The organism is Candidatus Micrarchaeota archaeon (genome assembly GCA_028866575.1).
Taxonomy (GTDB): domain Archaea; phylum Micrarchaeota; class Micrarchaeia; order Micrarchaeales; family Micrarchaeaceae; genus UBA12276.
Map to the genome: position 1 here is coordinate 1 of JAGWHU010000002.1, position 163,672 is coordinate 163,672.

The 163,672-nt window shown below is 49.0% G+C and carries 193 protein-coding genes, 7 tRNA genes, 2 rRNA genes and 1 other RNA gene; 93 read left to right on the forward strand and 110 right to left on the reverse strand.

The genetic code is table 11. The annotated features are described in order from the left end of the window. The 5 genes from KGI06_01085 to pdhA all read right to left on the reverse strand — a co-directional run. Positions 1–3,368, reverse strand: a 3,368-nt coding sequence (locus KGI06_01085) for a hypothetical protein (GenBank protein MDE1870816.1), incomplete at its 3' end; no start/stop codon positions are given. 202 nt (positions 3,369–3,570) lie between these two features. Next, positions 3,571–4,941 carry a dihydrolipoyl dehydrogenase gene (lpdA, locus tag KGI06_01090; GenBank protein MDE1870817.1) on the reverse strand — a complete coding sequence of 457 codons (1,371 nt, stop codon included), beginning with the start codon at positions 4,939–4,941 and terminating at the stop codon, positions 3,571–3,573. A 9-nt stretch (positions 4,942–4,950) separates the two neighbouring features. After that, positions 4,951–6,192, reverse strand: coding sequence for a 2-oxo acid dehydrogenase subunit E2 (locus KGI06_01095; protein ID MDE1870818.1), 1,242 nt, complete (start codon positions 6,190–6,192; stop codon positions 4,951–4,953). Between the two features lie 4 nt (positions 6,193–6,196). Continuing rightward, the gene (locus KGI06_01100; protein MDE1870819.1) at positions 6,197–7,150 is read right to left on the reverse strand and encodes an alpha-ketoacid dehydrogenase subunit beta; all 954 of its coding nucleotides are present in this window, start codon (positions 7,148–7,150) and stop codon (positions 6,197–6,199) included. A 24-nt stretch (positions 7,151–7,174) separates the two neighbouring features. Then, positions 7,175–8,200, reverse strand: coding sequence for a pyruvate dehydrogenase (acetyl-transferring) E1 component subunit alpha (gene pdhA / locus KGI06_01105; protein MDE1870820.1), 1,026 nt, complete (start codon positions 8,198–8,200; stop codon positions 7,175–7,177). A 150-nt stretch (positions 8,201–8,350) separates the two neighbouring features. Here pdhA and KGI06_01110 point away from each other — a divergent pair, with 150 nt between their 5' ends. From KGI06_01110 to KGI06_01145, 8 genes are all read left to right on the forward strand, one after another. Beyond that, on the forward strand, positions 8,351–8,533 hold the full coding sequence (locus tag KGI06_01110) for a hypothetical protein (protein MDE1870821.1): 183 nt from the start codon (positions 8,351–8,353) through the stop codon (positions 8,531–8,533). A 31-nt stretch (positions 8,534–8,564) separates the two neighbouring features. After that, on the forward strand, positions 8,565–9,050 hold the full coding sequence (locus tag KGI06_01115) for a hypothetical protein (GenBank protein MDE1870822.1): 486 nt from the start codon (positions 8,565–8,567) through the stop codon (positions 9,048–9,050). Between the two features lie 146 nt (positions 9,051–9,196). Beyond that, complete coding sequence (locus KGI06_01120) at positions 9,197–9,622, forward strand: transposase (protein ID MDE1870823.1); 426 nt, start codon at positions 9,197–9,199, stop codon at positions 9,620–9,622. Next, the gene (locus tag KGI06_01125) at positions 9,619–9,933 is read left to right on the forward strand and encodes a hypothetical protein (GenBank protein MDE1870824.1); all 315 of its coding nucleotides are present in this window, start codon (positions 9,619–9,621) and stop codon (positions 9,931–9,933) included. The genes KGI06_01120 and KGI06_01125 overlap by 4 nt, the downstream gene beginning before the upstream one ends. A gap of 9 nt (positions 9,934–9,942) precedes the next feature. Next, positions 9,943–10,716, forward strand: coding sequence for an NAD(+)/NADH kinase (locus tag KGI06_01130; protein MDE1870825.1), 774 nt, complete (start codon positions 9,943–9,945; stop codon positions 10,714–10,716). A gap of 39 nt (positions 10,717–10,755) precedes the next feature. Further along, positions 10,756–11,805 (forward strand): DUF763 domain-containing protein, encoded by a 1,050-nt coding sequence (locus tag KGI06_01135; GenBank protein MDE1870826.1) that lies wholly within the window; start codon positions 10,756–10,758, stop codon positions 11,803–11,805. A 70-nt stretch (positions 11,806–11,875) separates the two neighbouring features. Then, positions 11,876–12,751 carry a winged helix-turn-helix transcriptional regulator gene (locus KGI06_01140; GenBank protein MDE1870827.1) on the forward strand — a complete coding sequence of 292 codons (876 nt, stop codon included), beginning with the start codon at positions 11,876–11,878 and terminating at the stop codon, positions 12,749–12,751. Positions 12,752–12,853: 102 nt separating this feature from the next. Beyond that, positions 12,854–13,726, forward strand: coding sequence for a polyprenyl synthetase family protein (locus KGI06_01145; protein MDE1870828.1), 873 nt, complete (start codon positions 12,854–12,856; stop codon positions 13,724–13,726). A gap of 2 nt (positions 13,727–13,728) precedes the next feature. Here the strand turns inward: KGI06_01145 and KGI06_01150 are convergent, their stop codons facing one another. From KGI06_01150 to KGI06_01165, 4 genes are read right to left on the reverse strand one after another with little or no spacing between them, the layout of a single operon-like run. Next, positions 13,729–14,415 carry a ubiquinone/menaquinone biosynthesis methyltransferase gene (locus tag KGI06_01150; GenBank protein ID MDE1870829.1) on the reverse strand — a complete coding sequence of 229 codons (687 nt, stop codon included), beginning with the start codon at positions 14,413–14,415 and terminating at the stop codon, positions 13,729–13,731. Positions 14,416–14,422: 7 nt separating this feature from the next. Then, positions 14,423–15,034 carry a CPBP family intramembrane metalloprotease gene (locus KGI06_01155; protein ID MDE1870830.1) on the reverse strand — a complete coding sequence of 204 codons (612 nt, stop codon included), beginning with the start codon at positions 15,032–15,034 and terminating at the stop codon, positions 14,423–14,425. 4 nt (positions 15,035–15,038) lie between these two features. Beyond that, the gene (locus KGI06_01160; protein MDE1870831.1) at positions 15,039–16,073 is read right to left on the reverse strand and encodes a zinc-binding dehydrogenase; all 1,035 of its coding nucleotides are present in this window, start codon (positions 16,071–16,073) and stop codon (positions 15,039–15,041) included. Continuing rightward, on the reverse strand, positions 16,070–16,963 hold the full coding sequence (locus tag KGI06_01165; protein ID MDE1870832.1) for a prenyltransferase: 894 nt from the start codon (positions 16,961–16,963) through the stop codon (positions 16,070–16,072). Before KGI06_01165 ends, KGI06_01160 begins: the two co-directional genes overlap by 4 nt. 87 nt (positions 16,964–17,050) lie before the next feature. Here KGI06_01165 and KGI06_01170 point away from each other — a divergent pair, with 87 nt between their 5' ends. After that, complete coding sequence (locus tag KGI06_01170) at positions 17,051–17,629, forward strand: YdeI/OmpD-associated family protein (protein MDE1870833.1); 579 nt, start codon at positions 17,051–17,053, stop codon at positions 17,627–17,629. A 30-nt stretch (positions 17,630–17,659) separates the two neighbouring features. Here the strand turns inward: KGI06_01170 and KGI06_01175 are convergent, their stop codons facing one another. Further along, positions 17,660–18,502 (reverse strand): hypothetical protein, encoded by an 843-nt coding sequence (locus KGI06_01175; GenBank protein MDE1870834.1) that lies wholly within the window; start codon positions 18,500–18,502, stop codon positions 17,660–17,662. A 189-nt stretch (positions 18,503–18,691) separates the two neighbouring features. Next, a tRNA-Ala gene (locus KGI06_01180) sits at positions 18,692–18,765 on the reverse strand. A 68-nt stretch (positions 18,766–18,833) separates the two neighbouring features. On the opposite strand from KGI06_01180, the gene cca reads away from it, so the two are divergent. Next, a complete protein-coding gene (gene cca / locus KGI06_01185) occupies positions 18,834–20,240 on the forward strand; it encodes a CCA tRNA nucleotidyltransferase (protein MDE1870835.1) in 1,407 nt (468 codons plus the stop codon). Here the strand turns inward: cca and KGI06_01190 are convergent, their stop codons facing one another. After that, entirely contained in the window at positions 20,241–20,861 is a 621-nt protein-coding gene (locus KGI06_01190; GenBank protein ID MDE1870836.1) for an AAA family ATPase, read from the reverse strand. A gap of 35 nt (positions 20,862–20,896) precedes the next feature. On the opposite strand from KGI06_01190, the gene KGI06_01195 reads away from it, so the two are divergent. The 3 genes from KGI06_01195 to KGI06_01205 all read left to right on the forward strand — a co-directional run bounded on the left by KGI06_01195 (position 20,897) and on the right by KGI06_01205 (position 22,745). Next, positions 20,897–21,130, forward strand: a complete 234-nt coding sequence (locus KGI06_01195; protein ID MDE1870837.1) for a DUF357 domain-containing protein — start codon at positions 20,897–20,899, stop codon at positions 21,128–21,130. A 9-nt stretch (positions 21,131–21,139) separates the two neighbouring features. Then, entirely contained in the window at positions 21,140–22,240 is a 1,101-nt protein-coding gene (locus tag KGI06_01200) for a methyltransferase (protein MDE1870838.1), read from the forward strand. A 127-nt stretch (positions 22,241–22,367) separates the two neighbouring features. Next, the gene (locus KGI06_01205) at positions 22,368–22,745 is read left to right on the forward strand and encodes a hypothetical protein (GenBank protein ID MDE1870839.1); all 378 of its coding nucleotides are present in this window, start codon (positions 22,368–22,370) and stop codon (positions 22,743–22,745) included. Between the two features lie 31 nt (positions 22,746–22,776). Here KGI06_01205 and KGI06_01210 read toward each other — a convergent pair whose 3' ends face one another. The 6 genes from KGI06_01210 to KGI06_01235 form a co-directional block, all read right to left on the reverse strand. After that, a complete protein-coding gene (locus tag KGI06_01210) occupies positions 22,777–23,427 on the reverse strand; it encodes a peptidase C39 family protein (protein ID MDE1870840.1) in 651 nt (216 codons plus the stop codon). A 28-nt stretch (positions 23,428–23,455) separates the two neighbouring features. Next, positions 23,456–23,556 (reverse strand) — tRNA-Leu (locus tag KGI06_01215). 141 nt (positions 23,557–23,697) lie between these two features. After that, entirely contained in the window at positions 23,698–24,834 is a 1,137-nt protein-coding gene (locus KGI06_01220; protein MDE1870841.1) for a glycosyltransferase, read from the reverse strand. Continuing rightward, positions 24,831–26,039 (reverse strand): sulfatase-like hydrolase/transferase, encoded by a 1,209-nt coding sequence (locus tag KGI06_01225; protein ID MDE1870842.1) that lies wholly within the window; start codon positions 26,037–26,039, stop codon positions 24,831–24,833. Before KGI06_01225 ends, KGI06_01220 begins: the two co-directional genes overlap by 4 nt. 21 nt (positions 26,040–26,060) lie before the next feature. Then, the gene (locus KGI06_01230) at positions 26,061–27,113 is read right to left on the reverse strand and encodes a tyrosine--tRNA ligase (protein MDE1870843.1); all 1,053 of its coding nucleotides are present in this window, start codon (positions 27,111–27,113) and stop codon (positions 26,061–26,063) included. A gap of 32 nt (positions 27,114–27,145) precedes the next feature. Beyond that, positions 27,146–27,358, reverse strand: coding sequence for a hypothetical protein (locus tag KGI06_01235; GenBank protein MDE1870844.1), 213 nt, complete (start codon positions 27,356–27,358; stop codon positions 27,146–27,148). 205 nt (positions 27,359–27,563) lie between these two features. Between KGI06_01235 and KGI06_01240 the strand changes: the two genes are divergently transcribed. Genes KGI06_01240 through KGI06_01260 form a run of 5 tightly spaced genes read left to right on the forward strand, consistent with a single transcriptional unit; the run spans position 27,564 to position 31,939 of the window. After that, the gene (locus KGI06_01240; GenBank protein ID MDE1870845.1) at positions 27,564–27,884 is read left to right on the forward strand and encodes a helix-turn-helix transcriptional regulator; all 321 of its coding nucleotides are present in this window, start codon (positions 27,564–27,566) and stop codon (positions 27,882–27,884) included. A gap of 20 nt (positions 27,885–27,904) precedes the next feature. Then, entirely contained in the window at positions 27,905–28,609 is a 705-nt protein-coding gene (locus KGI06_01245; protein MDE1870846.1) for an ABC transporter ATP-binding protein, read from the forward strand. Further along, positions 28,606–29,883 (forward strand): hypothetical protein, encoded by a 1,278-nt coding sequence (locus KGI06_01250; GenBank protein ID MDE1870847.1) that lies wholly within the window; start codon positions 28,606–28,608, stop codon positions 29,881–29,883. The genes KGI06_01245 and KGI06_01250 overlap by 4 nt, the downstream gene beginning before the upstream one ends. 15 nt (positions 29,884–29,898) lie before the next feature. Then, positions 29,899–31,191 (forward strand): ABC transporter permease, encoded by a 1,293-nt coding sequence (locus KGI06_01255; GenBank protein ID MDE1870848.1) that lies wholly within the window; start codon positions 29,899–29,901, stop codon positions 31,189–31,191. A 28-nt stretch (positions 31,192–31,219) separates the two neighbouring features. Further along, complete coding sequence (locus tag KGI06_01260) at positions 31,220–31,939, forward strand: PIG-L family deacetylase (GenBank protein MDE1870849.1); 720 nt, start codon at positions 31,220–31,222, stop codon at positions 31,937–31,939. Positions 31,940–31,957: 18 nt separating this feature from the next. Here KGI06_01260 and KGI06_01265 read toward each other — a convergent pair whose 3' ends face one another. Further along, entirely contained in the window at positions 31,958–32,356 is a 399-nt protein-coding gene (locus KGI06_01265; protein ID MDE1870850.1) for a hypothetical protein, read from the reverse strand. 192 nt (positions 32,357–32,548) lie between these two features. Between KGI06_01265 and KGI06_01270 the strand changes: the two genes are divergently transcribed. Both KGI06_01270 and KGI06_01275 read left to right on the forward strand, forming a co-directional pair. Continuing rightward, positions 32,549–32,680, forward strand: a complete 132-nt coding sequence (locus tag KGI06_01270) for a C2H2-type zinc finger protein (protein ID MDE1870851.1) — start codon at positions 32,549–32,551, stop codon at positions 32,678–32,680. Between the two features lie 173 nt (positions 32,681–32,853). Further along, positions 32,854–33,294 (forward strand): hypothetical protein, encoded by a 441-nt coding sequence (locus KGI06_01275; GenBank protein MDE1870852.1) that lies wholly within the window; start codon positions 32,854–32,856, stop codon positions 33,292–33,294. A 21-nt stretch (positions 33,295–33,315) separates the two neighbouring features. Here KGI06_01275 and KGI06_01280 read toward each other — a convergent pair whose 3' ends face one another. Next, complete coding sequence (locus KGI06_01280) at positions 33,316–33,708, reverse strand: helix-turn-helix transcriptional regulator (protein MDE1870853.1); 393 nt, start codon at positions 33,706–33,708, stop codon at positions 33,316–33,318. Positions 33,709–33,808: 100 nt separating this feature from the next. Between KGI06_01280 and KGI06_01285 the strand changes: the two genes are divergently transcribed. The 4 genes from KGI06_01285 to KGI06_01300 all read left to right on the forward strand — a co-directional run bounded on the left by KGI06_01285 (position 33,809) and on the right by KGI06_01300 (position 38,333). Continuing rightward, the gene (locus KGI06_01285; protein ID MDE1870854.1) at positions 33,809–34,699 is read left to right on the forward strand and encodes a rubrerythrin family protein; all 891 of its coding nucleotides are present in this window, start codon (positions 33,809–33,811) and stop codon (positions 34,697–34,699) included. A 92-nt stretch (positions 34,700–34,791) separates the two neighbouring features. Beyond that, positions 34,792–35,571 carry a hypothetical protein gene (locus KGI06_01290; protein MDE1870855.1) on the forward strand — a complete coding sequence of 260 codons (780 nt, stop codon included), beginning with the start codon at positions 34,792–34,794 and terminating at the stop codon, positions 35,569–35,571. 93 nt (positions 35,572–35,664) lie between these two features. After that, positions 35,665–36,870, forward strand: a complete 1,206-nt coding sequence (locus KGI06_01295; GenBank protein MDE1870856.1) for a hypothetical protein — start codon at positions 35,665–35,667, stop codon at positions 36,868–36,870. Between the two features lie 509 nt (positions 36,871–37,379). Continuing rightward, the gene (locus KGI06_01300) at positions 37,380–38,333 is read left to right on the forward strand and encodes a Fic family protein (protein MDE1870857.1); all 954 of its coding nucleotides are present in this window, start codon (positions 37,380–37,382) and stop codon (positions 38,331–38,333) included. Positions 38,334–38,375: 42 nt separating this feature from the next. Here KGI06_01300 and KGI06_01305 read toward each other — a convergent pair whose 3' ends face one another. The 7 genes from KGI06_01305 to KGI06_01335 form a co-directional block, all read right to left on the reverse strand. Next, complete coding sequence (locus tag KGI06_01305) at positions 38,376–39,050, reverse strand: hypothetical protein (protein ID MDE1870858.1); 675 nt, start codon at positions 39,048–39,050, stop codon at positions 38,376–38,378. A 42-nt stretch (positions 39,051–39,092) separates the two neighbouring features. Beyond that, the gene (locus KGI06_01310; GenBank protein MDE1870859.1) at positions 39,093–39,542 is read right to left on the reverse strand and encodes a hypothetical protein; all 450 of its coding nucleotides are present in this window, start codon (positions 39,540–39,542) and stop codon (positions 39,093–39,095) included. Between the two features lie 254 nt (positions 39,543–39,796). Beyond that, complete coding sequence (locus KGI06_01315; GenBank protein MDE1870860.1) at positions 39,797–40,825, reverse strand: hypothetical protein; 1,029 nt, start codon at positions 40,823–40,825, stop codon at positions 39,797–39,799. Between the two features lie 64 nt (positions 40,826–40,889). Beyond that, entirely contained in the window at positions 40,890–43,547 is a 2,658-nt protein-coding gene (locus KGI06_01320; GenBank protein ID MDE1870861.1) for a hypothetical protein, read from the reverse strand. Between the two features lie 262 nt (positions 43,548–43,809). Then, a complete protein-coding gene (locus tag KGI06_01325; GenBank protein ID MDE1870862.1) occupies positions 43,810–43,986 on the reverse strand; it encodes a hypothetical protein in 177 nt (58 codons plus the stop codon). Positions 43,987–44,244: 258 nt separating this feature from the next. Beyond that, entirely contained in the window at positions 44,245–44,607 is a 363-nt protein-coding gene (locus KGI06_01330; protein MDE1870863.1) for a hypothetical protein, read from the reverse strand. 4 nt (positions 44,608–44,611) lie between these two features. Further along, positions 44,612–45,256, reverse strand: coding sequence for a hypothetical protein (locus tag KGI06_01335; GenBank protein ID MDE1870864.1), 645 nt, complete (start codon positions 45,254–45,256; stop codon positions 44,612–44,614). Between the two features lie 80 nt (positions 45,257–45,336). Here KGI06_01335 and KGI06_01340 point away from each other — a divergent pair, with 80 nt between their 5' ends. The 6 genes from KGI06_01340 to KGI06_01365 are packed head-to-tail and all read left to right on the forward strand — an operon-like array spanning position 45,337 to position 50,953. After that, on the forward strand, positions 45,337–46,497 hold the full coding sequence (locus KGI06_01340) for a hypothetical protein (GenBank protein MDE1870865.1): 1,161 nt from the start codon (positions 45,337–45,339) through the stop codon (positions 46,495–46,497). Continuing rightward, on the forward strand, positions 46,494–47,690 hold the full coding sequence (cas1, locus tag KGI06_01345) for a CRISPR-associated endonuclease Cas1 (GenBank protein MDE1870866.1): 1,197 nt from the start codon (positions 46,494–46,496) through the stop codon (positions 47,688–47,690). The genes KGI06_01340 and cas1 overlap by 4 nt, the downstream gene beginning before the upstream one ends. A 5-nt stretch (positions 47,691–47,695) precedes the next feature. Further along, positions 47,696–48,712 (forward strand): hypothetical protein, encoded by a 1,017-nt coding sequence (locus tag KGI06_01350; protein MDE1870867.1) that lies wholly within the window; start codon positions 47,696–47,698, stop codon positions 48,710–48,712. A gap of 4 nt (positions 48,713–48,716) precedes the next feature. Beyond that, positions 48,717–49,745, forward strand: a complete 1,029-nt coding sequence (locus KGI06_01355) for a hypothetical protein (GenBank protein ID MDE1870868.1) — start codon at positions 48,717–48,719, stop codon at positions 49,743–49,745. Between the two features lie 19 nt (positions 49,746–49,764). Next, positions 49,765–50,532 (forward strand): hypothetical protein, encoded by a 768-nt coding sequence (locus KGI06_01360; protein MDE1870869.1) that lies wholly within the window; start codon positions 49,765–49,767, stop codon positions 50,530–50,532. Between the two features lie 31 nt (positions 50,533–50,563). Next, positions 50,564–50,953: a hypothetical protein gene (locus tag KGI06_01365; protein MDE1870870.1), complete on the forward strand. Its 390-nt coding sequence runs from the start codon at positions 50,564–50,566 to the stop codon at positions 50,951–50,953. Positions 50,954–51,432: 479 nt separating this feature from the next. Here KGI06_01365 and KGI06_01370 read toward each other — a convergent pair. Further along, a tRNA-Thr gene (locus KGI06_01370) sits at positions 51,433–51,549 on the reverse strand. Between the two features lie 54 nt (positions 51,550–51,603). Continuing rightward, positions 51,604–52,881 (reverse strand): pentapeptide repeat-containing protein, encoded by a 1,278-nt coding sequence (locus KGI06_01375; GenBank protein MDE1870871.1) that lies wholly within the window; start codon positions 52,879–52,881, stop codon positions 51,604–51,606. 49 nt (positions 52,882–52,930) lie between these two features. Between KGI06_01375 and rsmA the strand changes: the two genes are divergently transcribed. Further along, on the forward strand, positions 52,931–53,728 hold the full coding sequence (gene rsmA, locus KGI06_01380; GenBank protein MDE1870872.1) for a ribosomal RNA small subunit methyltransferase A: 798 nt from the start codon (positions 52,931–52,933) through the stop codon (positions 53,726–53,728). Here rsmA and KGI06_01385 read toward each other — a convergent pair. Further along, a complete protein-coding gene (locus tag KGI06_01385) occupies positions 53,725–54,390 on the reverse strand; it encodes an MBL fold metallo-hydrolase (GenBank protein ID MDE1870873.1) in 666 nt (221 codons plus the stop codon). The two genes, rsmA and KGI06_01385, sit on opposite strands and share 4 nt — an antisense overlap. Positions 54,391–54,535: 145 nt before the next feature. On the opposite strand from KGI06_01385, the gene KGI06_01390 reads away from it, so the two are divergent. Next, positions 54,536–62,014, forward strand: coding sequence for a hypothetical protein (locus KGI06_01390; GenBank protein MDE1870874.1), 7,479 nt, complete (start codon positions 54,536–54,538; stop codon positions 62,012–62,014). Further along, entirely contained in the window at positions 62,011–63,342 is a 1,332-nt protein-coding gene (locus tag KGI06_01395; protein ID MDE1870875.1) for a hypothetical protein, read from the forward strand. Before KGI06_01390 ends, KGI06_01395 begins: the two co-directional genes overlap by 4 nt. Before the next feature lie 5 nt (positions 63,343–63,347). On the opposite strand, the gene KGI06_01400 is transcribed toward KGI06_01395, so the two are convergent. Together KGI06_01400 and rrf are read right to left on the reverse strand one after the other, a co-directional pair. Next, positions 63,348–63,893 (reverse strand): hypothetical protein, encoded by a 546-nt coding sequence (locus KGI06_01400; protein MDE1870876.1) that lies wholly within the window; start codon positions 63,891–63,893, stop codon positions 63,348–63,350. 39 nt (positions 63,894–63,932) lie between these two features. Continuing rightward, a 5S ribosomal RNA gene (rrf, locus tag KGI06_01405) occupies positions 63,933–64,045 on the reverse strand. Positions 64,046–64,136: 91 nt separating this feature from the next. Here rrf and KGI06_01410 point away from each other — a divergent pair. Then, positions 64,137–64,850 (forward strand): transglycosylase SLT domain-containing protein, encoded by a 714-nt coding sequence (locus KGI06_01410; protein MDE1870877.1) that lies wholly within the window; start codon positions 64,137–64,139, stop codon positions 64,848–64,850. Here KGI06_01410 and KGI06_01415 read toward each other — a convergent pair whose 3' ends face one another. Both KGI06_01415 and priX read right to left on the reverse strand, forming a co-directional pair. After that, a complete protein-coding gene (locus KGI06_01415) occupies positions 64,851–64,991 on the reverse strand; it encodes a hypothetical protein (GenBank protein MDE1870878.1) in 141 nt (46 codons plus the stop codon). A gap of 13 nt (positions 64,992–65,004) precedes the next feature. Further along, positions 65,005–65,985, reverse strand: coding sequence for a DNA primase noncatalytic subunit PriX (gene priX, locus KGI06_01420; protein ID MDE1870879.1), 981 nt, complete (start codon positions 65,983–65,985; stop codon positions 65,005–65,007). A gap of 39 nt (positions 65,986–66,024) precedes the next feature. On the opposite strand from priX, the gene KGI06_01425 reads away from it, so the two are divergent. The 4 genes from KGI06_01425 (at position 66,025) to KGI06_01440 (ending at position 69,364) form a co-directional block, all read left to right on the forward strand. Next, positions 66,025–66,630 (forward strand): 3'-5' exonuclease, encoded by a 606-nt coding sequence (locus tag KGI06_01425; GenBank protein MDE1870880.1) that lies wholly within the window; start codon positions 66,025–66,027, stop codon positions 66,628–66,630. Positions 66,631–66,638: 8 nt separating this feature from the next. Further along, entirely contained in the window at positions 66,639–67,235 is a 597-nt protein-coding gene (locus KGI06_01430; GenBank protein ID MDE1870881.1) for a 3'-5' exonuclease, read from the forward strand. A gap of 224 nt (positions 67,236–67,459) precedes the next feature. Then, positions 67,460–68,948: ribosomal RNA gene (locus tag KGI06_01435) — 16S ribosomal RNA — on the forward strand. 125 nt (positions 68,949–69,073) lie between these two features. Continuing rightward, positions 69,074–69,364, forward strand: coding sequence for a hypothetical protein (locus tag KGI06_01440; GenBank protein MDE1870882.1), 291 nt, complete (start codon positions 69,074–69,076; stop codon positions 69,362–69,364). Positions 69,365–69,468: 104 nt separating this feature from the next. Here the strand turns inward: KGI06_01440 and KGI06_01445 are convergent, their stop codons facing one another. Continuing rightward, positions 69,469–69,918, reverse strand: coding sequence for a maleylpyruvate isomerase N-terminal domain-containing protein (locus KGI06_01445; GenBank protein ID MDE1870883.1), 450 nt, complete (start codon positions 69,916–69,918; stop codon positions 69,469–69,471). Between the two features lie 28 nt (positions 69,919–69,946). After that, on the reverse strand, positions 69,947–70,570 hold the full coding sequence (locus KGI06_01450) for an SGNH/GDSL hydrolase family protein (GenBank protein ID MDE1870884.1): 624 nt from the start codon (positions 70,568–70,570) through the stop codon (positions 69,947–69,949). A 93-nt stretch (positions 70,571–70,663) separates the two neighbouring features. On the opposite strand from KGI06_01450, the gene KGI06_01455 reads away from it, so the two are divergent. Continuing rightward, positions 70,664–70,966, forward strand: a complete 303-nt coding sequence (locus KGI06_01455) for a hypothetical protein (protein ID MDE1870885.1) — start codon at positions 70,664–70,666, stop codon at positions 70,964–70,966. 19 nt (positions 70,967–70,985) lie between these two features. Then, positions 70,986–71,507: a hypothetical protein gene (locus KGI06_01460; protein ID MDE1870886.1), complete on the forward strand. Its 522-nt coding sequence runs from the start codon at positions 70,986–70,988 to the stop codon at positions 71,505–71,507. A 16-nt stretch (positions 71,508–71,523) separates the two neighbouring features. Here the strand turns inward: KGI06_01460 and KGI06_01465 are convergent, their stop codons facing one another. Beyond that, complete coding sequence (locus KGI06_01465; protein ID MDE1870887.1) at positions 71,524–71,829, reverse strand: RNHCP domain-containing protein; 306 nt, start codon at positions 71,827–71,829, stop codon at positions 71,524–71,526. Positions 71,830–71,890: 61 nt separating this feature from the next. Between KGI06_01465 and KGI06_01470 the strand changes: the two genes are divergently transcribed. Then, positions 71,891–73,300: an aspartate ammonia-lyase gene (locus KGI06_01470; protein ID MDE1870888.1), complete on the forward strand. Its 1,410-nt coding sequence runs from the start codon at positions 71,891–71,893 to the stop codon at positions 73,298–73,300. Positions 73,301–73,303: 3 nt separating this feature from the next. On the opposite strand, the gene KGI06_01475 is transcribed toward KGI06_01470, so the two are convergent. Then, the gene (locus KGI06_01475; GenBank protein ID MDE1870889.1) at positions 73,304–73,831 is read right to left on the reverse strand and encodes a peptidylprolyl isomerase; all 528 of its coding nucleotides are present in this window, start codon (positions 73,829–73,831) and stop codon (positions 73,304–73,306) included. A 109-nt stretch (positions 73,832–73,940) separates the two neighbouring features. On the opposite strand from KGI06_01475, the gene KGI06_01480 reads away from it, so the two are divergent. The 5 genes from KGI06_01480 (at position 73,941) to KGI06_01500 (ending at position 78,368) form a co-directional block, all read left to right on the forward strand. Next, positions 73,941–74,894, forward strand: coding sequence for a hypothetical protein (locus KGI06_01480; GenBank protein ID MDE1870890.1), 954 nt, complete (start codon positions 73,941–73,943; stop codon positions 74,892–74,894). Positions 74,895–75,033: 139 nt separating this feature from the next. Then, entirely contained in the window at positions 75,034–76,749 is a 1,716-nt protein-coding gene (locus KGI06_01485) for an FAD-binding protein (protein ID MDE1870891.1), read from the forward strand. Then, the gene (locus KGI06_01490) at positions 76,746–77,480 is read left to right on the forward strand and encodes a succinate dehydrogenase/fumarate reductase iron-sulfur subunit (protein MDE1870892.1); all 735 of its coding nucleotides are present in this window, start codon (positions 76,746–76,748) and stop codon (positions 77,478–77,480) included. Before KGI06_01485 ends, KGI06_01490 begins: the two co-directional genes overlap by 4 nt. A gap of 2 nt (positions 77,481–77,482) precedes the next feature. Then, positions 77,483–78,193 carry a hypothetical protein gene (locus tag KGI06_01495; protein MDE1870893.1) on the forward strand — a complete coding sequence of 237 codons (711 nt, stop codon included), beginning with the start codon at positions 77,483–77,485 and terminating at the stop codon, positions 78,191–78,193. Positions 78,194–78,197: 4 nt separating this feature from the next. Continuing rightward, entirely contained in the window at positions 78,198–78,368 is a 171-nt protein-coding gene (locus KGI06_01500) for a hypothetical protein (protein ID MDE1870894.1), read from the forward strand. A gap of 7 nt (positions 78,369–78,375) precedes the next feature. Here KGI06_01500 and KGI06_01505 read toward each other — a convergent pair whose 3' ends face one another. Then, positions 78,376–79,656 carry an NADP-dependent malic enzyme gene (locus tag KGI06_01505; GenBank protein MDE1870895.1) on the reverse strand — a complete coding sequence of 427 codons (1,281 nt, stop codon included), beginning with the start codon at positions 79,654–79,656 and terminating at the stop codon, positions 78,376–78,378. Positions 79,657–79,731: 75 nt separating this feature from the next. On the opposite strand from KGI06_01505, the gene KGI06_01510 reads away from it, so the two are divergent. Continuing rightward, entirely contained in the window at positions 79,732–80,265 is a 534-nt protein-coding gene (locus KGI06_01510) for a hypothetical protein (GenBank protein ID MDE1870896.1), read from the forward strand. 27 nt (positions 80,266–80,292) lie between these two features. Here the strand turns inward: KGI06_01510 and KGI06_01515 are convergent, their stop codons facing one another. Genes KGI06_01515 through KGI06_01525 form a run of 3 tightly spaced genes read right to left on the reverse strand, consistent with a single transcriptional unit; the run spans position 80,293 to position 81,962 of the window. After that, a complete protein-coding gene (locus tag KGI06_01515) occupies positions 80,293–80,799 on the reverse strand; it encodes a 30S ribosomal protein S11 (protein ID MDE1870897.1) in 507 nt (168 codons plus the stop codon). Between the two features lie 16 nt (positions 80,800–80,815). Continuing rightward, on the reverse strand, positions 80,816–81,409 hold the full coding sequence (locus KGI06_01520) for a 30S ribosomal protein S4 (GenBank protein MDE1870898.1): 594 nt from the start codon (positions 81,407–81,409) through the stop codon (positions 80,816–80,818). A gap of 4 nt (positions 81,410–81,413) precedes the next feature. Continuing rightward, positions 81,414–81,962 carry a 30S ribosomal protein S13 gene (locus KGI06_01525; protein MDE1870899.1) on the reverse strand — a complete coding sequence of 183 codons (549 nt, stop codon included), beginning with the start codon at positions 81,960–81,962 and terminating at the stop codon, positions 81,414–81,416. A gap of 150 nt (positions 81,963–82,112) precedes the next feature. Here KGI06_01525 and KGI06_01530 point away from each other — a divergent pair, with 150 nt between their 5' ends. Continuing rightward, a complete protein-coding gene (locus tag KGI06_01530; protein ID MDE1870900.1) occupies positions 82,113–82,625 on the forward strand; it encodes an NUDIX domain-containing protein in 513 nt (170 codons plus the stop codon). 4 nt (positions 82,626–82,629) lie between these two features. Next, positions 82,630–83,520 carry an NAD(P)H-hydrate dehydratase gene (locus KGI06_01535; protein ID MDE1870901.1) on the forward strand — a complete coding sequence of 297 codons (891 nt, stop codon included), beginning with the start codon at positions 82,630–82,632 and terminating at the stop codon, positions 83,518–83,520. Positions 83,521–83,527: 7 nt separating this feature from the next. Here the strand turns inward: KGI06_01535 and KGI06_01540 are convergent. Then, a tRNA-Ser gene (locus tag KGI06_01540) sits at positions 83,528–83,661 on the reverse strand. An 84-nt stretch (positions 83,662–83,745) separates the two neighbouring features. Here KGI06_01540 and KGI06_01545 point away from each other — a divergent pair. After that, positions 83,746–84,369, forward strand: coding sequence for a class I SAM-dependent methyltransferase (locus KGI06_01545; protein MDE1870902.1), 624 nt, complete (start codon positions 83,746–83,748; stop codon positions 84,367–84,369). Between the two features lies 1 nt (position 84,370). Here KGI06_01545 and KGI06_01550 read toward each other — a convergent pair. After that, positions 84,371–84,487, reverse strand: a tRNA-Lys gene (locus tag KGI06_01550). Positions 84,488–84,606: 119 nt separating this feature from the next. Between KGI06_01550 and KGI06_01555 the strand changes: the two genes are divergently transcribed. Both KGI06_01555 and KGI06_01560 read left to right on the forward strand, forming a co-directional pair. Then, the gene (locus KGI06_01555) at positions 84,607–85,170 is read left to right on the forward strand and encodes a redoxin domain-containing protein (protein ID MDE1870903.1); all 564 of its coding nucleotides are present in this window, start codon (positions 84,607–84,609) and stop codon (positions 85,168–85,170) included. Between the two features lie 20 nt (positions 85,171–85,190). Beyond that, the gene (locus KGI06_01560) at positions 85,191–85,706 is read left to right on the forward strand and encodes a tetratricopeptide repeat protein (protein ID MDE1870904.1); all 516 of its coding nucleotides are present in this window, start codon (positions 85,191–85,193) and stop codon (positions 85,704–85,706) included. Between the two features lie 15 nt (positions 85,707–85,721). On the opposite strand, the gene KGI06_01565 is transcribed toward KGI06_01560, so the two are convergent. From KGI06_01565 to KGI06_01575, 3 genes are all read right to left on the reverse strand, one after another. After that, a complete protein-coding gene (locus KGI06_01565) occupies positions 85,722–86,510 on the reverse strand; it encodes an ABC transporter permease (protein ID MDE1870905.1) in 789 nt (262 codons plus the stop codon). Between the two features lie 2 nt (positions 86,511–86,512). Continuing rightward, on the reverse strand, positions 86,513–87,517 hold the full coding sequence (locus tag KGI06_01570; protein MDE1870906.1) for an ATP-binding cassette domain-containing protein: 1,005 nt from the start codon (positions 87,515–87,517) through the stop codon (positions 86,513–86,515). Between the two features lie 86 nt (positions 87,518–87,603). Then, entirely contained in the window at positions 87,604–88,224 is a 621-nt protein-coding gene (locus KGI06_01575; GenBank protein MDE1870907.1) for a DUF981 family protein, read from the reverse strand. A gap of 122 nt (positions 88,225–88,346) precedes the next feature. Between KGI06_01575 and KGI06_01580 the strand changes: the two genes are divergently transcribed. Continuing rightward, positions 88,347–88,811: a hypothetical protein gene (locus KGI06_01580; protein ID MDE1870908.1), complete on the forward strand. Its 465-nt coding sequence runs from the start codon at positions 88,347–88,349 to the stop codon at positions 88,809–88,811. Between the two features lie 7 nt (positions 88,812–88,818). On the opposite strand, the gene KGI06_01585 is transcribed toward KGI06_01580, so the two are convergent. The 4 genes from KGI06_01585 to glnA all read right to left on the reverse strand — a co-directional run bounded on the left by KGI06_01585 (position 88,819) and on the right by glnA (position 91,789). After that, entirely contained in the window at positions 88,819–89,589 is a 771-nt protein-coding gene (locus KGI06_01585) for an RnfABCDGE type electron transport complex subunit D (GenBank protein ID MDE1870909.1), read from the reverse strand. 22 nt (positions 89,590–89,611) lie between these two features. Beyond that, entirely contained in the window at positions 89,612–90,019 is a 408-nt protein-coding gene (locus KGI06_01590; GenBank protein ID MDE1870910.1) for a PIN domain-containing protein, read from the reverse strand. A gap of 7 nt (positions 90,020–90,026) precedes the next feature. Continuing rightward, the gene (locus tag KGI06_01595) at positions 90,027–90,236 is read right to left on the reverse strand and encodes an AbrB/MazE/SpoVT family DNA-binding domain-containing protein (GenBank protein MDE1870911.1); all 210 of its coding nucleotides are present in this window, start codon (positions 90,234–90,236) and stop codon (positions 90,027–90,029) included. A 140-nt stretch (positions 90,237–90,376) separates the two neighbouring features. After that, positions 90,377–91,789 carry a type I glutamate--ammonia ligase gene (glnA, locus tag KGI06_01600; protein ID MDE1870912.1) on the reverse strand — a complete coding sequence of 471 codons (1,413 nt, stop codon included), beginning with the start codon at positions 91,787–91,789 and terminating at the stop codon, positions 90,377–90,379. A 133-nt stretch (positions 91,790–91,922) separates the two neighbouring features. On the opposite strand from glnA, the gene KGI06_01605 reads away from it, so the two are divergent. After that, positions 91,923–93,128, forward strand: a complete 1,206-nt coding sequence (locus KGI06_01605) for a DUF4382 domain-containing protein (GenBank protein MDE1870913.1) — start codon at positions 91,923–91,925, stop codon at positions 93,126–93,128. A gap of 57 nt (positions 93,129–93,185) precedes the next feature. Here KGI06_01605 and KGI06_01610 read toward each other — a convergent pair whose 3' ends face one another. Continuing rightward, entirely contained in the window at positions 93,186–93,578 is a 393-nt protein-coding gene (locus KGI06_01610; protein ID MDE1870914.1) for a hypothetical protein, read from the reverse strand. A gap of 107 nt (positions 93,579–93,685) precedes the next feature. Here KGI06_01610 and KGI06_01615 point away from each other — a divergent pair, with 107 nt between their 5' ends. Then, the gene (locus KGI06_01615) at positions 93,686–94,249 is read left to right on the forward strand and encodes a hypothetical protein (protein MDE1870915.1); all 564 of its coding nucleotides are present in this window, start codon (positions 93,686–93,688) and stop codon (positions 94,247–94,249) included. A gap of 275 nt (positions 94,250–94,524) precedes the next feature. Here the strand turns inward: KGI06_01615 and KGI06_01620 are convergent, their stop codons facing one another. Beyond that, complete coding sequence (locus tag KGI06_01620) at positions 94,525–94,926, reverse strand: pentapeptide repeat-containing protein (GenBank protein ID MDE1870916.1); 402 nt, start codon at positions 94,924–94,926, stop codon at positions 94,525–94,527. A gap of 96 nt (positions 94,927–95,022) precedes the next feature. Next, positions 95,023–95,637 (reverse strand): hypothetical protein, encoded by a 615-nt coding sequence (locus tag KGI06_01625; protein ID MDE1870917.1) that lies wholly within the window; start codon positions 95,635–95,637, stop codon positions 95,023–95,025. A 256-nt stretch (positions 95,638–95,893) separates the two neighbouring features. On the opposite strand from KGI06_01625, the gene KGI06_01630 reads away from it, so the two are divergent. Then, the gene (locus KGI06_01630; protein MDE1870918.1) at positions 95,894–96,070 is read left to right on the forward strand and encodes a hypothetical protein; all 177 of its coding nucleotides are present in this window, start codon (positions 95,894–95,896) and stop codon (positions 96,068–96,070) included. A gap of 88 nt (positions 96,071–96,158) precedes the next feature. Here KGI06_01630 and KGI06_01635 read toward each other — a convergent pair whose 3' ends face one another. Together KGI06_01635 and KGI06_01640 are read right to left on the reverse strand one after the other, a co-directional pair. Further along, the gene (locus tag KGI06_01635; GenBank protein ID MDE1870919.1) at positions 96,159–96,626 is read right to left on the reverse strand and encodes a hypothetical protein; all 468 of its coding nucleotides are present in this window, start codon (positions 96,624–96,626) and stop codon (positions 96,159–96,161) included. Between the two features lie 80 nt (positions 96,627–96,706). Next, entirely contained in the window at positions 96,707–97,222 is a 516-nt protein-coding gene (locus KGI06_01640) for a GNAT family N-acetyltransferase (GenBank protein MDE1870920.1), read from the reverse strand. A 139-nt stretch (positions 97,223–97,361) separates the two neighbouring features. Here KGI06_01640 and KGI06_01645 point away from each other — a divergent pair, with 139 nt between their 5' ends. The 3 genes from KGI06_01645 (at position 97,362) to KGI06_01655 (ending at position 99,416) form a co-directional block, all read left to right on the forward strand. Further along, the gene (locus KGI06_01645) at positions 97,362–97,841 is read left to right on the forward strand and encodes a tryptophan-rich sensory protein (protein ID MDE1870921.1); all 480 of its coding nucleotides are present in this window, start codon (positions 97,362–97,364) and stop codon (positions 97,839–97,841) included. A gap of 85 nt (positions 97,842–97,926) precedes the next feature. Then, positions 97,927–98,577 (forward strand): DUF432 domain-containing protein, encoded by a 651-nt coding sequence (locus KGI06_01650; GenBank protein MDE1870922.1) that lies wholly within the window; start codon positions 97,927–97,929, stop codon positions 98,575–98,577. Continuing rightward, positions 98,574–99,416, forward strand: a complete 843-nt coding sequence (locus KGI06_01655; GenBank protein MDE1870923.1) for a mechanosensitive ion channel family protein — start codon at positions 98,574–98,576, stop codon at positions 99,414–99,416. The genes KGI06_01650 and KGI06_01655 overlap by 4 nt, the downstream gene beginning before the upstream one ends. 2 nt (positions 99,417–99,418) lie before the next feature. Here KGI06_01655 and KGI06_01660 read toward each other — a convergent pair whose 3' ends face one another. Next, positions 99,419–99,727 carry a hypothetical protein gene (locus KGI06_01660; protein MDE1870924.1) on the reverse strand — a complete coding sequence of 103 codons (309 nt, stop codon included), beginning with the start codon at positions 99,725–99,727 and terminating at the stop codon, positions 99,419–99,421. 57 nt (positions 99,728–99,784) lie between these two features. Between KGI06_01660 and KGI06_01665 the strand changes: the two genes are divergently transcribed. Further along, complete coding sequence (locus KGI06_01665) at positions 99,785–100,477, forward strand: DUF998 domain-containing protein (protein ID MDE1870925.1); 693 nt, start codon at positions 99,785–99,787, stop codon at positions 100,475–100,477. A gap of 81 nt (positions 100,478–100,558) precedes the next feature. Here the strand turns inward: KGI06_01665 and KGI06_01670 are convergent, their stop codons facing one another. From KGI06_01670 to KGI06_01685, 4 genes are all read right to left on the reverse strand, one after another. Further along, entirely contained in the window at positions 100,559–100,987 is a 429-nt protein-coding gene (locus tag KGI06_01670) for a DUF1801 domain-containing protein (protein MDE1870926.1), read from the reverse strand. Then, positions 100,984–101,571 (reverse strand): carboxymuconolactone decarboxylase family protein, encoded by a 588-nt coding sequence (locus KGI06_01675; GenBank protein MDE1870927.1) that lies wholly within the window; start codon positions 101,569–101,571, stop codon positions 100,984–100,986. Before KGI06_01675 ends, KGI06_01670 begins: the two co-directional genes overlap by 4 nt. Positions 101,572–101,931: 360 nt before the next feature. After that, positions 101,932–102,207 carry a hypothetical protein gene (locus KGI06_01680; GenBank protein MDE1870928.1) on the reverse strand — a complete coding sequence of 92 codons (276 nt, stop codon included), beginning with the start codon at positions 102,205–102,207 and terminating at the stop codon, positions 101,932–101,934. A 65-nt stretch (positions 102,208–102,272) separates the two neighbouring features. Continuing rightward, entirely contained in the window at positions 102,273–102,374 is a 102-nt protein-coding gene (locus tag KGI06_01685; protein MDE1870929.1) for a Fic family protein, read from the reverse strand. A gap of 46 nt (positions 102,375–102,420) precedes the next feature. Between KGI06_01685 and KGI06_01690 the strand changes: the two genes are divergently transcribed. The 5 genes from KGI06_01690 to KGI06_01710 all read left to right on the forward strand — a co-directional run bounded on the left by KGI06_01690 (position 102,421) and on the right by KGI06_01710 (position 106,605). Next, entirely contained in the window at positions 102,421–102,978 is a 558-nt protein-coding gene (locus tag KGI06_01690; GenBank protein MDE1870930.1) for a 2'-5' RNA ligase family protein, read from the forward strand. A 618-nt stretch (positions 102,979–103,596) separates the two neighbouring features. Further along, the gene (locus KGI06_01695) at positions 103,597–104,916 is read left to right on the forward strand and encodes a hypothetical protein (GenBank protein MDE1870931.1); all 1,320 of its coding nucleotides are present in this window, start codon (positions 103,597–103,599) and stop codon (positions 104,914–104,916) included. 86 nt (positions 104,917–105,002) lie between these two features. Beyond that, positions 105,003–105,455, forward strand: a complete 453-nt coding sequence (locus KGI06_01700; GenBank protein MDE1870932.1) for an SRPBCC domain-containing protein — start codon at positions 105,003–105,005, stop codon at positions 105,453–105,455. A gap of 179 nt (positions 105,456–105,634) precedes the next feature. Further along, on the forward strand, positions 105,635–106,159 hold the full coding sequence (locus KGI06_01705) for a DUF488 domain-containing protein (GenBank protein ID MDE1870933.1): 525 nt from the start codon (positions 105,635–105,637) through the stop codon (positions 106,157–106,159). A 29-nt stretch (positions 106,160–106,188) separates the two neighbouring features. Continuing rightward, complete coding sequence (locus tag KGI06_01710) at positions 106,189–106,605, forward strand: hypothetical protein (GenBank protein MDE1870934.1); 417 nt, start codon at positions 106,189–106,191, stop codon at positions 106,603–106,605. A gap of 8 nt (positions 106,606–106,613) precedes the next feature. On the opposite strand, the gene KGI06_01715 is transcribed toward KGI06_01710, so the two are convergent. Next, positions 106,614–107,177 carry a hemerythrin domain-containing protein gene (locus tag KGI06_01715; GenBank protein ID MDE1870935.1) on the reverse strand — a complete coding sequence of 188 codons (564 nt, stop codon included), beginning with the start codon at positions 107,175–107,177 and terminating at the stop codon, positions 106,614–106,616. A gap of 195 nt (positions 107,178–107,372) precedes the next feature. On the opposite strand from KGI06_01715, the gene KGI06_01720 reads away from it, so the two are divergent. Further along, the gene (locus tag KGI06_01720) at positions 107,373–107,966 is read left to right on the forward strand and encodes a dihydrofolate reductase family protein (GenBank protein ID MDE1870936.1); all 594 of its coding nucleotides are present in this window, start codon (positions 107,373–107,375) and stop codon (positions 107,964–107,966) included. A 155-nt stretch (positions 107,967–108,121) separates the two neighbouring features. Here KGI06_01720 and KGI06_01725 read toward each other — a convergent pair whose 3' ends face one another. The 9 genes from KGI06_01725 to KGI06_01765 all read right to left on the reverse strand — a co-directional run bounded on the left by KGI06_01725 (position 108,122) and on the right by KGI06_01765 (position 113,929). Next, entirely contained in the window at positions 108,122–108,397 is a 276-nt protein-coding gene (locus KGI06_01725; protein MDE1870937.1) for a hypothetical protein, read from the reverse strand. A gap of 42 nt (positions 108,398–108,439) precedes the next feature. Then, positions 108,440–109,051, reverse strand: a complete 612-nt coding sequence (locus tag KGI06_01730) for a hypothetical protein (GenBank protein ID MDE1870938.1) — start codon at positions 109,049–109,051, stop codon at positions 108,440–108,442. Positions 109,052–109,296: 245 nt separating this feature from the next. Next, on the reverse strand, positions 109,297–109,590 hold the full coding sequence (locus tag KGI06_01735; GenBank protein MDE1870939.1) for a hypothetical protein: 294 nt from the start codon (positions 109,588–109,590) through the stop codon (positions 109,297–109,299). 60 nt (positions 109,591–109,650) lie between these two features. Further along, the gene (locus tag KGI06_01740) at positions 109,651–110,283 is read right to left on the reverse strand and encodes a hypothetical protein (GenBank protein ID MDE1870940.1); all 633 of its coding nucleotides are present in this window, start codon (positions 110,281–110,283) and stop codon (positions 109,651–109,653) included. A 170-nt stretch (positions 110,284–110,453) separates the two neighbouring features. Further along, positions 110,454–110,525: transfer RNA gene (locus KGI06_01745), tRNA-Asn, on the reverse strand. 6 nt (positions 110,526–110,531) lie between these two features. Beyond that, positions 110,532–111,221, reverse strand: coding sequence for a hypothetical protein (locus KGI06_01750; protein ID MDE1870941.1), 690 nt, complete (start codon positions 111,219–111,221; stop codon positions 110,532–110,534). 61 nt (positions 111,222–111,282) lie between these two features. Beyond that, on the reverse strand, positions 111,283–112,065 hold the full coding sequence (locus KGI06_01755) for a hypothetical protein (protein ID MDE1870942.1): 783 nt from the start codon (positions 112,063–112,065) through the stop codon (positions 111,283–111,285). A gap of 106 nt (positions 112,066–112,171) precedes the next feature. Further along, a complete protein-coding gene (locus KGI06_01760) occupies positions 112,172–112,714 on the reverse strand; it encodes a hypothetical protein (protein MDE1870943.1) in 543 nt (180 codons plus the stop codon). A 3-nt stretch (positions 112,715–112,717) separates the two neighbouring features. Continuing rightward, positions 112,718–113,929: a response regulator gene (locus KGI06_01765; protein ID MDE1870944.1), complete on the reverse strand. Its 1,212-nt coding sequence runs from the start codon at positions 113,927–113,929 to the stop codon at positions 112,718–112,720. A 117-nt stretch (positions 113,930–114,046) separates the two neighbouring features. On the opposite strand from KGI06_01765, the gene KGI06_01770 reads away from it, so the two are divergent. After that, positions 114,047–115,072: a hypothetical protein gene (locus KGI06_01770; GenBank protein ID MDE1870945.1), complete on the forward strand. Its 1,026-nt coding sequence runs from the start codon at positions 114,047–114,049 to the stop codon at positions 115,070–115,072. Here the strand turns inward: KGI06_01770 and KGI06_01775 are convergent. Then, entirely contained in the window at positions 115,040–117,328 is a 2,289-nt protein-coding gene (locus tag KGI06_01775; protein MDE1870946.1) for a PAS domain-containing protein, read from the reverse strand. The genes KGI06_01770 and KGI06_01775 overlap by 33 nt on opposite strands. A 117-nt stretch (positions 117,329–117,445) precedes the next feature. Between KGI06_01775 and KGI06_01780 the strand changes: the two genes are divergently transcribed. The 3 genes from KGI06_01780 to KGI06_01790 all read left to right on the forward strand — a co-directional run bounded on the left by KGI06_01780 (position 117,446) and on the right by KGI06_01790 (position 119,415). Next, positions 117,446–117,829 (forward strand): HEPN domain-containing protein, encoded by a 384-nt coding sequence (locus KGI06_01780; protein ID MDE1870947.1) that lies wholly within the window; start codon positions 117,446–117,448, stop codon positions 117,827–117,829. Between the two features lie 75 nt (positions 117,830–117,904). After that, entirely contained in the window at positions 117,905–118,564 is a 660-nt protein-coding gene (locus KGI06_01785) for a fibrillarin-like rRNA/tRNA 2'-O-methyltransferase (protein ID MDE1870948.1), read from the forward strand. 11 nt (positions 118,565–118,575) lie between these two features. Then, entirely contained in the window at positions 118,576–119,415 is an 840-nt protein-coding gene (locus KGI06_01790; GenBank protein MDE1870949.1) for a hypothetical protein, read from the forward strand. Between the two features lie 9 nt (positions 119,416–119,424). Here the strand turns inward: KGI06_01790 and gltX are convergent, their stop codons facing one another. Together gltX and KGI06_01800 are read right to left on the reverse strand one after the other, a co-directional pair. Then, on the reverse strand, positions 119,425–121,140 hold the full coding sequence (gene gltX, locus KGI06_01795) for a glutamate--tRNA ligase (protein MDE1870950.1): 1,716 nt from the start codon (positions 121,138–121,140) through the stop codon (positions 119,425–119,427). A gap of 8 nt (positions 121,141–121,148) precedes the next feature. Next, positions 121,149–121,895 carry a hypothetical protein gene (locus KGI06_01800; GenBank protein MDE1870951.1) on the reverse strand — a complete coding sequence of 249 codons (747 nt, stop codon included), beginning with the start codon at positions 121,893–121,895 and terminating at the stop codon, positions 121,149–121,151. 109 nt (positions 121,896–122,004) lie between these two features. On the opposite strand from KGI06_01800, the gene KGI06_01805 reads away from it, so the two are divergent. The 3 genes from KGI06_01805 to KGI06_01815 all read left to right on the forward strand — a co-directional run bounded on the left by KGI06_01805 (position 122,005) and on the right by KGI06_01815 (position 123,741). After that, positions 122,005–122,727, forward strand: coding sequence for an FKBP-type peptidyl-prolyl cis-trans isomerase (locus KGI06_01805; protein ID MDE1870952.1), 723 nt, complete (start codon positions 122,005–122,007; stop codon positions 122,725–122,727). Between the two features lie 65 nt (positions 122,728–122,792). After that, the gene (locus KGI06_01810; GenBank protein ID MDE1870953.1) at positions 122,793–123,017 is read left to right on the forward strand and encodes a hypothetical protein; all 225 of its coding nucleotides are present in this window, start codon (positions 122,793–122,795) and stop codon (positions 123,015–123,017) included. A 76-nt stretch (positions 123,018–123,093) separates the two neighbouring features. Further along, positions 123,094–123,741: a hypothetical protein gene (locus tag KGI06_01815; protein ID MDE1870954.1), complete on the forward strand. Its 648-nt coding sequence runs from the start codon at positions 123,094–123,096 to the stop codon at positions 123,739–123,741. Between the two features lie 21 nt (positions 123,742–123,762). Here the strand turns inward: KGI06_01815 and KGI06_01820 are convergent, their stop codons facing one another. Genes KGI06_01820 through KGI06_01830 form a run of 3 tightly spaced genes read right to left on the reverse strand, consistent with a single transcriptional unit; the run spans position 123,763 to position 124,961 of the window. After that, a complete protein-coding gene (locus KGI06_01820) occupies positions 123,763–123,954 on the reverse strand; it encodes a hypothetical protein (GenBank protein MDE1870955.1) in 192 nt (63 codons plus the stop codon). Positions 123,955–123,970: 16 nt separating this feature from the next. Next, positions 123,971–124,561, reverse strand: coding sequence for a DNA-directed RNA polymerase (locus KGI06_01825; GenBank protein ID MDE1870956.1), 591 nt, complete (start codon positions 124,559–124,561; stop codon positions 123,971–123,973). Positions 124,562–124,580: 19 nt separating this feature from the next. Continuing rightward, positions 124,581–124,961, reverse strand: a complete 381-nt coding sequence (locus KGI06_01830; GenBank protein MDE1870957.1) for a hypothetical protein — start codon at positions 124,959–124,961, stop codon at positions 124,581–124,583. 151 nt (positions 124,962–125,112) lie between these two features. Between KGI06_01830 and KGI06_01835 the strand changes: the two genes are divergently transcribed. Continuing rightward, positions 125,113–125,397, forward strand: a complete 285-nt coding sequence (locus tag KGI06_01835; GenBank protein MDE1870958.1) for a hypothetical protein — start codon at positions 125,113–125,115, stop codon at positions 125,395–125,397. 7 nt (positions 125,398–125,404) lie between these two features. Here KGI06_01835 and KGI06_01840 read toward each other — a convergent pair whose 3' ends face one another. Then, entirely contained in the window at positions 125,405–125,830 is a 426-nt protein-coding gene (locus KGI06_01840; protein ID MDE1870959.1) for a DUF488 family protein, read from the reverse strand. Between the two features lie 74 nt (positions 125,831–125,904). Here KGI06_01840 and KGI06_01845 point away from each other — a divergent pair, with 74 nt between their 5' ends. The 3 genes from KGI06_01845 (at position 125,905) to KGI06_01855 (ending at position 127,600) form a co-directional block, all read left to right on the forward strand. Further along, on the forward strand, positions 125,905–126,279 hold the full coding sequence (locus tag KGI06_01845) for a hypothetical protein (protein ID MDE1870960.1): 375 nt from the start codon (positions 125,905–125,907) through the stop codon (positions 126,277–126,279). A gap of 112 nt (positions 126,280–126,391) precedes the next feature. Then, complete coding sequence (gene sepF, locus KGI06_01850; GenBank protein ID MDE1870961.1) at positions 126,392–126,775, forward strand: cell division protein SepF; 384 nt, start codon at positions 126,392–126,394, stop codon at positions 126,773–126,775. Positions 126,776–126,889: 114 nt separating this feature from the next. Next, the gene (locus tag KGI06_01855) at positions 126,890–127,600 is read left to right on the forward strand and encodes a hypothetical protein (GenBank protein MDE1870962.1); all 711 of its coding nucleotides are present in this window, start codon (positions 126,890–126,892) and stop codon (positions 127,598–127,600) included. Here the strand turns inward: KGI06_01855 and KGI06_01860 are convergent, their stop codons facing one another. From KGI06_01860 to KGI06_01900, 9 genes are all read right to left on the reverse strand, one after another. Beyond that, a complete protein-coding gene (locus KGI06_01860) occupies positions 127,601–128,317 on the reverse strand; it encodes an RNA methyltransferase (GenBank protein ID MDE1870963.1) in 717 nt (238 codons plus the stop codon). After that, the gene (locus tag KGI06_01865) at positions 128,307–129,002 is read right to left on the reverse strand and encodes a DNA alkylation repair protein (protein MDE1870964.1); all 696 of its coding nucleotides are present in this window, start codon (positions 129,000–129,002) and stop codon (positions 128,307–128,309) included. Before KGI06_01865 ends, KGI06_01860 begins: the two co-directional genes overlap by 11 nt. Positions 129,003–129,011: 9 nt before the next feature. Further along, positions 129,012–129,623 (reverse strand): CPBP family intramembrane metalloprotease, encoded by a 612-nt coding sequence (locus KGI06_01870; protein MDE1870965.1) that lies wholly within the window; start codon positions 129,621–129,623, stop codon positions 129,012–129,014. A gap of 102 nt (positions 129,624–129,725) precedes the next feature. Continuing rightward, positions 129,726–129,872, reverse strand: a complete 147-nt coding sequence (locus KGI06_01875) for a 30S ribosomal protein S27ae (protein MDE1870966.1) — start codon at positions 129,870–129,872, stop codon at positions 129,726–129,728. A 9-nt stretch (positions 129,873–129,881) separates the two neighbouring features. After that, positions 129,882–130,241 (reverse strand): hypothetical protein, encoded by a 360-nt coding sequence (locus KGI06_01880; GenBank protein ID MDE1870967.1) that lies wholly within the window; start codon positions 130,239–130,241, stop codon positions 129,882–129,884. A gap of 1 nt (position 130,242) precedes the next feature. Beyond that, complete coding sequence (locus KGI06_01885; GenBank protein ID MDE1870968.1) at positions 130,243–130,647, reverse strand: translation initiation factor IF-5A; 405 nt, start codon at positions 130,645–130,647, stop codon at positions 130,243–130,245. Positions 130,648–130,794: 147 nt separating this feature from the next. Continuing rightward, positions 130,795–131,820 (reverse strand): cell division protein FtsZ, encoded by a 1,026-nt coding sequence (ftsZ, locus tag KGI06_01890; GenBank protein ID MDE1870969.1) that lies wholly within the window; start codon positions 131,818–131,820, stop codon positions 130,795–130,797. A gap of 60 nt (positions 131,821–131,880) precedes the next feature. Further along, on the reverse strand, positions 131,881–132,942 hold the full coding sequence (gene ftsZ / locus KGI06_01895) for a cell division protein FtsZ (GenBank protein ID MDE1870970.1): 1,062 nt from the start codon (positions 132,940–132,942) through the stop codon (positions 131,881–131,883). 226 nt (positions 132,943–133,168) lie between these two features. Further along, the gene (locus KGI06_01900) at positions 133,169–133,801 is read right to left on the reverse strand and encodes a hypothetical protein (GenBank protein ID MDE1870971.1); all 633 of its coding nucleotides are present in this window, start codon (positions 133,799–133,801) and stop codon (positions 133,169–133,171) included. Between the two features lie 99 nt (positions 133,802–133,900). Between KGI06_01900 and KGI06_01905 the strand changes: the two genes are divergently transcribed. Continuing rightward, entirely contained in the window at positions 133,901–134,707 is an 807-nt protein-coding gene (locus tag KGI06_01905; protein MDE1870972.1) for a sugar phosphate isomerase/epimerase, read from the forward strand. 2 nt (positions 134,708–134,709) lie between these two features. Here the strand turns inward: KGI06_01905 and argF are convergent, their stop codons facing one another. From argF to KGI06_01920, 3 genes are read right to left on the reverse strand one after another with little or no spacing between them, the layout of a single operon-like run. Continuing rightward, positions 134,710–135,615 carry an ornithine carbamoyltransferase gene (gene argF / locus KGI06_01910; protein MDE1870973.1) on the reverse strand — a complete coding sequence of 302 codons (906 nt, stop codon included), beginning with the start codon at positions 135,613–135,615 and terminating at the stop codon, positions 134,710–134,712. After that, entirely contained in the window at positions 135,616–136,080 is a 465-nt protein-coding gene (locus KGI06_01915) for a hypothetical protein (protein MDE1870974.1), read from the reverse strand. Positions 136,081–136,082: 2 nt separating this feature from the next. Beyond that, positions 136,083–136,475: a 30S ribosomal protein S8e gene (locus tag KGI06_01920; protein MDE1870975.1), complete on the reverse strand. Its 393-nt coding sequence runs from the start codon at positions 136,473–136,475 to the stop codon at positions 136,083–136,085. Between the two features lie 119 nt (positions 136,476–136,594). Between KGI06_01920 and mscL the strand changes: the two genes are divergently transcribed. From mscL to KGI06_01940, 4 genes are all read left to right on the forward strand, one after another. Continuing rightward, on the forward strand, positions 136,595–136,999 hold the full coding sequence (gene mscL, locus KGI06_01925; GenBank protein ID MDE1870976.1) for a large conductance mechanosensitive channel protein MscL: 405 nt from the start codon (positions 136,595–136,597) through the stop codon (positions 136,997–136,999). Between the two features lie 290 nt (positions 137,000–137,289). Continuing rightward, positions 137,290–137,538 carry a hypothetical protein gene (locus tag KGI06_01930; protein ID MDE1870977.1) on the forward strand — a complete coding sequence of 83 codons (249 nt, stop codon included), beginning with the start codon at positions 137,290–137,292 and terminating at the stop codon, positions 137,536–137,538. An 11-nt stretch (positions 137,539–137,549) separates the two neighbouring features. Then, a complete protein-coding gene (locus KGI06_01935; GenBank protein ID MDE1870978.1) occupies positions 137,550–137,720 on the forward strand; it encodes a hypothetical protein in 171 nt (56 codons plus the stop codon). Between the two features lie 69 nt (positions 137,721–137,789). Then, positions 137,790–138,116 (forward strand): tRNA-binding protein, encoded by a 327-nt coding sequence (locus KGI06_01940; GenBank protein MDE1870979.1) that lies wholly within the window; start codon positions 137,790–137,792, stop codon positions 138,114–138,116. Between the two features lie 6 nt (positions 138,117–138,122). Here the strand turns inward: KGI06_01940 and KGI06_01945 are convergent, their stop codons facing one another. Together KGI06_01945 and KGI06_01950 are read right to left on the reverse strand one after the other, a co-directional pair. After that, positions 138,123–139,616: a methionine--tRNA ligase gene (locus KGI06_01945; protein ID MDE1870980.1), complete on the reverse strand. Its 1,494-nt coding sequence runs from the start codon at positions 139,614–139,616 to the stop codon at positions 138,123–138,125. 31 nt (positions 139,617–139,647) lie between these two features. After that, entirely contained in the window at positions 139,648–140,190 is a 543-nt protein-coding gene (locus KGI06_01950) for an NUDIX domain-containing protein (protein ID MDE1870981.1), read from the reverse strand. Between the two features lie 160 nt (positions 140,191–140,350). On the opposite strand from KGI06_01950, the gene KGI06_01955 reads away from it, so the two are divergent. Genes KGI06_01955 through KGI06_01970 form a run of 4 tightly spaced genes read left to right on the forward strand, consistent with a single transcriptional unit; the run spans position 140,351 to position 143,922 of the window. Then, complete coding sequence (locus tag KGI06_01955) at positions 140,351–142,414, forward strand: minichromosome maintenance protein MCM (protein MDE1870982.1); 2,064 nt, start codon at positions 140,351–140,353, stop codon at positions 142,412–142,414. Positions 142,415–142,418: 4 nt separating this feature from the next. Then, positions 142,419–142,955 carry an isopentenyl-diphosphate Delta-isomerase gene (gene idi / locus KGI06_01960; protein MDE1870983.1) on the forward strand — a complete coding sequence of 179 codons (537 nt, stop codon included), beginning with the start codon at positions 142,419–142,421 and terminating at the stop codon, positions 142,953–142,955. A 4-nt stretch (positions 142,956–142,959) separates the two neighbouring features. Next, the gene (gene tmk / locus KGI06_01965) at positions 142,960–143,577 is read left to right on the forward strand and encodes a dTMP kinase (protein ID MDE1870984.1); all 618 of its coding nucleotides are present in this window, start codon (positions 142,960–142,962) and stop codon (positions 143,575–143,577) included. Positions 143,578–143,586: 9 nt separating this feature from the next. Then, entirely contained in the window at positions 143,587–143,922 is a 336-nt protein-coding gene (locus KGI06_01970) for a hypothetical protein (protein ID MDE1870985.1), read from the forward strand. A gap of 45 nt (positions 143,923–143,967) precedes the next feature. Here KGI06_01970 and KGI06_01975 read toward each other — a convergent pair whose 3' ends face one another. Together KGI06_01975 and KGI06_01980 are read right to left on the reverse strand one after the other, a co-directional pair. After that, positions 143,968–144,135 carry a hypothetical protein gene (locus KGI06_01975; GenBank protein MDE1870986.1) on the reverse strand — a complete coding sequence of 56 codons (168 nt, stop codon included), beginning with the start codon at positions 144,133–144,135 and terminating at the stop codon, positions 143,968–143,970. A 118-nt stretch (positions 144,136–144,253) separates the two neighbouring features. Continuing rightward, positions 144,254–145,519: a Glu/Leu/Phe/Val dehydrogenase gene (locus tag KGI06_01980; protein ID MDE1870987.1), complete on the reverse strand. Its 1,266-nt coding sequence runs from the start codon at positions 145,517–145,519 to the stop codon at positions 144,254–144,256. Between the two features lie 170 nt (positions 145,520–145,689). Here KGI06_01980 and KGI06_01985 point away from each other — a divergent pair, with 170 nt between their 5' ends. Further along, positions 145,690–146,208, forward strand: a complete 519-nt coding sequence (locus tag KGI06_01985; GenBank protein MDE1870988.1) for a 50S ribosomal protein L16 — start codon at positions 145,690–145,692, stop codon at positions 146,206–146,208. Between the two features lie 28 nt (positions 146,209–146,236). Next, positions 146,237–147,163 carry a diphthamide biosynthesis enzyme Dph2 gene (gene dph2 / locus KGI06_01990; protein MDE1870989.1) on the forward strand — a complete coding sequence of 309 codons (927 nt, stop codon included), beginning with the start codon at positions 146,237–146,239 and terminating at the stop codon, positions 147,161–147,163. A 3-nt stretch (positions 147,164–147,166) separates the two neighbouring features. Here dph2 and KGI06_01995 read toward each other — a convergent pair whose 3' ends face one another. Then, complete coding sequence (locus KGI06_01995; protein ID MDE1870990.1) at positions 147,167–147,658, reverse strand: hypothetical protein; 492 nt, start codon at positions 147,656–147,658, stop codon at positions 147,167–147,169. A 148-nt stretch (positions 147,659–147,806) separates the two neighbouring features. Beyond that, a complete protein-coding gene (locus tag KGI06_02000; GenBank protein ID MDE1870991.1) occupies positions 147,807–148,328 on the reverse strand; it encodes a hypothetical protein in 522 nt (173 codons plus the stop codon). A gap of 139 nt (positions 148,329–148,467) precedes the next feature. Between KGI06_02000 and ftsZ (KGI06_02005) the strand changes: the two genes are divergently transcribed. Further along, positions 148,468–149,508, forward strand: a complete 1,041-nt coding sequence (ftsZ, locus tag KGI06_02005; protein MDE1870992.1) for a cell division protein FtsZ — start codon at positions 148,468–148,470, stop codon at positions 149,506–149,508. Between the two features lie 7 nt (positions 149,509–149,515). Here ftsZ (KGI06_02005) and KGI06_02010 read toward each other — a convergent pair whose 3' ends face one another. The 8 genes from KGI06_02010 to KGI06_02045 form a co-directional block, all read right to left on the reverse strand. After that, the gene (locus KGI06_02010; GenBank protein MDE1870993.1) at positions 149,516–151,825 is read right to left on the reverse strand and encodes a hypothetical protein; all 2,310 of its coding nucleotides are present in this window, start codon (positions 151,823–151,825) and stop codon (positions 149,516–149,518) included. A gap of 51 nt (positions 151,826–151,876) precedes the next feature. After that, entirely contained in the window at positions 151,877–152,176 is a 300-nt protein-coding gene (locus tag KGI06_02015) for a hypothetical protein (protein ID MDE1870994.1), read from the reverse strand. A 14-nt stretch (positions 152,177–152,190) separates the two neighbouring features. Further along, complete coding sequence (locus tag KGI06_02020; GenBank protein ID MDE1870995.1) at positions 152,191–152,442, reverse strand: hypothetical protein; 252 nt, start codon at positions 152,440–152,442, stop codon at positions 152,191–152,193. Beyond that, the gene (locus KGI06_02025; protein ID MDE1870996.1) at positions 152,442–152,609 is read right to left on the reverse strand and encodes a DUF1610 domain-containing protein; all 168 of its coding nucleotides are present in this window, start codon (positions 152,607–152,609) and stop codon (positions 152,442–152,444) included. Before KGI06_02025 ends, KGI06_02020 begins: the two co-directional genes overlap by 1 nt. A 4-nt stretch (positions 152,610–152,613) precedes the next feature. Continuing rightward, positions 152,614–154,434, reverse strand: coding sequence for a hypothetical protein (locus tag KGI06_02030; GenBank protein ID MDE1870997.1), 1,821 nt, complete (start codon positions 154,432–154,434; stop codon positions 152,614–152,616). Positions 154,435–154,531: 97 nt separating this feature from the next. Next, the gene (locus tag KGI06_02035) at positions 154,532–155,503 is read right to left on the reverse strand and encodes a hypothetical protein (GenBank protein ID MDE1870998.1); all 972 of its coding nucleotides are present in this window, start codon (positions 155,501–155,503) and stop codon (positions 154,532–154,534) included. Positions 155,504–155,547: 44 nt separating this feature from the next. Then, positions 155,548–156,534, reverse strand: coding sequence for a hypothetical protein (locus KGI06_02040; protein ID MDE1870999.1), 987 nt, complete (start codon positions 156,532–156,534; stop codon positions 155,548–155,550). 116 nt (positions 156,535–156,650) lie between these two features. Continuing rightward, entirely contained in the window at positions 156,651–156,800 is a 150-nt protein-coding gene (locus KGI06_02045) for a DUF5320 domain-containing protein (protein MDE1871000.1), read from the reverse strand. A 100-nt stretch (positions 156,801–156,900) separates the two neighbouring features. On the opposite strand from KGI06_02045, the gene KGI06_02050 reads away from it, so the two are divergent. Then, a complete protein-coding gene (locus tag KGI06_02050) occupies positions 156,901–157,206 on the forward strand; it encodes a PadR family transcriptional regulator (GenBank protein ID MDE1871001.1) in 306 nt (101 codons plus the stop codon). Between the two features lie 7 nt (positions 157,207–157,213). Here KGI06_02050 and KGI06_02055 read toward each other — a convergent pair whose 3' ends face one another. The 4 genes from KGI06_02055 to ffs all read right to left on the reverse strand — a co-directional run bounded on the left by KGI06_02055 (position 157,214) and on the right by ffs (position 159,345). Next, positions 157,214–158,272 (reverse strand): CAP domain-containing protein, encoded by a 1,059-nt coding sequence (locus KGI06_02055; GenBank protein ID MDE1871002.1) that lies wholly within the window; start codon positions 158,270–158,272, stop codon positions 157,214–157,216. Between the two features lie 111 nt (positions 158,273–158,383). Further along, positions 158,384–158,469 (reverse strand) — tRNA-Ser (locus tag KGI06_02060). A gap of 57 nt (positions 158,470–158,526) precedes the next feature. After that, the gene (locus tag KGI06_02065; protein MDE1871003.1) at positions 158,527–159,030 is read right to left on the reverse strand and encodes a hypothetical protein; all 504 of its coding nucleotides are present in this window, start codon (positions 159,028–159,030) and stop codon (positions 158,527–158,529) included. Positions 159,031–159,087: 57 nt separating this feature from the next. Beyond that, positions 159,088–159,345: signal recognition particle sRNA large type (ffs, locus tag KGI06_02070), an RNA gene on the reverse strand. A gap of 145 nt (positions 159,346–159,490) precedes the next feature. On the opposite strand from ffs, the gene KGI06_02075 reads away from it, so the two are divergent. The 3 genes from KGI06_02075 to KGI06_02085 all read left to right on the forward strand — a co-directional run bounded on the left by KGI06_02075 (position 159,491) and on the right by KGI06_02085 (position 160,694). Then, on the forward strand, positions 159,491–159,766 hold the full coding sequence (locus KGI06_02075; protein ID MDE1871004.1) for a hypothetical protein: 276 nt from the start codon (positions 159,491–159,493) through the stop codon (positions 159,764–159,766). A 185-nt stretch (positions 159,767–159,951) separates the two neighbouring features. After that, the gene (locus tag KGI06_02080) at positions 159,952–160,365 is read left to right on the forward strand and encodes a translation initiation factor IF-2 subunit beta (protein MDE1871005.1); all 414 of its coding nucleotides are present in this window, start codon (positions 159,952–159,954) and stop codon (positions 160,363–160,365) included. Positions 160,366–160,415: 50 nt separating this feature from the next. Next, entirely contained in the window at positions 160,416–160,694 is a 279-nt protein-coding gene (locus tag KGI06_02085) for a translation initiation factor IF-1A (GenBank protein MDE1871006.1), read from the forward strand. Positions 160,695–160,714: 20 nt separating this feature from the next. On the opposite strand, the gene KGI06_02090 is transcribed toward KGI06_02085, so the two are convergent. Both KGI06_02090 and KGI06_02095 read right to left on the reverse strand, forming a co-directional pair. Then, on the reverse strand, positions 160,715–161,065 hold the full coding sequence (locus KGI06_02090) for a hypothetical protein (protein ID MDE1871007.1): 351 nt from the start codon (positions 161,063–161,065) through the stop codon (positions 160,715–160,717). A 97-nt stretch (positions 161,066–161,162) separates the two neighbouring features. Continuing rightward, positions 161,163–163,672: hypothetical protein (locus KGI06_02095; GenBank protein MDE1871008.1), on the reverse strand; the 2,510-nt coding region annotated here is incomplete at its 5' end.

The following is a 163,672-nucleotide window of genomic DNA, read 5'->3' on the forward strand; positions in this document are numbered from 1 at the left end:
CAGGCCTGCGTTTGCCCTTCCATGCTGCCGTATGAGACACTTTGGCCACAGTTGCCCCAGTTGTCAAAAAGATAACCGCTGCTTGCGGCTGTGTTTCCTGTTTGTATTTCCATACCCACATAGACAGTATTAAGCGATGTAATTTTTACGTCAGATATGAATGGAGGTGTGAATCCGTTGTTGGTTATTATGCCGCCATAACCTCCTGAGGAGTATGTTATTCCGTTGTTCTGGGACAGCGATGCCGGTGTTATCTGGTTGTATGCTGCGCTGATTGATGTCCCTTCGAAGTTGTCGTAAAACGTCGTGAAGACGTTCGCACCGTTGTCGTATTGGGCGTATGTCGATGAGAGTTGTGGTGCCTCTCCAGTCATCGTGTTGCTGAAGAGGTTTGTTCCAATCTGCGCGAAACCCATAAAAATTGTTACGTTTGTATGCGCTTGTATTCCTGTCTGGTCACTTCCTATTCCGAGTATCGAGTTTGTCAACTTTACCCAGTAGATCGTTCCTGTTGATGTGTTGGTGTTGTTGCTTTCGAGCCACGATGGGATTACGGCGCCTGTCATGTTGAAGAATTCGACGTTGTCTAAGTTTCCTGATTCTATAGAAGTATAATTCATGCTGTTTACTGTTATCATTTCCTGGAATGGCGACTGTGTTGCTGATCCCTGTGCGTTGTTTATCGTTATTGGAATGTATGTCACGATTCCCGAAGGCGTAATCACGTTGCTGATCATTATTGTCTCTGTTTTTATTGAGTTTACTTTTACGGATTTGCTGTCGGTGACGGTTAGATTGACCTGTATCGTGTTGCCGTCCATCTGGGCGTTTGTCTTGAACGTGAACGTGTTGGTTGTTGAAGATACTCCGGTGTACAGTGCGTTTGCGATTGTTGTGCCTGTTATTGTGTTAACCGCGATCCAGTTGTAGGTGTATGGAGGGGATAATGCCCTCATTGATGAGGTAAATGAAAGTATGGTGTTTGCGTTGCCGTATATTACCTGATGGCCCGTCGGAGTTATTGTTGGCATTACTGGCGTGTTCGTTGTACCGAATGTAACTGATGGCATTATGGCATTTGGAGGGAATGCCCTGATCCTTAGCCACTGAACTGATAATATTCCTGGATTGCTACCGAATGTACCTAATGCAACATATTCTTTCGATGGTAGTGCATAGTTTGTGTTTGTACCATGGTGCGCAGTATAATTATAATACCATGTTTGAGAAGAAGATGAATTCCAAGTGCCACCCATTACACCGTAACCAATTATAAGATGAGGTGCATTGTTGCAGTTAAGGGATGACATAGAACCTATATCTACACTACAACCATGACCGGAAAATTGATACCCACCATTTGAGATTGTGTTGCCGCTCTGTATTTCCATACCCGCAACCCCAGATGTACCAGTTACGTAGGAATCCGTGATAAACGGCGGTATAAATCCATTGTTTGTTATTATACCTGTCTCGACGTATCCGCCGTTTGTAGACAGTATAAAGCCATTGTTTTGAGAAATGTGTGAAGATGCTATTATGTTGTATGTTGAACTGCTTACAGTATTACCAGCAAAATCGTCGTAGAATGTGGTAAATACATTTGCACCTGTGTCATATTGCGCGTATGTCGATGAGAGTTGTGGTGCCTCTCCAGTCATCGTGTTGCTGAAGAGGTTCGTTGTAAGCGAGGCAAACCCCATATACACTGTTGCATTCCCATTTGGTAGTATGCTATTCATATCGCTGCTTCGTCCTAGTATGGAATTGGTAAGCTTAAGCCAGTAGATTGTTCCTGTGGATGTGTTGGTGTTGTTGCTTTCCAGCCATGAGGGTATTATGCTGCCTGACTGGTTGAAGAATTCGATGTTCTGCAGGTTCTTTGATTCTACCGATGTGTAATTCGAGCTATTGAACACTATCATCTGCTGGAATGGCGATGGGACATTGCCATTTTGAGCGTTGTTTATTGTTATCGGTATGTAAGACACGATGTTTTGTGGAGTAGAGTATATTGTTACTGTTGCGCTTTTCACGGAATTTGCAGTTACCAGATTGGCATCGGTCACTATGACATTGACCTGTATCGTGTTGCCAATTGTCTGTGTGTTCGGGGTAAATGCGAATGAATCAGACATTGTTATTACGTTTGTGTAAAGCTGGTTTGCTATTATTGCACCCGTGACTGAATTCGTTACAATCCAGTTGTACGTGTATGGAGGGGTTCCTCCCGAAAAAGATGTTGTTGCGGTGAACGCTTGCCCTCCAAAGACTGCGCCCTCGTTTGCATTAACGCTTATTGTCGGAGTTGAAATTGTATTTGACCCGAAAGCAATAGTAGGCATGATGCCGTTTGGCGGATATGTACGTGTCCTAATCCAATAGTATATCTCATTCATGGTTTCTCCAGTAAACCCATTATCGAATCTGTCCCCGAATCTTATTGGTGCACTAGCGAGATGATTCGTATATGTCACGGTGTAAAGGGTGGAGTAATCAGGATTATCGTAGTTATCCGTTACGGAATATTGATTGTCCTTTATCTGCCATATGAAATAAGCGTGCAATGAATGTCCGGAACCTGAAATTTCTGTGTAACCGCTTGTCGGCTCGTTGTAGTACCATGTGCTGCCCCATGGATTCCCTACAGTACACATGTCAAACGCGTTGCTTGTGCTTGCAAATACCCCGAAACTCTGGCAGTTGCCTGGCCCGGTAATGAAATAGACGAACCCCTCGAGGACTGCTGGCTGGATGAAATTAGATGTACTCAGTATCCTTGTATTCGTATTTAGAAGATAGAAACCATTGTTCACCGCATAGTCAGTACCGCTGGTCCCGCTTGCTGCATTCCAGCTAGAATCTAGCGTATTTCCTGCGAAATTATCGTAGAATGTGAACACGTTTGCGCCGTTGTCGTACTGGGCATAACTAGATGTCAGCTGCGGCGCTTCACCTGTAAGGTAGTTGTTCATTAGGTTGTTAGATGGCGTTGGCACATTCCCTGCAAAGCCGAGATATATTACATTCTCATTTGTCATTCCGGTATTTGCTGAAAGGAAGGTATTGGTAGCAGGAGACCTAAACCAAAATGCAACGCTGTTGGATTCATAGAGCTGGTTCCCTGGCGTCAAAATGTTTGCGGTATTGCCTTCTATCCATGATGGTATTATAGTTCCGTTTGCGTAGAACAATTCCGTGTTGTTGAGGGAATTGGTTTCATACAGCTGGAATTCCAGCGCGTTGATCGTGAACATTATGGGTGTGTTTGGAGCTACAGCTGCATTCTGGTTGTTGGTAAGTATTATTGTGTTATATGTGACTACATTGCTTGGTGTTATTACAGAGTACGCCTTTTGCATCAGCATAATGAGCAAAACTGCAAATGAAAGCCATAATAGCTGTTTAATATTCCTCTTAAAGAAGGTCATCAGCTACAATACGCTGCTAATGTTTAAATTATTTTATGTAAATGGCATTATATACAGTAAAATACCAATTTGCTATCTGTTTAGGTATTTTTGCGTTTTTGCCGCATTTCGCTGCGTTTTGTGATGCTTAATACCCATTTTACCTCTGCTTCTTCCCGTAAAAGAAGTGTATCGGTCTTCCCAACGCCGCTTCAGCGGCTTCCTGGATTGCCTCGCTGTATGTTGGATGCGGGTGTATCGTATCTGCTATGTCCTCGAGGTTGGCGCCCATTTCTATGGCTAATGCCGCCTCGGCTATCATGGAGCTCGCCTCGCTGGAGACTATCTCGATCCCCTTTATGGTATTGGCATCGTCGTACGCTATCTTTGCAAAGCCGTTCGTGGTGTCAAGGGCGATGCTCCTGCCAAGAGCGGTAAGCGGGAATTTCGTTACCTTGATGCCGTTGCCTTCCTCTATAGTTCCTGCAATTGCTATCTCAGGATCCGAGAATATCACGGCAGGCACTACGACGTTGTCATACGATGAATTATTTCCGGATGCGACTTCAGCTGCCACTACCCCCTGGCGCATCGCCTTGTGTGCAAGCATAGGCTCGCCAATCACGTCGCCTACTGCCAGTATGCTCGGCTCCACTGTCCTCATTGCGCTGTCAACCTTTATGAAGCCCTTTCCGTCAAGCTGCACCTTCGTGTTTTCAAGGCCCAGCTCGGAAGTGTACGGCCTGAGCCCTATGGCCACGACTATCACGCTTGCATCTATCCTGCTTTTGTCGCTCAGGGTAACAGAGGTGCTGTCATGTGATACCGGAGTTACGCCGGTGTATATGGAAACTCCCAGGTCCTGCATTCGCTTCTTGACCAGGCCGACCGCGTCCCTGTCGAACCTGGAGAGCACGTCGCTCCTTGCTATTATGCTTACCTTGCTGCCCATCTTCGCGTAAAGGGTGCCTATCTCTACGGCTACGTACCCAGCGCCTATTATCGCCATTGATTTTGGTATATGGTCAAGCAGGAGCGCTTGCTTGTAATCGATTACGTTGTCCCTGAAATCGAATCCCTTCATCTGCGTAGGCTCGGATCCCGTGGCTATTATCGCGTTCCTGAAGTCAAGGGACATGCCGTTGGTGAGTTGCAATGTGTTGTTGGACACGAACGTGGCCGTGCCCTTGAGCACGTCGATCTGATTTGACTTGCAGAGGAATGCAACGCCATCCTCAAGCTTCTTGGACACGGAGATGCGCCACTCAAGCATCTTCTTAGCATCGAGCGTGAGCTTGCCCTCTATCCCGAACTTCTGTGAGTGCTGCGCCTCGTAGAATATGTCTGATATCTTTATCAGCGTCTTCGATGGTATGCACGCATAGTTAAGGCAGTGCCCGCCGAGCTTGTGCTTCTCGACAAGGGCGACGCTCTTTCCAAGCTCAGAAGCCCTTATCGCTGCAACGTAGCCGCCCACTCCTCCCCCTACAATCGCGACATCTACCTGCTCAGGAAGGGATCCCATAACCATTCAATCACGTCAAAGCATCTCAAGCAAGTCCGGGTCCTCGAGGTATTTTATGAGCGCGTTCCCGAACCTAACCGCCTCTGCTCCATCGACAACCCTGTGGTCGAATACAAGGGAGAATGGCATCACCTTGCCGACCTTCACCATGCCTTCATCAACCACCGGCCTGTCGCTCACCTTTGCGATTCCGAGTATCGCAACGTTCGGATAGTTTATTATGGGAACAGCGAGGAATCCGCCGCCAAGGCTCCCTATGTTCGTTATCGTGAACGTGCTGTCCTGCATCTCCTCGATGGTTATCGTCCTCTTCGTTACTTTCTCGTGAAGATCCTGTATCTCCTTTGATATCTGCGCTATCGTCTTCCTGTCAGCTTCCTTTATCACGACAACCTTCAACCCGTCGGGAGCCTCTGCTGCAAGCCCTATGTTGAAGTAGTTCTTCCTTATTATTTCCAGGCGCTCGTGGTCGTAGCTTGCGTTGAAGTTCGGGTTTTCCTTTATCGCAGCTATCGTAGCCTTTATTATGAACGGAAGGAATGTCAGGTGTATGCTCATGTCCTTCGCAAGCACCGGCTTCTCCCTTGCAACGAGGTCGTAAAGCCTCGTAGCGTTTATCAGGTCCATGTGCGTCGCCATAGGTATCGTCCATGCGATTTCCATGTTCCTTGCTATCGCCTTCCTTGTCATCGACATGGGTATTCGCTCTATCTCATCCTTGTGCTGCTCCTCCAGGGTTTCTGAGAACTTCAGGACGGTCTTTTGCGCAGAAGTGCCTTTCGCGGCGTGATTCCTGACGTCGTTTTCAAGCACCCTTCCGTTTGGTCCGGTTCCAGCAACAGTTGACAGGTCCACGCCCATGTCCCTGGCTATTTTCCTCACATAAGGCGTTGCCAGCACCTCCTTTGGATGCTGCACCTCTTCGCGGTGCGCATGCTGCTCCTGCTGCCCCTGCCCTGCCTGCTGCATTTTGGGGGCTGGCTGCTGCTGGGGTTTTTGGCTTGCAGCTGCGGACGAAAGCTCATCCTTTGTGCCTATCTGCGCAATCAGATCCCCAACGTGTACTATGGCGCCCTCCTTTGCCACTATCCTCAGCGTGCCGTCTATCGGCGCGGGCACGTTCACTACCGCCTTGTCAGTCTCCACCTGCAGTATGGACTCATCCTCGCTGACCTCGTCGCCGTCATTTACTAGCCATTTCTGGATGTGGCCTTCCGTTATGCCCTCGCCCACATCTATGAATCTTATCTCCTTCATCGCATCACGCCTGGAGCACCCTGTCTATGGCCTTGGATATCTTTGCCGCATTCGGGACATAATACTGCTCGTATCCCGGGAACGGATACGGGAAGCTCGGGGACCCTACCCTGACTACCGGAGCCGAGAGCTCGAATATCGCCTTTTCGGCTATTCTGGCTGCGATTTCCGCGCCAACCCCGAAGCTCAGCTCAGCCTCGTGCACTATGACCACCCTGCCGGTCTTCTTCGCGCTGTCTATTATAGTTTTCTCGTCAATCGGGTTTATCGTCCTCAGGTCTATTATATCGGCTGATACGCCTTTCTTGCTAACCACATCCTTGACAATGGGCACCATGGTGCCGTATGTTACAACGGTAAGCTTGTCGCCCTCGCTCACAATACCGGCCTTTCCTATCGGCACCTCGTAGGGCTCCTCCGGAACCTCCTGCTTGAACAGCCTGTACAGCTTCGTGGGTTCGAGGAACACGACAGGATCGTCAAGGCGCGACGCCCTTATCAGCAAGCCCTTTGCATCGTAGGGATTGGATGGCTCGACTACGATTAGGCCGCCTATGTGCGAATAGTAAGCTTCCGGGCTGTCGGAGTGGTGCTCAAGGGTCCTCACACCCCCGCTAACAGGAGTCCTCACCACCATTGGCACAGTGTGCTTGGACCTTGTCCTGCTCCTGTACCTTGCAGCATGGTTTATCAATTGATCGAAACCCATGTACATGAAGCCTGCAAACTGTATTTCCGGCATGGGCCTCATCCCCCCGAGGGCCATGCCTATTGACGCACCTATTATCACGGATTCCGCAAGCGGCGTATCGACCACCCTTCTTGGCCCGAACCTCTCCTGGAGCCCGTCAGTCACCCTGAAAACGCCGCCGTCCTTGCCCACGTCCTCTCCGAGGATTATGGACCTGTCGTTTTCCTTCAGTATGGTGCCGAGGGCATCGTTCAGCGCGCCAACCATATTAGTAAGCATTTAATCATCCACCTATTCGCTCATGTAGAATCCCGAGCTTTCCGCTTCCTCAAGCTCCTCCTTGAGTGTATCAGGCATGTAGCTGTAGACGTGCTCGAATATGCTCTTCGGATCCGGCTTGAACCCCTCTGCCTTCTCCACGGCTGCGTCTATCGCCTTCTTGTGCTCCTCGATCATTCCCTTCTCAAGATCCTCGCTCCAGAGCCCCTTCCTCGCAAGGTAAAGCTTGAGCCTGTTTATCGGGTCCTTCATCTTCCACTGCGCGACCTCCTCCTCGCTCCTGTACTTGGTTGGGTCATCTGCCGTTGTGTGCATGCTCATCCTGTAGGTAACGCATTCTATGAGCGATGGCCCTTCCTTGGATCGCGCAAGCGCGTCCGATACGGCCTTGTACACCCCGATCGCGTCATTCCCGTCGACCTGCACAGAATCGATCCCGGCTGCGAACCCCTTCTGCGCGAGCGTCTGCGCAGCGCTCTGCTCGGACCTGGGCACGGATATCGCCCACTGGTTGTTCTCTATTATTGTTACCAAAGGTATCTTCGAGACTCCGGCGAAGTTGAGCGTCTCGTAGAAGTCCCCTTCCGATGTCCCGCCGTCGCCCACGTAGGTTATCACCGCGGAATCGCTTCCGTTGTACTTCTGCGCGTATGCCAGCCCTGCCGCATGCGGCATCTGTGAGGCAACAGGTACTATGTACGGCAGGCCTTTTACTTCAGCAGGTATCGCGCTGCCCTCCTCGTAGCCCTTCCAGTAAAGGAATAGCAGCTCAAGGGGCATGCCCCTTGCTATGAATACGCCATGCTGCCTGAAGTTCGGCACGAAATAATCGTTTGCGCGCATTGCCATCGCGCTGCCTATCTGGGTGGCCTCCTCGCCGAGCAGCGGGGCGTACGTCACGGCCCTTCCCTGCCTCTGCAGGCTCAGCGTCTTTGCGTCCAGCGCCCTGGCGAAAGACATGTTCTTGTACATTTCAACTATAGCAGGATCCTTTATGTCCGGAAAAAGAGTGTTGTCCACCTGCCCCAGCTCGTCCATAACCTGAAGGTAATTCACGCTGCCGTTGAATACGCGCTTGAGCAAAACAAACACCTACACTATATAATAGTCAATTAATATATTTTTATGCCTGCCTAAAAGATGCGATAGGAATTAATAACCTTGTTGAGCATCTCTATTGGTAATTACTTGGGCAATAGGGCAAAATCATACCTGGCAATCCTGATGGGGGTGATAATTGCCGTGGTTGACATAATATGGATATACCAGAGCAGCTACGTCACCATATGGGTGATAGAGGGCGCAATCATACTGGTTGCGGACCTGGCATGGATATATCTGGACTACAGCCTCATGAAAGGGGGGAAGTAGAAATCTGTTGCGATTAGAGTTGGTGTATCTTATGAATGCGGGAATAGCTGTCTTGATAGTGGTGATTGTGTTGCTGGCTGCCGTTGGTGCGTATTACGTGGCAACCGGCTACGGGAAAAGCAACAATACCTATACTTCTACTGTTCAGTCCTCGGGCAATTCAGGCCAGAACGGAAGTCAGTATTCCGTGAGGATAATGAGCAGCGCGTCTGCAGGAAATTATCTTGCGAACGGTAGCGGATTTACGCTTTATTACTACAAGAGGGACACACAGGGCAGCGGGACCAGCGCCTGCACCGGAGGATGCACATCCGCATGGCACCCGTTCTATACAAGCCCGCTGACTTTGCAGCCAGGGCTTGGCGCGTCCAATTTCAGCACGATAACAAGGAGCGACGGCACGAAGCAGCTCGCATATGACGGATGGCCGCTGTACCATTTCACAGGGGACACCGCGCCCGGGGAGCTCAACGGCGAGGGCTATTCGGGTGTTTGGTACGCAGTCCAGGCCCCGTGACATTGCCGTACCTCATGAAGCCAGGGCCGTGATTTGCAGCATTGAAAGATTTATCCTCATGGGCGTAAAACCCACGCCATTTATGGGTGGGATATAAGCTAACCGCAACATAAATAAATGTTAACGATGTAATGACTATGGTCACGATGGAAAAGGCATACAAGTTTAGGGCGTATCCTTCAAAGGAGCAACAGCATGTAATCAACATGCAGATGTTCCTCGCAAAGCAACTCTACAATGTGCCCATCGAAAAATCAAAACAGCATTTCAAGGATACTGGAAAGATCTTTACGCAATACGACATGAACAAATGGATAACTCAACTCAAAAAGAAGAACCCAGAATTTCAGGAAATATATTCACAAGTATTGCAGAATGTTTCAAACAGGGTTGCAAAGGCATACCAGAACTTTTTCTCACGGCTCCGGGCAAGGAAGAAAGGGAAGAAAGTAAAAGTCGGATTTCCACGTTTCAAAAAGTTTGTATCTTCGTTGACATATCCTCAAAACAATAAGTCATTCGTAATAGAAAAGAAAAGAGTAGAGCAATGTAGTGATAACGTGAGATCGTGAAGGCCTCCTACGTGATTTTGGTCGTGCTGTTCATAGCGATAATGCTCGCAGTGGCGGTGTTTGCCATAGGCGCTGCGGGAAGGAAGTCACAGCGTCCGACAACAATCAGCTACAGCACCACCACGCTCAACACAACTGTTACGACAGCCAGCACCATAGGGCAGAGCAGCTCATCCACCGCAACAACCTCGCAGTCGTCCACGTACTATTCTTCCTCGTCCGTATACTCCGTATCTACGGCCACAACAAGCGGCTTTACAACGACGATTATAGCTGGGTCTTCGACTTCTACATCCACGATATTCTCCTGATGGTATGGAATGAGGATAACAATAGTCAAAAAGGACGGCAAGGCCAGGCTGCGCAAGCTGTATGACAGCTTCGATGTGGTCAAGTCCGGCGACATATACGTTGCGGTAGGGGGAGATGGCACCTTCATAAAGGCGGCGCAGATGACTGACAAGCCGGTGCTTTTGATAAGGGAGGATAGCAACGGGAGCATAGGCTACCATTCAGACCTCGGCCTGAAGGACCTGGACAGGATAGTGAGGAAGCTCAAGGCAGGGGAGTACCACATAGAGCACCTTTCAAACAAGATAGAGATAATATACAACGGAAAACACTATTACGTGATAAACGAGGCAAGGCTGAACAACATAATGGAGGAGGTAAGCTTCAAGGTCTTCGAAAGGATGGGCAAAAAGAGGATAAGGATATACCCGTTCGTGATGAGCGGCGACGGGCTGGTGATCACGAGCAAGATGGGATCAACAGCATACAACAGATCCGCGGGGGGCCCGATAATACTAACGCCAAACGTGCTGTGCCTCACATTCCTAAATGCGGATGGCCCGTACAACAACCCGCTTGTCTTTGACTCGAGCAAGGAGATAGAGATAGAGATCGTGAAATACGAGGGCATTCTCGGATTCGACAACCAGAGGATATCCATGCTGCGCAAGGGGGACAGGTTCGTGGTAAGGCTCTCCGAAAAGAGGATAAGCGCAGTAAGGCTGAACGGCAACGAGGAGAGCTTCGCCGACAAGCTTGAAAGGAAGATGAGGAGCAGGATGGTAAGGGATTTCAAGGAATGAGCATGCTAAATTTTTAATAGCATGATGCGTAATTATAGCATGCGATCGATCACGGAGCTGCCGCTGCACGGCGGCAGGGCCCCCAAATGGCTGTTCGGAAGGATGGTGAAGCTGTCAAGGGCAATCTCATGCGTGATAATGGACGACTTCGGCGCGGAAGAGATGGTGAGGCGCATAGCCGACCCTAACTGGTTCCAGGCCCTTTCCTGCGCCATAGGCTACGACTGGCACAGCAGCGGCACTACAACAGTGACAATGGGCGCACTGAAGGAGGCGGTAAACGACTCGGGAGAACTATACATAGCAGGAGGAAAGGGCAGGGCGGGGCTGAAAACGCCTGATGATATATTGCAGGGAGCCGACTGTCTGTCAATGCCCGGGATGGCAGTGGAGCTGCAGGAGAAGAGCAGGATAGCTGCGAAGGTTGACTCCTCGCTCGTTTACGACGACATAGGGATATACCACCATACGATGGCGTTCTGCAGGAGCGGCAAATGGGCGGTTGTGCAGCAGGGAATGTCCAAGAAGAGCAACATGGCCGTGAGGTTCCAGTGGCTCAGCGAGTTCGTGGACGATAAGGACGTAGCAAACGAGCCGCATTCCTCAGTTTCTTCGGTGCGGCACAGGAGCAGCATGGACCTGACAAGCAAGAGCAACGACTGGGTCAGGGGCTCATCGACAGAGGCGCTCGGGGAATACAACAGAATGCTTTCGAAGTCCTACCCCCAAAGGCATGGCATAATCGCCAAGATAGACATGAGCAAGAGGGCAAGGGACGCGATAGCAAGGGCGAATGACATAGACCCGAAGGACTACAAGGAGATAATGCTGGTCAGGGGCGTAGGTAGGGCGACCCTGAGATCGCTTGCATTCGTCTCGTCGCTCATATACGGCAGGGAGATAGCGTACAGGGACCCTGTCATGTACGCCTATAACCTTGGGGGGAAGGACGGCATACCGTTCAGGATAAACAGGGGCACATACGACGGCGTGTGCAGGAGCCTGCAGGAGATAATAGAGAACTCGAAGATCGAGAACGGGGAGAAATACAAGGCGCTCAAGAGGCTAAGCAGGGAAATATCGCCGTAAAAACCTATGAAAAACCTACATTTCGGAAAAGCGCTTTATATGTATATGCCACATAAGCTACTGTGCTTAAATGAGCAAGACGCTTGAGACCAAGAGACGCATACTCAGCCTCCTGAAGAGGAAGGAGATGACCATAAGCGGCATAAGCGAGATCCTGGGCCTCTCAACGGCTACCATAAGCCAGCACATGGACGAGCTGGTCAGGGCTGGAGCCATAGAGAGGATAGAGAACGAGCATTTCAGGAAGCTCAAGTACTACAGGGCAGTTCAGACCGCCAACCCGATGACTTCGGAATACGTGAAGTACGTAATAGGGGTAGTCGCGGTGCTTGCAATAATATCGATGGTGTACCTTTACCGCACCGATTCCCTCAACGGCAGCGCGCCTGGGAGAGGCACCACAGCCATAGAAACAAACAGCTCCTTTACGACCACGACAGGCGGCGCGGCAGGAACAGGAGCACCGGTTGTGAGCTCGGCCGCATGCCCGATGATGTACTACCAGCTCAACGGCAGCATATACAATTATTCGAACATGACACTGCATTACATAAATTCAAGCGGCGGCGCGGTTTCCGATTACGTGATGATGAACGGCTCCTCGGGCAGCCTTTACGGAGTCGAGCACCTCTACCGGGTCCTGCAGCAGGGCAATTCAACGGCAGTGAGGGACCATTACGCATATCTCGTGAACGTCAGCGGCTCCGGCGGCATGGGCTCTTCGGCGCCGGGAATAAACGTAAGCGTCGAGCCCGTGAACTTCAGCGTGGTTGACAACAGCACGATCAACGTCACAATAGGCATTGCAGCAAACAGCACTGCAGGCGGGACATACTGGCTCAGGGTGGACGGGCCGTGCGGCGGGGGAGTCACCCCTGTGCTAGTCACCATAGGAAGCAGGCAGTACAACGGCAGCATTGGGCCTCCGGTATCCACAATAGAATAGCATCGCGCAGCGTTACCCTTAAAATTATATAGGTTTATTCCCATTAGTTAAATCTGCGCCGCCCGGTTGCCGAACCGATTGCAGGCTGCAGGCAATGATTAAATGAGGGTACATAAAAATTTCAATTCGCACCTGCCAGTCGGGATAAGGCAGCGCATTTACAAGACTATGCGCAGGATAAAATCGTTCCGCGATTCGGATTTCATAACAAGGGATCTGTATTACCCATCAACCCACCTGCTTGGGAAGGAGGGCAAGCTGCTGAGGCCCGCGCTTCTCTTCCTGGGCGCGCAGTCCATAGGCAGCAGGGAGGATTTCACTGACCTTGCGGCTGCGATAGAGCTCCTGCACGTGTCCTCGCTGATACACGATGACATAATAGACAACAGCAGGACCAGGAGAGGGGCAAAATCCGTAAACACAAAGTACGGGAACAGCACCGCGCTGCTTGCGGGCAACGCGCTCATATCAAAGGCAATACAGCTTTCTGCCAAATACGGCGAGAGGGTGATGATGGAGGTATCGGACACGGCATTGCAGATGTGCGCGGGGGAGCTGATGGATTACAACGCCAACGGCTCCGGCGCTCTCGGCCTGTCCCGCTGCCTGAGCATAGCAAGGCTGAAGACGGCTGCGCTGATAGGGACCTCATGCGGAATAGTTGCAACATACAAGGGCAGCAAGGCCAGGGCCGCGCTCTACGACTGCGGTGTGAACATAGGCATGGCGTTCCAGATAAGGGATGACATACTCGACATCCTTGAGGACGGCAAGGCGGACAGGAAAGGCCCTCACGGCGCAAACATAGTTACCGCATTGCAGAAAACGGAGGGGCTGGATGACATGGAGGCGCTGCGGAGGGCGGCAAAACTGAACAGCAGCTATGTGAGCAAGGCGCTCTCCAGCGTCAGGGGCAATAGGATGGAGAGGCTCATCAGGCCTTATGCAGGCATGATGGAAGTGCAGGTCGGCTGATCCTACTTTGTTGCGGTTATTATGAATGCGACACCAGTGGGCAATTCCCTGATTTTCACAGCGCTGAAGCCGTTCCTTTCAAGGAGGCTTGCCGCGTTCTCCCTGTCGAAGCCCCTTATGCTCTTAACAAGGAACGAATAGGCGTTCCTGTCCACGAGCATGCCCTCGAGAAGCATTACCCTCGAATAGAACTTGAAGAAGTATTTATTGAAGCCGCGCTCGGGCCTGGACATGTCCATGAGTATTATCCTGCCGCCCTTCTTCAGCACCCTGTGCGCCTCCTTTACGAATCCCTCCAGGCTGTCAAAATCCCTGAGTGCGAACCCGCTTGTAAGCACGTCGAAGGAATCGCCCTTGAACCTCAGATCAAGCGCGTCGCCGAGCTCGAACCTTATTGGAATTTTTTGCCTTTCTGCCTTTTTCCTTGCGATCCCCAGCATGTCCTTGTTGAAGTCCACGCCGATAATTTCAGCCTCCTTTCCCTGCCTTTCCGACTCGCGCCTTATGGCCATTGCAAGTTCCCCGGTGCCAGTCGCAACGTCAAGAACCCTGTACCGGCTCTTTGCAACTACAGCCTCCTTTGCCGCATCGGACCTCCATATGCCATCCATGCCAAGGCTCAGCATGCGGTTCATGAAGTCGTACTTCTTGTGTATGTCCGAAAACAGCTCGTTCATCTCCTTGCTCATTGCACCATCATAAGACAGGTAGGAACACAACTATAAGCTCTATCCACACTATGTGGGCCGCTATCGAGGATATTATTCCGTAACGTTCGGCCATCAGGCTCGTCACAAGACCGACGAAAAACGCCGCGACCACGAGTATCGGATTCAACGCGGATATGTGGACGAGAGTGTAATACGCAGTAGTCGCAACCCACGGGAAGCCCCTCAGCAGCTTTGAATTAGCCCTTACGTAGGACTGCAGCGCGCCCCTCCAGTATATCTCCTCGAATAATCCTATGAATGCAAGAAGCACCACAAGCTGCGCCCTTGCGACGTTGCCGTATATCATCGCGTAGACGTTGCCCACAAGGCCGGCAATCCCGAAATATGAGACCGCAAAATTCCCGCCGTAGAATATGAGGTACAGAATGGCTGCGCCGGCGAGGCCGGCAGCAACCGGGGCGATGGCGCCCTTTGAGCGCTTCCATACTATCGTCTTCCCGTAATACGCCAAAGATATCGATGCGAGTACGAACGTGGATGCAAGAAGCGCATATATGAATGCGCTCCTGAGCAGTATGAACGACACGGGCCACAGTATTACCGGCAGCATGACAAGCAAGATGTCGGTTGTTTTCATGTTATCACCACCTATGCTCCAAGACTATCTTCCCGAAAACCTCGGAATTCTGCAGCATTGCATGCGCCTTTGAGGCCTCCTTTATGTCAATGAGCCTGCCTATGACCGGCCTTATGTTTTTCGATGACATGAATGAAAGGGCGCTTTCGAATTCCTTCTTGCCGGAGGCGTGGGTGCCTATGACGCTCCTTGAATGGAGGTAGATCTTTTTGACGTCAATGGTGGCGTTGCTGCCTGCGGCCGTGCCGTATAATATGACCTTTCCGCCGTCCTTGAGCATTTCAACTGATTGCTCAATGGTGGAGCCCAAGGACTCGAGGACGAAGTCTGCGCCCTTCCCGTCTGTGGCGTCAAGAACCTCGACCTTCTGCTCGTCCGCTGCGCTCGCGCTTATGACAACGTCAGCGCCAATCCTCTTCAGGGATACAGCCTTTTCCCCGCTCCTGGTAATGGCCAACACCTGCAGCCCCATCGCCTTGGACAGCAACGTCGCAAATATTCCGGCATTGCCTGAGGCACCCCTTATCACTACGGAATTCCCTTCTTCCGCGCTTGCAAGCGTGCTTATTGCCCTCCAGGTAACGGACAGTGACAGCGGCATGCACGCAAGCTCCTTCATCTCATAATGCTCGGGAGGCGTTGCAAGCAGCGAGGCTGGTAGTTTTACCAGCTCGCCGTATGATCCCCAGATGTCCCTTCCGACAACTTTCCATTCGCTGCATACGCTCTCGTCCATTGATGCACAAGACTTGCAATGGCCGCAGCCGAAAAGCGTGTGGGCTATCGCAGTATCGCCGATGCCGAACCCGTGCACATTTCCGCCGAGCCTTTCCACGGTGCCCACCACGTCAGCCCCAGGCACATGCGGCAGCGTGGCGCCTGTGCGGGAATATCCCTTCCTCACAAGCACGTCAAGCATGTTCATAGACGTGTACCTTACGCGCATGACAACCTCTCCGCTGCCGGGCACGGGATCCTCCACGTCCATTAGCTCAAGGACATTTTCGTTTCCGTATTCCCTGAAACCAACGGCATTCATACGATCACCATTACATACCCCACCATCAGAAGCATAGGTACAAGAAGCGAGTGGAGCGCGTTCGTACCCATGTATTTCTCGAATTCCCTTGCCTTGGAGTATCTTCTTATTCCTGAATACGTGACAACCATGAAGGGCAGCGCGGCGAGAAGGAGCAACTCCGTATACGGGAGAATCTTTGCAGCAACGCCGTATACCACAGAGCCGTAGCACAGGGCCTGCCATATTATGTAATATGATGCTGACTTCTCCCTGGAATTCAGCATCACCACCCCGCTCCTCCTCCCGTGCTTAGCATCCACGTCCCTGTCCGGTATCTCGTTGACCAGCAGCGCGAGCCCCACAAGGGAGCCTGTAGGGAATGCGACGAGCAACGCGGCGAGCAGGTGCGTTAGGGAGCCCGCTACCACGAAGCTGCCGAGCACGATCAGCATGAAGTTGGTCGCTGCAAGCGGCTCCGCCAGATATGGTATGTTAACGAAAAAGTGGGCGTAAAGCAGTATCGACAGCGCACCTACTGCAACAAACGGCATTATGGCTGGCTTGAGCGCAATAAGGTAGGACCCTATTGATGCCGCTATCATGAAAGCCGTTAATCCCATGTAAAGGACCTCCCTGGGCTCGAGCAGGTGATTCACAAGAATGCCGCTGCCGCCGCTGAACTTGGTCTTCTCGGTCTCGGAGTCTATTCCACGCTTGTAATCGACGTAGTCGTCTATGACGTTGACTGACATCTGCGCAAAGAAGACGCCGATTACGAGAAGGATCGCCATGGCAAGGCTTACCTTGTAGTAGTAGCTTGCGGCGATTATCCCCAAAACAGAGCACAGGGCAGCATACATGAGCGTGGGCTCGAGCGCCTCCTTCAGGTAGTATTCCAGCTTTGACATTAGAACCAATTTATTTATTACTTTATAAAAGAGTATATAAATTTAATTCGGATGCACCGGTCATGGTGATTCCGGAAACGTGATGATATGCCAGGGGGCGAAGAAGACATGATAATCTCCTTCAAGTCAGCGAAGGAGATGGAAAGATGGCTAAGCAGGAACCATTCGAAATCAAACGGCATATGGCTGCGTATGTTCAATAAGAATTCAGGAATTGATGCGATAAAGGGCCCGGAGGCGCTTGACGTGGCGCTTTGCTACGGATGGATAACCGGGCAGGCTAGGGCGAACGACGGGATATCGGTGCTCTGGAGGTTCTGCCCGAGAAGGCCCAAGAGCATGTGGTCGAAGCTGAACACGCAGCATGCGGAGCGGCTTATCAGGGAGGGGAGGATGAAGGCATCTGGATTCAGGCAGATAGAGGAGGCGAAACGCGACGGCAGGTGGGCCAGGGCGTACAGCCCGCAGAGGACTGCGAAAATACCTAGGGACTTCGCCAGGGAATTGAGCAGGAACGGCAAGGCGAGGGAATTCTTCAAGACGCTCAACAGGTCTAGCGTATATGCGATAATATTCAGGCTCGAGAACACGAGGAACCCGGAGCTCAGGAGGCAAAAGATATCATCCATTGTGGAAATGCTAGGAAGGGGGGAAAAGTTCCGCTGAATTTGGAGGGCTTTTGGGAAATGAGGCCATTCATGTTATGAGCGCGTTGCCCGGCAGCGACGTAACTTCGCTCTGCGTGGTTGAAGTGCCGATGCCTGTGGATATCACGTCAATATGCACGAATTTCCCGCCGGCGTTGGCCACCACATTCAAGGTCAGGGGCACGTCATACTGCCCTGACAGGCATCCGGTAAAGCTGAAGTTGGACGGAACGAATCCAGTCTGGTTCACCAGTGCGCCGTTTATGTCTATGGATCCTGTGCCGGATACGGAGTAGCAGGGCTGCCCTCCCCATGAGCTAATGCCATAGGAGGTAACCTGGAAATTGTTGAGGGTCGATATGTCAGCCACTTTGCTCAATAGCACAAGTGAAAGGAAGTCGAACAATCCGCTCGGGGCATTGACGCTTGTACATACGTACGGGTGCCTCGGATCTGCCAGCTGGCTCAGACTCTCCCATTCCTTAACGCAGCTGTAGGTGCCGTTGCTGGACGGTATGATTATGGTGCTTACGTTGCCGATATCTGGAAAATCGGTAAATGTGACGGTGTACCTGCTGTAGTTGTGGTATTTTAGCATTTTTACCAGTATGCCCGGATCCGTGTTGTTTACTACTACGCTGCCCTGGTAGGTAAGGTTCAGCTCCGGTGTGGAGTTTACCTTCTGCATTATTATCTGCTCGATTGCTCCCTGGTTGAGTTGCCCTGCGCTCAGTAGGGCAATGGGCAGCGAGGCGTATGTGTAGACTATGTAAACAACAGCCAATGCAAGTATTGCCAATATCGCCAGGAATACCTTCAGCGCCGTGTGCGTATTTTGCTTTGGCCTTGCCGATGCCTCTTTCTGCCCGGGTTTGTTGCCTTTGTCAGCCAATGGAACACCATAATTTGCCATTCTACTTACATATCCAATGAATTAATAACTTTGCCTGGCACATCACCTTATAGGGCGGCCTTTGCCATGCAATGACATCATGCTTAGTATATAGGACGCATGTAATTTATCCCGGAAATTGCGGATAAAAAAGCTGCTTAAAGATACCCCCATAAGTAAAAAAGCTAATGGACTCGGCGGGATTTGAACCCGCGCTCTCATCGTTGCGAACGATGCGATTTACCGGACTAATCTACGAGCCCGCCCTTAGTATAGATTTGTATCATACTTTAAATATTTGTATTTCATATAGATCTACCGGAGTGAATGGATGTATGATGGTAAATATACTTTAAGCAAGCCCTTAGGTAAGAAGTTTAAATCACTGCTAAGGGAGGTTCTGCAGAACTCAAAGCCTACGGAAATGGAGTCGCAGGAAGTGAGAACCGCAATAAACGAGGTAATGGGCAGGCTGATGAAGAAAACTCCGAAGGACGTCGAGATACTCCTTGCAGGATCAGCGGCGCGGGGAACGCAGATAAAGGGAAACTCAGATGTAGACATATTCCTGCTTTTCCCAAGGGAATTGAAAGAGAGCATAATAGAGAAGAAAGGGCTAGAGATAGCCAAAAAAATAGTGAACAGGAAGGGGGGCGAATCGTACATTGTAAAGTATGCCGAGCATCCTTATACAAGGCTCATTCTCAAAGACCTCAACATAAACGTCGACATAGTTCCTGCTTACAAGATAGAAACAGCCAAGGAGCGCGGCACTGCAGTTGATAGGACGCAACTGCACAACGAGTTCGTCAATTCAAAGCTGACAGGCAAGCAGCGGGACGATGTAAGGATACTCAAGGTATTCCTCAGGTCCCACAATATATACGGAGCAGAGGCGAGAATAGAGGGCTTTTCGGGATACCTGTGCGAGTTGCTCATATACAACTTCGGTTCGTTCGAAGAGCTTATAGTAGGGATTGCCAATATAAATCTTCCGCTTATAATAGACGTTGCAAAACACCACGGTACAGATACCAAAGAGATACGAAAAAAATTCTTCGGAAAAAGCTTCATAGTAATAGACCCAACGGACAGAAACAGGAATGTTGCCGCAAATGTTTCAGACGAATCGTTGCTCAGGTTCGCGCTTGCATCGAGGGCGCTCCTCAAGTCGCCAGACAAGGACACGTTTTACGGAACAAGAAGGTCCGACATCTATTCGGAGAGGAAGCTTGCAGGTATAAGGAAAATTCTAAATACCAACATGTACGTGCTTCATTTTGCCGTGCCTGAGATAGCCGAGGACATAATCTGGCAGCAGCTCAGGAAGGCAAGGACAAGGATCGATGACCTGCTCAGGGAGAGCGGCTTCAGTCCGATGATATCGCTCCAAAACGTCAAGGGCAAGGACGCGGTAATCGCCTTCTTCGCGTGCAACTCCCACATTGCCGTGAGGAAGGTAGTAGGGCCGGGTATTCGGATGGGAGGCGCGATGGAGAAATTCATCAAGGCGCACAAGGACAGGCTCCTGATGTACGTCGATAAGGACAGGATATGCGTCATTGAGAAAGCGGAGTACAGCAATCCGGAAAACCTGATCCGCGGATGGCTCGGCAAAAAATCCACGAGGCTTCCGTCCAACCTGAATGCGCGCAAATGCACGCTGTACGTGAACAAGGTCCCGGAAATGCACGCGAAGCTCGTATACGATGCCTATCTGGACATGTTCACGCTGTAATCATAGGCCGTATTCGTTCCCTTCCGTAACTATTGACATCAGCTCGTCAAGCCTGCTTATCTCCACCGATTTGGGCTTCCTGGAAGGCTTCCCCGATGCCCTTTTTGACAGGTACTCGATCATCTCGCCCTTTTCTGCTTCCGTTTCTATTTCGTATACCTCGTCGCATATGTCCTTTGACTTGAGCCCGCAGTAGTCAACGGATTCCGAAACCAGGTTCTCCCTTACCTTCTCTTTTTCATAGCTTCTTTCCTTGAGCCTCTTTATCAACTCCCTCAGGCCCACCCTCAGCACAACTACAACATCCTCCCCCAGGCTAAGTTCAGGGACAAGATGGCCCACTATTATGGTGTTGTATTCCTTGGATTGCTCCTTTATCATTTCTGTTAGCTTACTTTCAAGCTCCTTGAGCTTGACTACCTTTGATCCCAGCCTGTCCACCCTGGAAAAAAGCCGGTGCTGCTCGACCACGTCGTTTATCTCTATTATTTTTGGCTCCGGCAGCTTTCCGGCAAGCTCCTTTGCGAACGTGCTTTTCCCGGATCCTGGGGTTCCTGTGACAGCAATTACGAGTTTTTTTCCGCCTATATAATTACCCTTTGAATGAAGCGTTATAATTATATGGCAATATTAATATTAGATAATGCAGTGGTTAGATGGATCCTGAAGATGGCATAAGGAAAAGGATAGAGAAGGACATAGGCCTTTTCTACAAGGGCATAGAGGCGGTTAAGTCGGATAACGCCAAAATAACAAAGGTATTGGAGCTTTCGAGGATGTATGCCAAGGACTCAGAGAGCTTCCTGGACAAGGGAGATTTCTATACCTCGTTCGCAAGCATAAACTACGCCCATGGGCTTCTTGACGCGGTAAGGGAAATAATGGGATAGGTGTTTCAGGTGTACAAGGAGGGAAAGGCTGCAATAAGATACAAAAGAGGATCGTTCCTGAACCCGGAGGGACTTGTGTCGCGCGACATCAGCTGCGCGCTTGCCGCAACGATTTCGACCAGGAAAACAAGGATACTGGATTCCACCTCTGCGACAGGCATAAGGGGCATACGCTACTACCTTGAAACGCCGTCAAAGGACGTGACATTCCTGGAGATGAACCGCGCAGCTTTTTCCTCGATGAAAAGGAACGTTGGGTTCAACAAGGTAAAGGCCAAGATGCACCCCAAGAGCATACAGGAATTCGCGAATACTGAAAGAGATAAGTTCGACATCATAGACCTTGACCCGTTCGGGGGTGTGACGCCGTACATCTACGACCTGATGAAGATATCGAGGAGCGGCACGCACATGTTCATCACCGCCACGGACACTGCAGTTCTGTGCGGCGCGGATTACGGCGCATGCCTCAGGCTTTACGATGCTAGGCCAATGCACAACGAGATGTGCAAGGAGGTTGGGATAAGGATACTTGCTGGGTATGTAGCAAGGGTGGCAGCGCAGTTCAGCTACGGGGTTGAGGTTGTTGCAGCGTTCTCGTACCTGCACTACATGAGGATCTTCGTTCGCCTCCGTCACGGCTCGGGCGCAGCTGCGGCCTCGCTGAAGAACATGGGTTACGTGCACTACTGCGGCAAGTGCCTTAACAGGAGCCTGGAGCATTCGGTGCTGCCGAAGTCAAACACGTGCGGCATTTGCGGCAGCCAGATGGACGGCGCGGGAAAGGCGTGGCTCGGGAGCATGAGCGACAAAAAGGCGGTGAAGGCGATAATGGAGGAGATCGCGCGGAATCCCGGGCTGTACAGCGACGGGAGCATGAGGCTGATAGAGGAGCTGTCAAAGGAGGTTGACACCCCGACATGCTATTCCATACCGGCGATAACCAAGAAGATGGGCATAGGCTCAATCGGCACCAAACCGCTCATGGAGCTCCTGGATTCCAGGGGATTCCAGGTCTCTAGGACGCACCTGTCGAGCTATTCCATAAAAACCGGCGCCGGGATTGAGGAGGTTAAGTCGGCCATAAGGGCGCTTTCAAAGAATATTTAAGCATATATGCCTCACTTCCGCTTATTGGCCATTATTCCCTATCGGTAGAAAAGGTTTATATAAGCTGTTTGAGGTATTATCATCTTACGTTGCGTTGGGTGAGTTTTGTGAGAAGCGGGGGTATGATATGGAAACTGCCGAACATTGCAAGAGGTGCGGGACAGTAGTCTACGCGTTCTCGAAGAACGCTGCGGTAAGCGACAACTCTTCTTATTGTATAAAGTGCGCGGAGGAGCTGGACAGCAGCTACCTGGCAAGAAACACCTGCTCAGTATGCACGAGGCTGCTTGCCAAGGATGAAGTCAAGTTCGTGATGCCGTCAAGGCTGTACAGCGCCTATTTCTTCGACAGGCTGCCAATGGAGCACAGGCTGATGTGCGTTACATGCTACAGGAAAGCTGACAGGCTCAACATACTCAAGCGCCCGCTGGTGAAGATAGAGCAGGTGCGCACGAGGCTAAGGAGGACTCTTGCAAGGAAATCCGCGCTTAGGATAAAAGAATGAGGGGCAAGCCCGGCTCTGCTTGCCGTAATCTTCACTTCTTGGAATTCACTGCAATCATGTGGAACTCCTTCTCGAATCCCAATGCGCCCTTGAACACTTGCGGCTCCATAGTTATGGTGCTGTCCGAATACGGATCGTTTATGTAAAAGGTGTCCTTGTCGTAGCCCTTTATGACGACCCAGTGGGGCGAGGGCTCAAGGTAGGGATTAAGCATGTTGGCGTTTACCAATACTATTGGTATCTTGCCGCCGTTTATCTGCTTCTTTATCATGTTTATAGTAGTTATCCCGTATTGCTCCTTTATCTTGAGCTTCAGCGCCTTGTCCTTTATCTCGTTGAAGGATGAGCTGAGCGTCTCCAGGTTTATCCCCTCGTAAACAGCGAGCTTCTTCTCGTAGCCCTCGTCCTTGACGTTGCTTATTATCTGCGCCCTTGCGCCCCTCTTCGCGAGCGCGTATGCGAGCCCGTACCTCGAGCCGTGCCAAACGCTGCCGTTCACCGCCTCCTGCCATATCTGGAACTCGAGATCCTTCTTCATCTTGAGGTTCTTGTTCAGGTACTTGAGCACCATCATAGCAGATGCGGCAGAGCTTGTGAACTCCTCAGTCTGCGCATAGTTAGGTATTTCAAATATCTTCGATTCCCTGACCTTTGACTTTTTAGCTGAATTCTTTTTTGCCATATTGTTACACCACACACATTAAAGTCCATGCAGGGAGGGAGATTTGTTCAATGAAATTTTTGAACTCCCGCAGACCTAAGTCAACGGATCTTGAGTCCGCCGCGTTTGACCGTGCTCCGCCATCCCTGCACAGAGATTATTTTGATACTAATAAATTAAAAAGCAGTATCATCGCGCACGATCGTCTTAGATAATATAGCCCTATCCAAGTATATATATCTTTCCTTGATATTTGGTATGCCATTTATAAATCTTCTCCCTGAAAGACGTCTAGCCGCTTTTGCTCACCTTCCTTGCAAGGCTGTCGAATTTTTTGAAGAACGAATTCCAGGAATAGTTCCTTTCCACGCGTTTCCTCCCGTTTCTGCCCATCTCCGCGGCTATGGAGCCGTTCTCCGCGATGTACCTCATCCTTTCCGACATCTCCCTTGCGCTGCCAACGAGGAACCCGGTCTTTCCGTCTACTATTGTTTCCCTCGGCCCGCCCTCGTTTACGGATATTACGGGCTTGCGGCTTGCCATAGCCTCAAGAGGCACTATCCCGTAGTCCTCGTTCACAGCTGTGAACAGAACGCCGGTAGACCTTGAATAAAGATCCGCGAGCTCGCTGTCCGTGGGGTTGGTCCTGAATACGACGTTCCTAGCCTTCATGGACCTGAGCCTTTCATAGTACTTGCTGAAATCCGCGTACCTGCTTGACAGGCTTCCAGCAAGAACCAGCTTGTAGTCCTTGAACCTGCGGTTCCTCTGGAACATCGAGAACGCCTCAATGGCGTATTCCTGGCGCTTCTGCTCCGCAAACCTCGATGGGTAAATGAAATACCTGCCGTTTCCGCGGTCCGTGAAGCGCCTGAAGTCTATCCCCGGGTTTATAACTACAGAGTCCTTGTGCAGCGCGCTCCTTATCCTTTTTTTCGTGTTGTCGCTGTTGGTGGCTATCGCCTCCACATTGTTCAGTATGCGGCGCTCTATTGAGGAATACACCCTGGCGAAGCTGCTGTAGAGGACCTTCTCCTGGACGCTTTTCCTCCTGATGTTCGCAACCGCATCGTCATACAATTCCCTTGGAGGGGTATGGCAGTACCACAGCACGCGCGGGTTCCTGTTGCGCACCCATTCGCTGGGGGACATGTGCGCATTTATGACGTCGTAATCCTCCTTTACCTTCAGGTTGTAGAAGCTGTACCCGTAATGCAGCGCATTTGAAACGCGCTTCGGGAATATGCTGCTCACGGTCTTGCTTTTCCTGAATATGCGTATGTCGATGTCCTTGAATTCCTCGAATGTGCCTTTCGGGTTGTATCCGAGTGTGTATATCGTGGCGTCGTATTTTTGCGCTATCTTCAGTATGACCTTCTCCGCGCCGCCGCGTTCGTTGATGTTGTGCTGGGTGATGAGAAGCTTCATGTAAATGCCCTCTTCTGGTACCTGTCGAATCTTGCAATCTTGCGCCTGTCCAGATCCTTGACGTTCGAGATGTTTGCTGGTATGCTGAACGTTTCCGAATATGCTGTTTTGCATGACAGTCTTGAAAGCGCATCAGCATCGCCCCTTATTGAGGACAATATGAATTTCCTTACGTTTACCAACGATTGATATTTGCCGATTGAGCCTGATTTTTTCCTGAGGCGCTTCGGGATAATCACGAGCAGCGGCACCCTAACAACCTCGTCGAAGAGTACCGTGCCGTGGCCTATGAACCCGTGCTCGTTGAAGGCCTGGCCATGATCCGAAGTGAGTATTATTATCTGGTTTTCCCCGAACCTTTCCAGAAGGTTGCCCATCAGTTCAGTCCCGTACCTCAATGCCCTTGCGGATGCTTTGGAATATAACGCCTTCCACCTATTTATCGTTCCGTTGTCAACTTCGCCTTTCAGAAACGGCGTTGCCCAGTTGAAATCTTTTCCTTTTTTCCCTATGTAGGGGTCGTGTGCCTCCATGAAGTTCACGAACAGGAAGAACGGCTCCTTCATCCCCATTTCGCTTATTTTCCTAAGGATGCTTTTCCCGCCTTTTTCTATCGGCCAGCCGTCAATGATTTTTGCCTTCATCTTTTTTACTGCCGCCCGGGGGGTAAGGGTAGTTGCGCTGGCAACGAGATCTATGAACAATTTAGGATCTTCCTTCATTATCGCATTGGATAGCTTCATGACATCGTTGCCGTAGATGTTCCTGTACTTCGATATGCGGGGCTTCAAGCTTCCGGATATTTCTATTATGCTCCCAAATATGTCGGTAAAATACGATTCTTCTTCAAATATGTCAAATCCTGTGAATCCGTATACCGGATGTATGTAGGGGTTTGCAGAGATTCCGTAAGTTGAATAGCCCATGCCTTTAAGGTCGTGGACTATGGTTTTTCTCTTCAGCTTTATGTGCTCTATATCCAACGACTTTATCTTTTTTGTCTCATGGGAGCCGTGACCTGATGGATAAAGGCCTGTGAATAACGAGGCATGGGACGGAAGCGTCCAAGATGCCGGGGCTATGCAACCGTTGAACCTTACCGCATCGAACCGTGACAAAAGGTTGAGATTGTTTTTAGCTATTTTTTCAAACAGGTCAAGCTTCAGCGTGTCAAGTACAATTATTGACACGTTAGGTTTTTTCAATGGAACACTAGCCATTATAATTTACCTAAATACTTCAAGAAGATCTTTTTTTCCTTCAAATTCGTCACGTATCGGCTTGATTATTGATATAATCGATTCCGTTATTCCGTTTTTTAGATCCATAGGATGTAGCTTCCCGTCCCTGTAATCGTTTTCCAATGCCGCATAGGTGGTATATTCGATGTCTCCACCATATTCCCTCTTTCTGTTTATTTGCAGCTTGCCCTGTAACGGTAATACCAGGTACTTGCATAATTCAAGGACAGGATTATGCTCTGTAACTTTTACAGGACACCATGCAGATTTAATTATATGCCTTATTTCGTCATCGGTTGCCATGATTAGTATCGCAGACCCTGGCTTTGACTTACTCATTTTAGTTGCCATGACTTGCTCCTCTTTTGTTGCGTCTGCACCTAATTTAGGTGGCTCTAACAACGATGGAAGCAAATGGTGGTGTATCGGGGCTATTGTTTTTAGCTTCTCGTCCTTGAACAGTTCCTTTGCAAGAACATGTATCTTTCTTTGATCCATCCCCGCATGGGGAATGTCGACATCCAGGGCCAGTATATCCGCAACCTGCATCATAGGGTATATGTATTGCGATACATGCAATGTGTCTGTTTGGCTCCTTCCTTGGATTACTAGCGTTCTCGTAGCTCTTGCCATTGTCGTCCTTCTTGCAAATTGCATGGTCCTTTTCCAGTATTCGTCATTCCCTTTGTAGAGATCGGACCCCAAAATTATTTTAGTTTTAGGACAGAATTTTTCGAATGCCTTTCTGTAGAATTCAGAGGCTCTTATTATTTTGTCCCAGTCTCCTCCGAACTTGTTGTTTGCCATTGTATGCCAGTCTGCAAGAAGAATATTTGTTTTTATCCCAGCCTTTTCGAAATCATTAATCTTTTTGCCGTTTAGGAACAGGCTGCCCAGATGCATCATTCCGCTTATTTCAAGCCCGAGATAATGGCGCGGGTGATCATTCCCCTCAAGTATTGCCCTAAGATCCTGCCCTGTTATTACCTCTTCAAACGGTTCGCTTTTTATTATTTCAAGCTTGGTTTCTATATCCATGATAATCTCTTTTTGCCAAAGGATTTAAATCCTTACTTCTTGTCAGCCAGGCTCTTGCGCCTCTGCACCGACACCATGAGCTCCGCCTTTATCTGGTTGTAGCAGTTCGTGCACAGCGTATATTCAAGCATGCTCCTCTTGTCGCTCATAGGGCCCTGCTGAAGCCTTCCCGCATATACGTAATAGTAGTTTTCAGTCGTAAGCTCTTCCCCGCATATTTCGCATTTGCTGTCTTCTATTCCCATGGACTCGCCAACATGCCTTTCCGCATTTATATATATCAGTCAGCAGGGGTTTATATTCCTTTAACAGGACCGAAAGCGAAACGAGGCATACCAATATAAATACCAGTAGCAATAGTTTTATATAGTAAATTTAATATATATTAAATTTAAACTATTCAGCGCTGTTGGTGGGTATCTGGCAAAGGACAACTTTCTGAGCAAGGAAATGAGGGGCACAATGCTCAAGATATTCATACTGAGAAGGATAAGCCGCTCAAGCGTGAATTCCTACACGATATTCAAGGAGTTCAGCGCGCGAAAGAGTTTCGTAAGGGTCTCAAGGACCACGGGGGACATGAAGAACGAAATCTACAACGCGATAAAAAGCCTTGAGAAGTCCGGATACATAAAATCATCGCAAAAGATAGAAAACGGCAGGCTGAAGAATTACTACGGGCTTGCGCCGAAGGGCAGCAAGGTCCTGAAGGCCTCTGGGCGGATATTCAGGAGGCACCTGAGGGAGCTTGCCGCGATCATGAAAAAGTAAAACTGCAATGAGATGATACTATGCCAGCCTCAAAGGCCAACGAATCCGTCGTCGTGACGCACGTCTCCAAGGTGTACGGCAGCGGAGCCATTGAGGTGGACGCGCTCATAGACGTGAATTTCTCCTTGAAAAAGGGGGAATTCGTTGCGATAGTCGGGCCCTCTGGAAGCGGCAAGTCCACGCTGATGCACATACTCGGCACTATAGACAAGCCCACAATGGGCGAGGTCTACATAGACGGGGAGGCTACATCGGAAATGGACGGCAACAGGCTTGCGGAATTCAGGAACAAGAAGCTGGGTTTCGTTTTCCAGGCATTCAACCTGATCAACGGCCTGGATGCTGAGATGAACGTCGAATTGCCGTTGATGGCAAGCCCGATGCCGATGGACGAGAGGAAGGAAAGGGCCGACGATATACTTGTCCAGCTGGGGCTCGGCGACAGGCTGAGGATGAAGCCCACGCAGCTCAGCGGAGGGCAGCAGCAGCGGGTTGCAATAGCCAGGGCATTGGTCAACAGCCCGGCGATGGTCCTTGCTGACGAGCCGACAGGAAACCTTGACACCAAGTCCGGCGACGACGTAATAAAGCTCTTCAAGAGCATAAGCAGGAGCAAGGGCGTTACTATAGTCATGGTCACGCACAATACGGATATTACCAAGTTTTGCGATCGTGTCATACACATACGTGACGGGAAAATAGAGAAAATAGAGGTATACAAATGAACAGGTTGAACATATTCGGGATCATGGTGCTGGCTGTAATGCTTACAGTCGGGTTTGCATTTGCGGGCACGAGCGGCCCTGCGCCAATACCACCGCCGCCGAACTTCCAGATAAGCACGAACGTAATAACCCTTTGCAAGGGCATGCTGAACAGCGTGCCTATTTCCATAAAGACGCCCAAGGGCGCCGCCGTTATGGAAAACGTGCAGCTCAGCCTCACCAATTCCAGGTATGCCTATACTGTTGGCAACGGAACGGTGAGCGCGGTCAACGTAACAGCAAATGCAACGAAGACCGTGCCCCTCATGGTGTTCGTGAGCCTCAACGCAACGCCGCTCATATCGACTGGCATGAGCATAAACTACCAGTATCTTACGCTTTACACCGATACTGAGGTAAGGAACATAAGCTTCGGCACGGAGACATGCGCCACCCCGCTTTTAGTCTCCGTTTCCCCCGGAATACTAACCGCAGGCAGGATACAGAACGTAACCCTGAATTTCACCAACACCGGAAACACCGTGCTCAATTACCTTTCGATACACGCCTCACTGCCAGGGGCTGACGGCACCTTCCTTGGATTGCAGCCGATACAGATAAGCTCGATAGCGCCGAAGGGCAGCGCCAGCATAAAGGAGGAGATATACGTGTTCAACAACGCCTCGCAGTCGTTCCCGATAAACATGTCTGTCAACTTCTACAACGTGAGCAGCCTCGTCCAGATGAGCGTGAATCCCATAATGCTGTCAAGCGGGCTGATAAACATAACGCCGTCAAGCACCACACTCTCGCCGCCGACTCCGGCTTCGGGAAGCATATTCTCAATATCCTTCGTGCTCACCAACGTGGGGACTACCAAGGCCTCTGCAGTGACGGCCACGGCGCTTGCGCCCAAGGGGTTCTCCTCTTACGGCACCAACTCGACTTTCGTGGGCGACATGGCAGTCGATACCCAGACGCCTGTAACGCTTACCCTGATATCGCAGGGCTCGCTTGCAGCTGGAAACTACACGATACCGGTAAGGGTGAACTACCTGAACAACCTGAGGCAGAACCTCAGCACCACAATCTACGTGCCCGTGGAGATCACTAAGGTGCTCTCCTCTAACTCGCTTTCGAATGGAAGGCAGGGCAGGTCTGGCGGAGGCAGCTCCCTTGTATTCCTTGCGCTGATAATAATAGTCATAGCAGTATTGGTGCTCTTCCTTATGGAAAGGGGGAAGCACAAGAAGCTCAAGGAGGAGCACAGGCGCCTCAAGAGCATGCAAAAATAGAAAAGGTTCGCATGTATGGACATAAGGGACACGCTATGGCTCAGCTACAAGGATCTTAGCGAGAAGAGGGTGAGGACCGCGCTCACCATAGTGATGGTGGTGATAGGGGTTGCGGCAATAGTCGCGCTGACCTCCGTTACGGCAGGCATAAACGAGAGCATAAGCTCGCAGCTCAACACCCTGGGCCCGACATCCATTCTCCTTACGGCAGGGACCCCTGCAGGGTTTACCATAGCGGACATAGCCAAGATATCCTCACTGCCCAACGTGACCGGCGTGACGCCCGCATTGTCGGGAAGCGGGTACATATATGCGGGAAACCAGAACGTGTCCGTAACCATAATAGGCGTGGAGAGCAGCGGCATAACCAAGCTGCTGGGGCAGAACGTGAGCTTCTTGCAGGGCTCGCTGTATTCGGATTCCATAAACCCGGAGATAGTCGTGGGGCACGGCGTCGCATTCCCCGGAGGCGCAGGGAGCTCGCAGAAGATAAGCGTGGGCCAGACGGCAACATTGAGGCTCATAAGCGACAGGGGCAGCGAAACGCTTGCGGTGCCTGTTGTAGGTGTGCTGCCAACGTACAGCAGCGCAATAATACCTATAGACACTTCCATATTCGTGTCCCTGCAGGCAGCTGAGTTGCTTTTCCACAGGTCATCCTTCAACGAGATGGACGTCGCGGCGTCCAATGCGACCAGCGTCAATGCCACTGCTGCGCTCATAACAAGCATATACGGCAGCAGCGCCAGGGTGATAACGGTAGCTTCGATACTCGCTACGGTAGCCTCCATAACAAGCTCCCTTGGATTGCTCTTCGGGGCGATTGCAGGGGTGTCGCTGCTTGTAGCCGCAATAGGCATAATGAACATAATGCTGATAGCTGTATACGAAAGGACGCACGAGATAGGCATCATGAAATCCGTAGGATTCAAGAACAAGAACGTGCTCACCATTTTCCTGACGCAGGCGCTGATAATAGGGATAGTCGGCGGCATAATAGGCATAGGATTGGGTGCTGCAGCGTCATACGGGCTATCTGCCGCATTCAGCAGGGGCAGCAGCAGCACTCCGACCACATCAAGCTCTAATGCCGGGCCCAAGGGCGGAGGAGGGGGAGGCGCTGTCTTAGGCGGTGGAGGAGGAGGCGGAGGCTCCAGCAGCTCATCGCTCAGCTTCCACCCGGTCTTTCCGCCCACAACCATAGTGCTTGCGCTGCTGATCGCAATAGTCGTCAGCATAGTTGCAGGATTATATCCTGCATGGAGGGCATCAAAGATGGAGCCGATAGACGCTCTTAGGAGCCTATAGGGGCTTGAATGTTTTTTATGTGATTTATATGGACAAGAATTCTGGAAAACTGGTAGTACTGGGAGTTTGCGCGCATCCCGACGACCTTGACGCGGGGGCAGGCGGCACGTTCGCCAAATGGGCGAAGGAGGGCGCGGAATGCCATTACCTCATATGCACCGATGGAGGCAGGGGATCCGTTGACCCGACGATCAGCTCCAAGAAGCTCATGGAAATAAGGAAGAAGGAGCAGCTTGCAGCTGGAAAGATACTTGGATTGAAGGGGGTCCATTTCCTGGATTACAAGGACATGGAGCTGGTCCCGGACATGGGTCTCAAGAGGGACATAGTGAAATACATCAGGAAGCTGAAGCCTGACGTAGTGGTGACTACAGACCCCACTTTCGTGTATTCCAAGATGGGGTTCATAAACCACTCGGACCACAGGGCAGCCGGGCTTGCCACCATAGATGCAATTTACCCGCTTGCGAAGAACTCGTTCGCGTTCAAGGAGTTGGAAAGGGCCGGCCTGAAGCCGCACAGGGTAAAGGTGATTTACCTGATAAATTTCGCCGAAGGGAACGAATTCGTGGACATATCAAAAACCATGGACCTAAAGGTCAGGGCGATAGCCGAGCACAGGACGCAGGGCCTGAGCAGGAATGCGGAGATGTTCAGGAGGATAGGCGGCATGGTAGGGAAGAAGGCAGGCTACAAATACGCAGAGCTGTTCGTGAAGATAGACCTTGAGCACGCGCTCAACAGGTGACCAGGCGGCAAACAGCCGTTATCTTATGGCGTATACCGTATCCCCTGAATTCACGCTGCCGTCGATCTTTATGCCTACCGAGGAGCCCTTGGAGGCGCTTTTCACGCTCTTCTTGTTTATCTGCATGCTGGATACTATCATCCTTACAGGCTCGTCTGGACTGTCTATCTCTATCGTGTCGCCCAACTTGAGGCTTGATGTAAGGGATATGGCTGCAACGCCCAAGTTGCTGAAAAACTTTTCAACCCTGCCAATCCGCACGCGCTTCTGCTCCGTGTCTGGTTGCACATTACCGGATTCTGGCTCTTTGCCGTATCCGAGCAGTTCGTCCAGGTCCTCGTCCCTGGTCTTTCTGGAAGGACTGACGCTGTTTTCATAATCCTCGATGTCGGACATCAGGTCGTCTAGATCGTGCATGGTTGATACACCTGTTTTATAATATGACAGCAGTTATTTAATAGCTAATACCGAGCACGCGTTTATTCGCCTTTTTGCGCCTAAGATTTTTGCAAAACCAGACGGTAAAATTCGGCTTTTCGGTTTTTGAAACCTAACAATAAAAAAGGGTATTTAGCCTTTTTTAGTAATAATCTTAGTGGGTGATGTAATATGCCAGAATACATATGTGACGTATGCGAAATAAATTTCGCATCGCAAAGAGAACTGGATGAGCACATGAAAAAGCAGCACGCCGGAGAGACTGAAAACAGGGGCGCGGAGAAGCCCGGAAAAAGGCAGTAATCTCATAAGAACACTGCAAGTGCATGTTGCGGGGTGCGCTGCATCCCGCAACGCCTAGTTGTACAAGCGTCTTCAGAGTATTTATTTTACTAAATAAAGTTTATTTTCCTGCAAAGAAACAAACAAAACAAATTTAAATGCCGTAACTCCAATTATCGTTAGTAGATGGTAAGATGGAGCAAAAAACAGTATTGGTAAGCCAGACGTGCGTGGTGCAAAAGCCAGGCAGTGATTCCGGATCTGTCATGGAGGTACTAAGGAGATACTCGGATTTATACATGGAGAACCCGGAAAACATCTACAGGTATTTTGAATTGATGCTGAACGATCAAAAACCAGCAGTAAGCATAGAGATATACGGCAAGTCCGCAGAAAGGGTTGTCGCGCTCAGGGAGGATCTGGAAAGGTTCTTCTTCGTCTTCGGCACGGATAATGAGGGCAGCGGCTCCCACCATCTTTCCGTAAGCAAGATAAGATCCATTGCCAAATACGTTTCCATAATAGAGAAGGAGGGTTTTTCCGGCAATGCCGGGACCATAGGGCTTCTTCTTGGATACAAGCTCAACGAGGTAATGGATTACGTAAAAAAGACCCGGGAGGACGGCATCAAGTAATCTATTCCTGCACAGGTATTCTTAGCGCTTTGCTTTTCTTGAAGGCTGGATTTCCAGGCATTCATAGCAGCGGCTGCTTGCGCAGGACGCATCCATCCCGTATATTGAAATTCCGAGCTCTTTCGCGCTGCGCACGAATTCCATCACATAGGCGCCCCTCTTCGTAAGGGAATAATCGGTATGCAAAACGCCGTTCCTTTTTCTTGCCGTTTTCTTTATTACCTGCGCATCTGAAAGTTCCTTCAGGCTGCCGCTCAGGTTCTTCGGGGTTATGCCATTAAGGGCGGATTGGATTGCGTTGAATTGCATGCTAGCGTGCTGGAAATACAGCACCTCCATTATGGGGATCGTCCAGCGCTTCCCGACTATGTGAAGCAGGGAAAGCGTAGGGCATGAATAGAATGCATTTTCCATAATCTGTTTTGTAATATTTGGATATTAAAATGTTGCGGTTGCTAAACTATTTGATTGCCAAAGAAAAATGCAATAAGGCAATCGGTGAAGTTCAGTTGCAATGGTAGATGCCTTGGACAAGCTATCAGATATCGCATACGATGAGGCAAAGGACGAGATTACGGATTATACGATATACAGCAGCCTGTCCAGGATCGCAAAAAACCCAAAGACGAAGATGGTTTTCTCGGAATTGTCAAGAACGGAGCATTCGCACTACAACTTCTGGATGGGGTATAGCAGAAACAGGAAAATAAGACCTAACGCACTTAAGGTCTACCTAGTCATTTTGATGCATTATTTGATGGGCGGAGCATTCGTGATAAAATACCTGGAAAAGGGCGAGACATCCACGATAAAGAAGTACAAATCCCTGGAGCGCCTTGTGCCGAAAAAGGACCTGCCCAGATTCAGGAGGATCATAATCGATGAGGAGCACCACGAGCTGATGTTCGCAAGCCAGATACAGGGGAGCTATGTCAAGTATATTTCCTTCATAGTGCTAGGGCTGGCGGATGCGCTGGTTGAAATAGCCGGCATACACGCGGGATCATTGGGGATATACGATTCCACAAAGCTGACCGGCCTGGCAGGGATAGTTGCAGGGGCAGCGGCATCCATCGCGATGGCATCCGCGGCATACGCACAGGCCAAGCAGGGCTTCAAAGGCTCGGCTGCGCTCGCGGCAGGATACACCGGCATTTCGTATTTCATAAGCGCTGTGATACTCGCGCTGCCCTATTTCCTTACCGAGACCATGCTTATAGCCATAACATCATCTGTGATTCTAGGAATGGCGATAATCGCCACGGTAAGCTGGTACAACTCGGTAATATCGGAAAGCAGCTTCAGGAGGGATTTTGCGGAGCTGGCAGGGATAATGGTAGCCGCGACCATAGTGCTGTTCCTGTTCGGTATAGCAATAAGGGGCATTTTCCACATATCCATCTAGCCTGAGGGGATTGTGCCGCTTTTAAGCCTTTTGAGTCAGGTTTATATATTAAGGGCACGACATTGGCTTGTCAGAGCATTGCAAGTGATGGAATGGCCACGATACACATGCAAAAAGAGGAGGAAAAACGGCATCGTTTCCCATGCCTGAGGGGAAGTGCAGCGGGAACGATGGTCCTATCCGCAGCATTGGCGTGTTCGCCTGCAGTGGCGCAGTCCCAGGCAGGTATGGTAAGAAGGGGCAATATGGCAAGTGCGCCGAGGGCCGCAAGGCAGGTACAGGACGGCTCAGCCAATGCACATAATGGTGCAGTCATGCCAAGTCTCAAGGATTTGAGGTTCAATTTCTTGGAGAAGCCTTACAATTATACAATGTCAAACAGCATTTTGAAGCCTGAAACAGAAAGCAGGTGGCCGAAGCTGGATCAGGGGCTAATGCTTTCTACAATAATTCTAGACGCAATAGACTGGAATCAGACGCTGCACAGGGCGGACCATCTTTACAAATTCAAGAAGAATTCAGGGTACACGTACTACGAAGGCGGAAGCTATTTCGGGGAAACGGTTCCTAAATATGAGGGTGGTCTTCCGCTAATAGGAAGCCCGATCCTTGGTAGTTCGCCATCGCCGAAGCGGGTTAACCTGTATTTCATGGGCTTGGCAGCGGCTGACATCATAATACCGAAGCTGCTAAGGAACCACGATAAGCTCAGGAAGATCTATTTCGGCATAAGGATAGCCGCAGAGTCAGACTGCACGATACGCAACATAAATGGGGATGCGCAATGGGACAAATGGTATTCTTCCAGCGAAACCTGGCTGGACGAAACGTGCAAGGCGCATCCGGATTTATCTTTTTGCCGCACCAGATAATCTTTGTTGGGATTCAAATTCCAACAAAATACTTTCCTAATTGTTTGCTGGCAAAAGGCATATGAACCATTTATGCGCATTATTAATGATTCAATGCTGTTCGGGAAGGCTGCGCCAAGGGAAGAGGTAGACGCATCGGAGCTCAACGCTTATCTTAACAAATGCTTCGATGAAAAACTTAAGAGGCTGTCCGCAAGGACCCCGGCAATAGAGAGGGAGCTGGAGCGCGCATTTTCCTCCTTCAGAAATGCGGTTGAAAAATTTTCGGAATCGGAGGCAGGGCCGAACATGGACTACCTATTCGGGGTCAAGGAAGGCTATCTTATTTCCCAGAAGCCAAACTACTGCAGCTCGTTGCTTCACATCGCATCGGTGCCTCCGGAATATGATGGGAAAAACATATACTACAAGGGGGAAAGCATAGTCAGGTCTTACGGCAAATTCATGACAGAGGTGCTAAAGGCTAACAATACCTTCAAGCTGGTTATGATGGCGTACGCAAAGGAGCTTGGCGACACAAAGACGTCGTTCAATGCGATGGAGCGGCTGTGCAAGGACCTGAGCGGCGAGCTCGGAAGCTGCGGGCAGCAGCTCAATGAGTATAGACGATTGGAAGACAGGATAAAAGCATTGATTGATGACATGTCAAAGATAAGTCTATTCAAGCATTCGCTGGATGGCAAGCCCGAAACAGGGCAATCGCAGGGGAGCGCGGAGGAGGATGCAGCGAAATTCATCGATGGCAAGGAAAAGGAGCTGGAGATGGCAAGGAAGCGCTACAATGACGTTAATCGCTCCGTTACAGGGATCCTTTTACCGATAGAGAGGGTAGCAAGAAAGCACGATTACATAGCTTCCTCGAAGATAAAGCTGACCGATTACATAAAGGAGCCAGCAGAAAGGATACGGAAAGAGGAGGACGTGAGGGAACTTAACAGCCAGATCTCCGCGATAATGGAAGAGATAAGCACCGGGAGGACCAAGGTCAAAAATGCCGACAATCTCGCCATGCAGCTCAGTGCCATAAAGGGCACGAACCTGCTTGGCCTGACGGAATCGTTGCGCGAATGCGGGAATGAAATCAAAATGCTGCAGAAGGAAATAGCAAGAATGCAGGCGGTGCTGCAGGAGCTGGATAAAGGCAAGAATGAAAAGACGAGGATGCTTGAAGAGCGTGAAGAGATAAAGAAAGCGGTAGAAATATGCCGCGCAACAGTTTCTTCGGGAAAAGAGGAGATAGAGAAGCTATTCCATGATTATTATAGAAGGCAGATTACGGTAAATGCAGCGACCGACTGAGATCCTAAGCATATAGAGCCTTGGCTCATCGCCCTCTTTTTTCTTTTGCGACCGCATGCTTTGCAATGAACATGACAATTGCAGCAATGACTAACCAGATGAGGGCATCCTCAGCAAAGATTATGGAATAAAGATTGGTCCAGTAACATGGGGCATACCCGCCGCAATACTTGAAGCGATACGCCATCGGAAAACCGATCCCGTAGGCCGAGCCGCCAGGAGAGGACCACAGCCACCTTACAGGAATCCCGGAAGCGGTTGCAATAACCAGTCCGGCGATTAAAGAAATGAGCAAAATTCTCGCATTAGTTAACTTCATATTATTTTAAACGCAGAAAGAATTAATATTAATGACATATAAAGCCCAGGAGAGCTCTATTAGATATATCCAATTCCCTTTGCATATCTGTAGATATGCAATTATAAGAACTTTGGAAAAGCGTAATATAATATACGGTTAGTTGCATATTATGTCTACAATTACAACTATTTGCTAAAATGTAGACATTATGTCCATAAAGTTTAAATACTTGTTTATTGTAGACATATATGTGTCATTTATAGAGAAGCAAAGGCATGGAAAGCACTTTTACTACTACTTAGTAAAGAGTGTTAGGATCACCCCGGCCAAAGCAAAAAGGCTTAGGATTTTCCTAGGCAGAGAAATACCTAAACATGCCGAATTACAGCAGTATTTTGTGGAACTCGAGAAAAAGACAATGGAAGCCCGGTATCACGCCAAATGGCTTCCTATGGAGCTTGTAGAAAAAGTTGATGATCTTAGTGCTTCTATAACAGTATTTCATAAAATACCTTCAAATGCATTGCCAAAAGACTTTCTGGTCAGATATACTTACAATACAAATGCCATAGAGGGCAATAGGCTGACGCTTAGACAGACTGCACTTGTGCTTAGTGACAGAATAGCCCCAGAGGGCTCGCGGGCGGATGATGTAATAGAGGCACTTAATGCTGTTGATGCATGGAATTTCATCAAATCCTATAGAGGCAGGCTGAATAAGGCATTTGTGTGCAAGGTGCAATATGAAATAACAAAGAACACATCTTGCAGAATTCAAGGAGGTTATAGGGATAGCGGAGTCAGAATATCTGGTTCAGAGCATATCCCACCAAAACCAGAAAAAGTTCCAAAACTGCTTGAAGATCTATTCAAGCAATTCTACAACCAAAAGAAAAATCTGCATCCGATAGAACTAGCGACGTTTCTACATAATAGTTTTGTAAATATACACCCATTTACAGATGGAAATGGAAGAACATCTAGGCTTCTTATGAATTGGATTCTGCTTAGGAACAAGTTTCCGCCAGTAATAATAGAGGTTACAAACAAGGAGCATTATTACAACTCAATTGAAGCTGCAGACAAAGGCGATCAGAAGCCATTTGCAACATTCCTGTGCAATCAGCTACTTGAACAATACACTATTACTGTGTCAAGCTAAAGCCGGGGTTATATATATAATCCCTATTTTGCACCTACTTTATTAAAATTTAAAATCAAACAGACTAAATTCCCTATTCTTTTTAAAATTAACATCTTCAAGTTCGTTTAATAATACTCCCATAGCTTCTTTAATATCATACTCTTCATAGTTTTTAGATTTTAATTTCGAGCAGTAGCTAGAAACAATTTGCTTAATATAATTATTCTTCTTTTTTTCAGTGTATTGGCCTTTTGATGTATCCTTTTCAACCTTTTTCTTAAGTTGTTCTATATACTTTTGCAATTCATCTTCAGCTAAAGCGATCTTTGGTTTAAAACTAATTAGATATAGACCACGAAATTCATTTTGTCTATCATTAATGGTGATAAATTTCTTGTTTTGAGGCCAATTTATAGTTCTACCATCAGCCAGCGGTATAAGAAGCGTCCAAATCCCATTTACAGTTGTACATTTGCATACTACATAAGGATTACTTTCATATTTGCCATCAACTGTAAAATGTCCTCTGCTACCAGCATTAACTCTGACCAAGAAACAATCACAGTCTTTACAAAGATAAGACGTAAATTCTAAAAAACTCGGTAGATATTTTCCAACAGGTGTTCCTCTATAAATCCCTAAATTGCTAACCATGTATGTTAATTTTGCTACTTTTTCTAAATTTTCACAATTACATTCGCAATGTGTACTATCTATATGACATGCTTTACACATATTTGTTACCTTACATGATTTAAAAAATGTCTTCCTTTTGTTTTATATAACTATGCCATTATTGCAGTTTGAACACCACCATATATACTGCGATACCGTTTCCTCATATTTTCCAAAGCCTTTGTTAACAATCTCAGTACCCTTAGTTTTGATGATATCCATCGACTTATTACATTTGTTACAAATTGGTCTTTCTATTGTTTTTATATAAACAGTTTTTTCACCTATCTTAAAAGAAACCACAGGCTTTTCACAATTACAATCCTTTATTTTGCATTTGATTGATGGAACTTTATTTGTATTTATATGTAAGGCAGTCTCATGTATAAATGATACTTTTCTGTCTAAACGGCTATTATTTCTACCACGAACTTTTTCAATAAAACTAGGCTTGATTAAATCGGTTTTATGGTGTGGGATTTTTAATATAGTTACTTTATGTCCACAGAAACCGCAGATATGCTCTTTTTGTTCTTCTGTTGTTAGTTCCATTTGATCATATAAATGATATTATTCATAATAATTTTAAACATACTTTGATCTTAGATGTTTACATTGATTACAAAAATAAGTCTGTTGGCCATTTTTTAATATCCATATATACCTTCATGTCCTTACATGGACAGTTACATTCCTTTTCCTTAAATGCTGGTATTAAATCCATTTCTACTTGCTTAGTAGCTTCATTAAAAAATTCTTTTTTTAAAATTAAACAACTCTTGCACATTTACTCACAATACGTTTTTTTAACTGAAATCTTGCGATACTGCTTGCAATAATCTGTGTGTATTAGCATTAGTACATAAAGAACCCGAGCAAGTAATAAAGGCGATATAATTGCCTTTAGATGCCATTATTACGTTGTCCTCAGTAAAGTATTGTAAACCGTTAATATTTCCTATACTGCTTGCAGAATGCGCTTGTGTAATAAATATTATACTTGCTTGTGGTGTTTGTAAGGTATATTCAGTTAAATTCAAACTTGTTATGTTGTAGTATTCAACGAAATAAGCACTACCAGCTTGCGTATTTGCAAATGTAAGGTTGAAGGCTACTAATTGAATAGGTGTCGGGAATAGATGTATAAGAGATCCATAAGTAGTCTCATTTGCGTTTAATCTGTTTACGCTATATAATCCAATTCCTGATGTGCTATTTGTTCCAAAAGAGCTATTTAATTGACCTTGGGTAAGATATGCCGAGTTTAATGATATTGGAGAAGCTGGTACAAGATAGCTATAATAGACAAAAATTACTGCAATTAACCAAAAGAATACCAATACTTCAATAGTTCCACTTATTAATTTCCTACTTCTTTCATTCATGTTGACTAAATTAAGCAGTTTACCAGCCATGAATCCCAGATAGAATATTATGGCAGTTAGTATTAACACAATAGGGAATGTTAATGTGCCTTTTGCTAATGTGATAAATATTGAACCAAACAAGCTACCAAAAACCTCTTGGTAGAAACGTGCTGCCCTATAAGTAACGAAATCATAAACGAGCAAGATAGCAAATATTATTACAAAATTGATAAAAAGTGTACTTGATGTAAAAAGAGTTGATAATCCAACTGTCCCTTCAAGGTTAAGCAAATGTATTTGAGGTATGCTTAAAATGAGTAAAATTATAGTTATTACGACTGCCTTAATTTGTGGGGTTATATCTTTAAAGGCTTCTGGAAGCTTAACACTCCAAGGTCTTTGTGTGTAACTTTGATTATAATATGTGCTGCTTATGGGTCTATGATACCTATGATGTCTACGAGACACTTTCTTACCCCCTTATTAACCTTAATAACTCACAAACCTTAAATAACTATCCAAAACGTCAAAATCAGCTAAGAGCGTTTAAAAGCTTCTTTAATGTCTTCTTCTTTAGTTCTATGACCTCACCATCCTTCAACTTCTTTAGTTTCTTCCTTAAATAAAACAAACTCCTTCTTGAAATACCTATTTTTCGTGCATCCGATAACGTTATTTTCGATAAGATACCTGTTATCTTGTCCTTAGATGCGTTATCATAAACGACATAATCGTTATCCGAAACGCCGATTATTTCGGATTCATCAAGATTATTCGACTCTTTTCCTATGTGGATAACGTTATCAACAGTTATTTTCTTGCGTGATAACGTGCCGATATCGCCATCGTACTTCTCTTCCTTGTGGTTTATGTAGTCAAGAAACATCTCTGATAACGGTTTCCAGTAGTATTGTGTGTTATTTTCGTAGTATTTTCCTGTCTTGTAATCGACAAATGGCATGTATTTGACTGTTTTCGTGAGTTTTGTATAAGGTATTGCTGGTATTATAGCGTTATCCGAACCGTTATCCTTGCGATATCCTATGCCGACATTGATGAAATTGAACGGTTTGATTTGGTTTTTCGTGTTATTCGTGTTGAATTTGTCGAATCTTTTGATTATTCGGGGTGAGGTTATCGATAATTGAGCTACAATTACGTTATCTTTATACTTATTTTGTATCTCTTCTTGCGTTATTTTACTGTCGTGATAACGCAAAATATCTATCCAGAGTTCTTTCTCCCATTCTTTTGGCATACCTGATATGTAGCCTAAGCCGTGTGAGGAGTGTTTCAGGATGGTTATCTCACAGTTATCTACCCTATACAAACAGTACCTTTTCGCTGAAATACCGTAAAACATCACGTTTTTCAATTCTGTACCGTCCTCTGCCTTTTCGACTTTAAACATCTCTGTCTGCTTACTGTAAGGGTTCAAAGTTCTAAAGAACGCTTGCAAACTCTCGACTATTTCAGGGTTTACAAAGATGCTATCGGTGTCGCAATAGGCATAATAGCCGTTATTCTGGTTTACAAACGTCTCTGCTATAGCAAGAATTAACCTTGCACCAGCTGTCGTGAGTGTTGCGACAATAGGATTGAAGGCTTTGCCTTGTGTTTCTTTTTTTTCGACCTCTGTTTTGATGTGTTCAAGGCCATAAATGTCTACAATACTGCTTTCAGGGATGGTATTTACTTCAGCATATATGCCGTATCCGCCTGAATTCGCTATTATCTTGGCTATATGATCCTGATTCTTGAGTTCCTTGTTATCTTTGTCAGGTTTCAGCGTCTCCTTGACCTCAAGTCTATGCTCAATCATGGCCTTAATCAGACTTGTCTTTCTTGGGTCTATGGTCTTGCCGAATAGCTCTACTGGTTTCAAGTCATTCTGAATTTCCTTCGGCACGAATTTATACGCCTTTATGATCTTTGGAACTTTGCCAGTAAGAAGCTTTGCTGCTATTATGTCAGGATAGGCATAGTACAGCTTGCCTTTTACGTGGTTTATGCCTATGTTGTATACGGTTTTGTTTCCGTACTTAGCCCTTACTGGGAATATGTCATAATCAGCATCTACTAATGTTATACCTCTGAACTTTCTCCAAATTTCCTTATTATTAAGGTCGGATAACGTTATTTTGGCTAATAACTTGGGAAATTCGTTATCTTCGATAACGTCTATGTTATCTGTAATAACGTAATCCTGTAATCCGAGAAGCTCGAACATGGTCGGGTACATACTTGTAAAGTCTATGTATGTAACCGGAATCGGCTGCTTTCTGATATGTACATCAGCACGACCACCATAGTAAGTGGACATTATGTAACCCAACATATTCTTGGGAAAATCAGGGTTCTGTGCTGAAAATGATCTTATGTTCATGGCCTTTATGTATGCCTTACCTATGGATGCTGGTGAATACAAGCTGTTTAATGGTACGGATAGATTGTATGATTCGAACTCTTTGGATAATGCTACATAGAGGTCGTATGATGCCAAAACGTCATTTACACAGTAATCTATGTAATCCAGCGTTATCATGCCGTGTTCTTCGACCTTTTTCTTCTTGTGAGGTACATCGAATTTCTCGCAAGCACTCTCAAGCGTATGGGATTTATCTGTTAATGCAAAGGATAACGTCTTTAGATCAACGAAAGTACCAGCGTACTTTCTTATCTTGGTTCGATTCTTTGAGAACGGCTTGGTGAATCCGATAAAAGAACACTTAGAATCGATGTGCTTTATCGTGATTCTCGGATCGTAAAGCTTGTCAGACAACTTGAATGAGAATGAATTCTTGTCGTTCTTTGATGTACCGCTGCTTATTGCCATCCTTGATATGTCGAATGGCAAGTTGAAACCAATACATATGGCTCTCCTTTGGTACACGTTTTGATAAAATATCCTTATGAACTGCTCTCTGCTTATTAGCTCTACTTTGTTCTTGGTTGCATACTCACGCAATATTGCTAGCTGCTTTTCGTTTAAATCGGAGCCATGTATGAGCATTAACCCTACACGAATGCCATTTTCCCATATTCCACAGCATCCGAATAGCATGTTTTGGTACATGTCTATGGTAGTCTCGAAATCGAACACAAAGACAAGGTTCGAATTGAAATACTTCTCGAACTGTGGACGGTCTTCTCTTTCATTATCCACATAGCACCTTACAGCCACGTTCATGGTATCTCCCTGTAATGCTGTATGTGGCTTGCCAAGGAATCTGCTAGCAACCTGTAGTCCTTTATGCCAGTTTCATAGTGCATCTGCACCAAAATCTCTTTTACACCTTCAAGAATGAAAGAATTCCTAAGATTCTCTGAATTGTTGGTATAATTCCATCTCGAATCCCAAGCCATTTGACGCTCAGAAATGCGTAAATGGCAAGGAACACATACGGTAGCTGTGATCTCCGAGTTCTTCTCACCAGCTATATGATGATTCTCTAGCCTTTTCCGCATATAACGCACTTCTTGTTCTTCTTCTTTGGGTCTTTTGAGAAGACGTGTTGAACGCACTTTATCGCTTTCTGAACGTGCTTAGGGTCGAGATTCTCCTTCTCTGCCTTGTCAAAGAAGGCTTTGGTTATCTCCCCGACCAGCTTATCGTGCTTCTTTTTCACTTTTTGCCACCCAGCAAAGCCAGTATGATAGCTATCGCTATAGCACCAGCCCCAGCTATCCAAGCCCATCCATCGTCATCCGTGTTTCTTTCGGCTTCTCGTTGTTCTGATGCTGGTTCTTGTGCTGATTCGGGTTCGCTACTTGGTTCTTGTGCTATTGGTTGCTGCCCAGATTCCCTATGGAATCTGGACTTGTGAACCCTATAAGATGCACCGCTACTGAACTGCTTACCGCATTCGGTACATTCTCGCATCGAATCACGCTAGCTCTATTAGGCTGTACTTCGTATCCGAATTACTGTTTCCAGTCCTATGGATCACTAGGTCGTTCTTGCCTTCCTTGATCCGTTGCAGAATGGGTTTCACTATCGGGTTCTTGATGTTGAAGCTGATGCTCTTATGAGCACCGTCCTCTACAGTGTCTTGCAGCTCAAATTCAAGCATTGTCCTCTCGAACTTGTCCTTTGTCTTGTTTATGTTGCCAGTCAGCTTGAGCCGTTTGCTCTCACCATCCAGTAGCCTTACATAAAGGACGTTCTTCTCTATTTCTGCATCGTGTTCTTGCATCGCTTGAGCAAGCGATATTTGCTGCTTTTCCATAGTTGTGGCATTGGTTGTCATGCGATCACACATCAATCTTGTAAATATCGTAAAATTCGGGATTTTCCCTACTCTCCGCTATGGCTCTTATGGATTCGGGGTCGGTATCAAGCGTATGCAGCTTGCCTTTAGCATCCCTCACTTTCTTGCCCTTAAAGGCCTTCAGAGCATCAGGATTGCCAGTATTGAGGTATTCCCTTATAGCTGACTGGTAAGCCCCGATAATCGAAGCTTGCCGTGAATCATTCAATTCTATGAATACTTCCTTGCCGTTCTCGTTTATGGCCATTATACGTGAAATACGGTCAAATTTTGAGGGTTTCCAGCGTCCTTTTACCTTCCTGAAGGCATTGGTAGCCTTCCTTACTGCCAGATGGCCTATTCTGTGTTCTCTGCTTAGCTTGTAGACTGATTTGCCAGTCTTTCGGGCATCGGTAAGCACTTCCAAAGCCCTTTCTCGTATAAGCCGTTCCTTAGCCGTTAGGGAATTCCAAGATCGCTTATAGACTGGTACTGGCTTAGCTTTGAACTGAGCATGTCCTCTAAGTTGTTCTAGGCTGGCCTTTGGATAGAGGCTGTGTAGTCGGGTTATTCTTTGAGTATAATTTGTTCGCTTATCTGAAACTGAAAGCCAGCGTTCAAACTTCGAATATCTATTGCTGAATTTCATCGTAAACACCTTTTACAATAGTATATTGCGCTTTAGCGCATATTTATATACTTAGTTGAGTAAAGTAACTATATGATGTTATGAGAAGGAAAGATAGCTATCAGCGTCAGAGAAGACTAAGGGATGAAAATAGAGACAAGATTCTTACGATAGTTCATGATAGCAAAAAGGTCGATTCAAAAAATAACATCATAGAAGGGGCGACCTTTACAGAATTGCAAAAAAAGACTATGCTTTCTCCAGCTGGTCTAACTAAAATCTTACAGAATTTAGTAACAGAAAAGGCTATTGAAAAAACACTGATAAAAATAGATATCATTATCGAAAAGGGAGACGTCTATAGTGATGGAAAGATAAAACCAGAAAAAAGGTTTACTAAAGGCATGAAACCAGTTTATGTACTTACAGAAAAAGGTCAAGCAGAATATAAAGGTATTTGGTTACTCATGCATACACTTCTAGAGTTAAAAGAAATGGGTAGTAGTTATTCTGGCGGTTTGCTTCTTACGCAAACTAATAACGTTGCAAAACCGCTGCCAAATATTATATGCCACGAAACGAATTATCCAAGTTCATTATCCATCGGTCTAAATACTTTTGCAATATCTGCTAATACCCAAAGGGATTTTATAAAAAATGTCATAAACCAATTAAATAAAACTGATTTAAGTAAAATTCCAGACGGATCAAAATCCATATTCGCATTTGAATTGAACTGGAAAGAATACAAACATTTTGTAAAAGATGTTAAAAACTTTATTGAAGATGTAAGTAGCGACAAGGAATTTTTGACTGATCCGAAACTTGAATTTAAAGATACTGATCTGTACAAATTATCACTTCTTGAATCTTATTTATATAATGCTGACCTTTTTGAAGATTCCACATATCAAGATAAATTTCAGAAATTAGTAAAAAAAGAAAAGTTTGTTTCTGATTTATTATCTTTAGGCATGTGGTCAGACTATTTAGATAAAAAAACATTAAGGGAAGTGGAAAAAGCATTAAAATCTGGCGAAGAACCGTTATCGAATAAAAAATTAGCAAAAAAACTTATCATAAAAGCTGGAAATGGTTTTTATGTTCCGCTTTATGATTACGTTGAAATAATTAAAATTCTAAATTATAATGACCTAAAGTTAAGAAACCGACTTCAAGAATATGAAAATATAAACAAATACAGACCCGATATGAGCTTAGTGCTTAAAATACAAAAGGAACTTAGAGGTGAATCAGAATGAATCCTTTATTGATATCTGGATTTGGTACAAACATAAAAGTAGATAAACGCAAGCTTGTTATTACAAACAAGCTCGATAAAATGCAGATAGAATTCTATCCTCATCAAATACCCTACGATTCGATAATTGTAGATGGCCATACTGGTAACATCACTTTTGAAGCGTTACGCTGGCTGATGAAGCACGATATATCCGTATCTATGCTTAACTGGAATGGAGAGTTACTTAGTGTAGCCTTGCCAAAAGCACCAGTTTCGAGCAAATTAAGGATTATGCAGTATAAAATGTACCTTGATGAGAAAGAAAGGCTTAAGGTAGCAGCTACAATCATAAAAGAAAAGGTTGCAAAGTCGTTTGAACTACTGGAAAAGCTATCAGATTACTATAATTCCATAGACATGAACAAGATCAAAAATGCCTTTGAGAACGAAAATAGACTATTTGGGAAGATTAGAGCCAATGATGAATTGATGACGTATGAAGGCCGAATTGCAGATATCTATTGGGTCAATATAACAAAGATATTTGATAAGCTGTATCCAGAGTTCAGATTTGAGAAAAGAGGCAATAAGACCTACAGCCATAACGTCAATGCCTCTGATGAGATAAACGCACTATTGAATTATGGCTATGCAGTACTGGAATCAGAGATAAGAAAAGATATCAATGCAATAGGCTTAGACGCATCTATCGGGTTCTTGCACGAAATACATAGTGGAAGGGCATCGCTGGTTTGTGATGCTCAAGAATTATATAGATGGCTAATTGACCTATCAGTAATACAACTGTTAGAAGAAAGGAAACTCAAGAAATCCGATTTCATAGTAACAGAGAACTATCACGTCAGATTGAAAGAGCATACCGCTAAGTTGTTGATAGAGAAAATAAGGATAAACTTCAACAAGAGAATGCAGTACAAGGGCAAAAGCCATTCATATGAAGGGGTTCTATTGGATAACGTGAGGATATTAGGGAATCATATCATTGGCAAGTCTAACGAATTGAAATTCAGTTTGCCAGAGATAGATATTGTAAGAGAAGACAACTCAAATATCCGAGATAGGATATTGAACATAAATCCAGAGGAGCGAAAAAAATTAGGTATAAACAAATCGACTTTATGGTATCAAAAGAAGCATATAAAAGAAGGAAAGAAGATAAAGATTTATACTAAAACCAGAGCAAAATTGTGAATCAAATGAAATTAACCGATAAAGTATTTGTTGGTATTCTAATTGTGTGCTTTATTATCGCATCAGTGTTTTATTTCATTAATAAACAAATTTCAACAGATATCTTTGGTTTGTTTTTTATATTGTTATTGACGTATAATTTTGCATTAACACTTACTCATAAAATAAAATTATTTAACAATAGAAAAGGTTTAGCACTTATTTTGGTTTTTGTAATTCTCTTTATATATGCGATTTTATTGCCGAAAACTATTTTATACGCTACATTATTAACTTCAGTTTTGTTGGTTTTAGCTATAATTTCCTTATATTATAACTTAAAAGAAAGATTTCCAGAACCCAAACCAAATAAAAAGATAGTCAAGGTTTGGGAAGATTACGATCTAATACAAAATGTAATAGTTCAATTGCTTTTGCCTATTCTAATCTTATCTTTCACATTATTTGCTCCAACTTACCAATTAAGAATTGGGATTATTTTAGTAAGTTTTATTGTTTTTATACTGATGGTAAAATTTGCTTTGAAACTTCCTTTAAAAATATTTTTAGGTGCGTACCAATATTCTGAAAATAAAAATAACGAAGTACTAAAGAAACTACGTGAAGGCCGTTCAAAGAAAGAAATATATTCAATGAATTTAACCTTTCATATAGTCTATGCATATATATTTACCTTATTTGTGGTAGCAATTCCAGTAATTGTAGGTTTTTCATCAAATCCCTTTAGTAATATAAATATACAGCAAGATTTAATCGCTTTAATTTCTTCGCTCTTAGTTGCAGTAAGCATCATTACTGCATTAATGAACCAATCATTAAGCAAATTTAACATTTACAAACAGACTAGCTCTCTTTTGCCCTTTACAGCCTATCTTTTTGTTTCAATCCTTTCCTTAATGACATTAATTTTTGATGAGATAAGATTGAGTTTAGTTCTTACAGCAATATCGATGTTCTTATTATTTTCACTTATGGGTTCTTTCTTATTTTATTCCAAACTTGCAGCAAAAAGGAAAAGGTAACTTTATGGTACGTAATAAAAAACATAATATTATAGAATTTATAAAATCAAACAAAGCACAAATAATAATTCTAATCTTGTTAATTTCATTATTCGGCTATATATTCTATTTTTATAGACATAATTTAGCTGCTTTGTATCCCAAACTTCTTTTAGAACTTACAATAGTTCCGTTTGTAGGTTTAATAGTTTTGAGCGTATTAAAGAAGTTTCAGGTCATAAATGATAAGATCAAAACTCTTATGGCTGAAATTATAGTCATAGCATATCTAATATTTGTTTTTGCATGGGTTTATCCGAAGACCTATTATATTTTCAACTATGGTATTAGTAATTTTATACTAACTACCACAGCAGTACTCTGGAATATTTGTTGTTTTATCCTAACCGTATCTGTAATATCTATCGCAACAAAATCTTCCAAGAGGCTTAATTATTTTCTCTTATCCTTGTGTTCTTCATTTGCCTTTTTCGTGTTTATAGCTTCTTATTATGCATTGTATAAGATAAATGATAATGTACTATCCGCATTCTCCTATGCAAATTCTTACACTTCATCAGGTGCAATACCATTCTTCTTAGGCTTCCTTTTAGCTGCATCATTGGCTGTTTTTGGTATAATTATCGCTCTAATAAAACTATCGAAGTTTACTAAGAAGAATTTGAATTGGTCTACGGTTCGAGATAATAGATATAAAATAGTAATTTCGGTATTCGCTTTGGCACTGATCGGGATTGTAATAATTTACTTTATAAATGCAACTGGAAATCTTATTAGATTTAGTACTAATTTAGCCTACATGTCAAATTATCAACCAAGTAATTTCAATTCTAATCAATTAACTACCCAAAGTTGCGATGTTCAAAGTCCAACTAATTCATCACAGATACCAGTTTGTAATTATTCGATAAGAGATATGAAGACAATTTTTAATTCTGTAGAAAACATACTGTTTGACACAATAGTTCTATTGTGTTCAGCAGTTGCCCTTTTCACGTTAAGGGTCTTGGAAGGACTTGAACTTGATCTATAAAAAATTCATGGTAAGTTATATGGATAATTTTAAGATAGCTCAACATAATAGTATATATCACACTTCTAAAATAAAAATAAGTCTTTGGGACATGCTTTCCGATTTTGGAGAGAAAATAGCAGATAGAGACAAATTTGCAAATGCTATTCTCAGTGCTAATGGGTGGGATAAAATTACAAAGACATACAACATTTCACCTTTGCTTTGGGATTCTTTAAGCTATTTTATTGAAGCTGTAGAATGCTACAGAGATGGCTTGTTTTTAGGGTCTGCAGTACTGTGTAGAGCATCAATTGATAATGCCTTATACTCTGTAGTCCACCACATATCAGCTTTGGAAATAAATATGAGACAAATTAGACCTTTAAAAGAAATAATAAAACAAGGAAAGTCATTTCGAGTTAGAATAACAGAAATAAGCCCATATGATGATCCACAAACCATAAGACAGATTAAAGACCCAAAAAGCAAGAAACGTAACTTTATAAGCAGAAAAGATTTATTTGATGCTGGAAAGGAACTTGAAGTGATAGATAGAGATATAGAGAAAAAAATTATTTCTGCAGTTGAAAAAGGAGATATAATAATGCATTATGGTGAGAGTGTACATAGAGTTTTCTTGAATAACAAAAGAGACCAAGAATCTTTAAAACGTCTTGCTAAGCATAGAAAACCACTATTAAATAATCAAAGTACAAAAAAGATGTTAATAGAAACTGCGGAAATTCTCGAACACCTTGTAAGTAAGATGGAAACATTACCCAAAGATATTACAATGCGTGGTTAGAAACCAAATTCTGATGTAAAATGGGATAAATATGTCAAAGATAGACTCTACCTTTAAATTTGATATAGCAAGCAAATTCTATGAAACTGCTAAGGCATGGGCAAAAGTCAGAGTAAAAAAAGATTCGAAAAGAGGTGATTATTACATTGATGTTTTGATAGGCTCTAAAGGAGATAAGAACCCACATGCACACATTGGAATAAATGGAGACCAATCACAAAGATTTTTTGAAACAAGAGGTATTATCAATACTTTTAGTAGAAAGGCAGTAGATAGTAAACAGGGTTTATTAGATGACAGAACCATAAATCTAAAGCCCCAAAAGGGTAAGAATAGCTTTACGTTCAATGTAGTAATTGATGATAGAACGAAAACCATCAAAGTGCTATTTAAGGAGGCTCAATTAAAACCAACTACATAAGGCAAGAAAGCATGTAAAAATAGTTGCAGAATCTGTAGGTCTACTCCTAATAGATAATAAGTAAATAGACCGTATACACTGCTACAATAAAGAGAAAAATCCATGATAGCATTAGGTATAAACCGTTGTAGCTTTTCCGTTTAGACCCGATCCATCTTACAGCAGCCGAAGCTAATAATACTAAGGCTATTATTTGACCTAATGTGCTGATGTGCAGTTTAAAGCTATATGCTAATGCATTTGCATTAGCCTGATTATTTAATGCAATATTTTGACTTAAAGTAATTCCGCTGACAACAAGAACTAAAGAAAATAGAAAGGCTACAATTGTGAGGATATTGCTATAAAGCATTCTTTCTTCATCATCTTTAAAAAGTTTATTGGACTGCCATTCCATAGAGATTTATCTTCAATAAGATATTAAAGCATGATAAAACCAGTGCAAAATGGGGATTATATATATAACCCCGTCAAGCTAAAGCCCCAGGAGGGAATTGAACCCTCGGCCTTCTGCTTTATGGCTTGCTTGCTTTTGATAAAACTTTTCCTAAAAGTTTTGATACCATGCAGACGCTCTGCCACTGAGCTACTGAGGCGCATTAGTTTATAACCGGTTTACAATTTATAGATTATTCTTTTTGCTTGCCTTATTACGGGCAGCCGGTGCAGCCCTGCGTGTATGCGCCGCTGAAGCTTGCACCGGTGATATTGGCCCCATTCAGGTTTGCGTACGCGAGATTCGCGCCCCTGAACTTTGCATTTGCAAAATCCGCGTTTTGCATGTTTGCATACGAGAGGTTGGCGCTTGAAAAATCCGAACCCACGAAATAGCCGTTGACCATGTATGTATACGACAGGTTTGCGCTGCGGAAATAGGTTGATATCCCGATGACGTTCCCCAGATTCGCCCCCTTGAGATCCACGTTATGGAAATTTGCATTTGTGATTATCGCGTATTCAAGATCCGCGTATTCGAAATTGACGCCCTGGTTGAAGTTTGTCCCGGTCATGTTGGCGTTTACCAGATACGCATGTGAAAAGTTGCTTTGGACTATGCTTTCTCCGGACATGTCGTAGCCCCCGACATAGCAGTACGAAGCGTCTTCATGGTTCGGCGGATGCGGGAGCTGGCAGCTCCTGTATGTTAAGCCGAGGTATGTGGCCGTTATCGTGCAGCTCTGCGATGCGACGAAGTACGCGCCTTCCGTGGTTATCCCGCACCCAGATACGGAATGGAACGTGTATATCGTATTGCCGCCCGTCAAAACTGTTGAGTTGTAGAACAGCGTGTGCCCGGTGCCCGATTTATACGTCATCGTAAGCGGCAATTGGCCGTATACGTAGTTTGCGCCGTCAAGTCCTAGTACGTCCGACTTCGGGTCCTGCATTTGCGATATCGCAAATGTGACAAGCACCGGCGGCTTGGATGGCGAGCTCTCTGTCCTGAAACTCCCGCCGTATATGAAGCTGTTGGAAGCGGGGCAGCTGTAGTTGTTGAGGCTTGAGGGCGAATTGGCGCAATAGCCGGCCGACATGCTGAATACGCCGTCATACAGCTCCCCCTGCACCCCTACCGTGCTGAAATTCGCGACGCAGAAGAACCTTTCCCCCGGTATTACGGTATTGGGCGTGCAGTAGCCGCTCGTGCTGTGTATGTTGTTTATGGAGGCGTTGAAACTGGTGAAGTTGACCACGCCGATCTGCCCGGCGCTTGCGAGTATTATCAGCTGCGACCCGGTGTCGTTTGGCAGGTTTATGTATATGAGATCGTGGCAGCTGAATGCGTTGTAGAACGTGCACTGGAATGGCAGTATCGTCTTCGGGAGCGATGTGTACAGTATCAGGAACAGCAGCACCAGCGCTATTATGAGGAAGGTGAACCCGTATGTCGAAAGGAACTCTATCGCCGTCTGCCCATTTGCCCGCATGTTCTTAATAAAGCAACTAGCATATAAATAATTAACCGATTTTGATTGCATGGACGCTTCGGATTACAAGAGCGCGATAAGGGCCCTCGGCGCCCGAAAATCCTTGGGGCAGAACTTCATGGTCAACAGGCAGATAGCTGCAATGGAGTCGGAGTATGCCAGGGATATGAGCGTGGTGGAGCTGGGACCAGGCCTGGGAATACTCACCTTGGAGCTCTGCAAGACCGCAAGGCGCGTAGTTGCCATAGAGAAGGACGAGCGCCTTTTCAATATGCTGGGCTCGGAGCTCAAGTCCAAGAAGCTCAGGCTCATAAACGGCGATTTCTTTTCGATGGAAAAGAAGGAATTCGATGGCATAGACATAATGGTATCTAACATACCGTACAGCCTTTCAAGCAAGACGATATACTGGCTGGGCTCCATGGGCATACCAGCGCTCATATGCATACAGCGTGAATTCGCGGAGCACATGCTTGCTGCTCCGGGGACGCGGAGCTATTCCAAGCTAAGCGTCATATCCGCGCTCAGGTTCAGGGCGCATTTGGTAATGGAGGTAGGTGCGAACAACTTCTACCCTGTGCCTAATGTCGATTCTTCGCTGGTCTATCTTGCGCCAAAGCCAGGGATCATGGACGAAAAGACAGCATCGACTATATCGCTCATAATGGGCCACAAGAAGAAGAGGCTGAGGAATGCGATAGCAGATTCGGCAAAGTCGCTCGGGATATCCAAGGAGTGCGCAAGGCTCGTCTCGGAGAAAATCGGGCATGCTGACGAAAGGCCGTTTCACATGGACCCGGAAACCATACTGGGGGTAGCGAAGGATGTGAACCGCGCCCTCTACTAGAAAGAGTACATCGGCTCCTGGACCTCCTTGAGTATGAGCGCGTTCTTCAGCTTCCCTGTTACGCTTTTTTCCAGCTGGTCAGACCTCTCGCGCCCTAGGACCATCTTGTAGTGCATCGGTATTACAGTCTTCGGTCCTATTTTCTTGGCTGCATTGATCGCGTCCTCTTCTGCCATGGTGTACGTGCCGCCCATCGGGAGCAGGGCGACGTCTATATCCCTGATATTCTCCATTTCAGGTATGAGGTCTGTATCTCCCGCATGGTATATCCTGGTGCCGTCTATGCTTATCACGTAGCCGACCCAGTTCTCGGATTTCGGGTGGAACTTCTGCCTCTCCTCGCTTTTGTTGTATGCTGATACCGCCTCTATCTCCACATCGTTAATCTTTGTCCTGAAGCCGGGCATTGAAACCTCCAGGTGCCTGTACTCCTTCCCGTCAAGGCAGTTCTTCGGTGCTATGATCCTCGTGCTGTCTTTGCGCACCCTGTCTATGTCGGCCTTGCTGTTGTGATCGAAGTGTGGGTGCGTTATGAGCATTATGTCGGCCTTTTCCTTTATGCCATCGCCCACCTTGAATGGGTCTATGAATATTGTCGTGCCCTTTGCCTTTATGTAGAATGCCGCGTGGCCTATCCAGAATATGCTTTCCCTTACGTTCATCTAATCACACAATCACTCTGTTTTTCAAGAATTTAGCGGTTGCGCTTTTCTTTGCTAGGGGCATCGGGCGCCGCATCGCCATAGATAAATATTTATAGAGATAATATGTAGTATTTGCGTATCTTCAATGCGGCAAATGATGGGGATGGTTGGCAAAGAACTATTCACGGCTAAGTGGATCACGCTTGTCTTGCTATTTGCGGCGTTCCTCCCCGTTGCGTTTACCGGAATAGCAAACGGTGCCAGTGCCGGCTCTTCCTACGATTTCATAATAGGCAACACCCTCGGCAACAGCAGCGTCGCGAACTACATAATATCCAACACCTACGCGATGAACTATCTCCTTGCGAATCCGGAAACCCTGGGCTATTTCCTGAACTTTTCAATGGCGACCAACTCCGTGCTGAATAATCCATCGATAACAACTGTAACGATGAACGGGAGTTCCCTTGTATATTTCATGTCCAATCCCTCCTTCGGCAGCGTGCTGCAGAACTACCCGCAGTTCAACAATTTCGTGGGCAGCGGCAACGTTTCAGGCATAACCGCAAACCACGAGCTGCTTACCTGCCTGCTGGCGAATCCCTCCCTAGCTACCGTTGCGCAAAGCCCCTCGACATTCTATTCATTCATAGCCCAGCCGGGAATGCAGAGGATAGAGAATAACACGAACGAATACGCAAGCCTTCTGTGCAATCCCGCGCTTGCCGCGATAGCAGCAAACGGCACCTCTTTGTCGTCCTTTGCATCCTCTTCCTCCTCAACACCCATAACGGGAAACCCCGCGGCATTTACCAGCCTTCTCGGGAATCCCGCATTGCAGAGCATACTCGCCAATCCTAACCTTACAAGGTTCATGGGAAGCTCTGGATCTGCCAGCCTGATGTCCAATCCGCAGTTCATAATTTTCATGAGCAACCCTGCATTCAACAATTTCCTGAATACCGGAGCCACACCTACGCAGGTGTCCGGCCTCATGGGCAATTCAGCCCTCAGCGCCATAACCAGCAACAGCATTAAGCTTGCGGCCCTCCTGGGCAATCCAGGGCTTGCCAGCGTGATAGCAAACCAGGCGGCGCTCGCCTCGATGCTTTCGACACCTAGCCTCAACCCCATTACCGGCAATCCCGCTGTGCTTACAACACTTCTGAGCAATCCTGCTCTCGGTGCAGTTCTAGGCAACGAAAGCAAGATGGTAAGCTTCATGAGCCAGTCCTCGCTTGCGCCAGTTACCACTAACCCGGGGGCGCTTACGTTGCTGTTCAGCAATCCCGCACTTGGCGGCGTCATGGCAAACCCGGCAGGGCTTGGAACCGTGTTCAGCAATCCGATGATGCAATCGTCGATGCAGAACCCGCAGGTGTTCTCGCTGTTCCTCACAACGCCTGCGCTTGCGCAGATAGTAAATAACCCTAACACGTTCGTCAGCCTGATGACTACCACACAGCTGTCGAATTTCCTTTACAGCCCCCAGCAGATGTTCGCGTTCATAAACAACCCCGCATTCGGTGGCATACTGGCAAGCCCCGGGGCCATGACCGGTTTCCTGCAGAGCCCTAATACAGGCACCATAGTCAACAATCCCTATCTCCTTGGCAGCCTTGTGGGCAACCCATCGCTTGGCACCGTAATAAACAATCCGGCCCAGGTAGGCTCCATAATGACTAACCCTGCCCTTGTCCCGATAACCAACAACTCGTACTACACTGCGCAACTTCTGGGAAACCCCGGGCTTGCAGGCATAGCCAGTAACCAGGGGCAGCTTGCAAGCTTCATAGGCAACCCAGCATTCGTAGTCAACGGCAACAACATATTCCAGAACAGCGCGGTGTTCGCGCCGATGCTGAGCAATCCCTCCCTTATAACGCTCATGGCAAACCCCAGCATGCTCTCCGGCTTCCTTGCGAATCCCAGCTACTCAAACATAGCTGGCAATCCGGCGCTGCTCGGGGGCCTGTTCGCCAATCCGCAATTGGGCACGCTTTTGGGCAATCCAACTTATTTCAACACAATGCTCGGAAGCCCCGGCATGGGACCTATACTCGGCAATCCCGCAGCGTTCGCGAACTTCCTTTCAAATCCCTCAATGGTATCGATACTCGGCAATCCTGCGATGCTAGCCAATCTCGGGAACATAGCTACAGGCGCCGCGTTCGGCCAGTTCGTCGGCAGCCCGTCTTTCGTATCGATGATGTCCAATCCGCTTCTTGGGAGCAGCAGCATGCTCGGCAATCCCGCAGCCATAGGCCAGCTGGCAAGCCTTGTATCAGGGAACCCTGCTGCGCTTCCTGTACTCGGGAATCCCGCATTCGCCAGCCTGTTCGGAAGCCCAGCTCTTGCAAGCCTGCTCAACAACCCTGGCGCAGGTGCGATAACCGCAAACCCTGCAACAGAGAGCCTGCTGAGCAACCCGCTCATGTCAGGCCTGCTCGGCGCCCCGACAGCAACAAGCTTCTTCAACAACCCGTCGCTTAGCAACCTCATGGCAAACACGCACATATCATCGGTCCTTGGAAGCAGCGCGCTTGGCACTCTTGCATCTAATCCTGGGCTCAACGGCCTTTTCACGAATTCCCAGCTCAACAACATATTTTCCGGAGGGCCCGCAGGCGCTGGATTGCAGGCGCTCACCTCCTCCGGCGGACTGCTTGGATCAGCATTGTCCGGTGTCGGGTCCTTCGGCGGCCTGGGAATACCTGGAATAGGCGCATGCCCGCTTTCTACGCCATACTTCGGCTTTTGCACATACGTCAACACGACGGTAGTTGAAACGGATTACACCAGCTTTGCAGGAAGCGGCCAGATAACGTCGCTGCCTCCGATATCGCTGCAGAGCCCTACGCCGCTTATTGAGACAGTGCTTAGCGACAACCAGCAGAACGGGCAGTGGCTCATCACCTGCCCAGTGACTCCGAATTCCGCCAACACGCAGCTCTACTTCACCACATCCGCCAATTCCTTCATCGGTGGCAACAGGTGCCTTGCTGACATAACCCCGCTGCTCACGCCGATAAACCTCTACACTTTCGTATGGTGGACACCTTTCACCGTTGCTCTTGCGGACAACTACTACACGATAAGCAACATAGCGAACGGCTGGGTGTACGACATCGCGTATTCAGGGCAGACGCAGACATCCGGCGGCGCGAAATACAACATATCCAACGGCTACAGCACCGAATCCTACATATTCGACCAGGTTCCTTCGTCCACGCAGCACGGGCTTTGGTCATGGAGCGCGAAATACGTCAACCTGAAGAAGACGGACCTCACAAAGCTCCAGTTCACGCAGGAGTACGACAATTTACAGCTCGTCATACCGTTCGTATGCATATACAATTACAACTACAAGGTAACTTCTGCGATAGCTAGCATAAACAACACCAACATATCGGTTCCGCAGGTGAACAACAGCGCGCTCAAGAGCGGAAACTGGTTCAACTACAGCGGCTACCTTTACAGCCCTGTGAAGACGCTTCCTGGAGGCGACACATGCTACTATGCGCTGCTTCTCGGGCAGGAGCTGCAGAACGGCGGTGCATCATGCGGCGGCTGGACAAAGGTATCGACCAACGGCACCATAGAGATAGGGGGAGTCAAGTATTCAGGGCTCAACATATACTACGGATCGGCGAACACAGCATCCGGCAGCTACGCAACGACACCGAAGCCGATGTATTCGGATACGCTGCTGGCGGCATATGCGAACGGCTATGCGGAAGTGAATGCATGGGGGCTCAACTTCACCAACGTCAGCATACTGCCCTACATAAACTACCAGCTTTCCATACCCGCGTCCGCTACGCCCTTGAACAACCAGATAACATTCTACAACCAGACCTACGGCGTTTATACGCCGCACAACTACGCAACGCTCGGAAATTCGCTTGACGAGCTCCCCATGTACGGCGGCACGGAATTCTTCGCAACTTACAACGGCTACCTGACTGAATTCCCGTTCAACGTGGTATCGATAGACTATCCAGATCCTAACAGCCTCACTATGGCGCAGGACAATTTCCTCAGCAACCTAAACCAGCAGCAGGCTGCGCTTGTGGGATTCGGCGTAGGCGCGAACGGCCACGAGACTAAGTTCGGCAGCTTCGTGTACGGGCGAATATACAATCCGCAGTTCATAACCGCGTCGCCCAACGGCTACGTATACGTAATCGCGTCCTCGACGACATGCGGCCTTCTCTGCTTCATATCCTCCACGACTACCACGTACATCTACACCTTCAAGTTCATACCGCAGGGTTACTACAACTTCACGAACTACCAGCCTGCCGCCATTCCGTTCACAGACAATGCAGTTACGTGGAACACCAACTGGAAGAACTATTTCGCGAGCACCTTCCTCTCCGGGAGCCAGAACCTCTACCTCGTTGGAATAAGCCAGCTTTCCTCGGTGAGGCACATACTCGTGGGCTTCAAGATAAACAACGGCGGGGCGCTCTACAAGTTTACGCCGCTTGCCGCGCAGACGGACACTGCCGGAGACCTTTTCTTGGTAGGCGATGTGGACAAGTCCGGTGCGTTCGCGATCGCGGCGCTTACCCCGCCAGGCAGCGGAAACTACGTCGAGAACGACATAGTCGCGGCTCCGCCGTGGTTCCTCCCGAGCGGCGAGCTTGCCGTGTCCCCGGGAGGCCAGTTCGTCTACGTTGGTAATGTTTCGTACAATCCAAGCGGCGGCGGCCTCTTCGCAGATGAGGGCGGGGGCATAGAGGTATACAAGACAAGCCCGCAGGGAGGGCCGAGATCAGGCGTTGCGTCCAACGCGTTCACCTACGTGGGCAACATACCATTGAGCTACTCTAACGACACCTACGACCTGAACATAATAGCCTATCTTGCTAACGGTGGGCCGTACAACGACACGGCAGTGAAGAACGCTTACAAGCCGCTGCTTGCGCAGGGCGTCAACGTCCCTGATACCAGCAATTACCACCATCCTGTTGCGATAGCTGATTCGCAGGGCATACTTTACGTGCTTGACAACTGGAGCTTCGTGATGCCGCAGCAGGCCAGCTACGCTCACATTTCCATACTGATGCTTAGGGCATTCTCCGCGAACGGCGTAGAGATACCCGTGGACCAGCAGGACATAAACGATTTCGTGCCGAAGCCCGGGCAGATAATCACATCGCTGCCCACAGGGGTCACGCCTACGTACGGCTGGGCGCCATACGGATGGCCGCTGTCCGCATCGGTATCGATACCGAACGGAGGCACTGAGACATACTGCGCGCTGGATTGCCAGTACGGGCCGTTTGACACCAACACGCCGTATCCCCCGATAGGCCCGAGGACTGATGCGCTTGACGGGCACATAGGGCCCGGAGCGAACACCGTAGGCATGTATTCGGATTTCAACGGCACGCTTTACCTGATAGCGCATGCGTGGCAGTTCGGCGCCGGAGGAACAAACTGGTGCTGGAACCCGCAGGTCGGCTTCGACTGCGGAAGCAGCATACAGCCCAAGAAGGGACTTTACACCGAACTGCTCGCGTTCAGGCCGAAGATACAGAACTATACAAAGCTGGACTTCATGGCCAACGATTCCGATTACACCTGCTACCTTAACGTGAGCCCGCCGAACCCGGACAACAACCCCTGCATATACAACGCCAACACCGCAATGATACAGTACATATCACCGCCTGTGCTCGGGATCCCTGATTCGTTCGGCTATGCCGAGAGCCTCGGGACGCCGCAGCAGTACCTCAATGTCCAGAACCAGCTTTCCTCGCTGTTCCCCAAGGGCATAGAGACCAACAACTACTACAGCCAGACCAACCAGGAGTTGAACACAGGGCTTGGAACAGCCAACTACAACACGCTTGCAACAGGGCCGCTGGCAAGCGGCACTGCGCCCAGCGTGAGCCTGCCAGGCACATACCTAAGGAGCAGCCTCAACGGCTATGCTGTAGTGCCCTACAACGTAACGCTCATACTCAACCAGTCATGGACTGATACTGGGCTTGACGTGCCGCTCAATCCGCTGTTCCCGGTATGCCCGCCGATATTCGGCACGGGGATAAGCGTCAGCAGCAAGACGACCAGCTACAAGTACCAGGTTACCCCGCTTTCAAGCAAATCAGGCCCGTTGAACCAGACGATAGAGGGAGGAAGTACATACCTTCAGTACCTGCCGCAGCAGACGAATTACGTCCAGAACCTCTCGGATGCGGGGCTCATAATATCGCCGTACATAAATTACCAGCTGTACACCAACAGGCTTCCCGGGGAGATATACATAAACCAGACGATAAGCCCGCAGAGTGCAGCTACTGCAGCGACTTCAAGGGGCGCACCTGTAGTGATAAACGCTGCGCACAACTACAACTACCAGACGCAGCTGTTCCAGCAGGTATCCAGTTTCGGGACCAACTACGGCTATGAGACGCAGATAGCAATACCATCCGCTTCGACAGGCGCTAGTTGCGGAGTGATATGCCAGCCCAACTATTACTATGACAGCAATTACTTCACAGATACGAGCAAGATACAGTACTACAACGAGAACATAACGCAGTTCTTCCAGCTCTTCAACGTATTCCAGCAATCATCGCACCTCGCGAACCTTGTGCTCAACCTCACGACCGCAACTTCGGTGCTGGGGTACAACAGGTTGCTCTACACATACGTTGACAGGTTCAACAACACCGTATCCATGCCCCTTGACGTGAACCTGGCAAACATAACCGTTATGACGCTTACAGCTGATCCGCTGATAAACCCCTCGAACGAGAACCAGACGAGCGTCACGGTGCAGGGAACCGCAACCTACACTACACCCATAGGAACGCACCCGATACCCTCAGGATCCAACATATACCTGTACTGGAACTACAACATAAACTACTACAATTCCACATCATCGCCATCCGGATCCGGCAGCGGCAACCCATCAGCATACTACAAGTGGGCGCTTCTTTGCACGCTTGCGCCGACATCAAAGAGCTGCGCGCTGGCCAACCCGCTGAGCACGCAGACGCAGAAGCAGCCGGACGGGGCGCAGGAGGCCTCGCAGATAGATTATCACACAGAGGCCGGATTGGTCGGAGGATGCCCGAAGCAGCCGAAGAGCCTGTTGACTCCGATAGTATACGACTGCAACATATTCAGCAATACGATAGGCAACGTGATAAGGAACGACCCGAACAACCCGAGCGTATACCAGTACTGCATACCGGTATTCCCGAACGGCACGGGGCTTTTCACCTCGCAGCTCGGCCTCATAGGGGTGACGCAGACAGACGGCTCGGGCAACTTCCACTATACGTTCAACGCGTGCGGCGTCGGCCAGAACAGGGTCATAGCCGTTTATTACGGGAACCCGCCGCCGGAGCCGCTTGACGTCTCGCAAACATGGCTGGGAGCTTCCGGCGGATCAGACCAGTTCTCCGGCCAGATAGACCAGAACGACATACTGGCAAAGGTTCCGGAATACGATTACAGCGACGCGCCGAACTACACTACCACGCAGTTCGAGATAGGGTCCTACGTGCTCAGCTACGGCACGATAGGGATCGCATCCGTGGTTGCGCTGGTAGGGATTGTGGCCATCATAGCGTTCCTTTCAATGGGCAGGAAGCGCAGAAGAAGGAGGGTGAGATGATGCTTCACCTGATCCTGAGCCTGGGTTCCGTATACGCCTTCATACCAGTAGTAGTGATATTCATACTAATACTTGCGGCAAGGGGATCGATAGGAAGGGACTTCTTCGAGGTATTCGGAATAGCCAGCCTTGTGGGCTGGACCAAGGGCATAGCCACGGGCGGCGCGGGAAAGGGAATCGGAAGGGGAAGGGCATACAAGAGCAATGCGGAGCGAACCGCGCCTGCAGCTGGACAGGCTGGAAGGACCCTGCTCGGGCATCAGGACACGTTCAGGTCAAGGAATGACCTTGAGTCGGGAGGAAGGGGAAGGAGGGAGAGCGGCCTCGGACTGAAGCCTGGAAAGTACAACCTGTACGCAAGGACGGAAGCCAACCCCGGAGGCAGGGTTTTGGGTAAGTTCGGCGAAGGCGGCAAAAGGATACACGAGGAGAAGTTCTGGAGGAGGGGATTGCCGGAAAGGTACGGCGAGACGTTCCATGGAGAGCTGTGGGGCAAATATGCAGGGGACAAGACAAGCATACTCGGCAAGATGAGCGACGGCCAGATACACTCGATGCTCAAGCAGTACGGGCTTGACAACAGGACTGCTGGCATGGACAAGGCTGCGCTCGCGGAGTTTGCAGTATACAACCTTTCGCTCATAAGGATTAGCGACTATTACGACAGGAACGTAAGGCCTTCGAAGAAGCCAGGGGGAACGCCTGAGCCGCTCAGGGCGCCGGAGTCCTCGCCCTACCCGCAGGGCGTGCGCATGGCGATAAAGGACTGGTACAAGAACTACTACAACGCGAGAAGGGGCAAGGTGTTCGACACAAGCATAAAGTCGAGGGCAGAAAAGGAGCGCGAGGCAGCAAGGCAGCAGAGGAGCCAGGCCGGCAGGGCGCCATCAGGCGGCGGAGCCACGGGCGGCGCGGGAAAGGAAAGCAGCGGCAATACATCCACTGACAGCAAGCTTGCGCTCATGAGCGACATGTCCCTCGAGGAGATAATGCTGCTCTGCAATTCCTACGGCATACCTGCAAAGAACATAAAGGACAGGGACAGGTACGCAGCATATGCCGCGAGCATGATAGTCGATCCGGGGCAGATAAGCAGGTTCAAGGAGGATTACCTGAAGAGGGGATCGGCCCCGCAAAGCCCGGACGAAAAGAGAAGGGCGGATCTCATCGGCGGGATGTCCCTTGACGACATACAGTCAATGGTCAACAGCTACGGCAACCCGGCAATAGACAGCAGGGACAGGGGCGAGTGGATCAGATACGCGAGCTCGAAGCTCAGCACCGACCAGGTCGAGAAATACATAAACAGCAGGCGCAAACAAAAGTGAACTGTTCATCTGATTGACTTTTCAAGTATGCTGCGCTCGCTTTCTGTAAGTATTTCCTCGCTGCCGATCTTGGCGTTCCCCAAGACGTAAGCGAGTACCTCCATCCTCGTTTCGTTGCCTTTCAGCGTGGCGGTTATCGCATCCTGCGGCTCTTTCGCCGTTACCTGCATTGCTATGTCGTGCATCCATTCGTCGAACAATTTGCTGTACGACATGAGCATCGATATCTGCTCAATTGCAAGAAGGAATTTTTTCAGCCTTTCCACCTGCTGCACCTTCTTCGGGTCGCTCGTGCCTTTTTCAGAAAGGTATTCCCTGTACCTTTCGGCTATGCCATCCTTGTCCTCCATTATCCTGTTTATTATGAACATCTTCATGTCGGTGTCGCTAGGCTTGTCCGGAAGCGTCACCAGCGAGCCGTTTACCTCTATGGCCCTGGAGTCTATCGCATCCTGGAGGGTTTCCATTGCCTGGGTTATCAGCTCCGTCTTTATCTTGTTGAATATGTCCTCGCAGACAAGCCATGCGGGAATATCTCTATCGCCTTGCATAAAATCAGGTGGGGAAATCCTTTGATGAAACAATAAGGTGCCAAACAGCAATATGCTTTCCCGCCCGAGGGCAGTACACACATATCGTAGGCAGGCTTAGCTTCCAAGTTCGGAATGGGATTGGGCGTTTCCCTGCCCCTGTTACCGTTTGACGATAATTATTATGTTGGGAAACATTTAAATAGGTATCAAATTTGTGGAAAAAAATATATATCTGGAGGCTTTTCCATATATTGTGACAGTATGCAAAGGCAGAGAGGCAGGGGAGGCGCAAGCCTGAAGAGCATGGCAACATGCGGCGTGGGCGTATGCTCAGCGGTAGTTGCGCTTTCCATATTTCCCGGATCGCTTGCGCAATACAGGATTGAGCCGCAGCCTTCAGTCCAAAAAACCGCGGAATTGAGCGTGAAAGTGGATAAGGACAGCGATGCGTTCTATGCAGGCTTGTACATGAAGGGCGGGAAATGGGACATAGCAGAACTTAGGAAGAAGCAGGATGAGTATTTCGAGTTCATCAGGGACAACAGGAGGACGGGCAAGTTTTACAGCTACCCGAATGCAATCGAAAGCTTCATGCCGATAATAAACGGCGCGTCAAGGAAATACGGCGTGAATCCGAGAATCATAGCCTCGATAATACAGGCGGAATCTTTCGGATACACATACGCCATAGGCAGCGACGGGGAGATGGGACTGATGCAGCCGGATCCCAACAAGCACCCGAAGGAGATGATGGCAAACTACAGCAGGATATTCGATCCAAGGGTGAACATAGACCTGGGCACCTCACTGTTCAAGGACTATCTTGTGGAGTTCCACGGCAACAGCAGGAAGGCGCTCGAGGCGTACAATGCAGGGGAGAACAGCGTAATCAGGAACAGGCTGCCGAAAAGCACAAGGGAATACGTGAGCAACGTGCTCAGGAGGTGCAGCTTCAGCATACGGATAAGGAGATGATCATATCTTCCTGCCATGCATGCAGCTCGCGCAAAGGCCGGTCTTCTTATCGTAGTCCTTGTCGCATGCGCCCTTGCCGCATAGACTGCAGGTGTTGCCTGCAAGTTTCCCGCATATGTGGCACAATGATGTCCTTCTCATGCAATCATCTTTTTTATTTTGAATCGCCAAGCTGCAGCTCAATGTCTAGCTGGCTTCCCAGGAGCTCCTTCGCGCGCACAAGCGACAGGGGCCTGAGGCCCCTCTTCTTCGCATATGAGCACTGGTACCTTATGTAGCTGTCGTTTATCTTGGTGTTGGGATCTATCTGCTTGCATTTCTCCATGTATTCGCTTATTATCCTGCTTGCTTCATCTACTTCCAGCCCCTTCGAATTCACAAGGTACGGAGCTAGTATCAGGTTGACGGTCCTGTGCCTTACGTCAGCAATTGGGGTTACAAGCAGCTTCTCTATCCATTCCTCCCGCTTGGCACCGCGCAGCCCGCTTGCTGCAACCGCAGGAATCGCCTTCAGATTTATCCCTTTTGAATACTCGGTTACCTGCTTGGGCAGCTCGGATGTCTTTATTGGGAGACCTTTCATTATCTCCCCTGCCATCGCACGCTCAATCACCCTGACCATGTTGTTCCTGCCCAGGAGCACTATGCCGTTGCTCAGCCTCTGGTTCACCAGCTCGAATCCCTGCGCCTTCGGCGCATGGGTCACGTAGTCTATGAAGCTTATGGAAAGGTCGCCGTCAATATGCGCAGTGCCGTGCGCCCGGAACTGCGCAGTCTCGGTTATCCGGATGCCGAGCTGCGAGGCCACCTCGATAATCTCGGGGTTTTCCGATGCGAGGAGCGCAACTGAGGATCTTTTCGCCTCGGCCTCCGCATACGACCTTATCATGTCAGCGCGCCTGAGCGCGCTCAGCAGCATCCTCGAATAAAGGTATGCCATCACGTAGTCCAGCTTCACGGAATTGATGCTTATGCTGCTGTACTCGAGGCCGGAGGTAGTTGCTATGTCTATCTGCTTCCTTGCCATCTCCAGGTATTTCAGCTTCAGCTCGCTGCCCTGGTCGTGGACTATGCCCTTGGCTTCCCTGGTAAACGGGTACTTGTACGCAAAGTCCAGTGCGGCTGAATCAACCATAATGTATATTAAGCAATTAACCTATAAGAATATTTTCTGATGGGGGAAATGATAGTCATAGACATAGAGACGACCGGTCAGGTGCCTTGGGAGCATTCCATACTGAGCATAGGCGCAGTGGATTTCAACAATCCAGGCAACCAGTTCTATATGGAATGCACGGCCAGGCGGGGCGCGAAGATAGACCAGAGGGCGCTGGAAATAAACGGGTTCACGATGGACGAGATAACCAGCGGCAAAAAGGAAAGCATGGAGCACATGTTAAGGGAATTCGTGGCATGGGCCGGCAAGGTGAGCGACATGACGCTTGCAGGGCACAACCATTACATGGACGTGTATTTCCTTGAGTACTCGTTGAACCTCTTCGGGATAGAAAGCCCTTTCAGGTACAGGCTCGTTGACACGCACACGCTCGTATATGCGCACATGCTCTCCAGGAATCTGGATATACCGCTGGACAGGAACGGCTCGGGAATAAACTCCGAAGTTTTCCTTAAATACTGCGGGCTTCCGAAGGAGCCGGTGCCGCACAACGGGCTTGCCGGTGCGAAGATCGAGGCGGAGGCGCTTTCCAGGCTCATGTTCGGAAAGGGCATAATAAGCGAGTACAAAGAGTTCGCGATTCCGGAGTACCTCGAAAGGTAAGTGATATTATGATAGTTTTGGACATGGAGATGTCAGGATTGGACATAAGGAGGAATTCCATACTGAGCATAGGCGCAGTGGATTTCAACAATCCAGGCAACCAGTTCTACATGGAATGCAGGCTGAGGAAGTACGGGAAGTTCGATTCTGAGGCGCTTGCGGTGAACGGCTTCACCGAGAAGGGCATAAGGGACAGGAAGAAGCCCAGCGAGGAAAACATGCTCCGCGAGTTCTGCAAGTGGATGGATTCGGTGAACGACAGGACGATAGCAGGGCACAACGTCCAGTTCGACATACGTTTCCTCAAGCACGCATTGTACAAGTACGGCATAGACTACAAGGTGGGGAGCAGGTGCGTTGACACGTATGCGTTGGCGTACATAAACATGCTCAAAGGCAGGAGGAACCCGCCGATGAAGGAGAACCGCGCGGACATAACATCGAACGTTGTATTCAGGTACTGCGGGCTTGACAGGGAGCCTGACCCGCACAACGCGCTGACCGGTGCAAAGATGATGGCAGAATCGATATCAAGGATTGTCTACGGTAGGAGCATAATCGATGAATTCGGGCCTTTCAGGATCCCGGATTACCTGAAGCAGTGACGGGTTTATCCAGGTCGGAAGAATAGAGAGCAAGGTTTAAATACCCTATTCTATATAACTATTAACGTTTGTTTTTTTCTTTATGTAAGTCCTATTTGTTGGATTTAGAACCTTTACTGTGAAAATTCCTTTTTGGAATTGGATGTAGTCTTGAGGAATGTAAAGAGAGAAATCGCAACGCAATTGCTAAACAATTGCCAAACTCCAGATAAGGAGGCACATCGACTCCAGTCGATGCTGCTGGAGGACACTGCTATCAGATTTCGACAGCCATGCAAGTTAGCTCAGCGACTTCGCTGGGCAGCGTACGGCTCAGTAACACGTGGTCAATCTACCGTAAAGAGGGGGATAACGATGGGAAACTGTCGCTAATACCCCATAGGTTAGGACACCTGGAAGGAGTCCTAGCCAAAAAGGTTGCAAATTGGAGCATTACCGCTTTACGATGAGACTGCGGCGGATCAGGCTGTTGGCGGGGTAACGGCCCACCAAACCGATAACCTGTAGGGGATGTGAGAGCATAGGCCCCGAGAAGGGCACTGAGACAAGGGCCCTAGCGCTACGGCGTGCAGCAGGCGCGCAAACTCCACAATGCGCGTAAGCGTGATGGGGGGAATCTGAGCGATTCACTTCGGTGAATCTTTTGCCAAGTTTAGTCAGCTTGGCGAATAAGTGCTGGGCAAGACCGGTGGCAGCCGCCACGGTAATACCGGCAGCACAAGTGGTGTCCACGATTATTGGGCTTAAAGCGCTCGTAGCTGGCAAGTACCGTCTCGTGTGAAATATTGGCGCTCAACGTCAATGCGGGCACGAGATACCTACTTGCTAGGGAGCGGGTGAGGTCAGGAGTACTTATGGGGAAGGGGTAAAATCCTATAATCCTATAAGGACTAACGGTGGCGAAGGCGCCTGACTAGAACGCATCCGACAGTGAGGGGCGAAGGCTAGGAGAACGAATCGGATTAGATACCCGAGTAGCCCTAGCAGTAAATCATGCAGACTCTGATGTTGCACATATCTCGAATATGTGCAGTACCGTAGCGCAAGTGTTAAGTCTGCCGCCTGGGGAGTACGGTCGCAAGATTGAAACTTAAAGCAATTGGCGGGGGAGCACCACAAGGGGTGGATGCTGCGGTTTAATTGAATTCAACGTCGGAAATATTACCAGGAGCGACGGCAGGATGAAGGCCAGACTAAAGATCTTGCTTGACGAGCCGAGAGGTAGTGCATGGCGATCGTCAGCTCGTGGTGTGAACTGTCCGGTTAAGTCCGGTAACGAGCGAGACCTTCGCTAACAGTTGCTACCGGTGTAGAGATACACCGGGCACTCTGTTAGGACCGCCTCTGTTTAAAGAGGAGGAAGGAGAGGGCAACGGTACGTCAGTATGCTCTGAATCTTCTGGGCAACACGTGGCATACAAAGGTTGGCACAATGAGATGCAACACCGAGAGGTGAAGCAAATCCCCTAAAACCAGCCCGAGTTCGGATTGAGGGCTGAAACTCGCCCTCATGAAGCTGGAATCCCTAGTAATCGCATGTCACTATCGTGCGGTGAATATGTCCCAGCTCCTTGCACACACCGCCTGCCAAGTCACCCAAGTGGGGTCCTAGTGAGGCAGTGCCTTTCAAGGCATTTTCGAGTTAGGGTTCCGTGAGGAGGGCTAAGGCATAACAAGGTATCCGTAGGGGAACCTGCGGATAGATCACCTCGAATACAATTAGTGTGCAACAGCGCGATTCTCTCGCATTAAACCTCAAGGCTACGATTTTTGTAAGCTCAGCGCGAGCTTTATAATAATCCATTTGGAAAGGAAAAGTAGATTAATAGTGGTATCCTATGACCAAACAACAAAAGGTAAAGACCAATTATAAAGAACGTGTATGGTCTGTTGAAGAAGGAGAAAGGTTAATGCATCAGAGAAATCCAAATAATTTAATGCTTAGGTCTGCTGAACTTGAAGCAAAAAGAGATTATGATGGGGCTATAAAGGCAATAGAAAGTGCAATTAAAAAGAATCCGAAAACAACACCATTAACTTTTTACCTTTCTGATTTGTTAAGGCGTAAACAGATATACGAATCCGGAATAGCACGCGAATCAAAAAAGCATAAAACTGCCAGAGCATAACAAGGTATCCGTAGGGGAACCTGCGGATAGATCACTCGAATATAATTAGTGTGCAAAGTTGCGTTTCCTCGCATTAAACCTCAAGACTACGATTTTTTGAAGGATTAGCGTGAGCTGTATTTGGAATTATTGGATAATACCTTTTGAATTTGTTTATAATGGCCGAAAATATGATTAGCGTCTGTCCCATCAAAAAGCCATCCGAATCTTTTTGAGTCGGCTTTTAAATCAGTTATCCCTATCCGCTTCATCTCCCTTTTTACTATCTTATACTGGTGCTTCCATTCTTTTATCAAAGCACTATTGGAATATGTCTTGTATCGTTTGACTGACTTTTTATTGAAATCATCAAAATTATTTGTATGAGACCACCAGGCCCTTTTACGCGTTTTATATAGCTTGTATAATGTCCTTGCATCCTCTCTTTCCCAACCGACTAAATGAGCAACAACATCCTTAATTGTCCAATTTTCGTTCACTTTTAGTTTCCAATCACCTTTGTCCAGTCTTTCTAGTAATTTAAAGAATTCTTTATGAAGTTTATCAACTTCCACAAAATCACCCGGTATATACCATCTTTATTCACAATAAGTCATTCTTTTTCAAGAAATTCCTTACTTTTGTAAAAATAAATCTGTAGCCCTTGGCATTAGGATGCAGGCCATCTTCCAATAAAATTTTGTAATCCTTTTTCAGCATTATCTTATTTATATCCAGAAAAGGCAAATTCTCGTGTTTGCAACATTCTTTGATTATGTTGTTGAATCTTGTCACCCTCTCATTTGTCAATACAGTACCACTGCGCTGCAAAGTCTTTGATTCGTCAACTGGAAGAAGCCCCAGGAATGCCACCTTCTGATTTAATGATGTTGCATTTCTTATGAGTTCTAAAACGTTGCTTCTGAATTTGCCTTCTTTAATCAGTATATTCTCTTCAGAGACAAAGTTATTGTACTTTGTATCGTTAGTCCCTATCGCTATTATCGTTGTGCAAGCATCCATTTGCTCCTTGGATCTTAGTCTGGCTTTTGTTTCGATGTTAAGCCTTTCCAGTAATTCAGATGAGTCTTGGCCAGGTATCCCTAAATTATAGACTTTATTCCCATCGTTAAGCTGTTCAAACCATTTCTTCAGATAACCGCACCAACCACCATTATAGCCTTCCCCGAAGGTGATGCTGTCCCCAAAGCACAAAATCGTACTCAAACAATCATTCCACACAGTTTCATTAGATTACCAACATATATCTTTATTGAATACTTTATTATATTTTCAAAGATCAATAAAAACGTGTTATAAATGGCCGAATCCAAATTTGCACAGCCAAAAAGCAAGGATTGGACAAAATCGTTAACCTCCAATCCCTTTATCCAGAAGAAACTTGCCGAAAGGGATCCGATAGAGGTTATGATGAGCGGAGCCGACCGTAAAACAGGTAATTTCGCCCTGCTTTTCAGCTGCATTGCCTTGAGCAAGCATGCAGAGATAACAGGGGTATTGGACACCACTTCGAGTGCTTTTCAGGCTGCTGCAAGGAGCGAGGTTTGGAATTACTGGGTCAAGTACCCAATATCTTCAATAAAGGCGCAATTGAGGAAATAGGGATTTATGAGGTGGACAAATGGCGAAAAAACTACCCTTGAGCCCTGACATCAGCTACTTCCTTGGAGCATATCGCTGCAACCGCATTTACAGGAATATTTACCTGCATGCTGCAGACAAGAAGCTTGTCGAACGCTTTGTCAAGATAGCGATAATGGAATTGGGCACCAAGGCTGATGCTGTAAGTGTTACAATCGACGGCAAATTTGCAAATGCGGAGATTGGCAATTCCAAGCTAAAGAAGCTGCTAGATAAAGCACTGGAGGAGAGGGACAGGATATTCAAGTACAGGAACGAGTATTCGGCAAGCTATTTCGCCGCGATGTTCGACTGCAACGGGGCGATGGACAGGAAGGGAATGTTCGTGAGGGGAATGGACTCATACGACAGGATCATTCTCGAAAGGATAGGCTTCCATACAAAAGGCGGCTCCGGAAAATGCTATTTCAGGAACGGAAACGACTTCTTCATGTTCATCGCGCCATTCAGCATAAAGGCGCAACTGATCAACAGGTACGTCGAGGAGAGGAGCACAGGCTAATGAAACGGATATGAGCTCACCTGCTCAGGAGCTCGATAAGAACGCCCTCATTGTCATTCTCGGCCGCGCGGACCCTCTTTCGCACCTTGCATTTCCTGCATTCGTATATTATTATGAACCCGTTCCTGTCGTTTTCAGACTTTACAGGCTCCATGAGGCCGCCGCAGTCCGAAGCCCTGTCCCCGGGGTTTATGTCCATGTGCTTGCTCCACAGGCACCTTGGGCAGTGATCCGTATACCCGGTGCCTTTTACGTTCTTTTTGCACACGTCACACGTGAAATTTTCCTGGTTCTTCGAAAATCTCCTGGAATTTTGCTCCATGCACTCCACTGTTATCAAAAGGCATAAAATCCTTAATTTGTATTGTTCTTAGGGTATTTAAATGCGATTGGAAGAGGATTCATTCGGAAGCATAAAAGTGCCGTCGGACGCCTACTACGGGCCTTTCACGCAAAGGTCGATGGACAACTTCCACATTTCAGGGACTTATTTCCAGAAGGAATTCATACACGCGTATGCGATTCTGAAACGCTCCGCAGCCATAGCAAACGAAAGGCTCGGCGCCCTGGACCCGAGGATATCCAGGGCGATAGTCAGGGCATGCGACGAAATAATAAACGGCAAGTTCGGCGACCAGTTCAGGGTTGACGTCTTCCAGGCTGGCACGGGAACCTCGACCAACATGAACCTGAACGAGGTCATAGCGAACAGGGCATTGGAAATCCTCGGGCACAAGAGGGGAAACTACAGGGTCGTAAATCCTAACGACCACGTGAACATGTCCCAGTCGACCAACGACACCTTCCAGTCTGCGGCGCACATTGCCGCATGCCTAATGATTAAGAAAAGGCTCGTCCCAGCGTTGGAAAAGTACCAGAAGTCGATAGAGAAGAAGTCGGGGGAATTTTCTGGTATAGTGAAGTCCGGGAGGACGCACCTCATGGATGCCGTTCCGATAACCCTCGGGCAGGAGTTCAGCGGCTATACGATAGAGCAGGAGATGAAGGAGATAAGGGAGGCATCCGATGACCTGCTGCACCTAAGCGTGGGGGGTACTGCCGTAGGCACCGGACTGAACACGTACCCAAAATACAAGAGCCTGTTTTTCTCGGAACTAAACAGGTACACTAAATCCAGGTTCGTACCTGTAAAAAACAATTTCGCGATGACGCAGAACATAACCACCATAGCTGAAACAAGCTCAAAACTCAGGAACCTCTGCTTAAAGCTCATAAAGACCTCAAACGACCTGAGGCTCATGTCTTCCGGCCCGTATGCTGGGCTCAACGAGATTGCGCTGCCTGCAGTGCAGGCGGGCTCTTCCATAATGCCGGGCAAGGTGAACCCTTCGATGCCCGAGATGCTGACAATGGTGTGCTTCAGCGTGATGGGCAACGATTCCACAATAGCTATTGCAGCGCAGGGGGGCCAGTTCGAGCTCAACATATTTGTACCGGTTGCCGCATACAAGCTGCTTGAATCGATAGGAATACTCTCAAAGGGCATTGAGGTGTTCACTGAAAGGTGCATATCAGGCATAAGGCCGAACAGGGCGCAGCTAAGGGGATATTTCGAGAGGAGCGCCGAAGTCGCAACCGCGCTTTCCCCTGCACTGGGCTACGAGAGAGTGGCAATGCTTGTCAAGGAGGCTGAGCGCAGGGACTTAAGCATAAGGGATTTGGTGCTGGAGAAAAGGCTTATTGGGAAAAAGGAGCTTGACAGGATCCTTGATCCTGCAAGGCTGACTAGGCCGGACCTTCCGTTTTCAAAAGCAGGCAAAAAAAGGGCTTAGGCGTCATCCCTTTTTCTTTATGCCGACGACCTTGATTGTGAATACAAGGGTGTCACCCGCAAGCGGCGGGTTGAAGTCCACAGTTGCCGTGGTTGCGTTGACCGCGGTTATCGTTCCCTGCTGGTAGCTTGAGGTGGTTACAACCATGCCTACGCTAACGGTCTGGTTGCCGAAGCTGCTCAGCGGCACCTGCACTATCAGGCTAGGATTGACCTCGCCGTAGGCCTGGCTTGGGGGCAGCGTTATCGTCTTAGTTTCATTTAGCTTCATGCCTATTACTCCCTGATCGAAGCCCTCGATCAGCTGGTTTGAGCCGGCAGTGAACTGCAGCGGCTGCTTGCCCACGTTCGTATCGAACACGGTGCCGTTCGTGAACTTCCCGGTATAGTATACGCTCACGTTGTCCCCTGCAGCAACTGCGGGAGTTGCGGCTCCGCTGAGCACAAAGTACGCCGAACCTATTATTGCAGCAGCCACTACGATTATCAGTATGGGGTAGAGCGGTTTCGCGGTTATCTTGTCCAATTGCATGATATCTGACCCAATATTAATTGTGGGTGCACCTTTTAAGCATTTACTAAGGTTTTTATATCTGGAAACTGCCTAATAGTACCGGGCAAAGAGCATTGACGTGGCAAAAATGGTAACAAGAACAAGGAACTACAATGATGAGACTGCCGGAGGCGGCGATGGCACAGGAGAGTCTATCGTCAAGCGCGCGAGGTCCAGAATCAAAAAGCAGTTAGGAGCGCTTACAATAGCAGTTGCATTCTCCTCCCCGATTGCACTGGCGCAAAATCCGCGGCCGGTTGGCAACATTACCGATGTCGGGCAGTATGAAACGGTAAAATTCAGCGAATTGAAATATGACATACAGCAGGCGCTGCTGATTGTCGACCCGAATTACACTTCCAAAAGCATATCGGCGCTTGTGACACCCCCAAGAACAAGAAATTCCATAGCGATGCTTTTGAATGCGCAATCAAAGGAAGGTTATTGGTACCAGGTGGGGGTAGGAAAGGGCGCAACAAGCAGGAGCATAGGCATGGAGAAATACGGGATCTATTACTGCGTATTCGACAATAAGGACAAAATGATATATTTCAGGGAGGATTCAATGGGAAAGCTGAATCCTGGAGATACCTACAAGGTTAACCTGGGATTCAATGGAAAAAGGATCGAGGGCAGGGTAACCGATTCCAAAAACAAGGTCCTCTCATCGCGGCTGCTTCCGACGCCAGGCACTGCAACCCAAAACCACTTCATCGCGGTATATGACCACAGGATCACAGGACTGATGACCGAAACGCTCAGCAAGGAGAAATTCATACCGGAGCCGCCTGCGGTATACAAGTTCTATCCAGGTCCGGTTCCTGCAAGGAAGGAAAGCCTGATGCCGAAATACGAACTAGGCGTTGAGATAAGGAGCATAGACATAGTAGGGCAAAACTCGGAAAAAATCGTTTACGCCGTGGAAACAAACAGCTATCCCAAAGAGACGCTCAACGTCGGGAAATATCACGTAACCGTCAACCAGGACAATGCTGACGGCACCTATACGTTCACCACGAAATCCGGTTATGGCGTTGAATGAGCAGCATGGATGCTGCCTTTCCGGCAGGCTTTACCCATACATGATGACACGTATCCTGCTCTGAATTTTGCAGGCCAACAAAGGTTTATAAATTGGCTTTGCTTATTGGATATCTTAACCGAAAGGGGGCCTTGCGCGAATGGATGATTACAAAAAGGTAAGCTGCGATGTTCTTGTAATAGGGGAAGGCGGCGCAGGCTTGCGAGCGGCAATCGAGGCAAGCGGCAAGGGCTCGTATGTAGTGCTCGTATCAAAGACGCTGCTCGGCAAGGCGCATACTGTAATGGCGGAAGGTGGCATAGCCGCTGCAGTGGCAAACGTAGATTCAAAGGACACCTGGCAGGTGCACTTCTCCGACACCATTGTTGAGGGCGATTACATCGGCGACTGGAGGATGGCGGAGATACTGGTCAAGGAGGCTCCCGAGCGCGTGTATGAATTGGAGAGATACGGCGCGCTGTTCGACAGGACGCCTGACGGCAGGATAATGCAGCGCGCATTCGGCGCGCACACGTACAGGAGGCTGTGCCACGTAGGCGACAAGACAGGCCTTGAGCTTATAAGGACGCTGGAGGACAGGATACTCCACAGCAACGTATCGTTCATGGACGAGCTGATGATAACAAAGCTCGCGAAGAGGGGGAACAGGATAATAGGCGCAATAGGGCTGGACCTCAAGGAGGGGAAATACGCAGTTATAGAATCGAAGGCGGTCGTCATTGCAACCGGAGGCGGCGGCAAGATATACAAGACTACATCCAATTCAAAGGAGACTACCGGAGACGGCATTGCGCTTGCGCTTGATGCGGGGGCCGAGCTCCGCGACATGGAGATGGTGCAGTTCCATCCTACAGGGATGGTCTATCCGCACGGGGTCAAGGGAGTGCTCGTCACCGAAGGCGCCAGGGGGGAAGGGGGCATACTGCTGAATTCCAAGGGGGAGAGGTTCATGCTAAGGTACTCGCCGAAGCTTAAGGAGCTTGACGCGAGGGACGTTGTGGCAAGGGCAATCTACAACGAGATAAAATCAGGGAACGGAACGGAGCACGGTGGAGTATACCTTGATGTAACGCACATGAGCGGCAGCTTCATAAAGAAGAAACTTCCAGCGATGTACGAGCAGTTCCTGGAATTCGCAGGGGTTGACATAACTAAGGAGAAGATGGAAGTTGCCCCGACTGTGCACTATTTCATGGGAGGCATAGGGGTTGATCCGGAAAACTGCAGCACCAGCATGGATGGTCTCTTTGCCGCGGGGGAAGTTGCAGGGGGCCTCCACGGGGCCAACAGGCTCGGGGGGAATTCGCTTGCGGACATACTCGTGTTCGGGAGGAGAGCGGGAAGCGCTGCATCTGATTATGCGGGAAAAGTGAAGAACGAGAGTATTGGCGGCAATGAGATATCGCGGGAGATAAAAAGGATAAGATCGTATCTAGCCAACGGGAAGGAGAGCCCGTACGCGCTTATAGAGGAGCTGAGGAAGTCGATGAGCATGCATGTTGGGATTATAAGGGAAAGGAGCGGGCTGTCGCAGGCGCTTGAAGACATATTGAAGCTCAGGAAGAGATCCGGGGGCATCGGCGTTGAGGGCGGCGAGAAGTACAACCAGGGGCTAGTGGCATGCATAGAGCTTGGATTCATGCTGAATGTTGCGGAATGCATAGTGAGATCCGCACTGGAGAGGAAGGAGAGCAGGGGCGCGCATGCGAGGAGCGACTACCCGGCTAAGAAAAGGGAATGGAAAGGAAACATATACTGCAAATCGAGCAGGGGAGGAATATCGCTCAGATTAAAGGAGGTTCCGGAGATGCCCGCGCGCCTTGGCAGGCTTGTAACGCCCGAGAGATATACATGAGGAGCATAAAGATGAGAGTATACAGGCAGGATCCGGAGAAGGATAGCTCCGGCCGTTACGAGGAATATGCAGTCCAGGTGGAAGAGGGCATGGTGGTCCTTGGTGCAATCATCAGCATAATAGAATCCATTGACTCAACGCTTTCCGCAAGATGGAACTGCGAGGCAGCCAGATGCGGATCCTGCAGTGCGGAGATAAACGGGGTTCCGAGGCTCATGTGCAAGACCAGGCTGGACGGGCTCGGCGATGTCGTTACCGTTGGGCCGATGAGGGCTTTCAGGCTCGTCAAGGACCTGGTTACCGACGTATCCGAAAATTACGATGCGGAAAGGAAGATTCCGGAGTTCCATCCGGACCCCAGCGCCAGGAGGCCCTGGAAAATGGCTGGCATGGACGTAGCAAGGTCTAAGGAGTTCAGGAAATGCATAGAATGCTACCTTTGCATGGATGTTTGCCACGTCATCAGGGAGCACAAGGCAAGTTACATAGGGCCGAGGCACGTCATAAAGGCCGCGGCGCTAGACATGCATCCCCTCGATACCATCGACAGGTCGGAAATGCTCAACAAGGATTCTGGGATAGGGTACTGCAATGTCACCAAATGCTGCCAGGAGGTATGTCCCGAACACATAAAAATCACGGACAATGCGATAATACCGGAAAAGGAAAGGGGCGCAGACAGCATATACGATCCACTTGGCAGGCTCTTCAAGAAAAAGGGCAGTGTATGAGCATGAATAAAAATCAGATCGCGAATCTTGTCCCTTCGGAGTTCCTCGAACCCAACTGGAGGCTGTATTCTTTCGCATTCCTGATGGTGCTCGCATCAGCGGCGCTGGTATTATTCCCCGTAAGGGAATTCAAGGGATACATAGATCCGTTTTATTCGCCAACTGTCCTCATAATACCGCTTGTCGGCCTTTTCAGGCTCACCTGCTATGCCTACAGGAAGGACTACAACAGGCACGTTTTCGGGCATCCGAACGCTTGCCAGATATACGAAAGAGGGGATTCTGCAAGCAGGAAATACACAGGGGAAACAAGTACGCTGCTCAAGCTGGAGAATTACCACAGGTACTTCATGTACGCTTCGGTCGCGGTGCTGCCTTTCTTCTATTACGACCTTTACCTCTCTTTGGCATACGGCGGCGGGTTCCTTCTCAGGATAGGCAGCATATTGCTAGCGGCAAACGCCGTAATGCTTACCCTGTACGTGCTCTCCTGCCATTCCGTAAGGAGCCTGATAGGCGGCAGGAAGGATTGCTTCAGCTGCATGAAGCTCCCAAGGCAGAGGAAGGGAATTTACGACGTCCAGTCAAGGCTCAATGCGCACCACGAGGCTCTCGCGTGGTCCAGCCTCATAATCATAGTATCGGTCGACCTGTTCATAAGGGCGATAAGCGCAGGCATACCGCTGGACCGCATCATCATGCACATCCTGTGATGCAATGGCGAAAATAATACCGACAAAATACAGATACCCGATGTTCTTCGCAGGGATTACCATAATGGCCGCGGCGGGATTTGCTGACAGGTACGCGCATCTCGGCCTGGGATTGACAGCAACATGCGCAGCTGCAGGCTTCCTGCTTTTCGTGGCTTCGATCGCATTGCCTTGAGAGCAGTTTAGGAAAGCAGTCCCTGCCTCGCTGCAAGCCGCTCCAGCTTCCTGTATTTTTTCAGCGAATCGCTGACGTTTTTCTTTACTTCGCTCGGGTTCGCATCTATCCTTGCCAGGCCCTGCTTGAGCAGCGCCCTGACGACCTCAGCCGCTACGCTGGCTGTCAGCTTCCTTGCGGCGCTGTTGTCCGTCAAATCAGGCATTATCGATTCCGGTGAAAGGTTCCTGGCCGCGGCCTTTGATATCACGGCTGACGCCCTGAGAAGGACGTATTCGTCTATTCCCTTCGCCCTAGCTTCCAGAATACCGCGCAGTATTCCCGGAAAAGCCGACAGGTTGTTGACCTGGTTGGGCGTATCGCTCCTTCCTGTTGCAACTATAAAGGCTCCGGCACCCTTCGCCTCTTCGTAGCTTATTTCAGGATCAGGATTCGCAAGAGCAAACACGATCGCCTTGTCAGACATCGAGCCTATGAGTTCCCTGTCGAATGCGCCTTTGGCTGATACGCCTATGAGCACGTCTGCGCCGTTTGCAACCGATCTTATGTCTCCGGTCTTCCCATCGCGGTTTGTAATATCTGCAATCATCTCCTTCGCGTAATTCATGTTCTCCTGCCTTCCTTTGTATATCAATCCGGAGGTATCGACCGCATATATGTTCCTGGCCCCGGCGTAGCTCAGCATCTCCGCTATGCCTATGCCTGCTGTTCCTGCGCCGTTTATGACTATTTTCGCGCTGCTGAGCTTCTTGCCTGCGAGCTTCAACGCATTAGTGAGCGCCGCAAGCGCCACCACGCCCACCCCGTTCCTGTCATCGTGGAAAACAGGTATGTCAAGCTCCTTTTTCAGCCTGTCTGCAATCCTGAGGCATTTGGGTGTCTCTATGTCCTCTATGTTTATTGCACCGAAAGGCGCGCATGCCGCCTTTACGATCTCCACTATCCTATCCTCATCCACGTCGCCAATGCAGAGTGGGAATGCATCCACGCCGCCGAACTTCTTGAGCAGTAGGGCCTTGCCTTCCATCACCGGAAGTCCTGCATCCGGACCTATTTTCCCCAGTCCGAGAACCCTTGTCCCATCGGTTACTATAGCTACGGTCCTGCCTTTCAGCGTATAATCGTAGACCGTGTTTTTGTCATCCTTTATCGCGAGGCAGGCGTATGCTACCCCCGGGGTGTAATAGGTGGACAGCTGCTCCCTTGTCTCCACCTCGACCCTCCCGATTATCCCTATCTTGCCCCTGGATTTTTTGTGGGCTTCAAGTACATCGCCTTCTTCAACCATAAAAACACGTTAGACTAAAAAGAACCTCAAGTATAAATATCATCGCTACAACAAATATAGATTCCGGGTATTGCCATGGAAAACGAAATTGTCCAATCCATTGTGCGTGATGCAGCACATGCGCGTTCCGCCAATCTGAGGGATCTTTTCAGGAGCAGGGTGCGCAGCGCGGATAGCCTGCAGGAAGTAAAGGAGGGGATTATAGAGGTGCTTATGGGATTGAATAACAGGGAACGCGCAAGGATAGGTTTCGTCTCAGGTATCATAACATCAGATGGCGAGGAATCCATAGGCAGGAACACCGAGGTGCTAGATGATTTCACATCGGCGCTCAAGAATTCCGTTTCTTTCGGCGTATTCTCGCAGGTGGACGTGTTCGATTACGAGCTTGCCTCAAGGATGAGGGGCAGGAGCTGCAGGGACGACTGGCAGGAGCTTTGGAGGGGAGTACTTGGCAGTTCCTGTGTCACGGACATCTTCATGACCCCCAGATGGGAAAAATCATGCGGCTCTGTTGACGAATATAAAACAGCCATAGGGATGGGCATCAACATATTCCACGTATACAGGCATCACCTGACCAACGAGCTGCACATCGTGAGAAAATAGCCGCACATGCATGCGTGCACTCCTGGGTTATACCCTTCTTCCCCTTCTTCCGCCAGGCCTCCTTGTAGTGTCTGTAGGTATCGGGGTTACATCGCCTATCCTGTTGACCCTGAGGCCGCTCCTTGCCAATACCCTAACGACAGCCTGGGCCCCAGCACCGGGTGTCTTGGCGCCGTGGCCTCCTGGCGCCCTTATCTCTATGTTTATGTTGGTTATGCCCTTTTCCTTTGCCTCCGCAGCGACCTTGTATGCTGCCTGCATTGCAGCGTAGGGCGATCCCTCCTGCGAATCGGCGTTTACCATCATGCCGCCGCTGCCAACAGCTATCGTTTCGGCGCCGCTAAGATCTGTAAGCGTTATTATCGTGTCGTTTGCAGACGAATACACGTGAGCCACGGCCCATCGCTCGGCCTTTGGCTTGACCACCTGCTGCGCCATTGCCTTAGATTCGTATGAAACGTTCTCCTTGTCCTTTGCCTTTGCCCCCTGCTGCGGCGGCGCTGCAGTTTTTTTAACCTGGGCTTTCTTCGGCATTGGTATTCACCATGTTTTATTTCTCTTCCTGTCCTTCAGCTGCAGGCTCCTCGGCGGGCTGCTGCCCCTGCGAAACCTGCTCCTCCTGGATCGGCGAAGGTCCTGCCCTTCTCGAGGCACCTTCCGGAGGCGAGATGTCTATCGGCTTGTAATAGCCTATGCTTCCCTCAACTATTGAATCAACAAGATATCCAGGCCTGTTGACCTTTCTCCCGTTTACGGCTATGAACCCGTGAACTGTGAGCTGGCGCGCCTGCTTCATTGTCCTGGCCATGCCCTTCCTGAAAACGACGGTCTGCAGCCTCCTGTTGAGAAGGTCGCTTTCCTTGATGTCGAGAAGATTGTCGAGGGTCGTGGTTGAGGTTGCAACGCCGAGCCTCCTTAATCGCCCTATTATTTTCTCCTTCACGTCATCGGATTCTGAGACGCCTGAAAGCAGCCTCCTCACGTTGCCCCTTATCCTGCTTACCTCAGTCTGCACCTGCCACAGCTCCTTCATGTTCTTGAGCCCGTACTCGTTTATAAGCGACCTGTCGGTCTTTATCCTTTCAAGGTTCCATCTTTCCTTGGGCTTCTTGAACTTCGACCTGTTTCTTTTTGGTGCTCCCAATCAATCACTTTGCCTTTGGCGCGGCGGGCTTAGCGGATCCTGCCGTAGCGGGCTGCAGGGCCTTCTTCGTCACGCCTATTGTTGCGCCGGTCCTTCCGGTGGAGCGGGTGTGCTGCCCGCGCACCTTCTGCCCGTATTGGTGCCTGAAGCCTCGCCATGTCTTGTTGGATATATCCCTGGATATGTCCTGCCTTGTATTGAATATCAGATCGTTGCTAACCACGTGTATGCTCTTTCCAGTTTCGGCATCCTTGTTCCTGTTTATAAGATACCATGGTATTCCGTTCTCCATGGGCTCCTTTATTATCTTCTCTATGTCCTCTATCTGCGACTCGCTCAGGGATCCTATCTGCGTGCTCTTCTGGATGCCTAGCTTGGATTCTATGGTAAGCGTAAGGGAATGGGACAAATTGAGGCCTATGCCCTTGACCTTCGACAATGCCCTCTCTATGTTCAATGATCCGTCAACGTCCCTTCCTGCTACCCTGACTATTGAAGAGGCTCCGCTAACTTGAGCCTTTCCTCTATGTTCTTGTTTTGGGCTTTCCGCCATTAGGGCACCTAAAAAACTCTGAGAATCTAGATAATTGCTTCAGAGACTGACAGCCGTAACGTAGTAATATTGTGTCAGATATATATAAAAACCATAAGGCTGAATTGTATTTAGGGGTTGAAATAGCTTATTAATGCCCGGAGTGGATTTATGGTCGCGGATAAGATAAGCCTTGAGAATGCGAAAAAGGAGAAGCTCTTCTATTTTGTTGCGAACGTTATAGTTTACAGGGAGAGCGACGGCAGGTGCCTTATACTGAAGAGGAGCAAGGGCGAGAAAGTGCATCCGGAGAAGTACTGCGTCCCTGGAGGCAAGCTTGAATGGAAGGACATGGATCTTGAAAACCCGACAAGGCTGAACGGCGAAGTCTTGGATTTTGAAAACGCTGTGGAGGATCTTCTTGAAAGGGAGGTCATGGAGGAATCAGGCATAACAATCAAGAAGGGCATGACATACATAAACAGCGTGGCTTTCGTCAGGCCGGATGGCATACCGGTAGTATTGCTAAAATTTGCGGCGAGATACGGATCCGGGGAGGTGAGGATAGAGGACGGATCCTTCACAGATTACGCGTGGGTGAACAGCAGCGAGGTAAATGACTACGACTGCATAGATGGGATAAAGGAGGAGGTATCCAAGGCTATCGGCGAGTTTTCGGGGTGATGCATTGCCTTCGGCAAAATACACTATGGCCAACATGGGAGACATTTACGCCGCAACGCCCAAACGGGATCCCTATTCCTCGAAAGCGGATAACGGAAGCGTAGTTGTTGTTGCCGGTAGCTGGAAGTTCCACGGTGCGCCAGTGCTTGCATCGACAGCCGCATATTCGGTGCTTGCTGCGCTTAGATCAGGCATAGGGTACGCAACATTATTCGTCCCGAAGGGCATACTCGATCCCGTAAGGAATCTGTCGCCTGACATAATAGCTAGGCCGTTGACAGGGAATTCGCTTGAACCGGATGACATCCCAACCATAACAGGGAAGATGGCCCGCTCCCAGTGCCTGGTAATCGGGCCGGGGCTTGGAAGGGAAAAAATGACAATGAATGCTGTGAGAATGCTGCTCGGCCATGCCAAGAGCAACGGGATGAAGGTGGTCGTGGACGCTGATGCTATATATGCGCTGGCAGGATACAGAAAAGAGCTAGGCAGCGATTTCATAATCACACCAAACATGAAGGAATTCGGGCTGTTTTGCAAAAAGGACATTAGCGAGAGGGACCTCTCGTTGAGGGTTGAAGCTGCGATGAACGTTTCGCGCTCGCTCAATGCAATTGTAGTACTCAAGGGCCACGACAGCGTAATAGCTAACGGTAAAATTGCTAAGGTTTCCAGGGCGAAGTCATCCGCTCTCGCGGTCATGGGAACAGGGGACGTCCTTTCCGGGATTATAGGGGGATACGCTGCCCTCAACAAGGACGCGTTCGCTGCTGCAGTTGCGGGCGTGCACCTTCACACGCTGATAGGAGACATGCTTTACAAGGAGAAGGGCAACCACATACTGGCTAGCGATGTTGTTGGAGGCATACCTAGGCTCCTCAGCAAAAGCGGGTAGGATTTTACGCCAGGGTTGGGATTTCCAAAGCTTTTGGTTAGGCTTTTACCAAAAGTTTATTTGAACCCAAAAGGCCTTGCGGCCACGCGCTTGCGGGATTTGTTTCCAGGCGCGCGCGTTACCGGATTCCGCCACCCTGGCATCTTTAAACATTATTGCGTTATTATATATAGTCTTTGCTGTCATTATCTAACTAACCGGATTGCGCAGCTATGGGACGGGTATGTGGAGATGGAGACAGGAGCGGCGAAAGAGCATTATTTTTCTAAGAACCCAGGGTCCAGGCACAGGAATGCGCTGATAAACTGCGTGCTTAGGAACAAGAATTATATCTTCCTTACCGACGCATCCACTTTCTCAAGGGCGAAGATCGATACGGGCACAAAGGTCCTGGCAAAATGCATGAAAATAAACAGGTCGGACGTCGTTCTCGACCTTGGCTGCGGATACGGGCCGATAGGAATTGTCGCGGCTGTTCTTGCGGAGGACGGAAAATGCTACATGGTCGACATAAACAGGAGGGCGGCGCGGCTTGCGGAGAAGAATGTAAAGCTAAACAACATAAAAAACGCAGAGGTGAGGTCCGGCAACATGTTCGAGCCCTTGGACGGCTTGCGTTTTGACGTCATATTGACAAACCCTCCGATAAACGCAGGAAGGAAGCTGGTCCTGGCCTTCATCGAAAATTCATACGGGCACCTCAAGCGCGAGGGGAGGTTCTATCTCGTGGTGCGCACGAAGCAGGGCGCGAAGACAATAAGGGAAATAATGAAGGGCATATTCGGCAACGCGGAATACGCCTCCATACACAGCGGCTACAGGGTAATAATGTCTTCAAGAGAAGAATAGCCGGGCTCGGGGGGATTTTCCTAAGCCTTTTGATTAAACTTCAGCCAAAAAGTTTATTTTGAACCCCCGACTTACTGGTTAAAAGCCAGCCACTCTGGCCAAACTGAGTTACGAGCCCAACAGCTATAGAATAGATATTTAATTATAAAAAACATGCGCTATGATGCTGATTTCCTTACCAAAACGATTTAAAGTTTTAATTGCCATATTATATGTCTAATTGTATCAAGTGGTAAAATGATAAAGATAGGAAGCACTATCCCGGACATGGAGCTTGAGGCTCTGGTGAATAATGAGATAAAGAAGGTAAGGATGCGAGATTACCTGGGCAAGTGGCTGGTGCTGATATTCTACCCTGCTGATTTCTCGTTCGTCTGCCCTACGGAGCTTGAGGAGGCCGCAAACCATTACGACGAATTCAGGAAGCTGGGTGCGGAGGTGCTGAGCGTGAGCACTGACACAGTGTTCTCGCACAAGGCGTGGCACGACACATCCCCAGCGATAAAGAAGATAACCTACCCGATGATTGCGGATCCAGCTGCAAAGCTCTCAAGGGAGTTCGGCACCTACATAGAGGATGAAGGGCTCTCGCTCAGGGGCACTTTCATAGTAGACCCGGAAGGGTATGTCAGGGCACTTGAGATGCACGACAACAGCCTGGGAAGGAACATCGCGGAAACGCTGAGGAAGCTCAAGGCGGCGATACACGTAAGGGAATTCCCAGGAGAGGTGTGCCCGGTGAACTGGGAGCCGGGGAAGAAGACGCTCAAGCCCGGCGCTGATCTTGTTGGGAAGATATGATATCGCACTAATGTGGTAAAATGACAACCATCCAGCGCAAAGACCTCATGAGAAGGATAGAGCTCAGGAAACATGGCAGTCCTTTCGATGCAAAATCCGAGCACGACAATGCAATCGGCATGCTCAAGCAGGGCATGTACCCAAAGGCGATAGAGGCCTATACAAGGATCATAGAGCACGATCCGAAGGAGAAAAGGGCGTACTACTACAGGGCGGTTGCCGAGGCCAAGGGCGGAAACCACGACAGGGCAATGACTGATCTGGACAGGGCGCTGGACATTGACGAGAATTACCTGGAGGCTAACGTGCTAACAGGGGTATTGCACTGCATATCCGGGAGCTACGGCGACGCGGTATATTATTTTGACAAGGCGAAGGACACTGGGAGCATGGAGGACATATACAACATACTCGAGGAGCAGCAAATGCTTGGCGACTCTAAGGCAAGCAAGAGGAAGGAAGCAATGGCCATCACCGAAATAATACTCGGCAATCCTGAAGCGCTGGGGATGGAGCTGGAGCTTGACGGGCTCTGACAATCCCGGATGCCATTACTTGCCCTGCATCCTGCTGAAGGCTATGTTTGCTATTATCACGAGGCCTATGGTTATGCCGAGGACTATGCCGAAGTCCAGGTAAACCGGATAGGTGTATATCCCAAGCAGCGCGCCCCTCATGCCGTCCACCCCGTACATGAGCGGGTCTATCGATGCGAGGCCCTTCATCCACAGTGGCGCCTTCTGCAGCGGGAACAGCGCGCCCGATAGGAAGAACATGGGCAATACCAGGAAATTCATCAGGACCTGGAACCCCTCTATGTTGTTTACGTACGATGCTATTATGAGTCCTATTGCCACGAATATCGCGGATATGAGCACCATGAATATTATTGCCTCTGCCACGCCTACGACGGTTAGCAGGCGGAGAGGTATGACACCCACTACCACTATTGCCGCGAATATCGCTATTGCGGTTATTAGAGACACAGTCGCGCTTCCAGCTATCTTGCCCATGACTATCCCCAGCCTCGAGACCGGGGCCACGAGTATCTCCTTGAGGAAGCCTAGCTGCTTGTCCCATATGACGCTTATGCCGGCGAATATAGATGTGAATAGTATGGTCATTCCTATAACTCCCGGTGCGAGGAATGTGAGATACGATACGTTGCCGAACGCGCCGGAGATGCCCCCTGCAGCGAACGCTGACCCGAATCCGACGCCCACTATCGCAAGCCATATGAGCGGCTGCCCTCCGGTGCCGACCAGCCTCGACTTCGACTTGACGAACCTTATGAGCTCCCTGAGCCACAGCGCGTATATGGTTTCTATTGTGTTGGCCATTCCTATCTCCTCCCGCCCCTCACCCATGGTATGTTCTTGAACTGCTCGTTGGAATCAGCGCCCTCCTCGCGTATCTCCCTGCCCGTGAGGCTTATGAAGACGTCCTCGAGCGTGGGCCTTTTCAGCGTCGTGTAGTCTATAGATATCTTTGATGCCTGCGCTAGCTTTATTATCTTAGGTATGGCCGCGCTCCCATTCTTTGTAGCTATCTCCACGTTGCTCTCGAACTCCTTGACTGAGCTTGCGAGCCTGCTCTTTTTTATAACAGCGACCAGTTCCTTGGGCTTGTCCGATCCTATCCTTATTATGTCCCCGCCGAGCGAGTCCTTAAGCCTTTCAGCAGTATCCAGCTTTATTATCCTGCCGTGGTCCATTATGGCTATCCTGTCGCAAAGCTCGTCCGCCTCCTCCATGTAGTGCGTAGTCAATATCATCGTTATCTTCTCCCTTTCGTTGAGCTGCGATATGTACTCCCATATCTTTCTTCTAGTCTGGGGATCCAGCCCTATAGTAGGCTCGTCAAGGAACAGCACCTTCGGATTGTGTATGAATCCCCTCGCTATCTCAAGCCTTCGCTTCATGCCCCCGGAATATGTCTTCACCTGCCTGTCGGCCTTGTCCTCCAGCTCAACAAGCGCTAGCGCCCTTTTTATCGCGTCTTTCTTGTCCTGCCCCTTCACGCCGTATAGCCTTGCGTGCAAGTCAAGGTTCTGGCGCCCTGTAAGCTCGTCGTCCAGGCTCGGGTCCTGGAAGACTATGCCTATCATGTTCCTTACCCCGCCCTTGTCCCTGAGCACGCTACTGCCGTTTACCGTTGCTGATCCTGAGGTCAGGCTTACTATGGTTGATAGTATAGATATTGTCGTGGTCTTGCCTGCTCCGTTGGGCCCGAGCAGCCCGAATATCTCGCCCTCCTTGACTTCGAATGATATATCATCCACTGCGGTGAAGTTTCCGAACCTCTTCACCAGGTCCTTCACAATTATGGACTTGCCTGCATCTTCCATCCGTACACCTTTTATTATTTACAAATTTATCTATTAAAACAATTCTATTGCATTAGGCACATGCCCATGCTCCGGCTTTTGGAATTTCACGGGGCGCTTATAAGGTGCTGCGATATCGCGGCTATGCCGACCGATGCCGACAATGACCCAGCTGCAAAAAGAAAAAGCCAGAACAGTACCAGCATGATTATCCAACCCATCCAGACCCTTGCGTATATGCGCGGCAGCGTTATCTTGTCCGCTATCAGCGAAACAGGATAGGAGAATATTCCGGCAAGCCCGTACAGGAAATACATCGCAAGCAGCGCGACGGGCTCTTTCGTAAGCCCTATCTTGTAGCCCTCCACGCCGTAGAGTATCGTCATAACGCCTATCATCAGTCCTAGGAACCCCAAGTATTCGAACCTTACCTCGTATTTTACAGTAAGGGAGAACGCGAGCAGTATTATGCCGAATGATATGAACGGATCGTAGAAGAGAATGTTGTAGCTCCCAGGAAGCGGCCACGTGAACTGTCCCCAGAGGCCCGTGACTATCATGTATGTTCCGAGCATCGCTATGGGCACGCTTGCGCTCTTGAGGTGCTCGCGGAAGTTCTTCCCCTTCTTCCTGTAGATGAGGTACATGGATGTTACGGTATAAAGCAGCATGAAGCAGGCGAAGCTGAGCGTGAGCAGCTGGTATGCCAGGTTGTCTATGAATGCCATCCTTACACGCTTATTAATAATTGCCAAAATTTAAATATGTTACAGTATCGCGGGAAACCATCATACAATACAGTTTAATACCTTCCCGGAAAATACTTTCTGCTGTTTAAGGAGCAGGTTTTATGCAGACAAAAATGATCATATACGCAATAGTGGCGGTCCTTGCGGTTTCGGCAGTTGGCTTTTTTGCCTTGAGGCACGGAGCTGCACCGGCGCAAAAACCCGGCGCAACTTCAACTGTTGGCAGCTACGCAAGAACCACTGCACAGCAGGGCAATTCCACTGGGGTGCTCCTGGCCGACGAGCCATATGCCCCCTATTCCTACTTGGTTTCAGGGAGCAACATGTCGCAGCAGGCGGCATATGCGATGGACGGGTTCAACATGAGCTCCATGACGTTGAGTAACGGCACCAGGACAATAACCATAACGGTTATCGGCACCAACGTATACAAGAACATAGAGCTTGCGCAAGGCTACAGGCTGTACGTGGTTGAGACATCCTTCGGCGACGACAGCTACAGGTTCGACTCTTCCCTGGGTGACGACGGATTCGTAATTGTAAATCCGAATGGGTACGTGATATGATGGCGCATCAGCGCCTTTTCACCCTGTAGAGCGCGTATGCTGCGTTGCCCAATAGGAGCGCAATGAGCAGCGGATAGCTTATCCTGAGGCTGCCAATTGCAATGTATAGGATTGCAATGGATGCGCCGAACGCAATCTGGTGGTACCTACTGTTTGGGGATGTCTTTGGCTCGCACAGCATTACGAACGCGAAATAGAAGTTTATGCTGAAGAACGCGGCCAATATTCCTATCGGGGACAGGTGGGATATGCCACCTATCGCGATCGTGGATATTAGGGATACAAGCACGAAGGATGCCGCAGCCGTCAGCCTGCGCGCCTCGTATGCGGTTATCACAAGTACAAGTGTCAGCGACACGGCTATGCCAAGGATGTTGTAGTTGCTTGCGGCCCACCACTGGTCCCCGGCGCCGAATATGGGCAGTGCGATGATAAGGCCAAGGGCGGCGGGATTGAATATGTTCGATCCCCTCATTTTTATGAAGAACTTGGAAAACACCGCGAATGCTGACGCGACCAAGACTATAGCCATTGATCCTGTCGGTGGAGCTATTGACCCTATTATCAGGCCGGTGACTATCGCAGAGTACGGAACCCTCAGGCTTCTTTTGAAATGGAATCTGGCTATTGCGATCTCAAGCAGGGATGAGACCAGCACCGCAAGCAAAAGAGGATAAGGCACTATCCTAAGCGTATAGGATGAAATTGCAGCGATTGAGGAAAGGAGGATTATCGTAGTTATGTACATCCTTCCTACTGGCTGGCCGAGTATCCTCATGCTCATCAAAAAGGTTTTATGGTCAGAGCCCTATCGTTATGCCAGTAGCTGGTGCGGTGCTTTCGGCCTTTTTGCCGCCTGCGCCGCGCTTGACGCTGTTCGTAAGTATCTTCAGGCCGTATATGGTCCCTGTGGCAAGTATGAACGGGTTCAGCACGCCAAGAGTCTTCCCCGCGCGCTTGCCCTCGTAGACGAAGCGCCCCGCAAGTGAGGATATCTCCTTGTCCAGCTTTATAACCGAGCTTAACTGCTCTATTGTGTTAAGCAGGTAGTTGATGTTGCGGCCCTCCTTGAGCGCCCAGTTTGTCACTTCAGCTACTGTGACTATGCTTGTGTAGCACACGTTGCTGCGCAGCATCTCCTTTACGCGCTGGCCCTTCTTGCTCCCATTGAAGAATTCTATCCATGCGGATGTGTCGAGCAGTAACATAATATCACTAAGCGGTATTCATCATGTCCCTTACGAAAGGCTTGGATCCCTTGGTGACCCCGAAGGCCTTTGCTATAAGGTGCTTCTTCCTCTTCAGCAGCGCTATCTCTACCTCCTCGCCCTCCTTTATCTTCTCGTCCTTTATCAGCTGCTTGGGTATCAGGACACCCAGAGAGGTGCCTATTCGCCTTATCTTCCCCTTGAATATCGTATCCATTGAATCACATTACAAATGCATTACCATTATAATGCATTAGTATTTTTCACATATTTAGTAATTTATATGTGCGAGAAAATTTATAATATTATCCTTTTTGCCATTTTTTTGGCAGGAATGCCATAAATCCGCAAAAAACATCATGCGTCAAGATAATAGTACATCTCCATCGGGTGTGGATACATGGATATGGTCCTTGACTCGCCGCGCTTCAGCTCTATGTACTTGTCAAGTATGTCGCTGCCGAACACAGGCTTGAGGAATTCCCTGTCGTTCTCCAGCTCGTCAAGCGCCTCGTCAAGAGACTTCGGCACCTCCTTTATCCCTAGATCGCGCCTCTTTACCTCGGAAAGATTGTATATGTTCTCCTCCACTGCCGGGCCGGGCTCGGTCTTGGCCTTTATCCCGTCAAGCGCTGCGCAGAGCATCGCGGAGAACGCGAGATAAGGGTTGGATGAGCCGTCCGGAGCCCTGTACTCAATGCGTTTAGAGCCCTCTATACCCTTGTGGTATGCAGGAATTCTTACGACGGCGCTCCTGTTTGACCTGCTCCATGCAAGGTACACAGGCGCCTCGAACCCGGGTATCAGCCTCCTGTAGCTGTTCATCGTGGGGGACACTATTGCCGAAAGCGCCCTGGCGTGCCTCAGTATGCCCCCCATGGCATACCTACCCAGTTGGCTTATCTCTGCATAAGGCTCGCCTTGATCGTACATCAGGTTCCTCTTGCCAGCCGCATCCCATACGCTCATGTGGACATGCATGCCGCTGCCGTTGTCTCCGAACATGGGCTTTGGCATGAAGGTGGCTACCATGCCCCTCCTTGATGCTATGTTCTTTGCGACGTACTTCAGCGTCTGGGCGCTGTCCGCGGCATCGACAAGGGTAGAGTACTTGAAATCTATCTCGGCCTGGCCTGCCGTGGCAACCTCGTGGTGGTGGGCCTCTACAGAGAATCCGAAGTCCCTAACCAGCGTATCCGCTATCTCCATCCTGAGGTCCATCATCTTGTCTATCGGCGGCGCTGGATAATAGCCCTCCTTGAACCTCACCACGAAACCGCCCTCCTCGCCCCAAGGGGCCTCACGGGCGCGTATCTTGTATCCGGTGCCGCTGTACGGATTGGATACGTCCACGTCAACACCGTCAAATATGAAGAACTCGAGCTCTGGCCCGAAGAAGCTCTTGTAGCCAAGGCCCTCCTGCAGCTTCTCGGCGCTCTCGGCTATGCCCCTGGGATCGTTCTCGAACCTGCCCTTGCTGCCGCCCCAGTGCACCTTGCAAAGAACCCTTGCCACGTTGGGCGTCCATGGTATCAGCCTGAGTGTGCCCTTCACAGGCATAAGGACCATGTCGCTCTCGGAAATCGAGGTGAAGCCCCTTATGCTGCTGCCGTCCAGCTTGGCGAAGCCCTCCTCAAAGGACTCGTCAGTGAATGAACTTGCAGGTATCGTGACGTGGTGCACCGTGCCTGGAAGGTCAGTGAACTGAAGATCAACCCACCGTATGTCTCTGTCCTTGAAAAACCCGGAAATATCCATGTCCTCGTACATAAAAGCCCCCTTTACCAATGATAGGAAACCACTGCTTTAATAACTTCCCGGCAATGCGCAGTAATGCGAATCAATTGCGCTGCATTTATAAGCTTTGCTTTTTAATATTGCTCTATATTCCTAAGGAGATAGCATGGCAAACAACTCAGGCATAATAATAGGCATAGTGGCCATAATAGTGATAATAGGCGCGATTGCGGTGTTCGGGCTTTCGTACAAGTCTGGCGCGCACGCAAGCACTAGCGCGTATACTACAATACAGAACACCAATACGACAACGGTACCTGCGGCAAGCAGGTCCGGAAACTACAGCGTTCCGGTCATGATGACTGACCCGCCGCAGGTCCCAGCTGGGGCGCAGGCGCTTGTGGTAACTTATTCGTCGGTAATGGCGCACACCAGCGGAGGGCAGAACTCGGGCTGGGTGAACGTGGCCGGCAGCGGATCGGTAAACCTTCTCGCTGTTGTAAATTCAAGCCAGGTCATAGGCAATGCCAACATATCTGCAAACTCTACAATAAACCTGATAAGATTCGAGATCACTTCTGCAAACATAACGGTCAACGGCACCACATACAACGTAACTCTGCCTAACAGCAACCTCACGATTGCCGTGACGGGGAAGACGAAGGTGAATTCAAGCACAGGGGTGCTGGTGGATTTCGCGCCGGTTGTGCATGCGGTATACAATGACAATTCAACGGCTTTCGTGATGGCCCCTGCCGCAAAGGCCACGGTAGTCACAAACGTCAGCGCAGGTATTGGAGTAGGCGCAAGGATAGGCCTGAGCGCAAGCTCAATGGCTGACATAGAGGATGCCGCGCCCAACATAACCATAACCAATGCCACGATAACCGTAAACGGCAACATGACAACGGTGAGCGTTACGGTAAAGGACAACTCCAACAGCAGCGTTGTGCTGAACAATATATTCATACGCGGGCAGCAGAATGCTACGGTGACGCAATCCGCGAACATCAACGCATCGGTGATGGAGAGCATAAACGGGGAGCTCAACGGCAATAGCATGATGATGAACGAGAGCTCAGGCATGCATGCGGATGCACTGGGCACGCTAGGCCTGAATATAGAGCACTTTGACAGCCTGGGGTTCGTCGTCATGTCGAACGGCACACTGGAAGTGCCGACAGGCGTAGAAAGCCTTAGGAGCAGCGGATACACGCTTGCTGCGGGATCGTCTGCAACGCTCAGCTTCAACGGAGTGGTGTCATACAATTCAGGGGAAATCCAGTCCACCCCGGAAACAGGCTCGCAGCAGCAGATTACTGTAATAGGAAATGAAGGGGCAAGGGCGTCAACTGCCGCAACAGTAACGTAGTGCTTTTGCTCTTTTTTCTTATTTTTTTATTTTATGAGATTGCAGCTGCTGCAGTATTCAGCCGGACTTCATCTGATCCCGCATATGCTCCTTGAATTCGGAACTTGAGGCCCTTTTAATGAATCCGGAAAGCATGCCTGCAAGCCTTTCCCCGAGCCGCGGCCTGGTGTTATAAGCATCTATCCTTATGCTTTCGGAACGTGCGAGCCGCATTAGCTCCGCCGCGCTTTCCACAGGGATTCCGTTGATATTTATGCCGCCTTTCACGAATGAAACGGTGCTCGAGGATCTTATGGATATGCCCCTGCGCTCCGACTTGCGCACAAGCCTGCTCAATTTGGCGATGGAGCCATAATAGGATCTCCCTTCAGCCTCTATGCTGCTGCCGCTTATTGATACAATATGGTAGAGCCTTGTCTTTTTTGCTGGTGCGGCTGTAGCATCTTCCATCCAATCGCTTTCAATTGGCATTGCAGGTATATATAATTTTACGTCCTGCAGTGCAGGGAAAGGATTATATATGTGATTCGGAAAAAGTTATCCTATCGGTGATAAGAATGCTCAGGGAAATCCAAGAGGGGAAATATTTGAACCTGGAAAGGCGGCTTGAGGAAATAATGAGCGACCCTAATGACCATCAGGGCCAAAAGCTGACCGTTGTCATGGAGCAGCGGCCCAATGCAATGCTGAGGGACAAGAGCCACATAACGATTGCGGATGTATTGAGGATAGAAGGGAAGCCAAGGGCAGAGCTGGAGGCACTGTATTCCGATGTGCTAGGCCCGATGGGGAACCGACTTAACCTCCTGAAGGCCGTTTCGGCGAGCAAGCGCGTTGACAGGGACGCATTCAGGAATGGCTTCATGGACTTATTTGCGGATTCCATGATGAAAGGAGGGCTTGAGGACAAGCCGAGGATAAAGGAGGTTATACTGTATCCGTTCCTTGTGTCCGGCCTGGTGGAGATAAGCAAGAACGACTATGGCTTCTCAAGCGACCTTGCCAGCTCAATCAGGTCTGCGGAGCAGAGGCAGGAACTGAGGGAAAAATTTGACGCGGTATGCGCAGAGCACGGCGTGGGGTTGCGCGTAAATGATGGAAGGATAGCAATTAGGTCGTAATAAGCCGATAGCCAACCATTGCCTGGTTTATCAACTCAGGGGCCAAAACGCAGCAATAGGAAGCTATATATATGTGGCCAACCACAATATACTAGAAGAAGAAATTTCAGATAATGCAGTAATTGTCTTATCCTAAAAATCTAAAACAAAGGAAGCGATAAATCTAAACTTATCCATTTTTTGATTGATTTACGAGATTTTAATTGCTTTACAGATTTGAAAATAATGAATGCTTCCGTTATTTGGGATCCTTCTTCAGGTTATTATTGAAGTGCTCAGCGCACCGCATCCGGCAGCACAGTTTTGAGCAGTATTGCCCCCATGAAGCTTGCCCCTTCTATTTTCGTGTTTGAGGCCCTGGCATAGGAGAGATCTGAATAGGAAAGGTTGGAATTGGACAGGTCCGAGCCGGATATGTCCGCAGAGAACAGTGTCGAGTTGGACAGGTTTGAATGCGACATGTTTGAATTGGAGAGGTTGGCCCTTCCCAGGCTCATGTTGCTCAGGTCCAGCCTGCTAAGGTCCCTTCCGCTCAGGTCGACAATCCTGCCCCTCTTCTGCGCCTCCTTTATGAGCGCCAGTATGTCGTTCCTCGTGAGCTTCTTCGGGCTGACTATTTTTATGTATTTGCCGTCGTCCTTGAACTTTAGCAATAGCACATTATTTCCATTAACCACGCTTATCACTGGCATATACATTGTTTGTTCTAATATATAAGGCTTCTGAGCGTTAGCTTTGGAATGAATTATGGATGCGGATGAGATGCCGCATACTTAGAAGCGGATTGACACCCTTCTCCGCGCGGGATTGTGTATGACGTCTATCGCGTTTTTAAGCTCCGGATCCCCCTCGTGGGCCTTTATTGCGCCTATAAGGCCGTCAACGTGCTCGGTGAACTTCCCGTTGTACCTGTCCCAGCTGCTTATCACAGATATCGTCAACGGGTAGATTATCGCCCTCTTTATCTCTTTCTTGTCATAGACATTGCCCCTTTCCATGAGCCTGAAGAAGGATTCGGAGAACCCGCTAGTGGCGCTGATGACTTCAGCTTCGTTATGGCCCTTTGCAGGACTCGCAATAGGTAATATGCCGAACCATGACCTTGTGGTTATGATCCTGCTTCGAAGAGAATGAAGGCCCGATCGCATCGGCTCTATCACCTCGGAATACAGGTCCTTGAGCTCCTCCTTCGCCTTTGCGTTCAGCCTCAGCTTGTCCGCAACCGCCCTGTATTGGGGTATTGGGAGGTAGCCGAGGTATGCAGCGGCGTCAGAATTTATTACGGAATTTTTCAGGTCCTTGTATTCGGGATATATGGCGGTCTTTGCCTTGAGCTCAAGCTCCAATTCTGAATACTTGCCCTTTTGCGACGGTATATCCTTCAGCATCTTATCACGTTATTTTATGTATTCGTTAATATATAAGCATATAGTGGCTTTGGCAGTTGCAGCAAGTAGCCGCTTATTTTTATCAAAGGATATCGTGTTTACCAGATACTTAATCCTTTTGCAATGCAGAATGTCCTCGTGGCGCGTATCAGATAGGTATTTATATTAAAGCAAGGAAATGATTAGTCACTGTGATAATATGGCAAGCAAAAGCAAGAGTTGCAGCGAATGCAATGATTGTTCCGAAGTGAAGGGTATGGCTAGGTTCTACGGCCTTGATGCCGGAATATCCATAGGGGTTACGGCTTTTATGCTTACGGGCCCTGACACTGGCGCGTTATTGAGATCGGGAGAGATTACAGGATTTGCCGCGGCAGCCTCTGGAATTGGGGCCTATTACCTTGCAATGCATCTGCTAAGGAAGGAGCAATAATTGCAAGGATTGTGCGTTCTGGATCTGCGCCTGTTGCCCTAAAGACCCACCTGCACAGGCTTGAATGAAAAGGTTTTGGCAGGAATGCTCATTCGGTGCCGGTTCTCAGTGCTATAGGCTTTGCCTTCGGGCTTTCCTTAACATATGCTACCGGCGCGATAATGCCTGAAGTGTCAGTTGAAGTGGCGACAAGGCCCAATTCCCAAATGCTGTAGTAGTCCGCCTTGACGGCCAGAGGCTCCTTGCCCTTGATATGGAACATCCTCTCCTTTAGATCAAGCTCTAAAAACTCGGCATTGGCCACTTTTTTGACGCCATTATCTGTTATCCTGTAATGTCCTTTCGCCAGATCGGCATCGCCGGACACCCATGCGTGCTCAACCAGCCACAGCTTCTCCCTGAAATCAGGATCGTTCCTGTACATCAGGGCCACCTCCTTCAAGGTTGCTTTCCTGTGCCCTTCAGGTATTATGCAGTCTGCCTGGTCGCCTTTCACGAATTCATCAGTTAAAAGTACCTTTTCGGACCCGTTTGATTTTAGTTGAATTGTAGTCACTTTTACCACTAAAGGTAATCCGTTTTTCCAGATATTTATATGTATCGTAGCGTTGGACGCAGCTGCAGCTGATCTGCGTTTTAAACGGCAATCTCCTTCTGGAAGAAGTTCAACCTTTCGCCATGAAATGATGTTTCCTGATCCATCAGATTGTAACCCCTCTTCATGTAGAAATCGGACAGCTTGGGCTCGGAATGCAGCAGCGTGTACCTCATGCCTTCCGACAACGCAATCCGCTCCACAGATCCGAGGATCTGGGTGCCGAAGCCCATGGCACGGTATTCCTCTTCTACGGCGAAATTCCCTATGTATGCAGATGGCACCCTGGCGCCTTTGAATCCGAACCCGTCAAACCCCCTGAGCAGTGATTCCAGCTCGAATTCCCACATTTTAATCGTGCCTACGTAAACATTGCCCACGCATGCAACGTATTTTACCCCGCTCTTGGATAATTTCGTTTCCCCGACCCACCTCAATGTCATAGTATCGTTGACGTAAAGGTGTTGCGAGTGCTTTCTCTTCCTAAGCAGCTCAGCAAGCCATTTTTCCATTTCGCAGCTTGTGCGCCTGCTTAGCTTTATGGTTTCAACGCCCAATCTTCCACCATGTTTTGCTTTATCAAAATCTGATAAACCAGATATAAATAACTATCACAATAGGGCACAACATTTGCACGGACTGAATGGCAATACCAATAAATCCGTTTCCAGCCAAGCTTATTCATCCAATGGTTGCATGAAAATAAATGGTTTTGTCAAGCCGGCATTGTTTGTCGTCGCATGCGAGATGGCGGGATTGGTAGGCACAGCCTTTACGGCAAATTCCCTGGCCGTTTGGTACCTTTCTCTCAGGAAGCCGGCATTCAATCCGCCTGGTTGGATTTTCGGCCCGGTGTGGGTCATATTATACGCGCTGATGGGAGTTTCAGCCTACATCATATGGTCCAAGGGATTGCAAAAGCAGAATGTAAGGATAGCGATGTGGATATTCGTGCTGCAGCTGGCACTGAACATCTTATGGACTGCGGCTTTCTTCGGGCTGAAGTCCATACTATTCGGGTTTGCAACAATTGTGGCGCTTTTGGCGGCGATTATCCTTACAATTATCTTATTCTACAAAATATCGAAAAAATCCGCGCTGCTCCTGGTGCCTTACCTGTTCTGGGTATCGTTTGCGCTTGTCCTAAACCTTTCCATACTGCTGCTGAACGGTTGAATCGCAATGTAAGGAATGCCATATCTGGAACGAACTTATTGAAAAATATTAAATTCATGCAAGTACATAATAGTCTTGATACACGATGACAGTAGATTATAAAATAATCAAATCAAGATCCGGGGCAAGAGAGTATGCCAAGGGCGCAGGAATTATAGAAATACCCGACGGATCAGAGATCAAGGAGCATCTTATACTAAGCCATGACAGCAACGTTACGCCGTATTTCGGCATTGTCCTGGATCCCAGCATAGCGGTAGCCCCGGATTCGGAGATCCCTGTATTCGTGAATATACCGGCTGATATAGGCATATTCATAACGAACGGTAAAAACCACACGCTCATAGACAGGATAAGCAAGCACGAAAGCAGGTATTCCTTGTACGGCAGCGCATCGGACGGCATAGTATACAGGTACTTCAAACTGGGGCATTCGAGGAAGATGGTAAATGGGGAAAGGAATGCCATACCTACCGAGATAGTGATAACCAACAGGAGCAACTCCTGGCAGATAATAAGCAGGATAATTTTCGTGGGCAAGTCCTTCGACATATTTTCCTACGAAGACAAAATAGTGGGAGAGAGGATACACTTCAACATATCAGACGAAAACGTCATAACGACAAGGCTGGGCAATGCCCCTTCGGTGAAGGGGGCCAGGATGGTGGAGTACTCCGCGGCGTTTGAAAAGATCAGGATCAAATCCGATACCGTGGAAATGAGGTATGGCCCATGATAGGCGTAGTAAACTGGATAGTTTCCAACTACGTCAAGCTGGCAATCTCCGCCATAATAGTTGTCATAGGCATAGCCATAGGGAGCATGCTCTCCGTTGCGATAAGGAGGAGGATGCACAAGGATTATTCCATCCAAACGGCAAAGCTTGCCGGGAGGGCTGTATATTACGTTGTATCGGCTATTGCCATTATTGCCGCGCTGGGAAACCTTGGCGTTAACCTTGGATCGGCGCTTGTTGCTGGGGGATTCCTGGGCATTGTGGTGGGGTTTGCGGCGCAGTCCTCGTTCTCCAACCTGATAGCAGGGGTATTCCTGATGATAGACAAGCCCTTCAAGATAAGCGATTACATAGGCTACGACAACATGAGCCTTCAGGTGATTGACGTGGGGTTCTTCTCGACCAAGGCTGCGACTTGGGACGGAATGCAGCTGCGCATACCCAACAACCAGCTGTTCAACTCGAACATAACAAACTACACGCGGTCAGTGGCCAGGCTTGTAAGCGCGCAGTTCACGCTCATTTACGAGGAGGACCTTAACAGGGTAATACCAAGGATAATATCCGCATTCAAGGAGCAGTGGTTCGTTTTGATAGAGCCGGCGCCGCAGGCGTTTGCCACGGAATTCTCGGACAAGGGAGTTACCATAGAGGTGAGGGTGTGGACTGCGGGAAGCACCTGGGGGGATCTCTACTTCTCTATGATAGGCACAATAGCCTATACACTAAAGGACCTGAAGGTGAAGTTCGCCTACCCGAGGATGATGTACAGCTCCGGGAGCAGCCTTAAACTGCAGGAAAAGACCGATTCCTTGCCGAAACCCAGCGTCAGCAAGTAGATTTAGGATTTCCTCTTGCCAGATGCTGGAGATTTCCGCCTTACGGCCTTCTTCTCCCCAATGCGCAGAAGCACCAGCAACAACGCAAGCATTATTACGGACCAGAAGACTACATCCGCTACAATCCCGACATAGTCGATCCTCCACGGATTGTACTGCGGTGCTATGACGAGCTTCCTTATCCATGTAAGCGGATAGCCGTACCATGAGGCGCCCACAAGCCCGATGGGCGTGCTGTTCAATGCGCCGGTTGCCAAGGTCACGATTATGCCCAGTATCAGGGCAACAGCCGTGATCTTCAGCTTTGACATAGGATTAGATTGGAAAACAGCATTTAAAAGGTTTTGCAAGAGACTAATTATGGACATATGCCCGGTAAGGACAATAGAATTGGAAAGGCGGAAGTTGCAGGGCATGGCAGCGCGAGGGTTGCAGGATGCCTCTTGGCACTTGGAACGCTGCAGTTCATCATAGTAATGGCGATAGTGCAGGCCTATTTCCCCTGCAGGGCCTCTATATGCTACAACACAGGCACGAACCCGATCAGTGATCTAGGCAATACGGCGATGTCGCCGCTTTGGCCGCTGTTCAATTACTCGCTGATAGCGTTCGGGATAATGTTCTTTGCCGGCCTTGTCCTGATTATGGAGGGAAATCCAAGGCGCTTTGCGGCAAGGCTGGGGATCCTGCTAATGGCGATAAGCGCCTTCGGCGCAGCTGGGGTTGGGACGGTACCGGAGAACGTTATACTGAAACTGCACAGCTTGTTTGCCGCGATAGCGTTCTTCGCAGGAGGACTGGGAATACTGCTCTTTGCAATTTCCATGATGGCAAGCAGGAAAAACAGGGCGTATGCAATTTATTCGCTGATATCTGGAATTGTTTCGGTGGTTGTTTTCCTGGCCTTCACAGCGCCTTTGGGCTTGGTTCCGCACCTCATCACCTCGGGAAGCGGAATTGGATTCGGAGCCGTGGAAAGGGTGATTGCGGGGCCGATCCTACTCTGGGCGCTTGTAACTGGTATATTGCTTCTGAAAAATGGCCATGGCTTTGACTTTTGAATCGGTATTTTCAAAGCAGGGGAAATCCAACTGGCTTAGGCCAGAATAGTCGGATTCGCAAACCATATTGCCGCGCAATACTCAGCTGGCTGCTTTCTTCACGAGCGCTGCTATCTTCTTCTCTTCCGCGGGAGTCAGCTTCTTGACAGCATAGGATGTCGGCCACATGTCGCCTTCATCTAGGTTTGCCTTGTCGCTGAAACCCAAAGTAGAGTATCTCGCCTTGAACTTTCCCGCATTCTGGAAGAAGCATATGATCTTATCGCCCTTGGAATATGCAGGCATCCCGTACCACGTTCTGGGAGAAAGTTCTGGTGCGGTGGCAACGATTAGAGCATGGACCTTCTTTGCCATGGAGCGGTCAGGCTCCTTCATCTTGGCTATAGCTGCAAGTACAGCATCTGTGCCATCCGCCTTTGAATTCTTTTCTTGAAGGTACTCCTTCATCGCGGCTATTTCCTCTTTGCTCAGTCCCTTTGCCTTCTTCGGTGCGGTTGTTGCCTTTTTCATGGTGATCCCCTCTTCTTGATTATATCGCATATCATGTCAGAATGTATATTTAGGCCTATATTTGTCAGGTTGTATACGTGCTCGCTTGCAACCAAGTAGACTATCTCGCAGGCTTCGCGGTCCGAATAGTGCTTCGATAGTCGTTTGAACGTCTCTGGATCGACTTTTTTGTCCTTCGTAAGCTCGGTAACATAGTCCAATGCTGCGCGTTCGGCTTCGGTAAACAAAGGGCTGGTGCCATATTTGTCAAGCGCGTCGAACTTTGCCTGGTCCATGTGCGCGGCTATGGTGCCTGCTCTGTTGGAGTCTATGCAAAACAGGCAGAGATTGAGGTTGGCTATCCTTTGCCGTATGAGCATTACTGTCTCGGGGTTCAGCTCCAATTTCCGGTCTAGTTGCGAAATCTGCCCATAAAATTGTGTGTAAAAGTCCCAAGGCAGGCGCGCATTGAGAACCTTTGCAGGCGTGAGCACCTTGCCGAAGTACTGGCGCATCATCGCGTATGCCTTCTTCGCCTCTGGATCTTCTGGCTCTTCTATGGGGGCCAGGAATGGTTCGTCTTTGCTTCTTTTTATGTCCGTCATTTAACCACAACGTATAATATGTTCTTTCAGGTAGAAATAGATTGCGGCACAGGTGTAGGCCTTGAAGGGCATCGTCCGAAATGTCGTAATAATTTAATCATGATGCCTTACATTAAAGTGTTTTTGAAGCATGCACAGAATTTCTCACTAGTAATGAGAAGGTCTAGGTTTTATCTACTCTCCACGATGTTCAATATGTCCTTTATCATGGCGTTGGCATCCTTTTCGGACATTTTATCTATGCCTTCTTCTATGTATTTGAGGTAGGATTTTACAAAAAAGTTATCCCTAAGCCTGTACTTGTCCAGTATGTAGTCTATGAGTTGGTGGATTTTCTCCTTGCTGCTGATTTCAACACCTTCATACTGTTGCGTTAATTTCGCTCAGGGCAGATTTGCTTACCTTTCCATCACGCTGGTCCTTTATGAGCCTGCTCACACCCTCGAGTGCACTCGATCCGTGATCCATTATGTGAACCATGGCGTCTATCGGGTCCTTTGCGCTGTTGTTGCATATTTTGCATACGTATGACTTACCCCTCTTGGCAACCAGCATTTCCATCAACGGGTTGCTATCATCTGATAAAGCACTTTTGTTTTTGGATACATTGTTCTTAGTAATCTTTCCACGTACCATTTCATCACCTATACAAATTTTCTATTTTTATCTTATTAAGAACTTGTTTTTCTTTCGGTTCGGCTTCAAAAATCAGCTATTAATGCAGTTCTCTTGTTTCCATCAACAAAAGGATGTTCTGCAATTTCTTCTATTGTTGGGTAGTAGGTTACTTCTGTTTTATCCATGATGGATTAGGTGAAGTAATTAATTAATGATTTCTTATATAAGTTCATGAAAGCCAAATTTGAGATATTCATTCTTATTAAGAATAAGCAGGCAACTACATTAACTAAACAGATAGCAACAAGATATAAAACCTACAGTGCTTTAAGAGATACAAAAGGGCCACATATTTCTTTCATTTATTTGAACAAGAAGTTAAATGAGGATAGAATTAATGAGCTGATTGGGTACTATGAAGACAAATTAAAGAAGATAAAGCCATTTTATTTAGAGGTTAGTGGTATAAGTTTCTTTAGGAAATATTATGGCCAACATCACTTAAATTATGCTGTAATATTGAAAGTAATTCCTGATAAAAACCTTGTAAATCTGAATCGCATTTTTAATAGCGGGATTAAAGATATAGATCATAGAACTTTCAACAAGTTCCAGCCACATATAAGCCTTGCCAGAACGGATCTAGATAAAGAGAAATTTTATGGTATACTAAAGGATTACAAAGATCATAAGATAAAATTTAAGGTTTGGTTAACTTGTATTTACGCCGGTACTAGAAGAAAAAAGAGACAAAAATGGAAACTTGTTAAAATGAAATTAGGCACATAACCTGTCATACCAACGCCATGACGAGGCGTCAAAACTAAGCATTATCTTTCGATGACAAACTAAGCGAAATAATCCAATTTCGCCCGAAGCACAGGATGCGCATCAGATACATCTCCTAAAAGGAGGTTTTAAGAGCATTTTTGTATAATGTTATTCAAATCGGTTGCTATGAACAGGTTGATATTTGTTGTAGTTGCTGCTATTGTCATAGGAGTTGTGGCCACGTACTATCTGCTGGCTGGATTTTCTGGGCATGGAATTCAGCCTCAATCAAACACGACAGTACAAAACTCTGGAGTCAACAACTCGGCCAATAATTCGGTTGTAAATGCAGCACTCACAGATTGCGCAAAGGCAGGCATATCTGCATCACAATGCCAACGCTATTGCGAAAGCAATCCAAGTGCATGTGGACTCGCAAATCCGAATAACAATGCATCAAACCAGTCAGGCAGCCCGCATAACCAGAGCACCCAAAACAATCAGAGTAAATCCCAAAAGGTCTATGTTGGCAAATCTGTGACATTCCTTGGACAATTCACTATTAAATTATTGATGATCAACAACTCTCAGGCCGTTCTTAATGTCAGTCAGGGCCAATACTCTAGAGTTGTTCAAATGGGTCAGTACCAGTATGTGGGTTTCGGTCAGTCAGGCAATGGGCCCTACCTTTTCACATATCAGGTAAATGGCACAGGCCAAAACGGCTGGGTATCCCTTAACATGACAAACATCCTGCCCAGTGGATTCAGCCAAGCGCAGAGCGTGCTCGGTAACCAATCCGGCTCAACCGCCCAGTACCAGAACAATTACACCACAAACCAGTCACAGTCCAATTACACTGCAAATGGCGGTATAGCATCAAGCCTGATGGCATGCCAAAACCAGACCTACCTTACAGCGTTGCCCGCAAACCTCTCATCCATTTCATCCTTATCGCCCATTGGCAATCTTAATCCTCCCGGACACGTCATTCCGTCAGACCATGGGAGCATAAATCTTGTATCCGCAAGCACGCTCCAGGCCACGGTGTATGCTCCGGGAAACGTTCATATTCTACAGATAGTCTACCAGAACTCAACGCAAGCTGGCAAACACTTTAGCGATTATGGAGTATATTTTTCGCCATGCAAGCAGCTTGTATTCTATTACGGGCACCTGGATGAGCTTTCTGGTGCACTGCAGCAGCAAATCAGCAATGCAAGCAAGAACGCGTCCTGCCAAAGCTTCCAAGAGCCAGGCCTAGCATCCAAAACGTGCACATATCATTTCGACTACATGGCAAAGGCAGGGGAAGTTCTAGGTGCCGCCGGAGGGCCAAACAGCAACATTAAGGGTTTTGATTTTGGAGGCTATGATCTGCGTACGTCAACCCAGGCATTCATAGACCAGGCCAGGCAGGTCAATAATTTTGGGAGGCCATTGAATGCGATATGCCCTGTTAATTATTACACAGGAGCCTTGTACACCGAGCTCTACTCCATAATGAACAATACTGCAAAAGGTTCAAATGGTTACCCATCATGCGGCACTGACATGGAGGATATTGCGGGCACCATACAGGGCAACTGGTATCTGAACGGCAGTGCAGCAACTGGTCCGGCAAACTCGAGCCAGCAGATGGCCATAGTCCATTATTACGAGAACCCAGCCATAGGCGTTGTCTCCATTGGTGGAGTCGTAGCTCAAGCAAGCCTTAACTACTTCACACCAACCAGCAGCGGTTACATAAACAGAGAACCATCGCAGGTGACCGCGGACGGACACATATACTGCTACTACCAGAATAATGACAATACGCCATATGGGGCGTCCCCTCTCACCGGTTACTTCCTTGTCCAGTTAGTTAATACAAACACTCTAAAGATAGAATACCAGAATGGAGCATGTCCGCAGACCCCATCTTCGTTTAGCAACCCAACAATATACGTGCGATAAAAGGACTTCTTGAAGCACAAAGCCCGAAGCACAGGATGCGCGTCAGGCACATCCCCGACAAAATTATATAAATAAGATCTTACAGAATAGTATTTGGTGGTTATACGATAAGCTCTGACAAGGATCTTATTGCAAAAGTGCAGATCAAAGTTAATGCACCTATAGCGAAGGTTTGGGATGCCCTGATTGACCCAAGGGCAATCAAGCAATATATGCTCGGTGCCGATGCAGTATCAGAATGGAAGGAGGGGAGCCCTATCGTATGGAGAGGGGAATGGAACGGCAAAAAATACGAAGATAAAGGAAAAATACTAAAGCTGGCTCCTGAGCGCCTCATTAGATACAGTCACTTTAGTCCGCTGGCCGGATTACCCGACGCACCTGAAAATTACCACATAGTCACTGTAGAATTAGCCAGCAAAGGCACACATACATTGGTGTCTCTATCCCAAACAAACAACCCTACACAAGAGGCTCTGCAGCATAATGAGCAGGGGTGGAAAATGATGCTGGACGGGCTTAAAAAATATCTTGAATAGAGCAGAACTTGAATGCCATAGCCCGAAGCACAAGATGTGCGTCAGGCACATCCCCGACAAAGAACTTTAAAGAATGGGTCTTAATTGATGTAGATCACATACTTTTATTTAAATTATTTAAGCATATAAGGAACGTACAGGGCAGGTTAGGATACCAATAGATTAGCATGGTCCAATTTATGGCTAAAAGCAAGCAGATGGTTTTTACTATAGGCCACTCAACGCGTAAGCTTAGCGAGTTCGTGAGGTTGCTTGATGCATATAAGATAAAGGAATTGGTAGATATACGCACCATACCAAAGTCAAGGGCCAATCCGCAGTTCAATGAGAAACGACTCGCCTATGGCCTGAAGAGGCACCGCATACGCTACAGACATATAAAAGGCCTAGGGGGTCTCAGACATCCATCGAAGAATTCAGTCAATACATATTGGCACAATGCGTCATTCAGAGGCTTCGCAGACTATATGCAGACCAGGAAATTCAGGAAGAGCCTCATCGAACTTATAAGTCTAGCAAAGAAAAGGCAGACAGCCATAATGTGTGCAGAGGCAGTACCGTGGAGGTGCCATAGATCGCTGATAGCGGATGCGCTTCTGGTCAGGGGAGTAAATGTCAGGCATATATTTAGTCCAACAAATTCAAAACCACACGAGCTAACAAAAAGCGCAAGGGTGAACAGGCTGAATATAGTGTATAAATAACCGGTCTGCAAGAGATAATCGGTGCGTTTATGGATAATGTTGCTGCAACGAGCAAGATGGTAAGGCTTTACATAGCTACGGGGTTCTTGTATTTCGTAATCGGTACGATACTTCTTGCCTTTAACTTGTCAGGCGCAGTTGCCGTAGATAGAGACCCGATATTCATACTATTATTGTATGGTTTTGTAACGCAGCTGATTTTTGGCGTATCATATATCTTTGTGCCTGGGGTTTCACGCCATAGTGGCTCAAATTATAAGGTTATAGCCGCAGAATACGTCCTCTTAAATGCAGGGATAATTGCATTCGAGGGCGTTGCACTTGCAGGCAAGAAGGAAGTAGCAGTGATCCTGGGAGGGCTGATAACGATGATCGTGGCTGTTTTGTTGCATGCAGTCAACATATGGCACACGATAATCGGCAGGAAAAGCGGAAATACGACATAGCATGATAATTATACCATCCTTGATAGTGCCTCATTCTTTGCTTTATCATCGATATAATTATCTATCCACGGATACATGTCTTCTTCCTCCATCTTATCATGTGCTGCTAGCAACTGCTCCAAGTCATTCTCAAGGGTTGTATCTCTGGCTTTTAAGCTATCAGCCAATCCCCTTAAATCATCTTTAATCCTGTTATGCTGCACTATCAGTTCGTCTATTATCGGTGAATCGTCCCCCATCTTCTTCTTGGCAAGCGGGAATAGGATATCTTCCTCCCATTTTATATGACGATCAATTCCTGCCCTAAATTCCAAAAAGAGTTGCTCTGCTTCTGCCGCTTTTTTCGATTTCCTGAACTCCTGGAAAATGTATTCAAGCCTTGAATGGTCTCTGGACATGAATCCATATATGTCTTGCCCCTTCTTAGAGTAGGCGCCCTTTGCCTGCTTCCATACATCCCATGCGATGGCAAACTTTATTATCTGCGGTTCTGTGCCTTTTGTTGCTTCATCCAACGTAAGTTTGTACTTGGCTTTCATGTATTCCAAGAACTCTTTATCGTACTGTTCCATACAGTATAAGTTGTCTTTTAAGCAATTTAAGCGTTGCGGGATGCAACGTATACTGCAAATTCCTATTGGACTATTGAGCGCTGTGGTTGACCTTGAAGTGTATAGCCCGAAGCACAAGATGTGCGTCAGGCACATCCCCGACAAGGAAACTTAATAAATAACCAAGTTTAAATAACTTAAATAAAAGTTGATAACATGAGAAAAATAATCGTCATAACAATGATTACGCTAGATGGGGTAATGCAAGCCCCCGGCGGACCAGAGGAAGACACATCAAGCGGTTTCAAATATGGTGGGTGGACAGCACCGTTTTCGAATGACAACGGGAGCGATTTCTTCCAAAAAAATATGCAGCCTGCAGAATATCTATTAGGTAGAAAAACATTCGAGATTTTTGCCAGCTACTGGCCACAGCACAAAGACATCTGGCCCGGCATAAACGATGGCATGAAGTACGTTCTGAGCAACACTCTGGAAAAGTCAGATTGGGGGAACACCGCATTCCTCAAAAATTTGACAGATATAAAGAAACTTAAAGATTCAAACGGTTCTGACCTTCATGTTTGGGGCAGCGGCAAGCTCATACAGCTACTAATGAAGAATGATTTAGTTGATGAGTTCAGATTAGTAACATATCCGTTGACGCTTGGTCAAGGGCAAAAGTTATTTGCAGAGGGCACAATTCCGGTCACATTCAAACTAACAGAGAGTACGGCCACGCCAAGCGGCGTTGTTATGGCGAACTACAAGCGAGCTGGGGAAGTTAAGACAGGAACTGTTGGTGAGTAGTCTGTTCACCAAAATAGCAAATTACTTCTAGTGTCAAGAACCCTACGCCCGAAGCAGGCAACAGGATGAGAAGTCCCACGCCCGGTGTTTTTTCTAGGCATAGATTTCACTTTTAGCATTACTATGTTAACTTATATAAAATGGTTTGTAAATTTCTACACCCTTAGCGCTATTTTATGATTATTCTTCTTTGATTCTCTACCAAATATTTTATGCGGTATCCCAAGTCTTTCAAGCTCCTTGACTTGAAAACCCCAAACAATGGAAACGTGTTCACCGTCTATATAAGCTCCTTGTCGAACACCACCTATTTCTGACATTGCCTCTTTCCCCTCTATTCTAGCCTTCCTATTGGGAAATGTCAACATGTACGTATTTTCATCTTTTATTTGAGATCCATTTTGTTCAAGTTTTGCTTTTTCCTTAGTCATAAAATCCCTTATTTTATCTTATATATAGAATTCAAGGTTATTTTAATTTTGCTTTTTTCTCAAATTTCTTATTTCCCTTAATAATGGTTTAACATCAGGTGAAATGCCTGGTACGATTGTAATTTCACTCTGTTCGATTACTATTATCTTCTCTTTCGAATGCTCTTCTAATATTCGCCTTAATTTTTTGAAATATTCCATAGCATTATTATGTCGGAGAGTATAAACTTCATAACGTGCATGTTTATTTACAATTGTTTTCTTTTTCTTATTTATCCATGCACCTCTTATTGTAGGTGATGTAAGTATATGCGGTACTCCAATGGGCGTTTCAGGTAAAAACGGTAAGAATTCTTTTGGAATGCTCTTTAATTCTTCTCTTGAATATTTTGCTTTATATCTAAAATTTGTGTAACCACCTAAATGTTTTCCAAAATGTACTTCAAGCGTGTCCAGATCTGCACTTGTAAAAATTGATTTTTCTACGGGAAAAGGTTTTCTAGGTATCTTCTTCTCTTCGCTTATGGGTAATAAAAGGGTAAACTTGAAATGATAACCTTCCAATACTGGTTTAAAGACACCGGTGTAAGATGTTCTAAATACTGCTAATTTCCTGCCTAGTAACTTTTCTTTATTTACATCTTTCGTGCTCATTTTATCACAAAATTATACTGTTTATAAGATATAATAATGTTTCAGAAAGATGGAATTTTAGATGTGTATTTTTGATTTTAAGGCACCTAACCTGCCATACTAACGCCCTTACAAGGCGTACAGACTAAGCATTCTCTTTAGACGACAAGCTAAGCAAAATAAGCAAATTTCGCCCGAAGCAGGCAACAGGATGAGAAGTCCTTCGCCCTTTTGTTTTGGGCATAGTTACACCAATAATATTGAATTTACCTTCTTAATGCAACAGATTTACTGTTTCCATTTGATTTTCTTTTGAAGAATTCCCAAGGTATCCCTAATTTATCAAGAACTTTGACCTGGTAGCCTTTGGCTACTGTTACATCTTGGCCATCATCCGACATGCTTGATGATGTACCTGGATATATTCCCATAAGTATATAGTTTCCATCTATTCTAGATTTGCGTGTAGGAAATGTTATTGCATAGGTTTTACGGTCTTCTACTTGCATTTCATTTTGTTCTATTTTTTTGACTTTACTTCTTGTAAGCTTTTCAGACATCAATATCACATATTAATTGTGTTTGTTTGAATATAAATATGTTACGGCAATTATAATTTGTCACATAGATTTTATCTTTTGCTTTAACCTTTTGTTATCATTTTTCAATTTCTCAACTTTTCTTAAGAGGTTTCTAGTTTCTGATGAAATGCTTGGAAGTATAGTAACTTCTGACTGTTCGATTAGAATTACTTTTTCTTTTGAGTATTTCTCTAGTATCTCTTTTAGATCCTTGAAATATTCAACAGCTTTATCATGTCTTTGGGTATAAATATGATATTGAGCATGCTCATTAACAATAGGTCTTCTATTTTCGTCTACCCAAGAACCTTTTAGTGTAGGTGAAGTTAATATATGTGGCGATACTCCAGGTAATGGCATTTCAGGAAGTATATATTTTGGTATGTTTCCTATTTCGCGCTTTGTATATGTTATGTCGTATCTAAATTGGGTGACACCTTTGAATTGACTAATGAAAAGTTTCCTGAGTGCATCTAAATCAGTCTTTCCGAAGATTATCTGTTGTATGGGGTATTTTCCCTTTGTTACTTTTTCTTCGCTTATTGGAAGAAATATACTAAATTTGTAGTGATATCCCTCAAGCGTCGGCTTGAAGAATTCTAAATGTTTATCATACGTTCTCAGTTGCTTCAAGCTCTTGCTAAGTGGTTCTTCTTTAGTTATACCTTTCATTTTATCGCATAATTATACCGCCAAGGAAATATAATAATGTTTCAGAAAGATGGAATTTTCGGAAGTATATTTTGATTTTAGGACACATAACCTGACATATTAACGCCCAACCAAGGCGTACAAATCAAGCATTCTCTTCCGACGACAAGTTAAGCAAAATAAGCCATTTTCGCCCGAAGCAGGGATCGAACCTGCAACCTATTGGTTAACAGCCAATCGCTCTACCATTGAGCTATTCGGGCATATCCTCAGAAGAAAGGAAATTGTTTCTTCAGATTTATAACCCTTATGTAGATACCCGCCTTCTCGGTGAAAGAATTAGCCGATTCAATGGAATCGTTCGTGTAGTTGTACCTCAGGGTGCTGAACTTCTCTTTTATTTCTGTCTTTGAATACGTGAATATCCTTGCTCCGCTCTCGTGGAAGAAGTTGAAAGACCCTATTATGTGGTCGTTGCCGCTGAAGAACGCGTACATCTTCGGCATCGAGTCGTCGCCGTGCGCGCTGTTAGCTATAGATCTCACAAGCATGTTGCAGTCCTTGGCCTCTATGCTGATTATCCTTCCCGCCTTCTTTAGGTCCTTCATTTCCGTGTACGGGTTCGACAGCAGCTCCACAATCGGAGCCCTGTAGGACCTGTAGTCCATGCTTTCCGATATCCTGTCGACCATCTCGAACCTTTCCATGGAATCAGATCCGGGGGTGTAAACGAAAAAATTGCCTATGCTCTCGAACTGGAAGTAGTATATCATCCTTATGTCGCCAAGCCTCTCGCCTGCAAAAATGAGCTTGTATTTCCCGCTTTCCTTCAGCGCCTTGACATGCCCGGGAGTATAGTCGAATACCTGCCTTGCAAGGTCAAGTGGCGAATCGAGCTCTATGTAATATGCGTATATGTCCTTTTCCTCCTTTGTCTTGCCTTTTGATTCTTTGGCCAATCAGTCACCTATTCCCGGATTAGTAGCTTGCCTGTTCCCGCTGCAGGCTAGGCTTGCTTGCTCAGGCATGCCTGGAAAGCAGGCTTATTATGTACATTACAGCATAAACCGGAGCGTATGTTATCGGGAACGCAAGCACCCCCCTGCCTATCGCATCGTAGTCGCTTGCTATGCTTGCCTTTGTCGTGAGGGTTATGTTGCTCTGCTTGTATACAAGGGAGCTTGCTATGGAGCTTACGTACAGCCTTATGCGGTACTGCCCCGGCTCGTTCTCATATACGGGATATACGAAACGCCCCTCGGTGTGGTGCAGCGCTATGACCGTTATGCTTTTGTTCCATGCTGGAAGCCCGTAAACCGTTATGTTGAACGGGCTGTCCGAAACCCCGGTATTGTTTATTGTCACGTATATGTCAGCCGGGTTGCCAGGACCGACGGTTATCGCGGTTGGCGTGACGCCCAGCTTGAACACGTCTGGCGTTACGTTCACGTATGCGGTGAACTTGAGGCTTCCGAGCTTTGAATAGTTGCCCAGGTTTATCGCCGTTATGTTGAACTTGTATGTGCCGTTCTGCGCCTGCGGGGACACAGCTATCTTTACGGATGGGCTAGGCGTATAAAGAGGGGAGTTCTGCGCTATCCAGCCTGCTGGAAGCGCCGAGGCGCTCAGCTCGTCCCACCCTATCGGGAACACGCCTCCGGTATTGTTCGTAGTTTGTGCAGATATCGTAACGTAGAACGTCTCTCCCGGGCCTACGCTGCCGAGGTATACGCTGCCGTTCTGGTTGACGGTAGTTACGTATGGCTCCGTCATGTTGACGTACGTCGCGTTGAGCAGCGCCATAAACGAAATGCTAAGGATGATTGGCAATATTATTAGGCCCGGTCGCAATCTCACACCTGATCGTATATATCATTCATGGATATTTATATTAAATTATCCCTTCGGCTCATGTATACTTGACGGATACTGATGCCAGCCTCTGGACGTTGCTGTAGCTTCCGGGCAGCTCGCTTATCGTGTAGTTTATCCACACGTAGCCGCTGAACTCGTTTCCGAGCCTTGCCTTCGCGACCTTCGGGCCTGAATAGCAGTTTACCCTGATCTTCGTCTCGTTGGAAGAGTATGCGGTTATGCCCCCCTGCAGCTGGTTGTCGGGATAGTAGCCGGGCGCTGCGCCGTATGGAAGGACGTGCACGTTGCCGTACTTTGGGCTGTCGGATGAAACGTTCTGCTGCGTCGAGCAGGCTACGCCGCTGATTATCATCGAGCCGCCTGTAGACTGCGAGAAAACCATTATCATTGTGCCGTTGGGGTGTATCGCCACGCCGTCGCACGAGAATGACGGCGAGGGGGCGCAGTATGTCGGTGCTGCCCTGGAGTTGAATATCCCAAGCTGCAGCAGCACGTACAATGATATCGTTATCATGAGTATTGCAATGCCATACGCGACAAGCATGTCTATCGATGCCTGCGCCCTTGAGATTCCCATAGGTTACCTTTTGTCCTCTTCGTTGCCCTTGTCCTTGCTTACCTGCAATTTGACCCCCTTTGAGTCCCTTGTTATCCTTACGTCAAGGTCCTCGTTCCCGAACATCTGCCTTATCTCCTCGTATGTGTAGGAGCCTATGTCCTTCCTCGAGGTGCCCTTGCTCTTGAGTATCTCGTTCCTCCTCTCCCTTATCTTGTCCTTTTCCGACTGCTCGTATATGAGGGACGGCCTCGGTAGCTCCTTTGAATCGAATAGGTCGCCTATGTCCATCGGTATTGCCTTGTAGCCCTCGTCCTGGAGTATGAAGGGAAGCACCGCATCGAATTCCTCCCTGAGCTTCTCCACGCTCACGTCTACCGTTTCCTTCGGGCCCGCTATGACGAACACCTCGCTGTCAAGGAAGCCCACGAATATCCTGTTAGGGTTGTTCTTCGCGGTGTCCTGAAGGAGCTGGGATATTAGCCTGAGTATGACCATTGCTGAATTGACCCCGAAGCGCTTTGCGTATTCGCCGAGGCCCCCTATCTTGAGCGTGCCTATGGAATACTGCTCGCCCTCCTTTATGGAGTGCTCTATCTCGTTGGATATGCCCTCCTCGTCGGGCAGGTCTATGAGAGGGTCGAACCTCTTGCCCTTCTTCCTAAGGAATATCGTGACCAGGCTCCTCAATTCGTTCGGGTCGAAAGGCTTCTTTATGTAGTAGTCTGCGCCGAACTTTATACCATTGAACCTGTTTTCCGTGGGGTCCATGGCGCTTACCAGTATGACTATCGTATTGCTCACGCCGGGGTCGCTCTTTATCGTCCTGCAGATGTCAAGCCCGTTCTTGTGCGGGAGCATCAGGTCGAGTATTACAAGATCCGGCTTCTTCGTCCTCACGAAGGCTATCGCATCCCCTCCGTCGTATATCTGGCTCACCTCGAAGCCCCTGCCTATGGAGAGCGCCATGAGCTTGTTTATGTTCTTGTCGTCCTCTACTATGAGCACCTTGCTCAGGGAGCCCTGGTCCTGCAGCGGGTAATAAGTCAGTACGCCGCCCCTGCTCCTCGATGCTATGGCCTTCATCTTCTCGAGATCGGTGAGCGCCCTCTTCAGCTTCTCCTTGTCTATGCCCCTGCTGAACGACATGTCGCTCAATTCGTTGAATGATATCTGCTGCTTCTCGTTTATTATATCGAATATGTCGCTTATGCTTCCTGCGGTCGTGTTCTCCATCTAGTCACCGAATAAGGATTCAACAACAAATAATATTAGGCTTGTCATATTTGCGCAATTGTTGAAGTAAACTACGTAAGGGATTAAAAAGCTTTATGAGCATATAGATATGATCAGATGGCATTCCTGAAGAAGGGGACGCAGTCCAGGCAGGGGCAGGGCAGGCCCAGCAACAGGACCATTGCAGTTGCGGCACTTGTCGTGATAATAGTGGTAGCCGCATTGTACTATTTCGTGTTCCTGAACGTCAGCCAAACCATAGTCAAGGCCCCGGCTGTCGCCAATCTCTCCGAATCTGGCACGGTTTTCAGCGTTGACTCGCAGCAGTACCTCATTTCCCTTGCAGGGGAATCGGCAAGCTCAGGTATTGCATACGTCCACGTGGACAAGCTCCCCATATTCGTAAACCCGCCCCTCAACGTAACGCTCACGATAAACAACATAACCAAGATAAATGCAGGCACGCAATACGCAAACATGGGGATACAGCTCGAGGCCATAGGGCAGAACAGCGTAACCGTCAAGGTGTCTCCGCTGTTCACCAGCTTGCAGATAAGCCCGGATTCGCAGTACATAAGGACTATGCAGGGATCCCTTTACTCGCAGAGCCAGCCCAAGGCGCAGAGGCCCAGCAATTCCACAATTACAGTTGCCACTTCGACAACTTCTACAAGCGCGTCCACTACCACGATGTCGCAGGCTAGCGCAATAGCTGCTGACATAAACTCAACGCTCGATGCTGACAGCCTGTATTTGCTGCTCCTGAACTTCAGCGCTCTCTACGCCAATACAACCGGCTGCACCCCAACGCTATACAGCGAGGCCTACATAAGGGCATACGGCAGCGCGCCCGGCGGGCCGAACGACTATGCAAACGTGAGCTACATAGTGCCTTACAACATGTCGCTCAGGATAGCAGGCGTGGGCAGGGGCGACTACAACGCCACATTCACGACGCATGCAAGGGGCTCGTTCTACAACAACGTAGTCGCTGCATCTATAGAGGTCAACGCCAGCACAAAGAGCGTGCTCGGCAAGGGCGTGAACAGCAAGGGCATATTCGCGGGCCAGACGAGCATATCCCAGCTGCAGGCGAACTACTACAGGGCATTAGGATACGGATCCTGCGGCGTTTACGTTTGAGCGCTCCTTCTTCTGCTTCGGCTTCACCCTCAATGTGAATGTGAACGTGCTGCCATTGCCGAGCTCCGACCTGCTGCATGCGATCTTGCCCCCGTGTAGCATCACTATCTGCTTTGTTATGGACAATCCAAGCCCTGTTCCTGACGCCTCCTGCTTCAGCAGGCCTTTCTTCGGGGCCTCGTAGAAGTTCTTGAACAGCTTGTGCCTGTCCTCCTCGCTTATGCCTATGCCGGTGTCCTCCACGTCGCACTGTATCATGCTCTTGCTCTTCCTTTTTATGGATACGCTTATCCTGCCCTCATTGGTGAATTTTATCGCGTTGTTTATCAGGTTGGTGAACGCCTGCACCAGCCTGCTGGGATCCGCCATTATCTTTGGCACGTCGTCCTCTACTTTCCATGCGAACTTGAGGCCCTTCTCCCTTGCCATCGGGGATTCCATCAGCGCCTGTATCGTAGGGTTGCTTCCGAGCTCCTTCATGTCTACCTCCCTTATCTCCAGCTTCATCTTCTTGGATTCCAGCTTCGCGGCGTCAAGCACCTGCTGTATTATGAACATCAGCCTGTCGCCCTCCTCCATTATCGTTGCTAGGCAGTCCAGCTGCTCCTTGTTGAGGCTCCCGAACTCACCGCTGTAGAGCAGCTTGGAGAAACCCTTTATGTTGGTGAGAGGTGTCTTGAGCTCGTGGGATATGTTGTGTATGAACTGGGATTTCAGCCCGCTGGTAGCCTCAAGGCGCTGTATCCTGCTCTCGGCCTTGGCGATTGCCTCCTTGTAGTCGCGCAGCTTCCTCTTGGTCTCCAGCTCCTTTATGACTATTATGTAGTCTGCTACATCCGTACCGCTGAAGAGCCTTATCGAGTGCGTTGCATCAGTTACCATGTCGCTGCCGTCGGCGTTCTTGCCCTTGCTCAATAGGGTGACATATGAGTTGTCTATCTTCCCGCCGTTCCTGACGTAGGTTATGTCCCTGTCGAATATCGACTGGTCGGAATAGATGCTCCTGAGCTCCCTGCCTATCAGCTCGCTCCTCGAATATCCCAGCACGTTCTCAGCTGGCATGTTGCAGTCCTTCACGTACCCGAGCGCGTCCATGGTTATCACCGCGTCGGAAGTGCCCTTTATGAAGTCGTTGAATGCGTTGCTTATGCTTTCCGCATACCCTTCGGAAGTTGCGTCGGAAAGAAGCATTAGGTAGCCGTTGGCCCATTTGGAGAGCACGAAGCGCAGGTGCGAAGGTATGCCTGTCGCAGAGACCAGATCTATGGAGCCGTGCAGCCTTTCGGAGGAGGCGTTCTTCTCCAGGAGCTCCTTCAGCTCCCCCCTCCTCTTCTCCGTGGTGAGCTCTGTCAGCGTCTTGCCGATTATGAGATTCTTGTCGTAGCCTATCGCCTTCTTTATGCTGTCGGTGGCGCTGCGCACCTCTAGATTGCCGTCAAGGTAGAGCGCGCTGACGTAGGATTCGTTGTCCATCGACTGCTCCATCAGCGCGAGCCTCTTCAGCTCCGTCACGTCCCTGAGCGATATATCCGCCAGCCTGTCCCCTATCATTCCCACTGACAGGGAATAGTACCTCGTCCTTCCCCCCTTTTCAAGCTGTATTATGGTTCCCCTGCTCTTGGAGAGCGTTGCCAGCTTTGCGAAGTCCAGGCCTATCGCGTTCTCTATGCGGCGCCCCTCAGGGCTTTTCTGGTCCAGGATCTCCTTGCGCGCCGCATCGTTGGACTTGACTATCTTCCCGTCGTTAGATACAAGCAGCTGCGACTCGGCCACGCTGAACGCGCTGTTGAAATAGCTTGCGAGCCTTATGCTGCGCTCGCTCTCGGATTTGTACAGCATGGTTATGCCTGCAAGGTAGGCGCCAAAGGATGCGCCGTTAAGCAGCAGCTCGCTGAACTTGTTTTCCGAAGTGGAGAGCATCTCCACCATTGATACGACATTCCCGTCGACCACTATAGGTATAACCGCGCAGCTCCTGAACCCGCGGTTCTTGTAGCCTATGAGCTCCTGGAAGGAGGAATACTCGCTGAGCTGGTTGTCCACGTAAGGCTTCTTTGTGTTGTAGACATAGCCGAAGAGCTCGCTGTCCGGGTTCTTTTCCCTTGACGTGGGTAATATCGTTACCTTCTCTACCCCGAAGAACTCCCCTATCATTCTCGCGAAGCGCCTGTCGGAGCCCTCCTCGATGGAGGCGCTGTTCGCTGCGGATATTATGCCCTGAAGCATCTTGCTTATTAGGAAGTTCTCCTGCTGCATGGGTTCTCACTTTCCGAGGCAAGGATTTTCCTTGGATATATGAAAATGGATTTCGTTATAGATATATGCAGGAAGATTATTTAAAGATTCATTGCGTTCTTAATATGGGTTGTGGATATGAGAAGCGTAAGGGGCCTTATAGTAAGGGCATCAAGGGACTTTGAGCTGGCCAAGGGTTACAAGCAGATCAGGGAATACGTTACTGCAACGCTGCTCTACACGAAATCCATAGAGGAGGCACTGAGGGCGCTCTTCATAAGCAGGACAAGGAGGGTGCCGCCCAAGGACGCGTCGATAACCTATCTCGCGAGGGGAGCTGGTGTTCCCGAGGAGGTATCGGTTTACATCGCATCGATGGAGGAGAGGGATGCGACAGAGGATCCTTCAGACCTTAACGGGATAGAGGGCAAGGAGGGATTCGGCTCCGAGGAGAATGCGTTCTTCATGGACGGGCTTGCGCAGAGGCTTCTGGATTACGTGTATGCATACAGGAGGATCTGAGATCTGATGTAACGCCGTTGCAAATGCCAGGGTGCAATGTATAAAAGGGTTAGTCCCGATTATAGTTGCGATTAGATGCAGGTAAGGGAGCTGTTCAGCGGAATATACATGATAGACAACAGGCTTGCCACTGCAAACCTTGCAAGGGGTAAGAAGACGTACGGCGAGGATCTTATCACGGAGAACAGGACGGAGTACAGGTCCTGGAACCCGTACAGGAGCAAGCTTTCAGCTGCGATACTCAACGGCATCAAGAACGTCAAGATAGAAAGGGGGAGCAGCGTACTCTACCTCGGGGCAGCGACCGGGACAACAGTCAGCCACGTGAGCGACATAGTGGGAGCGTATGGAAGGGTGTACGCCGTGGAGCTCTCCGAGAGAAACGTGAGGAACCTGATAGCCCTTTGCGAGTCCAGGAGGAACATAATACCTATACTCTCGGATGCGAGGTACATAGAGGGCTACAGCGGCTCCGTTGACCTATGCGACGTCATTTACCAGGACATATCCGCAAGGAGGCAGGCTGAGATACTGTTGGCGAACAGCAGCATGCTCAAGAGGGGCGGCTACGCCTACTTCGTGATAAAATCGCAGAGCATAGACATATCTAAAAGCCCTAAGGACGTATATAGGAATGAGCTTGCACTGCTCAAGGAGGGATTTGAGCTTGTTGAGCAGGTGAGCCTTGAGCCGTATGACAGCATGCACCTCTTCGTTGTGCTGAGGAAGCTGTAACCGTTGATTGGATGAACGCGCAAGATTACATTTCGAGGCTGAAGGGATTTGACGGATCCGCGCTGCTCCTGTGCGAGCATTGCGGCGCTGAGACCCCGGCAAAAGGCACCTCGGGAATATGCTCCAACTGCGAAAGCATGATATTCACCAGCAGGAAGATGCTCCAGGCGAGGGACCACATGCTTCTGGACGCGCTTGACAGGATAAACAGCAGCATGGGCAACTCTGAATACGAGAACGCGACAAAGATATACGAGGGCCTGATTGCGGAGAGGAAGGATCCTGCGCTTATGTATGCAGCGGCAATAGCCTACCTTAGGCATTCCAACTACGAGATTTCCCAGATAGGATACGCAAAGCCAGGATTCATGGAGGAGAATTCGGCGCACAGGGACAGGGCGTCCAAGCTCGTGTCAAGCGCCAAGAGGCTTCTTGCCAGGCTGATAAGGATAACTACAAATGACATGTCGAGCGGCAACGAGGCCCAGAACGTCGCGTATACCAGGTTCCTTGCGCAGATAAAGATGGGATCACTGAGGGGCGCCAAGCATAGCATGGGCATGCTGCAGAAAACGGACAGGGACTGCGTTTACGAATATGCGGGTATCGTGTATGATTCCCACACCGGAAAATACGAAGGCATAGTCAAGGCGGCAGAGAGCCTGATGCTGAAGGAGAATTTCCCGATAAACACCTTCTACTATCTCGGGTTCGCGCTCTTCAAGAAGGGAAATGCAAAAGACGCGAAATCGGTGCTGCAGGAGCTTGCGAAGCGCATCAAGAACGGCAACCTTGACGCGCTCATTTTCGAGGTAGACTACCAGCTGAACGCGATTACGGGCATACTCTGAAAACTGCAGCTACTTGGATATGAATATGAACTGCATCCTCTCCTTGTCGTCAAGTATGCAGAACCCGAACCTCTCCAGCTGAACTATCTCCCTTTCCCTTAGGCTTGAGGCGTAGGATTCTATGTAGCCCTCGTTTACCCTCAGGCTGTCCTTCCTGAATCTGCCCTCATCGTCAAGCGGCGCATCCGGCACGAGTATCCTGCACTTCAGGTAATTGCCGTCGCATACCCACTGCACCCTCCTTTCAGGCTCCCTGTCGGTAATCTCGCCTTTCAGCGAGTCGTCCTCCCTTGAAACGCTTACGCTGAACAGCTCCTTGAGGCGAAGTATGTCTCCATCTTTAACGGATGATGCATCATCGCCGCTTATGTAGAGGCTGTTCCTTACGGTGTATTTCCTGGCGCCCATGTCGATGGAGGGGTGCAGCCTTATCTCGACATCTCGCTGCATCAGGCCCTTGACCTCAAGGTCCACGGGCGCGGGCACATAGTACAGGCGCCTGGCCTCCCCGTCTATGATCCTCTTGTTGCAGGACATTAGGGAGCCGATGTCCACAACGCTGTCTGTTATGCTCATCCCGAATCCCAGCACGAATTCCTTTATGGCGCTTGGCCTGACGCCCCTCCTCCTCAACGCCGCGATTGTGACCAGCCTTGGATCGTCGAAACCGCTTAGCAGGCCATCGCTCACGAGCGCGCGTATCTCCCGCTTCTGGCGCGGCTGCCCCTTTATCGATATCCTGCCGTGAAGGTGCATGCTTGGCCTCCTCATTTGCAGGTAATCAAGCACCATGTCGTAGAGCGCGCCCCTCAATTCGTATTCCTTGGTCCTTATGGCATCGGTAACCCCGAACATGGAATCGTTTATGGGCGTGTTGAAGTCGTACGTTGGCCAGACTACGTATTTCGTGCCCTGCCTGTAATGCGCATGCTTCTTAACGCGCATTATTGTGGGATCCCTAAGCGCGGTGTTCTGCGACTTCATATCGCCCTTTATCCTTAGCACTATCCTTTCCTCGTCGTAGCGGTTCTGCAGCATGGATTCGAACTTCTCCGAGTTTTCTTCCGGGCCCGCATTCCTGTGCGCGCATTCCTTGCCCTCAAACCTGTCCGATTTTATCGTTTCGCCGGCGCATTCGCATGCGTATGCCTTTCCCAGCTTTATGAGCTTCCTTGCGCATTCGTATATCGCTTCCATGTTGTCGCTGGCGTAATACTCCTTGTCGAACTTTATGCCAAGCCATTCAAGGTCGCTTTTTGCCGCATCGACGAATTCCTGCTTCTCCTTTTCGGGGTTTGTGTCGTCAAAATATAGGAATGCCTTGCCATCGTATATCCTTGCGAACTCCTTGGCCAGGAAGGCAGCGCTCGCATGCCCTATGTGCAGGTAGCCGCTGGGCTCCGGGGCGAACCTTGTGGAGAAGCTGCCCCTTGCAGCTCCGTCCAGCTCCATCCTGGGCTTCGAGGTTGCCTCCACTTTCATCTCGTACTGCCTCTCGAATTCGGCCTCGTAAGCGGAATACTCCCTGCCAAGCTCCTCCTTCGAAAGCGAGTTTATTTCATCGACGACCCTTTTCGCTTCAAGCTTCAGCTCGTTCACGCTTTCCTTCGGCACCGACCTGGCGACCTTGGCGAGCACGTTCTCGACGCGCGCCTTGCCGTAATCCATTGCGTTCTTTATCGCGTACTTCCTGAGTTCGCTTATTATTTCTTTTTTTAGGGCCATCGGATCAACTAGCCCGAATTGTTAGCATTTGGAATGCTGTTTGAAGGTGTTGAGTTGGTTGTATTTGTTTTTGAGATGCTGTTTGCAACTGTCGTTGTTGCGGTTGAGGATGTTGGCGCGGTTGAATTGGCGCTGCTGTTGGATGCCGAGCCGTTTGACGAGCCCAGGCTGACCCTGAACTGGTTGTTGTACACGCTCCCGTTCCTTAGTAGGAGGGCGGATATCCCCACGCTTATCGTGGAGTTCAGGGGCACCACGCTGGCCATATAAACGGAGTAATTGCTTATAGGCACGTAAACGCCTATCGGTGCGTTGTTGTAGTGTAGCTGCACGCTGCTGGGAAGCCTTATGTAAGCGTTGGAGCCGACCCTTGCGGTGCCGTTGCCCAGGTCTTTGTAAAGCCATTGCTGGAGAGCGTAGGCCGACATGTTGGAATTGAGTATCAGCTGGAAGGTGCCGTTCGTCTCTATGTAGTTCTGCACGCTTCCGGTGGATTCCAGCTGCGAGACCGCGTCCGCAAGCCTGCTTTTTGAGGAATTCGTCGCGTTGACTGGCGACACGTATGCTACGCTGCCGTATTCGTACACTATCGCGTTGGAGTCGCCAGTGGCGAATACAGTCGCCTGGGACTTGATCGTGGTCGTGGTGCTGCTTGCGCCGCCGTTGTTGCTGAATGCAGCGTATGATGTCAGGAATATAACAGCAACAAAAACTGATCCTAGGAAGAATATGAGTTTCTTCTTGTTCGCGTCCATTGATACACCGTGTAATGCCAACGATAATTTATGCATTCGGATTGCTCCATTACGTCAAAAGTATTTTATTCATATAATATAAAGTTATTTTGCCTTGAGGGGTAATATTATGGTATTTAAAGACGGCGACTTTTTAGAAGTGGAATACAGCGCATGGACAGCTGCGGACGACAACCTGATAGCTACTACTGACGAGAAGAAGGCCAAGGAGGGCGGAATATACGACGGCCACACGCGATACGGGCCGGTGCTCGTGGTGCTGGGCTCAAACAGCGTGATAAAGGGCCTTGACAGGGAGCTCAGGTCAGCAGGCATGAACGAGGCGAAGAAGATGACGTTCAAGCCGGCGGATGCCTTCGGTGAGAGGGAGCTTGACCTTATAAGGGTAATGCCCATAGCGGAATTCAGGAAGCGCGACATAGACCCGTACCCAGGGCTTGAGGTCAACATAGACAACGCCGTTGCAATCGTGAAGAGCGTGAACTCCGGAAGGGTGACTGTTGACCTGAATCACCGCTATGCGGGACAGGACGTGACCTACGAGATAAAGGTGACAAAGCACCTCACCTCAGAAGTTGAGATGATAAACGCGCTTGGCAAGACGTACAGCGTCGAGCCCAGCAAAGCTGAGGTAAAAGGCAAGACAATAAGCATAGGCTTCAACGATGCGGTAAAGAAGAATTCCGACTATTTCGTCGGCAGGGCAAACCTGATAGCATCGCTATTCACATACTTCAAGGAAATTGAAAGGATAGAGGTAAGCGAGGAATACCTGAGGCCCAAGCAGGACGATGTCAAGGCGGAAGGCGACAAGCAGCCAGCTGAAAAGTAAAAGGCTGAAGAAAATGTTTATATATTATGGCGTTCGTTAGTCTATCTATTCAACCAGTGATGTCAATGTCTAGCACATCCAGTATCGCATACCGATACATACCCAGGAAGGGCGCAACAAAGAGGGAGATAAACAGGGAGATCAGGCACGAGAGCAGGAGCATAACTGCGGTTTTGAGGGGCAAGAAAAGCCTTGAGCTTCTGGAGGTCCCGGAGAACTTGGACTCTGCGGTTTTTATGGGAAGCCCGTTAAAGACAAAAGCGCACAGCATGCTAAGGAGCAGCTATTGAGCCGAATATCTTTTTCTTTTTTTCTTTGTTTTATTCCCAACATTGTACGAGTGATAAAACGGCCACGATAGACATATTGAGGTTTTACAACAGGGCAGAGCACAACGCGCTGAAGTTGAGGGCCTCGGAGGACAGGAGCGTAGGGCAGATGCTGCTCCTCGACATAGCAAGCTCCTCCTATATAGCGGGAGGATACTTCCAATACGAAAATGCGCTGAAGCCGGTAAGCGAGGCGTACAGCATAAAGGACATAGAGGATTTCTACAGGAGGATAGGGCCGGTGCAGAACGGCGGAGCCCTGGGCGAGTTCCTTTCCGCGGCGATAAACCTGAAAATAAGGGAAAGGCAATCGGTGGTGCTTGACAACAAGGGCATCAAGCTCCATGGGATAGGCCTGTTCCAGGAGCGCGGCGCAATAATAATACCGAACGACGTAGGATCCAGCGTGGCGCAATGCATGAGAGGTGGCAGCATACTTATCAGGGGCAATGCGGAATACGACCTTGGAATATACGGCTCAGGGGGCGAGGTCGTGCTCTTCGGCAATTCCAAGTCAAGGGCGGGATACGGAATAAGCGGGATCAACCTTTTCATAATAGGCAATTCAGGGGAAATGCTCGGGGAGAACTCCCTATCAAATTCGATCATAACCGTAACAGGATCCTACGGCAGGGCGGACAGCTGCTGCGCGATGATAAGGACGGAGCTGCCGCTGCCACGCTGAAATTGTAAAACAGCCTCGGATTCAGGACTTTATGTTTATGGCATATGTGCTGTTAAGCTTCACTCCGAGGAGCTTGGCTATTGACGACTTCTCCGCGTTTATTATTATCGCGTAGCCGCTCCACTTTGTGGTAAGGTCCCTTGAGCTGCAGCTGGGGCACACGTCCCCGTGGCTTATTACGAGCCTGCAATTCCTGCATGCCTTCTCTTCCATGTTTTCATCTCATTTGCTATTTTTTCCTCCTGTGGCTGCCGCTTCCCCTCTGGACCCTGGCCTTGTAGCGCTCGCCCTCGTTTATCCATTCCTGCTTGCCCAGGCCATCGGGCTTCATCGTAAGCGCTATCTTGGAGTCCTTTACGGAGTTCTTCATGCTTATGGTCGATATCTTTGCGAAGACCAGGTCGCCCTTCTTCAGCGTCCTGCCGCTCTTCTTGGATACGAATGCCGGTACCTTCCTGTCAAAGGAAAGGAAATCATTTGTTATCTGCGAGACGTGGACAAGCCCGTCTATCGGGCCTATCCTTATGAATGCCCCGAATTCCGCTAGTTCAGTCACCTCCCCAGCGACAACCTCCTCGACATAGGGCATGTACGTGAGCATGTCGAACTCTGCATCGTGGTGCAGGGACGGGTCCCCGGCGTATATTATCCCGTCGCTGACGTCCCTTATGTTGAACACCGCCACTATTACGCCCAGGCTCTTGTCGATGGTGCCCTCGTATTTCCTCTTGAGCACGTCGGTTGCGACCTCCTCTATGTCCTTGTCGAAATGCTCTGGGGATATCTTGAATGTGTCCTTCACGGAATGTATGTAGTACATCAATATCACTCGTTAAACATCACTGGAAATCTTTCAGAAGCCCGCTCTTCGATACCTTGAGAACCTTTACCCTTGACCTGGCAAGCTTCCTGGCGAGGACAGTGTCGTTGGTTACGACCATGGTGCCCTTGCGCTTCGGAGCCGTATTTAGTATCCACTTGTCCGGGTATGTGGATATATTATCAACGTTAATCTTTTTAGCCTTTAGCTCAAGCAGCGCCACCCTTGCCCTAAGCCCTTTTGCGCCCCTGTTCGCGGATAATCTGGTAAGCTCGTTTATTATGCCCCTGGAAACGAGCTGCCTGTATTCGGGAAAGGCGCTTTTCAGCGTCTCGAATATGTTCCTGTTGTAGGAGAATCCGTACAGGATGGAGCTTGTGTCTATTATCACTCTCTTCATGCGAACCCACAGTCTCGGCGCATGTACGTTGATTGCCAATTCTCCAAAAAAGACAAAAAAACTGGCATATATTGATACATGTACCAGTATACTAATTACCCTAGAAACCTATATATATCTGCCAAATTATAAGCTAATTAAGGTGTATAAAATGCCACTTAAAACTAAGGATTCAACAAAGGACCTCTCAAGGCTTGAGCAGCACATAGGGAAGCAGGTCTGGGTAAACGACATTGACGGCTATGCCGAGTACAAGGGAACGCTGCACAGGGTCAACGCCAGGAAGGGCATAGTGGAGATAAAATTCCCGAACGATTCAAGGCTTGAGGTAATACCGCTCAGCGTCCTGGAGGAGAACCACATGGTAACGCTATACGAGGGAAACGTGACCAGGAAGAGCCTGAAGGACCGCGCGAGAGAGATTGCGGAATTCTGAATTCTGATTAATACCTTACCCCTCTCCAGTCGTATCTTGTCCTGTGGGGGTGCAATGCCACTGGATGCTCAACCTTGGGCGCCTTGCTCAGCAGCTTTTCCATGTAACGCTGCAGTACTATTGCGCTGTTGTGCTTCTCGTCGATCGTGGCGTATACGAAAGTTACAGGGTCCGTGGATTGCAATATGCTCAACAGCTTAAGGGCCGCCTTGTTGCCTTCCAGCTCTTTCAGGTACCTGCTCCGGAATTCCACCCATTTCTTTGGGTCGTGCATGTACCATTTCCTGAGCTCGTGCGAAGGCGCGACGTTCCTGATCCAGATGTCGACGTTTGGGGTATTCCGCCTTATCCCCCTGGGCCACAGCCTGTCGACCAGGATCTTGACCCCGTCTGTTATGTAGAACTTCTCGTAAACCCTCTTTACAAGTATCATTCATAGCACTACTTAGATTAAAGCAGTATGGTATTTAAAGATTATCTGATTATTCTCTTTAAGGAAGGGATCGGATGCCAATAGACAGGTACGATAGGGGGACCAAGGAGATAGCAAAAAGGAGGGTCTTTGTATTCATTTTGCTCATAGGGCTCATAGCAATAGGCCCGGCCTTCATGGCTGAGGGGGACATGCTCTCCCATGCTGTGGATGACATAGCGATAATGGGGCTTTCGCTTGTGGGCCTGGCCTTCCTCGCCTTGTCATGGAAGAAGAACACCGTTTCGCAGCTCAGGATGCAGAATTCCATAATATTAGCGATATTCGTTTTGCTTCTCGTGATCCAGATTTTCGCCATAGTGATAGAGCTTCATGACGCCGCGGATTTCGGCGACGAGATACCATCGCTGGTGGTTTTGGCGCTGGCGGTTATAAATTGGTTCGTCTAAAGGCGCTGATTTTTATTGGTATGCCCTTATATGCGCAATAGCTCCGAATTATGGAAAGTATTTAAAAACTATTAGTCATATATTAGTAAAGCGACGTAAGAATGGTGAATATATGAGTATTTTCGAGAGACTCGGTAAGTCTTTGGGCGTTTCATCGAAGGGAATCGATGTTGAAGAATACATGAATGCTGCCGAAATGGATGATGTTGACGTAATGCATGAGCCGGCCGACCATTACATAAAGCCCGTATCATTGCAGCAGCAGACGGATGTTGAGCTCATAAAGAAGGAGCTTGGATCCAACAATATAATACTTATGAACATATCCGAGATGGCGAAGAGGCCGAATACGCTCAAGGCGGTAATAGACGACCTCAAGGTGTATGTAGACAAGATGAACGGGGACATAGCGAGGATAGACCAGGACAAGATACTCCTCACCCCGGGAAAGATAAAGATAATAAAGACGAAGAAGCCATCAAAGCCGGAGAGATGATTAGTCGTTTTCCGGGTCTCTCCAATTTCTCTTTCTTTTTGTTTTATCCCGCCTAGCCTGAGCATTGGATAAGCTATAAGAATTCGCGATCCGTAACAATACTGTGGCGTTATCATGGGAAAGGGCGGCATCGCGAAATACCTCCTGGCCTTACTTGCAATAATAGCCGTATTCATCGCAGGCGGGTACTTCGCCTACGGCTTCGGCCGCACGCTAAAAAACGCTGGGCAGACATCTTCAACAATGGAAAACAGCACAGCACCAACCTCATCAACATCGACGACAATAGGGTCCTCGCATATACCCAGCACTACGACAACACTTCCTACTACAATACCATACAACGCTACGATAACAACAAGGACCACAACCATATACTACTCAAGCGCGTGCTATGCAAATTCGAGATTCGAATGCGGATACGGCGATTACGTTCTTGGCAACCTTACAATAGAGATAGTACAGAATACAGGAATAAACTGGACCGATGCATATGTGGAATTTGTGAGCAACGGCACATCGGCAACCAATGGCATACCGAATGTCTCATTTATGGCACCAAATGCAGTGCACGTGAAATACATGTATAACGGCTACGGTTACGATGTAACTGTGCCCATAAGCTCTCCAAATACCACCCCAGGCACAGCCGCATACGGCTCCATCTGGGCAAAGTACAACTACTCAGGCAGCATTCATTATGCAGATATGGGCACTGTTTACCTGAATGCCTCTTATCCTCCTATAAGGCCGACCATATCGCCAACTTCTGCGACATCTTCATCCCCTTCATCTACCTCTACTATAACTTCCACCATTGTTTAGCTAGGACTTATTGCGTTTTTGTTTCCGGCCAATTACCGGTTTGTGCGGCGCAAGCGCTATCGACAGCGCGTTTATTTCCTTCCTTGTGGGTACTGACCTTTTTATCACGTGCCGGAACGCCATCTTAACTGACTCCTTGTCGCGTATCCTTGGGTTTCCTTTTACAAGCGCGGCGAAAAGGCTGAAGAGGCGCTCCTGGTATTCGTAATCGGCCTGCATCTTCTGAGCTGTGTCCCCATTTGCGCGGAGGGCATGCAGTATTATCGCAAGCGCATGAGATATGTTGAGTATCGGGTACTTCCTGTCGGCGCCTATGCAAACAGTGGCATCGCACATCCTCAGCTCGCTTTTCGACAGACCGGTATCGTCCCTGCCCATCAGCACGATTACCTTTTTCCTGGCCGAAGCCGAGCGCCTTGCCATAGCGGTGAGCTGGACAAGGCTGTACACGTTGTAGAACGAGTCGCCGGTCTTGTGCCATATGCCTGTCGTGCCTATGATGAAGGAATTGCCTTTGACGCCTAGGTGCTTTAGGACTGATGCCTTTTCAAGGAGTTCCCTCGCGTGCTTTGAGTACTTTATGGCGAGCTTTCCCCTGTGGTTGCACCTTGGGTTTATGAGAATTAGCCTCTTCACGCCGAAGTTCTTCGATACCCTCGCCATGTGCCCGAGGTTTATCTGGTACTTCGGCTCCATTATCGCGACTTCAATTTCCATTCAATCTGCCCTGCACCTGTTTTCCTGCCAGCTCCCTTATGGCATCGGAAGCTATCCACCTCGCGCTTCTGGAATCCATATTCCTGATCTCCTTTGCAGTCTTTATAGAGAGCCTGTTCAGGCGCCTGCTTCTCTTCCCTATCTGCCGCAGCGCCCAGTTCACTGATTTCTTCACGTAATTCCTGTCATCCGTTGCCCCGGCCTTTATCACCGGTAGGAAGCGCGCAAGATCAGCATCAGATGCGCCTTTGTCATGCACTGCTATCGCTGCCATCATCGCGTATCCGGCCCTTTTCACGAATTCCTTTTTTGATTTGCTCCATTGCATCGCCTTCCTGTGCGCGTATTTCGTATATGAGAAGGTGGAGCAGCACTGATCGCATATGTCCCATGAATTGAAGTCGTTGGCCCATTCGTCCATCTGCCTTTCCGTTATTTTGTCCTTATCCTCGACTATGCTGGCCAGTATCCTTGCCTCGTGTATCCCTGACGACCACAGGGCCAACGCAATATCGTGGCTCCTCCCTATTTTCCTTGCCATGAGCCTAAGCTCAACAACAGAAATACCTAGGGCGTCATCGGTGTCTATCCCGAATCTTTTCATGCCCTCGATGCCCCTTGGATCGGACTTCGACTCAAGTTCCCTGATTATTTCTTTAGCGTCGTGCCTTGCGGTCAATCTCATCGCCGAAAATCATATGTGCACCAAAAAGCTGCCCATTGAAAAAAGCGCAGCCACAGTTACGAAATTCACTATCGCGTGAGCCACTATCGATGGATAAAGCGACTTGGTCCTCCTGAAGACGTAGCCGGCAAGCAGGCCAAAGAAGAGCGCTGCCGCGAATTCCGATACCGAAATGTAGCTCAGGTGGAGCAGCGCGAATATTATTGCGCTGGCTATTATGCCAAGCCTTGGCACCATGAACCCCCTGAAGAATATCTCCTCGTTTATCGGCGCTATCAGGAAAGTGAACACAAGGAAATATGCAGGTGTTCCCGCAAGCGCCGCCTGCACGTTCGTGGGAAGCTGTATGTTGGTCAGCTGCGAGAACGCAGAGAGGGCCAGCCCGAAAAGAACTACTGCCAAGAACAGCGATATGCCTACGATTATCATCTTTGCCGTTATCCTGTCCCTTGAGAGCCCAAGCTCACTTATTATGCCGCTTATGGTATTTCCCCTGTACAGCATGTAGGAGAAAACTATAGATGGGAAAAACAGGGAGAGCGCCATTGAGGAATAGCTCTCCACCAGCGGTGCGGATATGGCGTTGGCGTTGTATACGGCTATGGTAGCCGCGAGTATCACGACCAGAACAGCGCTTATTGAGTATGAGATGTACCTTATTGCCTTTGGGGTTTTCCTTTGGTTTTTCCTTGCCCTCTTGCGCTTCGGAATATATCCACCGCTTTATTTCTTTTGCTTGAATTCAGTGTACCCGCACTTGCCGCATGCGAGCCTGTCGGCGTGGTCTGCCATCTTAGAGTTGCATTTGGGGCACTGCCTGCCCTGCTTGTACGGCCCTTTCCTCTTTCCCTTTTCCTTCTTTTCAGCCATTGGATCAGCTCACTCCTTTTTCCCCGCTTCGGGTTTTGCCTCTTCTTCAGCCTTTGGCTGCTCAGGCGGAGCAGGCGCTTCTTGCTTCTTCTGGCCCATTCCGCTCCTTGCGATTATGTGCTCTGGCTCGCTCCTCTCCATGAGCTCCCTGCTCTGGTACGAATGCACAGTGCCTGTGCTTTCCTTGTGGCCGAAGCCCTGGTCTACCTTCACTACTATGGTAGATTCCGGGCTCAGGTTCAGCCTCTTGCATATCTCCTTTTTCAGCTCCGCCCTGCTTGCGGTGCTGCCATTTTGGTCAACCGAGAACGTTATCTCCTTCCTCTTTAGGAAGGTGTTTTCTATGTTAGACAATATCTTAAGCTCCATTTCATCCACTTAACACTCTTGACAATGCCTTTCTTCCCATTGCTGTCATTACCTCGACCTCAGCCCCGGCATTCAGCTTGCCCTTGAATTCATCCGTTACAGGTATGTCATATACCTCGTACGTCTCCGAATCCATCACCTGCGCCGTTTCCCCGCTAACCGACACCACCTGCGCCTTGGTCTTCTTTATGACAGGCACCTGTACATCAGCATGTGAGGGCGATAACAGTGTCTTCTTCTGCCCGTCGAATATGCCTATGCCCGTAACGCGCATCTTTGCAGAGCCGTGCTTGCCAGGGGAGCTGGTCTCTATGTCAACGACCTTGCATGCAACGCCGTCTATCAGTATGAACCTGCCCACCTTTATGTCCTTCATCGATGAAAAAGATATCTCGTCATCATTCATTGAAACATCTGCAGTTAGTAGAATAGATTAATGCGTGGATAAACTATATAAAGGTATGTCAGGCGTCGTGATTTCGGCGCTGCAACAGGCAGTTTGCGCCGTGCGCTACGCGTTACGCAAAAAGCCGCGCCTCATGAAAGGCCGTATTCACAGCCTCTCAAGACCAGCGATGTATCCGGAATCCTCAGTGCTTTGCTGCTTGCCAAGCAACGAAGAGGCGGTGCCGAACTTGGGCTTCACCCCTGTTACTATGGACATTACCCTTATCTGGTCGTTGAGCTCTGGCTCAAGCCTGGATCCGAATATAACGTTCGCGTTGTCCGCAAGGCCCTGGGTTACGCCCTCGCCCACTGATGTCGCCTCCTGTATGGTAAGCGCCGTGCCGCCAGTGACGTGCACCATTGCGCTCCTGGCGCCCTCAAGGTCCACGTCAAGCAATGGATGGGATATTGTAGACTTTATCGCCTTCTCCACCTTGTCGGCGCCGTAGCCGTAGCCTATGTTTATCATTGCCAGGCCGGAGCCGCCCATTATCGCCCTCACGTCGGCGAAGTCAAGGTTTATCAGGCTGGGCAGTGTTATGGTGTCGGCTATTCCCCTCACGGCGTTTGAGGCTATGCTGTCTATCAGGTCGAACGCCTTTTCTATCGGGAGGTTCGGCGCATAACTGAGCAGCCTGTCGTTTTCTATTATAACTGTAGTATCTGCCTGCTTGCTTAGTTGCTCTATGCTCCAGTCTGCCTTCTTCTTCCTGCTCCTCTCAAGCGCGAACGGGTATGTTACGAAAGCGACTACGAGCGCGCCCTCCTCGCGGGCAACCTCGGCTATTATCGGCGCCGATCCTCCACCGGTGCCCCCTCCCATTCCTGCAGCTATGAACACCAGGTTATATCCCGTGACAGCCTTCCTTATTTCCTCCTTGCTCGCCTCGGCTGCCTTTGCGCCCATTTCCGGGAAGCCTCCGGCTCCGAGACCCCTTGTCAGCGGGCCCCCTATAAGCAATTTCTTGTGCGCCTGAACTATGCCCAGATGCTTTGCATCCGTGTTGAGTGCTATCGTTGTAGCGCTCTTCAGGCCGTTTGTATAAAGTCTGTTGACAAGGTTGCATCCCTGTCCGCCGGCACCTACGACTGCCAGCTTTACTACGAAGTCGTCGCTTCCCAGGTCGTCCATATTATCCACCTAACTATAAAATCAAAGAATATAAAAAACAAAACAATAAAAAGGTAGGGGTTAACCTACCATTTCAAGGCCATCGTATGAAAGGGACTTCTTTTCCTCCATCTTGCCCAAGATGCTCGATCCAGTTACTCCAGTCACTATCGCGACTATCTCTATCTGGTCCTCGTATCCAGGCATCAGGCGTGCGCCCCATTTTATGTTGCTCTCGGGGTCCATCTTCTCCGTTATTACCTCTCCGGCCTTTATCGCGTCGCCTATTGTCATGGAAACGCCTCCAGAGATGTGTATCAATGCGCCCCTTGCGCCTTCGAAGTCTACGTCCAGAAGCTTGTTCTTCAGTACTCCCTCCGCCGCAGCATCTACCTTGTTGGTTCCCCTTCCGGATCCTACAGCTATGAACCCTACGCCTCCGTTGCCCATTATCGCCCTCACGTCTGCGAAGTCTATGTTGATGAGGCTTGGCTGCGTTATCGTCCATACCAGCCCTCCTATTGCCTTTGCAAGCACCTCGTCTGCAAGTGCGAACGCATCAGACATAGGCAGGTTCGGCACCAGCTTTACCAGCCTGTTGTTGTCCAGTATTATTACGCTGTCGCAGTATTTCCTGAGCCTCTGTATTCCCTCTTCTGCCTTGACCTTCCTTACCCTTTCAAGGTCGAACGGGTAGGTTACCATTGCCACTACTATCGCGCCCTGCTCCTTGGCTATCTGGGCCGCAACGGTAATTGCGCCTGTTCCGGTTCCTCCTCCCATTCCGCAGCATAGGAATACCAGCTGCGTGTCGTTGAACACCGCCTCAAGGAGGTTCCTGTCCACTTCCGCGGCCTTTGCGCCCATCATTGGGTCTCCTCCTGCACCCAATCCCTTCGTAAGCGTCCTTCCTATCAGAACTTTCTTGATTCGGTCATCTATTATTTTGAAGTGCTGAGCATCAGTGTTCACAGCTACAAAATCAGTACCCTTGACCCCAACCTTCAGAAGCCTGTTTACTATGTTGCAGCCTGCGCCTCCAAATCCTGCCGTTACTATTTTTATCTGTGTCGAGCTGAATTCCTCAGCTGACTGTGTCTCCTTCGTCTGTCCACCAAATACGTCGTGTACCATATCGGTCATCGTGATCGCCTTATTTCTATGTTAATCAGAAAAGCTTTAAAAGCCTTTTGCTTTTTCCAACATTAGGAGTAGTACGTAATTTTCAAAAAAAATAACGCACGCAAAATATACTTTATTATATGTTGGTAATACAAGTTTTATCTTGGTAAAAAAATATGCATTTAGATCTGATTGCCGCGTTTATTTTTTTTGGACAGCATGCTTGATTCGCGCATTGTATGCGCGATCACGGAGTAGCGGTGTAATTCCCGGATACCGCGCCGGAAGAATCAAGCACGGCATACACCGAATAGTTCGCATCGGTTGCCCTGTACCTTATGAGCCACACGTTGTAGAAGTTCTGCCCGAGATTTGTCTGGTTGTCATTTAGGTACGGATAGAAAGTCGCGGTAACCGCTGTGTTGTTGTACCCATATGCGGAAACGTAGTTGGTAATCTGCCCTATTCCCTGGTTGTACGATCTAGCTATTGCTATCTCTGGCGAGCTTATAACGTATGAAGGAGCGTTGGAAAGCCCGTATATGATGCAGTTCTTTGTGTAGAGGTTGTCAACGCTAGGTACGAGCCCTGTTGCCGGATAGTCGAATCCCTCTATGAAAAGCGTAGGGCACGGCCTTGTCGCATTGTACACTATGCTAAGCACTATGTCGTAGCTGCCCTTCTCCAAGCTTGAATTGGATATGTTGATTACCGTTATGTTGGCGCTGGGGTTGCTGGCCTTGAGATCGTTGATGACGAACTGCTTTGCCTGCGCTGCGGTTAATTCGTGCTTCTGCGTCTGCGTAGTAAGTATGAATGCCGCTGTGAATACCACCACCAGGATGATTACGATTACAGCCACTTGTCCGAGAAGGTCCATATTTTATCATTTATCATCAACTGTAAAGGAATATATAGCTATCACTCCAAACTGTTCAGTTGCAATAGCAACTCAGTTTTCTTGCAAGGGTGCGCCAATATGGAGTACGGCCTTATAACGAAATCAACGTACGGGGTAATTTCCGAAATAGACAGGTTCTCGAAACTGGGCTTCGATTACGCCGAAATAAGCATGGAGGAGCCCTACGCGACACCGTACATGCTCAGGAGGGATGCGAAAAGCATACTGGCAGCGTTGAAAAGGCGCGGGATGTTCAGCATAGGCCATACGGCATACTGGACTGACTTCGGGACGATGCACAAACACGTGAGGGAAGGCTGGATAAAAGAGGCGATGGAGATGGTGCTTGCCGCAAGGGATCTTAGGATGGAATACCTCAATTTCCATTTCTATCCGGGAAATGGATTCACAAGCAAGATACCCAAGGGCAGGAAAATGTTCCTCGAGAACTTCACTGGCGCTATGGAGAAGCTGTCGGCCTTTGCAGGAAAAAACAACGTGACCATAATGCTTGAGAACCTAGGGCCCAGGGACAGCGCTGCATACCTCATGGAAGACTTCAGGCATGTGTTAGAAAGCGTGCCGCGGCTCATGGTGCATCTGGACGTGGCGCATGCATACATAGAAGGGGGCAACAGGAAAATCGAAAAATACATAAGCGCCTTCAGCGACAGGATAGTGCACATACACGCGCACGACAACAACGGAAAGGAGGACGAGCACCTGCCGATAGGCAGGGGGAAAATAGATTTCAACAGGGTCGTCTCCTCGCTCAAGAAAATCGGATACGACAGGACAGTAACCTTTGAGGTGTTCACCTCAAACAGCGACGCGACTAAATCGATGGAATCGTTTGAAAGGATGTGGAATCCAAGGAAACGATAGCCTCATGCCTTCTGCGATATGTACAGCAGTATCGCCTTCTCTATGAGCAGCTTGTTCTTTGCCTGCTCCCAAACCAGGCTCCTGGGCCCGTCTATCACATCAGCATCTATCTCGACTCCGCGGTGCGCCGGAAGTGGGTGCATCACCACTGCGTCGTTCCTTGCGTATGAGAGCGCCTTGGCGTTCAATTGGTATGGCGCGAACATCTGCACGCGCTTTGCGGCCTCGGCCTCGTCGCCCATGCTCACGAACGTGTCGGTATACACAACGTCAGCGCCCTCAAGCCCTTCCTCCATTGAGTCGTAGACGTTCACCTCCCCGTACTCCCTTGCCTTGTTGAAATAGTATGTGTTCGGCTTGTAGCCCTTGGGCCCGACAAGCGCCACGCTTGCGCCGATCTTTACCGAAGTGAGCATAAGCGAATTGGCGGTGTTCTGCGCTATGTCTCCCATGAATGCTATCCTTATCCTCTTGAGGTCGCTCTTCCCCCTTGCTGCAAGTATCGTATAGCAGTCAGCAAGCGCCTGCGTCGGATGCTCAAGGGAGGTGAGCGCGTTTATCACCGGGACCTTGGAGTTTTCCGCCAGTGTCTGAAGCTGCTCGTGGTCGTTTATCCTAACTGCTATGAAGTCGCAATACGAGCTAAGCACCTTGGCCGTGTCCCCAAGCGTTTCCCCCCTGGAAACCTGAGATGCCCTTGCGTCTATGTAGATCGGCATTCCGCCAAGCTGGGCCGCTGCAACCTCGAAAGAAACCATCGTCCTCGTTGACGGCTCCTCGAAAAACAGCGCGACTATCGCGTTCTCCTTGAGCGCAGATTCCTGCTTTCCGGAAGTTATGGAATCCGCTATCTTGAATATCTCCTCTATGTCTTCCTTTGATATGTCGGCGGAACTCAATAGGTTCATTCAATTACCGAATATTGACCCGAATCCGGCGTTGGCCTTTTCTTCCTCCTCTTTTATTATCCGTATGACTTTCTGCTCGTCCTCCGGGCTTGTCCTCTTTACAGTCTTGAACTCGTTCTTGAAGCGCTCCTCAGCGCCTTTCAGGAAATCCTCAGTTGCATTAAGGTACAAATAGCTTTTCCCATCGCCAAGCCCGAGCGATGCCCCGTCCCGCAGACTGTAGTCCTGCCTTGAGAATATGAACCTGCCCTTCGGGCTCTCCCCGAGCATCTTGTGCGCCTCGGCAATCTTCCTGTCGCGCTCCTCTATTTCCTTTGCCTGCTCAGGAGTAAGCTTGTCCTTTTCCACATTCTCCGCCTTTATTGCAGGAGGAATCAGATTGGTATCCAGATAGGGATCGTAGGATAGCGCCTTCTTGAGCTCCTCGGCCTCTGACCTGTCAACCTCGTAAACCCTTGCAGGCAATCTCACACCAGCTTGGCGTTTATGCAGCCCTCCCTGCCAGGCCTGTTTACCACTACGGCGTTGCCCAATTCGGTGATTATCGTGCATCCCTTCGTTATTATGTTCTGCCTAGCGAAGTTCCTGTTGTCCTTGGATTCCAGCACTCCGGTTATCTTGACCTTTTTGTATCCGTCCTTCGTCAGCAAATTTGCCGTCGAGGCCCTCTTGAGTCGCACCGCGGCCTTTCCGCCTCGCCTCCTTATATCAGCGTTCACGTTGGAGTCTGCAAGCTTTGTAGCGGAAAAGTAGTTCCCTACCTCGCTTCGCCTCTTGTCGCGGAACTTGGTGTTCCTCCTGCCGTTGCCCTGCTTCTTCGTTGCGGATTTTCCGTGTATTTGTATGCCCATTTGGCTCATTGTATCACTTAAATGACGCTCAAGCTCAGAATAAAAACTAACTAGAAATCATATATTATTTATACCATAACTTATTAATCCTTGCCTCGGCCACTAATATAGGGAATGTGTGTGATTGAATGTCTCTGGTCTCAGAATTCAAGGACTTCATAATGAAGGGCAATGTCATAGACCTTGCCGTGGCCGTTGTCATAGGCGTTGCATTCAACGCGGCAGTTACGGCGTTCGTGACAGACATAATAACGCCGCTGATAGGCGTTCCGGGGCACGTGGACTTCTCGTCGCTTGCATACACGGTTCACGGAAGCGTTTTCCTTATAGGCTCGTTCGTGAATGCGATAATAAGCTTCGTGACCATAGCGCTGGTGGTGTTCTTCTTCATAGTGAAGCCTGTGTCAAAGATAAAGGAAAGGAAGACGATGAAGGAGAAAGGCACGACAGCAACAAAGCAGTGCACAGAGTGCCTTTCGACAATACCAGCGGCGGCAAAGAGGTGCGCCTTCTGCACCTCAAAACAGGCCTAGAAAATTTTACTTGTAGAAAAAGTTTAAATATTAATCGCAGGACCAATATAAGCATTCGGCGTTGAGCATGCAAGGAATTTCAAATGCGGCGATTAACATGAGGACAATCAGCTCCAGCGCTGCGGCTTTCGGATTCTATTTCTATTGGCACTTTAGCGGTGCACGGGTTAACTAAAATTCTTTATTTTGGGTGGCCTGTGTGAATCGCACGATGTTATCGGATGGTATTTTGGGCAAGCATTTAGCCGCGGCCAGTCCCGCCCTTCCTTTTCATGCTGTAGGTGTGTAAAATGAACATACAACAAACAGGGATAAAAAAAGAAAAAGTTTTAGGCAATAGCATTGCCAGTTTGGCAAGGACCGAGACGATACCTGCTGCGTCGCTGCTTGAAAAGCTGAGGATGGAATCTGCAAATGAAAGCGGAACAAACTACCATCTAGTAGGATATGTAAAGATCAAGTCCGTGGAATCCGGAATAAAGAGCATATTGAAGGGGGCGACAACGGTTGAGGAGATAAAGAGAAAACTAGGGATATAGATGGTGGCTGAATGAAATACAAAAACAAAGTCAACAAGGTGCAGAAGGAGATAAGGTATATGAATGAGCTCTTGAGGAAGGCTGAGGCAAAACAGAAAAGGACTGTAGAGGTAGAGATTTACGCCATATTGGTGGAATCGCTGCGCGCCAGGGAAAACAAGCTTAGGAGGGATTGCATTTGAGCCGAACCTATCCGCACATATATAATTAAAGCAATCCTTACAAGGTTATACGATTACGGGTGTGTTCAAATGGTTACGATAAGCGACTTCGCATCCATGGGATTGCGCGTAGGCAGGATAATAGAGGTTGAAGATCTTGAAGGATCAAGGAAGCCGATGTACAAGCTGAAGGTTGATCTTGGGGAACTGGGAACGCGCAACCTTGTTGCTGGGCTGAAGGGGTATTACTCAAGGGAAGAGCTGCTCAACACGGACATAATAGTCGTGACGAACCTGGAGCCCAAAAGGATAGCCAACTTCGTTTCGGAGGGAATGCTGCTCGCCGCTGACGACGGCACGAACGTGGTCCTCGTGAGGCCGGAAAAGGAGATATCCCCTGGCAGCACCATAAGGTGACTCTTGCTACACCTTCGTGAAAAGCAGTTCCCCTTTTGTGATCTTCTCGCTGAATTCCTTCCTGAACCTGCAGTTGGAAAGCATTAGTTCTTCATTCTTCATGCCCAGTTTCGCCGCGATTTTCTCCGATGTGGAAGGTATGAACGGGTATAGCAGTATGGATATAACCCTAAGGGACTCGAGAAGATTATACAGCACCCCTTCAAGGTCGCTGCCCTGAAGCGTCCACGGCTTTTTGTCGTTTACATACTTGTTGCAATACCTCACGAATTCCATTATTTCGTCAAGCGCGTGATGCAGTTCCAACGCGTCCATTTTATTGTCTATGCTTTCTAGATTGAATTTTGTTTTGAGTTCGCCATTGCCAGTAAATTTGTCAAGCTTGGAATTTTCCGCCAGGGTAAGCACCCTGTTGACCAGGTTCCCGAGGTCGCCGAGCAGCTCCTTGTTAATCTTGTCCTTCAGCGCAGATTCCGAGAAGTCCCCGTCCTGGAATGTCGGTATTTCCCTTATCAGATAATATCGTATCTCATCAGCCCGGTAGGTCTTTAGAAGGTCGAGCGGGTTTATAACATTCCCTAGGGACTTGCTTATCTTCTGGCCTTCTATAGTAATATAACCGTGCACAAAAACTTTTTTTGGCAGCTCCAGTTTCGCTGACAGCAGGAACGCAGGCCAGTAAAGGGCGTGGAATTTTATTATTCCTTTCCCAATCACATGCACATTCGCAGGCCACCACTGACCGAACATGGATTCGTCCTTTCCGTAGCCTATGCCTGTTAGGTAAAGCACAAGGGCATCCATCCAGACGTATATTATCTGGCTCTGGTCATTTGGCACTGGTATTCCCCATCCCTTTGCCCTTGACGACGATCTTGATATGCTGAAATCATCGAGGCCTTCCTTCACGAAGCCGAGCACCTCGTTTTTCCTGCTTGACGGAACAACTTCCAGTTTCCCCGTTTCAAGCAGCTCCTTTATTTTGTCTTGGTACTTTGACAGCTTGAAAAAATAGTTTTCCTCTTCGATCAATTCAGGTTTTATATGGTGCTCAGGGCACAAACCACCTACAAGCTCATTCTCCTTGTAGAACTGCTCGCATTCCGGGCAATACAATCCCGAGTATTTTTTCTTGTATATGTCGCCGTTCCTGTCCGCAAGCTCCCATAGTTTTCCTACGCCCTCCCAGTGCTCTTCCTTTATGGATGACTTTGCAAACCTGTCATACGACACGTTCAAACTTTTAGCAACATCCTTGAACGCTTGCGCGTTCCTATCAACGAGTTCCTGCGTGCTTATCTTCTGCTTCTCCGCGGCCTTGACGTTCTTGATGCTGTTTTCGTCCGATCCGGTAAGCAGTATTACCTTTTCGCCTTTTATCCTATGATATCTTGCAATTACGTCAGCCTGCACCAGCTCCAGGGCGAATCCTATGTGCGGTGCTGCGTTGACGTACGGTATTGCCGTTGTTACATAGAATCCTTTACCATTTTCGCTTATTTTATCGCCACTTTTCAAACCAAACCAGAATTTACCCGATGAACTTTTTAAGTATTTTCACCAAATCCGGATAATACCCGTGCGGCACGTATTTATCAGATTTTCTTGGATCTTTCAGTTCCCTTTCAAGTTCTGATAACGGAACAAATTTCACTGCTTCGACTTCCTCCTTCTGCAGCTCTTTTGGAATTTTGGATAGCTTGTACAGGTATACGGACTGGAACTCTTTATTATCATAATTATCACGCAATTTCACGCAGTCTTTGCTTACAATAATTCGCTTCAAGTCAGTTGGTTTTGCGCTTATTCCAACTTCTTCCTTCAGTTCCCGCAACGCTGCCTTTTTTGGAGTTTCCCCGGCAGATATGTGCCCTGCCGCAGATACGTCCCACTTGCCGGGCCAGCTGTCCTTTTCCATTGAACGTTTCTGCAATAATATTTTTCCTTTCGTGTTGTATATCCATATATGAGAAGCCCCGTGCCATAATCCTCTTTTATGCGCCTCCTTCTTCGTTTTTGTGGCTCCCGTCTTCCTTCCGCTTTCATCCAGCACGTCTATGCGTTCTTCGGCCATATTATCCCATTTTTTATTAAGCAACGTTTGACAATATCCTAATGGAAATGCATACCCGCAAAAAGGCTTATAAGGATAGTTCCCCTAATATTATTTAGTGTCATGTTTATATTAGTTATCACCCCACTTTAGCTTTCCTAACGGGGGTATTGGTGATCCTTTGGCAGATGCTATGCTAGATGCCATAAAGAGCAAATTCGACGAGTTTTTCGACACTTACTGCAAGGACAGCATAGCGGACATAATAACCTCTTTCCCCGACAAGAGGAGCCTCGAGATAGACATAAAGCTCCTAAGCAGGTTCGATCCGGAGCTTGCGAGCGAGCTCGTGGAGAACCCGGACACCATAATGGAGGCAGCAATAGAGTCGCTGAAGGACAAGCTCAAGGACATCGACATCAAGGAGAGGGAGCCGCATCCGAGGTTCTACGGGCAGACGTTCAATACCCCGCTGGTGCAGGACGTCGGTTCATCCTTCATAGGCAAGATGATAATGCTGGACAGCCTTGTCGTCAAAAGGTCCGAGATAAACCCGAAGGTTAAGGTTGGCACATACAAGTGCACCTACTGCGGCTACCTCCAGAAGTTCAGGGTAGACAGGGACGAGATACCCGAACTGTGCCCGCAGTGCAAGAGGAGGTCGCTGAAGCCTGACACAAAGGAATCCCAGTTCATAAACCTGCAGAAGATAGCGGTGCAGGATCCGCTTGAAAAGCTTAGGGGAAACACGCCGACATGGCAGCTCGAGGTGTGGATAGAGGACGACCTTGTGAATACGGTAGTTCCGGGGGACAGGATAGAGCTCACCGGAATACTCAGGATAAGGCCGAGGCGCAACAACAGGGGCAAGATTGAGGGCAACCTCTATACGATGTTCCTCGATACCGTTGCGATAACCCCTAAGCAGAAGGAATTCACAGACATACCGATATCCGAGCAGCAGGAAAGGGAGATAATAGAGCTCTCCAAGAGCCCTGACATATTCGACAAGATAACCAGGTCTATAGTTCCGTCCATATACGGCTACGACGAGATAAAGCAGGCCGTGACCCTGCAGCTCTTCGGCGGAACCCCGGGAAAGCACCTTGTTGACGGGGGTGACATAAGGAGCGACATGCACATATTGCTAATAGGAGACCCGGGAAGCGCAAAGACTAGGATCCTTCAGGCGGTTTCAAGGCTGGTCCCGAAGGGCATATACGTGAGCGGCAAGTCCGTAACAGGCGGAGGAATGACTGCTGTTGCTGAGCGCGACGAGTTCTCCGAGGGAGGATGGACGCTCAAGGCCGGAGCTCTCGTACTGGGCAGCGGCGGCGTAGTCTCGATAGACGAATTCGACAAGATAAGCGAGGACGACAGGGCTGCCCTCCATGAAGCCCTTGAGTCGCAGACCATTAGCGTCGCGAAGGCGGGAATAGTAGCAACCTTCACCGCCAAGGCGGCGGTCCTTGCGGCTGCCAACCCGAGATACGGAAGGTTCGATCCGAACATGTATCCTGCAGAGCAGTTCGACATCCCCACTACGCTCCTCTCGAGGTTCGATCTCATATTCCCGATAAAGGACACAATGGATTCGGAGCAGGACAAGAGCATAGCAAGGCACATACTCCTGCAGCACCAGGCTGCCGGCGCGCAGATAGCGGAGATACAGGAATATGAGCAGGTTGAGCTGCCCCCGATAGGGAGCGAGCTTCTTAGAAGGTACATAGCTTATTCTAGGAAGGCGGTGCAGCCGAGGCTGAGTGAGGATGCGGCAAACAAGATACAGGAATACTACATAGAGCTCAGGCAGCTGGGCCAGAAGAGCGGTGCGACTGCTATAACCCCCAGGCAGATAGAAGGACTTGTAAGGATGGCAGAGGCAAGCGCCAAGTCCAGGCTCTCCAAGATAGTGGAGGTGCTTGATGCAGAGAGGGCGATAGAGCTAAGCGAGCACATGCTGAAGACGCTTGCCGTAGACAGGGGAGGAAGGAGGGACATAGACACCATACTGACCGGAATGCCTAGGGAGAAGGTGGACAAGATCAACTCGATTACAATGATAATAAAGCGGCTTGAGGATACGGAAAGCGTGGCAAAGATACAGCGCGTGGTGGAGGAGGCATCGAAGGAGGGCATAGACGAAAATGCCGTGAACAAGTACATAAGCGAGCTTGAGAGGATAGGAGATCTCTACAGGCCCAAGGCGGGGATAGTAAGGCTTGTGAAGCACGATAGTGAGTAGGCAGATGGAGCAAAAAGTAATACTTGTTGATGATCGGGACAACGCCGTAGGGCTGGAAGGCAAGATGGAGGCGCACAGGAACGGGGACCTGCACAGGGCGGTTTCGGTTTATATCTTTGATTCGAGCGGAAGGCTGATGCTCCAGCAGCGCGCAAGGGGAGTATACCATTCGGGGCTTCTCTGGTCCAATACCTGCTGCACCAACTGCTACGAGGGGGAAAGCGCCCAGGATTCGGCTCACAGGAGCCTGAGGAATGAGATGGGATTCGATTGCGAACTCAAGGAGGCATACAGCATAACCTACAGGACGCAGGTCAGCAACGGACTGATGGAGCACGAGTTCCTGCACATATTCTTCGGAATGCATGACGGCGATCCGGAGCCTGACGGGAATGAGGTAATGGACTGGAAATGGATAGGGCTGGACGAGCTTGAAAAGGACATCGTGGCAAACAGCAGTACATACACGCCATGGCTGAAAATAATCCTGGAAAGCGGCAGGCTGCGCAAAGAGGCTGACAGGTTCCTTGGTTCGGGGTGATTGGATGGCCGGCGGAAGATACATAGTTTTCGAGGGAATAGAGGGCTCGGGAAAGAGCACCCAGGCCAGAATATTCTACAACTCAATAAGGAAGAAAAGCAATGCGATACTCACAGAGGAGCCGTGGGAATCCGACAGCATAGGGAAGCTGATAAGGAAGGAGCTGAAGGAAAAAAGGGAGAACAGGGTCAGCAACGCAACATTGCAGCTGCTTTACATGGCGAACAGGAAGAACCACATGGAAAGGGTGGTCGAGCCGGGACTCAGAAAGGGGAATACCGTGGTGCAGGACAGGTACTGGATGTCCACAGCCGTCTACGGAAGCGCAGGCTCTGTTGAAAAGAAATTATACATGGAGTACTTCATGAAGATGAGCGAGATATTCCCGAGGCCGGATGTGGTGTTCTTCATAGGGGTTGACCCGAACGAGGCATACAGGAGGGTAACATCAAGGAACAAGGCCGCTGAGCGTTTCGACAGGCTTGACATGCTAAGGAAGCTGGAAATTGGATACAGGAAACTTGAAACCTCATACGAAGGCAAATGGGTAAACATAGACGGTAACAGGGACGTGAAAATGGTAAGCGCGGAAATAATGAGGAAATACAGGTCCATGCTTTAGTGGTGCCGCATGCTTGAAGACATTGATGATGTGCAAATAAGCGAAGACGCTTTCGGCAGGGCGGTTAAGTTCATACTCGTAAAGTTGAAGGAGGGCCAGAAAAGCATGATGATATTCAGGGCGAGCGCAGCGGAGTTCCACAACGACATATACATGGAGCTGCTCGATGGCCTGGACAAGGGCATAGAGGCTGAAGTTACTGGCGGGGGATGGCTCCACATAGTCATGGAGGGAAAATTCATAAGGATATGGGGGGCAAGCACGACCTTCGGGCCTCCCGATTTTGAAACTGCCAGGCAGTTGCTGCATGAAAGATATCCGGATTTCAGGATAGAAACAGGCTGATTGTCCGATTGCAGCTTAAAAGCGCGCGTTTTGCATCGAGGCCATTCATGCTCTTCGCAGCATGGTCTGGACCTCTTTCTGTATCTTGCGGTTCTGTATTCGCTCTGCAACGTACGGATCCACTTTCTCGGATTCGGCGCCGCGTTTCTGCTCGGCTTTCGCCTTTTGCTGACTGACTTCATCAGTCTTTTTTTGCTTTGTTGTTACGTTCATTTTTTCACCAATTCAACAAACGCCAGTGTAACAAATGCGGTAACTAGAATTGGTAGTGCATATTATTTAACCGTTTTCTCCAGCTAAGTTCCCAGCAGTTCGCGCATCGGATGCACTGCTAATACCAGCCCCTGTACTTCATCGCCTTAGCTACTCTGTCTATCGCTATCGTGTACGCGGCCATCCTTGTGCTCACGCTCCTGCCCGCCTTCGCGTATTCCTGCTGCTTGGCCATCACGTCCTTGAAGGATTTCGTTATTATCGCATCAAGCCTGCTGTACACCTCCTCCGCCGTCCAGTAGTATCCGCTAGTGTTCTGGAGCCATTCGAAATATGAGGCTATTACGCCTCCGGAGTTTACCAGGAAGTCTGGCATGTCGAATATCTTCCTTTCGGCAAGCAACTTGTCCGCTTCAGGGGTCACAGGCCCGTTCGCGAGCTCGAGCAGCAGCTTGGTCTTTATCTTGTCTGCGTTGCTACCTGTTATCTGGTTCTCTATGGCTGCAGGTATAAGGACATCCACGTCCAGCTCAAGGAGCTGCTCGTTCGTGAGCTTCTCTGCACCAGCATAAGCCTGCACGGTCCCGCCTTTCTTCTTTGCATCCATCACCCTATCGTAGTCAAGCCCCTTCTTGTTGTATATCGCGCCGTTCGAGTCGCTTACCGCAACAACCCTGGAGCCGAAGAACCTCTTAGAAAGGGAGAACGCGAAGTTGCCGGCGTTTCCGAATCCCTGTATGGCTATGCTTGCCTTCTTCAGGTTTATCTTCCTGTACTTTGCAGCCTCCCTGAGCACGTACATGCCTCCTGTCGCTGTTGCGTCGCTCCTGCCCTTTGAGCCCCAGACCTCCAACGGCTTTCCGGTGACTGCGCCGAAGACATCCCTTCCCGCCAATCTGCTGTACTCGTCCATTATCCACGCCATTATCTGCGGCGTGGTGTAAACGTCTGGCGCGAGTATGTCTATTGACGGGCCCATGAACTTGTATATGGCCCTCACGTATGCCCTTGTCAGGTTCTCCAGCTCGTAGCCGTTCAGCTTTTTCGGGTCGCATATTATTCCGCCCTTGCCCCCTCCGAAAGGTATATCTGCAAGGGAGCACTTCCAGGTCATCCATGCGGAGAGCGCCTTGACGGTATCCAGATTCTCCTGCGGATGGAACCTTATGCCGCCTTTTGCAGGGCCCCGTGCAGTGTTGTAATGCACCCTGAAGCCCGTGAACGTCTTTGTTGAGCCGTCCCTCATCTTTACCGGTATGTTTACCGTGAGCACTTCCGCCGGCTCCCTCAATATGCCGCGGGCCTGCCTGTCGAGCCCCATCAATTCTGCAGCTTCGTCAAACTGCTCCTGAGATATCCTGAACGGGTCAAGCTCCTCCTGCATGGAATCACGATTCGTAACACTAGGAATTCTTCTGCTCGGTTTATATAAGTTGCTGTAGGATTCGCAATCCGGCACTCCGGGAAATCCCAACTTATTTATACCTTATCCAGCTAAATTATACTTATCGTTATACCTTATCCTAAGGTAGACTGTTACTATGAGTGATTAGAATGGCAAGACTAAGGCCTGCAAGGACCATGAGGAATCCCAACTCGCAGGCATGGGCAAGGTATTCGCTGAAGAAGCCGAGGAAGAATTACGTCAGGGCCCTGCCGCATACAAGCCTTCTCGTTTTCAACATGGGCGTCAAAAAGGACACCTACGACCTTGAGGTCACGCTCAGGACCGAGCAGCCAATACAGCTCAGGTCCAACGCGCTGGAAGCTGCAAGGCAGACAACCAACAAGTACCTGGAGAGCAATATACCGCAGAACTTCTCGTTCAAGGTGCTTGTATATCCGCACAATGTCATAAGGGAGCACAAGATGGCAACGGGTGCCGGAGCTGACAGGATATCAAGGGGAATGAGCCAGGCTTTCGGAAGGCCGACGTTCATAGCTGCAAGGCTTAAGAAGGGCCAGGCGGTTTTCAGGGTGTTGACAGTCAAGTCAAACAAGGCCGCGGCAGTGGAGGCGCTGCACAGGGCCTCGTCAAAGCTGTCCGGCACATACAAGATAAGGGCGGTGTGACTTCTTTTCATGCGTTTAGGTAAGTTAAATGAGAATATTGCTGCAGTTTCCTGAGGGCCTAAAGCAGAAGGCGCTTGAGCACGCCAGGATCCTCGAGAGCAAGGGAGATGAGGTTTTCATATCAGCGTCGCCCACTTTCGGGGCGTGCGACCTGGCGCTTGACGAGGCAAGGAGCATAAAGGCGGAGAAGCTGATCCATTTCGGCCACGGGGAGTTCCACCACGTGGATTTCAATGTTGAGTACGTTGAGTACAGCATAGACGCGCCCCTTGGGCTTCTCGAGGATTCGCTTGACTACCTTAAGGGCTACGAAAGGCTGGGCATAGTCACCACCATACAGCACGTGCACCAGCTTGACGACATACGCTCGTTTTACGAAAGCAGGGGTAAGAAAATAAGCATAGGAAAGCCGTACGGCTTCGCGAAGAGGCGGGGCCAGATACTAGGGTGCGACGTCGGCAGCGCCGCAACGATTGACAGGGAGGTTGATGCGTTCGTATATTTCGGCGGCGGACTTTTCCATCCGCTCGGGGCTCTGCTTTCGACAACGAAGCCCTTCCTTGCAATAGAGCCGTTCGCAGGCAGCATAGATTTCATAGACGGCATGAGGGAAAAATACAGGAAGAGGAGCAGGGGAAAGGTGCTTGCATCGGTAAACGCCACAAGGTTCGGCATAATGGTAAGCACTAAGAACGGGCAGCACAACATGAACCTTGGGAAGATACTCAAGGAAAGGATAGAGTCGAAGGGATTGCAGGCGCAGCTGCTTGTCGCAAACACGTTCGATTTCGGGTCGCTGGGCAACATGCTGGAATTCGACGCGTTTGTCAATACCGCATGCCCTAGGATGGCCATAGACGATACGGAAAGGCTGCCCAAGCCGCTGCTCAGCGCAAACGAGCTAATGGAGCTGCTCAAGATGAAGGAGGAGCTGAAGGAGATAAGGAACAGATGACCTTCAGGAGGCCTTAAGGTTCAATGAAGCTATTTGCACGTATGCCGGGCCGTACGTCTGCTCTATTCCCTGCGACGTAACCTGGTAATAATACTCTGCCCATATGGTGCCCACTTCCACAGTCCCGATGGACACCGGGAACGTTATGCTATTGACAGGAAGGTAAAGCGTTTCCGTAGCTCCAGTGGGCATTCCCTGTACTGACAGCATGGTGTTGGCAGGAGTAGAATTGAATGATATTGAAGGCACACCGTTGACGTTCGGGGTGCCCTGCGGCACGAATACGATGTTTGCGCTAGTCCAGCTGGTTCCTGTGCTCTGCCCTATCGTTACGATTATGTTTGCATCTGAATGGCTGTATATCGGCGTCTTGCAGAGGAATCCGGGAGTAGCTATGCATGTATTTTCGGATATCGTATTGCCATTGAAAACCCCCAATGCGAAAAGCGCGGACAAAACGACTGCTATTACAAGTATAGCCCAACCATAGGTCATCAGGTACTCCATGGCGCTTTGGGCCTTCCTTCCAAAATGTTCTTTTGCTATGGAATCATCCCAGTTATTAGAGAAGCTAACAAATATTATACTTTCCGAGACTATGAAAATAAAAATAACAAAAAAGAAAAAAGAAAAGGCTTCCTGATTACGAAGCCTTTATGTTTATTGTTGCGATTTCAGTATATTGGAGGGGCGCTCCCGGCTGTGTTGTCTTATACTGAGCCCATATTGCACCTGTTGCAGCTACTCCAACGCTTACTGGCGTATTTACGACGTCATTCGCAGATAGGGATATTGTTTGCGTCTGGCCGCTCAATAATCCTGTCGGCGTATTGACCGCTATCGGTGCATTGAATGGTACGCTAGGCACTCCTCCAGCATCCGTAGGCGTACCCTGCGGTACGAACGTGAAGTTGGCTTTTGCCCAGTTCTGCCCTGTGTTCTGGCCAACCTGCACCTGTATGTATCCGGTTGAGTGCACGTATACAGGGTTCTGGCACAGGAATCCGGACTGCGCAATGCAGGCGTTTCCTAGCAATGATGAGCCGCTAAACACTCCGAGAGAGAATAGTGCTCCAAGCACTACCGCTATTATCAAAATTGCCCAACCATAAGTCATCAGGTACTCCATGGCGCTTTGGGCCTTTCGCTGTGTGGAAGGTAACATATATTACACCTATGATTCATATTACAAAAGATATATTTAAAAATCTTACTGAAAGCGCTGACCATAATGCATCCGTAGACCTTTATGCGAATGCCAAACTTTTTAATAACTTATTCTGTATTATAATCTAAGTGGTATCATGAGCATCTTGGAAAGCGCACTCAACCAGCAGGCTTCAACCGATAGTATTTTCAGGGCGAAGATATCCGTTTGCGGGATAGGCGGAGGGGGATCCAATACCGTCCAGAGGATGAGCAAGCTCAACATAGTTGGCGCAGATCTTGTCGCCATAAACACTGACGGCAAGCACCTCAACACGCTCAATCCCTCGGTAAAGAGGGTGCTCATAGGCGGAACCCTGACCAGGGGGCTCGGCGCTGGAGGCTTCCCGGAAATGGGCGCAAAGGCGGCGGAATACTCCAAGGGCGAGATAGAGAGGGTAATAGGGGGAAGCAATCTTTTGTTCATAACAGCAGGCATGGGAGGCGGAACAGGCACAGGTGCCGCGCCGGTAGTAGCCGGCATCGCAAAGGAGGGCGGCTCCCTCGTAGTCGGCATAGTCACGTACCCGTTCGCGCTTGAGAGGGTTAGGCTGAGGACCGCGAAAAAGGGCATAGAGGAGCTCAGCAGGAACTGCGACACGCTCATAGTGATAGACAACCAGAAGCTCGTCGAGGTATACAAGAACCTAGCGATAGACCAGGCGTTCAAGGTGGCCGACGAGGTAGCATCAAGGGCTGTAAAGGGGATAACTGAGACGATAAACAGGCCAGGGCTCGTAAACATAGACTTCGCGGACATAAGGACGATAATGAGGAACGGCGGCCTGGCCATGATAAGCATAGGCGAGGGAAGGGGCCCTGGGCGCGTAGACGAGGTGGTGCAGAGCACCCTCAGGAACAAGCTGCTGGATGTGGATTACGAGGGCACCACCGGGATAATGATATACATAGTGGGAGGGGACGACCTTACCTTGGGTGAGGTGAACCAGATAGCGGCGAAGCTCTCTGAGAATTCCGCGCCCAACGCGAACGTGATATGGGGCGCGAGGATAGAGCCCGAATACAACGGAAGGGTAGAGGTAATAGCGATATTCACGGGGGTCAAGAGCCCGCAGATACTTTCCGGCGCAGAATCCGCAAAGGAATCTGCTGATGATTTCGGGCTTGGTGGAATCTGACAGCATCTCAGGATTCGGCAATGGAAGTGTATTCGTTCTTGTCCTTGTTCCTCTCAAGGCTGTAGACCCTTGCTGAGGTTATGCCCTTCAGCGCGCTGTCGTGCGTTATTATGAATATCTGCTCCACTATGTTCGGCAGCTTGCTGCCCAGCACCTCTATGAACTTGTTTATTCCGTTTTCGTCTATGTTGTGGGTGGGCTCGTCCAGTATAAGCCACCTGAGGTTCGGGACTATGACCATCGCGAGCGCTATCCTCATCGTGAGGCATGCGATGCTCCGCTCGCCCCCGCTAGCTATGCCGTCCATCTCTATCCAGGACTTGCTGCCGTTGGCATCCTCCCCGGTGCACGCCTGCAGGAGGTAATCGTCCTTCCTTGCGTCCAGCTTTATCCCGATATAATCGCCGTACGGGTATAGCTCGGTCCAGATGTCCTGCATGAGCATGTTTATCGATGTGACCATGCTGTTCCTGAGCTGCGACTCTGTCTCCATGAGCGCTGTGCGGAACCTGTTCATGTTGCTTATCTGGATTCTTTTCTTCTCTATGCGCTCGCTTATCGCGTTTATGTTTGATATCTCCTTTGCCTTGTCGGCTATCTGCGCCTCCAGTCCCTTGATATAGCGCTCGTTGCCCTTAACCCTGCTGCTTATCTCGCTGAGGGAGGAACTGCCCCTGGTGATCATTTCCTGCAGCTCGTACAGCTTCTTCTCGTCGAATTTCAGTCCCTTCATTTCAACGGATAGCCTTTCGAGCGCGGCTGCCATCTCCTTTATCTCGCTCCTGTACTTCTCCGCCCTTGCAGCTGAATCCATTTTTACCTTGAGCTCGCCTATTTCCTTGTTCAGCCTTTCGCTCTCCTTCGCCAGCTTCTCAGCCTTTTCAACCATTCTTGAATGCTCCTCCCTGCCTTTCTTCGCCTTGGACGAATTCTCGGATATCAGCGCCTCGATGCCCTGGTAATCCGCTAGCTTTGCTAGCTCCAGCCTTGTCCTCTCGAGCTCTTTCCTTGATTCCGAGATGCTTGCAGTGGCATCCTTTGCCGCGGCTTCCAGTTTCTTCATCGCAGAGTCGATGTCCTTCAGGGCTGCGTTCTTCTGGTCAAGCAGCGCCTTCCTGGTTTTTTCATCGAGCTCCCTCTCGCACACCGGGCATTTGCTTATGTGCTCCGCCAGCTCCTTGGCCCATTTCCTTATGTCGTCCTTTCTCCCTGCAAGCGACGATATCTCCCTGTTCGACTCCTGCAGGTGCGATTCCTCCTCCCTCAGCGCGCTTTCCATGCTTTCGAGTGCCTTGCCCTTCACGGATTCCGAGAGCCTTGCCTTCTCAAGCGCCTTCTTCTCGTTTATCCCCACTATGGCATCAGCATCAGCTACCATCTTGAGCAGCTCAGACTCCTCCTTCCTGGTTTTCCTTATTTCCGAATCGCGCGACTCGAGCTCCTTCTGCCTTGCCTTCAGCTCGGAGCCTATGTCCCCTGCCTCGATTCCCATCGACTCTATCTTCTTCAGCTCCCTTCCCAGCGCATCGATCTTCCCGGACATTCCGGCGCTCTCCCTTTCAAGCTCCTTGCTCTTCTCGTATTTTGATTTTATTTCGGAGAGATCCGATGAAAGCCTCTTCAGCTCCGACTCCTTTTCCCTTGCCAGCCTTGAGAGCTCCTTCTGCTCCTCCGAGAGCGCGCCCTTTTCCGCTGCCAGCCTCTCGAGCTGGACCTTCAGCCCCTTCATGTCCGATTGCGCGAGGATCTTCTCGTCTTCCGAGACTATGTACTTCATGCTGTTGATGAGCGATACCGAATTTTCCTCGGCCTTGGCGAAGCTGTCAAGCCCGAGCATCTGGTCTATCTGCCTCTTCCTGTCCCCCTTGGTGAGCTCAAGGAAATAGTCTATCCCGTTCTGCTCTGCGTATATCGCCCTGGAGAATGTGTCGTAATCGGTCTTTATTATGCCCTCCACTTCCTCGTTTACCCTGCCTGGCTGGGTTTGCAGGTACTCGCTGTTCTTCTCAAGCCTTGCGGACGTGCTGCCTCCGCGCTTTATCTTCCTCGTTACGGAGTACTCGTCATTCCCTATCGTGAAGGTTATCCTCACTTCCGCATTCTCCTCGATTGACGGCCTGTCCGATATGAGGTTGTCTATGGTAGTCCTCTTGTGGTTAAGGGACGGGAATGTCCCGAAGAGACCGAATGATATTCCGTCTATCACTGAGCTTTTCCCGGCGCCCATGACCCCCACGAGCACATTGACCCCTTTCTGGAAGTTCATGTGCGTGCGCTTGTGCGTTTTCCAGTTGACAAGTTCTATCGACTTTATCATTGCTTCACTAGCGTTTCAGGGCTGCGCAAATAAGCCAAACACGCAGCGGATTCATAGCAATCCGTGATGGTAAAATCTGTGCATGTTGTCCATTGCAGCTTCCTTTATTGCGGGAATCTCGCTCTTTGATTCCACGATCTCGTCCAGCAGCTTTATCGGCGTGGCGTCGCTGCATGCGATCTTCGCCCTGACTTCCGAGCTTGAATTCAGGTACAGTTCCCGAAGCTCTTTGTAAGGCGAGGATATTGCTTCAGACAGCTGCCTGTCCCTCCTGAGGAGATCCGGATACGGATTTATGCTCTCGCTCTCCTTTCCGTTATGCCTCGTTACAGTGTTCATGTTGCTTATCATTCAACCACCCAGCATCATAGCAGCCCTTCCTCCATTACCTCTATTTCCCCGACGCCCTTGACTGCCCTCAGCTTTTCCTCTATCTTTGACGAGCTGGTCTCGGAATCGTCGAACTTGAACATCGCCTTGACGACCTTTATCCCGAACGCCACGTCATCGATTTGCATGCCTGCAGGGCTAGTATCCCTTTTAACCGCGTCGGCCAGCGCCTCGGCTGAAACCCCCTCCTTGGGGTAGACCTTGAACAGCACCGCTACCTTCGACATCACGGTCCCTCAAATCCGCAAACCTCACACCTGTAGAGGTTCGTTATCTCCCTGCAGTGCTCGTCCCTTATTATGTTGCCCTTCCCACAGTTGGGGCATTTGAATTCCGTGTATTCGTGCGTGAGGTGCCCGCATGAGCTGCACCTCTTTCCTGGCAATATTCCCATTGTATCACTTCCTTGCTCTTGTCCGCCTTCTGCGGGCCCCTTGTGCCCTTTCAGGCCTTATCTTTCTCATTATCATTATTATCAGCGCCGTATTTATCATGAGCAGTATTATGACTACGATTATGAGCGAGTATATCAGCTCCTGGCTGTAGTTTATGTAGCTGATCATGCTCTCGTTGATGCCCTGCTGCGGCGGCCCCTGCGTAACCAGCAGGTTGCTTGTTATCGTATTGGTGTCGTTGCTTATCTGCTGCGCTAGCAGCGCAGCGGAATAGCCGGATACAGCATAGGCCTTGCCTGTTGTGGAGTTTGAGGACGCCTGCGACTCCGCCACGTAGAACTGCGCCTCCTTTGCGAACTCCGTCGCCCAGACGCCGTTCGTGGAGTTGAGCGCTATGGACATGGTGAGGTTGTCGAGCTGCGCTGTTGAGAGCGATGAGTTGGATGATGCCGTCGCTATGGAATAGGCATAGTCAGCGTCAAGTATGGCAAGCGGGTAGTTTGACTGCGCATATGCCTGCTGCGCCGTAGCTAGGTATATGCTTGAGCCGAATGGAAGCGCCCTGCTTATCCTCGAGTATGCGATGGACCTCAGCGCCTCTGATGGAGCTACATACGTGCCCTGCTGCGCCGACTCGTTGTATACAAGGCTAGCAGCTGTGCACCAGCCGTTAGCCTGCGCGCCGAGGTAAAGCTCGTCCAGTATCTCATCGGATTCTATCTGCGATGAGTTGTAGCTTTGCAGCACCTGGTTTATGGTGTAGTTGCCCCATGCCTGCCTCAACTCTGCGTTTATCACGTAGTTGTAGTTCCTTGTGGTGAGGGGTGGCGGCGAAAGCGAGGAGCATGAGCCGTTTATCTTGTTGAGCAGCGAGAGCGCGCTCCCCCTGCTTGATGGATAGCCGTTGAAGTAGAATACGTTCACGTAGTCAAGGAACGCGAAGTCCGCTGATGTGTAGAGGTAGCCCTTCCTCGAGAGCGCGATGCTCTGGTTTAGCACCATCCCGAACTGCCTGCTTACGTTGGAGAAGTTGCTGTTGGAATTCAGGCTGTTTATCTCTCCCCTTGTAAGGTTGAACGTCGCGTTGAGCAGTTTCCTGAATATCGTGGTGTTGCAGGACGAGGTGCAGTTTATTGAGGCGTTGGGTACCGATTGGAGGTTGTAATTCCTGTAGAAGTTGTATGAGGTCTCGTTGGCTGCCCCGCTTATGCTGCCGTTGAATGCGAAATGCGCGGCCTGGGAGACGTTTGCGACTTGTACCAGAGGTATGCCGTAATTCGTCTGCACCAGCAGGTACAGCTCGTTCTCGGGATCGTTTTTCGGCACCTTCGGCACCAGCACCAAGCGCATGCTTGCGACCTTGGCCGCGCCGACCTTGTCGTACACTCCGCCTATCTCGCCTATGCTGCCGTTGCTCGCTATTGTTCCGGTCATCGTGAAGTCGCTCCTGAGCTGCCTGTTGTTGAATGCTGATACGGCGAGCAGCGCCATAGCCGCGCCTGCGCTCGGACCTGAGACGTTGTCCCCTGCGTCCTCTATCGTATAGGTGAAGTTGTAATTTGAGAAATTGTGGCCGGTGTAGTTGGAGGCGTAAATCGCGGCTGTGTATGCCGATTGTATCGTAGACGCGGCCACGTCTGCAGGGCCTAGTATCCTGACGCTCCCGTTGCCGTTTGTCACGACAACGCTTATGTTGGTAAGGCTGCCGGTGTTGTTGGCGAGTATCACTGCAGGCGCCCTTATGGACGCGGTTCCGACAACTGCGGCCGCTGCCTGGGAGAGCAAAAATCCCATCATTACAGCTACCATTATGTATTTCATCATCTGATCAGCGAATTAGCACTATAGATAAGGATTTAAGGTATAAAAACTTATCCGATTTGCAGGATATTTGCATTGTATACGTCTACAATGACGCTCATCACTTGAGGTTCTCGTATTTGGTTGCCTTGGGCCACAGGGTGCTGAATTTTGATTCGGCCTCGTGGTGGTTTATGCCAACGATGTGCTCGCTCTTCTTGTTTATGATGTTTATCGGGGGTATCTTGTAGGCTATGCTGTCGTCTAGTATGAGCCTCTCGTGCTGCTTCGCGGCCTCTGTCTGCTCCAGCACGCGCAGCTCGAAATCCACCCTCTTGTTTGAGAGCTCGTTCTTGAAATCGGTATAGGATTTCCCGAACTCCGCGCCAAGCCGCATCGAGCTGGTGAGGACCTGTATGCTCGTATACCTGTCCGCATGCCTTTCTATGAGCTGCATCAGGTTGTCCAGCGAATTCACGTCGAAATGCATGTCCAGTATCTTTATCGTGCCGTTCAGGCGACCCATGAGCCTTGTAGAGAGCATGCGCATGTTCGAGTAGGGCCTTTCCGGGTTTATGACTATAGTAGGCGCAATCCTCTTCTGCTGCGGAGATTGCCTGTAGTTGGAGCTGTAGAGCGAATACGAGCCGCCAGCAAGCGCCAGTGCGCCTGCCACGTACGCTATCGGAAAGGTGGAGAGCACGCTGCCGAAGCTGAAATCCAGCTCCAGTATCCCCACGAGTATCAGGTATATTATTGAGGATATTATCAGCATAGTAGCGGTCAGCTTGGAGTACTGCCTAGAGAACAGCCACAGCGTGCCTATCGCGAATATAAGCACGGCGAAGGGCAGCAGCACGTATGTAAGGTTTAGCGCAAGCGCAAGCGTTGTTGTCTGAGATATGGAGCCTATAAGGGCCTCGGCAGCGGTATGGTTCGTGATGTTGTATGCTGTTATGGTCCTTGATATGCCAGAGTATACGCCTATGGAATATGAGAGTCTCTGCATGTAGTAGAACGAATATAGCAGGGCTATGAATCCCCCAATGATCACTATCGCCTGGCTCAAGCCCAGCCTGTTCTCCCTGGCCATTCATCCACGGTATATAATTGCAAACGCACGCTTAATAATTTTGTTCATAGGTGCACCAACAGCAGGTACACCAGCAATGAAACGGATATGCCGAGGAGCAGCGGGGGTATTGCGGGAAGCGCCCTCTTGTATTTCCTTAATATCAGCATTGTTGCGATGAGGCCGAATACCGCGCCGATGGCAACCACGAAGCTGAGCACGAAATTGAGGTTAATCTTGTATGCGGCTATGGCGAGCATGAGGGGCATTGCAAGGTCGCCTGTGCCTAGCGCCGTCCTGGCCATGAACGGGACCATGCCCTTCTCAGAAAGGCTCTTTGTCATAGTGTTGCCCTGGCCTTTGGCCTCTTTTTTCGTGTCCTCGTATTCCTTCCTCTGGGACCTGCTGAGCTGAGCCACAGGGAAGGCCTCCACTTCGTTAACCATTATGAGGAACGACAGGTTCTTCTCAACCGCAAGGTTCCCCAGCGCTATCATGTGCTTGGTTATGAAAACCGCTATGAAATCGTAGGCTGCGAGTATCACCATGAACACCATAGCCGCCACGAAGCTGAAGCTGAGGCCGAGCACCAGTCCCACGCCTATGCTTGCTATCATGGCAGTAAGGTTCCTGAGGCGCGGCATCCTGTATTTTGCGAAGACCAGGACGAACGCAAGGACTGCAGCAATTGCCAACGATACGACGGATCCGTTGCCGTAAAGGTTGGAGAAGGCGGCGCCCTGCAGCGCCGATATTGATACAAGGAAGACTATGAAGGACGCAACGAACACCACCGCTCCCTCAAGAAGAAGGAATAGCTTGTCGCCCTTGTATATCTTGAATATGATTATCAGCACAACTGAGAATACAACTATATATGCGATGTAGAACAGCGCGTTAAGTGAGGATGACACTGTCTGGACCCCCTGCACCTGCACGTATGACGTGCCCGTAAATACTTGCGTAGCGAGAAGCAGGCCGGTGAACTGGACGAGCATGAACATCGCCACTATCTGGATAAGCTGCCTGTATTCAACAACGCGCAACGCCATTCCACCAACTATTTACAATGTATAGATATGTCTGCATCTATACTTTATTAAGCGTTGAGTTGCCGCGGGTAACACCGCGGGTCAAAAGCAATCCAAAAAAAGAAAAGAAGAGGAAACTAGTTCCCCTTTTCTAGCTCCTTTATCCTCTCGGAAACGCCCTTTGCCTCATTTTCCAGCGATTCCTTGTATTCCTTGAGGAGCTCTATGCGTTCCTCCTTCGTGAGGAACCCCCTGAACCCGTACCCGTATCCGCATTGTCCATGCATTTCATACACCATATATCGGATGTCCGATATATGATGATATATAGGAAACGAATAAATATTTAAATATATATGATGTCCTATGTTTATTGCAGGGATACTCATGCACGATTATGGATGCGACATGCGCGGGCTTCTATCCTTCCAGATACTGTTCCTGCTCTCCAAAAGGCCGATGCACGGGGAGGAGATAGCCCAGGAGATAAAAAGGAGGAGGGGGGAGAAGCCCAAGGCTGGTACCATATACCCGGCATTGAAGGAGCTGAGCTCCAAGGGGCTGATACATGGAAGGAAGGAGGGCAAGACAGTGGTATACTCGATAACAGCTGATGGGAGGGAGTCGCTGAGGCGCGCTATGAGGTACTTCCTGCGTTCTTTCGGCGACATGCTGATAGGCAGGAGTAAATAGTCTATCCCTAGACTTTGGATGGCTGGTACACGTTGCCGTTCTGGTCGACGAATATAGTATATGTTGAGCCTATGAAGCTGTTGTTTGCGGATGTGCCGTTGAGCCAGATGGAAACCGTGTATTCACCTGGGCCGTTGTCCTTGATGAGCTTGTTCATGTTGAACGAAACCAGGAAATCGTTGCCCTTTATGTAATACGTATCCGCAACTATTGTTGTAAGCGAGGGATAGTAGTCAACCGGGCTGCTTACTATTCCAGCAACAGGCTGCCCGTATCCGTATTCGGACGTCTGATCCAGCTGGGACTGCGACATGTTGAGCAGCGGCTGGTCGTAGCTCACCTCTATCGTTGAGAGCGAGTACCCGGGGGTTATCCCGCCTTCAAACACCATCTGGTCGTTGTTGTTGATTGACGGGGTGCTGTTGAGCCACGTTATGTAGTTGTTTATGAAGTCCTCCACGAAATAAACAGTTGTGCTGTTGTATGCTATCCCTATCGACACCTGGTTGTGGTTGGGATCGAGTATGTTGTCCCTGTGGCCGTTGTTGCAGCAGGCAGAATCGTTGTACACCATATTGTACTCCATCTGCGACAATGAGGATGTCACGTTTAGGTTCCCGTAGCTTGTGCACAGCGTTCCAAGGCAGGCCTTTACCCCTGACTTCGTATATGCGACGTTCTCCTGCACGGAGCCCAGGCCGCCTACAAGCGTATAGCGCATGTATGGCTTCATGCCGTATATGTCCCAATGGCTGAAGTACCCGTACCGCAGCATGCTGGCAGCGTGCTGCTGCGCTGAAGATATGGGAGAGAGGGTCACGTTCTTGAGCCCGTGCGAGGACCTGTCCTTGTTTATGAGCTCAAGGGCGTAGTTCACGGCTGGCCCGGAACTTACAGTATGGTTTGACTGGTTTGTGCTTACGTTAGGAAAGCTGTAGTTGGAGCCGAGGTGCGCGTTGGATATCAGCGATCCTGCAAGGTGTATCGCGGCAATTATCTTGGGATAAAATACGACCACGAGCAGCACGATCACTATCAGCAGCAATATTCCTGTAATTACTCCCATGTATTCCACTAGTTGCGAATTTCAAAATCTATATGCAATGATAAGCATATTTACATATTCTTTTTATTAGGTTTTGCTTAATGGCTCGGAAACGCGAATCCCTGTATGGAACGCTGGAGGTGGGAATCGAACCCACAGAAGCCATTTCTAGCTAAACAGCTTAGCAGGCTGCCGCCCTACCACTAGGCGACTCCAGCATCGTTGTATTATTGATTAAGAAGACTTTTAACTCATTAGGAAAGGCGCAACTGCTTTCATCCTTTTTCTTCAGCTCGCAGGAGTTGGGCGCATGCATTGCCGTTTCCGCCAGGGAAATATATCGTGCTTTTTACCATATCGCAAGGCTCAGTGGCAAAATCGATATGAATATATGTTATGTTTCCGTCGCTGGCTGCCTTGACCGTCAAGTGCGGCGGATTTTTACCGGATGTCACGTATATCTTCCTGTTGGGCGGCAGGCTGATCCAGTCCCCGCCGGTTATTTTGGCTAGGTCGCCGTTTTCATCGATTGTGCAGTGCCCTGATATCCCGTTTTTCAGGCCGCCTGCCAGCCAGTAGCCCGTGCCTTTCAGCCTTTCCGCCTGAGCGCAATCCTGCTTGAGCAGGTTGAGTATTTCGAGCGGCTCGAATATCCTTCCGTCAGCCCTGCATAATGCGCGGTTGTTCGCGGAAATTTCGATAATGCCAACTTTCGGATCGTTTTGCATGGAATCAGCCTTGGTACCAGGCTTGCTACCAATCGATAATGCGCTAGGCATCTTACCACACCATTTTTCTGAATCGGCCAATATAAATATCTTCGCTTCCCGTCAGTGGCAGAAAGCTGGCTCTGCATTACCTGCACGAGGCAAGTTTGCTGCACCTCGGCTCAATCCTGTATCTTAAGAGCATAGCCTAAATATGCTTAAGGTTGCTCCTTCCGGCCTGGCCTGGTTCACATACCAGGCTATCACCTAAGGCAAAATCTCAACGCCTTGGTGCAGGCTTGCAGCGCACCGGTAGCACTCGGCCAGCATTGGCCCGCCCAAAAGGGATTTGCGGATGGGAAACCCTTAGCTTCCCGCCTTATCTGCCAATGATAAATGAATTGCCACATATTAAATTGTTTCTCTAGAGCAGCTTTATGCCGCTAAACGCGGTTTTGCGGCCTTGCCGCCAGAGTGATAACTTTAAATACTTAACGAGAACTTATTAGAATAGGCTAAATAGGTGCAAGATATGGCTAAGAGTCAAAAAACAAGTCAGAGGAACAGGACCAATCCCGTTCTATACATTTTGGCAGGAATAGGGGCTATAGTAGTGATAGCTTTGGCATTGAGCTTGGTTTCGGAAACCGCAAAGCTTATCGTAATATCAAGCGTTAGTCAGCTCAGCGGGGCCGAGTCGCTGGCTGCAGCAGTCATAGGAGGGGTTGTATCGCTTGAGTTCCTCGTTGCGGTCATAGTGATTTTCGCGCTGGTAATAATCGCGGTCAGGCAGCTTCGCAAGTCCTGAGATACCAGCATGTTTCCCGTATGCGCCGATTGCCTTTTTACGGGCGCATAGCGGCAGTTCTGCTTATTTTTTCCCTTGAGCCTGCGTTTTTTGCCCGACAGATAGAGTTAAAAGCATTAATTGCGCTAAAATAATGAAGAAGTTGCAATGTATTTTCTACTTGCTGATTCTTACTGGTGTAACGATTGAGCGAAGAGGAATATAGGAAATTGCTTGACAGCGCCTTTGCGAGGCTTCCCGAGCTTACGGCAGACAGGGCGGACTTCGTGATACCGAAGCCTGACGTGCTTGCAGAGGGCACAAAGACGATAATAAGGAACATAGCAGCGATAGCTGATATGGCAAGGAGGGACCCGGCAGATATCGCGAGATACATAAGCAAGGAGTTTTCCGTGCCGGTGAACATAGAGGAGCAGAGGCTCATAATAAACGGGAGGTTCCCGGCCGATGACATATCAAGGAGGATAAACAAGTACTTCGAGATATACGTCATATGCAAGGAGTGCAAGAAGCCAGACACGCACCTCGAGCAGGCGGAGAAGGGAATGTACCTTATATGCGAGGCATGCGGTGCCAGGTACTGGGTTAAGAATTATTAGGTGTTTGAATAAGGAGAAAAGGAGGATATGACCAAAGGAGGGGCACGCCGATAGAGAGCGCCCTCAAGCTGCCGAAGCCCGGAGAGGTAATAGGAAAGGTGGCAAGGATTGCCGGAGCCACCAAGTTCTTCGTGAAATGCATAGATGACAAGGAGAGGCTGTGCGTCATACCGGGAAGGCTCAGGAGGGCTTTCTGGATAAAGACCGGCGACATAGTTATAGTAAAGCCATGGATAGTCCAGACTGACGAGAGAGGAGACATAGTCTGGAGATACAGCATGCTGGACATAAACAGGCTGAAGGAAAAGAACGTGCTGAAGGATCTGTGATTTATTCAGCTTTTTTACCTTTACTTATTCTGCCTTTTCGGGTTGAGCACTGAATTTGCCATATACGCAGCTGCTCCAAGTACCACAAACAGCCCGAATCCGGCTATTGCCACCTTTTCAAGCCCAGCTACGTTTTGCGGCGAGAATATGTTTGCAGACGTCGGCATGCTCGGTGCCATGGATTGCGGCCTTGCGTTAATCGCCGCGCTCTTCGCGCTGTACGAGGCGTTTCTGGTTGGATTGAAGTAGGTTTCGCTCGGGGCTGTCCTTAGCATGCCCGAGGGATCAGAATGATATGTAACTGCCGTAGGATTTGTCCTGAGGAGCCTTGCGTTTGCCCTCCTGAAACCCACTGCATGTGCGAATGCCATTAGTATCACTGTAAGTATATGCGAATCTAAAGTATTTATAGTTTCCCGTTTTTGCAGGTACTTCAAGGAAAGGTATGCCCATTCCGATACAAGGTTTTCATTTCCTCAGCTGTCCAGGGGATGGCGGATTATAGGGAGGCTGCTGCCCTCCGCCCTGCCTTTTCCTTGCCTCCTGCTCCTCCTTTTCCTCCTTCCTCTTTCTCATTATGAAGAATATCAGCAGTATCAGTATTATGATTATGAGGATGGCTATGATTATCGATGCCGCTACAGTGGTGCTGCTCGTTATGCTGCTTATGAACGGTATGAAGATCGTAGTCCTTAGCGTGGTGGTCCTTACGGTGGATATCGAGGTTGACGTGTTCGTCTGGTTCACCGGAGGTATCGTGGTGGTTACCGGGCACTGCGTTGCCGAGAAGTTGAGCCTTATCGTCTGTATTATCGGCAGGTATGATATGTTGACAAGCTCGACGTAGAAGTAGGGCCCTACGTTGTCTAGAAGCGTCTTGTTGTTTAGGTAGAGGGCGTACTGCCTGTTGTTTATCGTGATACCAGCATATATTGGCGTTATGTAGTTTTCCGTAACGTTTATCTGGGTCTTGCAGAGGTTGACGCTGAATGTTGCATACTGCGTTATGTTCGTTGCAGTGCAGTATAGGCCTCCGTTCTGCCTGCATTCCACCGATGGCGCATAGCCTCCTCCGCCGCCTCCTGCTCCGCCGCCACCGCCCGTGCCGCCTCCTCCTCCGCCTCCGCCGGATATTGTCGTGGTGGATACCGTTGACGTGACGCAGTTAATCCCAGGTATGCATATCGTCGTAGTGGAGCTTGTGGACATGGATGACGTGGACGGGGCGCATACGAACCCTATCGGGCAGATTGTCGAGGTTGTTGTAGTGCCTGTAGTTGTCGATGAGGCTGTCGTTGAGGAGAGCAGCGTGGACGTGGAGGACTTCTGGGTCGAGGTTATGATGGTGCTCGTGGTGTTGGCGGTTGTAGTGCTTGTTGTGGGCTTAATCGTGGTTGAGGATGTGGTTGTGTTCAGGGTTGTGCTGGTCGATGAGGTGGATCCGTGCGCAGGGGATGTTACTATTGCAGGGGTTGAGTTGTCGGAAATCGAGTTCTGCGGGTCGGCGCTGTCTATGACCTCTACCTTGTAGGTGTAGTTGCCAGTCGGCGTAGCCGTGGTCGAGAAGCAGTACAGGCTCTCGCCAGGTATTACAGGCCCTGCGGTTGCAAGGCACTCGACTACCGATGCTGGAGTATAGACCTTGCTGCCGTTGTAGGCCACGAGCCACAGGTAGGTGTACGGAGGCGTTCCGTTCAACGGGCTCGGCATTGTATCCGTTGCTATGAGCAGCTGCTGGCCCTGGATTATCGGCGAGTTGACGACTGTCGGCGTTGGTATGGGCACCAGGTGCGGGTTGACTTTTACGACAACGTAGCCTGATGTTGCCGTAAGTCCCTTTGCGTCCGTTGCCTTTATCTCGAAGTAGTATACTCCTGGCGGGGTTGATGTGTAGTTGGTTATGAAGCTGCAGTTTAGCGTTGTCGAAACCTTGCCGCATGTTGCGTTTGCGTTGGCTGTGGTGTATGTCCCTATCGGGTTGTTCACGCTGACTAGCCACTGGTAGGTGTATGGAGGCGTTCCGCCGCTTGCGCCTGCGTCGCTGATGTATGAGGGCTCGCCCTGGTCTATCAGCGTATTCACTGCGGTAGGATCTGCCACTGACAGCTGGCATGTGACTCCTGAGCAGATGGAGGTTGTCGGGGTTGACGAAGTGGTAAGCATTATGGACGATGTCGAGGATGTGGATGGGGTGCAGGTGAATCCTATCGGGCATACGGTTGTGGTTGTTGGTGCTATGGTGCTCGTGGATGTGGATGTGGACGTAGTTGATGGCACGCATGTTATGCCTGACGGGCAGATCGTGGTTGTTGTCGGGGCTATGGTGCTCGTGGATGTTGTGGTTGATGTGGATGATGGCGTGCAGGTGAATCCTGACGGGCAGATTGTGGTTGTCGGGGCTGATGTTGAAGACACCGTTGAGGATGATGTGGATGTCGTGGACGGGTTGCAGTTAATGCCTGTCGGGCAGATTGTCGTGGTTGTTGGTATTATGGTGCTCGTGGATGTGGATGTGGTTGAGTTGCATGTGCTGCCTGAAGGACATATGGTGGTTGTTGTGTAGGACGTGGAACTCGTCGTTGTGGACGTTGATGCTGTTGACGGGTTGCAGGTGAATCCTATCGGGCAGATGGATGTTGTCGGTATTGTCGTTGATGAGCTTGAGGATATTGACGTGGTTGTTGAAGACGTGCATGATATGCCAGGAGTGCAGATGGTCGTGGATGGTGATGAGGTTGTTGATGATGAAGTGGAAGTTGATGTCGTTGACGGCGGGCATGTGAATCCTATCGGGCAGATCGTAGTGGTTGTGTAGGAGGTGGTACCCTGTGGTATGGTGGTGGTTATGGACGTGGTTGATGCGGTCGTGGAGACTGACGTAGTAGTTGTCAGCGACGTGGAGGTGGTTGTAGGCACTGTTGTCAGTGCGGTTGTGGATGTTGAGGTGGTTGTCGCGTTGCATATGGTTCCGAACGGAC

Excerpts from the sequence above, each read along its gene's own strand:
- lpdA (MDE1870817.1), bottom strand. The coding sequence starts at position 4,941 with ATGGTTATGGGATCCCTTCCTGAGCAGGTAGATGTCGCGATTGTAGGG.
- KGI06_01095 (MDE1870818.1), bottom strand. The coding sequence starts at position 6,192 with ATGAAGGAGATAAGATTCATAGATGTGGGCGAGGGCATAACGGAAGGC.
- KGI06_01100 (MDE1870819.1), bottom strand. The coding sequence starts at position 7,150 with ATGGTTGGCGCGCTGAACGATGCCCTCGGCACCATACTGAAGGAAAAC.
- pdhA (MDE1870820.1), bottom strand. The coding sequence starts at position 8,200 with ATGGACGAGCTGGGGCAGGTGGACAACACTCTTTTTCCGGACATAAAG.
- KGI06_01115 (MDE1870822.1), top strand. The coding sequence starts at position 8,565 with ATGAATGCGGGAATAGCTGTCTTGATAGTGGTGATTGTGTTGCTGGCT.
- KGI06_01120 (MDE1870823.1), top strand. The coding sequence starts at position 9,197 with ATGGAAAAGGCATACAAGTTTAGGGCGTATCCTTCAAAGGAGCAACAG.
- KGI06_01130 (MDE1870825.1), top strand. The coding sequence starts at position 9,943 with ATGAGGATAACAATAGTCAAAAAGGACGGCAAGGCCAGGCTGCGCAAG.
- KGI06_01135 (MDE1870826.1), top strand. The coding sequence starts at position 10,756 with ATGCGATCGATCACGGAGCTGCCGCTGCACGGCGGCAGGGCCCCCAAA.
- KGI06_01140 (MDE1870827.1), top strand. The coding sequence starts at position 11,876 with ATGAGCAAGACGCTTGAGACCAAGAGACGCATACTCAGCCTCCTGAAG.
- KGI06_01145 (MDE1870828.1), top strand. The coding sequence starts at position 12,854 with ATGAGGGTACATAAAAATTTCAATTCGCACCTGCCAGTCGGGATAAGG.
- KGI06_01150 (MDE1870829.1), bottom strand. The coding sequence starts at position 14,415 with ATGAGCAAGGAGATGAACGAGCTGTTTTCGGACATACACAAGAAGTAC.
- KGI06_01155 (MDE1870830.1), bottom strand. The coding sequence starts at position 15,034 with ATGAAAACAACCGACATCTTGCTTGTCATGCTGCCGGTAATACTGTGG.
- KGI06_01160 (MDE1870831.1), bottom strand. The coding sequence starts at position 16,073 with ATGAATGCCGTTGGTTTCAGGGAATACGGAAACGAAAATGTCCTTGAG.
- KGI06_01165 (MDE1870832.1), bottom strand. The coding sequence starts at position 16,963 with ATGTCAAAGCTGGAATACTACCTGAAGGAGGCGCTCGAGCCCACGCTC.
- KGI06_01170 (MDE1870833.1), top strand. The coding sequence starts at position 17,051 with ATGCCAGGGGGCGAAGAAGACATGATAATCTCCTTCAAGTCAGCGAAG.
- cca (MDE1870835.1), top strand. The coding sequence starts at position 18,834 with ATGTATGATGGTAAATATACTTTAAGCAAGCCCTTAGGTAAGAAGTTT.
- KGI06_01195 (MDE1870837.1), top strand. The coding sequence starts at position 20,897 with ATGGATCCTGAAGATGGCATAAGGAAAAGGATAGAGAAGGACATAGGC.
- KGI06_01205 (MDE1870839.1), top strand. The coding sequence starts at position 22,368 with ATGGAAACTGCCGAACATTGCAAGAGGTGCGGGACAGTAGTCTACGCG.
- KGI06_01210 (MDE1870840.1), bottom strand. The coding sequence starts at position 23,427 with ATGGCAAAAAAGAATTCAGCTAAAAAGTCAAAGGTCAGGGAATCGAAG.
- KGI06_01220 (MDE1870841.1), bottom strand. The coding sequence starts at position 24,834 with ATGAAGCTTCTCATCACCCAGCACAACATCAACGAACGCGGCGGCGCG.
- KGI06_01230 (MDE1870843.1), bottom strand. The coding sequence starts at position 27,113 with ATGGATATAGAAACCAAGCTTGAAATAATAAAAAGCGAACCGTTTGAA.
- KGI06_01235 (MDE1870844.1), bottom strand. The coding sequence starts at position 27,358 with ATGGGAATAGAAGACAGCAAATGCGAAATATGCGGGGAAGAGCTTACG.
- KGI06_01240 (MDE1870845.1), top strand. The coding sequence starts at position 27,564 with ATGAGGGGCACAATGCTCAAGATATTCATACTGAGAAGGATAAGCCGC.
- KGI06_01245 (MDE1870846.1), top strand. The coding sequence starts at position 27,905 with ATGCCAGCCTCAAAGGCCAACGAATCCGTCGTCGTGACGCACGTCTCC.
- KGI06_01250 (MDE1870847.1), top strand. The coding sequence starts at position 28,606 with ATGAACAGGTTGAACATATTCGGGATCATGGTGCTGGCTGTAATGCTT.
- KGI06_01255 (MDE1870848.1), top strand. The coding sequence starts at position 29,899 with ATGGACATAAGGGACACGCTATGGCTCAGCTACAAGGATCTTAGCGAG.
- KGI06_01260 (MDE1870849.1), top strand. The coding sequence starts at position 31,220 with ATGGACAAGAATTCTGGAAAACTGGTAGTACTGGGAGTTTGCGCGCAT.
- KGI06_01265 (MDE1870850.1), bottom strand. The coding sequence starts at position 32,356 with ATGCACGATCTAGACGACCTGATGTCCGACATCGAGGATTATGAAAAC.
- KGI06_01270 (MDE1870851.1), top strand. The coding sequence starts at position 32,549 with ATGCCAGAATACATATGTGACGTATGCGAAATAAATTTCGCATCGCAA.
- KGI06_01275 (MDE1870852.1), top strand. The coding sequence starts at position 32,854 with ATGGAGCAAAAAACAGTATTGGTAAGCCAGACGTGCGTGGTGCAAAAG.
- KGI06_01280 (MDE1870853.1), bottom strand. The coding sequence starts at position 33,708 with ATGGAAAATGCATTCTATTCATGCCCTACGCTTTCCCTGCTTCACATA.
- KGI06_01285 (MDE1870854.1), top strand. The coding sequence starts at position 33,809 with ATGGTAGATGCCTTGGACAAGCTATCAGATATCGCATACGATGAGGCA.
- KGI06_01290 (MDE1870855.1), top strand. The coding sequence starts at position 34,792 with ATGGCCACGATACACATGCAAAAAGAGGAGGAAAAACGGCATCGTTTC.
- KGI06_01295 (MDE1870856.1), top strand. The coding sequence starts at position 35,665 with ATGCTGTTCGGGAAGGCTGCGCCAAGGGAAGAGGTAGACGCATCGGAG.
- KGI06_01300 (MDE1870857.1), top strand. The coding sequence starts at position 37,380 with ATGTCCATAAAGTTTAAATACTTGTTTATTGTAGACATATATGTGTCA.
- KGI06_01305 (MDE1870858.1), bottom strand. The coding sequence starts at position 39,050 with ATGTGTAAAGCATGTCATATAGATAGTACACATTGCGAATGTAATTGT.
- KGI06_01310 (MDE1870859.1), bottom strand. The coding sequence starts at position 39,542 with ATGGAACTAACAACAGAAGAACAAAAAGAGCATATCTGCGGTTTCTGT.
- KGI06_01320 (MDE1870861.1), bottom strand. The coding sequence starts at position 43,547 with ATGAACGTGGCTGTAAGGTGCTATGTGGATAATGAAAGAGAAGACCGT.
- KGI06_01330 (MDE1870863.1), bottom strand. The coding sequence starts at position 44,607 with ATGACAACCAATGCCACAACTATGGAAAAGCAGCAAATATCGCTTGCT.
- KGI06_01335 (MDE1870864.1), bottom strand. The coding sequence starts at position 45,256 with ATGAAATTCAGCAATAGATATTCGAAGTTTGAACGCTGGCTTTCAGTT.
- KGI06_01340 (MDE1870865.1), top strand. The coding sequence starts at position 45,337 with ATGAGAAGGAAAGATAGCTATCAGCGTCAGAGAAGACTAAGGGATGAA.
- cas1 (MDE1870866.1), top strand. The coding sequence starts at position 46,494 with ATGAATCCTTTATTGATATCTGGATTTGGTACAAACATAAAAGTAGAT.
- KGI06_01350 (MDE1870867.1), top strand. The coding sequence starts at position 47,696 with ATGAAATTAACCGATAAAGTATTTGTTGGTATTCTAATTGTGTGCTTT.
- KGI06_01355 (MDE1870868.1), top strand. The coding sequence starts at position 48,717 with ATGGTACGTAATAAAAAACATAATATTATAGAATTTATAAAATCAAAC.
- KGI06_01360 (MDE1870869.1), top strand. The coding sequence starts at position 49,765 with ATGGATAATTTTAAGATAGCTCAACATAATAGTATATATCACACTTCT.
- KGI06_01365 (MDE1870870.1), top strand. The coding sequence starts at position 50,564 with ATGTCAAAGATAGACTCTACCTTTAAATTTGATATAGCAAGCAAATTC.
- KGI06_01375 (MDE1870871.1), bottom strand. The coding sequence starts at position 52,881 with ATGCGGGCAAATGGGCAGACGGCGATAGAGTTCCTTTCGACATACGGG.
- rsmA (MDE1870872.1), top strand. The coding sequence starts at position 52,931 with ATGGACGCTTCGGATTACAAGAGCGCGATAAGGGCCCTCGGCGCCCGA.
- KGI06_01385 (MDE1870873.1), bottom strand. The coding sequence starts at position 54,390 with ATGAACGTAAGGGAAAGCATATTCTGGATAGGCCACGCGGCATTCTAC.
- KGI06_01390 (MDE1870874.1), top strand. The coding sequence starts at position 54,536 with ATGGTTGGCAAAGAACTATTCACGGCTAAGTGGATCACGCTTGTCTTG.
- KGI06_01395 (MDE1870875.1), top strand. The coding sequence starts at position 62,011 with ATGATGCTTCACCTGATCCTGAGCCTGGGTTCCGTATACGCCTTCATA.
- KGI06_01400 (MDE1870876.1), bottom strand. The coding sequence starts at position 63,893 with ATGCAAGGCGATAGAGATATTCCCGCATGGCTTGTCTGCGAGGACATA.
- KGI06_01410 (MDE1870877.1), top strand. The coding sequence starts at position 64,137 with ATGCAAAGGCAGAGAGGCAGGGGAGGCGCAAGCCTGAAGAGCATGGCA.
- KGI06_01415 (MDE1870878.1), bottom strand. The coding sequence starts at position 64,991 with ATGAGAAGGACATCATTGTGCCACATATGCGGGAAACTTGCAGGCAAC.
- priX (MDE1870879.1), bottom strand. The coding sequence starts at position 65,985 with ATGGTTGATTCAGCCGCACTGGACTTTGCGTACAAGTACCCGTTTACC.
- KGI06_01425 (MDE1870880.1), top strand. The coding sequence starts at position 66,025 with ATGGGGGAAATGATAGTCATAGACATAGAGACGACCGGTCAGGTGCCT.
- KGI06_01430 (MDE1870881.1), top strand. The coding sequence starts at position 66,639 with ATGATAGTTTTGGACATGGAGATGTCAGGATTGGACATAAGGAGGAAT.
- KGI06_01440 (MDE1870882.1), top strand. The coding sequence starts at position 69,074 with ATGACCAAACAACAAAAGGTAAAGACCAATTATAAAGAACGTGTATGG.
- KGI06_01455 (MDE1870885.1), top strand. The coding sequence starts at position 70,664 with ATGGCCGAATCCAAATTTGCACAGCCAAAAAGCAAGGATTGGACAAAA.
- KGI06_01460 (MDE1870886.1), top strand. The coding sequence starts at position 70,986 with ATGGCGAAAAAACTACCCTTGAGCCCTGACATCAGCTACTTCCTTGGA.
- KGI06_01465 (MDE1870887.1), bottom strand. The coding sequence starts at position 71,829 with ATGGAGCAAAATTCCAGGAGATTTTCGAAGAACCAGGAAAATTTCACG.
- KGI06_01470 (MDE1870888.1), top strand. The coding sequence starts at position 71,891 with ATGCGATTGGAAGAGGATTCATTCGGAAGCATAAAAGTGCCGTCGGAC.
- KGI06_01475 (MDE1870889.1), bottom strand. The coding sequence starts at position 73,831 with ATGCAATTGGACAAGATAACCGCGAAACCGCTCTACCCCATACTGATA.
- KGI06_01480 (MDE1870890.1), top strand. The coding sequence starts at position 73,941 with ATGGTAACAAGAACAAGGAACTACAATGATGAGACTGCCGGAGGCGGC.
- KGI06_01485 (MDE1870891.1), top strand. The coding sequence starts at position 75,034 with ATGGATGATTACAAAAAGGTAAGCTGCGATGTTCTTGTAATAGGGGAA.
- KGI06_01490 (MDE1870892.1), top strand. The coding sequence starts at position 76,746 with ATGAGGAGCATAAAGATGAGAGTATACAGGCAGGATCCGGAGAAGGAT.
- KGI06_01495 (MDE1870893.1), top strand. The coding sequence starts at position 77,483 with ATGAATAAAAATCAGATCGCGAATCTTGTCCCTTCGGAGTTCCTCGAA.
- KGI06_01500 (MDE1870894.1), top strand. The coding sequence starts at position 78,198 with ATGGCGAAAATAATACCGACAAAATACAGATACCCGATGTTCTTCGCA.
- KGI06_01505 (MDE1870895.1), bottom strand. The coding sequence starts at position 79,656 with ATGGTTGAAGAAGGCGATGTACTTGAAGCCCACAAAAAATCCAGGGGC.
- KGI06_01510 (MDE1870896.1), top strand. The coding sequence starts at position 79,732 with ATGGAAAACGAAATTGTCCAATCCATTGTGCGTGATGCAGCACATGCG.
- KGI06_01515 (MDE1870897.1), bottom strand. The coding sequence starts at position 80,799 with ATGCCGAAGAAAGCCCAGGTTAAAAAAACTGCAGCGCCGCCGCAGCAG.
- KGI06_01525 (MDE1870899.1), bottom strand. The coding sequence starts at position 81,962 with ATGGCGGAAAGCCCAAAACAAGAACATAGAGGAAAGGCTCAAGTTAGC.
- KGI06_01530 (MDE1870900.1), top strand. The coding sequence starts at position 82,113 with ATGGTCGCGGATAAGATAAGCCTTGAGAATGCGAAAAAGGAGAAGCTC.
- KGI06_01555 (MDE1870903.1), top strand. The coding sequence starts at position 84,607 with ATGATAAAGATAGGAAGCACTATCCCGGACATGGAGCTTGAGGCTCTG.
- KGI06_01560 (MDE1870904.1), top strand. The coding sequence starts at position 85,191 with ATGACAACCATCCAGCGCAAAGACCTCATGAGAAGGATAGAGCTCAGG.
- KGI06_01565 (MDE1870905.1), bottom strand. The coding sequence starts at position 86,510 with ATGGCCAACACAATAGAAACCATATACGCGCTGTGGCTCAGGGAGCTC.
- KGI06_01570 (MDE1870906.1), bottom strand. The coding sequence starts at position 87,517 with ATGGAAGATGCAGGCAAGTCCATAATTGTGAAGGACCTGGTGAAGAGG.
- KGI06_01575 (MDE1870907.1), bottom strand. The coding sequence starts at position 88,224 with ATGGCATTCATAGACAACCTGGCATACCAGCTGCTCACGCTCAGCTTC.
- KGI06_01580 (MDE1870908.1), top strand. The coding sequence starts at position 88,347 with ATGCAGACAAAAATGATCATATACGCAATAGTGGCGGTCCTTGCGGTT.
- KGI06_01585 (MDE1870909.1), bottom strand. The coding sequence starts at position 89,589 with ATGAGGATACTCGGCCAGCCAGTAGGAAGGATGTACATAACTACGATA.
- KGI06_01590 (MDE1870910.1), bottom strand. The coding sequence starts at position 90,019 with ATGTTACTGCTCGACACATCCGCATGGATAGAATTCTTCAATGGGAGC.
- KGI06_01595 (MDE1870911.1), bottom strand. The coding sequence starts at position 90,236 with ATGGATACGATATTCAAGGGGAAGATAAGGCGAATAGGCACCTCTCTG.
- glnA (MDE1870912.1), bottom strand. The coding sequence starts at position 91,789 with ATGTACGAGGACATGGATATTTCCGGGTTTTTCAAGGACAGAGACATA.
- KGI06_01605 (MDE1870913.1), top strand. The coding sequence starts at position 91,923 with ATGGCAAACAACTCAGGCATAATAATAGGCATAGTGGCCATAATAGTG.
- KGI06_01610 (MDE1870914.1), bottom strand. The coding sequence starts at position 93,578 with ATGGAAGATGCTACAGCCGCACCAGCAAAAAAGACAAGGCTCTACCAT.
- KGI06_01615 (MDE1870915.1), top strand. The coding sequence starts at position 93,686 with ATGCTCAGGGAAATCCAAGAGGGGAAATATTTGAACCTGGAAAGGCGG.
- KGI06_01625 (MDE1870917.1), bottom strand. The coding sequence starts at position 95,637 with ATGCTGAAGGATATACCGTCGCAAAAGGGCAAGTATTCAGAATTGGAG.
- KGI06_01630 (MDE1870918.1), top strand. The coding sequence starts at position 95,894 with ATGGCTAGGTTCTACGGCCTTGATGCCGGAATATCCATAGGGGTTACG.
- KGI06_01645 (MDE1870921.1), top strand. The coding sequence starts at position 97,362 with ATGAAAATAAATGGTTTTGTCAAGCCGGCATTGTTTGTCGTCGCATGC.
- KGI06_01650 (MDE1870922.1), top strand. The coding sequence starts at position 97,927 with ATGACAGTAGATTATAAAATAATCAAATCAAGATCCGGGGCAAGAGAG.
- KGI06_01655 (MDE1870923.1), top strand. The coding sequence starts at position 98,574 with ATGATAGGCGTAGTAAACTGGATAGTTTCCAACTACGTCAAGCTGGCA.
- KGI06_01660 (MDE1870924.1), bottom strand. The coding sequence starts at position 99,727 with ATGTCAAAGCTGAAGATCACGGCTGTTGCCCTGATACTGGGCATAATC.
- KGI06_01665 (MDE1870925.1), top strand. The coding sequence starts at position 99,785 with ATGCCCGGTAAGGACAATAGAATTGGAAAGGCGGAAGTTGCAGGGCAT.
- KGI06_01670 (MDE1870926.1), bottom strand. The coding sequence starts at position 100,987 with ATGAAAAAGGCAACAACCGCACCGAAGAAGGCAAAGGGACTGAGCAAA.
- KGI06_01675 (MDE1870927.1), bottom strand. The coding sequence starts at position 101,571 with ATGACGGACATAAAAAGAAGCAAAGACGAACCATTCCTGGCCCCCATA.
- KGI06_01680 (MDE1870928.1), bottom strand. The coding sequence starts at position 102,207 with ATGGTACGTGGAAAGATTACTAAGAACAATGTATCCAAAAACAAAAGT.
- KGI06_01685 (MDE1870929.1), bottom strand. The coding sequence starts at position 102,374 with ATGGATAAAACAGAAGTAACCTACTACCCAACAATAGAAGAAATTGCA.
- KGI06_01690 (MDE1870930.1), top strand. The coding sequence starts at position 102,421 with ATGAAAGCCAAATTTGAGATATTCATTCTTATTAAGAATAAGCAGGCA.
- KGI06_01695 (MDE1870931.1), top strand. The coding sequence starts at position 103,597 with ATGGGTCAGTACCAGTATGTGGGTTTCGGTCAGTCAGGCAATGGGCCC.
- KGI06_01705 (MDE1870933.1), top strand. The coding sequence starts at position 105,635 with ATGGCTAAAAGCAAGCAGATGGTTTTTACTATAGGCCACTCAACGCGT.
- KGI06_01710 (MDE1870934.1), top strand. The coding sequence starts at position 106,189 with ATGGATAATGTTGCTGCAACGAGCAAGATGGTAAGGCTTTACATAGCT.
- KGI06_01715 (MDE1870935.1), bottom strand. The coding sequence starts at position 107,177 with ATGGAACAGTACGATAAAGAGTTCTTGGAATACATGAAAGCCAAGTAC.
- KGI06_01720 (MDE1870936.1), top strand. The coding sequence starts at position 107,373 with ATGAGAAAAATAATCGTCATAACAATGATTACGCTAGATGGGGTAATG.
- KGI06_01725 (MDE1870937.1), bottom strand. The coding sequence starts at position 108,397 with ATGACTAAGGAAAAAGCAAAACTTGAACAAAATGGATCTCAAATAAAA.
- KGI06_01730 (MDE1870938.1), bottom strand. The coding sequence starts at position 109,051 with ATGAGCACGAAAGATGTAAATAAAGAAAAGTTACTAGGCAGGAAATTA.
- KGI06_01735 (MDE1870939.1), bottom strand. The coding sequence starts at position 109,590 with ATGTCTGAAAAGCTTACAAGAAGTAAAGTCAAAAAAATAGAACAAAAT.
- KGI06_01740 (MDE1870940.1), bottom strand. The coding sequence starts at position 110,283 with ATGAAAGGTATAACTAAAGAAGAACCACTTAGCAAGAGCTTGAAGCAA.
- KGI06_01755 (MDE1870942.1), bottom strand. The coding sequence starts at position 112,065 with ATGGCGCTGCTCAACGCGACGTACGTCAACATGACGGAGCCATACGTA.
- KGI06_01760 (MDE1870943.1), bottom strand. The coding sequence starts at position 112,714 with ATGGGAATCTCAAGGGCGCAGGCATCGATAGACATGCTTGTCGCGTAT.
- KGI06_01765 (MDE1870944.1), bottom strand. The coding sequence starts at position 113,929 with ATGGAGAACACGACCGCAGGAAGCATAAGCGACATATTCGATATAATA.
- KGI06_01770 (MDE1870945.1), top strand. The coding sequence starts at position 114,047 with ATGGCATTCCTGAAGAAGGGGACGCAGTCCAGGCAGGGGCAGGGCAGG.
- KGI06_01775 (MDE1870946.1), bottom strand. The coding sequence starts at position 117,328 with ATGCAGCAGGAGAACTTCCTAATAAGCAAGATGCTTCAGGGCATAATA.
- KGI06_01780 (MDE1870947.1), top strand. The coding sequence starts at position 117,446 with ATGAGAAGCGTAAGGGGCCTTATAGTAAGGGCATCAAGGGACTTTGAG.
- KGI06_01785 (MDE1870948.1), top strand. The coding sequence starts at position 117,905 with ATGCAGGTAAGGGAGCTGTTCAGCGGAATATACATGATAGACAACAGG.
- KGI06_01790 (MDE1870949.1), top strand. The coding sequence starts at position 118,576 with ATGAACGCGCAAGATTACATTTCGAGGCTGAAGGGATTTGACGGATCC.
- gltX (MDE1870950.1), bottom strand. The coding sequence starts at position 121,140 with ATGGCCCTAAAAAAAGAAATAATAAGCGAACTCAGGAAGTACGCGATA.
- KGI06_01800 (MDE1870951.1), bottom strand. The coding sequence starts at position 121,895 with ATGGACGCGAACAAGAAGAAACTCATATTCTTCCTAGGATCAGTTTTT.
- KGI06_01805 (MDE1870952.1), top strand. The coding sequence starts at position 122,005 with ATGGTATTTAAAGACGGCGACTTTTTAGAAGTGGAATACAGCGCATGG.
- KGI06_01810 (MDE1870953.1), top strand. The coding sequence starts at position 122,793 with ATGTCTAGCACATCCAGTATCGCATACCGATACATACCCAGGAAGGGC.
- KGI06_01820 (MDE1870955.1), bottom strand. The coding sequence starts at position 123,954 with ATGGAAGAGAAGGCATGCAGGAATTGCAGGCTCGTAATAAGCCACGGG.
- KGI06_01825 (MDE1870956.1), bottom strand. The coding sequence starts at position 124,561 with ATGTACTACATACATTCCGTGAAGGACACATTCAAGATATCCCCAGAG.
- KGI06_01830 (MDE1870957.1), bottom strand. The coding sequence starts at position 124,961 with ATGAAGAGAGTGATAATAGACACAAGCTCCATCCTGTACGGATTCTCC.
- KGI06_01835 (MDE1870958.1), top strand. The coding sequence starts at position 125,113 with ATGCCACTTAAAACTAAGGATTCAACAAAGGACCTCTCAAGGCTTGAG.
- KGI06_01840 (MDE1870959.1), bottom strand. The coding sequence starts at position 125,830 with ATGATACTTGTAAAGAGGGTTTACGAGAAGTTCTACATAACAGACGGG.
- KGI06_01845 (MDE1870960.1), top strand. The coding sequence starts at position 125,905 with ATGCCAATAGACAGGTACGATAGGGGGACCAAGGAGATAGCAAAAAGG.
- sepF (MDE1870961.1), top strand. The coding sequence starts at position 126,392 with ATGAGTATTTTCGAGAGACTCGGTAAGTCTTTGGGCGTTTCATCGAAG.
- KGI06_01855 (MDE1870962.1), top strand. The coding sequence starts at position 126,890 with ATGGGAAAGGGCGGCATCGCGAAATACCTCCTGGCCTTACTTGCAATA.
- KGI06_01860 (MDE1870963.1), bottom strand. The coding sequence starts at position 128,317 with ATGGAAATTGAAGTCGCGATAATGGAGCCGAAGTACCAGATAAACCTC.
- KGI06_01865 (MDE1870964.1), bottom strand. The coding sequence starts at position 129,002 with ATGAGATTGACCGCAAGGCACGACGCTAAAGAAATAATCAGGGAACTT.
- KGI06_01875 (MDE1870966.1), bottom strand. The coding sequence starts at position 129,872 with ATGGCTGAAAAGAAGGAAAAGGGAAAGAGGAAAGGGCCGTACAAGCAG.
- KGI06_01880 (MDE1870967.1), bottom strand. The coding sequence starts at position 130,241 with ATGGAGCTTAAGATATTGTCTAACATAGAAAACACCTTCCTAAAGAGG.
- KGI06_01885 (MDE1870968.1), bottom strand. The coding sequence starts at position 130,647 with ATGAATGATGACGAGATATCTTTTTCATCGATGAAGGACATAAAGGTG.
- ftsZ (MDE1870969.1), bottom strand. The coding sequence starts at position 131,820 with ATGGACGACCTGGGAAGCGACGACTTCGTAGTAAAGCTGGCAGTCGTA.
- ftsZ (MDE1870970.1), bottom strand. The coding sequence starts at position 132,942 with ATGACCGATATGGTACACGACGTATTTGGTGGACAGACGAAGGAGACA.
- KGI06_01900 (MDE1870971.1), bottom strand. The coding sequence starts at position 133,801 with ATGGACCTTCTCGGACAAGTGGCTGTAATCGTAATCATCCTGGTGGTG.
- KGI06_01905 (MDE1870972.1), top strand. The coding sequence starts at position 133,901 with ATGGAGTACGGCCTTATAACGAAATCAACGTACGGGGTAATTTCCGAA.
- argF (MDE1870973.1), bottom strand. The coding sequence starts at position 135,615 with ATGAACCTATTGAGTTCCGCCGACATATCAAAGGAAGACATAGAGGAG.
- KGI06_01920 (MDE1870975.1), bottom strand. The coding sequence starts at position 136,475 with ATGAGCCAAATGGGCATACAAATACACGGAAAATCCGCAACGAAGAAG.
- mscL (MDE1870976.1), top strand. The coding sequence starts at position 136,595 with ATGTCTCTGGTCTCAGAATTCAAGGACTTCATAATGAAGGGCAATGTC.
- KGI06_01930 (MDE1870977.1), top strand. The coding sequence starts at position 137,290 with ATGAACATACAACAAACAGGGATAAAAAAAGAAAAAGTTTTAGGCAAT.
- KGI06_01935 (MDE1870978.1), top strand. The coding sequence starts at position 137,550 with ATGAAATACAAAAACAAAGTCAACAAGGTGCAGAAGGAGATAAGGTAT.
- KGI06_01940 (MDE1870979.1), top strand. The coding sequence starts at position 137,790 with ATGGTTACGATAAGCGACTTCGCATCCATGGGATTGCGCGTAGGCAGG.
- KGI06_01950 (MDE1870981.1), bottom strand. The coding sequence starts at position 140,190 with ATGGCCGAAGAACGCATAGACGTGCTGGATGAAAGCGGAAGGAAGACG.
- idi (MDE1870983.1), top strand. The coding sequence starts at position 142,419 with ATGGAGCAAAAAGTAATACTTGTTGATGATCGGGACAACGCCGTAGGG.
- tmk (MDE1870984.1), top strand. The coding sequence starts at position 142,960 with ATGGCCGGCGGAAGATACATAGTTTTCGAGGGAATAGAGGGCTCGGGA.
- KGI06_01970 (MDE1870985.1), top strand. The coding sequence starts at position 143,587 with ATGCTTGAAGACATTGATGATGTGCAAATAAGCGAAGACGCTTTCGGC.
- KGI06_01975 (MDE1870986.1), bottom strand. The coding sequence starts at position 144,135 with ATGAACGTAACAACAAAGCAAAAAAAGACTGATGAAGTCAGTCAGCAA.
- KGI06_01980 (MDE1870987.1), bottom strand. The coding sequence starts at position 145,519 with ATGCAGGAGGAGCTTGACCCGTTCAGGATATCTCAGGAGCAGTTTGAC.
- KGI06_01985 (MDE1870988.1), top strand. The coding sequence starts at position 145,690 with ATGGCAAGACTAAGGCCTGCAAGGACCATGAGGAATCCCAACTCGCAG.
- dph2 (MDE1870989.1), top strand. The coding sequence starts at position 146,237 with ATGAGAATATTGCTGCAGTTTCCTGAGGGCCTAAAGCAGAAGGCGCTT.
- KGI06_01995 (MDE1870990.1), bottom strand. The coding sequence starts at position 147,658 with ATGACCTATGGTTGGGCTATACTTGTAATAGCAGTCGTTTTGTCCGCG.
- KGI06_02000 (MDE1870991.1), bottom strand. The coding sequence starts at position 148,328 with ATGTTACCTTCCACACAGCGAAAGGCCCAAAGCGCCATGGAGTACCTG.
- ftsZ (MDE1870992.1), top strand. The coding sequence starts at position 148,468 with ATGAGCATCTTGGAAAGCGCACTCAACCAGCAGGCTTCAACCGATAGT.
- KGI06_02010 (MDE1870993.1), bottom strand. The coding sequence starts at position 151,825 with ATGATAAAGTCGATAGAACTTGTCAACTGGAAAACGCACAAGCGCACG.
- KGI06_02015 (MDE1870994.1), bottom strand. The coding sequence starts at position 152,176 with ATGATAAGCAACATGAACACTGTAACGAGGCATAACGGAAAGGAGAGC.
- KGI06_02020 (MDE1870995.1), bottom strand. The coding sequence starts at position 152,442 with ATGTCGAAGGTAGCGGTGCTGTTCAAGGTCTACCCCAAGGAGGGGGTT.
- KGI06_02025 (MDE1870996.1), bottom strand. The coding sequence starts at position 152,609 with ATGGGAATATTGCCAGGAAAGAGGTGCAGCTCATGCGGGCACCTCACG.
- KGI06_02030 (MDE1870997.1), bottom strand. The coding sequence starts at position 154,434 with ATGATGAAATACATAATGGTAGCTGTAATGATGGGATTTTTGCTCTCC.
- KGI06_02035 (MDE1870998.1), bottom strand. The coding sequence starts at position 155,503 with ATGGCCAGGGAGAACAGGCTGGGCTTGAGCCAGGCGATAGTGATCATT.
- KGI06_02040 (MDE1870999.1), bottom strand. The coding sequence starts at position 156,534 with ATGGCGTTGCGCGTTGTTGAATACAGGCAGCTTATCCAGATAGTGGCG.
- KGI06_02045 (MDE1871000.1), bottom strand. The coding sequence starts at position 156,800 with ATGCATGGACAATGCGGATACGGGTACGGGTTCAGGGGGTTCCTCACG.
- KGI06_02050 (MDE1871001.1), top strand. The coding sequence starts at position 156,901 with ATGCACGATTATGGATGCGACATGCGCGGGCTTCTATCCTTCCAGATA.
- KGI06_02055 (MDE1871002.1), bottom strand. The coding sequence starts at position 158,272 with ATGGGAGTAATTACAGGAATATTGCTGCTGATAGTGATCGTGCTGCTC.
- KGI06_02065 (MDE1871003.1), bottom strand. The coding sequence starts at position 159,030 with ATGCCTAGCGCATTATCGATTGGTAGCAAGCCTGGTACCAAGGCTGAT.
- KGI06_02075 (MDE1871004.1), top strand. The coding sequence starts at position 159,491 with ATGGCTAAGAGTCAAAAAACAAGTCAGAGGAACAGGACCAATCCCGTT.
- KGI06_02090 (MDE1871007.1), bottom strand. The coding sequence starts at position 161,065 with ATGGCATTCGCACATGCAGTGGGTTTCAGGAGGGCAAACGCAAGGCTC.